Annotated in this window: 217 protein-coding genes, 4 tRNA genes, 3 rRNA genes and 1 pseudogene (2 of these 225 cut by a window edge); 170 read left to right on the top strand and 55 right to left on the bottom strand. The window is 44.5% G+C overall.

The genetic code is table 11. The annotated features are described in order from the left end of the window. The 5 genes from NQ564_RS13315 to NQ564_RS13295 form a co-directional block, all read left to right on the top strand. Window positions 1-1,775, top strand: partial view of a TonB-dependent receptor gene (locus NQ564_RS13315; RefSeq protein ID WP_129650170.1) — the end only. The gene continues 1,810 nt to the left of window position 1, outside the view; only the last 1,775 of its 3,585 coding nucleotides appear in the window; its start codon lies beyond the left edge, outside the window; its stop codon occupies window positions 1,773-1,775. A gap of 26 nt (window positions 1,776-1,801) precedes the next feature. Then, a complete protein-coding gene (locus tag NQ564_RS13310) occupies window positions 1,802-3,511 on the top strand; it encodes a RagB/SusD family nutrient uptake outer membrane protein (RefSeq protein WP_039847976.1) in 1,710 nt (569 codons plus the stop codon). A gap of 17 nt (window positions 3,512-3,528) precedes the next feature. After that, window positions 3,529-4,746 carry a glycosyltransferase WbsX family protein gene (locus tag NQ564_RS13305; RefSeq protein ID WP_039848012.1) on the top strand — a complete coding sequence of 406 codons (1,218 nt, stop codon included), beginning with the start codon at window positions 3,529-3,531 and terminating at the stop codon, window positions 4,744-4,746. 14 nt (window positions 4,747-4,760) lie between these two features. Continuing rightward, the gene (locus NQ564_RS13300; RefSeq protein WP_394358194.1) at window positions 4,761-5,957 is read left to right on the top strand and encodes a glycosyltransferase WbsX family protein; all 1,197 of its coding nucleotides are present in this window, start codon (window positions 4,761-4,763) and stop codon (window positions 5,955-5,957) included. Between the two features lie 284 nt (window positions 5,958-6,241). Next, window positions 6,242-6,613, top strand: coding sequence for a hypothetical protein (locus tag NQ564_RS13295; protein WP_008145916.1), 372 nt, complete (start codon window positions 6,242-6,244; stop codon window positions 6,611-6,613). A 58-nt stretch (window positions 6,614-6,671) separates the two neighbouring features. Here the strand turns inward: NQ564_RS13295 and NQ564_RS13290 are convergent, their stop codons facing one another. Next, entirely contained in the window at window positions 6,672-7,961 is a 1,290-nt protein-coding gene (locus tag NQ564_RS13290) for a 3-keto-disaccharide hydrolase (protein ID WP_008145915.1), read from the bottom strand. A 569-nt stretch (window positions 7,962-8,530) separates the two neighbouring features. On the opposite strand from NQ564_RS13290, the gene NQ564_RS13285 reads away from it, so the two are divergent. The 11 genes from NQ564_RS13285 to der all read left to right on the top strand — a co-directional run bounded on the left by NQ564_RS13285 (window position 8,531) and on the right by der (window position 19,477). Further along, window positions 8,531-10,061, top strand: a 16S ribosomal RNA gene (locus NQ564_RS13285). Between the two features lie 156 nt (window positions 10,062-10,217). Then, window positions 10,218-10,294, top strand: a tRNA-Ile gene (locus tag NQ564_RS13280). A 77-nt stretch (window positions 10,295-10,371) separates the two neighbouring features. Further along, window positions 10,372-10,445, top strand: a tRNA-Ala gene (locus tag NQ564_RS13275). Window positions 10,446-10,635: 190 nt separating this feature from the next. Then, window positions 10,636-13,512 (top strand): 23S ribosomal RNA (locus NQ564_RS13270). A 113-nt stretch (window positions 13,513-13,625) separates the two neighbouring features. After that, window positions 13,626-13,736: ribosomal RNA gene (rrf, locus tag NQ564_RS13265) — 5S ribosomal RNA — on the top strand. The 16S, 23S and 5S rRNA genes sit together here with 2 tRNA genes alongside, the layout of an rRNA operon. Before the next feature lie 383 nt (window positions 13,737-14,119). Beyond that, a complete protein-coding gene (locus NQ564_RS13260; protein WP_008156849.1) occupies window positions 14,120-15,277 on the top strand; it encodes a sensor histidine kinase in 1,158 nt (385 codons plus the stop codon). Between the two features lie 88 nt (window positions 15,278-15,365). Beyond that, window positions 15,366-15,953, top strand: a complete 588-nt coding sequence (locus tag NQ564_RS13255) for a YceD family protein (protein ID WP_008150068.1) — start codon at window positions 15,366-15,368, stop codon at window positions 15,951-15,953. A 12-nt stretch (window positions 15,954-15,965) separates the two neighbouring features. After that, window positions 15,966-16,151, top strand: coding sequence for a 50S ribosomal protein L32 (gene rpmF / locus NQ564_RS13250; protein ID WP_005634607.1), 186 nt, complete (start codon window positions 15,966-15,968; stop codon window positions 16,149-16,151). A 105-nt stretch (window positions 16,152-16,256) separates the two neighbouring features. Continuing rightward, entirely contained in the window at window positions 16,257-17,261 is a 1,005-nt protein-coding gene (locus NQ564_RS13245; RefSeq protein WP_008150065.1) for a beta-ketoacyl-ACP synthase III, read from the top strand. Continuing rightward, window positions 17,245-18,135, top strand: a complete 891-nt coding sequence (gene era / locus NQ564_RS13240; RefSeq protein ID WP_008150064.1) for a GTPase Era — start codon at window positions 17,245-17,247, stop codon at window positions 18,133-18,135. The genes NQ564_RS13245 and era overlap by 17 nt, the downstream gene beginning before the upstream one ends. 28 nt (window positions 18,136-18,163) lie before the next feature. Continuing rightward, the gene (gene der, locus NQ564_RS13235; RefSeq protein ID WP_008150062.1) at window positions 18,164-19,477 is read left to right on the top strand and encodes a ribosome biogenesis GTPase Der; all 1,314 of its coding nucleotides are present in this window, start codon (window positions 18,164-18,166) and stop codon (window positions 19,475-19,477) included. A 41-nt stretch (window positions 19,478-19,518) separates the two neighbouring features. On the opposite strand, the gene NQ564_RS13230 is transcribed toward der, so the two are convergent. From NQ564_RS13230 to NQ564_RS13210, 5 genes are all read right to left on the bottom strand, one after another. Next, window positions 19,519-19,593: transfer RNA gene (locus NQ564_RS13230), tRNA-Val, on the bottom strand. Window positions 19,594-19,680: 87 nt separating this feature from the next. Next, on the bottom strand, window positions 19,681-21,456 hold the full coding sequence (locus NQ564_RS13225; RefSeq protein ID WP_008150060.1) for a DUF4091 domain-containing protein: 1,776 nt from the start codon (window positions 21,454-21,456) through the stop codon (window positions 19,681-19,683). Window positions 21,457-21,551: 95 nt separating this feature from the next. Next, window positions 21,552-22,625 carry a TIGR04133 family radical SAM/SPASM protein gene (locus tag NQ564_RS13220; RefSeq protein ID WP_008156851.1) on the bottom strand — a complete coding sequence of 358 codons (1,074 nt, stop codon included), beginning with the start codon at window positions 22,623-22,625 and terminating at the stop codon, window positions 21,552-21,554. Continuing rightward, window positions 22,618-23,097: a radical SAM-associated putative lipoprotein gene (locus NQ564_RS13215; RefSeq protein WP_008150056.1), complete on the bottom strand. Its 480-nt coding sequence runs from the start codon at window positions 23,095-23,097 to the stop codon at window positions 22,618-22,620. Before NQ564_RS13215 ends, NQ564_RS13220 begins: the two co-directional genes overlap by 8 nt. 11 nt (window positions 23,098-23,108) lie before the next feature. Further along, window positions 23,109-23,579, bottom strand: a complete 471-nt coding sequence (locus NQ564_RS13210) for a radical SAM-associated putative lipoprotein (RefSeq protein ID WP_129650166.1) — start codon at window positions 23,577-23,579, stop codon at window positions 23,109-23,111. A gap of 95 nt (window positions 23,580-23,674) precedes the next feature. Between NQ564_RS13210 and NQ564_RS13205 the strand changes: the two genes are divergently transcribed. The 3 genes from NQ564_RS13205 (at window position 23,675) to NQ564_RS13195 (ending at window position 28,613) form a co-directional block, all read left to right on the top strand. Continuing rightward, window positions 23,675-23,824, top strand: coding sequence for a hypothetical protein (locus NQ564_RS13205; protein ID WP_217803718.1), 150 nt, complete (start codon window positions 23,675-23,677; stop codon window positions 23,822-23,824). Window positions 23,825-23,942: 118 nt separating this feature from the next. Continuing rightward, window positions 23,943-25,790 (top strand): ABC transporter ATP-binding protein, encoded by a 1,848-nt coding sequence (locus NQ564_RS13200; protein ID WP_008150046.1) that lies wholly within the window; start codon window positions 23,943-23,945, stop codon window positions 25,788-25,790. A 393-nt stretch (window positions 25,791-26,183) separates the two neighbouring features. Further along, the gene (locus NQ564_RS13195) at window positions 26,184-28,613 is read left to right on the top strand and encodes a glycoside hydrolase family 95 protein (protein ID WP_008150045.1); all 2,430 of its coding nucleotides are present in this window, start codon (window positions 26,184-26,186) and stop codon (window positions 28,611-28,613) included. Here the strand turns inward: NQ564_RS13195 and NQ564_RS13190 are convergent, their stop codons facing one another. The 5 genes from NQ564_RS13190 to pstC all read right to left on the bottom strand — a co-directional run bounded on the left by NQ564_RS13190 (window position 28,614) and on the right by pstC (window position 33,485). After that, a complete protein-coding gene (locus NQ564_RS13190) occupies window positions 28,614-29,816 on the bottom strand; it encodes a porin (RefSeq protein WP_008150043.1) in 1,203 nt (400 codons plus the stop codon). Window positions 29,817-29,855: 39 nt separating this feature from the next. Further along, complete coding sequence (gene phoU, locus NQ564_RS13185) at window positions 29,856-30,533, bottom strand: phosphate signaling complex protein PhoU (protein WP_008150041.1); 678 nt, start codon at window positions 30,531-30,533, stop codon at window positions 29,856-29,858. 101 nt (window positions 30,534-30,634) lie between these two features. Continuing rightward, window positions 30,635-31,387: a phosphate ABC transporter ATP-binding protein PstB gene (pstB, locus tag NQ564_RS13180; protein ID WP_008150040.1), complete on the bottom strand. Its 753-nt coding sequence runs from the start codon at window positions 31,385-31,387 to the stop codon at window positions 30,635-30,637. A gap of 11 nt (window positions 31,388-31,398) precedes the next feature. Continuing rightward, on the bottom strand, window positions 31,399-32,286 hold the full coding sequence (gene pstA / locus NQ564_RS13175; RefSeq protein ID WP_008150039.1) for a phosphate ABC transporter permease PstA: 888 nt from the start codon (window positions 32,284-32,286) through the stop codon (window positions 31,399-31,401). A gap of 8 nt (window positions 32,287-32,294) precedes the next feature. Continuing rightward, window positions 32,295-33,485 (bottom strand): phosphate ABC transporter permease subunit PstC, encoded by a 1,191-nt coding sequence (pstC, locus tag NQ564_RS13170; RefSeq protein WP_008150036.1) that lies wholly within the window; start codon window positions 33,483-33,485, stop codon window positions 32,295-32,297. 557 nt (window positions 33,486-34,042) lie between these two features. Between pstC and NQ564_RS13165 the strand changes: the two genes are divergently transcribed. Genes NQ564_RS13165 through NQ564_RS13150 form a run of 4 tightly spaced genes read left to right on the top strand, consistent with a single transcriptional unit; the run spans window position 34,043 to window position 38,191 of the window. Continuing rightward, the gene (locus NQ564_RS13165; protein WP_008150033.1) at window positions 34,043-35,239 is read left to right on the top strand and encodes a glycoside hydrolase family 88 protein; all 1,197 of its coding nucleotides are present in this window, start codon (window positions 34,043-34,045) and stop codon (window positions 35,237-35,239) included. A 9-nt stretch (window positions 35,240-35,248) separates the two neighbouring features. Continuing rightward, a complete protein-coding gene (locus NQ564_RS13160) occupies window positions 35,249-36,466 on the top strand; it encodes a DUF2264 domain-containing protein (protein WP_008150031.1) in 1,218 nt (405 codons plus the stop codon). 60 nt (window positions 36,467-36,526) lie between these two features. Beyond that, window positions 36,527-37,369: a 5-dehydro-4-deoxy-D-glucuronate isomerase gene (gene kduI / locus NQ564_RS13155; protein ID WP_008150029.1), complete on the top strand. Its 843-nt coding sequence runs from the start codon at window positions 36,527-36,529 to the stop codon at window positions 37,367-37,369. A 30-nt stretch (window positions 37,370-37,399) separates the two neighbouring features. Beyond that, window positions 37,400-38,191, top strand: a complete 792-nt coding sequence (locus tag NQ564_RS13150; protein ID WP_008150028.1) for a gluconate 5-dehydrogenase — start codon at window positions 37,400-37,402, stop codon at window positions 38,189-38,191. Between the two features lie 150 nt (window positions 38,192-38,341). On the opposite strand, the gene NQ564_RS13145 is transcribed toward NQ564_RS13150, so the two are convergent. Both NQ564_RS13145 and NQ564_RS13140 read right to left on the bottom strand, forming a co-directional pair. Beyond that, complete coding sequence (locus NQ564_RS13145; RefSeq protein ID WP_008150026.1) at window positions 38,342-39,838, bottom strand: acetyl-CoA hydrolase/transferase family protein; 1,497 nt, start codon at window positions 39,836-39,838, stop codon at window positions 38,342-38,344. A gap of 77 nt (window positions 39,839-39,915) precedes the next feature. Beyond that, entirely contained in the window at window positions 39,916-40,356 is a 441-nt protein-coding gene (locus tag NQ564_RS13140; protein WP_008150024.1) for a hypothetical protein, read from the bottom strand. Between the two features lie 250 nt (window positions 40,357-40,606). Between NQ564_RS13140 and miaB the strand changes: the two genes are divergently transcribed. Continuing rightward, window positions 40,607-41,980, top strand: coding sequence for a tRNA (N6-isopentenyl adenosine(37)-C2)-methylthiotransferase MiaB (gene miaB, locus NQ564_RS13135; RefSeq protein ID WP_021861837.1), 1,374 nt, complete (start codon window positions 40,607-40,609; stop codon window positions 41,978-41,980). Window positions 41,981-42,147: 167 nt separating this feature from the next. On the opposite strand, the gene NQ564_RS13130 is transcribed toward miaB, so the two are convergent. Further along, window positions 42,148-42,582 (bottom strand): DUF6078 family protein, encoded by a 435-nt coding sequence (locus NQ564_RS13130; protein WP_008150019.1) that lies wholly within the window; start codon window positions 42,580-42,582, stop codon window positions 42,148-42,150. A 618-nt stretch (window positions 42,583-43,200) separates the two neighbouring features. Between NQ564_RS13130 and NQ564_RS13125 the strand changes: the two genes are divergently transcribed. The 16 genes from NQ564_RS13125 to NQ564_RS13050 all read left to right on the top strand — a co-directional run bounded on the left by NQ564_RS13125 (window position 43,201) and on the right by NQ564_RS13050 (window position 68,782). Next, window positions 43,201-47,067, top strand: coding sequence for a DUF6383 domain-containing protein (locus tag NQ564_RS13125; RefSeq protein ID WP_039848219.1), 3,867 nt, complete (start codon window positions 43,201-43,203; stop codon window positions 47,065-47,067). A 422-nt stretch (window positions 47,068-47,489) separates the two neighbouring features. Further along, window positions 47,490-48,368, top strand: coding sequence for a cell division protein FtsX (locus tag NQ564_RS13120; protein ID WP_008150016.1), 879 nt, complete (start codon window positions 47,490-47,492; stop codon window positions 48,366-48,368). Between the two features lie 4 nt (window positions 48,369-48,372). Then, a complete protein-coding gene (locus NQ564_RS13115) occupies window positions 48,373-48,615 on the top strand; it encodes a DUF3098 domain-containing protein (RefSeq protein ID WP_005634674.1) in 243 nt (80 codons plus the stop codon). After that, on the top strand, window positions 48,612-49,412 hold the full coding sequence (locus tag NQ564_RS13110) for an undecaprenyl-diphosphate phosphatase (protein WP_008150015.1): 801 nt from the start codon (window positions 48,612-48,614) through the stop codon (window positions 49,410-49,412). The genes NQ564_RS13115 and NQ564_RS13110 overlap by 4 nt, the downstream gene beginning before the upstream one ends. 2 nt (window positions 49,413-49,414) lie before the next feature. Next, complete coding sequence (gene truB, locus NQ564_RS13105) at window positions 49,415-50,128, top strand: tRNA pseudouridine(55) synthase TruB (protein WP_008150014.1); 714 nt, start codon at window positions 49,415-49,417, stop codon at window positions 50,126-50,128. A 36-nt stretch (window positions 50,129-50,164) separates the two neighbouring features. Next, a complete protein-coding gene (gene queA, locus NQ564_RS13100) occupies window positions 50,165-51,214 on the top strand; it encodes a tRNA preQ1(34) S-adenosylmethionine ribosyltransferase-isomerase QueA (protein WP_008150013.1) in 1,050 nt (349 codons plus the stop codon). A gap of 12 nt (window positions 51,215-51,226) precedes the next feature. Next, a complete protein-coding gene (folK, locus tag NQ564_RS13095; protein WP_008150012.1) occupies window positions 51,227-51,685 on the top strand; it encodes a 2-amino-4-hydroxy-6-hydroxymethyldihydropteridine diphosphokinase in 459 nt (152 codons plus the stop codon). Further along, window positions 51,682-51,873, top strand: coding sequence for a hypothetical protein (locus NQ564_RS13090; RefSeq protein ID WP_008150011.1), 192 nt, complete (start codon window positions 51,682-51,684; stop codon window positions 51,871-51,873). Before folK ends, NQ564_RS13090 begins: the two co-directional genes overlap by 4 nt. Before the next feature lie 260 nt (window positions 51,874-52,133). Then, window positions 52,134-53,420, top strand: coding sequence for a methionine adenosyltransferase (gene metK / locus NQ564_RS13085; RefSeq protein WP_008150010.1), 1,287 nt, complete (start codon window positions 52,134-52,136; stop codon window positions 53,418-53,420). A gap of 136 nt (window positions 53,421-53,556) precedes the next feature. Continuing rightward, a complete protein-coding gene (locus NQ564_RS13080; protein WP_008150009.1) occupies window positions 53,557-56,469 on the top strand; it encodes a M16 family metallopeptidase in 2,913 nt (970 codons plus the stop codon). Between the two features lie 117 nt (window positions 56,470-56,586). After that, a complete protein-coding gene (locus tag NQ564_RS13075) occupies window positions 56,587-57,162 on the top strand; it encodes an RNA polymerase sigma factor (protein WP_008150007.1) in 576 nt (191 codons plus the stop codon). 54 nt (window positions 57,163-57,216) lie between these two features. Next, entirely contained in the window at window positions 57,217-58,233 is a 1,017-nt protein-coding gene (locus NQ564_RS13070; RefSeq protein ID WP_008150006.1) for a FecR family protein, read from the top strand. 200 nt (window positions 58,234-58,433) lie between these two features. Then, window positions 58,434-61,754 carry a SusC/RagA family TonB-linked outer membrane protein gene (locus tag NQ564_RS13065; protein ID WP_021861892.1) on the top strand — a complete coding sequence of 1,107 codons (3,321 nt, stop codon included), beginning with the start codon at window positions 58,434-58,436 and terminating at the stop codon, window positions 61,752-61,754. An 18-nt stretch (window positions 61,755-61,772) separates the two neighbouring features. Beyond that, a complete protein-coding gene (locus tag NQ564_RS13060; protein WP_008149999.1) occupies window positions 61,773-63,560 on the top strand; it encodes a RagB/SusD family nutrient uptake outer membrane protein in 1,788 nt (595 codons plus the stop codon). A gap of 107 nt (window positions 63,561-63,667) precedes the next feature. After that, window positions 63,668-66,625: a glycosyl hydrolase gene (locus NQ564_RS13055; protein ID WP_008149997.1), complete on the top strand. Its 2,958-nt coding sequence runs from the start codon at window positions 63,668-63,670 to the stop codon at window positions 66,623-66,625. A gap of 48 nt (window positions 66,626-66,673) precedes the next feature. Beyond that, on the top strand, window positions 66,674-68,782 hold the full coding sequence (locus tag NQ564_RS13050; protein ID WP_008149996.1) for a hypothetical protein: 2,109 nt from the start codon (window positions 66,674-66,676) through the stop codon (window positions 68,780-68,782). Window positions 68,783-68,881: 99 nt separating this feature from the next. Here the strand turns inward: NQ564_RS13050 and NQ564_RS13045 are convergent, their stop codons facing one another. Together NQ564_RS13045 and NQ564_RS13040 are read right to left on the bottom strand one after the other, a co-directional pair. After that, a complete protein-coding gene (locus NQ564_RS13045) occupies window positions 68,882-69,670 on the bottom strand; it encodes an ABC transporter ATP-binding protein (RefSeq protein WP_008149994.1) in 789 nt (262 codons plus the stop codon). A gap of 3 nt (window positions 69,671-69,673) precedes the next feature. Further along, a complete protein-coding gene (locus NQ564_RS13040) occupies window positions 69,674-70,420 on the bottom strand; it encodes an MlaE family ABC transporter permease (protein ID WP_008149992.1) in 747 nt (248 codons plus the stop codon). A 131-nt stretch (window positions 70,421-70,551) separates the two neighbouring features. Here NQ564_RS13040 and lptB point away from each other — a divergent pair, with 131 nt between their 5' ends. Continuing rightward, on the top strand, window positions 70,552-71,304 hold the full coding sequence (lptB, locus tag NQ564_RS13035; RefSeq protein ID WP_008149990.1) for an LPS export ABC transporter ATP-binding protein: 753 nt from the start codon (window positions 70,552-70,554) through the stop codon (window positions 71,302-71,304). Between the two features lie 84 nt (window positions 71,305-71,388). Here the strand turns inward: lptB and NQ564_RS13030 are convergent, their stop codons facing one another. Then, entirely contained in the window at window positions 71,389-72,300 is a 912-nt protein-coding gene (locus NQ564_RS13030) for a CPBP family intramembrane glutamic endopeptidase (RefSeq protein WP_039848218.1), read from the bottom strand. A gap of 68 nt (window positions 72,301-72,368) precedes the next feature. Then, complete coding sequence (locus NQ564_RS13025; RefSeq protein WP_008149986.1) at window positions 72,369-72,611, bottom strand: RNA recognition motif domain-containing protein; 243 nt, start codon at window positions 72,609-72,611, stop codon at window positions 72,369-72,371. A gap of 380 nt (window positions 72,612-72,991) precedes the next feature. Here NQ564_RS13025 and tig point away from each other — a divergent pair, with 380 nt between their 5' ends. The 44 genes from tig to rplQ all read left to right on the top strand — a co-directional run bounded on the left by tig (window position 72,992) and on the right by rplQ (window position 106,491). Continuing rightward, entirely contained in the window at window positions 72,992-74,347 is a 1,356-nt protein-coding gene (gene tig, locus NQ564_RS13020; protein ID WP_008149985.1) for a trigger factor, read from the top strand. 187 nt (window positions 74,348-74,534) lie between these two features. Further along, window positions 74,535-75,200: an ATP-dependent Clp endopeptidase proteolytic subunit ClpP gene (gene clpP, locus NQ564_RS13015; protein WP_008149982.1), complete on the top strand. Its 666-nt coding sequence runs from the start codon at window positions 74,535-74,537 to the stop codon at window positions 75,198-75,200. 98 nt (window positions 75,201-75,298) lie between these two features. After that, window positions 75,299-76,528: an ATP-dependent Clp protease ATP-binding subunit ClpX gene (gene clpX, locus NQ564_RS13010; RefSeq protein ID WP_008149979.1), complete on the top strand. Its 1,230-nt coding sequence runs from the start codon at window positions 75,299-75,301 to the stop codon at window positions 76,526-76,528. Between the two features lie 26 nt (window positions 76,529-76,554). Further along, window positions 76,555-78,735 carry a DNA helicase RecQ gene (gene recQ, locus NQ564_RS13005; RefSeq protein ID WP_008156887.1) on the top strand — a complete coding sequence of 727 codons (2,181 nt, stop codon included), beginning with the start codon at window positions 76,555-76,557 and terminating at the stop codon, window positions 78,733-78,735. 118 nt (window positions 78,736-78,853) lie between these two features. After that, window positions 78,854-80,329 carry an IMP dehydrogenase gene (guaB, locus tag NQ564_RS13000; protein WP_008149975.1) on the top strand — a complete coding sequence of 492 codons (1,476 nt, stop codon included), beginning with the start codon at window positions 78,854-78,856 and terminating at the stop codon, window positions 80,327-80,329. A gap of 92 nt (window positions 80,330-80,421) precedes the next feature. Then, window positions 80,422-82,020, top strand: coding sequence for a peptidylprolyl isomerase (locus NQ564_RS19355; protein ID WP_008149974.1), 1,599 nt, complete (start codon window positions 80,422-80,424; stop codon window positions 82,018-82,020). A gap of 15 nt (window positions 82,021-82,035) precedes the next feature. Next, window positions 82,036-82,893 carry a hypothetical protein gene (locus NQ564_RS12985; protein WP_008149973.1) on the top strand — a complete coding sequence of 286 codons (858 nt, stop codon included), beginning with the start codon at window positions 82,036-82,038 and terminating at the stop codon, window positions 82,891-82,893. Between the two features lie 22 nt (window positions 82,894-82,915). Beyond that, on the top strand, window positions 82,916-84,280 hold the full coding sequence (locus tag NQ564_RS12980) for a peptidylprolyl isomerase (protein ID WP_036607953.1): 1,365 nt from the start codon (window positions 82,916-82,918) through the stop codon (window positions 84,278-84,280). Then, the gene (locus NQ564_RS12975; protein ID WP_008149968.1) at window positions 84,277-85,956 is read left to right on the top strand and encodes an OstA-like protein; all 1,680 of its coding nucleotides are present in this window, start codon (window positions 84,277-84,279) and stop codon (window positions 85,954-85,956) included. Before NQ564_RS12980 ends, NQ564_RS12975 begins: the two co-directional genes overlap by 4 nt. A gap of 27 nt (window positions 85,957-85,983) precedes the next feature. Continuing rightward, the gene (locus tag NQ564_RS12970) at window positions 85,984-86,295 is read left to right on the top strand and encodes a hypothetical protein (protein WP_008149967.1); all 312 of its coding nucleotides are present in this window, start codon (window positions 85,984-85,986) and stop codon (window positions 86,293-86,295) included. Next, window positions 86,292-88,157, top strand: a complete 1,866-nt coding sequence (gene mutL / locus NQ564_RS12965) for a DNA mismatch repair endonuclease MutL (protein ID WP_008149965.1) — start codon at window positions 86,292-86,294, stop codon at window positions 88,155-88,157. Before NQ564_RS12970 ends, mutL begins: the two co-directional genes overlap by 4 nt. A 321-nt stretch (window positions 88,158-88,478) precedes the next feature. After that, window positions 88,479-88,889 carry a 30S ribosomal protein S12 gene (rpsL, locus tag NQ564_RS12960; RefSeq protein ID WP_005634721.1) on the top strand — a complete coding sequence of 137 codons (411 nt, stop codon included), beginning with the start codon at window positions 88,479-88,481 and terminating at the stop codon, window positions 88,887-88,889. 157 nt (window positions 88,890-89,046) lie between these two features. Next, window positions 89,047-89,523: a 30S ribosomal protein S7 gene (gene rpsG, locus NQ564_RS12955; RefSeq protein WP_008149961.1), complete on the top strand. Its 477-nt coding sequence runs from the start codon at window positions 89,047-89,049 to the stop codon at window positions 89,521-89,523. Window positions 89,524-89,544: 21 nt separating this feature from the next. Continuing rightward, window positions 89,545-91,668 (top strand): elongation factor G, encoded by a 2,124-nt coding sequence (fusA, locus tag NQ564_RS12950; protein ID WP_008149959.1) that lies wholly within the window; start codon window positions 89,545-89,547, stop codon window positions 91,666-91,668. A 21-nt stretch (window positions 91,669-91,689) separates the two neighbouring features. Continuing rightward, a complete protein-coding gene (gene rpsJ, locus NQ564_RS12945; RefSeq protein ID WP_005634728.1) occupies window positions 91,690-91,995 on the top strand; it encodes a 30S ribosomal protein S10 in 306 nt (101 codons plus the stop codon). A 21-nt stretch (window positions 91,996-92,016) separates the two neighbouring features. Further along, window positions 92,017-92,634 carry a 50S ribosomal protein L3 gene (gene rplC / locus NQ564_RS12940; protein WP_005634730.1) on the top strand — a complete coding sequence of 206 codons (618 nt, stop codon included), beginning with the start codon at window positions 92,017-92,019 and terminating at the stop codon, window positions 92,632-92,634. After that, window positions 92,634-93,263, top strand: coding sequence for a 50S ribosomal protein L4 (gene rplD / locus NQ564_RS12935; protein ID WP_008149957.1), 630 nt, complete (start codon window positions 92,634-92,636; stop codon window positions 93,261-93,263). Before rplC ends, rplD begins: the two co-directional genes overlap by 1 nt. An 11-nt stretch (window positions 93,264-93,274) precedes the next feature. Continuing rightward, entirely contained in the window at window positions 93,275-93,568 is a 294-nt protein-coding gene (rplW, locus tag NQ564_RS12930; RefSeq protein ID WP_005634733.1) for a 50S ribosomal protein L23, read from the top strand. 8 nt (window positions 93,569-93,576) lie between these two features. Further along, entirely contained in the window at window positions 93,577-94,401 is an 825-nt protein-coding gene (rplB, locus tag NQ564_RS12925) for a 50S ribosomal protein L2 (RefSeq protein WP_008149953.1), read from the top strand. A gap of 20 nt (window positions 94,402-94,421) precedes the next feature. Further along, entirely contained in the window at window positions 94,422-94,691 is a 270-nt protein-coding gene (rpsS, locus tag NQ564_RS12920) for a 30S ribosomal protein S19 (protein ID WP_005634738.1), read from the top strand. 49 nt (window positions 94,692-94,740) lie between these two features. After that, window positions 94,741-95,151, top strand: coding sequence for a 50S ribosomal protein L22 (rplV, locus tag NQ564_RS12915; protein WP_005634739.1), 411 nt, complete (start codon window positions 94,741-94,743; stop codon window positions 95,149-95,151). 7 nt (window positions 95,152-95,158) lie between these two features. Then, window positions 95,159-95,893 carry a 30S ribosomal protein S3 gene (gene rpsC, locus NQ564_RS12910; RefSeq protein ID WP_005634741.1) on the top strand — a complete coding sequence of 245 codons (735 nt, stop codon included), beginning with the start codon at window positions 95,159-95,161 and terminating at the stop codon, window positions 95,891-95,893. 20 nt (window positions 95,894-95,913) lie between these two features. After that, entirely contained in the window at window positions 95,914-96,348 is a 435-nt protein-coding gene (gene rplP / locus NQ564_RS12905; protein WP_005634742.1) for a 50S ribosomal protein L16, read from the top strand. 6 nt (window positions 96,349-96,354) lie between these two features. Then, window positions 96,355-96,552, top strand: a complete 198-nt coding sequence (rpmC, locus tag NQ564_RS12900) for a 50S ribosomal protein L29 (protein WP_008149945.1) — start codon at window positions 96,355-96,357, stop codon at window positions 96,550-96,552. A gap of 9 nt (window positions 96,553-96,561) precedes the next feature. Further along, the gene (gene rpsQ, locus NQ564_RS12895; protein ID WP_005634746.1) at window positions 96,562-96,819 is read left to right on the top strand and encodes a 30S ribosomal protein S17; all 258 of its coding nucleotides are present in this window, start codon (window positions 96,562-96,564) and stop codon (window positions 96,817-96,819) included. Window position 96,820: 1 nt separating this feature from the next. Then, complete coding sequence (gene rplN, locus NQ564_RS12890) at window positions 96,821-97,186, top strand: 50S ribosomal protein L14 (RefSeq protein ID WP_008149935.1); 366 nt, start codon at window positions 96,821-96,823, stop codon at window positions 97,184-97,186. 19 nt (window positions 97,187-97,205) lie between these two features. Further along, window positions 97,206-97,526, top strand: a complete 321-nt coding sequence (gene rplX, locus NQ564_RS12885) for a 50S ribosomal protein L24 (RefSeq protein WP_005634752.1) — start codon at window positions 97,206-97,208, stop codon at window positions 97,524-97,526. Next, the gene (rplE, locus tag NQ564_RS12880; RefSeq protein ID WP_008149932.1) at window positions 97,526-98,083 is read left to right on the top strand and encodes a 50S ribosomal protein L5; all 558 of its coding nucleotides are present in this window, start codon (window positions 97,526-97,528) and stop codon (window positions 98,081-98,083) included. Before rplX ends, rplE begins: the two co-directional genes overlap by 1 nt. 6 nt (window positions 98,084-98,089) lie before the next feature. Then, a complete protein-coding gene (gene rpsN, locus NQ564_RS12875) occupies window positions 98,090-98,359 on the top strand; it encodes a 30S ribosomal protein S14 (RefSeq protein ID WP_005634756.1) in 270 nt (89 codons plus the stop codon). 57 nt (window positions 98,360-98,416) lie between these two features. Next, window positions 98,417-98,812 (top strand): 30S ribosomal protein S8, encoded by a 396-nt coding sequence (gene rpsH, locus NQ564_RS12870; RefSeq protein WP_005634758.1) that lies wholly within the window; start codon window positions 98,417-98,419, stop codon window positions 98,810-98,812. Window positions 98,813-98,828: 16 nt separating this feature from the next. Continuing rightward, a complete protein-coding gene (gene rplF / locus NQ564_RS12865) occupies window positions 98,829-99,380 on the top strand; it encodes a 50S ribosomal protein L6 (protein WP_008149927.1) in 552 nt (183 codons plus the stop codon). A 21-nt stretch (window positions 99,381-99,401) separates the two neighbouring features. Beyond that, entirely contained in the window at window positions 99,402-99,746 is a 345-nt protein-coding gene (rplR, locus tag NQ564_RS12860; RefSeq protein WP_005634763.1) for a 50S ribosomal protein L18, read from the top strand. A gap of 5 nt (window positions 99,747-99,751) precedes the next feature. Then, window positions 99,752-100,270: a 30S ribosomal protein S5 gene (rpsE, locus tag NQ564_RS12855; protein WP_008156894.1), complete on the top strand. Its 519-nt coding sequence runs from the start codon at window positions 99,752-99,754 to the stop codon at window positions 100,268-100,270. Window positions 100,271-100,289: 19 nt separating this feature from the next. After that, window positions 100,290-100,466: a 50S ribosomal protein L30 gene (gene rpmD / locus NQ564_RS12850; protein WP_005651341.1), complete on the top strand. Its 177-nt coding sequence runs from the start codon at window positions 100,290-100,292 to the stop codon at window positions 100,464-100,466. A 27-nt stretch (window positions 100,467-100,493) separates the two neighbouring features. Beyond that, window positions 100,494-100,940 (top strand): 50S ribosomal protein L15, encoded by a 447-nt coding sequence (gene rplO / locus NQ564_RS12845; protein WP_008149921.1) that lies wholly within the window; start codon window positions 100,494-100,496, stop codon window positions 100,938-100,940. Between the two features lie 3 nt (window positions 100,941-100,943). Continuing rightward, the gene (gene secY / locus NQ564_RS12840) at window positions 100,944-102,284 is read left to right on the top strand and encodes a preprotein translocase subunit SecY (protein WP_008149920.1); all 1,341 of its coding nucleotides are present in this window, start codon (window positions 100,944-100,946) and stop codon (window positions 102,282-102,284) included. A 6-nt stretch (window positions 102,285-102,290) separates the two neighbouring features. Beyond that, window positions 102,291-103,076 (top strand): type I methionyl aminopeptidase, encoded by a 786-nt coding sequence (map, locus tag NQ564_RS12835; protein ID WP_008149918.1) that lies wholly within the window; start codon window positions 102,291-102,293, stop codon window positions 103,074-103,076. A 16-nt stretch (window positions 103,077-103,092) separates the two neighbouring features. Next, window positions 103,093-103,311, top strand: coding sequence for a translation initiation factor IF-1 (gene infA / locus NQ564_RS12830; protein WP_005634776.1), 219 nt, complete (start codon window positions 103,093-103,095; stop codon window positions 103,309-103,311). Window positions 103,312-103,326: 15 nt separating this feature from the next. Next, a complete protein-coding gene (ykgO, locus tag NQ564_RS12825; protein WP_005645768.1) occupies window positions 103,327-103,443 on the top strand; it encodes a type B 50S ribosomal protein L36 in 117 nt (38 codons plus the stop codon). Window positions 103,444-103,478: 35 nt separating this feature from the next. Then, on the top strand, window positions 103,479-103,859 hold the full coding sequence (gene rpsM, locus NQ564_RS12820; RefSeq protein ID WP_005634778.1) for a 30S ribosomal protein S13: 381 nt from the start codon (window positions 103,479-103,481) through the stop codon (window positions 103,857-103,859). A gap of 11 nt (window positions 103,860-103,870) precedes the next feature. Further along, window positions 103,871-104,260: a 30S ribosomal protein S11 gene (rpsK, locus tag NQ564_RS12815; protein WP_005634781.1), complete on the top strand. Its 390-nt coding sequence runs from the start codon at window positions 103,871-103,873 to the stop codon at window positions 104,258-104,260. A gap of 123 nt (window positions 104,261-104,383) precedes the next feature. Beyond that, window positions 104,384-104,989: a 30S ribosomal protein S4 gene (rpsD, locus tag NQ564_RS12810; RefSeq protein WP_008149909.1), complete on the top strand. Its 606-nt coding sequence runs from the start codon at window positions 104,384-104,386 to the stop codon at window positions 104,987-104,989. Window positions 104,990-105,001: 12 nt separating this feature from the next. Next, the gene (locus NQ564_RS12805) at window positions 105,002-105,994 is read left to right on the top strand and encodes a DNA-directed RNA polymerase subunit alpha (protein WP_005634785.1); all 993 of its coding nucleotides are present in this window, start codon (window positions 105,002-105,004) and stop codon (window positions 105,992-105,994) included. A gap of 8 nt (window positions 105,995-106,002) precedes the next feature. Beyond that, window positions 106,003-106,491: a 50S ribosomal protein L17 gene (rplQ, locus tag NQ564_RS12800; protein ID WP_008149905.1), complete on the top strand. Its 489-nt coding sequence runs from the start codon at window positions 106,003-106,005 to the stop codon at window positions 106,489-106,491. Window positions 106,492-106,575: 84 nt separating this feature from the next. Here the strand turns inward: rplQ and NQ564_RS12795 are convergent, their stop codons facing one another. The 3 genes from NQ564_RS12795 to NQ564_RS12785 are packed head-to-tail and all read right to left on the bottom strand — an operon-like array spanning window position 106,576 to window position 107,677. Continuing rightward, entirely contained in the window at window positions 106,576-106,746 is a 171-nt protein-coding gene (locus NQ564_RS12795) for a hypothetical protein (protein WP_008149903.1), read from the bottom strand. Between the two features lie 20 nt (window positions 106,747-106,766). Further along, a complete protein-coding gene (locus tag NQ564_RS12790; protein ID WP_008149901.1) occupies window positions 106,767-107,237 on the bottom strand; it encodes a glucosaminidase domain-containing protein in 471 nt (156 codons plus the stop codon). Then, window positions 107,234-107,677 (bottom strand): HU family DNA-binding protein, encoded by a 444-nt coding sequence (locus NQ564_RS12785; protein ID WP_008149899.1) that lies wholly within the window; start codon window positions 107,675-107,677, stop codon window positions 107,234-107,236. The genes NQ564_RS12790 and NQ564_RS12785 overlap by 4 nt, the downstream gene beginning before the upstream one ends. Before the next feature lie 201 nt (window positions 107,678-107,878). On the opposite strand from NQ564_RS12785, the gene NQ564_RS12780 reads away from it, so the two are divergent. The 3 genes from NQ564_RS12780 (at window position 107,879) to NQ564_RS12770 (ending at window position 114,125) form a co-directional block, all read left to right on the top strand. Further along, window positions 107,879-108,115 (top strand): DUF4248 domain-containing protein, encoded by a 237-nt coding sequence (locus tag NQ564_RS12780; protein ID WP_008149898.1) that lies wholly within the window; start codon window positions 107,879-107,881, stop codon window positions 108,113-108,115. 75 nt (window positions 108,116-108,190) lie between these two features. Then, window positions 108,191-110,554 (top strand): DUF3987 domain-containing protein, encoded by a 2,364-nt coding sequence (locus NQ564_RS12775; RefSeq protein WP_008149896.1) that lies wholly within the window; start codon window positions 108,191-108,193, stop codon window positions 110,552-110,554. Between the two features lie 553 nt (window positions 110,555-111,107). Then, entirely contained in the window at window positions 111,108-114,125 is a 3,018-nt protein-coding gene (locus NQ564_RS12770; RefSeq protein WP_129650162.1) for a DUF6383 domain-containing protein, read from the top strand. 348 nt (window positions 114,126-114,473) lie between these two features. Here NQ564_RS12770 and NQ564_RS12765 read toward each other — a convergent pair whose 3' ends face one another. Then, a complete protein-coding gene (locus tag NQ564_RS12765; protein ID WP_008149888.1) occupies window positions 114,474-115,373 on the bottom strand; it encodes an Rpn family recombination-promoting nuclease/putative transposase in 900 nt (299 codons plus the stop codon). 288 nt (window positions 115,374-115,661) lie between these two features. Between NQ564_RS12765 and eno the strand changes: the two genes are divergently transcribed. Continuing rightward, window positions 115,662-116,945 carry a phosphopyruvate hydratase gene (eno, locus tag NQ564_RS12760; protein ID WP_129650160.1) on the top strand — a complete coding sequence of 428 codons (1,284 nt, stop codon included), beginning with the start codon at window positions 115,662-115,664 and terminating at the stop codon, window positions 116,943-116,945. A gap of 72 nt (window positions 116,946-117,017) precedes the next feature. Here eno and NQ564_RS12755 read toward each other — a convergent pair whose 3' ends face one another. After that, entirely contained in the window at window positions 117,018-119,699 is a 2,682-nt protein-coding gene (locus NQ564_RS12755) for a calcium-translocating P-type ATPase, PMCA-type (RefSeq protein ID WP_008149883.1), read from the bottom strand. 210 nt (window positions 119,700-119,909) lie between these two features. Between NQ564_RS12755 and NQ564_RS12750 the strand changes: the two genes are divergently transcribed. Next, window positions 119,910-120,407: a DUF4251 domain-containing protein gene (locus NQ564_RS12750; protein WP_129650158.1), complete on the top strand. Its 498-nt coding sequence runs from the start codon at window positions 119,910-119,912 to the stop codon at window positions 120,405-120,407. Here NQ564_RS12750 and NQ564_RS12745 read toward each other — a convergent pair. Next, window positions 120,367-121,323, bottom strand: a complete 957-nt coding sequence (locus tag NQ564_RS12745) for a TIGR01212 family radical SAM protein (RefSeq protein ID WP_008149881.1) — start codon at window positions 121,321-121,323, stop codon at window positions 120,367-120,369. The genes NQ564_RS12750 and NQ564_RS12745 overlap by 41 nt on opposite strands. A 192-nt stretch (window positions 121,324-121,515) precedes the next feature. Here NQ564_RS12745 and NQ564_RS12740 point away from each other — a divergent pair, with 192 nt between their 5' ends. The 3 genes from NQ564_RS12740 (at window position 121,516) to NQ564_RS12730 (ending at window position 125,725) form a co-directional block, all read left to right on the top strand. Continuing rightward, a complete protein-coding gene (locus NQ564_RS12740) occupies window positions 121,516-123,690 on the top strand; it encodes a S9 family peptidase (protein ID WP_008149879.1) in 2,175 nt (724 codons plus the stop codon). A 6-nt stretch (window positions 123,691-123,696) separates the two neighbouring features. Beyond that, on the top strand, window positions 123,697-124,542 hold the full coding sequence (gene lipA / locus NQ564_RS12735) for a lipoyl synthase (RefSeq protein WP_008156908.1): 846 nt from the start codon (window positions 123,697-123,699) through the stop codon (window positions 124,540-124,542). A 61-nt stretch (window positions 124,543-124,603) separates the two neighbouring features. Beyond that, window positions 124,604-125,725: a hypothetical protein gene (locus tag NQ564_RS12730; protein ID WP_008156909.1), complete on the top strand. Its 1,122-nt coding sequence runs from the start codon at window positions 124,604-124,606 to the stop codon at window positions 125,723-125,725. Window positions 125,726-125,754: 29 nt separating this feature from the next. Here the strand turns inward: NQ564_RS12730 and NQ564_RS12725 are convergent, their stop codons facing one another. Next, window positions 125,755-126,249 carry a metallophosphoesterase family protein gene (locus tag NQ564_RS12725; protein ID WP_008149876.1) on the bottom strand — a complete coding sequence of 165 codons (495 nt, stop codon included), beginning with the start codon at window positions 126,247-126,249 and terminating at the stop codon, window positions 125,755-125,757. Between the two features lie 58 nt (window positions 126,250-126,307). On the opposite strand from NQ564_RS12725, the gene NQ564_RS12720 reads away from it, so the two are divergent. From NQ564_RS12720 to NQ564_RS12705, 4 genes are all read left to right on the top strand, one after another. Further along, complete coding sequence (locus NQ564_RS12720) at window positions 126,308-128,377, top strand: RNA degradosome polyphosphate kinase (protein WP_008149875.1); 2,070 nt, start codon at window positions 126,308-126,310, stop codon at window positions 128,375-128,377. Window positions 128,378-128,382: 5 nt separating this feature from the next. Next, entirely contained in the window at window positions 128,383-129,048 is a 666-nt protein-coding gene (locus NQ564_RS12715) for a hypothetical protein (protein WP_008149874.1), read from the top strand. 190 nt (window positions 129,049-129,238) lie between these two features. Next, window positions 129,239-130,243, top strand: coding sequence for a DUF4837 family protein (locus tag NQ564_RS12710; protein ID WP_008149873.1), 1,005 nt, complete (start codon window positions 129,239-129,241; stop codon window positions 130,241-130,243). A gap of 29 nt (window positions 130,244-130,272) precedes the next feature. Continuing rightward, a complete protein-coding gene (locus NQ564_RS12705) occupies window positions 130,273-132,639 on the top strand; it encodes an ABC transporter permease (protein ID WP_129650156.1) in 2,367 nt (788 codons plus the stop codon). 75 nt (window positions 132,640-132,714) lie between these two features. Here the strand turns inward: NQ564_RS12705 and NQ564_RS12700 are convergent, their stop codons facing one another. Next, window positions 132,715-134,118, bottom strand: a complete 1,404-nt coding sequence (locus tag NQ564_RS12700; RefSeq protein WP_008149871.1) for a methyltransferase RsmF C-terminal domain-like protein — start codon at window positions 134,116-134,118, stop codon at window positions 132,715-132,717. A 133-nt stretch (window positions 134,119-134,251) separates the two neighbouring features. Between NQ564_RS12700 and NQ564_RS12695 the strand changes: the two genes are divergently transcribed. Beyond that, window positions 134,252-134,953 (top strand): SAM-dependent methyltransferase, encoded by a 702-nt coding sequence (locus NQ564_RS12695; protein WP_008149869.1) that lies wholly within the window; start codon window positions 134,252-134,254, stop codon window positions 134,951-134,953. Next, window positions 134,954-135,529, top strand: coding sequence for an acyltransferase (locus NQ564_RS12690; RefSeq protein ID WP_008149867.1), 576 nt, complete (start codon window positions 134,954-134,956; stop codon window positions 135,527-135,529). 33 nt (window positions 135,530-135,562) lie between these two features. Here NQ564_RS12690 and nadC read toward each other — a convergent pair whose 3' ends face one another. Continuing rightward, entirely contained in the window at window positions 135,563-136,420 is an 858-nt protein-coding gene (nadC, locus tag NQ564_RS12685) for a carboxylating nicotinate-nucleotide diphosphorylase (RefSeq protein WP_008149865.1), read from the bottom strand. Window positions 136,421-136,441: 21 nt separating this feature from the next. Next, window positions 136,442-136,813 (bottom strand): DUF4783 domain-containing protein, encoded by a 372-nt coding sequence (locus tag NQ564_RS12680; protein WP_005645811.1) that lies wholly within the window; start codon window positions 136,811-136,813, stop codon window positions 136,442-136,444. 90 nt (window positions 136,814-136,903) lie between these two features. On the opposite strand from NQ564_RS12680, the gene rlmH reads away from it, so the two are divergent. Then, the gene (gene rlmH / locus NQ564_RS12675; protein WP_008149860.1) at window positions 136,904-137,377 is read left to right on the top strand and encodes a 23S rRNA (pseudouridine(1915)-N(3))-methyltransferase RlmH; all 474 of its coding nucleotides are present in this window, start codon (window positions 136,904-136,906) and stop codon (window positions 137,375-137,377) included. Window positions 137,378-137,433: 56 nt separating this feature from the next. Here rlmH and aroC read toward each other — a convergent pair whose 3' ends face one another. From aroC to NQ564_RS12660, 3 genes are all read right to left on the bottom strand, one after another. Beyond that, entirely contained in the window at window positions 137,434-138,507 is a 1,074-nt protein-coding gene (gene aroC / locus NQ564_RS12670) for a chorismate synthase (protein WP_008149858.1), read from the bottom strand. Between the two features lie 146 nt (window positions 138,508-138,653). Continuing rightward, window positions 138,654-139,232: an FKBP-type peptidyl-prolyl cis-trans isomerase gene (locus NQ564_RS12665; RefSeq protein WP_008149855.1), complete on the bottom strand. Its 579-nt coding sequence runs from the start codon at window positions 139,230-139,232 to the stop codon at window positions 138,654-138,656. A 95-nt stretch (window positions 139,233-139,327) separates the two neighbouring features. Further along, entirely contained in the window at window positions 139,328-140,503 is a 1,176-nt protein-coding gene (locus NQ564_RS12660; RefSeq protein WP_008149853.1) for a MalY/PatB family protein, read from the bottom strand. Window positions 140,504-141,362: 859 nt separating this feature from the next. On the opposite strand from NQ564_RS12660, the gene ilvD reads away from it, so the two are divergent. From ilvD to leuB, 13 genes are all read left to right on the top strand, one after another. Continuing rightward, window positions 141,363-143,198, top strand: a complete 1,836-nt coding sequence (gene ilvD, locus NQ564_RS12655; protein ID WP_039848215.1) for a dihydroxy-acid dehydratase — start codon at window positions 141,363-141,365, stop codon at window positions 143,196-143,198. A 25-nt stretch (window positions 143,199-143,223) separates the two neighbouring features. Continuing rightward, window positions 143,224-144,924 carry a biosynthetic-type acetolactate synthase large subunit gene (gene ilvB, locus NQ564_RS12650; RefSeq protein WP_008149846.1) on the top strand — a complete coding sequence of 567 codons (1,701 nt, stop codon included), beginning with the start codon at window positions 143,224-143,226 and terminating at the stop codon, window positions 144,922-144,924. A 12-nt stretch (window positions 144,925-144,936) separates the two neighbouring features. After that, window positions 144,937-145,500, top strand: coding sequence for an acetolactate synthase small subunit (ilvN, locus tag NQ564_RS12645; protein ID WP_008149844.1), 564 nt, complete (start codon window positions 144,937-144,939; stop codon window positions 145,498-145,500). 44 nt (window positions 145,501-145,544) lie between these two features. Further along, window positions 145,545-146,276 (top strand): acyl-[acyl-carrier-protein] thioesterase, encoded by a 732-nt coding sequence (locus tag NQ564_RS12640; protein WP_008149842.1) that lies wholly within the window; start codon window positions 145,545-145,547, stop codon window positions 146,274-146,276. Between the two features lie 38 nt (window positions 146,277-146,314). Beyond that, complete coding sequence (gene ilvC / locus NQ564_RS12635) at window positions 146,315-147,358, top strand: ketol-acid reductoisomerase (protein ID WP_008149840.1); 1,044 nt, start codon at window positions 146,315-146,317, stop codon at window positions 147,356-147,358. Between the two features lie 132 nt (window positions 147,359-147,490). Then, window positions 147,491-148,660 carry a metallophosphoesterase gene (locus NQ564_RS12630; RefSeq protein ID WP_008149837.1) on the top strand — a complete coding sequence of 390 codons (1,170 nt, stop codon included), beginning with the start codon at window positions 147,491-147,493 and terminating at the stop codon, window positions 148,658-148,660. A gap of 374 nt (window positions 148,661-149,034) precedes the next feature. After that, window positions 149,035-150,531 carry a 2-isopropylmalate synthase gene (locus NQ564_RS12625; RefSeq protein ID WP_008156965.1) on the top strand — a complete coding sequence of 499 codons (1,497 nt, stop codon included), beginning with the start codon at window positions 149,035-149,037 and terminating at the stop codon, window positions 150,529-150,531. Between the two features lie 10 nt (window positions 150,532-150,541). Continuing rightward, window positions 150,542-151,933 (top strand): 3-isopropylmalate dehydratase large subunit, encoded by a 1,392-nt coding sequence (gene leuC / locus NQ564_RS12620; RefSeq protein ID WP_021862954.1) that lies wholly within the window; start codon window positions 150,542-150,544, stop codon window positions 151,931-151,933. A gap of 58 nt (window positions 151,934-151,991) precedes the next feature. Beyond that, window positions 151,992-152,588, top strand: coding sequence for a 3-isopropylmalate dehydratase small subunit (gene leuD, locus NQ564_RS12615; protein WP_008149830.1), 597 nt, complete (start codon window positions 151,992-151,994; stop codon window positions 152,586-152,588). Between the two features lie 12 nt (window positions 152,589-152,600). After that, window positions 152,601-153,026: a GxxExxY protein gene (locus tag NQ564_RS12610; protein WP_008149828.1), complete on the top strand. Its 426-nt coding sequence runs from the start codon at window positions 152,601-152,603 to the stop codon at window positions 153,024-153,026. 48 nt (window positions 153,027-153,074) lie between these two features. After that, complete coding sequence (locus tag NQ564_RS12605) at window positions 153,075-154,583, top strand: alpha-isopropylmalate synthase regulatory domain-containing protein (protein ID WP_008149826.1); 1,509 nt, start codon at window positions 153,075-153,077, stop codon at window positions 154,581-154,583. Window positions 154,584-154,677: 94 nt separating this feature from the next. Further along, window positions 154,678-155,121 carry a methylglyoxal synthase gene (locus tag NQ564_RS12600; RefSeq protein ID WP_008149824.1) on the top strand — a complete coding sequence of 148 codons (444 nt, stop codon included), beginning with the start codon at window positions 154,678-154,680 and terminating at the stop codon, window positions 155,119-155,121. A 59-nt stretch (window positions 155,122-155,180) separates the two neighbouring features. Then, window positions 155,181-156,242: a 3-isopropylmalate dehydrogenase gene (gene leuB / locus NQ564_RS12595; RefSeq protein ID WP_008149822.1), complete on the top strand. Its 1,062-nt coding sequence runs from the start codon at window positions 155,181-155,183 to the stop codon at window positions 156,240-156,242. 81 nt (window positions 156,243-156,323) lie between these two features. Here the strand turns inward: leuB and NQ564_RS12590 are convergent, their stop codons facing one another. Both NQ564_RS12590 and NQ564_RS12585 read right to left on the bottom strand, forming a co-directional pair. Continuing rightward, complete coding sequence (locus tag NQ564_RS12590; RefSeq protein WP_008149820.1) at window positions 156,324-157,397, bottom strand: acyltransferase; 1,074 nt, start codon at window positions 157,395-157,397, stop codon at window positions 156,324-156,326. A 43-nt stretch (window positions 157,398-157,440) separates the two neighbouring features. Continuing rightward, window positions 157,441-158,265 (bottom strand): tetratricopeptide repeat protein, encoded by an 825-nt coding sequence (locus tag NQ564_RS12585; protein ID WP_008149818.1) that lies wholly within the window; start codon window positions 158,263-158,265, stop codon window positions 157,441-157,443. A gap of 219 nt (window positions 158,266-158,484) precedes the next feature. Between NQ564_RS12585 and NQ564_RS12580 the strand changes: the two genes are divergently transcribed. Together NQ564_RS12580 and NQ564_RS12575 are read left to right on the top strand one after the other, a co-directional pair. Then, window positions 158,485-159,267, top strand: a complete 783-nt coding sequence (locus tag NQ564_RS12580) for a mechanosensitive ion channel family protein (protein WP_227963262.1) — start codon at window positions 158,485-158,487, stop codon at window positions 159,265-159,267. A gap of 367 nt (window positions 159,268-159,634) precedes the next feature. Then, a complete protein-coding gene (locus tag NQ564_RS12575) occupies window positions 159,635-162,160 on the top strand; it encodes a DUF6383 domain-containing protein (protein ID WP_021862955.1) in 2,526 nt (841 codons plus the stop codon). A 74-nt stretch (window positions 162,161-162,234) separates the two neighbouring features. On the opposite strand, the gene NQ564_RS12570 is transcribed toward NQ564_RS12575, so the two are convergent. Further along, window positions 162,235-163,065 (bottom strand): hypothetical protein, encoded by an 831-nt coding sequence (locus NQ564_RS12570; protein WP_008149812.1) that lies wholly within the window; start codon window positions 163,063-163,065, stop codon window positions 162,235-162,237. A 301-nt stretch (window positions 163,066-163,366) separates the two neighbouring features. Between NQ564_RS12570 and NQ564_RS12565 the strand changes: the two genes are divergently transcribed. The 7 genes and pseudogenes from NQ564_RS12565 to NQ564_RS12540 all read left to right on the top strand — a co-directional run bounded on the left by NQ564_RS12565 (window position 163,367) and on the right by NQ564_RS12540 (window position 169,927). After that, window positions 163,367-164,797 carry a CCA tRNA nucleotidyltransferase gene (locus NQ564_RS12565; protein ID WP_008149809.1) on the top strand — a complete coding sequence of 477 codons (1,431 nt, stop codon included), beginning with the start codon at window positions 163,367-163,369 and terminating at the stop codon, window positions 164,795-164,797. Beyond that, a pseudogene (locus NQ564_RS19425) lies at window positions 164,784-164,891 on the top strand (transposase); the annotation flags it as partial. The gene NQ564_RS12565 and the pseudogene NQ564_RS19425, both read left to right, overlap by 14 nt. A gap of 256 nt (window positions 164,892-165,147) precedes the next feature. Beyond that, on the top strand, window positions 165,148-166,260 hold the full coding sequence (lpxK, locus tag NQ564_RS12560; RefSeq protein ID WP_008149807.1) for a tetraacyldisaccharide 4'-kinase: 1,113 nt from the start codon (window positions 165,148-165,150) through the stop codon (window positions 166,258-166,260). Further along, entirely contained in the window at window positions 166,253-167,284 is a 1,032-nt protein-coding gene (gene thiL / locus NQ564_RS12555; protein WP_008149804.1) for a thiamine-phosphate kinase, read from the top strand. The genes lpxK and thiL overlap by 8 nt, the downstream gene beginning before the upstream one ends. Before the next feature lie 78 nt (window positions 167,285-167,362). Beyond that, window positions 167,363-167,435 (top strand) — tRNA-Phe (locus NQ564_RS12550). A 251-nt stretch (window positions 167,436-167,686) separates the two neighbouring features. Beyond that, window positions 167,687-168,907 carry a site-specific integrase gene (locus NQ564_RS12545; protein ID WP_008149802.1) on the top strand — a complete coding sequence of 407 codons (1,221 nt, stop codon included), beginning with the start codon at window positions 167,687-167,689 and terminating at the stop codon, window positions 168,905-168,907. A gap of 96 nt (window positions 168,908-169,003) precedes the next feature. Then, window positions 169,004-169,927: a toll/interleukin-1 receptor domain-containing protein gene (locus NQ564_RS12540; RefSeq protein WP_008149800.1), complete on the top strand. Its 924-nt coding sequence runs from the start codon at window positions 169,004-169,006 to the stop codon at window positions 169,925-169,927. Window positions 169,928-170,085: 158 nt separating this feature from the next. Here NQ564_RS12540 and NQ564_RS12535 read toward each other — a convergent pair whose 3' ends face one another. Both NQ564_RS12535 and NQ564_RS12530 read right to left on the bottom strand, forming a co-directional pair. Then, window positions 170,086-170,367: a helix-turn-helix domain-containing protein gene (locus NQ564_RS12535; protein ID WP_008149799.1), complete on the bottom strand. Its 282-nt coding sequence runs from the start codon at window positions 170,365-170,367 to the stop codon at window positions 170,086-170,088. A gap of 4 nt (window positions 170,368-170,371) precedes the next feature. Next, the gene (locus NQ564_RS12530; protein ID WP_025866775.1) at window positions 170,372-170,659 is read right to left on the bottom strand and encodes a helix-turn-helix domain-containing protein; all 288 of its coding nucleotides are present in this window, start codon (window positions 170,657-170,659) and stop codon (window positions 170,372-170,374) included. 337 nt (window positions 170,660-170,996) lie between these two features. Here NQ564_RS12530 and NQ564_RS12525 point away from each other — a divergent pair, with 337 nt between their 5' ends. The 6 genes from NQ564_RS12525 (at window position 170,997) to NQ564_RS12500 (ending at window position 175,993) form a co-directional block, all read left to right on the top strand. Then, window positions 170,997-171,305, top strand: coding sequence for a helix-turn-helix domain-containing protein (locus NQ564_RS12525; protein ID WP_008149795.1), 309 nt, complete (start codon window positions 170,997-170,999; stop codon window positions 171,303-171,305). Next, the gene (locus tag NQ564_RS12520) at window positions 171,286-172,518 is read left to right on the top strand and encodes a VapE domain-containing protein (protein WP_008149793.1); all 1,233 of its coding nucleotides are present in this window, start codon (window positions 171,286-171,288) and stop codon (window positions 172,516-172,518) included. The genes NQ564_RS12525 and NQ564_RS12520 overlap by 20 nt, the downstream gene beginning before the upstream one ends. A 336-nt stretch (window positions 172,519-172,854) precedes the next feature. After that, window positions 172,855-173,835 carry a toprim domain-containing protein gene (locus tag NQ564_RS12515; protein WP_008149789.1) on the top strand — a complete coding sequence of 327 codons (981 nt, stop codon included), beginning with the start codon at window positions 172,855-172,857 and terminating at the stop codon, window positions 173,833-173,835. 156 nt (window positions 173,836-173,991) lie between these two features. Further along, on the top strand, window positions 173,992-174,375 hold the full coding sequence (locus tag NQ564_RS12510; RefSeq protein WP_008149787.1) for a MobC family plasmid mobilization relaxosome protein: 384 nt from the start codon (window positions 173,992-173,994) through the stop codon (window positions 174,373-174,375). Further along, window positions 174,341-175,264, top strand: coding sequence for a relaxase/mobilization nuclease domain-containing protein (locus tag NQ564_RS12505; protein WP_008149784.1), 924 nt, complete (start codon window positions 174,341-174,343; stop codon window positions 175,262-175,264). Before NQ564_RS12510 ends, NQ564_RS12505 begins: the two co-directional genes overlap by 35 nt. Window positions 175,265-175,267: 3 nt before the next feature. Next, entirely contained in the window at window positions 175,268-175,993 is a 726-nt protein-coding gene (locus tag NQ564_RS12500; RefSeq protein ID WP_008149782.1) for a hypothetical protein, read from the top strand. Window positions 175,994-176,034: 41 nt separating this feature from the next. Here NQ564_RS12500 and NQ564_RS12495 read toward each other — a convergent pair whose 3' ends face one another. The 5 genes from NQ564_RS12495 to NQ564_RS12475 all read right to left on the bottom strand — a co-directional run bounded on the left by NQ564_RS12495 (window position 176,035) and on the right by NQ564_RS12475 (window position 178,699). After that, window positions 176,035-176,367, bottom strand: a complete 333-nt coding sequence (locus tag NQ564_RS12495; protein ID WP_039848213.1) for a helix-turn-helix domain-containing protein — start codon at window positions 176,365-176,367, stop codon at window positions 176,035-176,037. Window positions 176,368-176,497: 130 nt separating this feature from the next. After that, entirely contained in the window at window positions 176,498-176,917 is a 420-nt protein-coding gene (locus tag NQ564_RS12490; RefSeq protein WP_039848212.1) for an RteC domain-containing protein, read from the bottom strand. Further along, window positions 176,871-177,110 (bottom strand): hypothetical protein, encoded by a 240-nt coding sequence (locus NQ564_RS12485; RefSeq protein ID WP_081450216.1) that lies wholly within the window; start codon window positions 177,108-177,110, stop codon window positions 176,871-176,873. The genes NQ564_RS12490 and NQ564_RS12485 overlap by 47 nt, the downstream gene beginning before the upstream one ends. A gap of 15 nt (window positions 177,111-177,125) precedes the next feature. Further along, a complete protein-coding gene (locus NQ564_RS12480) occupies window positions 177,126-178,112 on the bottom strand; it encodes a beta-ketoacyl-ACP synthase 3 (protein WP_008149776.1) in 987 nt (328 codons plus the stop codon). A 41-nt stretch (window positions 178,113-178,153) separates the two neighbouring features. After that, a complete protein-coding gene (locus tag NQ564_RS12475; protein ID WP_008149775.1) occupies window positions 178,154-178,699 on the bottom strand; it encodes a TetR/AcrR family transcriptional regulator in 546 nt (181 codons plus the stop codon). A gap of 673 nt (window positions 178,700-179,372) precedes the next feature. Between NQ564_RS12475 and NQ564_RS12470 the strand changes: the two genes are divergently transcribed. Then, complete coding sequence (locus tag NQ564_RS12470) at window positions 179,373-180,599, top strand: site-specific integrase (protein WP_008149773.1); 1,227 nt, start codon at window positions 179,373-179,375, stop codon at window positions 180,597-180,599. Window positions 180,600-180,664: 65 nt separating this feature from the next. Here the strand turns inward: NQ564_RS12470 and NQ564_RS12465 are convergent, their stop codons facing one another. The 5 genes from NQ564_RS12465 to NQ564_RS12445 all read right to left on the bottom strand — a co-directional run bounded on the left by NQ564_RS12465 (window position 180,665) and on the right by NQ564_RS12445 (window position 182,499). After that, on the bottom strand, window positions 180,665-180,967 hold the full coding sequence (locus tag NQ564_RS12465; RefSeq protein WP_008149771.1) for a helix-turn-helix domain-containing protein: 303 nt from the start codon (window positions 180,965-180,967) through the stop codon (window positions 180,665-180,667). Window positions 180,968-180,973: 6 nt separating this feature from the next. Then, window positions 180,974-181,270 carry a helix-turn-helix domain-containing protein gene (locus NQ564_RS12460; protein ID WP_008149769.1) on the bottom strand — a complete coding sequence of 99 codons (297 nt, stop codon included), beginning with the start codon at window positions 181,268-181,270 and terminating at the stop codon, window positions 180,974-180,976. Between the two features lie 259 nt (window positions 181,271-181,529). Then, window positions 181,530-181,823 (bottom strand): helix-turn-helix domain-containing protein, encoded by a 294-nt coding sequence (locus NQ564_RS12455; RefSeq protein ID WP_129650150.1) that lies wholly within the window; start codon window positions 181,821-181,823, stop codon window positions 181,530-181,532. Between the two features lie 81 nt (window positions 181,824-181,904). Further along, the gene (locus NQ564_RS12450; RefSeq protein WP_008149765.1) at window positions 181,905-182,198 is read right to left on the bottom strand and encodes a DUF3876 domain-containing protein; all 294 of its coding nucleotides are present in this window, start codon (window positions 182,196-182,198) and stop codon (window positions 181,905-181,907) included. Then, entirely contained in the window at window positions 182,185-182,499 is a 315-nt protein-coding gene (locus NQ564_RS12445) for a helix-turn-helix domain-containing protein (protein WP_008149763.1), read from the bottom strand. Before NQ564_RS12445 ends, NQ564_RS12450 begins: the two co-directional genes overlap by 14 nt. A 222-nt stretch (window positions 182,500-182,721) precedes the next feature. On the opposite strand from NQ564_RS12445, the gene NQ564_RS12440 reads away from it, so the two are divergent. The 10 genes from NQ564_RS12440 to NQ564_RS12395 all read left to right on the top strand — a co-directional run bounded on the left by NQ564_RS12440 (window position 182,722) and on the right by NQ564_RS12395 (window position 189,359). Next, a complete protein-coding gene (locus NQ564_RS12440) occupies window positions 182,722-183,336 on the top strand; it encodes a TetR/AcrR family transcriptional regulator (RefSeq protein ID WP_008657154.1) in 615 nt (204 codons plus the stop codon). Then, the gene (locus tag NQ564_RS12435) at window positions 183,326-184,282 is read left to right on the top strand and encodes an Acg family FMN-binding oxidoreductase (RefSeq protein ID WP_008149760.1); all 957 of its coding nucleotides are present in this window, start codon (window positions 183,326-183,328) and stop codon (window positions 184,280-184,282) included. The genes NQ564_RS12440 and NQ564_RS12435 overlap by 11 nt, the downstream gene beginning before the upstream one ends. Window positions 184,283-184,347: 65 nt before the next feature. Beyond that, window positions 184,348-185,070 (top strand): hypothetical protein, encoded by a 723-nt coding sequence (locus NQ564_RS12430; RefSeq protein ID WP_008149758.1) that lies wholly within the window; start codon window positions 184,348-184,350, stop codon window positions 185,068-185,070. Then, a complete protein-coding gene (locus NQ564_RS12425) occupies window positions 185,067-185,591 on the top strand; it encodes a hypothetical protein (protein WP_008149757.1) in 525 nt (174 codons plus the stop codon). Before NQ564_RS12430 ends, NQ564_RS12425 begins: the two co-directional genes overlap by 4 nt. An 83-nt stretch (window positions 185,592-185,674) precedes the next feature. After that, window positions 185,675-185,902: a hypothetical protein gene (locus NQ564_RS12420; protein ID WP_005814760.1), complete on the top strand. Its 228-nt coding sequence runs from the start codon at window positions 185,675-185,677 to the stop codon at window positions 185,900-185,902. A gap of 19 nt (window positions 185,903-185,921) precedes the next feature. Next, window positions 185,922-186,302 (top strand): hypothetical protein, encoded by a 381-nt coding sequence (locus NQ564_RS12415; protein WP_008149752.1) that lies wholly within the window; start codon window positions 185,922-185,924, stop codon window positions 186,300-186,302. A gap of 155 nt (window positions 186,303-186,457) precedes the next feature. After that, window positions 186,458-186,790 carry a helix-turn-helix domain-containing protein gene (locus NQ564_RS12410; protein ID WP_008149749.1) on the top strand — a complete coding sequence of 111 codons (333 nt, stop codon included), beginning with the start codon at window positions 186,458-186,460 and terminating at the stop codon, window positions 186,788-186,790. A gap of 284 nt (window positions 186,791-187,074) precedes the next feature. Beyond that, window positions 187,075-187,659: a BfmA/BtgA family mobilization protein gene (locus tag NQ564_RS12405; protein WP_008149747.1), complete on the top strand. Its 585-nt coding sequence runs from the start codon at window positions 187,075-187,077 to the stop codon at window positions 187,657-187,659. Window positions 187,660-187,663: 4 nt separating this feature from the next. Further along, on the top strand, window positions 187,664-188,569 hold the full coding sequence (locus NQ564_RS12400) for a DUF5712 family protein (protein ID WP_008149746.1): 906 nt from the start codon (window positions 187,664-187,666) through the stop codon (window positions 188,567-188,569). Between the two features lie 160 nt (window positions 188,570-188,729). Further along, complete coding sequence (locus tag NQ564_RS12395) at window positions 188,730-189,359, top strand: sce7726 family protein (protein ID WP_008149744.1); 630 nt, start codon at window positions 188,730-188,732, stop codon at window positions 189,357-189,359. Here NQ564_RS12395 and NQ564_RS12390 read toward each other — a convergent pair. From NQ564_RS12390 to NQ564_RS12370, 5 genes are all read right to left on the bottom strand, one after another. Further along, window positions 189,353-190,438 (bottom strand): beta family protein, encoded by a 1,086-nt coding sequence (locus NQ564_RS12390; protein ID WP_129650148.1) that lies wholly within the window; start codon window positions 190,436-190,438, stop codon window positions 189,353-189,355. The genes NQ564_RS12395 and NQ564_RS12390 overlap by 7 nt on opposite strands. Then, complete coding sequence (locus tag NQ564_RS12385; RefSeq protein ID WP_008149739.1) at window positions 190,431-190,985, bottom strand: ImmA/IrrE family metallo-endopeptidase; 555 nt, start codon at window positions 190,983-190,985, stop codon at window positions 190,431-190,433. Before NQ564_RS12385 ends, NQ564_RS12390 begins: the two co-directional genes overlap by 8 nt. A gap of 11 nt (window positions 190,986-190,996) precedes the next feature. Beyond that, window positions 190,997-191,623, bottom strand: a complete 627-nt coding sequence (locus NQ564_RS12380) for a hypothetical protein (protein ID WP_008149737.1) — start codon at window positions 191,621-191,623, stop codon at window positions 190,997-190,999. 1,207 nt (window positions 191,624-192,830) lie between these two features. After that, window positions 192,831-193,766 carry an ISAon1 family transposase gene (locus NQ564_RS12375; RefSeq protein WP_129650146.1) on the bottom strand — a complete coding sequence of 312 codons (936 nt, stop codon included), beginning with the start codon at window positions 193,764-193,766 and terminating at the stop codon, window positions 192,831-192,833. Between the two features lie 28 nt (window positions 193,767-193,794). Then, the gene (locus NQ564_RS12370; RefSeq protein ID WP_087375724.1) at window positions 193,795-194,112 is read right to left on the bottom strand and encodes an ISAon1 family transposase N-terminal region protein; all 318 of its coding nucleotides are present in this window, start codon (window positions 194,110-194,112) and stop codon (window positions 193,795-193,797) included. Window positions 194,113-194,507: 395 nt separating this feature from the next. Here NQ564_RS12370 and NQ564_RS12365 point away from each other — a divergent pair, with 395 nt between their 5' ends. Both NQ564_RS12365 and NQ564_RS12360 read left to right on the top strand, forming a co-directional pair. Continuing rightward, window positions 194,508-195,743: a site-specific integrase gene (locus NQ564_RS12365; protein ID WP_129650398.1), complete on the top strand. Its 1,236-nt coding sequence runs from the start codon at window positions 194,508-194,510 to the stop codon at window positions 195,741-195,743. A 12-nt stretch (window positions 195,744-195,755) separates the two neighbouring features. Further along, a complete protein-coding gene (locus NQ564_RS12360) occupies window positions 195,756-196,118 on the top strand; it encodes a RhuM protein (RefSeq protein WP_009016622.1) in 363 nt (120 codons plus the stop codon). Between the two features lie 107 nt (window positions 196,119-196,225). On the opposite strand, the gene NQ564_RS12355 is transcribed toward NQ564_RS12360, so the two are convergent. Genes NQ564_RS12355 through NQ564_RS12345 form a run of 3 tightly spaced genes read right to left on the bottom strand, consistent with a single transcriptional unit; the run spans window position 196,226 to window position 197,926 of the window. Next, window positions 196,226-197,239 carry a DUF2971 domain-containing protein gene (locus tag NQ564_RS12355; RefSeq protein ID WP_008151631.1) on the bottom strand — a complete coding sequence of 338 codons (1,014 nt, stop codon included), beginning with the start codon at window positions 197,237-197,239 and terminating at the stop codon, window positions 196,226-196,228. Window positions 197,240-197,296: 57 nt separating this feature from the next. Then, window positions 197,297-197,602 carry a helix-turn-helix domain-containing protein gene (locus NQ564_RS12350; protein WP_008151629.1) on the bottom strand — a complete coding sequence of 102 codons (306 nt, stop codon included), beginning with the start codon at window positions 197,600-197,602 and terminating at the stop codon, window positions 197,297-197,299. 30 nt (window positions 197,603-197,632) lie between these two features. Next, window positions 197,633-197,926 carry a helix-turn-helix domain-containing protein gene (locus NQ564_RS12345; RefSeq protein WP_008151626.1) on the bottom strand — a complete coding sequence of 98 codons (294 nt, stop codon included), beginning with the start codon at window positions 197,924-197,926 and terminating at the stop codon, window positions 197,633-197,635. A gap of 223 nt (window positions 197,927-198,149) precedes the next feature. On the opposite strand from NQ564_RS12345, the gene NQ564_RS12340 reads away from it, so the two are divergent. The 29 genes from NQ564_RS12340 (at window position 198,150) to NQ564_RS12200 (ending at window position 229,027) form a co-directional block, all read left to right on the top strand. Further along, complete coding sequence (locus NQ564_RS12340) at window positions 198,150-198,491, top strand: helix-turn-helix domain-containing protein (protein WP_449406517.1); 342 nt, start codon at window positions 198,150-198,152, stop codon at window positions 198,489-198,491. Between the two features lie 3 nt (window positions 198,492-198,494). After that, a complete protein-coding gene (locus NQ564_RS12335) occupies window positions 198,495-198,845 on the top strand; it encodes a helix-turn-helix domain-containing protein (protein ID WP_009016627.1) in 351 nt (116 codons plus the stop codon). 19 nt (window positions 198,846-198,864) lie between these two features. Then, on the top strand, window positions 198,865-200,475 hold the full coding sequence (locus NQ564_RS12330; protein ID WP_129650144.1) for a DUF4099 domain-containing protein: 1,611 nt from the start codon (window positions 198,865-198,867) through the stop codon (window positions 200,473-200,475). Between the two features lie 59 nt (window positions 200,476-200,534). Continuing rightward, a complete protein-coding gene (locus tag NQ564_RS12325) occupies window positions 200,535-202,625 on the top strand; it encodes a type IA DNA topoisomerase (RefSeq protein WP_129650142.1) in 2,091 nt (696 codons plus the stop codon). A gap of 238 nt (window positions 202,626-202,863) precedes the next feature. Beyond that, window positions 202,864-203,316, top strand: coding sequence for a DUF1896 domain-containing protein (locus tag NQ564_RS12320; RefSeq protein WP_129650140.1), 453 nt, complete (start codon window positions 202,864-202,866; stop codon window positions 203,314-203,316). Further along, window positions 203,306-209,119, top strand: coding sequence for an N-6 DNA methylase (locus NQ564_RS12315; protein WP_129650138.1), 5,814 nt, complete (start codon window positions 203,306-203,308; stop codon window positions 209,117-209,119). Before NQ564_RS12320 ends, NQ564_RS12315 begins: the two co-directional genes overlap by 11 nt. A gap of 183 nt (window positions 209,120-209,302) precedes the next feature. Then, on the top strand, window positions 209,303-209,674 hold the full coding sequence (locus NQ564_RS12310) for a BlaI/MecI/CopY family transcriptional regulator (RefSeq protein WP_008151615.1): 372 nt from the start codon (window positions 209,303-209,305) through the stop codon (window positions 209,672-209,674). A gap of 20 nt (window positions 209,675-209,694) precedes the next feature. After that, window positions 209,695-210,354, top strand: coding sequence for a hypothetical protein (locus NQ564_RS12305; protein WP_039848323.1), 660 nt, complete (start codon window positions 209,695-209,697; stop codon window positions 210,352-210,354). Further along, window positions 210,351-211,247 (top strand): class A beta-lactamase, encoded by an 897-nt coding sequence (bla, locus tag NQ564_RS12300; RefSeq protein ID WP_129650136.1) that lies wholly within the window; start codon window positions 210,351-210,353, stop codon window positions 211,245-211,247. Before NQ564_RS12305 ends, bla begins: the two co-directional genes overlap by 4 nt. A gap of 9 nt (window positions 211,248-211,256) precedes the next feature. Beyond that, on the top strand, window positions 211,257-211,937 hold the full coding sequence (locus NQ564_RS12295) for a zinc ribbon domain-containing protein (RefSeq protein ID WP_008151609.1): 681 nt from the start codon (window positions 211,257-211,259) through the stop codon (window positions 211,935-211,937). Between the two features lie 11 nt (window positions 211,938-211,948). After that, window positions 211,949-212,368, top strand: coding sequence for a pyridoxamine 5'-phosphate oxidase family protein (locus NQ564_RS12290; RefSeq protein ID WP_008151607.1), 420 nt, complete (start codon window positions 211,949-211,951; stop codon window positions 212,366-212,368). A gap of 64 nt (window positions 212,369-212,432) precedes the next feature. Then, window positions 212,433-213,233 (top strand): AraC family transcriptional regulator, encoded by an 801-nt coding sequence (locus NQ564_RS12285; protein ID WP_008151605.1) that lies wholly within the window; start codon window positions 212,433-212,435, stop codon window positions 213,231-213,233. 82 nt (window positions 213,234-213,315) lie between these two features. Further along, window positions 213,316-213,915 carry a TetR/AcrR family transcriptional regulator gene (locus NQ564_RS12280; RefSeq protein WP_008151604.1) on the top strand — a complete coding sequence of 200 codons (600 nt, stop codon included), beginning with the start codon at window positions 213,316-213,318 and terminating at the stop codon, window positions 213,913-213,915. Continuing rightward, on the top strand, window positions 213,912-214,541 hold the full coding sequence (locus NQ564_RS12275) for a hypothetical protein (RefSeq protein WP_008151602.1): 630 nt from the start codon (window positions 213,912-213,914) through the stop codon (window positions 214,539-214,541). The genes NQ564_RS12280 and NQ564_RS12275 overlap by 4 nt, the downstream gene beginning before the upstream one ends. After that, entirely contained in the window at window positions 214,538-215,344 is an 807-nt protein-coding gene (locus NQ564_RS12270) for an EFR1 family ferrodoxin (protein ID WP_008151600.1), read from the top strand. The genes NQ564_RS12275 and NQ564_RS12270 overlap by 4 nt, the downstream gene beginning before the upstream one ends. Before the next feature lie 94 nt (window positions 215,345-215,438). Continuing rightward, window positions 215,439-215,804, top strand: coding sequence for a VOC family protein (locus NQ564_RS12265; protein WP_008151598.1), 366 nt, complete (start codon window positions 215,439-215,441; stop codon window positions 215,802-215,804). Between the two features lie 166 nt (window positions 215,805-215,970). Beyond that, window positions 215,971-216,336 carry a BlaI/MecI/CopY family transcriptional regulator gene (locus NQ564_RS12260; protein WP_039848322.1) on the top strand — a complete coding sequence of 122 codons (366 nt, stop codon included), beginning with the start codon at window positions 215,971-215,973 and terminating at the stop codon, window positions 216,334-216,336. A 2-nt stretch (window positions 216,337-216,338) separates the two neighbouring features. After that, a complete protein-coding gene (locus tag NQ564_RS12255) occupies window positions 216,339-217,697 on the top strand; it encodes a M56 family metallopeptidase (RefSeq protein ID WP_008151595.1) in 1,359 nt (452 codons plus the stop codon). A 111-nt stretch (window positions 217,698-217,808) separates the two neighbouring features. Continuing rightward, window positions 217,809-219,182: an MATE family efflux transporter gene (locus NQ564_RS12250; RefSeq protein WP_008151593.1), complete on the top strand. Its 1,374-nt coding sequence runs from the start codon at window positions 217,809-217,811 to the stop codon at window positions 219,180-219,182. A 21-nt stretch (window positions 219,183-219,203) separates the two neighbouring features. Beyond that, window positions 219,204-219,620, top strand: coding sequence for a DUF3795 domain-containing protein (locus NQ564_RS12245; protein ID WP_227963154.1), 417 nt, complete (start codon window positions 219,204-219,206; stop codon window positions 219,618-219,620). A gap of 2 nt (window positions 219,621-219,622) precedes the next feature. Continuing rightward, window positions 219,623-219,967, top strand: coding sequence for a DUF3795 domain-containing protein (locus NQ564_RS12240; RefSeq protein ID WP_081450233.1), 345 nt, complete (start codon window positions 219,623-219,625; stop codon window positions 219,965-219,967). Window position 219,968: 1 nt separating this feature from the next. Then, the gene (locus NQ564_RS12235) at window positions 219,969-220,391 is read left to right on the top strand and encodes an META domain-containing protein (protein ID WP_008151587.1); all 423 of its coding nucleotides are present in this window, start codon (window positions 219,969-219,971) and stop codon (window positions 220,389-220,391) included. A 12-nt stretch (window positions 220,392-220,403) separates the two neighbouring features. After that, window positions 220,404-221,780: an alpha/beta hydrolase gene (locus NQ564_RS12230; protein WP_008151584.1), complete on the top strand. Its 1,377-nt coding sequence runs from the start codon at window positions 220,404-220,406 to the stop codon at window positions 221,778-221,780. A gap of 4 nt (window positions 221,781-221,784) precedes the next feature. After that, the gene (locus tag NQ564_RS12225; protein ID WP_008151582.1) at window positions 221,785-224,094 is read left to right on the top strand and encodes a hybrid sensor histidine kinase/response regulator; all 2,310 of its coding nucleotides are present in this window, start codon (window positions 221,785-221,787) and stop codon (window positions 224,092-224,094) included. Next, window positions 224,087-225,409 carry a sigma-54-dependent transcriptional regulator gene (locus NQ564_RS12220; RefSeq protein ID WP_008151580.1) on the top strand — a complete coding sequence of 441 codons (1,323 nt, stop codon included), beginning with the start codon at window positions 224,087-224,089 and terminating at the stop codon, window positions 225,407-225,409. The genes NQ564_RS12225 and NQ564_RS12220 overlap by 8 nt, the downstream gene beginning before the upstream one ends. A gap of 279 nt (window positions 225,410-225,688) precedes the next feature. Beyond that, on the top strand, window positions 225,689-226,111 hold the full coding sequence (locus NQ564_RS12215; RefSeq protein WP_008151578.1) for a dihydrofolate reductase family protein: 423 nt from the start codon (window positions 225,689-225,691) through the stop codon (window positions 226,109-226,111). 239 nt (window positions 226,112-226,350) lie between these two features. Continuing rightward, a complete protein-coding gene (locus tag NQ564_RS12210) occupies window positions 226,351-226,968 on the top strand; it encodes an RteC domain-containing protein (protein WP_129650134.1) in 618 nt (205 codons plus the stop codon). 149 nt (window positions 226,969-227,117) lie between these two features. Further along, window positions 227,118-228,575, top strand: a complete 1,458-nt coding sequence (locus tag NQ564_RS12205) for an ATP-binding protein (protein WP_008151573.1) — start codon at window positions 227,118-227,120, stop codon at window positions 228,573-228,575. A 2-nt stretch (window positions 228,576-228,577) separates the two neighbouring features. Beyond that, the gene (locus tag NQ564_RS12200; protein ID WP_008151571.1) at window positions 228,578-229,027 is read left to right on the top strand and encodes a hypothetical protein; all 450 of its coding nucleotides are present in this window, start codon (window positions 228,578-228,580) and stop codon (window positions 229,025-229,027) included. Window positions 229,028-229,087: 60 nt separating this feature from the next. Here the strand turns inward: NQ564_RS12200 and mobC are convergent, their stop codons facing one another. Beyond that, a protein-coding gene (gene mobC / locus NQ564_RS12195; protein ID WP_008151569.1) for a conjugal transfer protein MobC crosses the window boundary here: on the bottom strand, window positions 229,088-230,686 show its 3' portion. It continues 411 nt past the right edge of the window; 1,599 of the gene's 2,010 nt are visible here — the last part of the coding sequence; its start codon lies beyond the right edge, outside the window — the gene reads right to left on this strand; it ends in the stop codon at window positions 229,088-229,090.

Here is a 230,686-nt window from a genome sequence, read left to right as displayed (position 1 = left end):
ATATATATACATATGATGTAAATAATCAGCCATATGAAAACGGCATAAGTATCCCGAATAATCTGACTCGGAAAAAATACATAAAAAAGTATTGGACGACAAATATTTATACTTCATACGATTTTGATATCAATGAAGAACATAACTTTACAATCTTAGCGGGTATGCAGTTTGAACGAGGAGATGAGTCGTGGGTTCAAGGTTATAAAACGGATTTAATTTCAGAAAAAGTACCTTCATTCCCGACAGCAACCGGTGATGCTCTTTTGTCAGAAGCTTTGGCTCATAATGCTACGGAAAGTTATTTTGCGAGGTTGAATTATAATTATAAAGAGAAATATTTATTTGAAGCGAATGTCCGTTATGATGGGTCTTATGTTTTCCGTAATGGAAAAAGATGGGGAACCTTTCCGTCATTTTCTCTCGGATGGAATTTATATAATGAATCGTTTTGGGAAAATATAGAGCCTTATGTCAACACACTGAAAGTTCGAGCATCTTGGGGACAATTAGGAAACCAGAACATTTCACCTTATAGCGATTTGGAATTAATTCCTATATCGGCTGATAAATTAAACTGGATCTTCAATTATGGTTCGACAAGGCCGGTAGGTTATACTTCTGGTCCTAATTTAGTAAATAGAAATTTGACATGGGAAACAGCAACGACGACTAATGTCGGGATGGATTTATCGTTCTTGAATAATCGATTATCGGCTACTGTGGATTGGTTTGAAAGACGGACTATTGATATGGTTGGACCGTCTCAAGCGATGCCAGGTGTATTGGGTACGAGTGTTCCAAAAGAGAATAATTCGACTTTGCGGACTCGTGGTTGGGAAATTAGTTTGAATTGGAAACATGCTTTGGAAAACGGATTGTCATATAATCTGGGTATTAGTTTGTATGACTATAAATCTGTCGTTACAAAATATTTTAATCCTACAGGGACATTGTCAACCTGGTATGAAGGTGCTGAAGTGGGTGATATATGGGGATATACAGTGAATGATTTGTTTCGCTCACAAGAGGATTTGGATTCATATTTGTCAAAAGTCGATATGACTCATATTGCCGCTAATTGGAATACCGGAGATCTGAAATATGAAGATATAAATCATGATGGTAAGGTCAATAATGGGACGAATACGATTGGCAATCATGGCGATTTATCGGTCATAGGTAATGACCAACCTCATTATCAATATACGATAAACGGGGGAGTGTCTTATAAAGGTTTTGACTTCTCTATGCTTTGGAGAGGTGTTGCTAAAAAGGATATGTATTTTTATCGTGGATCCAATATATACTGGGGGTTCATGGGCGGTTGGTGGGAGTCTTGTCTGACTCCTGAACACTTGGATTATTTTAGAGATCAGCCAGGTTCTAAATATAGTGGATTGTATGAAGGGGATGCCAATATAAATACGGATGCTTATTGGCCCAGACCTTATCTGAATAATACGGAAGAAGCGAAAAATAAAAATCATGCGAATACGCGCTATTTGCAGAATGCGGCTTATTTACGTTTGCAGAATGTTCAGTTAGGCTATAGTTTTCCTCGCAGTATTACTTCAAAGATGCATTTGGAAAAGCTTCGAATTTATTTTTCTGGTGAGAATTTATTGACATTTTCGAAGTTACCGAGTGGGATAGATCCTGTTGCTCCGGTAGGTTTTCCTACAGGAGGTGAGTTTTTCGGTACTGCCGGCTCGGGACGTTTGACCTATGGTGCTGATAGAATCTATTCTATTGGTTTGACTGTAACTTATTAAGTTCAATTTATTAAGGAGAAAAGATTATGAAACGATTCATATTGACAGCAGTCTCATTTATGACATTATTGTGTTCGTGTGAGAATTTTATTGATTTGCAGCCGATGGATAAAATCACAATGGATGATTATTGGAGCACTTCGACAGAGTTGGAATATTATACGCGGCAATTCTATCCATCATTTTGCCCTTGGACACAGATGGTTGCGGAGATGGCAACGGATAATGATGATATGATAACCGGTAGTCCGAGTATAATCATGAATGGTGTTCGTTCAAAAACTACCGGCAATTGGACCGGAGAATGGACAAGTATTCGTAATGTGAATATTTTCTTTGAACATTATGCGAAATGCCAAAGCGGATATGATGCATATAAGCAATATTTGGGAGAGGCTTATTTCTTTCGTGCTTGGTTCTATTTTAATTTATTGAAAAAATACGGGGATGTCCCCTGGTATTCGCATGTGATAGAAATGGACGATACCGAAGAGTTGATGCGTCCGAGGGATTCTCGCTTGTTGATCGCTGATTCAATATTAGCAGACCTTGATAATGCCATTACACATCTTGAATTGAGAAAAGATGTCGGGAATAACCGGATTAATAAAGAGGCAGCATTAGCCTTTAAGACTCGTGTCGCTTTATTTGAAGGCTCCTGGCAAAAATATCATGCAAACACGGACTTTGGGACTACCGGAGCTGATCCAACCAAATATTTTAAGATTTGTGTGGAAGCTGCACAAGAGTTGATGAAGGGAGATTATAAAGTCGGCATTTATAGTACAGGAAATCCGGATGAAGATTATTATAAACTATTTGGTTTCGATAACATGTCAGATATAAACGAAGTGCTTCTCTATCGTGCCTTCAATGCTGCGGAGGGAGCAGGCAATTCGACTCAAGGATTTATTACCTATAACAGCGATTCAAAGGGAATCACTTGGGAACTTGTCTCTTCTTATCTGGATAAAGACGGTAAACCATATGACTATTTGAACACGGCGGCAACGCATAAGGGAAACGCATTTCTGACGAAGATTGCAGAAGATTGTGACATCCGCTTAAAATCGACTGTTTGGATTCCTGGCGATTTGATGTCCGTAGGTGAGAATACTTATTTTAATGGACCGACTATCGAAGGGGGAGCTTTACAATTGTGCCCGACAGGTTTCCAGGTGAAAAAGACTGCCAATCCAAGTTCCCCTGCTGCCGGAAAATCTTGGGAGACACAGGCGGAAACAGGACTTATTTTGCTGCGTTATGGTGAAGTCCTGCTCAATTATGCAGAAGCCAAATGTGAGTTGGACAATTCGGTTGCATATGAAGCTCTGAATCTATTGAGACAACGTGTCGGAATGCCTGATTTTACCGTGAATGCACAGAGCTTGGATAAGAATAAAGTGGACTATGGGTATTCCATTACGGATGAATTATATGAGATCCGGAGGGAAAGAAGAGTGGAAATGGCTTTGGAAGGACAACGGGATGAAGATTATATGAGATGGGCGGCAAGTGCACTCTTTAAGAATAAACGGCCGAAAGGATATCCCGTTGATTTGGCTCAAAATCCGAATTTCAGTTCAAAGGTGGATGAAAATGGATTGATTGACTATTATAAGGGAGTAATGCCTGATGGCTATCAATTTAGAGATAAACAGGATTATTTGTATTCTATTCCGCAGGATGAATTAACATTGAATCCTAACCTGAAACAGAATCCGGGATGGAATTAATCATAAAATGTGATATTATGAAAAATAAATCGAGTTGGTTATTTTCTTGCATTGTGTGCATGTGTTTATTGATGTGTGGTTGCCTAAATGTACAGGCGGAAAAACATGAGAAAAATGAAGGTCATGCTAATACGGTTCCTGAATATTATGTGGCTGCTTATATCTGGCCTTCCTGCCACGACGATCCGATGGGACATGAAGTGCTATGGCCGGAAGGAACCGGAGAGTGGGAGATTATCAAAAAAGGAAATCCTCGCTTTGAAGGACATTATCAGCCGAAAGTACCTCTTTGGGGATATGAGTTGGACAATGATCCTAAGGTGATGGAGAAATGGATTGATGCAGCTACCGATCACGGTGTAAATACGTTTATATTCGATTGGTATTGGTTCAATGATGGCCCATTCCTGGAAGGTTGTTTGAACGATGGTTTCCTGAAAGCTAAAAATAATCATAAAATGAATTTCTATATCATGTGGGCTGATCATGATGTGGCACGGAACTATTGGAATGTACATCGTTACAAAGATGATAACTCCCGTTTATGGGATGGAGCGATTGATTGGGAGAATTTCCGTATAGTTGTGAAGCGTGTTATTGATCAGTATTTCAAACAACCGAATTATCTAAAATTAGATGGTAAGCCGGTATTTTCTGTCTTTAGCTTAGAGAACTTAATCAAGACATTTGGTAGTTTGGAGGAAACGCGTAAAGGATTGGACTATTTTGAAGAAGAGGTAAAAAAGGCTGGTTTTCCTGGTTTGCATATTCAATTGATGGCTGGAGGATTGCCTAATGAGTCCATATTAGAGCAGATTGAGGCTCTGAAAATTAATAGTCTGACACAATACAATTGGGGTGGTCCGCATCCTCAAGATTATGTGCAGTGGGGTACAGAATCTTTGGAACGTCTTCAAAAATGGGATGAAGCTGTTTCGATTCCATTTTTTCCGAATGCCTCCATCGGTTGGGACGATACGCCTCGTTTCCCTCATAAGACGCAGAAAGATGTCGTTCATCTCAATCAATCCCCGCAAAGTTTTGCTGCTTTTTTACAGAAAGCGAAAGAGTATTGTGACAAACATCCTGATCAACCGAAGCTGATTACGGTTTATGCTTGGAACGAATGGGTGGAAGGTGCCTATTTATTACCAGACATGAAGTACGGTTTTGGATATCTGGATGCTCTCAAGGATGTGATGGTTGAGGGAAAATATGAGAAATATACCAAATGAAAAATGACATGATTATGAATAGATTAAGTTTATTCTTATCTTATACTTTGTGTATTGGTCTGTTGCATAGTGATTTGTTGAATGCACAAATCAATGAAACAAGTAAAGATATTCCCGACTATTATGTCGCAGCTTATATTTGGCCTTCTTGCCATGATGATCCGATGGGACGTGAAGTTTTATGGCCGGAAGGAACTGGAGAATGGGAAGTCATAAAAAAGGGGAACGCACGCTTTGAGGGGCATTATCAGCCGAAAGTCCCTCTATGGGGATATGAGTTGGACAATGATCCCAAGGTAATGGAAAGATGGATAGATGCAGCTACCGACCATGGTGTGAATACATTTATCTTTGATTGGTATTGGTTTAATGATGGGCCGTTTTTAGAAAGTTGCCTGAATGATGGTTTTTTGAAAGCGAAAAACAATCGGAAGATGAACTTTTATATTATGTGGGCAGATCATGACGTAGCTCGTAATTATTGGAACGTTCATCGTTACAAAGATGATAATTCTCGCTTATGGAACGGAGCTATTAACTGGGAGAATTTCAGAATCGTAGTCAAACGTGTCATTGACCAGTATTTCAAACAACCGAACTATCTTAAATTAGAGGGTAAACCTGTGTTCTCTATTTTTAGTTTGGATAATTTGATCAAGACATTCGGTAATTTGGAAGAAACTCAAAAGGGATTGATCTATTTTGAAGAAGAGGTGAAAAAGGCTGGATTTCCTGGTTTACATCTTCAATTGATTGCAGGTGGTATGCCGCATGAAGCATTAATAAAGAAAATTGAAACATTGAAAATTAGTAGTTTGACGCAGTATGGCTGGAGTGCTCCTGTCTGTGAAGATTATATCCGATGGGGGACGCATACGTGGGAATATGTGCAAAAATGGGATGAAGCCGTGATGATTCCGTATTTCCCAAATGCCTCCATCGGTTGGGACGATACGCCTCGTTTTCCTCATAAGACGCGGAAAGATGTCGTGCATCTCAATCAATCTCCGCAAAGTTTCTCATCTTTTTTGCAAAAAGCGAAAGAGTATTGTGACAAACATCCTGATCAACCGAAACTGATTACGGTTTATGCTTGGAATGAATGGGTGGAAGGTGCTTATCTGCTGCCGGATATGAAATATGGTTTCGATTATCTGAATGCAGTAAAAGATGTGATGGTTGATGGCAAATATGAGAAATATACAAAATAGTTGATATTTGTTAGTTAATTTCTTAGTTCCCGTAACGCTATGGGTTAGTAGAGCTAAACATTGCATTACGGGAATTAGGGGTTTCACATCTTCCACACCCGGATATCTCATCTCCCTCCCCCCGGGCCTGAAGAAGCTTTTCAAGTTGTTTTACAAAAACTTTTTCATTGTTAAATACTAAAATAACATCAATTCGGGTTAAACCTTTCATTCGTTTCCAAGTCTTTTATCCAGAAGCGCTTCAAAAACAAATAAGTTTAATATTAATAACAGGTAATTAGTTTATGAAGAAGGTAATAGGATTGTGTTTGGTTCTCTTGATCAGTTCGGTTTCTGTTTTTGCTCAGGATGGCAAACGAAGAACAAAAAAGGGAGGTGATCCGGCACAACGTTGTGAGAAGATGATTACTGATCTGAAATTGAATGAAAAACAGGCTGTAGATTTCCGTAAGGTGGAAGCTGAGTTTAGAGATAAAATGAAAGCGGAAAGAAAACAGGCTGATTCGGATCGTCGGAAGATGCGCGAAAAGATGATAACTATGCGGAATGAGCGGGATGCGGAAATGAAAAAGATACTGACGGAGGATCAGTATAAACAATATCTTGAAAAGCAACGCTCCCAGTCTCCTCGTAAAGGACATGGCCGCAAGGGATGAAAAAACGACTCCCGTCTCATATGGTTGGAGACGGGAGTCATTTGTATGGAATAAGAATTTATAATGTTTTTATTTTCAGGTTTCTCCAAAGAACCTTGATACCGCCTCCATCATGGATTTGCAGGGCTATGCGTCCCTGTCCGGCTCCGATCTTTTCATCGTTGATGTTGACCATCTCTTGACCGTTCAACCAAGTTTGGACATTGTCTCCTTGTACTTTGATACGCATGGTATTCCAGTCACCTTCTTTCAGAATATTTTCTTTTTCATCCGGGATTTGGATCAACCAGCCGCGTCCGTATGATTCGTAGATGCCGCCTGTGTCATGGCCTTTGGGAGCTACTTCTACCTGCCAGCCGTTCACTTTAACATCTTCTTCGATAAAAGAGCGGATGAATACACCGGAGTTTCCGTCTGCTTCCTGTTTGAATTCAACCGTTAGGTCGAAGTCGTCATAGTAATCGCGTGTAGCCAGATAACCGTATTTTTTGTCCGGACCGCTTTCACAGATCAGTAAACCATCTTTTACATACCATTTTTCCGTGCCGTAGGCTTCCCATCCCTTCAAATCCGTACCGTTGAATAGTGTCACCTCTTTTGTTTTGCGGGGAAGTTCTTTAATCTTGATGTTGCGGAAAGAAGCAGGGTATCCGTGGTCTTGTAAGCAAAGGACACCTTTCTTGGCCAAGCCGTATTCTGGGGCATTTGCCCATTTACCACTGTTCTTTTTTGCATACCAATCATCGGTCCATGCTTCGAATTCCAGGATTTTGACTCCGTTCAACCAGTGTTCAACATGCCCATTATCGAATACGATCTTTGAATTGTTCCACTCTCCTTGTGGGTTTACTTTCATTTTTGCCTTGTCGGGGAGATGCATGGCGTAGTCTACGCCCAACTTCTGCCATTCTTCCAGAGGTTCGGGGAAGTTAGGTTCGTCTATTAACTGATATTCTGGTCCCGTGACATATGGAACGGCGAACTGAGGATGTTCGACTACATGGTATAGCATACCGCTGTTACCACCTTTGGACAATTTCCAGTCCCAAGATAATTCGAAGTTTTCATACTGCTTGTTGGTTACGATATAACCACTTGCGTCGCTACCGTCTCCTTTTGCCTGGATGCATCCGTCAACTACATGCCAGGGTTGCGTCAGGGTTGTTCCGTTGTAGTCTTTCCAGCCGTTCAATGTTTTACCGTCGAAGAGGAGTTGCCAGCCGTCTGCGATTTCTTCAGGCGTAAGTGTATTAGGTTCTACACTGGTGCACGAAGAAAATAAAGCCAATGACATAGCACAAGTGGCCAGAAAGCTAGTGGCTGTCGTTCTTTTCATTACTGATTCCATTTTAGAATTAAGTTTTTAGGTGAATAATTGATATGGTGACAAAGATACATTATACTAATGAGTTCCCCAATTCGTTACTATGATTTGAGAAATTTAAAAGTATACATGTCTTTTATCTGTGTGCCGTCTTTCCTTGTACATTATAATACCCATATGAAATCCTTGTGTATAGCCTGAAAACGGGAGTGTGGTAGAGAATAAAAAAGTTTTGTGTGTAACATTCAGTGGTTCAGAGATTAGAGTAAAGGTTTTACAAACGGGTTAAAAAATAGTTGCAAAAATGTTTGGTGAGTATGTTATAAAGCACTACTTTTGCATCCGCATTCGAGAGAGAACGCAGGTGCTTAAATGATGAAACAAAAAACTTTTGAAAAAGTTCCGATAAAATTTGGAAGTTAAAAATAAAAGTTCTTATCTTTGCACTCACGTTCGCTAAGAGATAGCGAAAAAAGTTCTTTGAAAATATTACATATCAACAAGTAGTACAAGAGACGTATATGAAATACGAAACATACCGTCAGTAACTACGATAAAGACGAGATTCTGAGCGAAGATATAAAACAATTTCAACAACGAAGAGTTTGATCCTGGCTCAGGATGAACGCTAGCGACAGGCTTAACACATGCAAGTCGAGGGGCAGCATGGTAAGTAGCAATACTTATTGATGGCGACCGGCGCACGGGTGAGTAACGCGTATGCAACTTACCTATCAGAGGGGGATAGCCCGGCGAAAGTCGGATTAATACTCCATAAAACAGGGGTTCCGCATGGGACTATTTGTTAAAGATTCATCGCTGATAGATAGGCATGCGTTCCATTAGGCAGTTGGCGGGGTAACGGCCCACCAAACCGACGATGGATAGGGGTTCTGAGAGGAAGGTCCCCCACATTGGTACTGAGACACGGACCAAACTCCTACGGGAGGCAGCAGTGAGGAATATTGGTCAATGGCCGAGAGGCTGAACCAGCCAAGTCGCGTGAAGGATGAAGGATCTATGGTTTGTAAACTTCTTTTATAGGGGAATAAAGTGTGGGACGTGTTCCATTTTGTATGTACCCTATGAATAAGCATCGGCTAACTCCGTGCCAGCAGCCGCGGTAATACGGAGGATGCGAGCGTTATCCGGATTTATTGGGTTTAAAGGGTGCGTAGGTGGTAATTTAAGTCAGCGGTGAAAGTTTGTGGCTCAACCATAAAATTGCCGTTGAAACTGGGTTACTTGAGTGTGTTTGAGGTAGGCGGAATGCGTGGTGTAGCGGTGAAATGCATAGATATCACGCAGAACTCCAATTGCGAAGGCAGCTTACTAAACCATAACTGACACTGAAGCACGAAAGCGTGGGTATCAAACAGGATTAGATACCCTGGTAGTCCACGCAGTAAACGATGATTACTAGGAGTTTGCGATACACAGTAAGCTCTACAGCGAAAGCGTTAAGTAATCCACCTGGGGAGTACGCCGGCAACGGTGAAACTCAAAGGAATTGACGGGGGCCCGCACAAGCGGAGGAACATGTGGTTTAATTCGATGATACGCGAGGAACCTTACCCGGGTTTGAACGTAGTCAGACCGACCTTGAAAGAGGTCTTCTAGCAATAGCTGATTACGAGGTGCTGCATGGTTGTCGTCAGCTCGTGCCGTGAGGTGTCGGCTTAAGTGCCATAACGAGCGCAACCCTTATCACTAGTTACTAACAGGTCGTGCTGAGGACTCTGGTGAGACTGCCAGCGTAAGCTGTGAGGAAGGTGGGGATGACGTCAAATCAGCACGGCCCTTACATCCGGGGCGACACACGTGTTACAATGGCATGGACAAAGGGCAGCTACCTGGCGACAGGATGCTAATCTCTAAACCATGTCTCAGTTCGGATCGGAGTCTGCAACTCGACTCCGTGAAGCTGGATTCGCTAGTAATCGCGCATCAGCCATGGCGCGGTGAATACGTTCCCGGGCCTTGTACACACCGCCCGTCAAGCCATGGGAGCCGGGGGTACCTGAAGTCCGTAACCGCAAGGATCGGCCTAGGGTAAAACTGGTGACTGGGGCTAAGTCGTAACAAGGTAGCCGTACCGGAAGGTGCGGCTGGAACACCTCCTTTCTGGAGCCAGAGTCTCATGAGAAAGTAGTAATTTCAATGAGGTATGTTATTCTCTGGTACTACGGTTGAATATGTATAAAATATGATCTTAACCGGGCATGCCGGTATAGAGAAAGATGAGGCTGAGGTATTTATCTCAGGCGCACAACAGTTGACAGTCCTATAGCTCAGTTGGTTAGAGCGCTACACTGATAATGTAGAGGTCGGCAGTTCAACTCTGCCTGGGACTACCAAACAGTTGACAGTTGAGAGTAAACAGTTGAAAGGTAAACAACTTTCCACTCTGCACTCTGCACTTTCAACTCTCTACGGGGGATTAGCTCAGCTGGCTAGAGCATCTGCCTTGCACGCAGAGGGTCAACGGTTCGAATCCGTTATTCTCCACACAAGATGAGTGATTATTGATTTATTAATTATTAATTATTCATTAAACATAAGATCTTTGACGTATTGGACAACTTCAAAAAAGTAAAGTAACAAAAAAAGTAAGAGCAAGCTAAAGATATATCAATCCGACACGCAAGATTAATTATTAATTGTTTAATTATTAATTTTGAAAACTGTGTCAGTGATAAAGAAAGTAAGCAAGGGCAGACGGTGGATGCCTTGGCTCTCGGAGGCGATGAAGGACGTGATAAGCTGCGATAAGCTTGGGGTAGGTGCAAATAACCTTTGATCCCAAGATTTCCGAATGGGGCAACCCGGCTGGTAGAAGGCCAGTCATTCCGTAAGGAAAGCGAACGTGGGGAACTGAAACATCTAAGTACCCATAGGAGAAGAAAACAAAAGTGATTCCGCAAGTAGTGGCGAGCGAACGCGGAACAGCCCAAACCGATGTTGTTTAGGCAATATCGGGGTTGTAGGACCACGCCATGGCAAGCGATTAAGGAAGTAGAACGTTTTGGAAAAAACGGCCGTAGACGGTGAAAGCCCAGTATACGACTCTTTAATGAAGCCTAGTGGTATCCTGAGTAGCGCGGAGCACGAGAAATTCTGTGTGAACCAGCGGGGCCCATCCCGTAAGGCTAAATACTCCCGAGAGACCGATAGCGAACCAGTACTGTGAAGGAAAGGTGAAAAGCACCTCGAACAGAGGAGTGAAATAGTCCCTGAAACCGTCTGCCTACAAGCGGTCGGAGCAATCTTTTGATTGTGACGGCGTGCCTTTTGCATAATGAACCTACGAGTTACTTTCTCCGGCAAGGTTAAGGACTTCAGGTCCGGAGCCGAAGCGAAAGCGAGTCTTAAAAGGGCGGTATAGTCGGAGTGAGTAGACGCGAAACCAAGTGATCTACCCTTGGTCAGGATGAAGGTTGGGTAACACCAACTGGAGGTCCGAATGGGTATACGTTGAAAAGTGTTCCAATGAACTGAGGGTAGGGGTGAAAGGCTAATCAAACTTGGAGATAGCTCGTACTCCCCGAAATGCATTTAGGTGCAGCCTTTATATAGTATATAATGAGGTAGAGCGACTGATTGGATGCGAGGGCTTCACCGCCTATCAAGTCCAGATAAACTCCGAATGCGTTATATATATTTATAAGGAGTGAGGGCGCGGGTGCTAAGGTCCGCGTCCGAGAGGAGAAGAATCCAGACCATCAGCTAAGGTCCCCAAATAACAGTTAAGTTGAACTAACGAAGTCAGACTGCAGAGACAGCTAGGATGTTGGCTTGGAAGCAGCCATTCATTTAAAGAGTGCGTAACAGCTCACTAGTCGAGGAGTCTGGCGTGGATAATACTCGGGCATAAACTGTTTACCGAAGCTATGGATCTCGTATGAGATGGTAGGGGAGCATTCCATGTACGTCGAAGGTGAGGGATGACCCTTGCTGGAGTGCATGGAAACGCAAATGTAGGTATAAGTAACGATAAAGGAGGTGAGAAACCTCCTCGCCGAAAGACTAAGGTTTCCTGATCAACGTTAATCGGATCAGGGTAAGTCGGGACCTAAGGATAAGCCGAACGGCGATTCCGATGGAAGAATGGTTTAATATTCCCATACTACTTTATGGAGCGATGTGGAGACGGAGAAGTGACAGTCCTGCCATCTGACGGAATAGATGGTTAAAGGGTGTAGATGTAGATCGAAGTAGGCAAATCCGCTTTGAGAGTCGAACCTGACAGTATGTCGCGTACTTGTACAAGGCAATATGGACGTAATCAGGCTCCCTAGAAAATCCGCTAAGCAAATTCATAAAGTACCCGTACCGTAAACGGACACACGTAGTTGGGTTGAAAATACTGAGGCGCTCGAGTGATTCACGGTTAAGGAACTAGGCAAATTGACCCTGTAACTTCGGGATAAAGGGTCCCTGCAGAGATGTGGGGCGCAGAGAATAGGTCCAGGCAACTGTTTAACAAAAACACATGGCTGTGCGAAATAGAAATATGAAGTATACAGCCTGACACCTGCCCGGTGCTGGAAGGTTAAGAGGAGAACTCATCGCAAGAGAAGGTTTGAATTGAAGCCCCAGTAAACGGCGGCCGTAACTATAACGGTCCTAAGGTAGCGAAATTCCTTGTCGGGTAAGTTCCGACCTGCACGAATGGTGTAATGATCTGGACACTGTCTCAACCGTGAGCTCGGTGAAATTGTAGTATCGGTGAAGATGCCGATTACCCGCGATGGGACGAAAAGACCCCGTGAACCTTTACTATAGCTTTACATTGAATTTGGGCAACTAATGTGTAGGATAGGCCGGAGACTATGAAGCAGGCACGCCAGTGTTTGTGGAGTCGTCGTTGAAATACGGCCCTTTGGTTGTTTGAGTTCTAACTCGCAGAAGCGAGGACACTGTATGGTGGGTAGTTTGACTGGGGTGGTCGCCTCCAAAAGAGTAACGGAGGCTTCTAAAGGTACCCTCAGACCGATTGGTAACCGGTCGTAGAGTGTAATGGCATAAGGGTGCTTGACTGGGAGGCCTACAAGCCGATCAGGTAGGAAACTAGAGCATAGTGATCCGGTGGTTCCGCATGGAAGGGCCATCGCTCAAAGGATAAAAGGTACTCCGGGGATAACAGGCTGATCGCTCCCAAGAGCTCATATCGACGGAGCGGTTTGGCACCTCGATGTCGGCTCGTCACATCCTGGGGCTGGAGAAGGTCCCAAGGGTTGGGCTGTTCGCCCATTAAAGTGGCACGCGAGCTGGGTTCAGAACGTCGTGAGACAGTTCGGTCTCTATCTATCGTGGGCGTAGGATATTTGAGGGGCTCTGACACTAGTACGAGAGGACCGTGTTGGACAGACCACTGGTTTACCGGTTGTACCGCCAGGTGCACCGCCGGGTATCTAAGTCTGGATTGGATAAGTGCTGAAAGCATCTAAGTACGAAGCCAGCCTCAAGATGAGATATCCCTGAGGGTCGTTGTAGACTACGACGTAGATAGGCTACAGGTGTAAGGGCAGTAATGTCGAAGCCGAGTAGTACTAATCGCCCGAGACTTTCGTATCATGTATAGGATTGATATATCGCTTAGGACGATCCGAAGTTGGGTCGTTAGCTCAGGAGTTATGTAGCTTAACTTGGGGTTGTCCGGTCAAAAATCTTAATATAAAAAGTTATTAAGGTGGTTATAGCGTTGGGGATCCACCTCTTCCCATTCCGAACAGAGAAGTTAAGCCCAACCACGTCGATGGTACTGCGTAAAAGTGGGAGAGTAGATAGCCGCCGTTTTTAGAAAGTAGAGTTAAAGAGCTCAAAAGAGAAAAGGAGTTAGTCGTAAGACTGGCTCCTTTTTCTGTTTCTGCTTTTTCGATTAAACTTCTGCCGGAAAAGACTTCACGGGAAGAACGGATATTTTCATGTGGAAGATGTGTCGTGTTATTGGGGTAAGATGATACTTCTTATCGCGTAGGGGGGACATGCTTCCGCTTTCTTATTTCATTTAGGAAAGGATATTGATCTTGAAGGGGTTCCACCCGAAGGAATTGGGCCTTTCTTTAGGCGTAAGCCGAAATTTTGTGTAAGTTTGACTTGTAAGATGTCCAATACGTCCTCTCCTAGTATAATATTCCTTTATCTTTCTCGTTCAATATATATTGACTGAATATTTCGATATGAAAAGTATATATGATTCCCGCCAACGGCTGAAGTTTGTATTTATTTTTACAGCTATCTTGATCGCGATTGCTTCACTTGTTGTTTCTGATATGCTTATAAAAGATCTGGCTCAGGAAGAGCGTCAGAAAATGGAAGTATGGGCGGAGGCTACCCGTTTGACAGCAAGTAAGAATACGGCAGTGGATTTGTCTCTTGTTTTGAAAATCTTGGAGGGAAATACGACCATCCCAGTTGTACTTTGTAATGATAAAGACAGCATCATGTTTGTAAAGAATATAAATTTTCCCGAAAATAATGATGTGGAAGAATTTAAGAAAGCGAAAGTAAAGGAGCTGAAAAGCAAAAATACGATTGTGATCGATATGGAGGATGGAACTTTCCAATATGTCTATTATGATGACTCTATCATCTTAAAGCGATTGTTGATTTATCCTTATGCGCAGCTTACGGTTGTATTCGTTTTTATCGTGATTGCTTTTCTGGCGCTAGCAAGCACGAAGAAGGCCGAACAGAATAAAGTGTGGGTCGGACTATCCAAAGAGACAGCTCATCAGTTAGGAACGCCTATTTCGTCTTTGATAGCCTGGGTGGAATACCTGCGGACAAAAGATATAGATCCTTCCCTCTTGAACGAGATGGAAAAAGATGTGAAGCGTTTGGAAACGATTGCGGAGCGTTTTTCCAAGATCGGTTCCAATCCGGATCCGGTCCCGGTGGATATCAATAATTCTATCCGTTCGGCCTTGAGCTATATGAGCACACGTATCTCTGCGAAGGTCAAGATTTATACGCATCTTACCGATGGGCCGGTACCGGTGCTGATGAATGATTCTCTTTTTGCTTGGGTTATTGAGAATCTGACAAAAAATGCGGTAGATGCAATGGAAGGGCAGGGTGAAATCACTTTCCAGGTGGAGGAACGTGACAAAGTTGTTCGTATCGATGTTACCGATACTGGAAAGGGAATCGCTAAGTCTAAGTTTAAAACCGTATTTAACCCTGGCTATACGACCAAGAAGCGCGGTTGGGGACTGGGATTGTCTTTGGTAAAGCGTATTATCGAATCTTATCATGGAGGAAAGATCTTTGTTAAGAATTCGGAAGTTGGTAAAGGTACAACTTTCCGGATTGAGCTTCGGAAATATAAGGGCTAAAATCTTAGATAATAAAAAATAACTGCAAAGTTATTGCATTTGTGTTTAGTTTTTTCGTACCTTTGCAAGGTTTTTACACTAAAAGGCTTTGGGAAAGTTTAAATTATATAATGTAGATTTGAAAAATCTCACTCCAGGGATACACGAATTTGAGTATTTATTGGAGAATAAGTTTTTTGTGGACATCGATGGAGACCAAGTCCAAAAGGGCAAAGTGAAGGTTCACCTCACGGTAAAACGGTCCTCTATGATGTTTGAAATGAACTTTCAGATTGAAGGTGTTGTTATGGTTCCGTGTGACAGATGTCTGGACGATATGGAAATTCCAATCGACACGCATAATCGCCTGGTGGTAAAGTTCGGTAAAGAATATGCCGAAGAAAGTGACGAAGTAGTGGTTATACCGGAAGACGAGGGTGCTATTAACCTTGCGTGGTTTCTGTATGAATTTATTGCATTGGCTATTCCTATGAAGCATGTACATGCTCCAGGGAAATGTAATAAAACGATGTCGTCCAAGCTGAAGAAGCATACTGCCAGAAGCACTGAAGACGGAGATGAAGAGTACGAAGACGATAGCGTGGAAGAAGATATCACGATCGATGATGACGTACCTGTGGCAACAGATCCGAGATGGGATGGTCTGAAAGGTTTACTTGAGAATGATAACAATTAAATAAATTAAAACATGGCACATCCTAAAAGAAGACAAGGTAAGACAAGAACAGCCAAGAGAAGAACTCATGACAAGGCTGTCGCTCCCACAATGGCTATTTGCCCGAACTGCGGCGCATGGCACATTTATCACACTGTATGCGGCGAATGCGGCTATTACAGAGGTAAGTTAGCTATCGAAAAAGAAGCTGCTGTGTAAGTTTATCCTAACTGATTAAGTTTTGATAAACCAAGAAATAGCCCTAAAAGTATTTTTAGGGCTTTTTTTTAATTGGGATATATAGTCCTTTTTATTTTTTAAGATATGGATAAGATAAATGCGGTAATAACAGGCGTAGGCGGATACGTTCCCGAAGATGTATTGACGAACGAAGATATTTCGAAGTTGGTGGATACGACGGATGAATGGATCATGACGCGTGTTGGCATCAAAGAACGCCGAATTTTGAAAGGTGAGGGCCTGGGAACCTCATATATGGGTATACGGGCTGTGAAGCAGTTACTCGAAAAGACAAATGTGAATCCGGAAGAAATAGAAGTGATCCTCACGGCTACAACTACGCCTGACCATCATTTCCCGACTACTTCCTCCATCATAGCCTACCATACTGGTTGCAAGAATGCAATGACTTTCGATTTGCAGGGAGCTTGTGCCGGTTTTTTGTATGCACTGGAAACAGGTTCCAATTATATCCGTTCGGGACGCTATAAAAAAGTGATTGTCGTTGCCGGTGATAAAATGACCGCAATAACAGACTATCAGGATCGTTCTACCTGTCCTTTGTTTGGCGATGCCTGCGGAGCTGTGTTGCTCGAACCTACGACAGAAGAAGTTGGTGTAATGGATACAATCCTGCGTACCGATGGTGTAGGTTATTCACATCTGATTATGAAATCCGGTGGTTCAGCCTATCCTCCTTCACATGAGACAGTGGATAATCGCGAACATTTCGTTTTTCAGGATGGTAAATATGTCTTTAAGTACGCAGTGTCGTATATGGCCGATGTCGCTGCCGAGATCGCTGAACGAAATGGGCTGACACACGACGATATCTCATGGATCGTACCTCACCAGGCAAATCTGCGTATCATCGATGCTACAGCTAAACGTCTAGGTGTGGATATGGAAAAGGTAATGATCAATATCCAGAAATACGGAAATACCAGTGCCGGAACAATTCCTATCTGCCTTTGGGAGTGGGAAGACAAACTGAAGAAAGGCGATAATTTGATTCTTGCTGCTTTTGGCGCCGGTTTTACCTGGGGGGCAATTTATCTTAAATGGGGATATAATGGAAAACAAGCATAAGTCCGGCTTTGTTAATATTGTCGGTAATCCGAACGTCGGAAAGTCTACGTTGATGAACCGTCTGGTGGGAGAGCGTATCTCGATCATCACTTCGAAAGCTCAGACAACACGGCACCGAATCATAGGGATCGTGAATACCGCTGATATGCAGATTGTGTATTCTGACACGCCGGGAGTCCTGCATCCGAATTATAAGTTGCAGGAATCTATGCTTAACTTCTCGCAGTCGGCACTTGGTGATGCCGATGTACTGCTTTATGTAACTGATGTCGTCGAAAAGATCGACAAGAATGAAGAATTTCTCCAGAAGGTCCAGAAAGTGGAATGTCCGGTTTTGTTATTGATTAACAAGATTGATACGACTACCCAGCAGGAGTTGGAAAAGTTGGTAGCCGAATGGAAAGAACTTCTTCCGAAAGCCGAGATCATCCCGATCTCTGCTCTTTCGAATTTTAATATAGATTACGTGAAACGCAGGGTGGAAGATCTGATGCCTGAATCTCCTCCCTATTTCGAGAAAGATGCGCTTACTGATAAGCCGGCCCGTTTCTTTGTGACGGAGATCATTCGCGAGAAGATTCTCCTGTACTACCAGAAAGAGATCCCGTATGCGGTAGAAGTCGTTGTTGAGCTGTTTAAAGAAGAAGCCGAGCTGATTCATATCAAAGCACTCGTTATTGTTGAACGCGATTCCCAAAAAGGAATCATCATCGGGCATCGTGGTCAGGCATTGAAAAAGGTAGGTGCTATGGCTCGTAAGGATATCGAACGCTTCTTTGATAAGAAGGTTTTCCTGGAAATGTTCGTCAAAGTGGAAAAAGACTGGCGTAATCGGGACAATATGCTGAAGAACTTCGGTTATCAGCTGGATTAATTAACAGCACAGACAGAAAAAGTTGTTTATGGGAAATATTGTTGCAATAGTTGGTAGACCCAACGTAGGAAAGTCCACCCTCTTCAACCGTTTGACACAGACGCGCCAGGCGATTGTCAACGAGGAAGCAGGCACTACCCGTGACCGTCAGTACGGCAAGGTAGAGTGGACGAGTAAAGAATTTTCGCTGATCGACACCGGCGGATGGGTGATTAATTCGGATGATGTTTTTGAAGAAGAGATAAACAAGCAAGTGAAAATCGCTCTTGAAGAGGCTGATGTGATCTTGTTTGTTGTTGATGTGTTGAATGGAGTTACGGATTTGGATAACGAAGTTGCAGCTATCCTGCGTCGTGCCAAGAAGCCAGTGATTGTTGTGGCCAACAAAGCGGATAACTTCGAATTGCATCCCTCTTCTGCCGAATTTTATTCTTTTGGATTAGGTGATCCTTTCTGTGTCTCTGCCATCAACGGTTCTTGTACGGGCGATTTGTTGGATAAAATCGTTGCTACTCTTCCGGATGATAAGCCGGAGGTACTCGAAGAAGAACTGCCCCGTATCGCCATCATCGGCCGTCCGAATGCTGGTAAATCTTCTTTGATCAACGCCTTTATCGGTGAAGATCGCCATATTGTAACGGATATTGCCGGTACGACCCGTGATTCTATTTACACGAAATATAATAAATTTGGCCTGAATTTCTATTTGGTGGATACAGCCGGTATTCGTAAGAAGGGAAAGGTGAACGAGGATCTGGAATATTATTCCGTGATCCGTTCGATCCGTGCTATCGAGAATTCGGATGTCTGCGTGTTGATGCTGGATGCCACCCGCGGCATTGAAAGCCAGGATTTGAACATCTTCTCTTTGGTTCAGAAGAACAAGAAAGGCTTGGTCGTTTGTGTGAACAAATGGGATTTGGTGGAAGATAAAAGCCAAAAGGTGATCGATACCTTTATGAATGCGATCCGCGAACGTTTGGCTCCGTTTACCGACTTTCCTATCCTGTTTATCTCTGCCTTGACGAAACAGCGTATCCTGAAGGTATTGGAAACAGCCAAAGATGTGTATGAAAACCGTCAGCGCCGTGTTCCGACTGCCAAGTTGAACGAAACGATGTTGCCGATCATCGAGAACTATCCACCCCCTGCATGGAAAGGAAAATATATTAAGATCAAATATATCACACAGCTTCCCGCCGGTCAGGTTCCTTCGTTTGTGTTTTTCTGTAACTTGCCGCAATGGATCAAAGATCCTTACAAACGCTTCCTGGAAAATAAGATCCGGGAAAACTGGAACTTCACAGGAACACCGATTAATGTATTTATTCGGGAAAAGTAAAGTGAAAAAAAATGCGCCGGTTGGCGCTTTATTACGGAGTGTGAACCGTGCCGGATTCGAACCGGCGACCTCTGCCCTGTCAAGGCAGCGCTCTAAACCAGCTGAGCTAACGGTTCCGATGCTGTAAAGATAAAAGGAATCCCCGGGAGTCATGCACTCTCCGGGGATTTTTTTATGTTTTTTTATTTTTAAACGGCTGAAGTTTACAGCGAGTTCAGTAATTTATTTAATTCGTTTACCATTTCAGCTGCTGACTGTTGAGTTTCAGACAGGCCTTCCGGGGTGAATTTGGCAACTGCTTTGTTCAGTTTGTCTAGTTTACCTTTTGCTCCTTTGGCCGTTAGCTCTTCGCGGAGGATGCGGATCTTTTCGCAATCCTGGATACCTTCGACCAAGCGTTCGAAGCGGATGGAACTGCGGGGACCCGGATAGATACTGTATGTGTCGCCTGCTGCCCAGGTACGGAAGCGTGAATCACGCAGTGGATCGGCTGTCCAGCTGTTCACAGCCCAGCGCAGGTATCCGTCGTAGTCTCCGGCGATGGCATGTAGGGCTGTCCAAGGTGCTTCGGCCGGATCAGAGAAAGTGAAGGTGTTCGGGAAGGCTTCCGAGCAACAGGTGTAGACCGTGCTGATCTGTCCTTTGCGTTCTCGTTCGGCTTTCACGTCTTCCGGGAATTTATGGCCGTAAGGGATGGAGAGGTAGTACAGGTCGGATTGAATTTCAGGATGATAGTTGCCAGCCAGTGTGATTTTGAATTCGGGATCGGCCTGTTTGATGACTTTGATAGCTTCGCGCATGGCTTCCATAGGACGTTCGTCCATCGAGATGGCAGTCTTTTCGAACCAACCTTTTTCGCGCAGGTGGCGGGAGAAGTCTTTCAGGAATGAACCCCAGTATTCGGTATATTCGGCATCACCCGGTTTGACGTTGATAAACTGTACCCGGCTGGTTGCTTCATCGTAATAGTCAAAAGTCAAAGCCCAGGGGATCATGGTGTAGCAACTGATCAGGTCTTTGATCCCTACCTCGTTCATCATGAAGGAGACCCATTTGTCGAACACGTCATAGCTGTATACCCATGTCCCGTCGATCTTCTTGATGCGGGTTACCATGCTGTCGAAATGGTCTTCCGTCTGTCCGGCCCAGGGCTTATGCATGATGCTGGTTGTGATGGCTCGTTGTCCGGCATTTGCCAACATCTTCATGATTGGAAGCATGGCGTCGAAATGCTCCTTGCTCCAAAGAGGAACCTGGTAGTAGCGAGCTACGGAGTAGGGATTTTGCCACAAGTCCAAATGGAAAGCCCAATCTTGTGGAGCCGGCAGTGTACGGTTAAGCACGTCGATCTCTACCTGGAGTTTCATATCCTGGAAATTCTTTCCCGAAACGGTCAATGTCCCTTTGTATTTCCCTGCGCGGGCATCGGATGGAACCCATACGTTCAACCAGATCGGTTGCGTCGTGCAGGCTTTGATATCCTGTATCTTTACAATATCCAAAACATCGGCAACGAGGGATGAATCCCATTCAGCCTTATTCGGACGATGTCCGCAACCTCCTTTGCGATCCTTGTTCAGTTCGTCGGTCATGACATAGCGTACGAAATTTGTCGTAATGGCAGAAGCCGGGATGACAGAAGAACCGCTTTTCAGATCACTGACAGTGATCGTTGCGTCGTCCAACGCTTCTTTCGTCCACAGCACGGCTTGTGCATTGATACGTTCACCTTTCCAAGCTTTTCCTTGCCAGCGGGTGGTCTTCTTAACATCGGGGACATTCAGTTTTTGGTAGCGGATATCCGTTGTTCCCCAGCTGAGGCAAGTTGGCGTTGTCATTTTGTTCCAGACTTCCATGCCGTCGTGTGGCTTGGTGTCTGTGAGTTCCTCATAATTGCCCAAAGGATATTTTTCTGTCTGTTGAGCTTGGCAGACCGGCCCTAATGTCAGCAAGGCCGATAGGATAAGAGCATTTTTCATGAAATGATTGATGTTTTTTAGTTTACGTGGGTAAAGATAGGAAACAATTGACAATTGACAATTAGGGAGGGAAAGAAACTGTCAATTGTCCATTGTTAATTGTCAATTCTCCGATAGTGGCAGGTGATCAGGTTGCCGTTATCGTCGTGGAGATGCATGCCGCTCCCTTCGCAATAGCGGAACATGTCGCAATCTGCACACTGGCCTTTCCGTGTCCATTCCCGGTTGCGGTATTCCTTGAAGCCGTTGTTCCATACATCTACAAAACTGTCTTTGTAGATATTCCCCTGGTGGAAATTGGCACGGATACTCGGACAGCCGGATATAGATCCGTCGATCAGTACCGATGCAGTGCTGACACCTGCATTGCAGTGAAAAATCTGGTCGCGTACTTCTCCTTCGTAATTGCCGAGGAAACCTTCGCAGGCGAAGCTCGCATGTATTTTTCCTTCAGCGCGGCAGTGGCGGATGAATTTGAGGACCCAGGTGAATTGTGCGTCGTCGATCTGCAACTCCGGTGTCTCTGCCGCCCGACCCACCGGAAAAATGGTGAAGATACGCCAGTTCTTGACTCCCAACTCGATCAGAAAATCCTTGAACAGCATTAGATCTTTGAAGTTTTTCTGGTTGACGCAGGTCACGACATCCCAGGTGACTTCCTTCTCTTCCGCCAGCATCGCGATGGCGTTGACAGCACCTTCGAAGCTCCGGCGGTTTCCCCTGAGCCAGTTGTGAGCTTCTTCGAACCCGTCGAGGCTGATGGTGATGGAGTGCATTCCGGCTGCCAACAGCGAATCCAGCCGTGCACGGTTGAGCAGCAATCCGTTGGAGACGATTCCCCAGGGATATTCACGTCTGTTCAGTTCACGTCCGCATTCTTCGATATCTTTACGGACCAATGCTTCTCCGCCTGTAAAGGTGATCATTACCTTATGCGGATCAACATGGGGCGTGATCTCGTCTATTACTTTCAGGAAATCTTCGACCGGCATGTCAGGATGCTCGGACGAAACATGGCAGTCACTTCCACAATGGAGGCAGGATGCATTGCAACGAAGCGTACACTCCCAAAAGAGCGTACGCAGTTCATGTATCTTGGCCCGGTTTTTCCGGATGCTTCTGAATAGTTCTAATGCAAGGCGTTTGCGTAATCCGGGGCGTTTATTCATTCTTTATCTTCTTTTTGAGGTTGAAGTTTATTTCTTTTTCGACGGTGCCTCTATACCAGCCATCTCTTCCTTTATAATCATTGTCGGAAAGAGTAAGGTCCGTAGAATCCTTTTCGTATGAACCGTTCTGGGGGCCGTCGATGTCTGTAGCTATGATCCGCAATTTGTCGGTTGGAAATTCTTCAAACTGATAAGTGAAAGTCCCTGCAGAACTTGTCGAAACAGCCGGTATCGTGTCGAACCAACTTCTGTTATCGCCATGATGTTCTACCAGGCATTTTATTTCAATATCCGGGATAGGCATGCTTTCATCGTTTACAACTTTACCTTTGATTGTAAAATTGGCATGAGGGGTGCCATACATGAGAGGGAGTTCTTCTTCGTCATTACAGGCGGAGAATCCCAATAGCGCCAATATCCCGCCCAGTAACCAGTTGGCAACTTTCAATAATTTGTGATTCGGATTTTTCATAAGATAATCGTTTATTTCTTTATTTCTTCTTTCTTTTCTTTAAGCACGATAGTGATTTCCTTTGTTGCTTCTCCCAGATACCATCCGCCGTCTCCTCCTGTCACATCCACATCTTTGAAAGATACCGATACGCTGTTCGGAGCATAACTGCCTCCATTCTGCTCCCCATCGATATCTGTGAGTAGGAGCGGAATGTTGTCGCTTCTGAAGAAACCGTTGAATGAGTAGTTGAACTCTCCTTTGCTATCGGTATATAGTGTGTCTGCATGAGGGATATCCTCTCCGTAAGGTGAACGAATTTGGATTTGCGGAATGGGGGAATTGCTTTCATTTGTTACTTTTCCTTTGATCGTGAACTTTGAATGAGGAGTACCGTACATATCGGTCGATACTTGATCGCATGAGGAGAACCCCAGTAGAGCAAGTAGGCCGGTTAATAGCCAATTGACACTTTTCAGGATGGAGGTAGAGATCTTTTTCATACTTTTATAGCATTTGTTTATACTATATTGATGCAAATATAACTTTTATTGTTGCATCTTTTATCATTTTCTTTCGGATCCGTTATTTTTTTTCGATGGGATCAATTCGTTGTTCGGATACAATCTATAAGTTGTCCGCCGGGAGGCGAACGATTGTCCGTTGGTTGGCGAACGATCGTCCTCCAGCCAGCGAACGATCGTTCGCCGCCCGACGGACAACATCTGAAAGCAAGCATCAGCCCTAAAAGAATAGGACGGACGGGCTTAAAGAATAAGGATGGACGAAATAAAGTACAGCGAGGATGCCTGGAATCAGCCGGATATTGAGTAACTTGCGGCCCAAATTCAATCGATCGATCAAACATGAAGGATTTTCTGCGTATACTGAGGCGCTTTGTGCCTCCCTATAAGAAATTTATGGTGTGGAATGTGATATTTAACGTCCTGTCTGCCATTTTGAATCTATTCTCTTTTGCATTAATTATCCCGATTCTGAATATCTTGTTTAAAATCAGTGACGAAACCTATACCTATACGGATTGGACGTTCGCTCCTTTCTCGTTTGAAGCCTGGAAAGCGACGCCGGAATTGCTGAAAAATAATTTCTTCTGGTTCGTGTCCGACATGATCGAGACGAAAGGTGGTTCTTTCACACTGATCATATTGGGCGTTTTCCTGATCGTCTCCACTTTCCTGAAGGTCGGGACGATGTATATGGCTTTTTATACGATGATCCCGATCCGTACGGGTGTCGTCCGCGACATCCGCAACCAGATCAACCGTAAGATAACGGAACTCCCTTTGGGCTTTTTCTCGGAAGAACGAAAAGGGGATATAATCGCCCGTGTTTCGGGAGATGTGAACGAGATCGAAACTTCTATCATGAGTTCGCTCGATATGCTTTTCAAGAACCCGATCCTGATCCTGATCTACCTGATCGGTATGATCGCTATCAGTTGGCAGTTGACACTTTTTGTTTTTATCTTGTTACCTTTTGCCGGATATGTGATGGGGGCAGTTGGGAAGAAGTTGAAACGGAAATCGTTTGAGGGGCAGCAACAATGGGGCTATCTGATGAGCCAGATAGAGGAGACGTTGGGTGGCTTGCGTGTAATCAAGGCTTTCAATGCGGAGGAGAAGATTCAGGACCGTTTTGAGAGGAGCAACGAAACATTTCGCCGGCTGACGAACCGCATTTACCGCCGCCAGCAGATGGCGCATCCGATGAGCGAGTTCTTGGGAACGGCCACGATCGCGATCGTGCTGTGGTATGGTGGTACGCTGATCCTGAGCAGTAACAGTCCGATCGACGCCTCTACTTTCATCTACTACCTGGTGATTTTTTACAGTATAATCAATCCGGCGAAGGATCTGAGCAAGGCCTCTTATGCCATTCAGAAGGGGCTGGCCTCTATGGATCGTGTGGATAAGATCCTGAAGGCGGAAAGTGATATCAACGATCCTGAAAATCCGAAATCGATTGCTTTGACGGAAAGTATTTGTTACCGGGATGTCTGGTTCAAATATCAGCATGAATGGGTACTGAAAGGTATTGATCTGACGATTCCGAAAGGACGCACGGTCGCATTGGTCGGTCAGTCGGGTTCGGGAAAGAGTACGCTGGTGGATTTGCTGCCTCGTTTCTATGATGTGGACAAAGGAAGCATAACGATTGACGGCACGGATGTGCGTGACGCGACTTTGTATGATCTGCGCAGCCTGATGGGAAATGTTAACCAGGAAGCGATTCTTTTTAACGATACGTTCTTTAATAATATTTCTTTCGGTGTGGAAGGAGCTACGCTTGAACAGGTCCAGGAGGCGGCCCGTATCGCCAACGCGCATGATTTTATCATGGCGAGTGAGAATGGATATGATACCAATATCGGCGACCGAGGCGGCAAGTTGTCGGGGGGACAGCGCCAGCGTATCAGCATTGCACGTGCGATCTTGAAGAATCCGCCGATCTTGATTCTCGACGAAGCGACTTCGGCGCTCGATACCGAGTCGGAACGTTTGGTGCAAGAGGCTTTGGAGAACCTGATGCGTAACCGTACGACGATCGTGATTGCACATCGGCTCTCAACGATTCGTAATGCGGACGAGATTTGTGTGATGCATGAAGGGGAAATTGTGGAGCGTGGACGGCATGAGAAGCTGATTGGGCTGGATGGCTATTATAAGAAGCTTTGCGATATGCAAAGTTTCTGACGTTACTTTTCTCTTGAAAGAAAAGTAACCAAAAGTTCAAGGCTTAATCGTCTGGGCTACTCCAGTCAAAGACTCCGCTGTCGCCTGCGAAACTCGCTTCGCTCAGACAGCGCAGGCTCCTGCCGCTTCGTCTTTGCCCTTCGCTTGACGCCCATCCCCAAAGAGCCGTCAGGCTCTACTTCCGGCCTAAGCTGGTGAGCGTTAAGCGCAGTGACCGCAGTGAGCGTCCGGAGCGTCTGCTGTTTGAGCGAAGCGAGTTTCAGACGCGACAGCAAACGAAGGGAACGGAGTAGCGAAGCAGCTTAAGCCTTGATTTTTTGGTTACTTTTGGATCAAGCCAAAAGTAACAGATTAAACAGAAAACCGATTATTAATTATTAATATTTTAATGCCATGAAACTAAAATGTCTATCATTCGTATTGCTGATCCTTGCAGGATGCAATATGCCGGAAGTGAAGACGGGCAAATCGTTGTCTTATCATTTCGATGCTCCGGCCGAGATATGGGAAGAGACGCTTCCATTGGGTAACGGACGCCTTGGATTGATGCCGGACGGAGGTGTCGATACTGAAAAGATTGTTTTGAATGAAATCTCCATGTGGTCGGGCAGTAAGCAGGATACGGATAACCCGCAGGCATATTACTCGTTGGGTACGATCCGTAAACTTCTGTTCGAAGGACGTAACGACGAGGCACAGGAACTGATGTACAATACTTTTGTCTGCAAGGGCGAAGGGAGTGCATTGGGGCAGGGCGCAAACGCTCCTTATGGCAGTTACCAACTATTGGGTAACCTTGTTCTGAATTACGATTATCAAGGCAGCTCCGATTCGATCTCTGGATATAGGCGTGAATTGAATCTTGATAACGCGATTGCAACCGCTTCTTTTAGAAGAGGTAAGGTGAAGTATGACCGTGAAGTCTTTACCTCTTTTGCCGATGATTTGGGAGTGATCCACCTGACTGCCGACGCGGATAAGGCACTGAATTTCTCGTTTGGTATGAACCGTCCTGAGCACTATAAGGTGACAGCCGACGGTAATGACCTTCTGATGCAAGGACAACTGCCCGACGGTGTCGATACACTTGAAATGAAAGGTCTTCGCTATGCGTCGCGCGTTCGTGTCGTCCTGCCGAAAGGAGGAAATGTGATTCCGGGTGATTCGACTGTTACCATACGAAATGCCTCCGAAGCGATCCTGCTGGTGAGCATGGCAACCGATTATTTCGATAAGGATTTGGACGAGAAGGTCGCTTCCCTGTTGGCTAATGCCGAAAAGAAAGATTTCGCCTCTTTGAAGAAAGGACATATTGCCGCTTACCGTTCCCTGTTCGGCCGTGTGGACTTGGATTTGGGGCATTCTTCCCGTGAGGACCTGCCGATAGATGAGCGCCTTGCCACTTTCAATGCTGATCCGGACGATCCTTCTTTAGGGGCACTCTATTTCCAGTTCGGCCGCTATCTGCTGATCTCTTCTACCCGTGTAGGGCTGTTACCTCCTAACTTGCAGGGATTGTGGTGCAATACGGTCAATACGCCCTGGAACGGCGACTATCATTTGAATATCAATCTTCAGATGAATCATTGGCCGGCTGAGGTGGCGAATCTTTCCGAGCTCCATCTTCCGCTTGTAGAATGGACGAAACAGCAGGTTGCCAGCGGTGAACAGACGGCTAAAGCCTATTATAATGCCGGAGGATGGGTGACGCATATCTTAGGAAACGTCTGGGAGTTCACCGCACCGGGAGAACATCCGTCATGGGGAGCGACCAATACTTCTGCCGCCTGGCTTTGCGAACACCTGTACATGCATTATCTCTATACGTTGGATAAGGAATATCTGAAAGATGTATATCCAGTGTTGAAAGGAGCTTCCCGGTTCTTCGTGGATATGTTGGTGGAAGATCCGCGCAACAAATATCTGGTGACGGCTCCGACGACTTCGCCTGAAAACGGGTATAAGCTGCCGAACGGCAAGACGGCGCATATCTGTGCCGGTTCGACCATGGACAACCAGATCGTCCGCGAACTGTTCACCAATACGATCGAAGCCGCCAATATCTTAGGAATCGACTCTGCCTTTGCCGGCGAACTGGTCGCCAAACGTGCCCGCCTGATGCCGACGACAATCGGCAAGGACGGTCGTATTATGGAGTGGCTCGAACCGTTTGAGGAGGTGGAACCGCATCATCGCCACGTCTCCCATCTTTACGGTTTGTATCCGGGTAATGAGATATCGATAAAGCATACACCTGAGCTTGCCGAGGCAGCCCGCAAGTCACTTGTGGCCCGTGGCGATAAGAGTACGGGATGGTCGATGGCCTGGAAAATTAATTTCTGGGCGCGTTTGCACGATGGCGACCATGCTTATAAGTTGCTTGTCGACCTGCTCCGTCCGTGTGTGGACCGTAAAACGAATATGACGAATGGAGGCGGGACATATCCGAACCTGTTCTGTGCACATCCTCCTTTCCAGATAGATGGTAATTTTGGCGGTTGTGCCGGTATTGCCGAAATGCTGGTACAGAGCCAGACGGGAGAAATCGAACTGCTTCCCGCTCTGCCTTCCGCCTGGAAAAACGGCAGCTTCAAAGGTTTGAAAGTTCGTGGAGGCGGTGAAGTGTCTGCCAAATGGAAAGAAGGGCGGTTAACGGAAGCCGGTTTGAAAGCCCTGGTTCCCGGTTCGTTCCGCATCAAACTCCCGGCCGATTCGGCAAATATGAGCATCAAGATCAATCAAAAAGCCGTATCTCTCCCTGTCTCTGACGGCATATTGGAAGTAGCATTGCAGGCCGGGGATCAGTTGGCGCTGATGTTTTAATCAATACAAAGGCAACTTGTATATGAACCCTACCGACAAGCGCTGTGTGTTTTCAATGGAGGCACCCAGCGCTTTTGCTTTTTCCGTCAGCTTGTAAGAGCGGGCTGTTCCTGTCAGGAAGATATGCAGGTTTTCATCTGCCATCGGATAGAATTCGAGACCGGCCTGCAAGCCCCATGCCGTGCGGTATTTCCCGTTAGGGAGTTCTCCCTCTTCATCTCCCGTTTTATAGACCGAACCAGTCTCGTACATGCCTTTGGCAAAGGCATTCCATTTCGGATGGAAGCGGTAATTCATCTCCGCCACGAGTGAAAGATACTGGACATTACGCAAGCAGACCGGTCCTTCCTCATTCTCGCCGGACGGAGGAACCAGCTCGGTCAGGATACCTAACGGATCGAGCGAGCCGCGCGTGTACATCACATCGAAGTAGCCGTCGAACGGACCGGTACAAACGTTGTGTCCGGCCCATGCCATATACATCCATTTCCCTTTAGCCTGTTCTCCGGCCGTTGCGGAATAGCGGAGGTTTAGAACCTCGTCCAGATAACAGCTGTTCCAGTTAAACGTGTAGAAAAGTGGAGCGCGTGGCTTTTCAATTCCGGCGGGAAGCAGGCCGTAAGCATCCTCCATGCTCCCGATACGGTTGTCGGTAACCTGCACACGAAGCTCTTGCGAAACTACCGGTTGGTAGGCAAACGTGACTCCGGTGAAATAGCAATCCATGTATTCGTTCATGTCGCTGTATTCGTATATCGCATACGGGTCAAGGTCATATTCGAACCCTCCCCAGGCAGCATCCTGTTTCCCTAAAGTAACTGTGAATTTGTCGTTGAGGCGGTAGCCGATCATGGCATATTCGATCGATTCTGGCAGGTTTTCCAGATCCATGCCTTCATTCCCTTGGTTGAGGTTCTGGCGGTACCAGTAGAAAAGCCGGTCGTTTACTTCACCGGTCGCTTCGAGCTTGATGTGGTTGAAACGGAAAGCGGCTTCATCCAGCTTGTGTCCGGTGAAGAAAGTATTGAAAGAAGCATGCATTTCCAGATCCAGGTTGAATACATTATTGCGCTTGGGAATCTTCGTTGCATATTCAAACAGAGAAATATCGGAGGAATCTCGTTCGGGAATAAATGATTGCGCCTGTACGGGAACAGTGCATAAAAAGCAGGCTGACAGCCAGAATGCCGTTAGTCGTTTCATTGTTGATTACGATTATGTTTGATTCTGGCTGCAAAGATATTACTTTTCTTCCGTTTTGCCGATGTGCTTCATCACCTTTGCATCCAAGTAGAAGATCAGTTCTTCTGCAATGTTAGTGCAATGGTCGCCGAAACGTTCCATCTTGCGGACGACTCCCGCCATATAAAGACCGGCCAGTGCACTGCCCGGATGCGCTTCGATATACTGGGCGATCAGAGGAGTCGAATCGTGGTTGATCTCATCGATGATGTTGTCTTTCAGGAAAATGCGTGATGCGATCTCGGAACTTTCCTTCTCGAAGGCTTCCTGGGCCAATGATATCATGCCAAGAAGTTCGTGCAACATTTCTTCTACGCGGGCGATCTTTACCAGTTCCGGATCGATCGGTTCCCCTTCTGGCAGGTTTACGGAGAAGCGTGCGATGCTTTCGGCGAAGTCACCGAGGCGTTCCAAGTTCGTGTTGATCTTATACATGGCGAGTACGAAACGGAGGTCGATGGCCACCGGCGCGTACAGAGCAATGATATCTTCGCAATCGCTGTCGATCTTCAGCTCGAATGCATTTACGCGGCGTTCGCGGCTGAGCACTTTATAGGCCAGTTCCTTGTCTCCGGTCAGCATCGCTTCACCAGCATTGTATATCTGCTGATGGACGAGTGCCCACATCTCGTTGATTGTATTCTTTAGCGCCGCTATTTCTTGTTCAATAACCTTCATGTTTTGATTTATGATTTATAATTTATAATTTATGATTTATGGATTATGAATTATGATTTATGTGTCGATGATAAATCATAATTCATAAATCATAAATCTTCTCACCCAAATCTCCCTGTAATATAGTTCTGCGTCGATTCTTTTTCCGGATTGGTGAAGATTTTACGCGTTTCACCATATTCGACCAGTTCGCCCAGATAGAAATATCCTGTCTTGTCGCTTACACGGGCAGCCTGCTGCATGTTGTGTGTGACGATCACGATTGTGTATTCCTTTTTCAGTTCATGGATCAAATCCTCGATCTTGCCTGTTGAGATCGGGTCGAGGGCAGAAGTCGGCTCGTCCATCAGCAGGATGGAAGGCGAGATAGCTAATGCCCGCGCGATGCAGAGACGTTGCTGCTGGCCGCCGGAGAGGGCGAAAGCCGAATCCTTCAGCTTATCCTTGACCTCGTCCCAGAGAACGACCTGTTTCAGGCTTTTGACTACGGTCTCTTCGATGTATCCGTTATCTTTAATGCCGTTTACGCGTAGACCGTAAGCCACATTTTCGAAGATTGTCTTTGGGAACGGGTTCGGTTTCTGAAATACCATTCCGACATTTTTACGGAGCGTATCGACTTTTTCCCCTTTGCTGTATATGTCCCGTCCATCAATGAATATCTTACCTTCCAGACGTGTGTCGGGAATCAAGTCGTTCATGCGGTTGAACAAGCGGAGGAAAGTAGATTTGCCACAACCCGACGGGCCGATAAAGGCTACCGAGGTATTGGCTTCTATCTGCATCGAAATGTTCTTCAACGCATGAAAGTCGCCGTAATAGAAATCTACGTTTTGAGCATCAATCTTTATCATTGTATTGTTTATTAATTCATTTTTACTTTCTTAGCAAAATAATTACGCAATAGGTTTGCCAGCAGATTGACAACCAGGACGATTGCAATCAACACCAAGGCCGTTCCGTATGCCATGCCGCGGGAGGCTTCTATATCCGTTCCGCTCGTGGATATTACATACAAATGGTAAGGCAGTGCCATACACTGGTCGAAGATGCTTCCCGGCAATTGAGGAAGAAAATAGGCCGCTACGGTGAATAAGATTGGAGCCGTTTCGCCCGATACACGTCCGACCGACAAGATCAGGCCGGTGATGATATTCGGGAAAGCCATCGGGAGCACGACACGGCGGATGGTCTGTAGTTTTGTCGCGCCTAATGCCAAGCTGCCGTGACGGAACGAGTCGTCGATGCTTTTCAATGCCTCCTCCGTCGTGCGGATAATCAGAGGAAGTGACATCAATGCCAGCGTGAACGAACCGGCAATGATCGAGTCTCCCCAACCCAGCGCATTGACGAACAGCGACATACCGAACAAGCCGAATACGACCGACGGGACTCCGCTCAAATTGTTTGTCATGATACGGATGAAGCGGACTACTTTGCCGTTTGTCGCATATTCGTTCATGTAGATGCCGCTCATGATCCCGATCGGGAAACTGATGATACTGCTTCCGACGATCAGGTAGAAGGTTCCGACGATCGCCGGGAAGATTCCCCCTTTTGTCATTCCCTCTTCCGGGGCTTTCGTCAGGAAGTCCCAGCTTATCACGCTGCCTCCTTTGATGATGATGAACCCTAAGATCACGAACAAGATCGCCACGACCAGATAACTCAACAGGGTGAAGAATCCGAATGCAAACCTCTGTGAGGTCCGTTTCTTCAAATCTATATTTCCTAACTTTTGTACAGGTGCCATAATGCTAATCAGATTTTTCTTTTAGATGAAATATACTCGACGGAGATACTCAATATCAGTGTGATCAGGAAGAGGACGGCGCCGAGTAGGAACAAGGCTTCATAGTGTGCGCCTCCGGCGGGAGCTTCCCCCAATTCGGCAGCGATCGTTGCAGGAATGGTCCGCACCGGCTCGAAGAAGGAGGTCGGGATGACGGCCGCATTGCCGGTTACCATCAGGACGGCCATCGTTTCGCCTATCGCACGTCCGATGCCCAGCACGACTGCGGATGTAATACCGGAAATGGAGTACGGGATGATTACTTTGTAGATCGTCTGCCATTGGGTAGCGCCTAAGGCGAGGCTTGCCTCTTTCATGGCACGGGGTGTTGTCCGCATGGCATCCTCCGCAACGGTGATGATCGTAGGGAGTGCCATAATCGCCAATACCACGCTGCCGGCAAAAGCCGTTTCGCCGACAGGCAGGTCGAATGTCTTCTGGATGAGCGGAACGATCACCACCAAACCGAAGAAACCGTAGACGACAGACGGAATGCCTGCGAGTAGTTCGATGATCGGTTTCAAGAGGTCGCGTGTCCGTTTATTCGCAATTTCAGCCATGTAAATGGCCACCGCAATTCCGAAAGGAAGAGAAAGGACGATTGCACCGATGCTGACTAGCAATGTGCCTAACAACAAAGGGATCAATCCGAATATCGGAGCCGGTGTCGAGGTCGGATACCATTTCGTCCCTCCGAAAAATTCTCCCAATGTGATTTTCTCTTCCGGAAGGACTTTTCCCTGGAAACCGTTTTCCAGTAAATACTGCTTGGGGAAGAAGGCGATGATACCGGGTTCTTTCGCCACCAGTTCGCTGATCTTTTGAGGGACGTATTGAAATTCGTCACCTAACTCTTCCTCTGCATAATAGTTGGTTAGATCGGAGAAACGGAATATCAGGATATCCTGATCTATTCCGCTGACATCCTTCCAATTGGTTATATTACCGTCGAAAATATCCATGATCTTCTCTGGTGATAATTTTCCAACATCGTTGCTTTTATTTACGGCAAGGACATACCCCTCTTCCGTGGCCGGAGTATTGAAAAGGCCGCCGGCCTCTTTGAACAGAAAAAACACGATCAGCAAAATCGTAAAGCTACTGACGCTTCCGCTGATGAGTAATCCTCCTTCTACAATCTTTTCGAAAAACTTTCTCACTTTGTTTACCTTTTTATTCTACCGCAAAGGAACGAAACAAATATTACGAAGCGATTACATGGGGTTGAACGGGGTGTTACGATATTATTACGTTTGTATTTCAGGGTACTGATGACACAAATATAATTTTGACGCGGATGACACGAATAACGCGGATAAGAAAACATGTATCAGGTGTTTAATCGTCGTTATTTGCGTTTATAAACCTTTCGACTAAGGGCGAAAAGTAAAGAAGTGGTAGTAATAGCTGTAAATACCTGTGTATTTGTTTGATTAATTAATATTGTAGCATCCTTGTTTTTTTACTTAAATATATATGGGTGGATGTGAAGTAGGGGAGCATGGTCAACCAAAATCGGGACGGGATAGGGTGAAGGCAGTCCGGATGTCTGCCTTCACCCTTGTATGAGATGATAATCAAAAGGCGTCAAGGGCAGGTGAAGTTGAATTGGAAATCCATGTGATATTTATGTATACCAGTCGCTTTTCTATCGTAATACGCAGTAATTTGTAAACTTATCCCTATATTTGTCCAAAATCTTTCTAATTATTCAATTATGAACAAACTTTTAAGTTTATCTGTGTTAGCGACCACACTGTTATTGTCGTCTTGTAGTAATGCCCCGCAGGAGGAACCTCTTGCAAAAGTGATTGACCGTGGTTTGAGAGCCTCGACCGAACAGGCGCTGCTTATGGCCAAAGAGCTGGAACAGCAGGAAGGCCGGCTGCCTAAGAGCATCAAGGATGGCAAACTGGAAACCAGCGACTGCTATTGGTGGTGCAGCGGTTTCTTCCCCGGTGAACTCTGGTACCTGTATGAAAGTAATCCCACTCCCGAGTTGAAGAAGTATGCCGAACTTTTTACCGGACGCCTGGAAAAAGTACAGCATGTGACGGATAACCACGATGTAGGTTTCATGCTTTATTGTAGCTATGGCAATGGTTACCGCTTGACACAAAATCCCGCTTATAAGGATGTACTGGTGACAGGCGCCGGCTCGCTCAGTACCCGATTCAACCCTATGATCAAAGCGATCCGTTCCTGGGACTTTACCAATAATGGTAAATGGCAGTATCCGGTTATCATCGATAATATGATGAACCTCGAACTGCTGACGTGGGCAAGCAAGACTAGCGGCGATAACCGTTTCTATGATATTGCGGTCACGCATGCCAATACGACGATGGAAAATCATTTCCGTGATGACTATAGCTGCTATCATGTCGTTTCATATGACACCATCACCGGAAAGTCCCATATCAAAATGACACATCAAGGCTATGCCGACGAGTCGGCTTGGGCACGCGGACAGGCATGGGCAATCTATGGCTATACGATGATGGCCCGTGAAACCGGCAGTCCTGAATATCTGGCACAGGCCAAGCATATTGCCCGTTTCCTGATGAATCATCCGAATATGCCTGCCGATAAAGTCCCGTATTGGGATTTCGACGCTCCTAATATCCCGAATGCGCCGCGTGATGCCTCTGCTGCCGCTATCATGGCATCCGCCCTGATCGAATTGAGCCAGTTGGATAAATCGGATGAGGCAAAAAGCTATCTGGACTTTGCCGAACAGCAGGTGCGTTCTTTATCATCCCCTGAATATTTGGCAGAGAAGGGAACAAACTGTAACTTTGTACTCAAACATTCGACCGGCCATCTGCCTGGAAACAGCGAGGTGGACGTGCCGCTTAGTTATGCCGATTACTATTATGTGGAAGCATTGATGAGACTGAAAAAATTAATTTGAATATAAACCATGAGAAATTCATTGAAAATCGCCGTACTAATTCTATGTACGATCTGTCTGCCTTTTACGGGTAACGCCCAGCAAGCAACTGGTAAAGAAGATCGTGCGTTCTGGGTGGAAAACCTGACACGCATTGCAGATCCCGTACTTGTCAATCTGAGCAATAATACGTTGAAGAAGAATATGCCTTATGAATCGCTGGGCAACCGTCATCGTTTCTCGCATTTGGAAGCGGTGGGCCGTCTGGTTTGCGGTATCGCTCCTTGGCTGGAACTGGGACCGGACAATACGCCGGAAGGCAAGCTCCGTGAGAAGTATATCGACCTGACGGTAAAAGGTTTGAAGAATGCCGTCAATCCTGGGGCTCCCGACTATCTGGTTTTCGGTGAACCGTCGCAACCTTTGGTGGATGCAGCTTTTTTAGCGCAGGGATTATTGCGTGCCCCGAAACAACTTTGGGGAAATCTTGATCCGCAAGCAAAGGAATGGATGATTACCGAATTGAAGCGGAGCCGTAACATCAAGCCTTTTGAAAGCAACTGGTTGCTTTTCGCTTCGACCGTCGAAGCTGCTTTGTTGGAGTTTACAGGAGAATGTGACATGGAGCGGATGCTGTATGGAGTGAAAAAATTCCGTGATGAATGGTATAAAGGAGATGCAATGTATGGTGATGGAGTTGATTTTCACATGGATTATTATAATAGTTTCGTGATCCATCCGATGCTGACGGACGTGCTGGTCGTGATGAAGAAACATGGTATCGAAGGTGCTGATTTTTTAGATACACAGCTGAAACGTCATGCTCGTTATGCCGAGATACTGGAACGTTTTATTTCTCCCGAAGGATCTTTCCCGGTTGTCGGCCGTTCCATCTGCTATCGTTTCGGTGCTTTCCATGCGTTAGGACAGGCGGCTTTGATGCATATTTTGCCCGAACGGGTGAAACCGGCGCAGGTTCGTTGTGCTTTAACTTCCGTCATCCGTCGTCAGTTGGAGTCTCCGGCAAATTTCGATAAGAACGGTTGGTTGCGTGTAGGCTTTACAGGTGAACAAATCGAGATCTCCGAGTCTTATATCAATACCGGGAGTGTCTACCTTTGTGCTTTTGGATTAGTACCTCTGGGACTGCCGGAAACGGATGAGTTCTGGTCTGCCCCTTATACGGAATGGACGAATGTGAAAGCGTGGAACGGGGAAAAGGTGCAGGCTGACCATGCGATTAAATGATTGACAATTGATAATTGACAATTTGAAATAGTAACATGACAATAAATACTGAATAAGAAGATGAAAACAAATTATGAATTGCGTTATGCTGCGCATCCGGAAGATGCAAAGCAATATGATACGAAACGTATCCGTCGTGACTTTCTGATTGAAAAGGTGTTTACTCCTAACGAAGTGAATATGGTGTATTCGATGTACGACCGTATGATTGTGGGTGGCGCTATGCCGGCAGGCGAAGTATTGGTGCTGGAAGCAATCGATCCGTTGAAAGCTCCTTTCTTTCTGACTCGTCGCGAAATGGGTATCTTCAATGTGGGCGGACCGGGTGTTGTAAAAGCTGGGGAGGCTGTTTTCGAACTTGATTTTAAGGAAGCCCTTTATCTGGGTTCCGGTGACCGTGAAGTGACATTTGAAAGCAAAGATGCCAAGAATCCGGCTAAATTCTATTTTAACTCTACGACTGCACATCGTAACTATCCGGATAAAAAAGTAACAAAGGCTGACGCTGTTGTGGCCGCTATGGGTTCTTTGGAAATGTCTAACGACCGTAACATCAACAAGATGATCGTCAATCAGGTTCTTCCTACCTGCCAGTTGCAGATGGGTATGACAGAACTGAAACCAGGTAGTGTCTGGAATACGATGCCGGCACATGTGCACAGCCGTCGTATGGAAGCCTATTTCTATTTCGAAATTCCTGAAGACCAGGCTATCTGCCACTTTATGGGGGAAGTAGATGAAACCCGTCACGTCTGGATGAAGGGTGATCAGGCTGTATTGTCTCCCGAATGGTCTATCCATAGTGCTGCTGCCACTCACAACTATACTTTCATTTGGGGTATGGGGGGTGAAAACCTGGATTACGGGGATCAGGATTTCTCTTTGATCACCGACTTGAAATAATATTCGCACATTAAATACATTATTATCATTATGGTAAATTTTTCATTGGAAGGTAAAGTTGCACTTGTAACAGGTGCTTCTTACGGTATCGGGTTTGCGATTGCAACTGCGTTTGCTAAAGCTGGTGCTACTATCGTATTTAACGATATCAAACAGGAATTAGTAGATAAGGGTATTGCTGCTTATGAAGCCGAAGGTATCAAAGCGCATGGGTATATTTGCGACGTGACGAATGAAGAACAGGTAAATGCTTTCGTTGCACAGGTGGAAAAGGAAGTGGGTGTAATCGATATTCTGGTTAATAATGCTGGTATCATCAAACGTATCCCGATGGTAGAAATGACGGCTGCCGAATTCCGCCAGGTGATCGATATCGACCTGAATGGTCCGTTTATCGTCTCTAAAGCAGTTATCCCTTCCATGATCAAGAAAGGACACGGAAAGATTATCAATATCTGCTCTATGATGAGTGAACTCGGCCGCGAAACCGTATCGGCTTATGCTGCTGCCAAAGGTGGCTTGAAGATGCTGACTCGTAACATCGCTTCCGAATATGGCGAATACAATATTCAGTGTAATGGTATCGGTCCGGGTTATATCGCAACTCCGCAGACTGCTCCTTTGCGTGAAAGACAGGCTGACGGTTCACGCCATCCGTTCGATGCCTTTATCGTAGCCAAAACTCCGGCTGCCCGTTGGGGAACTCCCGAAGATTTGATGGGACCTGCTGTGTTCTTGGCCTCCGACGCCTCCGACTTCGTAAACGGTCATGTACTGTATGTCGATGGCGGTATTCTGGCTTATATCGGTAAACAGCCTTGATAATGCGTGCTAAGGGTTGTGTTACCCTTCTGTGCTAAAAAGAGTCCTTTTGAGAGATATTCAGATTTCTCTCAAAAGGACTCTTTTTAGGTAGGAGTCTAAATCAAAATTTGACACACCCCCACCTTTTCGTGAAGCGACTGGCGGCTATTACTTGTTGTATTTGCTCCAGTCAACATTGTGCATGTCTCCACTGGCAGCCAGTTCTTCGTGGAAAGCGAAGCAACATTTCAGGTTCTGAGGCGTGTGTCCCTTGATACCCATTGCCAGGTATTCTTCCAATAACGGTTTGTAATCCGGATGGACGCAGTTGTCGATGATGCAACGTGCACGCTGGATCGGAGATTTACCGCGCAGGTCAGCAACGCCATATTCCGTGATGATGATTTTGACGGAGTGTTCGCTGTGATCCAGGTGAGAAACCATCGGCACGAATGCACTGATCTTACCTTCCTTCGCCGTAGACGGAGTTGTGAAGATAGACAACATGGCTGAGCGGGTGAAGTCACCGGAACCACCGATACCGTTCATCATTCTTGTTCCGGATACATGAGTGGAGTTGATGTTACCGAATATATCCGCTTCCAGTGCCGTATTGATGGCCACCAGACCGAGACGGCGGGCGACTTCCGGATTATTGGAAATTTCCTGCGGACGAAGGAGAATCTTATCTTTGAAGAAATCCAAGTTTGCGTAGATGTCACGGATCACTTCATTGCTGACAGACAGTGAACAACCACTGGCAAATTTGACGCGTCCCTGTTTCATCAGAGCAATAACAGCGTCTTGGATCACTTCCGTGTAAACATTGAATGCCGGAATATCCTTGTTTTCTCCCATGCAACCTAAAACGGCATTGGCGACATTACCTACGCCACTCTGCAACGGAACGAATTCTTTCGGTAGACGGCCGGCTTTGATTTCACCAACCAGGAAGTTTGCAACATTCTGGCCAATAGCCATTGTTACATCATCCAGCGGAGAGAATTTGCCGCCTTCGTTCGGTTCGTCGGTCTTGACAACACCAACGATCTTTGCCGGATCTACTTTCACACAGTCGCTACCGATACGATCGGACGGAGTGTAGATGGGGATTTCACGGCGGTAAGGAGGATCAGCCGGTTCGTAGATATCATGCATACCACGGATTTCTTTCGGGTGGCGGCAGTTCAATTCGACGATGATACGGTCGGCCATGCCACAGATTGTCGGCAGAATACCGACACCGCTTGTCGGAACGATTTCGCCGTCTTCCGTCACATCAGCAGCTTCAACAATGGCTACATCTATCTTGCCTAAGAAGCCATAACGCAGACTTTGTGCCAGTTCAGACAAGTGCATGTCGTAGTATTGTGCACCGTGGGAGTTCAGTAGGGCACGCAGGTCCTTGTTGGACTGATACGGAGTGCGGAATTTGATTGCATTGGCGCGAGCCAGTTCGCCATCCAGTTTGTCGCCTGTCGAGGCGCCGGTAAACATACCGATCTGGAACGGGTTTCCTTTTTCATGTTCGGCAATTGCTTTTTTTGCAATAGCGCCTGGCACAACTTTAGGACATCCTGCAGGAGTAAATCCGCTAAAGCCTACATTGTCGTTGTGATGTACGAATGAAGCTGCTTCTTCAGCTGTGATAAATTTTAAAGCCATGATATTATTTGTTGTTATATTAGTAATTCTTTATTCAGTTAACAGTGCGGCGCAAAGGTATTAAAAAAGAATATAGATTAATACTTGCGATTAAGTATTTCAGTGTAAATAACAGCTTTTCTCAGTTCGGCGGCATTGTCGAACTCGATATCCGTAAGCGGGCTTTCTTCTTTGGCCGGGGGAACGACAAGGCGGTTCCCGGCAAATGACTGTCTTCCCGCTGTTTTTTCGGCGGTAAGGAACGGATTGGGAGCTACAGACTGCTGCTTTTTCTGCTCTCTTTTAGGTTTGGGAGCGGCAACGGACCGTTTGGTGGTTTTCGGATTTTGCATCTCTTCCAAAGCCTCCCAGAAACCTTTGTCGGGGACACTTTCTTCTTCAGCAACGATTTTCCTGTCCGGTTGACCCAAAATTTGTTTAGGCTGTTTCTTTTTCTTTTTTGAACTGAACATACTACTGATGCCGGCAATTGCCAGAAACAGGATATAGAGCCAATCGCCAATATTTTCGCCTTCCATAAACTTTGATTATTTTTGCACTCCAAATGTAGGAAATATTATTTAGAAGTGAAAGAAAGGATGCATATAATAGGTATAAAAGTAAATAAGGGTAACTTCACAGCCACCCTTATTCGATTTAACCAAAACCTTAACTATGAAAAAATTTACGTTTTTCGATTACAAATATAAGCGTGGTATTTTAACTGTGCAAGTGTTTGATGAATTATTTTTCAAAAACATTTATATTTAACAATAATTAGTAAATAAGATGACGAATCAAGAGAATGGCGTGGACTTAAAATCCGCAGCCGGAATGGAAGAAAAGAAGTTGTTCATCGAAACCTACGGGTGTCAGATGAATGTGGCAGACAGCGAAGTCGTCGCTTCCATCATGAAAATGGATGGATATGCAGTGACTGACAAGATTGAAGATGCTGATGCTATTTTTGTCAACACTTGTTCGGTTCGCGATAATGCCGAACAGAAAATCTACGGACGGCTTCAGTATTTTCAGTCTTTAAAAAGAAAGAAAAAAACTTTAGTGATCGGTGTGCTCGGATGTATGGCAGAGCGCGTGAAGGAGGAACTGATCGAGGTGCATCATGCCGATTTGGTAGTTGGCCCTGATTCCTATATGGACTTGCCGAACCTGGTAGGTGCGGTCGAACACGGAGAAAAGGCGATCAATGTTGAGCTTTCCACACAGGAAACCTACAAGGATGTGATCCCATTGAAATTAGGAGGTGTGCATATTTCGGGTTTCGTCTCCATCATGCGCGGATGTAATAATTTCTGTACCTATTGTATCGTTCCGTATACCCGTGGAAGGGAACGCAGCCGGGATATTGAAAGTATCCTGAACGAGATACGTGATATGCGTGAAAAAGGTTTTAAGGAGGTGACCTTGTTAGGGCAGAATGTAAACTCTTATCTCTTTGAGAAAGAGGGAGAGAAAATTTCGTTTCCCGTTTTGCTGAAGCGTGTGGCCGAGGAGGTACCTGAGATGCGTGTCCGCTTTACCACTTCTCACCCGAAGGATATGAGTGACGAAACTCTGCACGTGATCGCCGAGCATGATAATATATGTAAGATGATCCACCTTCCTGCACAATCGGGAAGCTCTCGCATCCTGAAAGTGATGAATCGTAAATATACGCGTGAATGGTATCTGGACCGTATTGCCGCTATCCGCCGTATCTTGCCGGACTGTGCTATATCGACCGACTTGTTTTGCGGTTTCCACTCCGAGACGGAAGAAGATTATGAGGAAACGCTTTCCCTGATGCGCGAAGTGGGCTACGACAGCGCTTTTCTTTTCAAATATTCCGAGCGTCCGGGAACTTATGCGGCCCAGCATCTTCCCGATACGGTCAGTGAAGAAGAAAAAGTCCGCCGTCTGCAAGGCATGATCGATTTGCAGAATCGGCTTTCGGAAGAAAGTAACAAGCGTGATATCGGCAAAGTGTTCGAAGTGTTGATCGAAGGTTTCTCCAAACGTTCGCGTGAGCAGTTGTTCGGTCGTACCAGTCAGAATAAAGTCGTGATTTTTGATAAGAAAAATTATCATGTCGGACAATTCATAAAAGTACGCATCCACCGTGCCTCTTCCGCTACTCTGTTCGGAGACCCGGTGGAGGAATAATCCCTATTGACACTGATCATTTGTTTCAACATCAAAAACAAAAGTGTCTGTGGTCGAAATTTTAGTTTCTCTCAATGAAACAAAAGTTTCGTCCGAGGAAACTAAAGTTTCAAAGGCAGGAGTTGTTTGAAACTTTAGTTTCTCAAAAAATATTTGCTGAAACTTTTTTACCAGTCAAAGCTTTCCCTGTATGAATCGAAAACCGGTTCTTCGTTGATTCCGTTCTGTTCAAAAAGTTGTTTGATAAAAATTTGATGTTCGGGCAATAACTCGTTTTCCTTGCGCAAGAAACGGTAATAAAGTGTTTTTCCGAAGTGCTCGACCATCTGCCTTCTTAGGAGCAAAGCCGTCTTATGTGGCACATTATCGAGTAAGTTCGTTATCCCCAAAGCAATTCGTTTTTTGATTTGTGATTTGAAGAAAGGGCACTTGTCTCTTTCCTTCGGATAATGGGCTGGCTTTACGATCGGAAAGAATTTGCGGATGGATGTACTGTTGGCTGCTGCCAGATGGCGTAAACAATGGTTCACCTGCGTACACTGATCGTTTAGGCAATGTGCGAAATCGTATGGAACCTCTTGATAATCAAATTCGTTTTTCATAATGTGCAAATGTACGGATTATATTTGAACCCGTATCCTATTTTTGTATTTGTATTAAGTGCAAACTATTGTTATAGCCTAAAGAAAAAGTAACATTTATTTCTGTAGTCTTCTGAAATTGGCCATTTTGCCGGTCTTTTCGGGCAAAATTGATGTAGGGAGAGTTGGGTGGTATCTGTTTGATTATCTATTATTTGGGATTTTATATAATGTACACGCGTACATATACAATATATCCTTTTATTTTTATGTTTTTATTGTTGTAAATGGTTGGAAGATAGAGGAATAGAATATAATTTCAAAATGGCTAAAGAAAACGTACGTTTTAATTTGTCATTTTCACAGCACAAAAATACAACTACTTTTTAAACCTGCAATCCTTTCTCCCAATTATTTTTCCTTTTCTATATTCTTTCTTATCAATCAGATAGCTTAGCCTGTACGAAAAACCGTCTTTCTGATACGAACCTTTCCGAAGCTCCCGAAAAATGACTAAAAAAAACGTACGTTTTCTCTCGTCAAAATACAGAAGTTTAGTTAAAAGACGAAAACACAGAGACGTACGTGATGCTGATTGAACTTTTAGTATATGTATTATTAATATTAATTCAAATGATTATGAACAAAAAGTTTTCTACTCTTGTAGGATGCCTGGCTTTCGGAACGGCATTCTCTGCGGTAGCACAGGTAAGTAATTTTCCCGTAAGTAATGCTTATGGCCAGGTTACTCCTTGTGCAACTGGGTTAACTTATCGTTCTTTCGGAACTAATAGCAATGCTGCTTTAGGTTCTGAAGTGAACAAAATTGAAGCTGATAAATGGTATCAGTTGCGCGTTGGTAAGGAAAAAAATCAGGTTTTGATACAAGAACGCGATTTTAAAACCGGTGAAGTAACTCTTCGTATTGTGGATGCTGATAAAGCTCCTTTAAACTATTCTTTGTGGCAGATTTCTTATGATAAGAAAGACGGAGCAACTGGTGGCAAATTTACCTTTAAAAACAAGGAAACAGGGTTAGGGATTATCTTTGATCATAAAACAGCTTATGGCAAAGATAAAATCGCTACGACTGCTACATCTGCAGATTTGGAAGCTTCTATTCTGGAAGGTTGCAATGTTGAGTGGAGTTGGTTCTCTTCTAATGTAGACAATACACAGAAGCTGGCAAATGAAATCCTGTATGCTAATTTCCACGATTCGGACAAATACATCGTATTGAAGAAGTCTTCTAGGACTGCTGCTAATCAGTATGGCCTGAATGTTTCAGGAACTCAAGTAGTTGCCGCTGTTTATACGGCTGCCGAAGCAGGGAATAAGGCTACTTCTTGTGAGGCTTTGACATTGACTCCGGTTGTAGCAGAATCTGTTGTGTTAAACGCAAAAGACATCAATCGCATGATCGATGCTCAGAAAGATGGTGCTGCCGGTTTCAACTTTATGACTCCGACGGGTATTGGCAATAGAACGGCTATGTCTCCGGAAGACAACAGCACATTAGATACTTATAAGTATATTGCGGAAGAGAAAAATCTGACTGCTGAGGCAGAGGAAATAAAATTGGCAGCAGATAAGGCTATTATTGCTGCTGGTAACACTGTTTTATCTGAATATAATGCAGTAGATGGTTCCGAAGCAAAAGAATTGAACTTCATTTTTGCTAATTTTAATAAAGGTGAATCTCAAGATGCATTAGTACAAGCAGGATCTGTTTTCAATAATAGCAAGACTGCTGAAAATGCAAAAGATCTTGTAGAGAAGTGGGTCGTTTATCTGGAAGAAACAGCTACTGACCGACTTTGGGCGTTGAGTGATGCCAATAAGGCGTATTATGTAAAATATACAGATAAAACAGTGATTGAAGATTATAATTTCGCTGTTGCTGTTGTTGCGCATAAAGATCTGTATAACAAATATCCTCTTCGTTTGAAAGCTGTGATCGATGAAGAAGATATGGCTAAGAATGATAAATATTTGATGGTTGATACTGCTCGTTGGGAAGAAGCTACCGAAAACCCATCCAACTCTCCTGAACTGCTGTTGTCAAACAAGAAGCCGTCTACGGAAGTTGCTGATTTCTTCTTCAATGCTCGTTATAACTATCGTCTGACTTATTTCCCGACTCAAGATAGTTTGGTTATTGAGCCGTTGAATGCATCTGTAATGAATGATGCAGAATTTAAGGCAGAGAAAACTTGGAGAAACTCTATCGTTGCAAGCCAGTTTATTTCTTCTAGCGATATTACTTCTGGAAACAAAGGTTTAAGTGCAAGTAATACTGATTTGGCTACAGCTCCGGAAGAGGCTCCTGTTGCAGTAATGTTAAGTAAGTTGAACACGAAAGACGGTTGGGTTGTAACTGCCGGTGGAACAGATAAACCTAAAGGTTCTGCTGCTGAAGGTACTCTTCATACTTGCATCGAATTTGACCATTCTTATCCGTACTTGACTCGTACAACTTTGGATCAGGCTGTTTACACAATCCAGTTGGTAACAGATAAAGCTCCGAATTTGACCACTCATCGTGCAAACGGTGTGAATATCGTGGCAGATATGAAGGGCCATGTTGTTTATGATGAAAAAGAAGCTTCTCAGAACTTCGCTCACATGCCTGCAACGCAGTGGGTTGTTGAATATACAGGTTGTGAAGAAGATCCTGTTGCTCGTGTCAAAGTCGTAAACCGTGAATATTCAAATGTTGCATTCGAAGGTCAGCTCTATAAAGCGGGTGACAATGTATTCATTATCAATCATAACTATAATAATACATTAGGACACTACAACAATGAGTTCGCTTGCTCTGATACACTGAAGTTCACGAAAGTTGATCCGGTCAATACATTGGGTTATCTGAATCCGGGTGACAAAGTAATCGAAAATACATTCAAACTGAAACAGTTCTTCGATTATGGTACAGATCCTTATTATTTGAACGCTGTTAAGCAGGGTAAAGATACGCTGTTGAGAGCTCAGGCTGAAGGTTCTAATTTTGAACTGGTTCCGGTTAAAGTTAACTGGGATGCAGCTGCTTACGAATCAACGAACATACCTTACGGTTATACAAGCGAAGCTGCTGGTGCAACTCAACTTTACAAATCAGTTTATATGCTGAAAGTGAAGGATGCAGATATGATCAACAATGACCGTGTATTTGTTGGTATCAACAAGAATGGTAAGTATTGCGTGGCTGATACTTTGGATCGTAATGCAAATTACACATTGGCTTATTTTACATTGAAAGAAAATAACCATTGGACTGCCGATAACGAAGAAGGCCATTATTATGCGTTGGTTCGTACTGAGTATCCTTATGCTTATCCTGTAGATAAAGATGATGAGTATACTGACGATGTGAATAAATTTACTGGTTGGAAATACTCCTTTGACGATGCTTTGGATAAATTGGCTATCGAACAAGGTCAGTTGGATGCAAAAGTTGAAAACTTGTGTCAGGATCGTACCGAATCGTTCATCTTGGAAGCAGATACAATGCCGTACTATCGCAGAGTTGTCGGTCTGAAGACTGAAAAGTTCTATTCAACAAATAATGAAAACCGTACATTGGGCGAATCTGTAATCGATGGTGTTACTTATATGAACATCTTCAGTGCTGTTGAAGAACCGGAACGCAACAACGAGTTCTTTATCGATACAGCTCATGTAAATGTATCGAGCATGCCTACTTATCTGTTGGCTCTTGATGTTGAGGCTAAGAAAACAGCTGAATGCAATCACGAAGATCATCCGGCTATCGGTGACCATTATCAGGTGATTGATTACTTACAGGGACGTTACATGGTTGATGCTTCTGTTGATAGCGTAATTCCTGCTTATTTGAAGAACAGCGTTAAACCATTCGAAAACGTGTATACTCGTTATGCATTCGTAAATGCAATCCACTATCAGGATACATTGTACATCATGGATACTGCTGATGCAACAATCAAGTATGACCGCGATTTGTATGACGGCAAAAACGTTGCCAAGAAAGTTGTTCTGAAAGAAAAGGCTTACGATGGAGCTTCTATCGCATTCCGTTTGAAAGATCAGAGTGATGACGAAAACTTCTATATCGAAACGAAGGGTAAACAGTATGGTTATGCAGCCAATGGTAACACTTGGTTGAAGGAACAAAACCACAACATTGTTTCTACCGGTCGTGGTTATAGTGAAACTGGCGATCATAATGGCAACTGGCATCAGAATGTTTATGAAGACATTTATCAGGCTTTGTTGCTGAATACGACAGCTCAAAGTGATGCTACTGCAAACGAAGACGTAGAAGTATCTTCTGTAACAGTCATCGCCGGTAACGGTCAGGTAACGGTTGCAGGTGCTGCCGGCAAGAAAGTTGTTATCACTAACATCTTAGGCCAGACAGTCGCTAATACAGTGGTTACTTCTGACAATGCTACTATCGCTGCTCCTGCAGGTGTAGTTGTCGTTGCTATTGAAGGTGAAGGCGCTGTAAAAGCAATTGTAAAGTAATCTGAGAATAATAACATTACAATTATAATCAAATAATTCTAAATAAGATCGTGCGCCGTAGAGATGCATGGCTGTGCATCTCTACAAATAACGGCAATTACCCTGCGACAGGTGAACAAGCGATCGTATTATTAATACTAAAGTATTGAAATAAAGTTCTTCTGTCAGTATGCCTGTGAAGGCCGAAAGCAGTTAAAAAACAAGAGGCTGTGTCGAAATACACTATGTGTATTGATACAGTCTCTTCGTTTATTAGGGACAAGTATGCTGCTTTTTATCCGTCTATGCTTGGTGACTTGTAGTTAAAGAATTGTAAAGTAATCACTATCTCATAAATTATTCGTTCTTTTGCAGAAAAATTGGGAGGTGTGTTCTCTGAACACATCTCCTCACTTTATTTAATAACAATAAGGTTACGTCTAATGGCTGAAGGTAAAAAGGTTAGTTCTGTTTCTTTCTTTAATTCTCGTCTGACTTCCATTATAAGTATCTCATTGGTACTGTTTTTGCTGGGACTTGTTTTTCTGATAGGATTGTTGGGAAACAAACTTTCTGTATATGTGAAGGAAAACATTTCATTTTCAATCGTACTAAAAGATAATCAGAAAGAAGCGGATATAAAGAAGATGCAGAAGACGCTGGATGCCTTGCCTTATATCAAATCGACTGAATATATATCGAAGGAACAGGCTGCCAAGGAACTTGAGGAGGAGTTAGGTGAAAATCCCGAAACGTTCTTGGGCTTTAATCCGTTACAAGCTTCCATTGAAGTAAAATTGCATTCGGAATATGCTAATGCCGACAGCCTGCAATTAATCGAAAAGAAAATAAAAAACTATACTTCCGTTTCCGATCTGCTTTACCGGAAAGACATGATGCAGATGGTGAACGACAATGTGAAACGTGTCAGCCTGATCTTGCTTACACTTGCCGTAATGTTGATGGCAATCTCGTTTGTACTGATTAGTAACACGATCCGTCTGCTGATTTATTCTAAACGTTTCCTGATCCATACGATGAAGCTGGTGGGGGCTACGCCTGGTTTTATTAGAAGGCCGTTTGTGCGGTATAATGTGGTCAGTGGTATTTTTGCGTCTATCCTCGCAATATTAATGTTGACGGGAGCGTTGTATTATTTACAGAACGAATTATCCGGTTTCATCCAGCTTCTGGATATTAAAGCGTTGATAATTGTTTATGCCGGTGTATTGATTATGGGGATCCTGCTTTCGGTTACGGCTACTGTCTTTGCAGTGAACAAGTATTTACGAATGGGTGTTGATAAATTATATTATATATAAATGTATGGCTAAGAGAGATTTTGCTTTTGGAAAAGAAAATTTTATTTTGATCGCTGTTGCTGTTGCTGTTATCGCGATTGGTTTTATGTTGATGAGTGGTGGCGGTTCGCAGGACCCGACAGGTTTCAATCCTGAGATTTTCAGTTCCCGCCGTATTGTTGTGGCTCCGGCTGTGACAGTGATCGGTTTCGTATTGATGATTTTTGGTATTTTGAAAAACAGTAAAAATAAGGAAGTAGCGGAATGAGTTGGTTTGAGGCTTTAGTGCTGGGAATTGTTCAAGGACTTACGGAGTATCTGCCGGTCAGCAGTAGCGGACATCTGGCTATCGGTTCTGCTTTGTTTGGAATTCAGGGAGAAGAAAATCTGGCTTTTACGATCGTTGTCCATGTTGCGACCGTGTTTAGTACGTTGGTGATTTTATGGAAAGAGATCGAATGGATATTCCGTGGTTTGTTTAAGTTCAAGATGAACGCAGAAACTCGCTATGTGATCAATATCTTGATTTCAATGATCCCTATCGGTATTGTAGGTGTGTTTTTCAAGGATACGGTGGAGGCTATTTTCGGATCGGGGCTGCTGATCGTCGGCTGTATGTTATTGCTGACGGCTGCTTTGCTTGCATTTTCCTATTATGCCAAACCCCGTCAGAAGGAAAATATCTCGCTGAAGGATGCTTTTATCATCGGTTTGGCTCAGGCGTGTGCTGTGATGCCGGGACTTTCCCGCTCCGGAACAACGATTGCGACCGGTTTGTTATTAGGAAACAATAAGGCGAAACTGGCCCAGTTCTCATTTTTGATGGTTATCCCCCCGATTTTGGGTGAAGCGTTGCTGGATGTAATGAAAGCGGTAAAAGGCGAAGCGGTAGCAGGTGATATTCCGGCATTGTCATTGGTGGTCGGTTTTGTGGCTGCATTCGTATCGGGATGTATTGCTTGTAAATGGATGATCAATATCGTAAAGAAGGGAAAACTGATTTATTTCGCCATCTATTGTGCAATTGCAGGTTTGGTTACAATTGCCTGTACATTACTTAAATAAGAATGGATTTTATAGCAGGAGAAGTAGTATATTTCAATAAGCCCTTAAAGTGGACTTCCTTTGACTTGGTGAACAAATTCCGCTATAAGTTATCGCGGAAACTGAAGGTAAAAAAGATAAAAGTGGGACACGCCGGAACATTGGACCCACTGGCGACAGGGGTAATGATTGTTTGTACGGGCAAGGCCACCAAGAGGATCGATGAATTTCAGTATCAGACAAAGGAGTATGTCGCTACCCTGAAGTTGGGGGAAACGACGCCTTCTTTTGATTTGGAAAAAGAGATAGACGGAGTATATCCGACAGAACATATTACCCGTAAGGAAGTAGAGAAGGTACTACAGTCGTTCGTGGGAACGATTCAGCAGATTCCACCGGTGTTTTCGGCTTGCAAGGTGGATGGTAAGCGGGCGTATGAGTTGGCTCGCAAGGGAGAGGAAGTGGAATTGAAGTCCAAGACGCTTGTGATTGATGAAATGGAGCTGTTGGAGTGTGATCTGCCAGTGGTAAAGATACGGGTGGTTTGCAGCAAGGGTACTTATATCCGCGCTCTGGCACGTGATATCGGTGTCGCTCTTCAATCGGGCGCTCATCTGATTGCTCTCGAACGGACTCGTATCGGAGACATCACACTGGACAAATGTATGTCTCCTGATGATATCGATGTCTTTTTAGATGAAAATATCACAACCGAGAAGAAGAATTGTGAGGATTGATAATGATAAGAATAAAATAAAAATAGAATTTATATTATGAAGCTGTCGAAATTCAAATTTAACTTACCGCAGGAGCTGATCGCTCTCCATCCGGCAAAGAACAGGGACGAGTCCAGATTGATGGTGGTCAATCGCAAGACCGGAGAGATCGAACATAAAGTGTTCAAAGATTTGCTTAGCTATTTCGGAGAAAAAGATGTGTTCATCTTCAATAACACAAAAGTTTTTCCTGCCCGTTTATACGGAAATAAGGAAAAGACCGGAGCTCGTATCGAAGTTTTTCTGTTGCGTGAGCTGAATGAAGATCTTCGCCTTTGGGATGTCTTGGTCGATCCTGCCCGTAAAATCCGTATCGGTAATAAGTTGTATTTTGGTGAAGATGATTCGATGGTGGCTGAAGTGATCGACAATACGACGTCACGTGGCCGTACCTTGCGTTTCCTTTATGACGGGAACCATGATGAATTTAAAAAGGCATTGTATGCATTGGGTGAAACCCCGCTGCCTAAATATATCGACCGTCCTGTAGAACCGGATGACGAAGATCGTTATCAGAATATTTTTGCGACGGAAGAAGGAGCGGTTGTGGCTCCCGCCGCCGGTCTTCATTTCAGTCGTGAACTGATGAAACGTTTGGAGATTAAGGATTGCCAGTTTGCTTATCTGACACTGCATTCCGGGCTGGGTAATTTCCGCGAAATCGATGTGGAAGACCTGACCAAGCATAAGATGGATTCTGAGCAGATGGTCGTGAACGGGGATGTCGTGAATATCGTGAATACGGCAAAAGATAACGGACGACAGATTTGTGCAGTCGGTACCTCCGTGATGCGCGCTATCGAAACAGCTGTCAGTACAGACGGTCACCTGAAAGAGTTTGAAGGGTGGACTAATAAGTTCATTTTCCCGCCGTATGACTTCAGTGTGGCGTCCAGTATGATTACGAACTTCCATATGCCGCTGTCTACTTTGTTGATGATGACAGCCTCTTTTGGCGGATATGACCTGATCATGGATGCTTATGAGGTCGCATTGAAAGAAAAATATAGTTTCGGTGCTTATGGCGATGCCATGTTGATCCTGTAAAAACGGGTACTTATGGCGATTGCATACCTGGGCTTGGGAACCAATGTCGGGAATAAGCGACGGAACATGATAACAGCCGCAGCGTTGTTAGCTGAAAGGGTGGGAGATATTCTCGCCCTTTCCGGTTTCTATGAAACGGAACCGTGGGGGTTTGAGTCGGAGAACTTTTTCTTGAATGCGGCTGTTAAATTGAAGACTTCTTTTTCTCCGTTGGAAGTATTGCAGATAACCCAGCAGATCGAAAAAGAATTGGGTCGCACGGAAAAAAGCAACGGAGTCTATCATGACCGTATTATCGATATCGATATCCTTCTGTATGAGGACGAGGTTTTACAGATACCAGAGCTTACCTTGCCGCATCCTCTCATGCATGAACGGAAGTTTGTGATGGACCCTTTGGCCGAAATAGCTCCGTTTGTCGTACATCCTGTATTGAAAGAACGTATAATAGATTTAAAAGAACGATTATGAATGATATAGAAAAGATATTGACCGGTGGTGGCATGGTCTTTAAGAAAAAGGGGAAAGACGAAAATGCCGGAGAGAAAAAGATTAAGTTTTCAGATTTTCTGCGTGGAACGCATAAATCGGGTTCTGCTAAGATGAAAGCGGAGTTTAAGTATAAAAAAGCCTTGCGCAACACAAAAAAGAAAAAATAATTGTCAATTATCAATTGTCAATTGTCAATTGTTTCGTATTTTTGCGTCTGAATTGATGTGGATAGATTTGTATTGCTTGCAACCACAGGAAAAAATGCTAAAAACAAGCCCTTTTAACTGCCGTCCGGCAAAGCAAATTTCCCCTCGTCAATCCATTTATTTGATTTATTAACCGTCAATTGTAAATTGTCTGTTGACTTTGAAGAGTTTGTGCTCTTTGATTGTCAATTGTCAATTGTCAATTGTCAATTCAAAAAACGATGAGTTATTTATTCACCTCCGAATCGGTGTCCGAAGGGCACCCCGATAAAGTAGCCGATCAGATATCGGATGCTTTGCTGGATGAGTTCCTGGCTTATGACAAGAACTCTAAAGTTGCTTGCGAAACCCTTGTTACAACCGGACAGGTTGTCTTGGCTGGAGAAGTAAAATCAAGTGCTTACGTGGATGTACAGGATGTAGCCCGTAACGTGATCGAAAAAATTGGTTATACGAAAAGCGAATACCAGTTTGAAGCAAAATCATGTGGCGTGTTCTCTTCTATCCATGAACAGAGTGGCGATATTAACCGTGGTGTCGAGCGCGAGGATCCTTATAATCAAGGAGCAGGTGACCAAGGTATGATGTTCGGTTATGCTACTAACGAAACAGAAAACTACATGCCTCTGGCATTAGATCTTTCACACAGTTTGTTGTGGGAGCTTGCCGAGATACGCAAGAATGAAAACGACCTGATGCCGTACCTCCGTCCGGATGCGAAGAGTCAGGTGACGATTGAATATGATGACAACGGAAAACCGTTGCGCATCGATACGATTGTTGTTTCTACACAACATGATGAATTTATCACAGCAAAAGGTATCACACAGGAAGAAGCGGATCTGGCTATGCAGAAAAAGATCGCTGAAGATGTGAAGAGCATACTGATCCCACGTGTAAAGGCTCAGTATCCGGCTCATGTTCAAGCTTTGTTCAATGATGATATCATCTATCATGTGAATCCGACCGGAAAGTTCGTGATCGGTGGTCCTCACGGCGATACCGGTCTGACAGGCCGTAAGATCATTGTTGATACATACGGTGGTAAAGGTGCTCACGGTGGTGGCGCATTTTCCGGAAAAGATCCTTCGAAGGTAGACCGTTCTGCCGCTTATGCCGCTCGTCATATTGCGAAGAATCTGGTTGCCGCCGGTGTGGCTGATGAAATGCTGGTACAGGTGTCTTATGCAATCGGTGTTGCTAAACCGATGAATATCTTCGTCAATACATTCGGTCGTGCCAATGTGGAAATGACAGATGGAGAGATCGCAGAAAAGATCTGGAACCTGTTCGACATGCGTCCGAAAGCAATCGAAGAACGTCTGAAACTGCGTAACCCGATCTATTTGGAGACTGCATCTTACGGCCATATGGGACGTAAACCGCAGGTTGTGACGAAAAAGTTTACCTCTCGTTACAATCCGGAACCGACCATCTGCGAAGTAGAGTTATTTACTTGGGAAAAGCTGGATTACGTCGATAAGGTAAAAGAGGCATTCGGGCTTTAATGTAGGCTGTTTGTACAAACTTATATTGGCTCCCGTCTGAAAAAATCGGTTCTTGTTCCGTTTTTTTTCAGAGAGGAGCTATTTTTATTTTAAATTATGTATATTTGACGATTGTAATTATCTAAAATTAAAATTTATGCGTAAAACGATTCAGTTTCTTCAGTTAGCCTTTATTCTCCTTTTGGCTACTGCATGTGCAGAGACTTCCCCGTTTAAATACGAGTCGGTCCCGAACGATCCTCTGAAAGCCCGTATCTATACTCTGGATAACGGCTTGAAGGTGTATATGACTGTGAATAAAGAGACCCCGCGTATTCAAACGTATATTGCCGTTCGCGTGGGAGGTAAAAACGATCCCGCCGAAACGACTGGTCTGGCACACTATTTTGAACACTTGATGTTTAAAGGGACTCAGCAGTTCGGCACGCAGAATTACGAACAGGAAAAACCGATGCTCGATCAGATCGAACAGCTTTTTGAAGTGTATCGTAAGACTACCGATGAGGCAGAACGCCAGGCTATTTATCATCAGATCGACAGTGTTTCCTATGAGGCTTCGAAGTTGGCAATTCCAAACGAATATGATAAATTGATGTCTGCTATCGGTGCAACCGGAACAAATGCGTATACCGGTTTTGATCAGACGGTCTATGTGGAAGATATCCCTTCCAACCAGATTGACAACTGGGCCAAGATACAGGCAGACCGTTTCGAAAACAATGTAATCCGTGGTTTCCATACGGAGCTTGAGACTGTGTATGAAGAAAAGAATATGTCTCTTACCAGTGATGGCCGTAAAGTGTATGAAGCTGTTCTGACCGCTCTTTTCCCTGATCATCCTTATGGAACGCAGACTGTTCTCGGGACACAGGAAAACTTGAAGAACCCGTCTATCACGAATATCAAGAACTACCATAAAACTTGGTATGTTCCTAATAATATGGCAATCTGTCTGTCCGGTGATTTTGATCCGGATCAGATGATCGAGACAATCAATAAATATTTCGGTCACTTGAAACCGAACCCCAATCTGCCGAAGTTGCCGGTAACACATGAATCTCCGATTAAAGCACCGATTGTAAAGGAAGTGTTGGGTGTCGATGCCGAAAATGTGACAATCGGTTGGCGTTTCCCGGGAGCTGCTTCTCCTGACCAGGATTTGCTGAACCTGACTGGTGAAATTATCAATAATGGTAAAGCCGGTTTGTTGGATGTCGACTTGGTTCAACAACAGAAAGTGTTAAGCTGCTATGCCGGAACATACGGAATGTCAGATTACAATGCTCTTGTTATTAACGGTCGCCCGAAACAGGGTCAGACATTGGATGAAGTGAAAGATCTTTTCCTGGCTGAAATCGATAAATTGAAGAAAGGCGAGTTCGATGAAGGTTTACTGGAGGCAGCTATCAATAACTATAAACTGATGCAAATGTACCGGATGGATCGTAACGACGGCCGTGCCGATATGTTTGTCTCTTCTTTCATCGACGGTGTCGATTGGAAAGATGAAGTCGCTTCGTTGGATCGTATGAGCAAAGTGACAAAGCAGCAGATCGTCGATTTTGCCAACAAGTATTTCGGTGACAACTATGCACTCATCTATAAGAAGCAAGGTAAAGATCCGAACGAAAAAAAGATCGACAAACCTAAAATCACCCCGATCGTGATGAACCGTGACAGCTCAAGTATGTTCCTGAAAGAAATACAGGCTTCAAAAGTGGCTCCTATCGAACCGGTATTCCTGGACTATAGTAAGGATTTGCAAAAACTGACTGCCAAATCCAATATTCCGGTATTGTACAAGGAGAATACTTCCAACGATCTTTTCTCTCTGATGTATGTATTCGATATGGGTACGAATAATGATAAGGCAATGGGTACCGCTTTCGAATATATGAAGTATTTGGGCACATCTAAAATGAGCTTGAAGGAAATCAATGAGGAGTTCTACAAACTGGCATGTTACTTTAATGTATTCCCCGGTTCGGATCGCACGTATGTGATGCTGGAAGGTTTGAAAGAGAATATGCCGAAAGCAATGGCTCTGTTTGAAGAAATCCTGGCCGATGCACAGGTCAACAAAGAGGCTTATGAAAACCTTGCTGGCGATATCCTGAAAAAACGGACTGATGCCAAATTGAATCAGGGACAGAATTTCAACAAACTGATCCAGTATGCTATCTGGGGACCGAAATCTCCTGCAACAAATGTACTGACAACTGTTGAATTGCAGCAGATGGACCCTCAGGAACTGGTTGACCGTATTCATAAGATCAATTCATTCGATCATAAGATATTGTATTATGGTCCGGAAAAACCGCAGGCTGTTCTGGATATCATCAAACAATATCATAATGTACCTGACCAGTTGCAACCGGTTCCGGCAGCAATTGAGTTCAGCCAGCAGGAAACTCCTGAGAATAAAGTTTTGCTTGCCCAATATGATGCAAAGCAGATTTATTTCTCTGCAGTCTCTAACCGGGGTGAAAAGTTCGATCCGGCTATCCAGCCTACATTGAATATGTATAATGAATACTTTGGTGGTGGCATGAACGCGATCGTATTCCAGGAAATGCGTGAATCGCGTGGTTTGGCTTATTCCGCAGGGGCTTTCCTGATTACTCCGTCCAAACTGAAATATCCGTATGTATACCGTACGTTTATTGCGACTCAGAATGATAAGATGATTGATGCTATGAAAGCATTCGATGAAATTATCAATAATATGCCGGAATCAGAAAAAGCGTTCAACTTGGCTAAAGACGCTCTCATCACCCGTTTACGTACGGAACGTATTACCAAATCAGACGTTCTCTGGTCTTATCTGAATGCTCAGGACTTAGGTCTGAATACCGACAGTCGTAAAGAATTGTTCGAAAAGGCCCAAACAATGACATTGCCTGAGATCAAGTCGTTCCAGGAAAAATGGGTAAAAGGACGTACTTATATCTATTGTGTATTAGGCGATGAAAAGGATCTTGATCTGAAAGGCTTGTCACAATATGGTCCGATCCAGAAGCTGACACAGGAAGAGTTGTTTGGATATTGATTGTCGTAATCTCTTATGGAGGATAATCTCCTCTGAATAATAGTACCCAAGTATATAGTTTATTGTATATACTTGGGTAAATTTGTCTAATGCAAATTTATAAAAAAACGACATAAAATGAGAGTCAATGAAGATTTACTGAAACGCTTGAAGGTTGGCGACGAAAAAGCTTTTGAGGATTTGTATTGGACTTATAGTCCTCAGGTGTATAACTTCATCAACTCTTTATTGTTTGATAAATCTCTTGCAGAAGATTTGACACAGAATGTCTTTCTGAAAATTTGGGAAAAGCATGAGCAGATAGAACCTGGGTTAGGGATCACGGCTTACCTGTTTACGATTGCCCGGCATTTTGTTTTTAAGGAGACGGAATTCCGTCTGTCTCAACATGCAACGTTGCATGTTGAGAGTATTGATCTAAGTGATAATTCAAAAGAAGAACAACAACATGAAGCGAATTCCCTTCTTGAATATATTGACCATTTAATTGAGAATCTCCCTCCCTCCCGAAGAGAAATATTTCGTTTAAGCCGCCTTGAGCAACTATCAAATAAAGAAATTGCCCATAAATTATCCATTTCAGAAAAAACGGTAGAGACACAACTTTATCGCTCTTTTCAATATTTACGTTCCAAACTACCTCCCGATAAGAGATGGATACTCCTTTTTTGCTATTTGGTTAATCAGTGTTAAATTTAAATGCCTTTGTAAGTGATTTTTCCTTATGAAGGATATACAATATAGAGGATGGAAAGAAAAAATATATACATCGAACTGCTGGATCGTTTTATGCGTGGTGAACTTCCGGCTGAGGAGGAACATGAGTTATGGACATGGTTCAAACAACCTGGAGCTCGTGAGTTATTGTTTCAACATTATCGCCAGTCTTGGACGGAAGCGGAGGGAAAGGAACTTCCGGTTGGAATTCAGAATCGGATGTTCCGGAATATTCAGAGCCGGATACATACAGAAACAGGGAGGAAGGAAAAGCGAAAAACAGTTCGAAAGCTACAGTTTCGCCGGTGGTTGCCATATGCCGCAGCTGTTGTATTTCTTTTAGGCTTTATGACTTTTGTTCATCTATATTTGAACTTGGCTGATAAAACAGAAAATTATTTGTCACAGACCTATAAGGTTTTAGTTGATAAAGGACAACGGGCAAGTGTTATATTGCCGGATGGGACAAAAGTCTGGTTGAATTCTCATACGGAATTGACTTATAATGGTGATTATGGAAAAGGGAATCGTCAAGTCGTTTTGTCGGGAGAAGGTTATTTTGAGGTGGCAAAAGATTCTACTTCGAGATTTATAGTGAAAGCTGGAGAAATGGAGGTCGAGGCGTTGGGTACGACTTTCAATGTGAAAGCCTATCAGGAAGATAGAGAGTTGACGACAACTCTTTTTGAGGGAAAAGTTCGTACGTCAATAGGGAAAGATGAAGTCATTTTGAAACCTGATGAGAGTTTGAGTTTTGATAAGTCTTCGCGTAGAATGATTGTCTCCGATGATCTTGCGGCTTATGCTCGGATGTGGAAGGATAATGAGCTTGTTTTTAAAGGAGTAACGATGGAGGAAGTAGCCGTAATGTTGGATCGCTTATATAATGTGAAAGTACGGTTTGCTTCTGAAAAGGTAAAGCGTTATCGTTTTTCCGGAGTTATTAAAAATAATAGTCTGGAAAACGTGATTGAATTGATTAGTCTTACGGCGCCGATTATGTACAAGAAAGTAGGTGGCGAGATTATTATAGAGGAGAGAAAATAATAAAATAGAATATTAATGTAAACAGAATGCCTATGGGAAAGGGAGTATAAAAACACAGGTGTATCTAATTAAGAATAGACACACCTGAGATCTATGCAATGTAATTTTGCCAATTTGAAATCATCGCTTCTCACCACTTGATTTCAGATACAAAGTTACCTGATTAATTGATTATTAATTAATGGAGAACTCTAAAAAAAATGAATACCTTAAAGAATTTATTACGGAAAGGAATCACAATTGGAAGTTTTTGCCTTGTTTCGGGTACGATACTTTCTGCACAGATATCCTTATCCATGCAAAACAAATCCACTCGCGAGGTGATTCGCGAAATTGAAAAAGTAAGTGATTATCGATTTTTTTATAATGACAATCTATCCGGTCTGAATACAAGAATTTCAGTTTCAGCTCAGGGAGAAAATATTCGGGATGTGTTGGAACAGATAAAGAAACAGGCACAGATCACTTATATAATTAAAGAAAACAATCAAATTGTACTATCTGCTCCCGGTTATGTATCTGCGTCGACTCAACAAAATACCCGGAAGATTACCGGTATTATTAAGGACCAAAGCGGTGAACCGGTAATTGGGGCAAATATTGTTGAGAAGGGAACAGCAAATGGAACGATTACGGATATCGATGGACAATATTCGCTGGAAGTGGGGTCGAACAGTATTTTGGTAGTTTCCTATATCGGATATATTACTCAGGAAATTCCAGTGGGAAAGAACAGTACATTGGATGTATTATTGAAGGAAGATACGGAAACATTGGACGAAGTCATTGTTATCGGTTATGGAACGACAAAAAGAAAAGATTTCACCGGTTCTGTCAGTTCTGTTAAATTAGAGAATTCTCCGATTGCCCTGTCTCCGAACTTGAATGCATTGGAATCTCTGAAAGGTAATGTCTCAGGTTTGGATATCGGAGCGACTAATTCTGCTGGTGGAGAGCCGAGCATGCAGATGCGTGGACAAAAATCTATTTCCGGGTCCAATGATCCGCTGATCGTGGTGGATGGAGTTATTTTTATGGGTAGCATTAATGATATAAACCCGAATGATATTGCTTCTTATGATGTATTGAAAGATGCGACATCTGCAGCAGCCTATGGTTCCCGTTCTGCAAATGGCGTGATTATTATAACGACTAAAAGAGGAAAAACCGGAAAGCCTGTTGTCACTTTTAATGCTACAGGTAGTATGCAGACTTGGCAGAATAAGCCGGAATTGATGAAGGGAGAGCAATGGCTTGAATCTGTAATGGCGCGAAATAATAGTTCGGATTTAAGTTGGTTAAAGCCTCAGGAATTGGCAAATATGGAAGCTGGTAGGGAGATAAATTGGTTAGACGCGTCAACTCGTACAGGTTGGGTACAGGACTACCAAGTATCGGTTTCCGGAGCTGGAGAGAAAATGAATTACTATTTGTCTGCGGCCTATTCGGATAATCAGGGTGTAGTTATTGGGGATGATTATAATAGAATAACAGCTTTGGCAAAAATCAATACGGATATAACAAGCTGGTTACAGATAGGAGTAGATGCTGCATTTACGAAGTCTGATTATTCGGGTGTGGGAGCTAATATTGGCGAGGCTACGCAAACATCTCCTTACGGTGTGATGTATAGAAATGGGTCGGAAAAATTGTTGGAAAAATTCCCATATACACAGTCGAGTGTAAATGCCTTATGGAATACTGACAAGAGTGTTCGTGATAATAAGGATATACGAAACAATTTCCGTGCAAATGCTTATGCCGTTGTCAAACTCCCTTGGGTTGAAGGTTTGAGCTATCGTTTTAATTATGCCGGAAACTTAAGTAAAAACCAGTCTGGAGATTTTTATTATGAAGGGTATTTTGTTAAAGAAGGTGCTTATGATGATGAAACCCGTTATTCTCCGGCAACGCTCCAAAGTTTGTTAGCAAGCGCCAATGGGAAAATTAATAATAATACGACAGACAGTTGGGTGATCGATAATATTCTGAATTATAAAAATACATTTGGAAAACATTCAATTGATTTGACTGCCGTTGCTACGCGTGATAGGAAAAAATACGAGATGATAGAAACGACCGGTTCGAACTTTGCTGCAAATGGTAATACTACTTTGGGTATAAATGGTTTGCACAAAGCTACAGTTCAGAAAGTCAATATGGATAATAACCAGCGTTCCAATATCGGATATTTGGGCCGTGCATCTTATTCATATGATGATCGTTACTTCTTTACCGGTTCTTATCGTCGTGATGGAGCTTCTGTTTTTGGGGTTAATCAAAAGTGGGGAGATTTCTTTGCATTTGGTGGAGCCTGGAGATTGAGCAGTGAAAAGTTTATGTCTTCAATTTCGTATTTGGATGATTTGAAATTGAAGGTATCCTGGGGTAAGAACGGTAATCAGGGGTTGGACCCTTATGGAACATTGTCAACCATCAACAATGGAGCTTCCGGCGGTGTCCGCTATGAATTTGGGGGCAGTGATATTATCTATGGATTGAATCAGAAAGCACTTGGCAATGCTAATTTAGGTTGGGAAACGACAGAATCTTGGAATACAGGCTTTGAATCTGCTTGGTTAGGTAGTCGCTTGTTTGTAGATCTGGATCTTTATTTTTCTAAAACAACAGATCAGATATTTACGAGAGATATCCCTGTTATGACAGGCTTTAAAAATATGAAGTCTTCTATGGGGCAGGTTAATAACAGAGGGGTGGAATTGACAATTCGTTCCGTGAATATCAATACACAGGATTGGTATTGGACGACGAACTTGACATTTTGGCTGAACCGTAATAAATTGGTCCATCTGTATGGTGAAGATTTGAATGGCGATGGCAAAGAGGATGATGATATCTCGAACTCTCGTTTTATAGGGAAGCCTTTGGGAGCCATCTATGGTTATCAACAAGATGGTATAGTCCAAGAGACCGATATCGAATATATGAAAGCGAATGGAGCGACTCCGGGTATTCCTAAATATAAAGATATGGACAATGATGGAGTGATTACTTCTGCAGACCGTGTTATTTTGGGATATTCTACGCCTAACTTCAAGTTGAATATGAGTAACACGATTACATACAAAAATTGGGATTTATATTTTATGCTGACCGGTACATTTGGTGGCGGTGGATATTATCAAAAGTCTAATAAAGGTGCTTATTTGACTAATGGTTCCGGTAGGTTCAATACCAATGGTATTTATATACCTTGGTGGACTCCTGAGAATAAGAGCAATGAATATCCTGCAGCAACATTTAATGATGATGGCGGACGTTTCTTAGGTTTGCAGAACCGGGCATTCGTTCGTTTGCAGGATGTGACTTTGTCATATACATTCCGTGAACCTTGGGTACAAAAAGTAAATATCCAAAATTTGAAAGTATTCTTTACGGCGAAAAACTTATTTACGATAACCAAATGGCAGGGAGGAGATCCTGAGGTTGGTGTTACCGTTAGCGAAAATACTTATCCTGTATTAACATCTTTTTCTTTGGGTGCAAATATCAGTTTCTAACAGATAAAATATACAGAAATGAAAAATGTATTAAAATATAGTGTTTGTGGCTTGTTGAGTGCTTGTTTACTTGGCAGCTGTAATGATTCCAAGTTTTTGGAAGAAGATCCTGAAACATTTTATACGATAGATAATGTCTTCTCTACTTCTGAACAGGTTGATCAGGTGTTGATAGGCTGCTATTCCCATATACGTGTTATGATGTGTATGACTGAAGAGAGCAATACAGCCTTTGTCTTTCGTGGAGGAAATGGAACGGATATGTTTGACGTGGCTACTATCCGTCGTAGCAACCGTTTCAATGATTATAGTATATTGAATTCGACTACGGAAGTTTTTTATATTAATTATTCACATTGGTATCAGTTAATATCGAAAGCGAATCTTGCTTTGTATGCGGCAGAACTTCCTCAGATCTCTTGGACTTCGGAAGCTGAAAAGCTTTATGTGATGGCTCAGGCCCGTTTTTTCAGAGCTTTTGCTTATCGGAATTTGGGTGAATTATATGGTGGCGTTCCTCTCGTAACAGAAATTACAACAACTCCACGTTATGATTTTGAGCGTAGTAGCCGTCTGGAAACTTATCAATATGCTATTGATGAGCTGGAAGCAATCTTGAATGATTTGCCGGAAACTACCGGAACAATGGGACGTCTGGTCAGAGGTGCGGCTCAGCATAACCTTTGCCAGTTGTATATTGATAAAGGTATAGCATTGGAAGAAGATGGTAAAGGTGGAGAGGCGCCTGCTGCTTATCAAAAAGCGATCGCTTATGGTAATGACGTGATTGATGGTTCCGTTTATAGTTTGATGACGGAACGTTTCGGCTCCAGAGCGGACGAAGATCCGGTTTATTATTATGCAACAGAGGAAAGTATGCAGACTCCGGAACATCTCTATTCTGCAGCTGGCTATCCGGTAGAAGGAAATCTTTATTGGGACTTGTTCCAAGAAGGTAACCAGAACTATCAGGAGGGCAACAAAGAGGCTATTTGGGTCGCCCAGATTGACTATGATGCCTATAAAGCAGAGGATGGAGAATCAAAATTGCAGTATTCCCGCTCTTTTGGCCCGGTTTACAGAGATCCCATGTCTGCCCATTTGAATTCGGCGATGGAGGATGTCGGAGGTCGCGGTATCGTACAAGTAACCCCGACAAAATATACGAGAGATCTTGTTTATGAGGGTAAATGGGGTAGCGACCTGCGTAATTCGGAAGCTGTTCTTAGACGTACTTTGTTAGGAAATGTGCCTTCTTCTCCTTATTATGGTAAACCGGTTCCTTGGAGTGTTATTTATAAAGACGGAGAAAGTAAAGATGCTGTTGACGGTTCTTGGACACAATGTTTTCCGATCTCCTGTAAGATTTCGACTGATAAGTACAGAGGTTTGGATGCAGGGGAAAACAGAAGTAACTTGTTCCGTGATGAATATTTGATTCGTTTGCCGGAAACTATCTTGCTGCGTGCAGAAGCCAAGATGCGATCAGGAGATAATGCTGGTGCGGCTGATGATATTAATTTGCTGCGTAAACGTGCGCAATGTGACTATCTGGTGAAAGCTTCGGATGTGAATGTCGACTTGATACTGGACGAACGTGCTCGTGAACTGGTGTATGAAGAATGCCGTTGGAACACCCTGTTGCGTATGGGGGGAACTGTTGCCGTGGATCGGATTAAGAAATACGCTTACTGGGATGATCCGAGGACGACATTGACCAAAAATTTCAATTTATGGCCGATTCCTCAGGTTGTTATCGATACAAATAAGGATGTTGTAATGGAACAAAATCCTGGTTGGAATTAATAGGTTAGCATAGTGATTTTTACTAAGACCCGCTAAAATTTTATGAATCGAACCATGAATAAAATTTTAGCGGGTTTGATTATTAAAATAGATAATAGATGTGAGTGATGAGTTGGAAAACAATATGTTGGGAAGTGATATTACTTGGCTTTCTTTTTAGCTGTACGGGTTCGGACAAGGAGCCTGAGGATAGAAAATTACAAATTGACTATGACTATTTGAAAAGCAATTTCCAGCAACCGGATAAAGCCTATGGTGTTAATTGTTGGTGGTGGTGGTTGAATGGAAATGTGACAAAAGATGCGATCACAAAAGATTTGGAAGCGATGAAGTCCCGGAACTTCCAAGGAGCTATGATCTTTGATGCCGGTGGACATAATCAGCGGGGGAATAAAGACATCCCTGCCGGGCCACTTTTTGGAAGTAAAGAGTGGACGGATCTTTTTGTCTTTGCTTTGGATGAGGCCAAACGTTTAGGATTGGAAATCGGTTTCAATATCCAAAGTGGGTGGAACTTGGGTGGACCATGTGTCACTCCGCAGTATGCAGCCAAGCAACTCACTTATTCCGAACAAAAGGTGACAGGAGGAAAAACGCTCCATTTGCAATTGGCGGAACCAGAAGTCCATAAAGGGTTTTACAAGGATATTGTCGTCCTTGCTTTTCCATCGAATAAAGAAAATGAAACAGATGAACCGGTCAGTAATCTGGATCTGAAGTTAGGTTTTCACGAACTGGGAGGCTCTGCTCCTGATTGCCGTTTTTTATTGGAGAATAATGCGCGTGGCAGAGACAAGAAACCGGATAAAACGATATATCTTGTTGATATGGCCCGAATAGTCGACCTTACAGGACAGATGGATGAAAAGGGCTTGCTTAGTTGGGATGCTCCTGAAGGCGACTGGAATATTATGCGTATCGGTTATACTTGTACCCAGTCCGAAGTTTCGACTTCCAGCAGGGATTGGCAAGGCAATGTCTTGGATTACATGGATCGGAGTGCATTTGATTTTTATTGGAATACAATCGTCAAGCCGATTCTTCAGGCGGCAGGTGAAAAGCATGTGGGATCGACATTGAAGTTTATGGAGACGGATAGCTGGGAGTGCGGGGGAATGAACTGGACGGATGCTTTTGCCGATGAATTCCGTTCATATTGCGGATACGATTTGAAACAATATTTGCCTCTTATTGCCGGCCACGTCGTGAATAATATCGACACTTCAAATGCTTTTCTGGCTGACTTCCGCAAGACGATAGCACATCTGGTCGCCACGAATCATTATGCCCGCTTTGCCGAACATGCTCACCAGCATAATATGGGAATTCAACCGGAGTCAGCAGGACCTCATGCCGGACCGTTGGATGGTATGAAGAATTATGGTTTCAGTGACATTGTGATGAGCGAGTTCTGGTCGCCTTCTCCGCACCGTCCGCGACCGCAGGACCGTTTCTTTATCAAGCAGGCCTCTTCCGCTGCCCATATTTACGGAAAGAAGATTGTGGGAGCCGAGTCTTTCACGACAATCGGTCCGCATTGGAACGATGAACTGTGGCACGACCAGAAGTCGGCATTCGACCATGAAATATGCGCTGGCCTGAACCGGGTGTATTTCCACACCTTTACTTGTTCACCTGCGGAGCAGGGAATACCGGGACAGGAATATTTTGCGGGTACACATGTGAACCCGCGTGTTACCTGGTGGAGTAAATCAGGCCCTTTCATCGATTATATGCATCGTGTACAGATGTTGGCGCAGGAAGGAACATTTGTTGCTGATGTCCTTTATTATTATGGCGATCACGTCCCGAATGTCTATCCCTTTAAACATTCGGATATGCCTGGTGCGATGTTCGGTTTTGATTACGATGTGACGGATGAAAACATTTTGATGAAATTAGGGGTCGAAGATGGAGATATTGTTGTTCCGGGGGGTAGGAGATATAAAGTGTTGGTTCTACCGGATCACCGGGTATTGTCGTTACCTGTATTGAAGAAATTGGAAATGCTGGTAAAAGAAGGAGCTTCAGTTCTCGGCCCGAAACCACAGAAAGCCGTATCGCTGTCCGGAGGAGAGAAGGGGGTTGCTGAATTTAAAGAATTGGCAGACCTACTTTGGGGAACGACAACCGGAACAACCGGGCAGAATCAATATGGCAAGGGTATTGTCTCTTGGGGAATAAGTGCCAGGGAATACCTGCTTTCACGGAACCAACCGGTTGATTTTGCAGTCGAAGGCAATGATAGCAAGACGGATTTTGATTACATCCATTATATAATCGATGATGCTCATGTTTATTTTGTCAGCAATCAGACAGCGGAACGGCAAAAGATCAACGTACGTTTTCGCGTATCGGGACTACAGCCGGAGTTATGGGATGCCCTTACCGGAGAGATACGGGATGCAGGGGCTTTTACCCAGAAAGAAGAAAAGACGATCGTTCCCTTGACGTTGGAACCTTACGGTTCTATGTGTGTGGTGTTCCATAAGGAGATTGCTTGTAACAAGCAAGGTGCGAAAACCGGTAATGATCCTGATTATGAAATTTTGCAAGTGTTGGATGGTGCCTGGACTGTCAATTTTGATCCGAAATGGGGAGGGCCGTCATCTGTTGTATTCCCGGAATTGATAGATTGGACGACGCATCCGGATAAAGGAATCAAATATTATTCGGGAACGGCAGTCTATAATAAGAAATTTACTGCTAATTTTGAAAAGAATCCGACAAATCGGTATTATCTGCAACTCGAAAATGTAAAGGATGTCGGGATTGCCTCTGTTCGTATTAACGGGAAAGACAAGGGAGTTGTCTGGACAAAGCCTTTCCGTGTGGATATAACAGACGGTTTGAAGGAAGGAGAAAACGATGTGATTGTAGAAGTGACCAATTCCTGGTTTAACCGGGTTGCAGGTGATGAGATGGCTGTGGCCCCAACCAAGTATACACAAACGAATGTCGTTTTGGGAAATGACTTTAGAGGAAATGCAGTATCCGAGATAACGTTGGAACCTTCTGGTCTGTTGGGACCAGTAACGATACAGGTTGCGGTGGAACAGAAGTAGGAAAATTGAATACCAATGATATAATATCTTCAAAAATGAAGTAGGAATATGAATATAAAAAAACTGATTATGATTACTTCCCTGTTTGCCTGCTGTTGTGCGGGAATGGCAGGAAGTAACAAGATAGACCGGAAAGCACTTGTCATGCGCCATAATGTGATGCAGACGCAGATTGACAAATATTCTCCACTTTCCGTCGGGAACGGACGCTTCTGTTATACAGCTGATATAACGGGGATGCAAACCTTTCCTGAATTGTACCGGGAAGGGATCCCTTTATCGACGATGTCGGAGTGGGGCTGGCATAGTTTTCCGAATACAGAAAACTATCAGTTGTCTGATGTTTTCAAATATGTGGATGCTTACGACAGGAAGGTCCCTTATCCGATCGGTTCTTCTCCCGGTCATGAATATCTTCGTGCCAATCCACATCAAACGGGATTGGCTCTGATCGGTTTGCTGAAGGCGGAAGGAAAGACGCTTTCGGAGGATGAGTTGAGCGAACCTCGTCAACAGTTGAATGTTTGGGAAGGAACGTTGGAAAGCCGTTTTAAACTGTCCGGCTCTCCTGTAGAAATCACGACGCTTTGTCATCCGGATAAGGATGAATTAGCCTATCGCTTGCAATCTCCTCTCTTTTCCGAGAAGAAGTTGGGGGTACGGATATGTTTCCCTTTTCCCAGTGTCGCATTTGGCAAGGAACCGGCTGTCTGGGATGTCGAAGACGGCCATCGGTCTTGGATTATCCGAAGTGGTGAGAATGATTGGGTCATTAAACATCAGACGGATGATTTTGTCTATTGTTGCCGTATACGGACGTCCGTGAAGGCTGCTTTGAGAGAAACTTCACGACATAGCTATTTTTTGGAATTACTTTCCGATAAAGATGAGTTTATGCTGTTGGTTGATTTTTCTACAGATGAGAACACGTTGGATACCTCTGATGATTATGCCTCTGCTGTCCGGGCAAACAAACAGGCGTGGGAAACTTTCTGGATGAGCGGCGGTGTTGTCGATCTGTCGGAGAGCAAAGACCATCGTTGGAAGGAGTTGGAGCGCCGGATCGTTTTGTCTCAGTATTTGACCGCTATCCAGTCCCGGCAACAGTATCCGCCTCAGGAGACAGGTTTGACTTGCAATAGCTGGTATGGAAAATTCCATCTGGAGATGCATTGGTGGCATTCTGTTCATTTTGCTTTGTGGGGTCGGTCCGCCTACTTGTCGAATACCTTAGACTGGTATGATGATATTTTAGAAGTGGCAAAATCGTATGCGGCCACGCAAGGATATAAAGGAGTCCGTTGGCCGAAGATGATCGGACCTGGCGGTGTGGAGGCTCCTTCCGGTGTCGGCCCTTTATTGGTCTGGCAGCAGCCACATCCGATTTTCTATGCGGAATTGCTTTATCGGGAAAATCCGACAGAGGAGACATTGAACCGGTTTGGCAGCTTGATAGATGCGACAGCTGAGTTTATGTACGATTATGCTCATTGGGATGCCTCTCGGAAATGTTACGTTTTAGGTCCCCCGATAATCTCCGCCCGTGAAGGAAACAGTGGAACATTCCGGGAAAATATCAATCCTGCTTTCGAACTGGCATATTGGAGCTGGGGATTGAAAAAGGCTAATGATTGGAGAGAGAGGATGGGACGGAAACGGAATGCTGATTGGGATCGGATGGCAGATCAGATGGCTCCTTGGCCCGTTGTCAATGGGATTTATGTTGAGGCTGAATCTGTATTAGAGAAAGACGGGGGACATCCGACTCAATTGGCCGCTTATGGTTTCCTTCCGGCATCGGCCTATTTGGATAAGGAGGTTATGCGTAAAACGTTGCGTCATGTTCTGGACAATTGGGACTGGACTGAAACCTGGGGATGGGATTACCCTTTGATAGCGATGACTGCAATCCGGTTGAATGAGCCGGAGTGGGCGTTGGAAGCTTTGTTGAAGAATGTTCAGAAAAATACTTACCTGCCTAATGGACACAATTTCCAAAATGAAGGACTTCCGCTTTACTTACCGGGAAATGGTGGTCTGCTAACTGTTGTCGCAATGATGTGTGCCGGTTGGGACGGTTGTGAGGAAGAGAATCCCGGATTCCCTAAAAACGGACAGTGGAATGTGAGGTGGGAAGGCTTGAAACCTGCATTTTGAGGGTATAGATAAAAATAGGCATCAGTAACTAATCCGATGCCTATCCCTTTCTGATCCGATGCCCATAGTTTTTCCTTCCGATGGGCATCGGATATTTTTTTACTTTGCTTTTAGTTCTTCTTCTTTCAGCTCTTCTTCCTCGACCTCTTTCACCTTACGGAACAGATCGGAGGCGAAGATAAAGTCGTTCAATGCCTTGTTTTTGGATGTAATGACCTCTCTGCTGTTGCCTTGCCATTCTTTTACACCTTCTTTGATGAAGATAATGTTTTCACCGATATTCATGACGGAGTTCATATCATGTGTGTTGATGATAGTCGTCATTTTGTATTCGGCGGTGATATCGTGGATCAGATCGTCGATAATCAGCGAAGTCTTGGGGTCCAGGCCGGAGTTCGGTTCGTCACAGAACAGATATTTTGGGTTCAAGGCGATCGCCCGGGCAATGGCTGCACGTTTCATCATACCGCCGCTGATCTCGGACGGATAGAGATGGCCGGCTTCCGACAGATTGACACGATCCAAGCAGAACTGGGCACGTTTCAAGCGATCTTTGTGAGTATCGTTTGAGAACATATCCAACGGGAACATGACATTTTCCAACACCGTCATGCTGTCGAACAGAGCCGATCCCTGGAAAAGCATGCCCATTTCACGACGCAACATGTTCAGTTCATGCTTGCCCATCGAGGTCAGATCACGTCCGTCGTACAGGACTTCTCCGGAGTCAGGGCGCATCAGTCCGATAATATTTTTAATAAGTACCGTCTTGCCGGAACCGCTTCGCCCGATAATCAGGTTTGTTTTTCCCGTTTCGAAGACAGCACTGATGTCATTGAGGACAACCCGTCCTTCAAAGGACTTGGTGATATGTTTTACTTCTACCATTTTTTATGTCAGCATTAAGTTGGTTAAGATCACGTCGGCCAGCAGAATCATGATACTGCTCATGACAACTGCGTTCGTACTGGCTTTACCTACTTCCAATGCACCGCCTTTTACATTGTAACCGAAATAGGCGGCTATGGATGAAATAATAAACGCATACACAACGGATTTAATGATGGAATACCAGATGTAGAACTCATTGAAGTAGAATTGTAAGCCGTATTCGAAAGAAGCGGGTGTCATACCTGTTCCTGTGGAATGGCTGGCTGCGATACCTCCTAAAATACCAGTGAACATACTGAAGATAACCAATACCGGAATGAAAGTCATCATACCGACCATCTTCGGAAGGATCAGGAAGTTGGCAGAGTTAACTCCCATGATTTCCATTGCGTCGATCTGTTCCGTCACACGCATGGTTCCGATCTCGGAAGCAATGTTGCTACCAACTTTACCCGCCAAAATCAATGACATGATGGAAGAAGAGAATTCCAGCAGGATAATTTCACGTGTCGTGTATCCGATCGTGAATTTAGGGATAAGAGGAGAACTGATGTTCAGCGAAATCTGGATAGCGATAACCGTACCGATAAAAATGGAAATGATAATGACAATCCAGAGCGAATCGACTCCTAATTTGTATATTTCTTTTATCAGCTGCTTGAAGAACATGCTCCACCGGTTTGGAACGGAGATGCATTTCGCCATCAACATGACATATTCACCTACTTGATGTAATGCTTTATTCATTATTTATATGTTTCTATTCGATTACAGTCTGCAAATATAACGCAAATCTGGGAACAACTGTTCATTATCTCTGTTGTTTGTGTTGTATAGAAAGAATTAATTCCGTTTCTTTGTGGCAAAGATTTTGGGATATGACAGACGAACAACAAATGGTGCTTCGTACGGAAGACCTCGTTAAGAAATATAAGACGCGTACCGTTGTGAATCATGTTTCGATTAATGTGAAGCAAGGGGAGATCGTGGGATTGTTGGGGCCTAACGGAGCCGGGAAAACGACCACCTTCTATATGACGGTAGGATTGGTGACTCCTAATGAAGGAAAGATATTTTTGAACGATATGGAGATCACGAAGTTCCCTGTATATAAACGTGCTCGTAACGGTATCGGTTATCTGGCCCAGGAAGCGTCTATTTTCCGTAAAATGACGGTGGAGGATAATATTCGTTCCGTATTGGAAATGACAGAGACGACTCCCGAATACCAGAAAGAAAAACTGGAAAGTCTGATTGCTGAGTTCGGGTTGAACAAGGTGCGGAAGAATTTAGGTGACCAGTTGTCCGGAGGTGAACGACGGCGTGCCGAGATCGCCCGCTGTCTGGCTATTGATCCTAAATTTATCATGCTTGATGAACCGTTTGCCGGGGTAGACCCGATCGCCGTACAAGATATCCAGAGTATTGTCGCGAAGTTGAAACATAAGAATATCGGGATTCTGATTACGGACCATAACGTGTACGAGACGTTGAGTATCTGTGACCGTGCCTATTTGCTGTTCGAAGGAAAAGTGCTTTTCCAGGGAACAGCCGAGCAGTTGGCTGAGAATGAAATTGTACGTGAAAAATATTTGGGTAAAGATTTTGTTCTCCGTAAAAAAGACTTTTAAGAATTAGAAAGTGTTTTGATTTTTTCGCCTCAAAGCATAGGCGAAAACAGCGGCAAAATAATAAAGCAGGCTGTTTGTGAAAAATCAAAACTGTTTCTTAATGATAGACGATCTGATAATTTTCAATTTCTGACAGCAACGGACAAAGAAAAATAGCGCAACGATCGCCACGATTGTGTAGGGTAACAGATTCTGTGTGGAGATATCCCCGGTAATGAATTCGTTATCTTTTAAACTGGCATCCGACATGCTGATGACCGCGAATGCATTATTCACGAAGTGAGCAAATACCGGTATCCAGATATTTCGGGTCCAATAAAGCAAATATCCGAAATAAGCCCCTAGCAGCATACGCGGAAGGAAGCCGAAAAACTGCATGTGAAAGGCACTGAAAAGGATGGCCGCACTCCAGATAATGATATGATGGTTGCGTGTCCATTTCCCGATTACCCGTTGCAAAGCGCCCCTGAAAAGAAATTCTTCCGTGACGCCGGCAGTTACCGCGATAACGATCAGGTTAAAAAACAAAGTTATGATCCCTTCTCCGGCCAGCAATTTCAGGGTCAACTGTTCGGCTGTTTCCTCTTGCGCCCTCATCCAGTTTTCTATAGGTTCCATAAAAGATGGCAATTCCATCTGCTTATTCAGTATCCCGGTCAGGCTGATGGAAGGAGTGAGCAAAAATATACTGAGCAACGTGAGGAGCAATATGCGTCCTTTAGGCATTTTCCCGATCGACAGATATTCTTTTGGATGGCTGCTACATAGCCACGCAAGTGCCAATGCCGGAAAGAGAAATGTCCCGAGGGCTGAAATAAGTTGCAACAGGCGCATCATGTCCGGATACAGCGTAATATCGGCGTGTAAACCATAGATCATATAGAATAATCCCATTGCAATCAGCGATGAGAAAACTGCGCCTGCCAGAATCAGGAGAAGCAGGACGATCAATTGGAAGATGGCCGGTTTTCCGGCATATATACCTTTTAAGAACATATTTTTGAGCATAAAAAAACTTCTGCTCAAAGATAAGCAGAAGTTTCTTATTTTTTCCGGAAAAGTAATTATTTAGGACGAGCCTCTTTTACTACCATCTGGCGACCTTCATATTCAGCTTCATTCAACTCGGCGATCGCTTTCTTGGCTGCTTCATCGTCCGGCATTTCAACAAAACCAAAACCTTTTGATTTGCCTGTCTCACGGTCCTTGATGATCTTTACGGATTCAACCGTACCGTATTCTTCCATTACTTGTTTCAAATCATCTTCCCGAACACGATAGTTCAGGTTCCCAACATAAATGTTCATAAAAATAGAAAATTTAAAAAATAAAATTGTTACTTAATGAAAGTCGTAAACCGGAATTTCGTAACAGTGAGAGATATTCGACAAGTAACGAGTAAATGAAGAAATAAAAAACAATGTTAGGTACGTTCAAGGTTAATGCCCTTTCACATCGCAAAGGAATGCATTTATTTTAGATAAACAACATTTTAGCTTAAAAAAAATAATATGGCTCCTAAATACATCTCAAATCATGAGGCGAAAACAACGGCAAAATAACAAAGTAGGCTGTTTGTAAAAAATCAAAACAGTTTCTAAGCAAACAATTTGCGAGATTAAAAGAATAAGTCTAATTTTGCACCTTAAAATTCGAACAAGACTATTAATTAAATAAATCATTCAGAATGAACGTTTCGCTTAAAAACATCGATGCTACAAAAGGCATTGTGAAATTGGAAATAGTGAAAGCTGACTATGCAGACAAGGTTGAAAAGAGCCTTCGCAGCTTCCGTCAGAAAGCAGATGTACCGGGTTTCCGTAAAGGAATGGTCCCGATGGGTATGGTAAAGAAAATGTATGGTAAGCATGTATTGGTTGAAGAAATCAACAAATTGGTTTCTGAAAACCTGTATAACTATATCCGTGAAAACAAATTGAATATTTTGGGCGAACCGCTGCCTAACGAAACTGAACAGAAAGAAATCAACTTCGATACTCAGGAAGACTTCGAATTTTGTTTTGATGTTGCTCTGGCTCCGGAAATCAAGATCGAACTGTCTAAAAATGACAAGCTCCCTTATTTCCAGGTGAATATCGACGACGAAATGATCGGCAAACAAGTTGAGGCTTATCAGGCTAACTTCGGTGCATACGACCAAGTAGAGGATGTAGAAGAAAAAGATCTGGTGAAAGGTACAGTAGCCGAACTGGAAAACGGTTCTCCGAAAGAAGGCGGTATCGTTGTTGAAGAGGCTGTTTTGATGCCGATGTATATGAAGGATGAAGCTGAAAAAGCTAAATTCATCGGTGCAAAGAAAAACTCCGTGATAGTATTCAATCCTAATAAGGCATACGAAGGTGCAGAAGCGGAAATTGCTTCTTTCCTGAAAGTGGATAAAGATGCCGTTAGCGGTATCACGGGCGATTTCAGCTTTGAAATCACAGAGGTGACTCGTCATAAGAATGCAGAGCTGAACCAGGAATTGTTCGACAAAGTATTCGGCGAAGGTGTCGTTACCAGCGAAGAAGAATTCAAGAACAAGATCCGCGAAGCTTTGGCTGAGCAGTTCACTCCGCAGAGCGACTTCAAGTTCCTGGTTGATGCCCGCGACCTGCTGGTCCAGAAAGCCGGTGAACTTTCATTTGCTGAAGACTTGCTGAAACGTTGGTTGCTGGTTGCAAATGAAAAGAACACGAAAGAAAAGATCGACGAAGAATATCCTCGGATCATAGAAGATTTGAAATATCAGCTGATCAAAGAAAATCTGGTGAAGGAAAACGGATTGAAAGTTGAAGATGCTGACATCGAAGACTTTGCTAAACGTGTAGCTAAAGCACAGTTTGCCCAGTATGGAATGCTTTCCGTACCGGAAGACGTATTAGCTAACTATGCTAAAGACATTTTGAAAAACAAACAGACACTGCAGAATATCATCGACCGTGCGGTTGAAGAAAAACTGGCAGGCTGGTTGAAAGAACAGGTCGAACTGGACACCAAGGAAGTGACAGTCGACGAGTTCAACAAACTTTTTGAAGAATAAGACTACCTAAAAAAGTAGCTATTGCTGCTTTTTTAATCTAAAAAGGGCTTTCTCTCGAAAAAATATCTTACCGGACAGCAAATAAGTTGTTTCTTTCAGAAATTTATTTATAACTTTGTTATTCCGATAAGTAAGAGAGGAATCCCTTTTTTTATGACTTTTCGGTAACACAATAAGACTATAGATTATGGAAGATTTCAGAAAGTATGCAACGAAGCATTTAGGGATGAACAGTAACGCGCTGGACAGTTATATGAATATAACCAGCAGTTACATATCTCCGACGATTATCGAAGAGCGCCAATTGAACGTTGCTCAGATGGACGTTTTTTCACGGTTGATGATGGACCGTATCATCTTTTTAGGTACACAGGTTGACGATTATACGGCAAATGTAATCCAGGCGCAGTTGTTGTATCTGGATTCAAGCGATCCAGGTAAGGATATTTCAATTTATATCAATTCGCCGGGCGGTTCTGTTTATGCAGGATATGGTATTTATGACACGATGCAGTTTATCAGTAGCGATGTGTCGACTATCTGCACCGGTATGGCAGCATCTTTTGCTGCGGTACTGCTAGTTGCCGGAACGAAAGGTAAGCGTATGGCGTTGCCCCATTCTCGTGTGATGATTCACCAACCGTTAGGCGGTGCACAGGGACAGGCTTCGGATATCGAGATCACAGCCCGTGAAATCCTGAAAGTAAAGAAGGAACTCTACACAATCATATCGACTCATTCCGGTCAGCCTTATGAAAAGGTTGAACATGATAGTGACCGTGACTACTGGATGACGGCAGAGGAAGCTTTGACCTACGGTATGATCGACAAAGTTCTGGTTCGTAACAAATAATATTAATGCAAGGGGCTGCGTTAAAAGTCCCTTGTCTTCCGTGCCGGGCGCGGGAACAGGAACTTTTAACGTACTCTCTTTAAAAAAACAAATACGGAATGGCCAAAACAGGCGATAGCTGTACGTTTTGCGGACGCGGTAGCCGGGACGTTAATATGTTGATTAACGGGATTTCCGGTGCTATTTGCGATGAATGTGCACAGCAAGCGTACGAAATAGTAAAAGAACAAATGCCTGGCAAGGGGAGTTCTTTCGGATTAAACCAGAAAGATCTGCCGAAGCCTGAGGATATTAAGGCTTTTCTGGATCAATATGTGATAGGGCAGGACGACGCGAAACGTTATCTGTCGGTTGCAGTGTATAATCATTACAAACGTTTGATCCAGAAAGTAACATCGGATGATGTCGAGATAGAGAAATCGAATATTATCATGGTGGGTGCTACGGGGACAGGCAAGACGCTGCTTGCCCGTACGATCGCCAAATTGCTTCATGTCCCGTTCGCTATTGTAGATGCGACGGTCCTGACAGAAGCCGGTTATGTGGGAGAGGATATAGAAAGCATTTTAACCCGTCTGTTGCAGGCTGCCGATTATGACGTCGAAGCTGCACAGCGTGGAATCGTATTTATCGATGAAATAGATAAGATTGCCCGTAAGAGCGACAATCCTTCCATTACCCGTGATGTAAGTGGTGAAGGTGTGCAGCAGGGCTTGCTGAAACTCCTGGAAGGTTCTATCGTGAACGTGCCTCCGCAGGGTGGGCGCAAGCATCCGGAACAAAAAATGATTGCCGTGGATACGAAGAATATCCTGTTTGTATGTGGTGGCGCTTTCGATGGAATAGAGAAGAAAATCGCCCAGCGTTTGAATACCCGTGTAGTAGGATACGCAGCAAACGAAAATACGGCGAAGGTGGATCGTAGCAATCTGCTGAAATACATTACGCCAACCGATCTGAAATCGTTCGGCTTGATTCCGGAAATTATCGGACGTCTGCCTATCTTGACCTACTTGAACCCGTTGGATAGAAGCACGCTTCGTAATATCCTGACGGAACCGAAGAACTCGATCATCAAGCAATACATCAAATTGTTTGCGATGGATGATATTAAACTGACATTTGACGAAGACGTGTTCGAATTTATTGTCGATAAGGCACTTGAGTTTAAGTTGGGAGCACGCGGCTTACGTTCTATTGTGGAGGCTGTGATGATGGATGCCATGTACAGTATGCCGTCCGCAAATAAAAAGAAACTCCATGTCACGTTGGAGTATGCGAAGGAAAAGTTTGAAAAATCGGACGTGAACCGTCTGCAGATGGCCTGACCGGCGGTTTTTAAAATATGAATAGTATGGCGAAGAAGGATAATTTGACAGAAGAGCTCAAAAAACATTTTGGTTTTGATACCTTTAAAGGAAATCAAAGAGCAATCATCGAAAATGTGCTGGCAGGAAATGATACTTTTGTATTGATGCCGACCGGAGGAGGAAAATCTTTGTGTTATCAACTGCCTTCTCTTATGATGCAGGGGACGGCCATTGTGATTTCTCCCTTGATAGCCTTGATGAAAAACCAGGTAGATGCCATGCGCAATTTCAGCGAAGAGGATGGGGTTGCTCATTTCATAAACTCTTCCTTGAACAAATCGGCTATCGACCAAGTAAAAGACGATATCCGCAGTGGCCGGACGAAGTTGCTCTATGTGGCTCCGGAGTCCTTGACCAAGGATGAAAATGTGGAGTTTTTGCGCCAAGTCAATATTTCGTTTTATGCAGTGGACGAAGCACATTGTATTTCCGAATGGGGACATGATTTCCGCCCGGAATACCGTCGTATCCGTCCGATCATAAACGAAATCGGTAAACGTCCGTTGATAGCCTTGACTGCGACAGCCACTCCGAAAGTGCAGCACGATATCCAGAAAAACCTGGGAATGATCGATGCTTCTGTCTTTAAATCCTCCTTCAACCGTTCTAATTTGTATTATGAGATTCGTCCGAAGACGGCGAATATCGACCGCGAGATCATCAAATATATCAAGTCCAATGAGGGGAAATCAGGTATTATCTATTGTTTGAGCCGTAAGAAGGTGGAAGAGTTTGCCGATATCCTGAAAGCAAACGGTATCAAAGCGCTCCCTTATCATGCCGGCATGGATTCGCAGCAGCGTTCGAGCAATCAGGATGCGTTCCTGATGGAAAAAGCAGACGTGATCGTTGCTACCATTGCTTTTGGTATGGGGATCGACAAACCCGACGTACGGTATGTCATCCATTATGATATTCCCAAAAGCCTCGAAGGATATTACCAGGAAACCGGACGAGCCGGCCGCGATGGCGGTGAGGGCCAGTGCATCGCTTTTTATGCCTATAAAGACTTGCAGAAGTTGGAAAAATTCATGCAAGGAAAACCGGTGGCGGAACAAGAGATCGGAAAGCAGCTGCTTTTGGAGACAGCCGCTTATGCCGAAACTTCCGTATGCCGGCGAAAAGTCTTGTTGCACTATTTCGGTGAAGAATACCTGGAAGAAAATTGTGGAAATTGTGATAATTGTTTGAACCCAAAAAAGAAAGTGGAAGCAAAAGAATTATTAAGCGCCGTACTCGAAGTGATTGGTACGTTAAAGGAAAAATTCAAGGCAGAATATATTGTCAATATGTTGGTCGGTAACGAGACTTCCGAAATACAATCTTACAAGCACAATGAACTGGAAGTTTTCGGTTCCGGTTCGGATGAGGAAGAAAAGACATGGAATGCCGTTATCCGTCAAGCACTGATTGCCGGATATCTGGCTAAGGACATCGAAAACTACGGTCTGTTGAAGATTACGGAAAAAGGAAAAGAGTTTATAAAGAAACCTGTCTCTTTCAAAATAACCGAAGACAACGAGTTCGACGAAGAGGAAGAAGAAGTTCCCGTACGCGGTGGAGCAACCTGTGCCGTCGATCCGGCTTTGTTCTCGATGATGAAGGATTTGCGCAAGAAGTTGTCCAAACGTCTGGAAGTGCCTCCTTTCGTTATTTTCCAGGATCCCTCTTTGGAAGCGATGGCCACTACCTATCCGGTGACATTGGATGAATTGCAGAATATACCGGGTGTTGGAGCAGGCAAGGCGAAAAGATACGGTAAGGAGTTCGTCGAGTTGATCAAGAAACATGTGGAAGAAAATGAGATCGAACGTCCCGAAGATCTTCGCGTCCGTACGGTTGCCAACAAATCCAAACTGAAAGTTTCGATCATCCAACGCATCGACCGTAAGGTGGCGTTAGACGAAATCGCTATGACGAACGGATTGGAATTTAACGAACTGCTTGACGAAATAGAAGCGATCGTTTATTCTGGAACCCGTATCAATATTGACTATTTCCTGAACGATGTGATGGACGAAGATCATATTGATGATATTTATGAGTACTTCAAGGATTCGGAAACAGACGATCTGGAAGATGCAATCGAGGAATTAGGCGGCGATTATACGGAAGAAGAGATTCGCCTCGTCCGCATTAAGTTCCTGTCGGAGATGGCAAATTAAGTGATTGAGGATTGACAATTGATAATGGACAATGGGGGACAAAAAATCTCCATTGTCCATTGTTAATTGTCAATTGTTTTGTAAGTTTGCATGCAATAATTTTTAAAGCATAAGTTCTATGTCATTTATTGCAGACAGAGTGGTCATGGACGGATTGACGTTTGATGACGTATTGTTGATTCCGTCCTATTCGGAAGTCCTCCCCCGAAATGTCGATCTTACGACAAAATTTTCCCGCAACATTTCTTTGAATATCCCGATGGTTTCGGCTGCTATGGATACGGTTACCGAAGCAAAGATGGCAATCGCGATTGCTCGCGAAGGCGGTATCGGTGTGATCCATAAGAACATGACGATCGCTGAACAGGCTAAGCAGGTTCAGAGTGTGAAACGTGCAGAGAACGGCATGATCTATGATCCCGTCACTATCACGAGAGGCAAGACCGTCGGCGATGCTTTGGGAATGATGAAAGAGTATAAGATCGGAGGCATTCCTGTTGTGGATGAATCGGACCATCTGGTGGGGATCGTGACAAACCGCGATTTGCGTTTCGAACGGGATATGAACCGTTCGGTCGACGAGGTGATGACGAAAGAGAACCTGATTGTCGCAGACCAGTCAACCGACCTGGAAGCAGCCGCCAGCATCCTGCAACAGCACAAGATCGAAAAACTTCCGGTTGTCGACAGCCAGAAGAGGCTGGTCGGACTGATTACATATAAAGATATTACACGGGCAAAGGATAAACCGACTGCCTGTAAAGATTCAAAAGGCCGCCTCCGGGTAGCTGCCGGAGTAGGCGTGACCTTCAATACGTTTGAGCGGGTGGCCGCTTTGGTCGAAGCCGGTGCGGATGCACTGGTGATCGATACGGCACACGGACACTCTAAAGGAGTGGTCGACGTGTTGAAGCAGGTTAAAAAACAGTACCCACATATTGATTGCGTTGTCGGTAATATCGCTACGGGCGAAGCTGCCAAATATCTGGTTGAAGCCGGTGCGGATGCCGTGAAAGTCGGTATCGGTCCGGGTTCTATCTGTACGACCCGTGTGATTGCAGGTGTGGGCGTTCCCCAGCTGTCCGCCATCTACGATGTGGCGAAGGCGCTTAAGGGTACAGGTGTTCCGTTGATTGCCGATGGCGGTCTGCGCTATTCGGGGGATATTGTGAAAGCGATTGCCGCCGGCGGATCTTCTGTTATGATGGGATCGTTGTTGGCAGGCGTCGAAGAATCACCGGGTGAAACGATTATCTTCAACGGACGTAAGTTCAAATCGTACCGTGGGATGGGTTCGTTGGAAGCCATGCAGAAGGGTTCGAAAGACCGCTATTTCCAGGATGTGGAAGACGATGTGAAAAAATTGGTGCCGGAAGGCATTGCTGCCCGTGTTCCGTATAAAGGTTCACTGTATGAAGTCATCTATCAGATGGTAGGCGGATTACGTGCAGGGATGGGATATTGCGGAGCGCATAATATCGATGAACTGCATAATGCCAAGTTTACGCGTATCACGAATGCGGGAGTTTTGGAAAGCCATCCGCACGATGTGGCTATAACACAGGAAGCTCCTAATTATAGTCGGGGAGAATAGATTTGATAAAAAACACTAATTTAATGGGGCAATGTACTTTTTAGGCTGCATCTCCGTTAGATTAGTGTTATTTTTGTAAACGATATCGTGATATGGTAAAAGAAGGATTAATGAAGAAGTTGCTTGTATTATCTTTGGTATTCGCTTGTATGACAGGAAATGCACAAGTTCCAGCCGATTCTGTAGTGATGACGGTTGCTGGAAAGCAGATCCCGTTGGATGAATTTATTTTTATTGCACAAAAGAATAGCGAAGTTAATCTGTCCGACCGTAAATCCGTGAATGCCTATGTGGAGTTGTTCAAGAACTTCAAACTGAAAGTGGCGGAGGCGGAAGATTTGGAACTGGACAAGACGAAAGCATTCAAAGATGAATTGGATAGCTATCGGGCCCAATTGACTTCAAGTTATCTGTCGGATAAGGATGGAGAGGAGGCGGCTGTGCGTGCCATATATGACCGGTATGGTGAAGTGCTGGAATTGAGCCATATTTTGTTCCGCTTGCCGCAACGTACATTATCGAAAGATACGGTTCCTGTATATCAGAAAGCGATCGAGGCCTATGAACGTATCCAAGCGGGAGAGGATTTTGCTACTGTCGGCAAGGAACTGAAAGAAGCCGATAAGGAAAATGTCGGCTATGAGTATGTACACTGTTTGCTGCCGATGCAGACGGTTAAGGCCTTTGAAAATGTCGCTTATTCGATGCCCGTCGGTTCCGTCTCTTTGCCGGTTCGGACAACTATGGGTTTCCATATCATAAAAATACATAGCCGGAAACAGAATCCGGGGCTGGTGCGTGTGGCGCATGTCCTGATCCCGTTTGAGAAAGATTCGGTGAAGTTTGGAGAGGCCGAGACATTGGCTCGTGCGGAAGAAGTTTACCAGAAAGCGAAAGATGGAGCTGACTTTGCCGAGTTGGCAAAAGAATATTCGTCCGATGCCGGTTCGGCCAAGCGAGGCGGCGAGCTGCCTGCTTTTGGCGTCGGTGAAATGGTGGAACCGTTCGAAGTGGCTGCTTTTGCTTTGAACACTCCGGGGGAATTGTCCCGTCCGGTGAAAACCCGTTTCGGCTATCATATCATAAAGCTGATCGAGAAGAAAGGTCTTCCCTCTTTCGAAGACAAGAAAAAAGGTTGGTCTCGCCAGATGGCACAAGGGGAACGTAACTTCGAATATTACGGTGCGTTTGATGAACGGATGAAAAAAGAGTATGGCTATCGTTTCTATCCCGAAGCCTATGCTGAACTGCGAGCTTTGTGTAATGACTATTTTCCGTCCGATCCTGCTTTCTATGAGAAGGCGAAAGACATGAACAAGACCTTGTTCCATCTGAATGGCACGGATTTTCCCCAGAGCGAGTTCGCTTATTATATACAGCGCTGTCCATTCTCGACGAAATCGTATGCAGGAGATTTCATGCAGGAGGTGTACGATCTTTTTATCCGTGACATCGTGACCACGGCCGAACGTAAGAATCTGACGACAAAACATCCTGAGTTCGATCTTCTCATGAAAGAGTATCGGGATGGCATCCTGCTGTTCGATATCAGCAATAAGGAGATTTGGAATAAACCGATGGATCAGCAAGCCAAGGCGGAAGCCGAATGGATCGAACAGTTGAACCAGAAATACCCAGTGACGATAAACTGGAAGCTGGTGAAGAAAGTGAGTAAAATGACAAAGAAATAATAAAGAGAAAGTTATATGAGGTATTGCTTCATTTTTATAGCATTCGTATCTTTGCTGTGTTCTTGTAAGGGAACGCAGCCTGCGGACGATGCGGATGTGTTGGTAAAAGTGAAGGACCGGACGCTGGGACGTTCGGAGATAAAACAGCAGATTCCACGTGGATTATCATCGGCCGACAGTATGTTGTTCGCCGAAAGCCTGGAAAAGAAGTGGGTGAAAGATGCGTTGGTCTACGATGTGGCCTTGCGCAATTTGGAGGGGGAAGACAAGGCGGAAGTGGATAAGCTGGTGGAGGAATACCGTCATTCGCTGATCCGCTATCGGTATCAAGAACAGTTGATAAGAGAAAGGCTTTCTTCCGAGTTCCAGGAAAGCGACAAGCTGAGTTATTACGAAGAAAACCAGAAAAAGTTTGTGTTGGACAAGGCTCTGGTGAAAGGTCTTTTCCTAAAAATCCCGGTGGATGCCCCCGGGCTTTCTGATGTAAAGGGATGGTATAGATCGACTTCTGAGGCTTCTTTAGAAAAAATTGAGAAGTATAGTGTGCAGAATGCCAGTATTTATGACTACTTTTACGACAAATGGGTGGATTTTGACCAGGTGATGGATAATATTCCGGTGCATGTGTCGAATGCAAACGACTTCCTGAAGGCAAACAAGTTTGTCGAAATTTCGGATAGTACATATTGCTATCTATTGAATATTAAGGAATATCTACCTGTGGGAAGTGTGGCTCCTTATGATTATGCTAGTGCACAGATCGTGGAGATGCTGACGAATCGGCGTAAGGTGGAATTTTTAAAGAAATTTGAAGAAGAATTATATAATGACGCAGTCAGGAGCGGTGACGTCGAGTTTTATACAGAACCGTGATGGGCTGCTTATAGAGAAGTACATGATGAAAAAGATTTTAACAGTATTCATTCTTGCCTGTTTATCTTGTGTGGTGTATGCCCAGGATAATGTGATCGATGAAATAGTGTGGGTGGTAGGAGATGATGCGATTTTGCGTTCGGACATCGAGAGCCAGCGTCTATATCTGCAAAACGAGGGACAGCGTTTCGACGGTGACCCTTATTGCGTGCTCCCCGAACAGATGGCGATACAGAAGCTGTTTCTGAACCAGGCGAAGATCGATAGCGTGGAAGTGAGCGAAAGCCAGGTGATCCAGGAAACAGACCGTTGGATCAATTTTGCAATCAATCAGATGGGTTCTAAGGAAAAGCTAGAGGAATATTTCGGTAAAAAGATTTCCCAGCTGAAGGATGAGCGTAAGGAAATGATCATGGAGCAACAGACCGTAGAGCAGATGAAGCGCCAGTTGATCGGTGAAATCAAGTTGACACCTTCTGAAGTCCGCAAGTACTACAGCCAGTTGTCCAAAGACAGTCTGCCTAATATCCCGACGACTGTCGAGGTGCAGATCATCACGATGGAACCAAAGATCCCGTTTGAAGAGACGGATGCTATCAAAGCACGTCTTCGCCAGTTCACTGATGATATCAACAGTGGGAAATATGAATTCTCGACATTGGCCCGTCTGTATTCAGAAGATCCGGAATCAGCCAAAAGGGGTGGAGAACTGGGATTTTTGGGTAAGACAAGCTTGTTGCCTGAATTTGCAAATGTAGCTTTCAACCTGAAGGACCCTAAAAAGATTTCTCAGATCGTGCAGACTGAATATGGTTATCATATCATTCAGCTGATCGAAAAGCGTGGCGACCGTATCAACTGCCGCCATATTCTGTTGAAGCCGAAAGTTTCGGACAAGGAGTTGAACGAGTGTATGACACGTATGGATTCCTTGTATAATGACTTGACGGCAAAGAAGTTTACATTTGAAGAAGCGGCGACTTTTATCTCTGCCGACAAGGATACGAGAAATAACAAAGGTTTGATGGTGAACCAGAACTTTGAAAGTGACAATCACAGCACTCCGAAATTTGAAATGTCCGAACTGCCGCAGGAAATCGGTAAGATGGTGTACACGATGCAGGTGGGTGACATCTCCAAACCTTTCACCATGATCAACGAGAAGCAGAAAGAAGTGGTTGCTATTGTAAAACTGAAAGCCAGGGTGGACCAGCATAAGGCAAATATATCGGATGACTATCAGGCTTTGAAGTCGATCGTCGAATCCCGCAAGCGTGAAGAGCTGCTGCATGACTGGATCATCAAGAAGCAGAAAAGCACATATGTGCGTATCAGTGACGGCTGGCGTAATTGTGACTTCCAGTATCCCGGCTGGATTAAAGAATGAGGACTGTAAATAGATTTATTTTCACAGGTCTGTTTTTTTTGTTGGCGGTCTGTGCTTTTGCACAGACTCAGGATAGTATTGCGCATGCAGATACCACTGTTATTACTGCACAAGATGTGATAGTCGCTCCGGTGGACAGCCTGCTGGCAGCCGATAGTTTGCAGGTCTCGACGGATACTGTCCCGGCTAAAAAAACAAAGGTGTACTTGATTCATACCAATACGTTGTCTTTCGATAAGGCTGTAAAGCCGGATGCACAAATCTTGAATGGCGATGTATGTTTCCGGCATGACAGTTCATATATGTATTGCGACAGCGCTTACTTCTTCGAACAGACCAATTCGCTTGAAGCTTTCAGCAATGTCCGGATGGAGCAGGGAGACACCCTGTTCGTCTACGGAGATTATCTTTTTTATGACGGAAACACGCAGGTGGCTTATCTGCGCGAGAATGTCCGGATGGAGAACGGGCAGGTGACGCTCTTCACGGATAGTCTCAATTATGAACGCATTCCGAATATAGGATACTATTTTGAAGGTGGACTGATTGTGGATTCCCTGAATCAGCTATCTTCTTTCTACGGACAATATTCTCCGGAGACGAAGCTGGCGGTGTTCAATGACAGCGTGCGGCTTGAAAACACTGACTTCACATTGTATTCCGATACTTTGCATTATGATACGCAGTCCAAGATCGCTACTATCCTGGGGCCGTCTGTCATTGTTTCGGACAGTGGCACGATCCATACTTCGAGAGGATGGTATGATACGGTGAACAACACCTCTCTTTTGCTTGATCAGTCTCAGGTTGAATCGGGTGAGAAGATCCTGATCGGTGACTCTATCTTCTATAACCGGGATACGGGTATGGGAGAGGTCTATGGGAATATGAGTCTGATCGATACGGCCCAGCATGTGACGTTGCAAGGCGAATATGGTTATTATAATGAACAGACCGGATATGCTTTTGCAACCGACAGTGCCCGCTTCCTTGAATATTCGCAAGGTGACACTTTGTTTTTGCATGCCGATACGTTGCAGATGGTGACGGTTGACTCCACTTACCGGGAGATCAAGGCTTATTACGGCGTACGTTTCTATCGGACCGATATGCAAGGCGTATGTGACTCCATGCAGTTCAATACGCGCGATTCTGTATTATATATGTATACGGAACCGGTTCTCTGGAACGAACAATATCAACTGTATGGCGATACGATCGCTATTTATATGAATGACAGCACGATCGAATATGCCCATGTGATCCAGTTCGCTTTTGCGGCGCAGCATGTCGATTCGAGTTATTATAATCAGTTGAAGGGGAATGACCTGAAAGCCTATTTTGAGGGGCAGGCTGTTCACCAAATCGATGTGGCGGGAAATGCTGAATCTATTTTTTATCCATTGGAAAAGGATGGAGCGAAGGTCGGGATGAATGAAACCAAGAGCGGGTTCCTGACGATCTGGGTGAAGGACAATAAACTGGATAAACTGAAAATCTGGCCGAGTCCGGTCGGGACTATGACGCCGATCCCCGATCTGAAGCCCGATCAAAAGATGTTGAAAGATTTTTATTGGTTCGACTATCTGCGTCCGAAGAATAAGGATGACATTTACGAGGTGGTGAAAAGAAAAGCGACGGAATCACCTAAGAGAAGCAATAAATTTGTACATTAGCAAAGAATTTTCAAATAATAAAAGACTATGGCATTATTCTCATTTTATAATGTGCGGAAGCCTCGCCAGTATACTCATAAACCGATTTATTGGGACCCTCACAAGGAGGCTATGGAAGATCGCATCCGTAAGGTGAAACGTGAGATTGGCATGGACGACCAGTTAAGTGCAGAAGATTATAAGGCTGAGATCAAAGGTAGCTTTATAGAAGGTACTTCGCATTTGAAGAAAAGTCGCGATAGAGGTGATGACCGCAGGAGTCGTACTTATAAAAATGTGAGACTGTTGGTTGCGGCCGCAGTATTGGCTGCCTTGTTCTGGTTTTTGTTTATGCAATGAGCGATATAATTCATTTACTTCCTGACAGTATCGCCAATCAGATAGCGGCGGGCGAGGTGATCCAGCGTCCCGCTTCTGTCGTAAAGGAGTTGGTGGAAAACGCGGTGGATGCCGGTGCCGGACATATTCAGGTGAATATAAAGGATGCCGGTCGTACATTGGTCCAGGTGATCGATGACGGGAAGGGTATGTCCGAGACGGATGCCCGTATGGCTTTCGAACGGCATGCAACTTCGAAAATTTCTACTGCTGACGATCTTTTTTCTCTTCATACGATGGGATTTCGTGGTGAGGCGCTGGCTTCGATAGTGGCGGTTTCGCAGGTAGAACTTCGTACCCGCCTGAAAGGTGCCGAACTGGGGACTCATCTTGTATTTTCGGGTTCAGAATTGGAAAGTGTCGAACCGGATGCTTGTACCGAGGGAAGTATTTTCTCAGTCAAGAACCTCTTCTTCAATGTTCCGGCACGTCGGAAGTTCCTGAAGTCGAATGAGACGGAGTTCCGGAATATCATCAATGAGTTTGAGCGGATTGCCTTGGTCAACTCTCAGGTCGCTTTGTCTCTTTATCATAACGATACGGAGATATTCAATCTGCCTGAGTCTGGCTTGAGGCAACGTATTGTGAATGTATATGGGAAAACGCTGAACCAGAAACTTCTTTCTGTGGATGCGCAAAGTTCGCTGGTGACGATTTCCGGCTTTGTGGGACGGCCCGATTCGGCAAAGAAGAGAGGGGCTTTACAGTATTTCTTTGTAAACGGACGTTTCATGAAGCATCCGTATTTTCACAAAGCGGTCATGCAGGCTTATGAGCAACTGATTCCGGCAGGTGAGCAACCAAACTATTTTATCTACTTCACGCTTGACCCGGCAACGATAGATGTCAATATCCATCCGACCAAGACGGAGATCAAGTTTGAAAACGAACAGCCGATCTGGCAAATCCTGATGGCTGCGACTCGTGAAGCACTGGCTAAGTCCAGTGCGATCCCGACTATCGATTTCGATGTGGAGGACGCTATCGATATCCCGGTGTATAATCCGGTGAAGGAAGCAATTCCTTATAAAGCTCCCCGCGTACAAGTGGATTCCGGATATAATCCTTTTGAAACTTCTTCCTATAAGAAACCGGAATTCGACTGGTCTAAGCTTTATAATGATTTCGAAGAAGACCGGACCGCCATACGGCAGGATTCGGAATTAATCGAATCTTTCTTGGTTCCGGATATTTCCGAGCCTGCTATCGAGGCTGACGAAGTAGTTGTCCAGGATACTTCGGGCAGTTTGTTCAACGATGTCTCCAATCCCTGCTATCAATATAAAGGAAAATATATCATAACCTCTTTGAAGTCAGGCTTGGCTTTGATCGACCAACACCGTGCCCATGTCCGTATCCTGTTCGACCAGTACATTGCGAATATCAGGCAGCAGCGAGGCGCTTCTCAGCAAGTCCTTTTCCCTGAGATTGTCGAATTTACCGCTGGCGAAGCAGCTGTTTTGCCAGCTTTGCTTGAAGATATGCGGTTTATCGGTTTTGACCTGACGAACCTGGGGAATAACAGCTATGCGATCAATGGGCTTCCTGCCGGTGTGGAGAATCTTGATCCGGTGTCTTTGATCCGGAATATGGTGGATCGTGCGATCGAGACCGGTTGCGAAGTACATGAGGAAATCTGTGACTCGCTGGCGCTTTCTCTGGCTAAAGCGGCTGCTATTCGTCCGGGAAAGATCCTCTCGGGTGAAGAGATGGATGACTTGCTCGCTTCTCTTTTCTCCTGCCAGGAGTCGAACCTGACTCCCGACGGAAAGACTATCGTATCGAAGCTGACGGACGAGGAATTGGATAAACGTTTCAGGTGACGTGCCGACTGGCATCCATCTCTGCTCCGACAAGCATCCGTTTCTGCTCCGATGGGCATGGAATTGTGCTTCGATAGGCATGGACCGTTTCGGCCTCTTCGTCTGGTTGAAAAAATAATTGTTAATTATTTGTAAAAGGATAAAAGCGACATCTTGTGGAACGGGAACAAATATGTACCTTTGCAGCGTTTTAGCGTGAAGTGTGCGAAAAAGAAGGCGCAACTTATTGATAGTCCGAAAATAATGTGTACCTTTGCAGCTCAAAATGAAGAAATAGATAATTATAATAATAACACATTCAAAGTTTAAAAAAGAAAAGAAATGCCTACAATTCAGCAATTAGTTAGAAAAGGAAGGGAAACTTTGGTGGAAAAGGGTAAATCACCCGCATTGGATTCATGTCCGCAGAGACGTGGTGTTTGCGTGCGTGTTTACACTACAACTCCGAAGAAGCCTAACTCTGCAATGCGTAAAGTAGCGAGAGTTCGTTTGACAAATGGAAAAGAAGTAAACTCTTACATTCCGGGAGAAGGACACAACCTGCAGGAGCACTCAATCGTATTGGTTCGCGGTGGTCGTGTTAAGGATCTTCCTGGTGTACGTTATCACATTGTACGTGGAACCTTGGATACAGCTGGTGTAAACGGACGTACTCAGAGACGTTCCAAATACGGTGCTAAACGTCCGAAACCGGGTCAGGCAGCAGCTGCAGCTAAAGGAAAGAAGAAGTAATTAGTTACATCCCTTCAAACTGAGAATTTAAATTTAAGTATTAAAGCTGGTTTGAGTTATTTGGATAGGCTATAAGGTTGAGTAAATGGTTCAGCGGAACCGTTGAAGACGTATTAAAGGCAACCAAGAAACAAGAACGAAATTTTTTGAAAACAAAATGAGAAAAGCAAAACCAAAGAAAAGACAGATCCTCCCGGATCCTGTTTTCGGTGATGTTAAGGTTACGAGATTCGTTAACCATTTGATGTATGATGGCAAGAAAAATACTGCCTTCGAAATTTTCTATTCCGCTTTGGAAACAGTTAAGGCCAAATTGCCTAACGAAGAAAAGTCCGCTCTCGAAATTTGGAAAGCTGCACTCGACAATATTACTCCTCAAGTCGAAGTGAAATCCCGCCGTGTTGGTGGTGCTACTTTCCAAGTACCTACTGAAATTCGCCCCGATCGTAAAGAATCAATTTCAATGAAGAACCTGATCATCTTCTCACGTAAGAGAGGTGGTAAGACTATGGCTGACAAGTTGTCTGCAGAGATTGTAGATGCTTTCAACAACCAGGGCGGAGCATTCAAAAGAAAAGAAGATATGCACCGTATGGCCGAAGCTAACCGTGCATTCGCTCACTTCAGATTTTAATCATAAAGGCTAAGAAAGAATATGGCAAACGATAAACAATTAATGTTTACAAGAAACATCGGTATCATGGCTCACATCGATGCTGGTAAAACAACTACTTCTGAACGTATCTTGTTTTACACAGGTCTGACCCATAAGATCGGTGAAACGCATGATGGTACTGCTACGATGGACTGGATGGCCCAGGAGCAGGAACGCGGTATTACAATTACATCTGCTGCAACGACTACTTTCTGGAACTATTTGGGTAACAAATATAAGATCAACTTGATTGATACTCCGGGACACGTGGACTTTACAGTGGAAGTTGAGCGTTCTCTTCGCGTACTGGACGGTGCTGTTGCTACTTTCTGTGCTGTAGGTGGTGTGGAACCGCAGTCTGAAACTGTATGGCGTCAGGCTGATAAATATAATGTACCTCGTATCGGTTATGTGAATAAGATGGACCGTTCAGGTGCAAACTACTATGAAGTTATTCGCCAGATGAAGGAAATTCTGGGTGCTCATCCTTGTCCTATTCAGATCCCTATCGGTGCTGAAGAAACTTTCAAAGGTGTGGTAGACCTGATTAAGATGAAAGCTATTTTCTGGCACGACGAATCAATGGGTGCTGAATATAGCGTAGAAGAAATTCCAGCTGAATTGCAGGCAGAAGCTGAAGAATGGCGTGATAAGATGCTTGAAGCTCTGGCTGAATGCGATGATGCTATCATGGAAAAATACTTCGATGATCCTTCTACTATCACAGAAGAGGAAATCAACGCTGCTATTCGTAAGGGTACTTTGGCAATGCAGATCAACCCGATGACTTGTGGTTCTTCTTTCAAGAACAAAGGTGTTCAGACATTGCTGGATGCAGTTTGTGCATTCTTGCCTTCTCCTGAAGATACCCCGGCTATCGAAGGTACAGATCCTAGCGATCCCGAAAAGGTTGTTATCCGTAAACCGTTGTTTGAAGAACCGTTGACAGCTTTAGCGTTTAAGATCGCAACAGACCCGTATGTAGGCCGTCTGTGCTTCTTCCGTGTATATGCTGGTTCTTTAACGGCAGGTTCTTATGTTTACAACACACGCTCTGGTAAGAAAGAACGTATCTCTCGTCTGTTCCAGATGCACTCAAACAAGCAGAATCCGATGGAAGCTATCGGTTGTGGTGATATTGGTGCTGGTGTTGGTTTCAAGGATATCCGTACTGGTGATACGTTGTGTGACGAAAATAATCCGATCACATTGGAATCAATGGATTTCCCCGATCCTGTTATCGGTATTGCAGTAGAGCCTAAGACTCAGAAAGACCTGGATAAGCTGGGTATGGGATTGGCTAAGCTGGCAGAAGAAGACCCGACGTTCCGTGTACAGACTAACGAAGAAACAGGTCAGACTGTAATTAGCGGTATGGGTGAGCTTCACTTGGATATCATCGTTGACCGTCTGCGTCGTGAATTCAAGGTTGAATGTAATCAGGGTAAACCTCAGGTTACTTACAAGGAAGCTATCACTAAATCGGTTGAACTTCGTGAAGTTTACAAGAAACAGTCTGGTGGTCGTGGTAAGTTTGCTGATATCATCGTTCGTATCGAACCGGCAGATGAAAGCTTCGAAGGTACTCTGCAGTTCATCGATGAAGTGAAGGGTGGTAACATTCCGAAGGAATTTATCCCTTCTGTTCAGAAAGGTTTCGAAAAAGCAATGAAGAACGGTATCCTTGCCGGCTATCCGTTGGATAAATTGAAGGTAACATTGATCGATGGTTCATTCCACCCGGTTGACTCTGACCAGTTGTCTTTCGAAATTTGTGCAATTCAGGCATTCAAGAGCGCTTCCGAAAAGGCAGGTCCTGCTTTGATGGAACCGATCATGCAGATGGAAGTTGTTACTCCGGAAGAAAGCATGGGTGATGTAATCGGCGATTTGAACAAACGTCGTGGACAAGTTGAAGGTATGGAAACAAGTCGTACGGGTGCTCGTATCGTAAAAGCTAAAGTTCCTCTGGCTGAAACATTCGGTTATGTAACAGCTTTGCGTACTATCACTTCAGGTCGTGCAACTTCTTCGATGCAGTTCTCACACTATGCTCAGGTATCTTCTTCTATCGCTAAGCAGGTATTGACGGAAGTACAGGGTCGTGCTGATTTGATCAAATAATTTAGAAACATATATATAAATATGAGCCAAAAGATCAGAATTAAATTAAAGTCTTACGATTATTCTCTGGTAGACAAGTCTGCCGAGAAGATCGTGAAGACGGTAAAGGCTACCGGTGCAGTTGTTAGCGGCCCGATACCTCTGCCTACGCATAAGCGTATCTTTACTGTGAACCGCTCGACTTTCGTTAACAAAAAGTCTCGTGAGCAGTTCGAACTCTCTTCTTACAAGAGATTAATCGACATCTACAGCTCGACTGCAAAAACAGTTGACGCATTGATGAAGCTGGAATTACCCAGTGGTGTTGAAGTAGAAATTAAAGTGTAAGTTTATTAACAAATTAGTGAAATGCCAGGATTATTAGGAAAAAAAATCGGAATGACATCCGTTTTCAGTGCCGAGGGAAAAAATCTTCCATGCACTGTTATCGAAGTGGGTCCTTGTGTAGTTACACAGATTAAGACCTTGGAAAAAGATGGCTATGAAGCTGTACAGTTAGGTTTCGAAGAGAAAAAAGAGAAACACACGACACAGCCGGAAATGGGTCACTTCAAAAAGGCAGGTGTAACTCCCAAGAGATACTTGGCCGAGTTCAAGAATTTTGAAACCGAATATAAGCTCGGTGATGTAATCACTGTAGATTATTTGGAAGATGCAGGTTTCGTTGATGTAGTAGGTACATCAAAAGGTAAAGGTTTTCAGGGTGTAGTAAAGCGTCATGGTTTCGGTGGTGTAGGTCAGACTACTCATGGTCAGCATAACCGTTTGCGTGCTCCCGGTGGTATCGGTGCCTGTTCTTACCCTGCAAAGGTATTCAAAGGTATGCGTATGGCCGGCCAAATGGGTAATGAACGTGTAACTGTTCAGAACCTGCAAGTGATCAAGGTGATGCCGGAACACAATCTTTTATTGGTTAAAGGATCTGTTCCAGGAGCAAAAGGTTCAATCTTATTAATTGAAAAGTAATGGAACTGAGCGTATTAAATATTAAAGGTGAAGATACCGGAAGAAAGGTAACATTGAACGATGCTATCTTTGGCATTGAACCCAATGATCATGCTATTTACTTGGATGTAAAACAGTATTTGGCTAATCAGCGTCAGGGAACTCACAAATCAAAGGAAAGAAGTGAAGTTTCTGGTAGTACTCGTAAATTGATCCGCCAGAAGGGTGGTGGTGGAGCTCGTCGTGGCGATATCAACTCTCCGGTATTGGTAGGTGGTGGCCGTGTATTCGGTCCGAAACCGAGAGATTATGAGTTCAAATTGAACAAGAAAGTAAAAGGCTTGGCTCGTAAGTCTGCCTTGACTTATAAAGCAAAGAATAACGCAATCGTAGTAGTAGAAGATTTCACTTTGGAAGCTCCTAAGACTAAAGAATTCGTAACAATTGCTAAGAATCTAAAAGTGGCTGACGGAAAGTTACTTTTGGTTTTATCAGAGAAAAATAATTTCGTATATTTGTCGGCCAGAAATTTAGAGAAGGCAAATGTTATAACAGCTTCTGAACTAAATACATATACAGTGTTGAACGCTGCGAATTTGGTATTGACTGAAAGTTCTGTCGCTGTTATTGAAAAACTGTTTAACGCATAAGGAGTAGAAAAATGGGAATTATTATTAAACCTATAGTAACTGAGAAGCAAACAGCGATTACAGAAAAAATGGATAATCGCTATGGTTTTCGTGTTTCTCCTGATGCCAACAAGTTAGAGATTAAAAAAGCCATTGAGGACATGTATAATGTTACAGTAGTTGATGTTAACACCATCAACTACTCTGGAAAGAAGAAAAGTCGTTATACCAAATCTGGTATTATCAATGGCAAACAATCAGCTTTTAAGAAGGCTATCGTAACGTTGAAAGAAGGAGAAACAATTGATTTCTTTAGTAATATCTAAAAAAAGAAATGGGAATACGTAAATTAAAGCCCACAACACCGGGGCAGAGACACAAAGTTATTGGTGCATTTGATAAAATCACTGCAAGTACACCAGAAAAGTCTCTTGTAGTAGGTAAGAAGAGTACAGGTGGTCGTAATAACACTGGTAAGATGACAATGCGTTATCTTGGTGGCGGTCACAAACAGAAGTACAGATTTATCGATTTCAAGAGAAACAAAGATGGCATTCCTGCAACAGTTAAGTCTATCGAGTATGATCCTAACCGTACATCTCGTATCGCACTGTTGTATTACGCAGACGGAGCAAAGAGCTATATCATCGCTCCGAACGGATTGGAAGTTGGCCAGACAGTGGTTTCAGGTAGCGAAGCCGCTCCTGAGGTAGGTAATACTTTGCCTATGGCAAATATTCCCGTTGGTACTATTATTCACAACATTGAGCTTCGTCCGGGACAGGGTGCTAAGTTAGTACGTTCTGCCGGTGCTTTTGCTCAGTTGACTTCGAAAGAAGGTGCTTATGCAATTATTAAGATGCCTTCTGGCGAAACCAGAAAGATTCTTGCTGCTTGTAAGGCTACAATTGGTAGTGTAGGTAATTCAGACCATGGTCTTGAAAAATCAGGTAAAGCCGGTCGTTCTAGATGGTTAGGTCGTCGTCCTCACAACCGTGGTGTTGTAATGAACCCGGTTGATCACCCGATGGGTGGTGGTGAAGGTCGTGCTTCCGGAGGTCATCCTAGATCTCGCAATGGCTTATATGCTAAGGGCTTGAAGACAAGAGCTCCGAAGAAGCATTCTTCAAAATATATTATTGAAAGAAGAAAGAAATAATCTGATTAATTAAGTAAACTATGAGTCGTTCGCTAAAAAAAGGCCCGTATATTAATGTAAAGCTTGAAAAGAAAGTCTTGGCTATGAATGAGTCAGGAAAGAAGGCGGTCGTTAAGACATGGGCAAGAGCTTCAATGATTTCGCCTGACTTTGTAGGCCATACTATTGCAGTTCACAATGGAAATAAATTTATTCCTGTTTTTGTAACCGAGAACATGGTAGGTCATAAACTGGGAGAGTTTTCTCCTACTCGTACGTTCCGTGGTCACGCCGGTAACAAGAAAAAATAATCGGTAGTAACAGGAATTCAGGAATCTGAAAATAAAAAGAATCAATAAAATGGGTGCTAGAAAAAGAATATCAGCTGAAGCAAGAAAAGAAGCTCAGAAGACCATGTACTTCGCAAAGTTGCGGAACGTGCCGACTTCTCCCCGCAAGATGCGTCTCGTTGTAGACATGATCCGTGGAATGGAAGTATTCCGTGCACTTGGTGTTTTGAAGTTTTCTAACAAGGAAGCTGCAGCAAGAGTAGAAAAATTGCTTCGTTCAGCTATTGCCAATTGGGAACAGAAAAATGAACGTAAAGCAGAAGCTGGAGAGTTGTGCGTATCTTCAATCAGCGTAGATTGCGCTACTACATTGAAGAGAATGCGTCCGGCTCCTCAGGGAAGAGGATACAGAATTCGTAAACGTTCGAACCATGTAACTCTGTTTGTTGATACACTTAGTAAAAACGATAGTCAAAATTAATTTGTAGATGGGACAAAAAGTTAATCCGGTTAGTAATCGTTTGGGAATCATCCGTGGTTGGGATTCCAATTGGTATGGCGGCAAAAAATACGGAGACACTTTGCTGGAAGATAGCAAAATCCGTAAATATCTGAATGCTCGTCTTGCTAAGGCTAGTGTATCTCGCGTCGTTATTGAACGTACGCTGAAGTTGATTACAATCACAGTTTGCACATCACGTCCGGGTATCATCATCGGTAAAGGTGGTCAGGAAGTTGATAAGTTGAAAGAAGAGTTGAAGAAAATTACCGACAAAGAAGTTCAGATCAACATCTTTGAGGTAAAAAGACCCGAATTGGACGCAGTTATCGTTGCAAACAATATTGCTCGTCAGCTTGAAGGAAAAATTGCTTACCGTCGTGCTATCAAGATGGCTATCGCCTCTACCATGAGAATGGGTGCCGAAGGTATTAAAGTGCAAGTCTCTGGTCGTTTGAATGGTGCTGAAATGGCTCGTTCAGAAATGTATAAAGAAGGAAGAACTCCGTTACACACATTCAGAGCAGATATTGATTATGCTTTGGCTGAAGCGTTGACGAAGGTTGGTTTGATCGGCGTTAAGGTTTGGATTTGCCGTGGTGAAGTTTATGGTAAGAGAGATCTTGCACCTTCATTCGCTGCTTCTAAAGATTCAGGTCGCAGAAATGAGAATGCCGGCGGCAGCAGAGATAAGAACTTCAAGAGAAAGAAAGCTAATCGTTAAACGTTAGAATTTAAGAAGAGATGTTACAACCAAAGAAAACCAAGTTCAGAAGACAGCAGAAAGGTCGCATGAAGGGCGAAGCTCAGCGTGGCAACCAGCTGGCATTCGGTTCGTTTGGTATAAAAGCGTTAGAAAATAAATGGATTACCGGTCGTCAGATCGAAGCTGCTCGTATCGCGGTAACTCGTTATATGCAACGTCAGGGTCAGGTTTGGGTTCGTATTTTCCCGGATAAACCAATCACAAAGAAGCCTGCTGAAGTACGTATGGGTAAAGGTAAAGGTAATCCCGAAGGGTTTGTTGCGCCTGTTACTCCAGGTCGTTTGATTTTCGAAATCGAAGGGGTTCCTTTTGATATTGCTAAAGAAGCTTTGCGCTTGGCCGCACAAAAGCTTCCGGTAACAACAAAGTTTGTTGTGAGACGTGATTATGATATGGCTAATCAAAATGCGTAATTTGTTATGAAGATTGCAGAAATTAGAGAATTAAGCACGAAGGAGCTAGTAGAAAGAATTGATGCTGAAGTGGCTGCTTACGATCAGAAAGTGATCAACCACAGCATTTCTCCGAGTGAAAACCCTGCTCAGATTAAACAACAACGCAGGATGATTGCGCGCATGAAAACAGAATTGCGCCAGAGAGAACTTAACAACAAATAATTGAGCCTGATGGAAACTAGAAATTTAAGAAAAGAAAGAACGGGCGTGGTTACCAGCAACAAGATGGATAAGAGCATCACTGTTGCGATTAAATGGAAGGAAAAACACCCCATTTATGGAAAGTTCGTTAATAAGACGAAGAAATATCATGCTCATGACGAAAAGAATGAATGCGGTATCGGTGATACTGTAAAGATTATGGAAACTCGTCCTTTGAGCAAAACAAAAAGATGGAGATTAGTTCAAATAATCGAAAGGGCTAAGTAACATGATACAACAAGAATCAAGACTAGTAGTAGCAGATAACAGTGGTGCTAAAGAAGCGTTGTGTATTCGCGTTTTAGGCGGAACAAGAAAACGTTATGCCTCTGTAGGGGATGTGATTGTAGTAGCAATTAAAAGTGTAATCCCGGCAAGTGATGTGAAGAAGGGTGCTGTTTCTAAGGCTATCATTGTTCGCACTAAAAAGGAAATCCGCCGCCCGGATGGTTCATACATCCGTTTCGATGATAACGCTTGCGTATTGTTGAACGCCGGTGGTGATATTCGTGGAAGCCGTATCTTTGGTCCGGTTGCCAGAGAACTTCGTGCAACAAACATGAAAATTGTTTCACTTGCACCTGAAGTGCTTTAATTTTGTAAAACTTAAAGTAATGAGCAAATTACATATCAAAAAAGGCGATATAGTTTTTGTTAATGCCGGCGAAGACAAAGGTAAGACAGGTCGTGTTTTAGAAGTTCTTGTAAAAGACAACCGTGCCATTGTAGAAGGTATTAATATGGTATCAAAGCATACCAAGCCTAATGCAAAGAATCCTCAAGGAGGTATTGAAAAGAAGGAAGCACCTATTCATATTTCTAACCTGAACGTTGTTGACCCGAAATCCGGTAAGCCGACACGTATCGGTCGTAAGTTAGACGAAAAAGGTGCTTTAGTGCGTTATTCTAAAAAATCAGGGGAGGAAATTAAGTAATGAGCAATACTGCCAGTCTTAAGAAAGAATATCAGGACAGAATTGTTCCTGCTTTGACGAAAGAGTTCGGTTATAAAACCGTAATGCAGGTTCCCGTACTGAAGAAGATTGTTATCAATCAGGGTTTGGGTATGGCTGCTGCAGATAAGAAGATTATCGATATCGCCATCAGCGAATTGTCTACAATCACAGGCCAGAAGGCTGTTGCGACAGTTTCAAAGAAGGATATCTCTAACTTCAAGTTGCGTAAGAAAATGCCGATCGGTGTAATGGTGACATTGCGTCGTGAACAGATGTACGAATTCTTGGAAAGACTCGTTCGCGTAGCTCTTCCCCGTATTCGTGACTTCAAGGGAATCGAAAGCAAATTGGACGGAAGAGGCAATTATACCCTCGGAATTCAGGAACAAATTATTTTCCCTGAAATAAATATCGATAATATTACCAAAATATTGGGAATGAATATTACCTTTGTGACCTCTGCGAAAACAGACGAAGAAGGGTATGCTCTCTTGAGAGAATTTGGGTTGCCTTTTAAAAATGCAAAAAAAGACTAAGTAGTTATGGCAAAGGAATCAATGAAAGCCCGTGAGGTGAAAAGAGCAAAGCTCGTAGCTAAATATGCTGCTAAAAGAGCAGAATTGAAAGCAGCAGGTGACTATGAAGCTTTACAGGCTTTACCTAAAAATGCTTCTCCTGTACGTTTGCACAATCGTTGCAAAATTACAGGTCGTCCGAAAGGCTATGTACGCCAGTTCGGTATTTCTCGTATTCAACTGCGTGAAATGGCATCTCATGGTTTAATCCCGGGTGTAAAGAAAGCAAGTTGGTAAGAGTTTTTTTAATTTAAATATTGTCCGGGTGGCCGGATCAATTTAATTCATTTATATATGACAGATCCTATTGCAGATTATTTGACAAGATTGCGTAATGCGATCAAAGCGAAGCACAGAGTTGTTGAAGTGCCGGCGTCAAATTTAAAGAAAGAGATCACTAAGATCCTTTTCGACAAGGGCTACATTCTTAATTTTAAGTTTGTAGAAGATGGTCCTCAAGGTACAATTAAGATTGCCTTGAAGTATGACCTGGTAAACAAAGTAAATGCAATCAAGAAACTTGAGAGAGTTTCTACCCCTGGTTTGCGTAAGTACACTGGTTACAAGGAAATGCCGAGAGTATTGAATGGTTTAGGTATTGCCGTTCTTTCTACTTCTAAAGGTGTGATGACAGACAAAGAAGCCCGTGATCTGAAGATCGGTGGTGAAGTATTATGTTATGTTTATTAATTAGGAGGAAAGAAGAATGTCAAGAATAGGAAAATTACCAATTCATGTACCGGCCGGTGTTACGGTTACCATTAAGGATAATGTAGTGACTGTAAAAGGTCCCAAAGGCGAAATGACTCAGGCTGTGAATCCTGATATTAATGTGACTTTGGAAGATGGAATCATTCATCTGACACGTCCGACAGACGAAAAGAACCATCGTGCTCTGCACGGTTTGTATCGTTCGCTGATCAACAACATGGTGATCGGCTGTTCAGAAGGATACAAAAAAGAATTGGAACTTGTCGGTGTTGGTTACCGTGTGACAAATACAGGTCAGCTGTTAGATCTTTCTTTAGGTTATACTCACAACATTTATATGCAGTTGCCTAAGGAAGTGAAAGTTGAGACAAAGGCAGAGAGAAATAAGAATCCTCTTATTATCCTTGAATCGGCTGATAAACAATTACTGGGACAGATTTGTGCAAAGATTCGTTCATTCAGAATGCCAGAACCGTATAAAGGTAAAGGTATCAAGTTCGTGGGTGAAGAAATTCGCAGAAAGTCTGGTAAATCAGCAGGTAAGTAATCTACGTAAACTGAAATTATCATGACAACGAAGGAAGAAAGAAGATTAAAGATAAAAGCAGGTGTACGCGGTAAGATCTCAGGAACCCCTGAACGTCCGCGCCTGACTGTGTTTAGAAGCAACAAGCAGATCTATGCACAGGTTATAGATGATACTACAGGTAAGACTCTGGCTGCTGCATCCTCTTTGAAGATGGATGTTAAGGCTCCGAAGAAGGAGATTGCAGCCAAGGTTGGAGAACAGATCGCTAAAGTTGCCCAGGAAGCTGGTGTACAGGCTGTTGTTTTCGACCGTAACGGTTATCTGTATCACGGGAGAATTAAAGAATTAGCTGATGCTGCACGTAACGGCGGCCTTAAATTTTAATGAAGATGGCAGGAGTTAATAATAGAGTTAAGTCGACCAACGACATAGAGTTGAAGGACCGTTTGGTTGCAATCAATCGCGTAACTAAAGTAACCAAAGGTGGACGTACATTCAGTTTTGCTGCTATTGTTGTAGTAGGAAACGAAGACGGTATCGTTGGCTGGGGCTTAGGTAAAGCCGGTGAAGTAACGACAGCTATTGCTAAAGGTGTTGAAGCTGCAAAGAAAAACCTGATCAAGGTTCCTGTTCACAAAGGTACTATTCCTCACGAACAGTTGGCTAAGTTCGGGGGTGCCCAGGTACTGATCAAGCCGGCATCTCACGGTACCGGAGTTAAGGCTGGTGGTGCTATGCGTGCCGTATTGGAAAGTGTTGGTATCACAGACGTTTTGGCTAAATCAAAAGGTTCTTCTAACCCTCACAACTTGGTAAAGGCTACTATCGCTGCACTGAGTGAGTTAAGAAGCCCGATGATGGTTGCTCAGAACAGAAATGTTGCAGTTGAAAAAGTATTCAAAGGTTAATTAGGGAGGATAATAAGTTATGGCAACTATTAAAGTTAAGCAGACAAAAAGTAGAATTAAATGCCCGAAAGACCAAAAGAGAACTCTTGACGCACTGGGTCTGAAGAAAATGAACCAGGTAGTAGAACACGAAGCTACTCCGGCTATTCTGGGTATGGTTGAGAAAGTGAAACATTTGGTTTCAGTAGTAAAGTAATAACGGTTGAAAAATAAATTATACGATATGAATTTATCAAATTTAAAACCTGCTGAAGGATCTACCAAGACCAGAAAAAGAATCGGCCGTGGTCCGGGTTCAGGATTAGGAGGTACTTCAACAAGAGGTCATAAAGGTGCGAAATCAAGATCCGGTTACAAGCAGAAAATCGGTTTCGAAGGTGGTCAGATGCCTATACAGAGACGCTTACCTAAATTTGGTTTCAAGAATATTAACCGCGTTGAATATAAAGCTATCAATCTTTCTACATTACAGGGCATGGCTGAAGCTCAGCAGCTCTCTAAGATTGGTATCAACGAACTGATCGAGGCTGGTTTCATTTCCTCTTCTCAGTTGGTTAAAATTCTTGGTAATGGCAACTTGACAGCTAAACTTGAAGTGGAAGCTCACGCTTTCTCTAAGAGTGCTGAAGCTGCTATCCAGGCAGTAGGTGGAACTGTTGTTAAACTCTAAGTTATGAGAGCAGTTGAAACAATAAAAAATATCTGGAAGATTGAGGATCTGAGAAATCGGATCCTCACCACTCTTTTATTGGTGGCTATATACCGTTTCGGTACATACGTCGTTCTTCCGGGTATTGATCCTAAAGCGTTGACCGCTTTACAGGAACAGACAAGAGGCGGATTGCTGGCGTTGTTGGACATGTTCTCTGGTGGTGCTTTCTCTAATGCTTCTATTTTTGCATTAGGGATTATGCCGTATATCTCCGCTTCCATCGTGATGCAGTTGATGGCAATTGCAGTTCCTTCTTTCCAGAAATTACAGAGAGAAGGTGAGAGTGGTCGTCGTAAGATCAACCAGTGGACTCGTTATCTGACAGTTGCTATCCTTCTGTTCCAGGGTCCTACTTATCTTGTTAACTTAAGTGTACAGCTGAAAGCCGCCGGAGCAGCTCTGCCTGCAGGTATATGGTTTACAATTTCTTCTACAGTTATTTTAGCTGCTGGAAGTATGTTTATCTTATGGCTTGGTGAAAGAATTACAGATAAAGGTGTTGGAAATGGTATTTCATTTATCATTTTAGTTGGTATTATAGCCCGTCTGCCGCATTCGTTGTTCCAGGAATTTGTTTCCCGGACGAGTGAGAGAACCGGTGGTCTGGTTATGTTCTTGTTTGAAATGTTGTTCCTTTTGTTGGTTATCGCAGGTGCGATCCTGTTGGTACAAGGTACTCGCAAGGTCCCTGTGCAATATGCAAAACGGATCATTGGAAATAAACAATATGGTGGCGCACGCCAGTACATCCCCCTTAAGGTGAATGCTGCAAACGTAATGCCTATCATCTTTGCCCAGGCAATCATGTTTATTCCTATTTCAATCGTCGGTTTCTCAAGCACAGGCGAACAGTCTGGTTTCGTAGCTGCGTTTATGGACAATACCGGATTTTGGTACAACTTCGTATTTGCTGTACTGATTATCTTGTTTACATATTTCTATACAGCTATCACGATCAATCCTACTCAGATGTCGGATGATCTGAAGAGAAACAACGGGTTCATTCCGGGCGTTAAGCCAGGAAAGAGTACCAAAGATTATTTGGATACCATCATGGACCGTATTACTTTGCCGGGAGCATTCTTCCTTGCATTAGTGGCTATCATGCCTGCTTTTGCCCGGATCGCCGGTGTAAGTATGGAGTTCTCGCAGTTCTTTGGCGGAACATCTTTGTTGATCCTGGTTGGTGTGGTGTTGGATACACTGCAGCAAGTAGAAAGTCATTTGCTGATGCGTCATTATGACGGTTTGTTGAAGTCAGGAAGAATTAAAGGTCGCTCAGGCGCAGTTGGTGCTTATTAATTTAGAATGATCTATTTAAAAACAGATGAAGAAATTGAGTTGATGCGTACGGCGAATCAACTGGTAGGTAAGACGCTTGGCGAATTGGCCAAACATATTGCTCCCGGTGTCAATACGCTTCAACTCGATAAGATTGCCGAAGAATTCATTAGAGATAATGGTGCGGTTCCGGCGTTTTTGGGATACGGAGGTTTTCCTAATTCCATATGTGCTTCCGTGAATGAACAGGTTGTGCACGGTATTCCTTCTTCTAAGACAATACTGAAAGAGGGGGATGTCATATCTGTCGACTGCGGTACGGTTTTGAATGGTTTTGTCGGTGACTCGGCTTATACGTTTTGTGTGGGCGAAGTCGATCCCAAAGTGAAAAACTTGTTGAAGACGACAAAGGAATCACTTTACCTGGGAATCCAGCATGCCATCGAAGGCAAACGCCTCGGAGACATCAGTCATGCCGTACAGTCCTATTGTGAATCGAAAGGTTACTCTGTTGTCAGAGAGCTGGTCGGCCACGGTATCGGACGTAAGATGCACGAAGAACCGGAAGTCCCCAATTACGGGCGCCCTGGTTGCGGTCCCTTGTTACGCAGTGGTATGTGCATCTGCATAGAACCGATGATTAATATGGGAAGCAAGAATGTCGCTTTTGAGAAAGACGGTTGGACAGTCCGTACGAAAGACAGAAAGTGTTCGGCTCATTTCGAGCATTGTATCGCGATCCGTCCCGAAGGTCCCCAAATCTTGTCTTCATTCGAGTTTTTAGAAGAAGTTTTAGGTAATAATGCAATTTAATTTGATTTAATTTTATATGGCTAAACAGTCAGCAATCGAACAAGATGGAGTTATAGTAGAAGCATTGTCGAACGCAATGTTTCGTGTAGAATTAGAGAACGGACATGAAATCACTGCTCATATCTCAGGGAAGATGCGGATGCACTACATTAAGATCCTTCCCGGTGATAAAGTAAGAGTTGAGATGTCTCCGTATGATCTATCGAAAGGTAGAATTGCTTTTAGATATAAATAAAAAAAACAACAAGATATGAAAGTAAGAGCATCTTTAAAGAAGCGTACTCCCGAATGCAAAATCGTTAGAAGAAAGGGACGCTTATACGTTATTAACAAGAAAAATCCTAAGTATAAACAACGTCAAGGATAATTTATTATTTTTGCAAAATAATTTAAGTAAGTAATATGGCTATAAGAATAGTTGGTGTAGACTTGCCACAAAATAAAAGAGGAGAAATTGCCTTGACCTATATTTATGGTATTGGTCGTAGCGCTTCAAAATCCATTTTAGATAAAGCAGGGATCGATCGTGATATCAAAGTAAAAGACTGGACAGACGATCAGGCTGCAAAAGTACGTGAAGTCATTGGCGCTGAATACAAAGTAGAAGGTGATCTTCGTTCTGAAGTTCAACTGAACATCAAGCGTCTGATGGATATCGGATGTTACAGAGGTGTTCGTCACCGTATTGGTTTGCCTTTGAGAGGCCAGAGCACAAAGAACAACGCTCGTACTCGTAAGGGTAAGAAGAAAACTGTTGCAAATAAGAAAAAAGCTACTAAATAATAAGAATTGATATGGCAAAGAAAACAGTCGCAGCAAAGAAGAGAAACGTAAAAGTTGACGCTTACGGTCAAGCTCATATTCATTCTTCTTTTAACAACATTATTGTATCTCTTGCTAATAGCGAAGGTCAGGTAATCAGTTGGTCTTCTGCTGGTAAGATGGGGTTCAGAAGTTCTAAAAAGAACACTCCGTATGCAGCTCAGATGGCTGCTCAGGATTGTGCAAAAGTAGCTTACGATCTTGGTTTGAGAAAAGTAAAAGTATTCGTAAAGGGACCGGGTAACGGACGTGAGTCTGCTATCAGAACTATCCACGGTGCAGGCATTGAAGTAACAGAGATCGTCGACGTTACTCCGCTTCCTCACAATGGTTGTCGTCCTCCGAAAAAGAGAAGAGTATAATTAACTATAGTTTCTTGAACATTGAATCCGGAATTGTGAATAGATTACACAAAGACCTTATCCTCTCTGTAGTCGCGGCTGCACGGTTCCAGATTCAGAACAGAACATTAAAACAATAAAAAAATGGCAAGATATACTGGACCTAAAACAAGAATTGCCCGTAAGTTTGGTGAGGCAATATTCGGACCGGATAAAGTTCTTTCAAAGAAGAACTATCCTCCCGGACAGCACGGAAATGCCCGCAAGAGAAAAACTTCTGAGTATGGAATACAGCTTCGTGAGAAGCAGAAAGCTAAATACACTTACGGTGTATTGGAAAAACAGTTTAGAAACCTGTTTGAAAAAGCATCACGTTCAAAAGGTATTACCGGTGAAGTGCTGTTGCAGTTGCTGGAAGGCCGTCTGGACAATGTAGTGTTCCGTTTGGGTATCGCCCCGACGCGTGCTGCTGCCCGTCAGTTGGTTTCTCATCGTCACATTACAGTAGACGGTAAGGTTGTAAACATTCCTTCTTACTCTGTAAAAGCCGGTCAGGTTATTGGTGTTAGAGAAAAATCCAAGTCTTTGGAAGTGATTGCCGACGCACTGTCAGGATTCAACCACAGCAAGTATCCTTGGATCGAATGGGATCAGTCTTCTTTAAGCGGAAAATTACTGCATCTGCCGGAAAGAGCTGACATTCCTGAAAACATTAAAGAGCAGTTGATCGTAGAATTGTATTCTAAATAATAATTGATTTCCATGGCGATATTAGCATTTCAAAAACCCGATAAAGTATTAATGTTGGAAGCGGACAATTTCTTCGGAAAGTTTGAATTTCGTCCGTTGGAACCCGGCTACGGTATTACTATAGGTAATGCTTTGCGCCGTATTCTCCTGTCGTCACTTGAAGGTTTTGCTATTACATCCATTAAGATCGAAGGGGTTGACCATGAATTTGGTACAATCCCCGGTGTTATCGAGGATGTGACAAACATTATCTTGAATTTGAAACAAGTACGGTTCAAGCATATTGTAGACGACATAGAGAATGAAAAAGTAAGTATTACTGTTTCGGGTTCGGAAGTGTTCAAAGCCGGTGATATTGGTAAACAGCTGACCGGGTTCGAAGTATTGAATCCTGAGTTGGTTATTTGTCGTTTGGATCCGAACGCAGGTTTCCAGATCGAGCTGACGATTAACAAAGGTCGCGGATATGTTCCCGCTGATGAAAACAGAGACCCGAATGCAGACATGCACGTGATTGCAATCGACTCTATTTACACACCTATTCGTAACGTCAAGTATTCGATTGAGAACTTCCGTGTTGAGCAAAAGACGGACTACGAAAAGTTGGTTCTTGAAATAGCCACTGATGGTTCTATTCATCCGAAGGAAGCGTTAAAAGAGGCAGCTAAGATTCTGATTCACCATTTCATGTTGTTCTCAGATGAAAAGATTGCTATCGAGACAGTTGATACTGACGGTAATGAGGAATTCGATGAAGAAGTGCTTCACATGCGTCAGTTGCTGAAGAGCAAGCTCTCGGATATGGATCTTTCCGTTCGCGCATTGAATTGCTTGAAGGCCGCAGATGTTGAAACGTTAGGTGAGTTGGTTAAATTCAACAAGAATGACTTGTTGAAATTCCGTAACTTCGGTAAGAAGTCACTTACAGAACTTGATGAACTGCTTGAGAGTCTGAACCTTTCATTCGGTATGGATATCACTAAATATAAATTAGATAAAGAGTAAGTATAGCGATGAGACACAATAAGAAAATAAATCATTTAGGTCGTACGAACACTCACCGTAACGCAATGCTTTCAAACATGGCATGTTCTCTTATCAAACATAAGAGAATCTTTACGACTGTTGCTAAAGCTAAAGCGCTTCGCAAGTTCGTAGAACCGCTTATCACTAAGTCTAAAGAGGATACAACTCACTCAAGACGTGTGGTATTCAGCAATTTGCAAGACAAATATGCTGTAACAGAATTGTTCAAGGAAGTATCTCAGAAGATCGGTGATCGTCCGGGTGGTTACACTCGTATCCTGAAGACTGGTAACCGTCTGGGTGACAACGCAGCAATGTGCTTCATTGAACTGGTTGATTACAACGAAAACATGTTGAAGACAGCTACGGCTAAGAAAGCAACTAAGACAAGACGTTCTCGCAAAAAGTCTACAGCTGCTGAAACAGAAGCTCCTGTTGCAGAAGCACCGGTTGCTGAAGAAAAAGCTGCCGAATAATTCCGGCTTATTCAACAAACAAATAAAAAAAGCCTGTCTGCCCTTTCGCAGACGGGCTTTTTTGTGTTTTACCAGAGCCTGATCCTAACAGACAGTCTCAAATAGAGGTTCATCCCTTTCCTCAGGATCCTGAGGATCAGGGCGAGGAAAAGTTTCAGGGCTGATGGAAGGTGTTTCATCCGGTGTAGGTTTAAAGTGGAACATAAAATTCAACAAAGCCAAGATAAATTCAAGAACCTTTCTGATCTTCTTCATGATGGATAGTCGTTTAGAGTTTATAATACGATTAACGCCATAATCGCCTGTATTGTCTGTGCGATTTGGATGATGCTGAGCCGGTAGGTTTCCCGGTTATCACCGTTTAGTTCGCTGATGTAGGGACTGTAAGCTATCTCCTTTGCGTATGCCTGTAGATCGTTACTCACCTGCCAGGCGGAGCGATAGCTGTTCCGTATCAAGCGGGCGAAATCGAGGAAGGAATTCTCTCGTGTGTCATAGCGTCGGAAATTCAATGGATAGGAGGAAGCCTTTACGGTTGTTTTCCCGCCATGCCAATAAGCGTTGCTGCACCCATAGGCGGTCAGTCCGAAATAGTTCCGCGACTCCTTTGCCAGGTTGCTCGTTCCCCAGCCACTTTCAAATGCCGCCTGTGCCAGAATGGCCAGTGGATTCAGGTTGAAGGCGGCTCCTGCCGACACAGCTGCCGGTAGGCATTCTTTTACGAAGTTGATTTGCGCTGGTTTCATAATTCTCCGGGTCTGTCATCTTCACCACCTGCATCGGACTTATCTGTCTCTTGTCCAATGCGTTCAATACTCACTTTGGCAATCATTTCGCGCAGCTTAACTCCCGGAGAATAGATTATTCGAGGCTTCCTGATCAATGATGCGTGAAAATCGTCTGCATTTACCACTCCGGAGCTTCCGAGCGAGAGCCGGAAGTTGCCCAATGCACCCAACTGGACCACTTCGCCACGCAACAACGCTTCCTGCATACAACGGATCAATCCCAACAAGACGAGCGCTACATCACCGTCACTGGCCGTCGAACGGTCTGCCACCACATCGCAGATCGTGTCGAAATCCATCATACCTGTGACATTGGCCGAGGCATAATACCGCTTGGCGTCGGTTGCCGCACCTTTGGTCAAGTCTTTCTTTAAAACAAGTTTGTACTTTACTGACATACGATTAATAGATTAAGGGTTAGTGAATTATTATATAACAAAGATACGACGTCCGGTGGCCTGGCGGGAAAGGTATATACGGTTAGCTGAGGTTTCGGCAGTATTTCTTGTTTTTTTGTAAAATAATTGTCGGATTCTTTGTGTAGTACCAAAAAATGTCGTACATTTATAATGTATTAGAATGGTTAAATCAAAATTATTATGGAAGATAAAAAAATAGAGCTTATATCGGCAAAAGGGGCTATGGGGGTTACCGAATTCGCACTCCTTTATTTCCCGGATTGTACCCCGGAGATCGCCTATAAAAGGATGTGGGTATGGATACGGACTTCACGTGGTCTGAAAGAGAAACTCTTGGCTGCGGGGTGGGTGAAATTCCAGAAACTCTATACGCCGAAGCAGGTAGCCTGCCTGGTCGAGCACTTGGGGGAACCTTAGAAATAACAAACAACCGAAAGAGCCGCACGAAACGTTCCGACAGGGACTGTAGCCTTTCATTTAATACATAGTAGTATGGTAATACAAAAAGAAGTCGAAGGAACTAGCTTCGACTCTGCGTTCCAGACAGGGAACGCCAGTTTGATGACCTTGGATCAGTACATCGGTAATGTGAAAAGTGGCGAATATGCAAGCCGGATCGCTTATCTGCGCGGGCTTATCAAAGCCGGAAAAAAGGATGAAGCGGATGCTTACAAGAAAAAACTACCCCTCTATGTCGCCGGCGGCGTGATGGAGGGAGGCCGCAAACTTGAGCACATGGTACGCTATAGCGCGTGCACGGTAGTCGATATAGACGATTCACCTATACCCGTCCCCGAATTGCTCCTCCGGGCAGCCGAGCTCCCGTATGTGAAAGCCGGCCACGTCAGCCCTTCCGGCAGTGGTGTCAAGCTTTTCGTATTGGTCGACAGTGGGTTGAAGGACCATTATCCGGCCTTTGAAGTCGTCCGCCGCCGTGTAGAGACGGATCTTCCGGGTGTGAAGGTGGACATCAGTGGGAAAGATCCGAACCGTGGCTGTTTCGCCAGCCATGACCCGGACGCTTTTTATAAAGAAGAATCCGAAGTGATCGAAATCCCCGTTGCCAGTCCGGAGCTTCAGGCCGGTTCCGGGCATCCCTCCGCAGGCATGTGTTCCGGCATGAGGCTTTCGAACTACATCGACAAGTACGAACAAAGCAATGCTTTTGTTCCCGGCAACCGCCATTCCTATCTTGTGAAGTTGTCTTCGGCCTTGAATAATGCCGGCTTTTCTCCTTACGACGCCGCCCGAGAGTGTGTCCGCCGCTACGGCTCGGCCGACTTCCCGACTGTCGAGGTCGAGACGACGGTAAACGACATCTACCGGCGCTACAGTGCTTCGCACGGGAGCTGTGCGTTCCATCCGGATGGGACTTGTTCTGTCCCGAAATCTGCCAAATCTGCCAAGTCTGCCACCCCCTTTCCAAAAACGGCACAAAAGGATGTAGAACATGGAGAATGTGATGATATAGAGCTGGATAGCACCCTTCTCCCTCGCTTTGACGAGGCTATTTACGATCATTTACCACCTCTTCTCACGGACATATTGAAACATGCGTACAGCTGTACGGATCGCGATATTTTGCTGATTTCTTCGCTGACACTCCTGAGCAGTGTGACCCCCGGCGTCAAAGGCTCGTTGGGTGAACACGATTACACACCTGCCTTTTACACGATCATAACCGGTGGTTCTGGAAGTGGGAAAGGACGTATCGCAGCTCTGCAACGGATGCTCGAACCCTGGCAACAGTATATTTATGATAATTCTCGCCACCAGGTCGAAGAATATGAAGATTTGCAGGAAGCATACGATAACTACAAGATGCAAAAACGTCAGAAACAGGCCTCTAAACAGCTGCTCGGGCCGGCTCCGTCAAAGCCGAAGATGGTGAAACAGAGAAACCTTGCGCTGACAGGTAACGTTACGCAGGCCCGACTTGTGGAACTGCTCGAAGCCAACTATCCCTACACCTCCTGCATGGTCGATACCGAGATGGAGACGGTCTTGAGTATGTTCTCGCAGGATTTCGGCAAATATAATGATGTGTTGAACAAGTCGTATCATCATGAACCTGTAGGTAGCTCGACTAAAAGCAGCGGATCGTTCATGGTCAGACGGCCCAACTTGGCATTGCTGCTGAGCGGTACTCCTGCCATGCTTCCCCGTCTGATCCCTTCGACCGAAAACGGCCTTTTCAGTCGTATCCTGATGTACCGTATACCGGGAAGCGGGGCCTATCGTCCGTTGACTTCGGCTGACGATAGTCCGGCAGCATCCGAATATTTTGAAGCCTTGGGGCAGCGTGTGCTCGATATCGGGGTTTTTCTCGACGGCTCTCCGACATGGGTCAAATTCAGTGATGCCCAGCGTAAACGCCTCGATCGTTTTTTCGAGCGCGAGTATTACAATGTCCGTTCTTTCGGCAACGAAGACATGGAGTCGACGGTTCTGCGCTATCGCTTGGCTATTTTTCGCATAGGAATGGGGCTGACCGTGTTGCGCAAGGGCGAGAGTGGTTGTCCGGAGCGTGTCTGGACGATCAGCGACGATGATTTCGCCACCGCCTTCCATCTCGGCAAGGTTTGTTTGCAACATGCCTATGTCGTGGCTACATCGTTGCAGAGCGCGGCGTCGGAGGTGCATTTTCGGTTCCCGCACCATTTGCGCAACTTGTTTGTCTCTCTTCTTGATTCTTTCAAACGCATTGATGTGGTCAGGGAAGCGAATGTCCGTGAAATTTCCGAATCAACAGTCGATAAATTCCTCCGTAAACTACAAAAAAATGACCTAATCGTCTCAGAAGGAAATGGTTACTACCGAAAAACGGAACGGGGAAAACAGGTTGTCGAAATTTAAAAAGGTCCTGGCAGACTTGGCAGACTTTGGCAGGTTTTTCAGGCAAAATCCGGAATGCTTCAAAAAACAGACCGGTAAGCATCGGACCAACGACGGACACATACCCCTTCGAAACGCAGTAAGCATCGGGGTTTTCCCTAAAAAACACCGATTTTTGAACGAAAACGGCGTTAATGAATTTTTAGAATGTAGTTTTTAGGGGTAAATCGTTGTGGATGAGCTGTTTGTAGGATGTAAAAATGACGAAAAAAAAGGATCCTTTTTTTTCGTCATTTTTACAGCACAAAAATACATATACTTTTTAAAACCACAACTCTTTTCTGCAAAAAAAATCCTACATCTATATCCTTTCTTATCAATTAGATAGCAATTCGAGGACAAAAAACCGCCTTTTCAACACGAACTTCCCAAAAAGGCGAAAAAAATGACGAAAAAAAACGATCGTTTTTGCTATCAATATACGAAAGTTAACACGTGTACATTATAAACGCGTGTACATATATATAGAAAGAACATTTCAATTTATAGTATTATTAATATTAAAGTTTAGATTATGAACAAGAGAATTTCTACTCTTTTGGCAGCGGGCTTACTGATGGTAGGTGCGTTGTTTGGTTCTGCAAACGCTGCTCCTACAGCGGAAGCCGCAAAAGGTGATTTGCAGAATGGTGCAAAGTTCTACTTGGGTAACACAACAAATGGTTACATCAAAGTAGATCAAACTCACAAAGTAAATGGAACGGCTGTTTCCACTTATCATGCTACAGGTGATGCTGCTATCGAAAATGCTGCTTTGTTTGAAATTGCTGATTATGCTTACAATGCAATTGGTGACTTTTCTACGTTTACATTGAAAGCTGATGGAAAACCGTTTTATGTGACGAAAGCAAATGGTAATGCGTTAAGTGCTGATGTGACAGATGTTGCAACTGTTACAAACATCTTTACTGTAGAAGGTAAAGGATTGGATTTTACAAAACTTTCAGTTTTGAATTTGGCTGGTCAATTTGAAGTTAATTCAACTGCCGCTACGACATATGATGTAAGTGCTGGGGGAACAGCAGCTACAGCATGGGTTGCTAAAACAGACCTCACTGTCGATGATTTGAACGCCAACCTTTCCGGTCAAGGCTTCAAGTTTGCATTCCCGAATGCAGTTTCTGATCCGGATGTCAATCTGTTTGCAGATCAGATGATTGCTGTAGATGCATCTGCTGTAGATGCTGCATTGACTGCAAGTGTAATTTCTACTCCTGCAACATCTGGTATGTATTTTGTTAAAGCTGACGCTGCCGGTAAGAAACTGTTGGTAACAGGCTTTACAAAAGCACAGGTTGAAGCTGCAACATTTATCGTATTGAATCCGGAAAAGAACTTTGGTATCACAGGCTTGGATGCTGCAGATGGTGAAGGCTACGACTTTACAACTGTAAAAGGTAACAAGTTGGCCAATAACAACGTTAAGAAAGATGGTAAAGTTGCAAGCGTGAACGGTGTTTTTGCTGTTTCAGAAGATGATCCTCAGAATGCAGAAGGTGAATATACGATTACATTGGCTTCTGCTAAAGTTGAAGGTAATGACAACACGGCTGCTTCAAACTTGTTTGTAGGTGCTTACTCTTTGACTACAGGAGGTATCAAGACTTATATCACGACTGTTGGTTCCGGTAACGCCGACAAACTGTCTTTGGCTATGACAACAAGCAACACTTGGGCTGCTGCTGCTGACGTATTGAAAGCAGACGATGCTGCTATCTACAACATCTCTTTCTTGGGAACTAAGCCGGCTAACACTACTGCTGCTGCTTCTTCTTTGTATGGCAAATATTTGATCCCGACTTATGGTGCTGCTGCATTCGGCGCAGCCGTAGCAGCTCCGGAAAATGTAGATGTAAATGCTCCGTTGGCTCAGTGGGTAATCTCTTCTGTAAGTGGTCGTAACTTTACATTCACAAACCGTGAAACAAACGTGATTTTCACTGTCAGCATGTATAAGACAGACAAGGCTGGCGAATATGTAATCAGTAATGCTACATTGAGCAATGGAACTTCTATAACTTCTATTGATGGTGTAAATGCTCCTGCTTCCGGTGCAGATTTGTCTACGGTTGCTAACTGGAAATATCAGATTGTCAAACTGACTCCGATAACTGAAAGCGAAGGCTTCTTGGCATTGACAGATGCACAGTTGAGCCAGCAGACTGAATTGGTTTTCAACGGTACTGGTTCGGTAACGGTTGAAAAGCTGTACATGGCTTACACAGGTAGCGCTACTCCTGCTTACTTTGTTCCTATCAACAATGCTGCTTATAGCGTTCAGTGGATGTTTGAAAAGGCTGAAAGCGTAAAAAATAAGATGAAATATGCTTATCTGGACGGAACAGATGTAAAACAGAAAGACTCTGTTGTAAACATTGCGACTTCTTATTTGCTGTACAATTTGAAGAACGATAATTCTAAGCAGTATTTTGGTGGTGTTGCTAGTGATTATAAAGCAGCAAATGATAAAGATAACGCGCAGCGTTTATTCTTCAAAAAGAATGCGGATGGAACATATGCTATGATGCGTTTTACTAAAGCTCAAATTTCTTTAGCTACAGATGCTCTTAGTTACTCAGCTGTTGTTAAGGCTGATGCAAAGAAATGGTCTGTAAATACATCTTCTGCTTCTTTTGAAGCTGGTACTGCAACTTTGGATGAACTGGATGCTCCTTATTCAGCTGTAACGGTTGACTTTAACGCTCTTTCTGAATCATTGGAAGCTGTAGCACGTCACGCTACATTCAATAGCGAAGAAGGTGCTGTTGCTGTGAAACAGAACAAGAACGGTATCTTGGAAGGTATTATCGGCGAAGGTATGACATTCTGGTTGGATACAGCTGATATCGACAAGGATTTCCATTCTTTCTATATCTCTAAAGGTAATGGTGAAGAAGAAGCAAGAGGCTTCTTGTATTTCGCAACGGATTCTATGCTTCATTGGGATGCTAACAAGGCTGATTATGTATATAATGTAAACTATGCTTTGGAAGGCTCTTATGTAGCTGCTGATGGACGTGATGGCGATTTGAAAGCTATTTTCCGTCCGGCAACATTGGCTGGTCTTGACACAATCTCTACGACTGTAAACGGCGAGACTGTTTTGGTTGCAGAAGAGGAAGAAGAAGATGTATGCTTGGGTGGTGTTGATAACTTCAAGTTCTACATTATGAAAGCTTCTGAAAGCAGCTATGTAATCAGACCGATTTCTGCTCCGAATTATTATTTGTACAACCTGAACGGTAAGTTAGGCTTTACAAATCAGGTGGAAAAAGCTCTGGTTGTTACATTGGGCGAAGGCGATGCAACAGCTAACGAGGACGTGGAAGTTGCAACAGTTAAAGTTGTATCTGGCGAAGGTAACGTAACAATCGCTGGTGCTGCCGGTAAGAAAGTTGTCATCAGCAACATTTTAGGCCAGGTAGTAGCTAACACGGTTGTTTCTTCTGACAACGCTACAATCGCTGCTCCGCAGGGTATCGTAGTCGTAGCTGTTGAAGGTGAAGAAGCTGTAAAAGCTATCGTTAAATAACGATTGATACTAAAAAACAATACTGTTGTCTATCGTAAGGGCGGAGTAGAATCCCGCCCCTACAGAGACATATGACATTTTATAATCAAATAATTCTAAATATCACCGTGCGGTATTTCCCGGATAGCTGGCCTTGCAGCCGTTACTTGGGAGCGGCCAATTACCTCGCGAGGGGGAACAAGCGGTGAATATTAATACTAAAGTTAATGAAATTATAAAAAGTTCTTCTGTCCTTCCCTCTGTGAAGACCGGAGGCAGACAAAAAAACAAGCCCCTGCAATCGTTTGGTTGCAAGGGCTTCGTTATATTATTACGTTGCAGTTCATCTTGATCCTTCAAGGCTGTAATTCATTTCAATAGCGCCTCCACCTCTTTTTCCGGTAGTCCGGCTGTCTTGGCTATGGTGGCAAGATCCATACCTGCCTGCTTCATGTTCAGGATGATTTTGCGCATTCCTTCGGCGATGCCTTTAGCCATCCCTTTTTCCTCCCCCTCCTCAAAACTTGTAGCCATGCAGGCAGCCAGGTCGCGTTCGGCTGCAATACTTAGTTCGTATGCTAAGCGTTCTTTAGCGCTCATGCGTTGTAGTTCGATAGCGCTTTTGAGTTTTCGCAGGAGTTTGTCGTTTTGTATTGTTTCTTTTGATAACTGTCCCATAATGTCTATGTTGTTCATCGTGTATAAAAACTTTTTGTAAAACGTATCGCATTCCTCAAAGTTCAAGTTGAACTTTGGAAGCTCCAAGTAGATCTCATTCAGTGTTTCGCTGAACGGAATTTTCAGTTCACGGTCCATGCGCACGACATCCCAACGATATTTGTCAGTGTAGCGCGTATCGAGCCGGAAGTCCAAAAAGCAGACTACATACACTTTGTTGATATGATAGTTCCACCGTCTTCTCTCCTCCTCCTTTGCCAACCGGAACTTCTCGCTTTCTATATCAGCCTGCATTTGTATAACAAACGAAGCGTAGTAAAGTACACGGTCGGAGAAGTACTTTTGTCTCTTTTTCTGGATTTCGACAATGAAAAGCTCCCCATCCGATCCTTCACAAAACAAATCGAATACAGCTTTCCTGCTATCAGTATTGTTGCCTTGCATTTCCACGTTGTGGAATATGATATCTTTGATACCCTTGTTAAGCAGGCTGTTCAAGAAGCCGATTGTAAGCTCCTTGTTCGACACAGTACCGAAAAACCTTTTAAACGCGTAATCCGATTTCGGATCAATAAACATGTCTGATTTCATAGTTTGACAGGTTTTAGGTCGCTATCCAATGCCGGATAGTGTAACAAAGATAATCGTTTATCTGAAAGCCGGAAAGTTTTGTTCGGAAAAAGTAGGGGAGGTGGCATTTCCTTTTGGGATTCGTTATGTATAAACATTCTATCGCATTATGAACGCTTTAGGATATCGGATCGAATTGTCGATGTCGTTGTAAATGGGGCGATAGACAATATTGATCCCCTTTCCCCAACAAAGCTTCGTCCTCTTTTGTTATATTTGTACGAAAGATAAAACTCAAATAGTAAAAATATGGAAATTGTAAAAGTAGTAGGACGAGAAATCCTTGATTCACGTGGTAACCCGACTGTTGAAGTAGATGTACATTTGGCTTCCGGCGCTTTTGGCCGCGCAGCTGTTCCCTCTGGCGCTTCTACCGGTGAAAACGAAGCAATCGAACTTCGTGATGGTGACAAGAAACGCTATGGTGGCAAAGGCGTTCTGAAAGCTGTCGCTAATGTAAATAATGTAATTGCTCCCGCTATCCTGGGTATGAGCGCCCTGAACCAGCGTGAGATCGACCATAAACTGATTGAACTTGACGGTACGAAGACAAAGTCTAATTTAGGCGCCAACGCCATGTTAGGCGTTTCTCTGGCTGTAGCTAAGGCGGCAGCTAACTATTTGGACCAGCCTCTCTACCGTTATATCGGCGGGACGAATGCCTATGTATTGCCTGTCCCGATGATGAATATTATCAATGGCGGCTCGCATTCAGATGCCCCGATCGCTTTTCAGGAATTTATGATCCGTCCGGTTGGCGCTTGTTGCTTCCGGGAAGGTTTGCGCATGGGTGCCGAAGTTTTCCATGCCTTGAAGAAGGTGTTGCACGATCGCGGCCTGAGCACGGCTGTCGGTGACGAAGGTGGTTTTGCTCCTGCTTTGGATGGGACGGAAGACGCTCTGAACTCCATCATGGCTGCCATTAAAGCTGCCGGATACGAGCCGGGTAAAGACGTAACGATCGCCATGGACTGTGCCTCTTCCGAATTCTATCATGACGGCGTATATGATTATACGAAGTTTGAAGGAGCCAAGGGAGCCAAGCGTACTGCCGAGCAACAGGTAGCTTATCTGTCCGAACTGGTAGCCAAATACCCGATCGACTCTATCGAGGACGGTATGGACGAAAACGATTGGGCCGGCTGGAAACTGCTGACTGAAGCGCTGGGAAGCAAATGCCAGTTGGTCGGTGACGACCTGTTCGTGACAAACGTAGAATTCCTGAAGAAAGGTATCGAGGAAGGTTGTGCCAACTCTATCCTGATCAAGGTGAACCAGATCGGAACGTTGTCTGAAACACTGGATGCAATCGAAATGGCACACCGTAACGGCTATACCTCCGTCACTTCGCATCGTTCGGGTGAGACCGAAGATGCTACGATCGCCGACATCGCCGTTGCTACCAACAGTGGGCAGATCAAGACCGGTTCTTTGAGCCGTTCGGACCGTATGGCGAAATACAACCAGTTGCTCCGTATCGAAGAGGAGTTGGGTGACTTGGCTGTTTATGGATATAAAACTTACAAGAAGTAAGAATCTCCGTTAATGATTTAGATGTAAGTGAAGAGGGTTGCGTCAGTTTTTGGCGCAACCCTCTTTTTTTATTTATTTTCTCCATCTTTCGATTAACCGACCTATCTCTCCGATCCAGAGAACCAGAGAAGTCGAGCCGATAATGATTCCCCAGTCTTTCCAGGATAACGGGACGACACTGAACATCTCGCCGCCGAACGTGACGATCAGATATTGCCCTATGATAATGAGCAAGGCCACCATCAAGAAACTCTTGCACCCTTTCAGGTTGGCGAATGCCGAGCGGCCTTCCATAAACGCTTTTGCATTGAACATATTCCAGAACTGAAGCATCACGAAGAAACTGAAGAACCAAGATAGGTCGTGCGGCGTCAGTCCGTCCTGTGCATGGAAGTGAAGCAACAATCCCATCAAAACGATTACAAATGCGAGACCGACACCGAAAATATTGTAAGCCATCGGGCGGGTAATGATAAAGTCGCCGTTCTTACCGCTCCGGCGAGGTTTGTCTTTCATCACCCGTTCGTTAGGTGGTAGTGAAGCCAGTGCTCCGGCGGCAAATGTATCCATAATCAGGTTCACCCAAAGCATCTGGGTGATCGTAAGCGGGGATTCGGTCCCCAATAAAGACCCCAACAAGACGATCAGGCAGGCCGCCACATTGATCGTCAACTGGAACAACAAGAATTTCTGGATGTTCCGGTACAGTGAACGTCCCCACATTACCGCCCGGGTAATGCTGCTGAACGAGTTGTCTATGATCGTGATGTCGCTTGCCTCTTTTGCCACGGAGGTTCCGTCTCCCATAGATAGTCCGACCTGTGCGGCTTTCAGGGCCGGGGCGTCATTGGTACCGTCGCCTGTGACGGCCACTACGGCTCCTTTTTGTTGCAACAATTGTACTAGGCGTTGTTTGTCAGTCGGTCGGGCGCGGCACATGATCTTCAAGTCGAGCACACGATCCAGCGCTTCTTCGTCAGTCAAGGCTTCGAAGCCTGGGCCGGTGATGATGTTGCGTTCGGTGTCTCCGGTCTTCCAGGTTCCGATCTGTCGTCCGATCTCTTTAGCCGTTCCCGGAGTGTCGCCGGTCACGATCTTGATGTCGATGCCGGCATCAAGGCAACTTTGGACAGCAGCCGGAACATCAGCACGAACAGGGTCGGAAATAGCGACGATACCTAAATAAGTAAGGTCCGTCTTGTGCAGCCGTCCGTTCACGAAAAATGCGGCATCCTGCCCGTCTTCCAGTATCTGATAGGCGAATCCCAACGTACGCATAGCTTGGTTCTGATAGTCCAACAGTTGCTTTTCGATACCGGCTTTGCATTCTTCTACCGGTTTGTAGGTGCCGTCGATAGCCACCCGATTGCTGTTCGCCAGTACGATTTCCGGAGCACCTTTGACATACAGCACGCGTTTGCCCAATAAGGATGATTGTACGACTGTTGCCATATATTTCCGTTCGGTGGAGAATGTCAATTGGTCCAGTATCCGGTCATTTTCTCTTATTTCCAGGTAATTCTGATGTTGGCTGTTCAACCATAGCAGCAAGGCTGCTTCTGTCGGGTTCCCTAATGTTTTTATCTTTTCTTCGGAGAAATCGAGGAAGGCGGTTGAGTTGACCGATATTCCTTCTTTTATCAGCACGCTCAGGCAGTCGTCTCCTAATTGCTGGTCTTTCAGGTTATAAAAGTTTGTCTGATATACCTGCATTTGGTTCTGTGTGAGTGTTCCGGTCTTATCGGTACAGATAACAGTGGTAGCCCCCATTGTTTCGCAGGCATGCATTTTGCGGACCAGATTGTTTGTTTTCAGCATACGGTTCATACTGAGTGCAAGGCTGAGGGTTACGCTCATCGGCAAACCTTCCGGTACGGATACGACGATCAACGTGACGGCTACCATAAAGATATTCAAAATATGCGAGATCAGGTCCATGACCGGCATTCCGGCTGAAGACAGTAATACTTTTGTCAGCAGTGCGATAAAAGTGATGGCGGCAATCGCATAGCCGGCCTTACTGATTACTTTTGCCAGCCCTGCCAGCTGCATCTGCAACGGTGTGTCGATATTGTTTTCTATCTGCGAGCCTTCATACACTTTCCCGTATCCGGTTTCATCACCGACTTTCTCCACCGCCATAACGCCGTGTCCGTCGACAACAGTCGTTCCGCGCATGACAACATTAGACGGATAGGTCGCTTCTTCATCGAAGTCCGCTTCGTTGGTCGTCTTGCTGATGATCGGTTCGCCGGTCAATGTCGATTCGTTGATCTGGAGGGAGATCGCTTCCAATAGATGTCCGTCGGCCGGGACCTCTTCTCCCGTTTCAAGTACGACTATATCGCCGACGACCACCTCTTTTCGCGGAATCTGGCAGATATTCCCTTCGCGGATCACCTTCACGAAAATATCATCATTGACTGTATTCAAAACGTCGAATGCTCTGTTTGCTTTGACTTCGAAAAAGAAGCCGACGCAAGAAGCCAACATGATGGCAAAGAATATGCCGATCGGTTCGAGGAAAGCGCTGAAGCCTTTAGCCTCCGGTCCCCAACAATGTACGCCGGCGATAATCATGGATAAGAACCATGCCACCAATAGGATTTTGATAATCGGGTCGTTGAACTTTTCAAGAAATTGGCTCCATAGAGAGGCTTTCTCTGGAGGAGTGAGGATATTTTCGCCGTGAAGGCGCCTGCTTTCTTCTACTTCTTGTTTGGTTAATCCTTGATACTGATGTTTTTTCTCCATAAATTTATTAATCTGTTTCAGAAAATTGAAGGGACAAATAAAGTAAAGTTAAGGGACATATACAAATGCAGGAAGTTAATGTTTGAAATCAGATAGTGATTAAGTCTTTGTTTTTAAGGTAATTTAATGATAAACGAATAAACCTTTTAAGGCTTTGAATTGTCTTATATATACATAGGCAAATAATAGTGTTTAGTTATTTAAGGTTATATGAGGAACATTAGGTTATTCTTTTTTGTGGGGATTGTCCTTTTTTTGGGGGGGCAATCCCTTTATTCTCAAAGTAAGAAAGAGAGGAAGGAACAGAAAGCAAAAGAGATAAAAGAAATGATAGAAAACGGCCGGTTTACGATCGAGGTGGACCGGGCGTTGCCAATGGGAGGACGTACGGTTAATCTGACGACTCCTTATTCTCTTGAAATGCGCGGTGACTCGGCGATTTCTTATCTGCCTTATTTCGGCAGGGCATATTCTTTGCCGTATGGTGGAGGCGATGGGATGCGTTTTGAAGAATCAATTACCGATTATCAATCAACCTTCGATAAGAAGGGGACCGCTCGAATTAAATTCGTAGCCCGTACCAAAGAAGATACTTTCCGTTTCAATATGCAAGTATTTTCAAATGGTTCCGCGATCATAAGCGTAACGCCGACTAATAGGCAGAATATCACATACCAGGGAGAACTGGCTCCGAAGAAGGAGGATTGAGCAGACGCCCCTGCCGCGCATTTCGTTCTGAAATACGTTTATTTACCTTGGCTGTAAATTCAAAATTCTTAAGTCCCCAATCTGGTGCAATCAGCAACTCTTTTGGGGATTGTGATACGAACCTCTCTACGACAATAGAGGGGTTTAATCGTTCTATGAAGTCTATGACCAGGTCGATGTATTCATCGGCGGTGTAGAGATGGAACTGTTCAGGATGTTCCGCCTGTTCCCTGGCCATGCGCGTACCTCGGATAAGCTGCAATTGATGGAGCTTCAGCGTCGTGAGAGGAAGGGCGGACAGAATGTCGGCATGGTGCAATATCTCTTCCCTGCTTTCTCCCGGAAGGCCTAAGATCAAGTGGGCTCCCGTGTAGATGTTTCTGGCCGCCGTGCGACGGATGGTCTCTTCCGATTCGGCATGTGTATGTCCCCGGTTGATACGGGTTAAGGTGCGGTCCAGCGTGCTCTCCAGGCCATATTCGATCATCACGAACTTCTTTTGGGATAAAGTGGAGAAATAATCCAATAGCGCGTCCGGCATACAGTCCGGGCGTGTTCCGACGATCAGTCCGACGACATCCGGACAGGCGAGGGCTTCTTCATATTTGGAGATCAATGAATCCAGTTTGTCATACGTGTTTGTGTATGCTTGGAAATAGGCCAGATATTTCATCTCCGGATATTTACGGGAGAAAAAGCGAACGCCTGCTTCCAGTTGTTCCGTTGCGCTTTTTTCGGTATGGCAGTATTCCGGGCTGAATGTTTGGTTGTTGCAGTAGGTACAACCGCCGAAACCTTTCGTCCCGTCACGGTTGGGACAGGTGAAGCCGGCATTGATCGATATCTTTTGCACTTTATAAGGGAATACTTCCCGCAAGAAGTCTCCGAAATCACGATATGGTTTGCTGTTTTCCATAAGGGCAAAGGTAATTTATAATGGTTAAAGGGCAATGTCCGGTGGTTAATAATTTGATAAAATGATATCCGGAAGCCTTTGTTCTACACAAATATCCTTTAATCATTGACAATTTTCTGCCAAATACGGCAAGAATGTAGTAACTTTGCAATCCGTTCTAACTGAAATATTAAGATAAAAATAGAATCATACATGAAACGATTAGGGTTTGGTGCTTTACTTTCGTTCCTGCTGGTAGGGAGCCTGGCAGCCCAGAATGGGAGCAAACGTGTCGATTTAAAAGAAATTACAGACGGTCAGTTCCGCCAGGTTACTAATATTGGAGAAATGCGTTCTATGCCTGACGGCGAGCATTATACGGCGATGAACGATGCTCGCAACATGATTATAAAATATTCTTATCGTACTGGAAATCCGGTTGATACTTTATTCAATACAGGGAAAGCGCGTGAGTGTACGTTTGACAAGTTCGACGGATATACGATCAGCAGCACCGGACACCATATTCTTGTATGGCGCGATACGGAACCGATTTATCGCCGTTCATTCAAGGCGAATGTGTATGACTACGATGTGCGCCGTAATTATGTGAAACCGATTTCAGATTCGAAAGGCAAGCAAATGATTCCGACATTCTCGCCGGACGGGAGGATGGTCGCTTATGTGAGTGACAATAATATATGGATTCGTAAATTTGATTACGATACGGAAGTCCAGGTGACGAAAGACGGTGAGCTGAATAAAATCCTGAATGGTATTACTGATTGGGTCTATGAAGAAGAGTTTGCCGTAACGAACCTGATGGCTTGGTCGCCGAACAGTGAACAACTAGCTTTTGTGCGTTTCGACGAATCGGAAGTGCCCGAATATTCGATGCAGATGTTCGGAGATGGGTTATATCCCGGCTATTATAATTATAAATATCCGAAGGCCGGTGAGAAGAATTCGAAAGTTACGTTGCATTCTTATGACGTGGCGACGAAAGATACGAAAGAATTGAAAGTTCCGGTAGAGGCGGATAGCTATATTCCGCGGATTGTTTTTACGAATAATGACGATCAGTTGGCTGTGATGACCTTGAACCGTCATCAGAATGTTTTCAATATGTATTATGCGAATCCTAAAAGCGGTGTTTTCCGTTTGATCCTGCGTGACGAAAATAAGGCATATGTCGATTCGGAATGGTTGAACTCTATCCATTTCTATGCGAACAGTTTCTCATATGTGAACGAACAGGATGGCTATGCGCATATTTATCTGTATTCTCCTACGGGTGTCATGCAGCGCCAGGTGACGAAGGGCAATTGGGATGTGACAGCGTTCCTGGGGTATGATGAAGCGACAAAGACGGTCTACTATGAATCGGCCGAAGAAAGTCCGATCCGGCGTGCTATATATAAAATCGATGCGAAAGGAGTAAAGACGAAACTTTCCACGCAGGAAGGAACGAATAATGCAACATTCAGCGATAACTTCGCTTATTATGTAAATCAATATTCAAATGCGAATACGCCGGTCAAAATTACCGTAAACGAGACGAAGTCGAATAAAGTCCTGCGGGTCCTTCAGGATAACGCTCGTCTGGTCGATAAGCTGGCTGGCTATTCATATGCCAAGAAAGAGTTTATCAAAGTGCGTACAGCTTCCGATTATGAACTGAATGCATGGATCGTGAAACCGGTCGACTTTGATGAATCGAAAAAATATCCGGTTCTAATGTTCCAATACAGTGGTCCGAACTCCCAGCAGGTGTTGGATAAATATGGCTTTGACTGGGAACAATATCTGGCGGCTAACGGGATTATTACGGTCTGTGTGGACGGACGTGGTACAGGTGCCCGTGGAGAAGCCTTCCGTAAGTGTACTTATCTGCGGATGGGGGAACTGGAATCCAGGGACCAGGTGGAAGCGGCACAGGCTTTAGGTAAATTGTCGTTTGTCGACAAGAGCCGCATGGCTATCTGGGGATGGAGTTTCGGTGGCTACAATACGCTGATGGCCATGAGTGTTGGCAACGGAACTTTTAAAGCCGGTATTGCTGTTGCACCTCCTACTGATTGGAAATATTACGATTCTGTCTATACGGAACGTTTTATGCGTACGCCAAAAGAAAATTTTGAAGGTTATGCCGCTACTTCACCGATCCGTCTGGCGAAGGATTTGCAGGGGAAGTTGTTGTTGATTCATGGCACAGCCGACGATAATGTGCATTTCCAGCAGACAATGGATTATGCCGAAAGCTTGGTACAAGCCGGAAAGCAGTTTGAAATGCAGGTCTACAAAGACCGTAACCATAGCATCTACGGTGGAAACACCCGCTATCATCTGTATACCAGAATGTCTAACTTTTTATTTGATAATTTGTAACTTATAATGTCAAAACATTTGAGAAAGCCGGATTGGTTAAAAATCCGGCTGGGTGGGAACGAACAGTTCACACGAACAAAAAGCATCGTTGAATCCCACTGCCTACATACGATCTGCACCAGCGGGAAATGTCCGAATATGGGAGAGTGCTGGAGTAGGGGGACGGCTACCTTTATGATTGCGGGAGATATCTGTACGCGTTCTTGCCGTTTCTGCAATACGTTGACTGGCAAGCCGCTCCCGTTGGACCCGAAGGAACCTGCGAATGTGGCGGAAAGCATCCGGCTGATGAAATTGAAACATGCGGTCATTACTTCTGTCGACCGGGATGATTTGCCTGATTTGGGTGCGCAGCATTGGGTCGATACGATCCGTACGATAAAAGCGGTCAATCCGGAAACGACGGTAGAGGTCTTAATCCCCGACTTTCAGGGACGGTTGGAACTGGTGGATAAAGTGGTGGCAGCCGCTCCTGAAATAATATCCCATAATATGGAAACTGTTCGCCGTATCAGTCCCGAGGTGCGTAGCGCAGCGAAGTACGAGGTAAGCCTCTCCGTGCTTGCGCGTATAGCCGCACAAGGCGTCGTAGCTAAGACCGGTATAATGGTAGGCCTGGGTGAAACAGTCGAGGAGGTTTGCGAATTAATGGATGACGTGCGGGCTGCCGGCGTCTCCGTCTTGACAATCGGGCAATACTTGCAGCCAAGCCGGAAAAATATTCCGGTGAAAGAATATGTGACGCCCGAACAGTTTGAGTCTTATAAATCAATTGCTTTACAAAAAGGGTTCAAAAAGGTGGAGAGCGCTCCACTGGTCCGTTCCTCTTATCACGCTGAAAAACACGTATGATGGCGAGAACATTTCTCTGTACAATTTGTTATGTTATAAAGGGAAAAAAGGGGAAAAGGGTATGAACAAAGTGAAGAGAGGCCTGGATAATCAGGCCATAGGCTTAGTGCCATTGTTGCTGTTTATGTTTTTGGATAATTATTTTTCATATTTGTTATCCTTCATAATCGGCGTTACCTTTTGTTTCGTTTGTATTTTTTTGTTTCAGATCCTGAGTAAGGATAAGGTTTATCAATTTTTGTTATTACCGGCTGCGACAACATTAGTTCTTTATTCGATTTTTCTTTGCCTTCGGCTTGAGCCGGTGTTGTTTATTTATTCTCCGTTAATAACAGAAGTTTTGTTGGTGGTGGTATTGGCGTTTTTGGGGTTTGCCAAACGGACAATATTGCGGCGAATCCGGACTTCTCAGCATCCGACTTACAAGCGGACATTGATGCGTACTACATTAAATGAATTCTTTTTTGTCGCCCAGCTCATCCAGAATCTCTATACATTGCATCTGTTTATCATTTTGGTATACAGTATTCTGCCCGAAACGATGCAGAGCGTGCGTATGGAGCGTTTTTTATACAGGGAGCTTGGGATCGTTATCGGAGTATTTTTGATTCTGTATGAACAGATAAGAATCTCGATGATGCAAGGCAGCCTTCGAAAAGAAATGTGGTTGCCTGTTTTGAACGACGGAGGAAAGGTGATTGGTTGCATAGCCCGATCTGTAAGTCGTTCGTTACCAAAAAAGTATTATCATCCTGTCGTACGTGTAGCTGTTATTTACCAGGGAATGCTTTATCTGGTAAATAGGGGGAAGAAGTCTTTTGTATCTCCTGATACGATCGACTATCCGTTTTACAGCTATGTTTTGTTCCGCCATAGTATAGAAAGTACAGTGCGTGAAACAATGGGTGGCTTGGGTGAGAAAGACGATGCCATGCCCCGCTTCCTGATTCGGTACACATTTGAGAACGAAAAGGTGAAACATCTGGTGAACCTGTATGTGATGTGTGTGCGCTCAGAAGAGGTAATGGATCAGATCAAACAACCGAATGGAAAACTCTGGACTTCCAAACAGATTGAAGAAAATCTGAGTTCAGGTGTTTTCAGCGAGTATTTTGAACAGGAGTTTGCTTATTTGCAAAACACTGTCCTGTTGGCAGAAAATTTCTGCTGTGCCAATTGTTAGAATCGGTAAGGGTGCAAATGGTTGCACTCTTACCGATTGCCCAATTCAATAACTTCCAAATCTTTGATCTGCTTCCCGTCTATTACGAAACGTACCAGAGTCCTTACCTGATGAAACCCGCTTTTACCGGCTGCTCCCGGGTTGATATACAAACAATTCAAACTTCTGTCGAAAGCAACTTTCAGGATATGCGAATGTCCGGCAATAAAAAGATTGGGCCGGGTGTCGTACAACTCTTTCCGGATAAGCGGGTTATAACGGCCGGGATAGCCTCCTATATGCGTCATCATCACGTTTACTTCTTCGACTTTGAAATGGGCGATTTGCGGATATTGCAGCCGGAGTGATTGCCCGTCAATATTACCATATACGGCGCGAAGTGGTTTCAGGGTACCCAGCCGTGCCGCCAATCCGTCCGAACCGATATCTCCTGCATGCCAGATTTCATCACATTCCGAAAAATATTCCGCGTACTTGTCGTCCCACCAGGCATGGGTATCTGAAAGAAGTCCTATTTTAAGCATAACAATTTCTTTTATCTCACAAAAGTATTTATATTTACCGACCGAAGATAATAATACGATGGAGAATTCACATAAATACTTTAAACGTGATATTAGCTGGTTGTCCTTTAACTATCGCGTTTTGCTGGAGGCGGAGGATGAAACGCTCCCTATCTATGAGCGTATCAAGTTTTTGTCGATCTATTCGTCCAATCTCGAAGAGTTTTACGAAATCAGGGTTGCCGAGCATCGGGGAGTGATCATGAAAAAGAACTTTACCGAAGAAAGCGGAGCGGAAGCCGAAGAGACACTTGCCGAAATCACAGAAGAGGTGAATCGGCAGCAGCGCGAATATTATCGTATCTTCTCCAAAGTATTGCAAGAATTGAACCGGCAGGATATTTATTTGTATCAGGACAGCCGGCCGGAACCGTTTCATGAGGAATTTGTGCATAATTTTTTCAACGAAGAGGTGTTTCCTTTCCTTTCGCCAGTCATGATACAGGCGGGGGATATCCGTACGTTCATACGTGACCGCCGTCTTTATCTGGTTATCCGGATGATGAAAAAGAGCAAGCGGATGGCTGATCCGGATTATGTGCCGGACTATTATTATGCCCTGATGAAAATCCCGTATGCAAAAGTGCCCCGTTTTATTGAATTGCCCACGCATGAAGGGAAACATTATATCATGTTTATCGATGATATTATCCGGGCCAATTTGTCCAGTATCTTCCCCGGCTATGTGGTGGAGAGTTGTTACAGCATCAAGATTTCAAGAGATGCTGATATTTACCTGGATGACGAGAAAGGAGGGAATATCGTGGAAAACATTCGCAAGAAAGTGAAAAAGCGTAAGATTGGTGCCTTGAGTCGGTTTATGTACGATAGCAATATGCCTGAAGATTTTCTGGCGTTTGTATGCAGTGCCTTTGGTATTACCACGGACGATCTGGTATTGGGGGGACGGTATAACAATTTGCAGGACCTGATCAAGCTGCCGAATCCGAAGGGGAAAGAGCTGGAACAACAGGTTCCGTCTCCCATGCGTGTGCCTTTCCTGGACGAGATGGGCTCTGTCTTCCGGGCAGTGAAAAAGCGGGATATCCTGTTGCATTTTCCTTACCAGTCTTTCGACTACCTGATCCGTTTCCTGATGGAGGCGGCTTTTGATCCGAAAGTGGATGAAATTAAAATCACGCAATACCGGGTGGCGGAGAATTCGGCCGTTATCAACACGTTGATCAGTGCTGCGCAGAATGGGAAGAAGGTAACGGTCTTTGTAGAGCTAAAAGCTCGTTTCGACGAAGAGAACAATATGAGTACGGCTGAACGGATGGAGCAGGCAGGTATCCGTATTATCTATAGCATTCCCGGCTTGAAAGTGCATGCAAAAGTGGCGGTTATCCTGCGGAAAGATACGGAAGACGGCAGTAAGCGGAGGGATTTTGCCTATCTGAGTACCGGTAATTTCAATGAAAAAACGGCACGTATCTATTCTGATATGGCGTTGCTGACTTCGAATTCGGAATTGATAACCGACATAAACAAAGTGTTTGCAGTGCTGGAAGGGAAGTTGACCGATCCGACATTCCGCCACTTGCTGGTTGCCCGTTTTAATATGGTGCCGGAACTGACTCGTATGATCCATCGGGAGATCGAACATGTGAAGGCTGGGCGTAAAGGCCGCATCATATTGAAGATGAACGGACTTCATGATCAGAATATGATCAATGAACTGTATAATGCGAGTGAGAACGGGGTGGAAATCGACCTGATTGTCCGGGGGATTTGTTGCCTGGTTCCGAACCGTCCGTTCAGTGCGAATATCAAGGTTACTCGTATAGTGGATATGTTTCTGGAACATTCTCGCATCTGGTACTTCTATAATGACGGTGAAGAGGAGCTGTTCCTGACTTCTGCCGATTGGATGCGCCGGAACCTGAATAGGCGTATAGAGACTGCTTTCCCGATTCTGAATGCGGAGATTAAGCGAAATATCATAGATATCCTGAATATCCAGTTGCAAGATAATGTAAAAGCCTGTTTGATCGACGAACATCTACATAACAATTTCAAACGGGATGACAACCCGGTGAAAGTCCGGGCACAACTGGCAATTTATGAATATCTGAAAAACAAAATATAGACGGTATGGATCTTTCTTCTTCCTGGACATTCGTATTATTTACCTTATGTTTTGTCGCCCTGATCGCAGGAGCTTTGCTCGGATTTGCGGTCGGGTTTCGTACGGGTGGCAGACAAGAACGCTTTCGGTTGGTGAAGGAGAAGCTGAAACGGAATAAAGCGGCCATCTGCCGTTGGCAAAAGGAACGTTACGAATATGCCAGGCAGGTGAAGCAGTTGGAAGAAGACTTGTTGCATTCGGCATCCGAATCCGAACACTATAAGGAACGGATGTCTGACCTTGAGTTCTACCAGCAGAAACTCCGGGAGAGCGAGCGGATAATTTCCTCCTTATCGGTTGAAAACGAATGCCAGTCCGATTCCCTTTCGATGCTGGTCCAGTTGAAAGAGGATCCGCTTCGCACGAACCTTACCCGCGAGGAATGGAATGGGCTGTTCCATCTGACCGATATCCTTTTCCACCATGTCTTGTCCGACTTGAAGGAGAAGCGAGGGATTACCCGCCATGAACAGGAAATCTGCTGTCTGGTCAAATGGAACTTCTCGCGGAAGGAACAATTAGCTGTTTTCAATAATACTTCGGAAGCACTGACCAAATCGAAAAACCGGTTGAAGAAGAAGCTCCGGCTGGATGAGAAGGTCGATTTGGATCAATTTATTCGTCTTTATTAAGGACCGGAAAGAGGCGGATTGTCCGCCAAATTGGATATTTGTTACTTTTTGATTGGTTTATATGGTTGTATCTTAGTTTGTTATCCGGTGTTTCACTTGTCCGGCATCGTCTCTTTTCTTTCTTTTTCTTCCTCTCTATCTTTGTTTCGTGTAAATTTAGTTTTTTAAGATAATCTAATGGAGGAATGATATGAGAACGCGATTTCTATTAACTTTGATTCTGATCGCCCTGATAGGGGGGACCGCTTGTAATCGGTCATCCAAACCGGCTAAACAGTCTATCTTTATGAAGCGGGCAACTGGTTTTGCTTATGAAGTATTGGTTGTAATGGACAAAGATGCGTGGAAAGGGGAAGCGGGCCGGTCACTGTACGACCAACTGACTGCTCCTATTCCGGGACTGCCGCAGAATGAGCCGGCCATGCGGGTGACGTATGCCGAGCCTTCCCAGTTTAACGGTCTGCTGCATTATGTCCGCAACATTATCCATGTCCGGATCGATGAAGCCCTTTATACAAAGGTGTCTGTACATAAGGAAAAAGACCGGTGGGCTACGGGGCAGGAAGTGGTTACGCTCAACGCTCCTTCTTCCCGGCTTTTGGCTGAATACTTGGAAAAACAAGGCACATCATTGGTTGCTTGGTTAGGAGAGAAAGAACGGGAACGGCAGGCCGATTATCTGGAAAGTTCGCATAGCGTCTGGGTGAATGACAAAGTGAGGGCACGTTTCAATGCGCAGCTGTATGCTCCGGAAGAGATGTGTTCTTACAAAGATACGGCAGACTTCTTTTGGGTGACTGATCATGGTACGAGAGGACGGATCGATATGGTCGTGTATAGTTTTCCTTATGTCAGCGGACGCACGTTTACGTTGGATTATCTGGTCGCCATGCGTGATTCCGTTTTGGGAGAACATATACAGGGGGCGTTTCCCGGTTCTTATATGACGACCGAAAAGCGTTTTACTCCCTCTTACGAAGCAATCTCGAAGAACGGGGAATACTGTGGAGTCGTGCGAGGCTTATGGGAGATGGAAGGCGATATGATGGGCGGTCCGTTTGTCAGCCATGCTCATCTCGATGAAAAGAACCAGCGGGTTGTCGTGACGGAAACCTTCGTCTATGCCCCCAACACAAAAAAAGCAAAACTGCTCCGACGTGGCGAAGCTTCGCTTTATACGTTTTGCATGGATTGAAATGTTTATACTTTAAATGTGATAGTATTATGTTGGCACTTTATCTGAAAATCACTTTTCGCAATATGTGGAAATACAAGACACAGTCGCTGACCGGTATTTTCGGTTTGGCATTCGGGCTTGCTTGTTTTGTCCCGGCCCTTTATTGGCTGCATTACGAAACGTCTTACGACAGTTTCTATCCGGAAGCGGAGGATATTTATCGTGTTTATGCCATAGATAAACGGTCCGGAAATGTGAACAAAAGCCTTTCGAAAGTTTATGAGAAGGCATTGCACGAACAGTTTCCGGCAGTAGAAGCTTCTGCTGTTTGCATAACCGGGCAGGAGGAGAACTGTCGTACTGATCATGTTCCGTATGTCCGGTTGCGCATGCTTTATGCCGAGAATGCTTTCTTCAATGTTTTCCCGCAGAAGTTTGTTTGTGGTGATGCCGAACATCCGCTACAAGTCATAGATAATATCGTGCTTACGGAAACAATGGCTATCCGCTTGTTCGGTGATCCGGAAAAAGCGGTCGGGCAGCAGGTGCAGAATACGATAAGGGCGGATTGGCCTCCCTATACGGTCACGGCTGTGGTGAAAGACCCGCCGGCCAACTCGAATTTCTCATTCGATGCGATTATTTACAGCGATATGGTCAAACACTTTGCCGGAATAGATGAAAAACAACAATGGGGCTTTTTTATCTTTGATTTGTATGTGAAGTTGAATCCTCATGCGGATGCTGGGGCACTGGCAGAGCAAGTGCGTGATTTGGCTTCCCGTTCTGGGAGTAACCCCGATGTTGAGTTGCGGATATTACCTGTTGGCGATATCCGTCACCATCTGAACTCGGATGCTCCCTTTACACTGAATTTCATAGGTTTGTTTGTCGCCTCCGGGATATTGTTGCTGTTGTCAACGGTATTCAATTTCTTAAACTTGCATCTCGACTTTTTCCGCCAGCGCCTCCGAGAGTTGCATTTACGCATAGTGAACGGGGCGACGGGAGGCCAGTTGATCCGGCAGATGCTTTTTGAACTGGCTTGTTCGACTCTGATTGCCTTTCTGCTGTCCTATTTCCTGATAATACTTGTCCGTCCTGCTTTTTCTGGCTTGTTGGGTATTGAAATAGGGGTGTCGCAATTGATTCTGTTCTTTCTGGCTTGCAGTGCCGTATTATGGAGCTCGATACTGCTTGTCGGTGTTGTTGCTTTTTGGCGCTTAAGCCGTTTGGCTATGCTGTCTCTGTCGGAAAGGGAGGGTAGGAGGCAGCCGGTGCTGAGGCGGATGGCTGTGACCTTACAACTTGCTGTCAGTGTCGTGTTTATTCTTGCCGCATCCGTCGTAATGATGCAGATGCGTTTTGTCAATCACAAAGATTTGGGGTTTGACCGTAACGGAATCGTACAGTTGTCCGGATTTCAGGATTATTCGGGAAAAGTGGAAGCTGCTTTGATAGACAGGTTGAAAACTGTTCCCCAAATCGAAATTCTGACCGATGCTTATTTCGAACCTCGCCATGAAGTACTGCCTTATTGTCTGTCGAATCGGGTGGAATGGCCGGGAGAGCAATTTTCTGCGAACAGCTCTTTTTATCTGCTTCCTGTAGACGAGTGTTTTGCCTCGACGTTCCGTTTGGAACTGCTTCATGGGAAGTGGTGGGAGGAAGGAGAGATGCAAAAGGTGGTCCTCAACGAGGAGGCGGTCCGTGTAATGGGGCTTCGTGACCCGGTGGGGACGGTTATCCGTATGCCGGTGTTCGAAGAGGATTCTGTAGCCGATTATGAAGTGGCGGGTGTGGTGAAAGATTTCCATTTGTTGTCACTTCGCAACCGTATCCAGCCTGCGCTTTTCTTTCCTTCACCACAGTTGTTCAATATTTTGTATTTACGCATTGTTCCCGGAAAGGAGATGGAGGCGATCCGTCGGATTATGGAGATTCTTCCCGAAGTCGACGTTACGTTGACTGATGCCCGTTTGACACCGATAGGTGATTTGTATGACCGCCTTAACCGTTCGGAACAGGTGGGTCTGAAAATGTTTTCCGTTTTGGCGGTTGTTTGCCTGTTGATTTCATTGTTTGGTATCTATGCTGTGGCCTCTGCCGCTTCTCACCGTCGTCGAAAAGAGATTGCCATCCGTAAGGTAGTTGGTGCTGAAGCCGAAACGATCGTTCGTATGTTCTTCCGCGAATATACGCTGCAAGTGGTCATCGCCGGTGTCTTTGCACTTCCGCTGGCTTACTTTACCATGAACAACTGGCTACAAGGATATGCCTATCGCACGGATATCCCTGGATGGCTACTTGCAGGAGTACTCACGGGGGTGATCGCAGTGGTGCTACTTACCGTACTGGGACAGGTGTTGAGGGCGGCTAACAGTAATCCGGCAGAGGTTGTGAAAAGTGAATAATCTTATTGAAAGATGCTATGTGTTAATTCAACATCCTGTCTTTTAGATCGGCCTGTGTAGAGGGGGACCCTTTCTCTATAAGAGAGATAGCATAGTCTTCACCTGCTCCGGTACATACCCCGTGCGGATGCGCCATTCCTGCGGATAAAGGTTGTTGGCACGGTTGCCGAGATGTTTGGTGAAACCGAGCGGAAACTTTTTGTAACGGACCAATACGTAGCCTTTCTCTGTGCCGGCAGGCAGGAGGAGAGCTTCTTTTTTCAGATACCGGATCGCATCGTCCCAATCTAAATCAGCCACGGGGAAAGCTTCCGGGCACAGAGCCGTGCTGAGTGCCAGTTCTTCGGCAGGGATGAAATCTTTTCCTTTCGTCTCGCCGATACAGATACCGGCCGAAAGAATGCGCAGGTGCTCGCGAAGCAGGGGGGATGCGTCCCGAGCGGATTCGGGGAGCATCCTCAGGATATTACCGCTCCATTCGGGTGAAAAAGAAGACGTGTCCGACAGATAGGATTGGACAGCTTTCGGGATGGCAGGAGCAGTTTTCCCCTTTTCTTTTTTATTCTTGTTTTTGAACCGGATCTCTTCCGTCTCGCCATCCGCTTTGCGCAGGGCGGCGAGGAAGAAACCTTCTCCCTTGGTCTTGTGCGGGAAAAAACGGTAGACCGGATGGTTATATTTCAATGGGCCGGTGATTTGCCATTCGTCCTTTATGGGGATGGGCAGTGCTTCGGCTCCCAATTCTTCCGTTATATAATGGATATTCTCTTCATCCTCCTCCGTGTTGTAGGTACAGGTGCTATAGATCAGCAGACCACCGGGCTTCAGTGCGTTCCAAACATCGTGGATGATGCGGCGTCCGCGTCCGGCACAGAGTTCGACGTTCGCGATACTCCATTCGCCTGTACTATCGGTATCTTTGCGGAACATACCTTCGCCGGAACAGGGCACGTCAGCGATGATCACATCAAAGAAATGCGTAAGGCAGCCGACCTCTTTCGGATCATTGTTTGTCACGATGCAATTCGGATTTCCCCACTTGGCGATATTTTCCGCAAGTATATGACTCCGGCTACGGATCACTTCATTGCTGACTAGCAGGCTCCCTTCCGGCAGGCACGCCGCCAGATGAGTTGATTTACCTCCCGGAGCGGCACATAGGTCAAGACACCGGACAGGCGTTTTCACATGACTGCGGACCGCCTGTTCGAGAAACATGGACGACGCTTCCTGTACGTAGTAGGCGCCGGCATGGAAGAGCGGATCGAAGGTAAACGAAAGCCTTTCAGGCAGGTAATAGCCTGTATCGCACCAAGCCACCCGGTTACCAGGAATATCGGCTACCGGAGCAGGAGTGCCTTTCTTTTCGTTGATACGGATGCTGACGGGGACATCGGCCTGCAACGCCGCTTCGAAACTGTCGAACTCATTTCCCAGCAATGCGCGGGTACGTGTGATAAAATCTATCGGAAGTGCCATCTCTTTTCGCTTGTTTTCGGCAAAAATACTACTTTTGCGTAAGATTTAAGATTTATGATTTATGATTTATGGCCATGTCGCCTTTTTTATCATGGTCATAAATCATAAATCATAAATCATAAATCATAAATTCATGTCCGCTCTTTACCTCATTCCCGTCACGCTTGGCGACGTTGAACATCGCCGGGTGCTTCCCGAATATAACCGGGATGTCATCCTTTCCATCCGCCATTTCATTGTTGAAAATGTGCGTACGGCACGCCGTTTCCTGAAAAAAACAGAACCCTCTATCGTGATAGACGATCTTGTCTTTTATGAACTGAACAAGCATACGTCGCCTGAAGAGGTTACCGGCTATCTGGCCCCTTTGGCCAAAGGCGAGTCGGTCGGTGTGATCTCGGAGGCCGGTTGTCCGGCTGTTGCCGATCCGGGTGCGGATGTGGTGGCGATTGCACAGCGTAAAGGTTACAAGGTGGTTCCGCTGGTCGGCCCTTCTTCGATCCTGATGTCGGTGATGGGTTCCGGTTTTAACGGGCAGAGCTTTGCTTTTCATGGCTATCTGCCGATCGATGCTTCACAGCGTACGAATGCGATCAAGAAGCTGGAAGGGCGCATTTATTCGGAGAACCAGACGCAGTTGTTCATCGAAACGCCTTACCGCAATAATAAATTGGCGGAGGAGTTGATCCGTACGTGCCGCCCTTCGACCAAATTGTGTATTGCTTCGAATATCACTTGCGAAGATGAATATATCCATACGCGTCCTGTTAAAGAATGGGCCGGAAAAGTTCCTGATCTGAGCAAGAAACCGACAATCTTCTTAATATATAAGTAAATGGAAACTTACAAGGCACATGAAACAGCCGTTATCGATCCCGGATGCACGATCGGAGACGGCACACACATCTGGCATTTTTCCCATATTATGCCGGGATGCTCAATCGGCCGGAATTGTAATATCGGGCAGAATGTCGTGATCTCTCCTCTGGTGGTTTTAGGGAATAATGTGAAGGTGCAAAACAATGTCTCCGTCTATACCGGCGTGACTTGCGGGGATGATGTTTTTTTAGGACCCAGCTGCGTTTTTACAAATGTGGTCAATCCCCGCAGTGCCGTTTCCCGTAAAGACCAATATTTGAAAACGTATGTCGGCAAAGGTGCTTCTATCGGTGCGAACGCAACGATCGTTTGCGGCCATACGATCGGCGAATATGCCATGATCGGTGCTGGAGCCGTAGTGACCAAAGATATTCCGCCATACGCTTTGGTAGTTGGCAACCCTTCCCGCCGGATCGGTTGGGTGAGCGAATACGGGCATCGCCTCTCCTTCAATGAAAAAGGTATCGCCACATGCCCGGAGAGCAATCAGCAATACCAATTACGGGGTGACGTCGTAACGCGTATTTCGTAGGGGCGAGGTCGCTCGCCCCCCAACTAAAGTTTTTCAGCAAGCCTTGAAGCTCATATCCAGCCCCTTGACAGAGTGTGTCAGTGCTCCGACCGAGATGTAATCCACACCACATTCGGCATAATCGCGAAGCGTGGCGAATGTGATACCACCGGAAGATTCCAGTTCATAACGTCCGGCAACCATTTCGACAGCTTTTTTTGTATTCTCGATATTGAAGTTGTCCAGCATGATACGGTCGATACCGCCGACGCGCATCGCTTCCTGTAATTCATCGAAGTTACGAACTTCGATTTCGATCTTCAAATCCTTGTTTTTCTCTTTCAAATACTGATGGCAACGTGTAATGGCCGCTTCAATACCGCCGGCGAAGTCTACATGGTTGTCTTTCAGCAAAATCATATCGAACAGCCCGATACGATGATTGACGCCGCCACCAATTTTAACCGCTTCTTTTTCGATCATGCGCAGGCCCGGAGTTGTCTTACGCGTATCCAGTACGCGTGTTTTCGTTCCTTCCAATGCTTTGACATATTTGCGTGTCGTGGTTGCAATACCACTCATGCGTTGCATGACATTGAGCATCAGGCGTTCCGTTTGCAGCAAAGACTGTACCTTACCTTCGACTACGAAAGCGATATCGCCTTTCTTCACTTCGGCTCCGTCGTGGATGAATGTCGTCATTTTCAGATCCGGATCGAATGTGTGGAAAATACGTTCAGCCATTTCGACCCCGGCCAATACGCCGTCTTCCTTCACGATCAGTTGGCTCTTACCCATTTCCGTAGCCGGAATACAACATAAAGTCGTATGGTCGCCATCACCTATATCTTCTGCAAATGCCAGGCGGATCAGTTCTGCAATCAGTTGTTCTTTTGTTTCTTGTACGTTCATGTTATTGTTTGTAAGATCTTTTTATTCAATTCTGATAGACTGTATTATCGCTTTGTTTCCTTCTGCACGGTATGTCACGTTTACGCGATATTCACCGGATGAAGTAGGCAGTTTGGCAACAAAGAAGCCATTTTCTTTTTTATCAGCATGGTGAACGACTGTGAATCCTGTCGGCTTGTTCCCTCCGAAGAAGGTGTTCAGCATTGAAACAGCGTCGTTTGCGTTGCACTTTTTGGATGAACCCGGTAGGGCCATATCGACTTCCTTGTCCATTGATCCGCTGAGCGACGAGGCGTTGCCTCCTTTAAAAGCGTTCGATATAGGAAGTATATCGGCAGCCATTACGCTCAGAACCGAGAGAACCAATGCCAACGTCAGAAATAATCGTTTCATAAGCTTTCTCCTCTTTTTGTGAGTATTATCGTGCAAAGGTATGTATTTTTTCCTGTAATTTAGCGTCCTCAATCTCTAAAATGTAAACGAATGAAAATTGCACTGATTGTGATCGGCAAGACGGATGCCGGCTATTTTGTGGAAGCGATCAATGAGTATAAGAACCGTCTGGTTCATTATATCCCTTTTGAAATGGAAGTGATCCCTGATATTAAGAACGTCAGGAATCTTTCCGAATCCCAACAGAAAGAGAAAGAAGGTGAATTGATTCTGAAAACATTACAGCCGGGAGATTATTTGGTTTTGTTGGATGAAAAAGGAAAAGAATTTACCTCGATGCAGTTTTCTGCCTATATAGAAAGAAAGACGCATACGGTTCCGAAGCGTCTGGTTTTTGTTGTCGGTGGTCCGTATGGTTTCAGTGATGCCGTTTATAAAGCTGCTGCCGAGAAAATATCCTTAAGCAAGATGACTTTCTCCCACCAAATGATTCGTCTGATCTTTATCGAGCAGATCTATCGGGCGATGACGATTCTGAATAACGAACCGTATCACCATGAATAATGAACAATTGACAATTGAAATGTGTATCAAATAATTGTCAGTTGTCCATTGTCCATTTAAAAGCGTTTCGCTTGTTGTATCAGTAGATAATCCAACAGTGTCATTGCCGTCATTGATTCGACGATGGGGACAGCTCGGGGTAAGACACATGGATCATGGCGTCCGCGAGCTTTCAGGATCGTGTCTTCACCTTCCATATTGACGGTTTCCTGTTCCATCAGGATAGTGGCAACCGATTTAAAAGCGACACGGAAATAAATATCCTGCCCGTTCGAGATACCTCCCTGTATGCCGCCGGAATGGTTTGTATGAGTGTTGATGTGCCCGTTGTCATTGAAGAAACGGTCGTTCCGTTCAGAGCCACGATATAAAGCCGCTTCGAAGCCGTCGCCATATTCGAAACCTTTTACGGCATTGATTGTCAACATCGCATGTCCCAATGCCGCATGCAGCTTTCCGAACACCGGTTCGCCCAAACCAATGGGAACTCCTTGTGCCACGCAGGTGATCACGCCGCCGATCGTATCTCCTTTGGATTTCACTTCAGCGATCAAAGCTTCCATTTCTTCAGCAGTCGCCGGATCAGGACAACGTACGGCTGTGTCTTCCGCCTTGTTAAGGTCGTAATCCGTATACGAGCCGTTTAATTTGATGTTTCCGACCTGCGAGGTAAATGCCTGTATCCGGATACCTTTTTGGCGGAGAGCCAGTTTGGCTATTGCTCCGGCTACGCAACGGGCGATCGTTTCACGTGCAGACGAACGTCCACCTCCACGCGGGTCGCGGATTCCGTATTTGGTCTGGTAGGTGTAGTCTGCATGGGAAGGACGATAGACACTCTTCATATTGTCGTAGTCCGCCGAGTGTTGGTTCTTGTTCCAGATGATGAAACCGATCGGAGTACCTGTCGTTTTCCCTTCGTAAATGCCGGAAAGGAACTGTACTTCATCCTCCTCTTTGCGTGGGGTTGTGATTTTGGATTGTCCCGGTTTGCGGCGATTCAGCTCACTTTGGATAAATGCCGTATCCAATTCGATACCGGCAGGGCATCCGTCTATTACGCCTCCGATCCCGGGGCCATGCGACTCTCCGAAAGAGGTCAGCCTGTATATGTTTCCGAATGTATTCACCCTTACTAAAATTGACAATTAACATTACCGGACGCGGATGACGCAGAATACGCAGACAGACGCAGATTTATTTTGTTGATAATTAATATATCTGCGTCTGTCTGCGCTCGTCTGCGTTGTCTGCGTCCCATGAATACCGATATTTTTTAGTGGCATCCGCCACATCCGCATCCACCCTCGTGGTCATGGTCGCCACAACCGCTTCCGCAGTCGTCACATCCGCAACCGCATCCACCTGCCGGAGCTGTGAGGGCTGCGATTTCTTCAGCTGTCGGTTCGTGTACATCAATAACTTCACCGCTGAAATGCAATGTTTCACCGGCCAGAGGATGGTTGAAGTCCATAACGACTACATCTTCTTTTACTTCCAAGACAGAGCCGTTCATGCGGTTGCCATTTGAATCCATCATCGGGACCGTGTTACCTTCTTTGATCATTTCCGAGTCGAACTTGCCGTCTACTTCGAAAATATTCTTCGGAAGATCCAGTACGTGTTCTTCCACATACTCGCCGTATGCATCAGCCGGAGCTATAGAGAAGTTAAATTTGTCGCCAACTTCGAGTCCTTTCAGAGCGTCTTCAAAAGCGGGGAGCATAGCGCCTGTTCCAAAGACGAATTTCAGAGGAACTTCGGATGTTGCTCTTTCCATCAATTCGCGTTCTTCGCCTTCGCCTACGTTCAGGTCGTAAGTAACTGCAACGAACTTATTTGCTGTAATTTTCATTTGTAATTGTATTTGTGATAAATAAAACGATGACAAATTTACGCATAATTTCCGACTTGTCTGCTTAATCTCGATATTTAAATAGGCAAACGTTTTTATTTCTTATCTATAGCTTTCTTCAAAGCGTCCAGTGCGGAAGACAGGACGGAACGCGGACAACCGATGTTCAAACGCATATATCCTTCACCTCCGGGACCGAACATGCTTCCGTCATTCAGTAATAAACCGGCTTTATCCTGGAACAAGCTTACCAGCTCAGTCTGGTTGAGTTTCAGGTCACGGCAATCCAGCCATACAAGGAAAGAAGCCTGTGGTGGATAGACCTTGATCTTCGGGAGTTTGGATTTGCAATATTCATCTACGAAGCGGACATTTTCCGTGATATACATCCGCATTTGTTGCAACCATTCGGCTCCGTATGTGTAAGCAGCTTCTGTCGCCGTATAGGCAAAGATCGTTCCGGCATTGAATTCTCCCGCTTCCATGAAGGAATAGAATTTTTCGCGTATTTCCGCATTGGGGATGATCGAGTAGGAGGTGACGATTCCGGCAATGTTGAAGGTCTTGCTCGGAGCCATGAACGTTATACCGCAGTTGGCCGCTGTTTCTGAAACAGTCGCAAACGGATGATGCGTATATTGCGGATAGGCCATCTCTGCATGTATTTCATCAGAGATAACGAGTATGTTGTGCTGGGCACAAACCTCTGCCAACTTAGCCAGTGTGTCTTTTTTCCAGACGACACCGCCCGGATTATGAGGGTTACAAAGAATCAGAACTTTACAATGTTCATCGATAACCGATTCAAGTTGCTCGAAATCCATTTCGTAAACGCCGTCTACCATTTTAAGCGGATTGTAAACAACCTTACGGTTCATATTTTCGGGGACGATGCGGAAAGGATGGTAAACCGGTGGCTGGATAATCACTTTGTCGCCCGGCTGGGTGAAGCATTGCAAAACGAAACCGATTCCCTTTACAATGCCTGGGATATAACAGATCCATTCACGTTGGATTTTCCAGTTATGCTTATAATGTACCCATTCGATGATACTGTTATAATAAGAATCCGAATCGAATGTGTACCCGAAAATCTCATGTTCACAACGTTTCCTGATTGCATTCACAATAAAATCCGGTGTCCGAAAATCCATGTCGGCTACCCAAAGAGGGGTCAGGTGCTCATTTCCGAAACGTTCTTTCAGGTTGTCGAACTTGACACAGTTCGTACCCTTGCGCTCGATGATCTCGTCAAAGTTGTATTGTTTCATTATCTATAAGTTCTGTCTGTTGATAGGGGCCAAAGATACGAATTATATTTAGAAACTGTTTCGATTTCCTCTGGGTAGCACAGGTAGAGTCAACCGCAGCAAGTCCAGCCACATATTGATCGGTGTCAAGAGGCTGTATCCGGGCGGATGTTCAATGGGGATAATTCATATCCGGATATATGCGAAATTGTTGCTTTTGGATAGGGGTGCAAAGTTGTAGCGGTTTACAATAACCCCCTCTAAAAAAGCAAATATTTATATATTGCTTGTATTCAGTATTTTGTCTAAAATCATGTTTCTTAAAAAATATTACCCCTGCAGGAAAATTTTGTTTCATGGGTATGAAAATCGATTTTCATGAGCATGAGTTTCGATTTGGACCAGCGGGCATTTGGAGGAATTATACAATAAGTGGAGAATCTGACAGTAAGGTGTGGGATTATTACCAAACAAATATGCTTATTGTCGAAGTCGGGCAGTTCGTCTATCCGAACTTTCTTTTTGAAACCCCTGTTGAAGTATTAAACTGCAATCCTATCTCCTTTCTTTGCTTGAGAAATGTAAGATAAATTGATATTTTTCTTTTAATTTCTTTGGTGATATGAATTATTGTTCTACATTTGCAGCGTCAAACAATAATAAAGACGTAAGAAAAGATGATGAACAATGTATTGCATATTATTCTCGTGGTGGTCCTTCTAGTCATTAGCAGGTAAGGAGAAAGGTGTGCAAGAAGTTGTGAAGTCGTATAAAGATATTTCTTAAGCCTTTCTCCATACAGAGAAGGGCTTTTTTAATATATAATAGGATAAGAAAATAGGGGCGGTTCGTGAGCCGTTCGAAAATAACAAATAATATGATGAAGAATCCGTTAAGAAGTTCATACAGCACAGAGGGCAGACGCATGGCCGGAGCCCGTGCTTTGTGGCGTGCCAACGGCCTGAAAGAAGAGCAGTTCGGCAAACCGATTATAGCCATTGTGAATTCATTTACTCAGTTTGTACCCGGCCATGTCCATCTGCATGAGATCGGGCAGCAGGTAAAAGCGGAGATCGAAAAGCTGGGTTGCTTTGCAGCCGAGTTCAATACGATTGCTATTGACGACGGTATCGCTATGGGACACGACGGAATGCTCTATTCGCTTCCTTCACGTGATATTATTGCGGACAGCGTCGAGTATATGGTGAATGCCCACAAAGCCGATGCAATGGTTTGCATCAGCAATTGCGACAAGATCACTCCGGGTATGCTGATGGCATCCATGCGGCTCAATATCCCGACTATCTTTGTATCCGGTGGCCCGATGGAAGCCGGTGAGTTGGATAACCGCCATCTGGATTTGATCGATGCTATGATCGAATCGGCTGATACGTCGGTCAGCGATGAACGGATCGCGCAGGTAGAACGGAATGCCTGCCCGGGATGCGGCTGCTGCTCCGGTATGTTTACGGCCAACTCGATGAACTGTCTGAACGAAGCGATCGGCCTGGCACTTCCGGGCAACGGGACGATCGTCGCTACGCATGTGGGCCGTACGCAGTTGTTCCGCGATGCTGCCCGGCAGATTGTAGAAAATGCCTATAAATACTATCGTGACGGCGATGAATCGGTTCTTCCCCGCAGTATCGCTACCCGTCAGGCTTTCCTGAATGCCATGTCATTGGATATTGCAATGGGTGGTTCCACCAATACGGTTCTCCACCTGCTCGCAGTTGCGCAGGAAGCGGAAGCGGACTTCACGATGGACGATATCGATATGCTCTCCCGCAAGACCCCCTGCCTTTGCAAGGTAGCTCCCAACACACATACCTATCATGTCCAGGATGTAAACCGCGCCGGTGGCATCATGGGGATCATGAACGAACTGCTGAAAGGCGGCCTGGTGGACGGAAATGTGAAACGTGTGGACGGCATGACACTTGCCGAGGCTGTAGATAAATTTGCTATCACCTCCCCGAATGTAACGGATGAGGCGGTTAAGAAATATAAGAGTGCCCCCGCCCATCGTTTCAGTATTCAGATGGGATCGCAGGAAACCTATTATAAAGAGCTGGATGCCGACCGTGCCGCCGGATGTATCCGTGACATCGAACATGCCTATTCCAAAGACGGCGGCCTGGCCGTCCTGAAAGGAAATATCGCACTGGATGGCTGCGTGGTCAAGACTGCCGGTGTGGATGAAAGCATCTGGAAGTTTGCCGGCCCTGCAAAAGTATTCGATTCACAGGATGCGGCTTGCGAAGGCATTCTCGGTGGAAAAGTCGTCTCAGGCGATGTGGTGGTGATCACACACGAAGGGCCGAAGGGTGGTCCGGGTATGCAGGAAATGCTTTATCCTACTTCTTATATAAAAAGCCGCCATTTAGGCAAGGAGTGTGCGCTGATCACAGACGGCCGTTTCAGTGGCGGTACTTCCGGCCTTTCCATCGGCCATATCTCTCCTGAAGCAGCGGCAGGCGGAGCAATCGGTCTGGTGAAAGACGGAGATATAATCGAAATCGATATCCCCGAACGTACGATTAACGTGAAGGTCAGCGATGAAGAATTGGCAGAGCGTCGTAAAGAGGAAGAGGCTCGCGGCACAAAAGCCTTTACGCCTCCTCATCGCCAGCGTGTCGTCTCGAAAGCTTTGAGAGCCTACGGCAAGATGGTAAGTTCGGCTGATAAGGGAGGAGTGAGAATTGTAGAAGATTAAACACAAGACTAAAATAAAGAGAGATATGGAGAAACATAAGATAACCGGTTCGGAGGCTTTACTGAAGTCACTGATTGCTGAAGGAGTAGATACGATTTTCGGTTATCCCGGCGGACAGGCGATCCCTATTTACGATAGTTTGTACGATTACAGGGATAAATTGAAACATGTTTTGGTGCGTCATGAACAGGGGGCGACGCATGCTGCACAGGGGTATGCCCGCGTATCCGGTAAAGTAGGAGTGACGTTGGTTACTTCAGGGCCCGGTGCGACGAATACCATCACCGGCATTGCTGATGCGTTGATGGACAGCACGCCTATGGTGGTCATCGCCGGACAGGTTCCTTCTCCATTGCTCGGAACCGATGCTTTCCAGGAAGTCGATGTGATCGGCATTACGCAGCCGATCACCAAATGGGCCTACCAAATCCGTAAACCGGAAGAGATTGCATGGGCTGTTTCACGTGCTTTCTATATTGCTTCTACCGGACGTCCGGGACCTGTCGTGCTCGATCTGGCAAAGGATGCCCAGGTAGGATTGGTGGAGTATGAATATAAGAAAGTGGATTATGTCCGCAGCTATCAGCCGGAACCGGATATCAACCAGGATCGGATCAAGGCAGCTGCTGCATTGATCAATAAAGCGGAGAAACCTTTCTGCCTGGTCGGACAAGGTGTCCTACTGGGAGGTGCCGAAGAAGAGCTGAAAGCATTTCTGGTGAAGAATGACATTCCCGCCGGTTCGACCGTTCTTGGTTTGTCGGCGTTGCCTTCCGATTTTCCTTTGAATAAGGGGATGCTCGGTATGCATGGCAATGTCGGACCGAACAGGAAGACCAACGAATGCGATGTGCTGATCGCTATCGGTATGCGTTTCGACGATCGTGTCACAGGTGATTTGAAGACATACGCCAAACAGGCGAAAGTGATTCATTTGGATATCGACAACTCGGAGATCGGGAAGAATGTACCGGTTGATGTGAAGGTGCTCGGAAATGCCAAACATACCATCCCGATGATAACAGCCTTGTTGGAAGAACGGAAACGTCCGGAGTGGAATGCCGAGTTTGAGCCGGATGCACAGGAAGAGTATGAAAAGGTGATCGAAAAGGAACTGTGTCCGGCAAGCGGTCAGCTGAGAATGGGCGAAGTCGTCCGAAAAGTGTCCGAGGCAACCGGCAACGATGCTATCTTAGTGACGGATGTCGGACAGAACCAGATGATGGGGGTTCGCTATTTCAAATATAAACGTTCCCGTAGTGTGGTTACTTCAGGTGGCTTAGGGACGATGGGGTTCGGTCTTCCTGCCGCTATGGGGGCCAAGTTCGGTGCGCCTGACCGTACTGTCTGCTTCTTTACCGGCGACGGTGGGATGCAGATGACGATCCAGGAGTTGGGAACCATCATGCAGGAAAAGCTGGACGTGAAAATCATTATCCTCAATAATAATTTTTTAGGGATGGTACGCCAGTGGCAGGAGTTGTTCTTTCACGAACGTTATTCGAATACGATCATGGAAAATCCGGATTTCGTTGCGATCGCGAAAGCATACGGCATTGCCAGCCGTGCTGTGGAAAAACGGGAGGAACTGGATGAGGCGATCACCGAGATGTTGAACCATGACGGGGCGTATGTGTTGGTTGCCAACGTGGAAACCTGCGGTATGGTATATCCGATGGTTCCTGCCGGAGGAAGCGTGACAAATATGATATTAGGAGATAAGTAAGGAGGTGAAGCTATGACAACAAAAAAATTATATACCGTTATTATCTTTTCAGAGAATACAGTAGGTCTTCTGAACCAGATTACGATTATCTTTACGCGCCGGCAGTTGAACATCGAGACGCTTTCCGTTTCACCTTCTGCCATACAGGGCATACACAAGTTTACGATCACGACATTTGCCGATGAAGATATGATCGACAAGGTCGTGAAGCAGATCGACAAGCGGGTGGATATACTGAAAGCTTATTACAATACGGATGAAGACCTGGTTTTCCAGGAGATCGCTCTTTATAAACTGAGCACCGAACTGTTTATCAAAATGGGGACGGTCGAGGATCTGATCCGCAAGTATAACGCCCGTATTCTGGAAATGAACGAAACGTGTGTCGTGCTCGAAAAGAGCGGGCATTACGATGAGACGCAGGCTCTCTTCAAAGAGTTGAGCGAAACGATCGGTGTCCTCCAGTTTATCCGTTCCGGGCGCGTTGCGATCACCAAAAGCCGTGTCGAACGGTTGAGTGATATGTTGGCCGATATGGAACGCAAGTTACAGGAAAAACAAAACAAGCAACAATAACGTAGGGGGCGGGGGCTGCCCGCCCCCCATTAAACAGTAGAATCATGGACAAAAACAAAGTAGGAGAATTTCATTTCGTCACAGAACCGTACCTGTTGGATTTCCGTGGACGTGTCACGATCCCGATGATCGGGAACTACCTGATCCATGTCGCTTCCAGCCATGCTGCCGAGCGTGGATTCGGCTTCAACGATATGTCGGAACGGCATACGGCCTGGGTACTTTCCCGTCTGGCAATCGAAATGATCGAATATCCTGCCATGTCCGAACCCATAACACTGTATACCTGGGTGGACGAAGTCGGCCGCCTCTTTACCAGCCGTTGTTTCGAGTTGGTGAATGCTGGTGGTAAGACATTCGGCTACGCCCGCTCTATTTGGGCGGCTATCGATGTAGAAACACGCCGGCCGACCTTATTGGATGTTGCTGGGCTGAGTGCTTATGTCACAGACCGTCCTTGCCCGATCGAGAAGCCGGGAAAGATTGCGGCTGTGGAGCAAGATACGGAAGGATTCCCATATATCATCAAGTACAGTGACCTCGACATCAACGGGCACTTGAATAGCATTAAGTATATGGAACATCTTTTGGACCTGTTCGACCTGGATTTGTTCAAGACAAAAGATATCAAACGTTTCGAAATCGCCTACCAGTCTGAAGGCAAGTATGGGATGGAACTCATGTTGCATAAGAAGGAGGCTGATTCCGGAAAATACGATATGGCAATCTGTAACGAAGGCAAAGCGATCTGTCGCGCTGCCGTTACATGGAAATAGAAACAATTATATTAAATACATTTTAAAATAAAAAGAAAATGGCAGTAATGAATTTTGGCGGTGTTGACGAAAACGTAGTAACCCGCGAAGAATTTCCGTTGGAAAAAGCAAGAGAAGTGTTGAAAGATGAAGTAATCGCAGTGATCGGTTACGGTGTTCAGGGCCCTGGACAGAGCTTGAACTTGCGTGACAACGGTTTCAATGTGATCGTAGGACAACGTCCGGGTAAGACGTACGACAAGGCGGTTGCTGACGGTTGGGTGCCGGGCGAAACATTGTTCGGTATCGAAGAAGCTTGCGAAAAAGCAACCATCATACAGGTCCTGCTTTCCGACGCCGCTCAGATCGAATGCTGGCCGCGCATCAAGAAATACCTGACTCCGGGCAAGGCGTTGTATTTCTCTCACGGTTTCGCTATCACTTACAAGGAACGTACCAACATCATCCCTCCTGCTGATGTAGACGTGATCCTGATCGCTCCGAAAGGTTCGGGTACTTCATTGCGCCGTATGTTCCTGCAGGGACGTGGCTTGAACTCCAGCTACGCAATCTTCCAGGATGCAACGGGCAAAGCATGGGATCGGGTAATCGCACTGGGTATCGGTGTCGGTTCCGGTTATCTGTTCGAAACGACATTCAAAAAGGAAGTGTATTCCGACTTGACCGGCGAACGCGGTACTTTGATGGGTGCTATCCAGGGTTTGTTGTTAGCTCAATATGAGACATTGCGTGAAAACGGCCACGAACCTTCCGAAGCATTCAACGAAACAGTGGAAGAACTGACACAGTCTTTGATGCCGCTGTTCGCAGAAAACGGCATGGACTGGATGTATGCAAACTGTTCGACAACTGCACAGCGCGGCGCTTTGGATTGGATGGGCCCGTTCCATGATGCTGTCAAGCCTGTATTTGAGAAATTATATCGGGAGGTCGCCTGTGGCAACGAAGCACAGCGTTCTATCGATACGAACAGCAAACCGGATTATCGCGAAGGTTTGGAAAAAGAACTGGCGGCATTGCGCGAAAGCGAAATGTGGCGTGCAGGTGCAGTCGTTCGCAAATTGCGCCCGGAAAACAATTAAAACTCCTGTGTGGCTCACTGCCAATATAAATCACAATGAGTTACTATCTTTTGTGAAAGGGATGCTTGTCGCTGGTGGCAGTGACAGGCGTCCTTTTGCTTTTGTAACATATAAATACTACCTGATTATATCATGAAGAAGTTTCAAATTTTAATAGCGTTCCTCTGGCTGTCGGTTTGCCTTGCAGGAGCGGTCGAGTCAAAGATCCAGTTAGTGCATGGTCCCTATTTGCAGAATTTGGGGCCTGATGAAGTGACGATCGTATGGTTGTCGGATAAGCCATCTGTCGGTTGGGTGGAGTTGGCGCCGGATGATGATACGAACTTTTATGCTACTGAACGTCCTAAATATTATGATGCCCGTAATGGAGTAAAGAATACTTCTACGATCCATACCGTGAAGATTAAAGGGCTTAAACCGGGGACGAACTATCGTTATCGCGTCTTCGTACAGGAAGTATTGAGCCATATCGGACATAAGATCATCTATGGAAACTATGCCTCGACTGATGTCTACTCTAAAAAACCGCTGATGTTCAAGACAAGTGATCCAGGGGATAATTCTGTTTCGTTTGCAATGGTAAATGATATACATGGCAAGAATGACGTACTGACGAACCTGGTTTCCAAATGTGATCTGAAAAAGACGGATTTTTTCCTTTTCAACGGCGATATGGTGTCAGTCTTCAATGAGGAAAATCATATCTTCGATGGTTTTATGGATACGGCAACCAAGTTGTTTGCCTCTGAAATTCCGATGTATTATACAAGAGGTAACCACGAAACACGCGGTGCTTTTGCAACTGAGTTCCAGCGCTATTTTTCTCCGAAAGAAGAAAATATCTACTACACGTTCCGGCAAGGTCCGATCTGTTTCGTGATCCTCGATACGGGAGAGGATAAACCGGATTCCGATATCGAATATGCCGGCATAACGGTTTACGACGAATACCGGACGGAACAGGCCGAATGGTTGCGCCAGGTATTGAATAGCAAAGAATATAAAGAAGCGCCGTTTAAGATCGTCGTAGCCCATATTCCTCCGATTGGTGGATGGCATGGAAACTTGGAAGTGGAGCAGAAATTCATGCCTTTGCTGCGTGATGCCAAGCCGGATGTGATGCTGTGCGGCCATCTCCATCGTTTCATTCATCAGGATGCAACGGTTCAGACGCCGTTCCCGATTATCGTCAATTCCAATACAGCTGTCCTGAAAGCAACTGCCGATCCGAAAGAACTGAAAATAGAGGTCGTGGATGTGGACGGGAAGGTGTTGGATCAATTCTCCATAAAGAAGCCTTGAAAAATAGGAGATGTAGCTTGATTAGTAGATTTTTTATTATGAATTGAAGTTGTTTGGCTGTATTTGTCTTACGTTTTATAAGAAAACATCGATAAAAAACTTCGAATTATATTTGGTGGTTTGAAAAAAGGCTGTATCTTTGCAGCGTTCAAACAAAAACAAGTTAAAAGGACAACATGAAACAGGCAATGCTAAATAGTCTCATTATTTCTCTAAACATTATTCTACTCTGGGAACGGGATAGGAAGTGAGACTGTGTATGCTTTGCTGGGCATTAAGATATGAAAAAGCCTTTCTCACTTCCTTGTGAGAGAGGCTTTTTTTATTCAATCAACTTACAAAAAGGTATTAACAAATTTAAGACGATAAGAACTATGTCAGACAGATTATTTATTTTCGACACGACGTTGCGTGATGGCGAACAGGTGCCGGGTTGCCAGTTAAACAGTATTGAAAAGATTCAGGTAGCCAAAGCACTGGAAGAACTGGGAGTAGACGTGATAGAAGCCGGTTTCCCCGTATCGAGTCCGGGCGATTTCAATAGTGTTGTTGAAATATCGAAAGCCGTAACATGGCCTACAATCTGTGCGCTTACCCGTGCGGTGGAAAAAGATATTGATGTGGCAGCCGATGCATTGAAATATGCGAAGCATGGACGTATTCATACGGGTATCGGAACGTCTGATTATCATATCAAGTATAAGTTCAACTCGAACCAGGAAGAGATTTTGGAACGAGCTATTGCCGCAACTAAGTATGCCAAAAGATACGTGGAAGACATCGAGTTCTATTGTGAAGATGCCGGACGTACGGACAACGAATATCTGGCACGTGTGGTAGAAGCGGTCATTAAAGCCGGTGCGACTGTTGTCAATATCCCAGATACGACCGGTTATTGCCTGCCGGACGAATATGGGGCAAAAATCAAATATTTGATGGAACATGTGGATGGCATCGAGAAGGCTATCCTCTCTACCCACTGTCATAACGATTTGGGGATGGCTACTGCCAACACTGTACAGGGTGTCTTGAATGGTGCACGCCAGGTGGAAGTCACTATGAACGGTATTGGCGAACGGGCCGGTAATACCTCCCTGGAAGAGGTCGCTATGATTTTCAAGAGTCATAAGGAACGTGAGATTATTACCAATATCAACACAACCCGGATATACGGGGTCAGCCGTATGGTTTCAAGCCTGATGAATATGCCGATCCAGCCAAACAAGGCGATCGTCGGACGTAACGCGTTTGCTCATTCTTCGGGTATCCACCAAGACGGTGTTTTGAAGAATCGTGAGAGTTATGAGATTATCGACCCGAAAGAGGTGGGTATCGACGATAATGCAATCGTGCTGACTGCCCGTAGCGGACGGGCTGCATTGAAACACCGTTTGCAGGTGCTGGGTGTCGAACTGTCTCAGGAAAAGTTGGATAAGGTCTATGATGAATTCTTGAAATTGGCCGACCGCAAGAAAGATATCAACGACGACGATGTCCTGATGCTTGCCGGTAAGGATCGTACAGCTATGCACCGCATCAAGCTGGAATATCTACAGGTAACCTCCGGCGTCGGTTTGCAGTCTGTGGCCAGTGTTTGTCTGAATATCGCAGGCGAGAAGTTCGAAGCAGCCGCTTCCGGTAACGGTCCTGTCGATGCGGCCATTAAGGCTGTGAAATCCATTATCCACCGTACGATGACGATCCAGGAATTCCTGATCCAGGCGATCAACAAAGGTAGCGACGACATGGGTAAAGTACATATGCAGGTCGAATACGAAGGAAACCGTTATTACGGTTTTGCAGCCAATACCGATATTATAGCGGCTTCTGTAGAGGCATTTATCGATGCAATTAATAAATTTGTGAAGTAAATTGACAATTATGAATACATTATTTGACAAGATTTGGGATTCCCACGTGGTGACGATGATCGAAGAGGGACCCACACAGCTTTATATAGACAGGTTGTACTGTCATGAAGTAACCAGTCCGCAGGCCTTTGCCGGTATGCGTGCACGTGGTTTGAAACCGCTCCGTCCGGAACGTATCTATTGTATGCCGGACCATAACACGCCGACACATGATCAGGATAAACCGATCGAAGATCCTGTTTCGAAGAACCAGGTCGATACGTTGGCAAAAAACGCTGCCGAATTCGGTTTGACTCATTATGGAATGATGGATGAACGGAATGGTATTATTCATGTGGTAGGCCCGGAACGCGGACTGACCTTGCCGGGGATGACAATTGTCTGTGGCGACTCTCATACCTCTACCCATGGAGCAGTCGGTGCTGTCGCTTTCGGTATCGGAACCAGTGAAGTGGAAATGGTGATGGCTTCCCAGTGTATCTTGCAGGCAAAGCCGAAAACCATGCGTATCCGTGTGGAAGGCAATCTTGGAAAAGGGGTAACGGCGAAGGATGTCGCCCTCTATCTCATGTCGAAAGTGACGACCAGTGGTGCGACCGGTTATTTCATTGAATATGGAGGATCGGCGATTCGCAGTCTGACGATGGAAGGTCGTTTGACTTTGTGCAATTTGTCTATCGAAATGGGGGCCCGTGGTGGTATGATCGCTCCTGACGAAACAACATTTGCTTATCTCAAAGGACGTGAAAATGCTCCTCGCGGCGAAGATTGGGACAAGGCGGTTGCCTATTGGAAGACGTTGAAGAGCGGTGATGATGCCGTGTTTGACAAAGAGATCCTGTTTGATGCTGCCGATATCGAACCGATGGTAACATATGGAACTAATCCGGGTATGGGAATGGGGATCACTGGACATATCCCGACTGTCGGAGGTATGGGCGAAGTGGAGAAAGCTTCTTTTATGAAATCCCTGGAATATATGGGTTTCGAACCGGGTGAATCATTGTTGGGCAAGAAGATCGACTATGTATTCTTAGGCTCTTGTACCAATGGCCGTATCGAAGACTTCCGCGCTTTTGCTTCCATTGTAAAGGGACGGAAGAAAGCGGATCATGTGATCGCCTGGCTGGTTCCCGGTTCTTGGATGGTAGATGCACAGATTCGTGAAGAAGGACTGGACAAAATATTTGAAGAAGCCGGTTTTCAATTGCGTCAACCGGGATGTTCAGCTTGTCTGGCAATGAATGACGATAAGATCCCAGCAGGGAAATATGCCGTTTCGACAAGTAACCGTAACTTCGAAGGACGTCAGGGACCGGGTGCCCGTACGATTCTGGCCGGTCCGTTAGTGGCAGCAGCGGCAGCAGTGACAGGGAAAATTACCGATCCGAGAGGTTTTTAGCCTTTATCTTAGGCTCTTTTGATATCTACAGAGAATATAAATCTAAAAGGAAAGAATAATGAAACAGAAATTCAACATCATAACATCGACTTGCGTCCCCCTTCCTCTTGAGAATGTGGATACGGACCAGATCATTCCTGCCCGCTTCTTGAAAGCAACCGACAAAAAGGGGTTCGGTGAAAACCTCTTCCGCGATTGGCGGTACGATAAGCAGGGCAACAAAATAGAATCGTTTGTTCTGAACGATCCGACTTATAGTGGACAGATATTGGTGGCAGGGAAGAACTTCGGTTCGGGTTCCAGTCGCGAGCACGCTGCTTGGGCGATTGCAGATTACGGGTTTCGCGTAGTCGTATCCAGTTTCTTTGCGGATATCCACAAAAACAATGAACTGAATAACTTTGTTCTTCCTGTGGTGGTTAGTGAACCTTTTTTGGCCGAGCTTTTCGACTCGATTTTTGCCGATCCGAAAACGGAAGTCGAAGTCAACCTGCCTGCCCAAACCATTACCAACAAGGCCACGGGCAAGAGCGAGCATTTCGACATTAATGCTTACAAAAAAGACTGTCTGGTAAACGGTCTCGATGACATCGACTACTTGTTATCCAATAAGGAAAAGATCGAAGCATTCGAAGTTTTGAGAAATAACGATTAACATGGCACGCAGATGACGCAGATTGAACAGATGATCGCAGATTATTTATTTAAAGAAGAAACGGACGGGATTATTGCTGCATTCTATGATGTATATAATGCATTGGGGTATGGCTTTTTGGAACGTGTATATCAGAATGCTTTGTATTTGGAGTTATGTAAGAGAGGATATGCTTGTTCGGCTCAACAAAAAATAAACGTATATTACCAAGGAACTCTTGTCGGAGAGTATTTTGCCGATATGATAGTAAATGGTCATATTATTCTGGAATTGAAAGCTGTAGATTGTCTGTGTAAAGAGCATGAATTGCAACTGATAAATTATTTGAAAGCAACAAATATTGAAGTGGGTTTATTATTGAACTTTGGAGAACGTCCGCAAATAAAACGAAAAGTTTATTCAAACGATAAAAAAGAAAATCTGCGGTCATCTGTTTAAATCTGTGTTATCTGCGTGCAATGTTCATACTGACAAAATAGTGTAATTATGATAGAAATAATGGATACCACCCTGCGCGACGGGGAACAGACATCGGGAGTTTCTTTTGCGGCGCATGAGAAGCTGAGCATTGCACAGGCATTGCTCGATCTGGGTGTGAACCGTCTGGAGATCGCTTCTGCGCGTGTCTCGGACGGCGAGTTTGAGGCCGTGAAGCGCGTGGCTTCCTGGGCGGAACGTACCGGGAACATTCAGAAGCTCGAAGTGCTCGGTTTTGTGGATGGCGATGTTTCGTTGAATTGGATCGAAGCGGCGGGTTGTCGTGTGGTAAACCTGCTTTGTAAAGGCTCTTACAAGCATGTGACGGAACAGCTTCGTAAGACTCCCGAACAGCATTTTGCCGATATACGTTCTGTCATCGATTTGGCAACAGAACGGGGGATCGCCGTGAACGTTTATCTGGAAGATTGGTCGAACGGTATTAAGAACTCGCCTGAATATGTCTTCCAGGCAGTCGATTCGCTCCGTGACCTACCGATTCAGCGTTTCATGTTGCCTGATACACTCGGTATCCTAAACCCTGGCAATACCTACGAGTATTGTAAGGATATGGTTACGCGTTATCCGGACCTGAAGTTCGATTTCCATGCTCATAACGACTACGATCTGGCGGTAGCGAATGTTTACTCCGCTGTCCGTGCCGGTATAGAAGGACTTCATACCACGTTGAACGGATTGGGAGAACGTGCCGGGAATGCTCCGCTTAGCAGTGTACTTGCCGTGCTGAAAGACCAGTTGAGAGTAGGGACGACGCTCAAGGAAGAGCGGATTAATTACGCCAGCCGTCTGGTGGAAACTTTCTCCGGCGTTCATATCCCGCCTAACAAACCGATTATCGGGGAACACGTTTTTACGCAATGTGCCGGTGTCCATGCTGACGGCGACAGCAAAAACAACTTGTATTGTAACGACCTCCTGCCTGAACGTTTCGGTCGTGTCCGCGAATATGCGCTCGGCAAAACTTCCGGCAAAGCGAATATCCGCAAGAACCTCGAATCGTTGGGAATCGATATCGACGAGAACTCTATGCGTAAAGTGACCGAGCGGATCATCGAGCTGGGTGATAAGAAAGAAATGGTTACGACGGAGGATCTTCCGTATATTATCAGCGATGTGCTCCATCACGATACGATGGCCGATCAGCGTATCCGCATACTGAATTATTCCTTGTCTTTAGCGCAGGGATTGAAACCGGTCGCAACGCTGAAGATAGAGATCAATGGTGAAGCTTACCAGGAATCGGCTTCGGGTGACGGACAATATGATGCTTTCGTACGTGCTCTGCGGAAGATATATACTGATTTGGGGCGTCCTTTCCCGATGCTGACCAACTATTCCGTTTCCATACCGCCCGGCGGACGGACTGATGCCTTTGTGCAGACCATCATTAGTTGGAATTATGCCGGAGTGGATTTTAAAACCCGTGGTCTTGATGCAGACCAGACAGAGGCTGCTATCAAGGCGACACTGAAGATGCTGAACAAGATAGAACAATAATAATGTGCCAATTTGCTAATATGCCGATGTACCGATGAATGAAAAGTTGAGATATTAGTACATTGGCAAATTATTAATTATTAATATTGAAGTTATGAAGAAGTTAACGATTGCGCTTGTTGCGCACGACAACCGGAAGGCTGACATGGTAGAATGGGCTGTTCACAATGCTGAATTTCTGTCCCATCATCACATCGTATGTACCGGAACAACCGGAAATTTGGTTCGGAAGGCAATGGAAGAAAAAGGTGTTCCGGCGGATATCGCCTGTATGCATTCCGGTCCGCTGGGTGGAGATGCCGAAATTGCAGCGATGGTAGTACGGAAAGAAATAGACCTTGCCGTATTCCTGATCGACGATTTGAACCCGCAGCCGCATGAGGCCGATATCCAAATGTTACTTCGCCAGTGCCGTGTTCATAACGTGCCTATCGCCTGTAACCGGTATAGTGCTGACCTGATGATAACAAGTACATTGTGGGATGACGAAAACTATGTCCCGACAGAACCCAAATACGTTTATTTTAAAAGAGAATAGAATAGTTTGCCAATAACTGTGCTGATAACGGAATGGTAAATTAATAAATTATTTATGATATGAATTTGAATATAGCTGTACTTCCCGGTGACGGGATCGGTCCTGAAATTTCTGCACAAGGTGTGGATGTGATGAGCGCCGTTTGTAAGAAATTCGGACATGAAGTCCGTTATGAATATGCTCTTTGCGGAGCTGATGCTATCGACAAGGTGGGAGATCCTTTCCCAAAAGAAACGTATGAGATTTGTAAAGAAGCGGATGCTGTCCTCTTCTCTGCTGTAGGTGATCCGAAGTTCGACAACGATCCGACAGCTAAAGTGCGTCCTGAACAGGGGTTGCTGGCCATGCGCAAGAAACTGGGGTTGTTTGCGAATATCCGTCCCGTACAAACCTTTAAGTGCCTGCTGCACAAGTCTCCGCTTCGTGCAGACTTGGTGGATGGTGCGGATTTTCTATGTATCCGTGAACTGACGGGAGGCATGTATTTCGGGGAGAAATATCAGGACAACGATAAGGCTTACGATACCAATATGTACACACGCCCTGAGATCGAGCGTATCTTGAAAGTCGGTTTCGAATACGCCATGAAACGGAAAAAACATCTGACGGTAGTCGATAAGGCAAATGTCCTGGCTTCTTCTCGTCTGTGGCGCCAAATCGCACAAGAGATGGCTCCTTCTTATCCGGAGGTTCAGACTGACTATATGTATGTCGATAATGCGGCCATGCGTATGATCCAGGAACCCAAATTCTTTGATGTCATGGTAACGGAGAATACGTTTGGTGATATCCTTACTGACGAAGGCTCTTGTATCAGCGGTTCTATGGGCTTGCTCCCTTCTGCTTCGACGGGCGAAAGCACTCCTGTATTCGAACCGATTCATGGTTCATGGCCGCAGGCTAAAGGATTGAATATTGCCAATCCGTTGGCACAGATTCTTTCGGTTGCCATGCTGTTTGAGTACTTCGGGTGCAAGGCGGAAGGTGCTTTGATCCGCGAGGCTGTGGATGCTTCTCTGGACGCTAATGTCCGTACCCCTGAAATCCAGGTGGAAGGTGGTGCAAAATATGGCACAAAAGAGGTCGGTGCATGGATTGTCGACTACATTATTAACAATTGACAATTAATAATGGAGAATTGACAATTTAGCTTCGCGTTGTTCAAATTGGCTGCAAGTAATTGTCAATTCTCTATTCTTCGGTTATCCGATTATGTATTTACTCTTTGGCAGATAGGAAAGGGCTTTGATCATTAGATAAGAAGTAATGAAAGTGCAGAGTGCGATTACTGGAATCTTAATCATGGCACTGTCGGACAGATTATTCAACAAGTCATAGAACAGGTTCAGCAACATGATGTGTATTAGGTAAATTCCGTAACTCTTAATCGATATATCCGTAACTAACTTTCCGCAGGATGAATCTGGGCTCTTGATCCGGATATTCTTGATCAACAGGAAAATACCTGTAGCCACCATTGCCACGTTGATTGTCTCGTATCCCCAAGTGATTTCCAATTGAGGAACATATTCGGCTGTCGATAACCGTTCGTGGAAGCCGTACCAGGTGATGAAATAGCCCACTACCAATAAAGCGATGCCCACCGGCAGGTTCCAGCTTTTCCGTTCTGAAGCATATGTGCGTAGATAATAAGCTAATACCATATATCCCAGCAGCCCGGAGAAATAGTATAACATCGGAGTCCCGTTCCAGAAGCATTCCCCTAATATATCCGGAAATAACAGATGGATATAAGGCACGCACAAAGTAAACGCCCATATTCCAAGATATAGCTCGATGCTCTTTCGAGAAGCTGTTTTTAACCAAGGTGAAATGATAGGAGCGAAAAGATATAGTCCCATCAGCATATAGACATACCAGAGATGCCCCACTTGTGTCCCGAAGTTTACCGGGATTTTGAGGATATTCGTACAGGCGGTTGTAAAGTCCACTTGTCCCCGGAAGAACTGGTAGAAAGAGTAAGCGATACACCAGAATATAAAAGGTATGACTACACGTGTGAAACGTTTGCGGAAGAATTGTGCCGGCTCATCTTTTACAGGGAGAAGGAAATATCCGGTCAGCATCACAAATAGAGGAACAGCCGATCGGCAGACAGAGTTGTAAAGGTCTACCCAAAAAGCATTCTCTCCTTTTATCACATCCCCGATCGGGCCGATATAATAAAACTCTCCGGTGTGTACTTGGATTACCATATAGCAGGCTAGTACCCGCAGTACATCGAGCGCAAAATTGCGTTTAGTGTCTTTCTGCATAATAAGTAAGATGATTTAAGTATGTTAGAAAATGTTTGCTTGTTTATTGTTGGGCGAGTTTCATCAATTCCTTGATAACTTCTTTATTATATCCCATCGATTCGGCTTTCTTGAAATCAAGGGCTGCCCGTTCTTTTTCGTATTGTGCCAGCTTGATTTTGCCTCTCAGCACATAGAGATTGGCTGTCGGTTCGCTTTCGACGAAGACCTTTTCTATATCAGCCATTGCCCGTGCATTCTTTCCCATCATGAAATACAAGTCCGCCCGTCCTTCGTAGAGGACCCAGTCACGGGGCATTTCGCTGATCAGGTAGTTGAATATCCGTTCGCTTTCGTCATAGTTCCCGCGCATCTTTTCCAAAATGGCATGACCGAGGCGGGCGCGGACCGATTTCTCGTTTACTTCCAGGATCTTGTCGAAATCTTGTTCCGCCCACATATAATTTTGTAGCTGTATATAGAGCAGCCCGCGGCAATAAAGCGCTTCCTGATGTTCCGGATCTTCTATCAAAAGCGTGTTATAATCGTTCAATGCCTTTTCTGTTTCTCCCAGCTCGGTGTAAAGGGAAGCTCGGTTTTCGAGAATGGTGATATTCTTTGTATGCCCGCTTAGTGCGGAAGTATAGGAGATGAGTGCGTCTTCCAACTTTCCCTGCCGGCGTTGTATGGTTCCGAGGTTCGTAAGCAGGGCATAGTTCAGCGGGTTAGCCGGTTCTTTGCGCATAGCTGCTTTCAGGCTCTCTTCTGCGGACACCAAGTCACCTTTATCCACGAAGTCATAGCTTTTCTCTATTAATTCTTCGTATGATTGCGCAAAGCTGTTTCCTATAAACAGGAACAAACCTATAATAATCAAGAAAGTCCTCATTCTCTATCGTTTATATCTGTTATCTGACCGTTTGCAAAACTACATAATAAAATTGGTTCTTTATTCGAATAAAAAAACTTTATACCTTTGCTACAATTTCTAATACTTTTGGAATGAATGATTGTTATGTAATTAGTATGAATTTCCATTAATATAGTAATTATGATTGTAACAGCAATTGATCTTTCACATGGTTTGGAAGGTATTTTGAATTCCCTGATGACGCAAGGGGCGGCGTTGGGATGGACGCTTATCAAGGCGTTTTTGGTTTTTATAGTCGGACGTCTCCTGATTAACTTGGTGAATAAACTGATAAAACGGGTTTTGCTGAAACGCGATATCGATCCTTCAGTCAAGAGTTTCGTCGGAAGCCTGGTAAATGTTGTCCTGACTATTCTATTGATCATCTCGGTTGTCGGTGCTTTGGGTGTACAAACAACTTCTTTTGCCGCTCTTCTTGCTTCTGCAGGTGTCGCTGTCGGTATGGCTTTGAGCGGTAATCTGGCGAACTTCGCGGGTGGATTGATTATTCTTTTGTTCAAGCCTTTCAAAGTCGGTGACTATATAGAGGCACAGGGTACAGGCGGAACGGTGAAGGAAATCCAGATTTTCCACACGATTCTGTCGACACCTGATAATAAGATGGTGTATATCCCGAATGGATCGTTGAGTAGTGGAGCGGTCACGAACTTCAGCCGGCAGACTACCCGCCGAGTGGACTGGACGTTTGGTGTCGATTATGGTGAAGACTATGATAAAGTAAAGGAGGTGATCCAAACGATTCTTGCCCGTGACTCTCGGATTTTGGCTGATCCGGCTCCTTTCATTGCCTTGCATGCGTTGGCAGACAGCAGTGTGAATATTGTTGTCCGTGTATGGGTGGAAAGCCCGAATTATTGGAATGTTTATTTCGGAATCAATCAGGAGGTTTATGCAACATTCAATGAAAAAGGCATCAACTTCCCGTTCCCGCAACTCACTGTGCATCGGGCTGATAACTGATTTGTCCTGAAAAGAAAAGGGTTTGTTCAATAATCGATAGGTTTTGTAAGGAGTCTTTTTGAAGGATAAAATTTTGAACAAAAAGATTTATCTTTGTCAATCATTATAATAATTAACAAGAAAGATATAAGTACAAGATATTAAGAACTTTATTTCATTACTTTAGTATTATTATTTGATTATAAGAGAAAATGATTCCGGGCTCGTCACTTCGGTGACGGGCCTTTTTTATTATGGCATGGATAATGGCGTTTTTGTACATTATGCCCGGATGTAAGTATCTTTTATAGTAGATTATAATTTTGTGAAATAGAACTTTCCTATCTTTGTCAATGTTTGATAAAAAGATAATTTAAAAGAATTGCTTATGAATAAAAAGTTTACATCTTTGGCTGTCGCCTTGATGGTGGCAGGAACATTGTCGGCAGAAACGATTTCGATCCCTAAATTAGAGACTACCGAGGATTATTGTTATTTGAAAATGAAAAATCTTGCTTTGTCTTTACATGGATCCAAAGCAGACTCCGTAATCATGAAGGCTGTTGATGAGGAGAATTTGACTAAGGCGCAACTCGATTCTGCCCTATGGCAGATCGTTGATAAACAGATTGTCAACGGAGTGGCTACCTATCAGATAAGGAACAAAGCGACTAATGCTTATTTGGCTTTTGCTCCTAAAGATGAACCTACCCCAGTTTTGGACTTTTCGGCTAAAGGAATCAATCGCTGGCAGATGGATGGCAATAAGTTAAAAGGATACTATCCTGGAACGACCGATTATTTGGTGATAGGTGTTGGAAATGATGGCCAGTTTGCAATGAAAAAGGGGGGAGTAGGGACGGAAGTTAGCTTTGAAACCCCAAAAATAAACTTTCCTTTGAACGCCGAGTCGCTTGGTAATGGTTTTACCGTTTTCCAATTGGTTTTCGGAGATAAATATGAAGGAAATATCTTCGAAGGAAAAGAACTGATAGCGAAAGATGTGGATGCCGATAAGGGCTACGTTACCCTTCAAATCAAAGGTGATGAGGTGTTCTCGGACGGCAAATCGAAGTTGTTAGGGGTTGATACGACGAAGGTTACGATCACCAATGCAAATGATGTTTTTGGTGCTAATTTCAAGGCTGATTCGACTTATAAAGCATTAGCAGGTGTCCATACAGTTGGGAATGCAAATTTCCAGCAGTTCAAGTTTACGATCGACTTGAAGAACGATTCCATTGCAATGTATGTAAAAGCGGCTCCAAATGTAAATGGTGAATCGTTGAGCGAAGTGGTCGGTGATGTCCGTGTCGTTTATGCTCAGACCGGCAATAAGAAAGTATTGACAGTTTCGAGGGTTGGCACAGATGGAACGATCGAACAAGGTGCACTCCCGTTGATTACTTCCAGACAAGGCACACCGACAACGCTGCCCGATGGTGACGGCGTGTATTACCTCAAGAGCGCAAGCAAAGATGTTGAAGGTGGCAAATATTATGTGGCTTATAAAGACAATGAAGGTGTCTTTTTCGGTGGTGACAGCGTTCCGGTCCTGACTCGTCCACGCGGACAATGGATTGTCAAGGAAAACAATGGCAAGTATACGATCGTGGATCGTGAATCAAACACGGCATTGATTCAGAACAAGCAAATATTTGAAGTGCCGGGGATGGAAAGTGCGTACCTAATTGGTCAAGACACAATTTCAGTCAAGCAAGTAGGGGTAGATTTGAAAGACAAATTCATCGGCTCGTTTGCCCCGACTGAACAGGAACTGGTCGATAAGGGATATTATATGAGTCTCTTCACGTCGACTCCCGGTGTGCCGGATTTATTTATGTACACAAACGACTCTATTTTAAAAGGCAGCGCAGTGGATATGAACTTGTTTAAATTGTATCCGGTCGATACGACCGTTGTTGCCGGAGCCAAGTTGTTGGGCGACGAGATCTCCGAGATCACCTATGAGGTAGGCGGTTATTTCGTGGATGGAAAAATCGCTAAAGATGAAGAAAAGGAATTCTTGAAGTTCTCCACGTCTGCCGCTGCTCTCCGGTTCCGCTTCCGGATTCACCCGGCCGGATTGATGCAATATGCAATGATGACAGAAGACGGCAAATATGTCGGAATCGACATTAATTCTTCCAACCTGCAATTGACGGACCAGTGGACGAATGTGAACCTTGCACCGGAAGATGCCCCTGAATACGCCTCTTTTGAAGCTGGACACAAGCGTATCTCTGTCGATGGCAATTCGCTGGTGATGAATCCGCTCAACCGTTTTGCCCAAATGAAGGCGGAAGGTAGTGAAATCACAAAAGCTGTTTATGAGAAAGATAACTTCAGCTTGTGGGTGGAACCGGACACGGTAGTTGCAGGAAAACAGCTCTACTTCATATCCTCGGTAGTGGACGGTACTCGTTACTATTTGTCTTTCAAGGACACGACGGTGAATGGCATAAGTGCTGAGGCCTACAAGAATGCTATGTTCTTGCCGGATACAGTCAAGACGGTGAAAGACAGTCCGGCTTTGTTCGCCTTTAAGGTGAATGAGCATGGCGGTTATATCTTGGAGAACCAGCAGCAATTGAAGGGCGGATATCCATATGTCGGCATCGTGGGTAACTCTGTCGTGTTGGAACGATTCGCGTCTGTCGCATTCGAGGTACAAACTGCTTCCGCTCCGACAGCCAACGAAGAGATGAACGTCTCCGAAATCAAGGTGATCAGCAATGACGGTCAGGTTATCGTGACGAATGCTTCCGGTAAAATGATTACATTGTCCAACATCTTAGGACAAACAATCGGTGTTCGCAGAGCAAACTCTGAATACTTCTCAATGCCTGCTACCTCCGGCATTGTATTGGTAACAGTTGAAGGTGACACCACTTACAAAGTGATTGTAAAATAAGAACAATGATCTTATAACTAAAAAGGCGGCCTCCTGCAAAGGGAGCCGCCTTTTTAGTATTTGCTGGAGAAGTTTTATTTCTCGCCTGAAAGTTTCTTTTCTAAATAAGCCAACTTTTTAATGGCTTTTTCCTTTTCTTTCGTCAGTTTTTCGATGTCGCTTAATACGACAGCCAGTTCATACGTCGAAGCGATTGCTTTCTTATCCGCATCGGCAATATAGAGAATGTAAGGCTTTCCGCCTGTATATTCGACTTTGATGCGCTCTCCTTTATGGGTAAAAATGAACTTGACGGCATCTTCGCATTTCTCTCCCTGATAGGTTACTACTTCAGTCGTATTCCCTAAATCCTTGAAATGGTAGTTCAAGCCGCCGTCGTAGGGGATGGCAGGCGTTTCGGCAAAAAGGCCGTCCTGCGTGCTCAGCTTGATACCGGTATGATTGATTGGCTTGCCTCCGAAATAAACACTTGCCAGGTACATTTCTCCTTTCTCGTTTACACCGGAACGAATATAGCAGCGCTGGATATTACGTTCGATAGTTTGCTGCTTGGATACGTAATTTCCGATTTCATTATAAGCAGAATCCTTTTCGAAGTTAAAACCTTTCTTCAACCCTTCCAGTTCCTGCTGCTTGACAGGAATCAGACTGTCGCAGAAAGCCAAGTTGCGTTCCGCTTCCTTTTGTTCCACCTGGCGCATCAGTGTCAGACCTTCCCGAATTACCTTGAACTCTTTCGGATACAGGATACGGATGCTGTCTATTTCACTTTTGGCAGCAAAGAACTCATTCCGTTCATACATGCTTCTGGCATTGTCCAACTTTGCCTGTGCATTCTTCTCGTCATTGTTACAACCGGACAATGCCACGGCTGCAAGTGCTATACAGATTGCTGACTTTTTCATTATGATAATTGTTTAATTGTCTACTTCTTATTATCCGATGCAAAGATATTGGAAAAAGAGAGAATTAGCATCCCCGCAAGAATTTAATTATCTTTGCCCGATAAATGCTGATTTATGGGTGTGCAATAAAATAATGGTGTCTCGTGGGGGGGGCTACTCCGCCCAATGGAAATAAAGTCCGCCTTGCCGGATTCGATGGGCAGAGTAGAGCCCTGCCCCTGCAAATGACGATTATTTTGTATGGCCATGTCATCCAGGTTCCATGCCAATAAATCATTATTTATAAATAAACAATATATATATGTATATAGAACAAGGAGAGATATTAAACCATATTTCGGCGAAGGCGTTTCATCTGATTTCGGAAGCAGCAGACGAATTAGGGATTGAGGCATATGTGATAGGTGGCTATGTGCGGGATATATTTCTGCATCGCCCTTCTAAAGATATTGATGTCGTGGCCGTCGGGAGCGGCATCGAACTGGCGAAAGCTGTCGCTAAGAAATTGGGAAGGGGGGCTTATTTGTCCGTATTCAAGAACTTCGGTACGGCGCAGGTGAAGGCAGGTGACTTGGAACTTGAATTTGTCGGTGCTCGTAAGGAGTCCTATACACACGATAGCCGGAAACCGATTGTCGAAGACGGGACACTCGAAGATGACCAGAACCGTCGTGACTTTACGATCAATGCCCTGGCACTTTGCTTGAATAAGGACCGGTACGGTGAGTTGGTCGACCCTTTCGATGGTTTGACCGATATGGACAATTTGCTGATCCGTACTCCGCTCGACCCGGATATTACCTTTAGTGACGATCCGTTGCGTATGATGCGTGCTGTCCGTTTTGCCAGCCAGTTAGGGTTCTTTATCGATCCCGACACTTTCGATGCGATCGAACGAAACAAGGAGCGTATCTCGATTATCTCAAAAGAACGTATTGTCGATGAATTGAACAAGATCGTCCTCTCGCCGAAACCTTCTGTCGGCTTCGACTTGCTGGACCGTTGCGGACTGTTGCCTCTGATCTTCCCAGAACTTTGCGCTTTGAAAGGAGTGGAGACGAAGGAAGGGATAGGGCATAAGGATAACTTTGCCCACACGCTGATGGTGCTTGACCGCCTGAGTAAGACCACTGATAACTTGTGGTTGCGCTGGAGTGCCCTTTTCCATGATATAGCCAAGCCGGTGACGAAACGTTTCGATCCGCGCCTGGGGTGGACATTCCACAATCATAATTTTATCGGCGAGAAGATGATTCCCGGTATCTTCCGCAAGATGAAACTGCCGATGAACGAGAAGATGAAATATGTCCAGAAGATGGTCAGCCTGCATATGCGCCCGATTGCTTTGTCGGACGATGAGGTTACGGATTCGGCCATCCGCCGCCTGTTGTTTGATGCAGGTGACGATATAGACGACTTGATGAAGCTTTGCGAAGCGGATATCACGAGCAAGAACCCCGAAAAGGTACGCCGTTTCCTGAACAACTTTCAAAAAGTTCGCAGTAAGCTTGCCGCCATAGAAGAGAAAGACCGTGTGCGCAATTTCCAGCCGCCTGTGACAGGAGAGGAGATCATGGAAACATTTGGGCTTCCCCCTTCCCAGCCGGTCGGTATTCTGAAAGAAGCTATCAAGAATGCGATTCTTGACGGAGTGATCCCGAACGAATATGAAGCCGCCCATGCTTTTATGCTGCAACGGGCGGAGAAGATGGGGCTGAAGGTGGTGCGTTGAACCGGAGGTGGTCTTCGGACAGATGAAGTCCAATATGGCTTACCGCCGTTTCAGGCACATGGGAAAAGACAAGGTCGCGATGGATTTTGCCTTCGAAAAAGACGCCCTTTTCCGCTGGATAAGATGTAAAAACAGGGCATAAAAGTGTCCCTGACATAGCAGATAAACATCCCCTCATCTCCGGCAGGGATCCGCGAAGGCCCGGGTCTGCATCTTTCCCACACCCGGATGTCTGTGCCTCTTACACCCAGATCTCGAGTGGCTATCTAAGTTGTTTTTGGCAAAAAACAAATAAAAAACTGACAGCCCACCGATAAGTTAACTATATTTGTCAGCAGATAAGAAGTTACATGCAAAAAAATGACAAAATAAAATTTTATTCCTGCCTGGCTCCTCTTTCCTTTTTATATGGAATTGGGGTGTGGTTGCGAAATCGACTTTTTGATTGGGGTATTTTACATTCCGAACAATACCCTATTCCTGTAATTTGCATAGGGAACTTATCTGTAGGAGGAACGGGGAAAACTCCCCATACAGAATACATCATACGCTTGCTGAAAGACAAGTATCGCATTGCAGTATTAAGCCGAGGGTACAAAAGAAAAACATCAGGGTTTATTCTTGCTGACTCAGAAAGTTCCAGTTGGGAGATCGGGGATGAACCTTTTCAAATGAAAAACAAATTTCCGGATATACTTGTTGCTGTCGATACTAATCGCCGCCGGGGGATTCAAAATCTTTTGTCCCTCCCTGAAAAAGATAAACCTGAAGTAATTCTGTTAGACGATGCATATCAACATCGGTATGTGACCCCCTCCCTTTCGATCGTGTTGAGTGACTGTCACCGTCTATTTTACAATGACAAACTAATGCCTACTGGATATCTGCGAGAACCGATAAGTAATATAAACCGAACAGATATAGTGGTTGTTACTAAATGCGAAGAAGATATGAAGCCGATCGATTTTCGTATTATTGAAGAAAATATGAAGTTGCGGGCTCATCAGTTACTTTTCTTTACCAGCATCGTTTATGGGAAAGTCAAACCTGTATTCCCCTCGAAAGCTTGTTTCTTAAACCATAAAAATATAGGAAAAGAAGATGATATTTTATTGATATCGGGTATTGCAGTTCCCGCTCCATTTATTCGTGAGGCAGAAAAGTATTCAAACAAAGTGGTACCGATGGTTTTTCCCGATCATCATACATTTAGCAAATCAGATTTCAAAAAATTGGAGGTGGCATTCGAAAAGATGACTTCACCGGGAAAACTAATTTTAGTAACAGAAAAAGATGCAGCACGTTTAAAAAACAATCCTCTTGTTCCGGAAAGTTGGAAGAATTTTTTATATTATCTACCGATTGTAATCCAGTTTTGCAATGGGCAGAGTTTTGATGAGACAATAAAAAAACATATTATCACATTCCCCAAAAATAATATTTTACAAAACAAATATGAGTAATAGGACAGAAATATCAACATTAGGCGAATTCGGTTTGATTCGTCATCTGACTAATAGAATTGAAATAAAGAACAATAGTACGATAAAGGGCGTAGGCGATGATGCTGCAATCCTCTCCTATGAGAATAAACAAGTGCTTGTTACCACCGATCTATTATTGGAAGGTATTCATTTCGACTTGACTTACGTACCTCTAAAACATCTCGGATATAAATCGGCTGTTGTAAATTTTTCCGATATTTATGCAATGAACGGTCTGCCTAAGCAGATCACTGTATCACTTGGCATCTCCAAACGTTTTTCTGTTGAAGATGTAGAAGATTTTTATGCTGGGCTAAAGCTGGCCTGTGATGTGTATGGAGTTGACATTGTCGGAGGAGATACTTCTGCTTCTTTAACAGGACTTTGCATCAGTATCACTTGCATAGGGGAAGGAGAAAAAGACAAAGTTGTTCTTCGCAGTGGAGCCCAGGAAACGGATTTGATATGTGTTTCCGGTGATTTAGGAGCTGCTTATATGGGATTACAATTATTAGAACGAGAAAAACGGATATTTAAAGGTGAAAAAGATTTCACTCCAGATTTTACAGGCAAAGAATATCTATTGGAACGCCAGTTAAAACCGGAAGCACGTAAAGATATTATCGAGATGCTTCGTTATGCAGGGATTATCCCAACAGCAATGATGGATATATCAGACGGTCTTTCTTCCGAACTTTTACACATTTCAAAAGAAAGTAATGTCGGATGTCGTGTATATGAAGATAGAATTCCTATCGATTATCAAACAGCTGCAATGGCTGAACAATTTAATATGAACTTGGTAACCGCAGCTTTAAATGGTGGTGAAGACTATGAACTACTTTTCACTGTTCCTCTCATCGATCATGACAAAGTATCTGAAATGAAAGGTGTTAAAATAATCGGTCATATTACAAAACCAGATCTCGGTAACTACCTGGTAGGCCGTGATGGAGGCGAAGTCGAACTAAAAGCACAAGGTTGGAATTCTTTGGAGGAATAAAAATTCAATAAAAAGCGACTCCACCTATTGCAAGATTCAAAAAAGATCCATATCTTTGCACCCGTTAAACAAAACAACGGTGCCATAGCTCAGTTGGTAGAGCAAAGGACTGAAAATCCTTGTGTCCCCGGTTCGATTCCTGGTGGCACCACTTTTTAAGAAAGAAAAATGATGTAAATCCCTGAATTTCAAAGAAATTCGGGGATTTTTCTTTTCCAAAAATAGGTAAAATTAGTGGGATTGGAGCAAACTATACGTCCTTATTCAAGGGACTGGTTTTAAAAGCCCGAAATGTTCCACTGCGAGGTGTTTACTTCATTCTTTTACAGCTTGTTGCGCTATTTTACATAACAGGGTTCTCGGTTCGATTTCCTAACTTTGTATCATTAAAAATTGAGCCGTATGGAAAGAAAAAGATTCAGCGTGTTGTTCTTCATCAAGCGTAGCAAACTGTTAAAAAACGGGGAAGCACCCGTGCGTGTGCGTGTCACTTATGACCGCCTATACGTGGAACTTCAACTAAAGCGGAGCGTAAAAGTCCCACTTTGGTCGCAGGAAAAAGAGAAATCGACAGGCAAAGACCGAAACTCCGTGGAACTTAACCATTACATTGACGCCCTGCGTGTAAAATTCTATCAGATTTACCAAGACTTGGAACTGGAGGGAAAGATTATCTCCGCACGTGCCATAGTGAACCGCTATCAGGGAAAGGACGAGACTTTCAAGACATTATACAATGTGTTCAAGGAGCATAACGACAACTGCCGGAAGCTAATCGGGACGGACTATGCCGACATCACCGTAAGACGTTACGATAACTGCCTTAAATATCTCATGGAACTGGTTAGACGTGACTACAAGGTAGATGATATGCTGTTGCGTGAGGTAAACGGAGAACTGGTGCGTAAATTCGATTTATACCTAAAGACGGAGAAACATTGCGCACAGAACACCGTTATCCGGTACATGAAATGCTTCAAGAAAGTGATAAACCTTGCCATTGCCAACGAGTGGCTGACAAAGAACCCGTTTGCCGGAATCAAGTTTCACGAGGTAGAGGTAAACAAACAGTTCCTAAGCCAAGCCGAGATTAACCGGATATGGCAGAAAGAGTTCAGGATTGAACGGCTGGAACTGGTACGGGATGTTTTTATCTTTTGCGTATATACCGGGCTGGCATTCATAGACGTGTATAATCTGCGCCCCGAACATATTTCAGAGGACAGCAACGGCAACCTGTGGATAGTGAAACCCCGCGAAAAAACAAACAACCTTTGTAACATCCCGCTTTTGAGCATTCCCAAACAGATACTTGAAAAATATAAGGATAACCCCTACTGCATGGATAAAGGAACTTTGTTGCCTGTTCCCTGCAATCAGAAGATGAACAGTTACCTGAAAGAGATTGCCGACCTGTGTGGAATCAAAAAGAACCTGACCACGCACACAGCCCGCCACAGTTTCGCATCGGTTATCGCACTGGCTAACAACGTGTCACTGCCGAACGTGGCTAAAATGCTGGGGCATTCATCCACCCGAATGACACAGCACTACGCAAAGGTATTAGACCAAACAATATTAAGGGATATGCAGATAGTGGAATCTAAAATTTCAAAGAATTAAAGATTCTATATTAGCGTATAAAGTTTGGTTTCTAAAATTTGCTCATATTAGTTTTATATTTTATTTTTGTGTAAATCAATCAAATAAAAGGGAACTATGATACCAAAAGTTTTTGTATCTTACTCACATGACAATGAAGAGCATAAAGAGTGGGTTCTACAACTTGCTATAAGATTACGTTCAAATGGAGTTGATATAATCTTAGATAGATGGAATTTAAAATTAGGTAGCGATTTGGCTGCATTTATGGAACAAGGACTTTCTAAATCACAAAGAGTAATCTGTATATGTTCAGAAAAATATGTAACAAAAGCCAATGAGGGTAAAGGTGGAGCTGGATATGAAAAACAGATAATATCAGCAGAGTACATTCAAGACCAAAATTCAAATTGGGTTATCCCACTTATTAGAAACAATGATACAACTAAAAAAGTTCCTATATTCTTAGGTGGAAGACAATATATTGATTTCAATGATTCTAATCTATATGAATCAAAATATGAAGAATTATTAAGAGATATTCTTGATGAACCAGTATTACCTATTCCTCCTATTGGAAAAAATCCATTTAAGAATATAAAAGATTTTGCAAAACAAAGATTTATACCCTCAAATGAGAAATACGTTTCTCCGGCGGTAAAAGGACTTGTAACTTTTGATTATTCAAATAACAATGGACGATATTGTATTGGTCAAAATGAATTAATGTTTGAATTATGCTTTTCTAAAGCAAGCAATAGAAGTATTCACATATACAACGATTCCGCAAGTGTATCAACAGTTGCCTTAGTTAAAGATTTATCGGATATTAACCAAATAGCTGATGCTCGCATATATGATAGTTCATCAAGAATTAGGACTCCAATTATTAACCAAATTGTCGTGTTACAAAATATAAATGGATTTTATGCTGCAATAAAAATTCTTGCATTAAAAGACGACAAGCGAGGAGATTATAACGATGAAATCACTTTTGAATATGTAATACAAACTAATGGTTCTTCTGTATTTAACATATAGCACAGAGAAATCCATTAAATAAAAATCAAAAGAGCCAGCAATCACGGTTTCTTGAAAACTGTGATTGCTGGCTTTCAACCAAACAATATAGAAAACAAGACAGCTATATTTCAATCTTTCAAGAAAGCAATAAAACAAGATTCCATGTTTTCAAGATTTCATTTCTGATAGAACTTTTCCAACAAATCCATGATGTCACTTTCCCGGTAGATGATTTTTCCCGGAAGCTGCACATATCCCAACAGTCCCGTGTCCCTGTAATCCTGTAACGTCCGTTTGCTGATGCAAAGCCGTTTGCACACTTCCTCGCCCGTCAGATAGTGTTCACCGTTCAATACAGGGCGATAGTTCATTACCACGTACTCCACGTTTTCCAGCACCCTGTCAAGGGAGGAAAACAGTACCAGCGTAGTATCGGAATCTTTCGTTATCAAATCCATACGCCTACTTTTTAGAATTGTCCCTTACTTGGCTAAGCAGAAATGTTTCCACGTCCGAAGCCTTGTAGTAAATCTTATTGTTAATCTGCGAATAAGGCAGTTTCCCCGTATCACGGTAGGTCTGCATCGTCCGGGCTGAAACGTTCAGCAGACGGCAGGTCTCGCAGTTATCCAGCCACTTGTCACGCTTCCTGCGTAAAGGCACGCAGAGCGCATCCACACGTCCCACAAAATTTTCAAACCTCTGTTTCCAAAGTTCAAAGGTTCTCTTTTCAATCGTCACTATTTCCATAACTGATACATTTATTCTTGTCAATACTCCGTTTTTCTTCACTGGTGCAAATATATAAGGCTGAATAATAGGTTGTTCCGCTCTGTCCTCAAATGACCTTGCGTGTCTGAAAATGTCCACCACTGCCCCAAGCGAACAGGAAAGAAACAATAAGAGAACAGAAATCCCGGTTTCCCCCACTTTCTAAATAAGTAAGGTAATAAACACAAAGCCGTTTTCTATTTGCCGACATTAATTTGGTGCAGAGCGAAGCAAAGCGATTCCAAACGGCTGACGCTTTGTTTTTTACCGATTTTTCTTATTTTATTTGTGGTGCTAATTCAAAAAACAAGCACCTATGAATAATCCTTTCGAAGAAATTTTCAAACGGCTGGAGAACATCGAAAAGATGATTGCCCCGGTCATGGGCGCACAGCCCGAAAAACGGCAGGACGGAAAAGAGCCTGTGTTAGTCAAAATATCCGTTGCCAGCGGCATAACCGGGTATTCGGTCAATTACCTGTACCACTTAGCCAGCAAGGGACTGATACCGTGTGTCAAGCGTGGGCGTACCCTGCGTTTCGACATGGAGGAACTAAAAAAGTGGATGCAGCAGCAGTATGTCCCGGCTTCTAACAGACTTCCCGATGAAAAAGAAAAGAAGTGATGAAACACGGCATATCGAGGGCTGGCAGTCAAAGAACGAGCGCATTGAAAGCCTGTTAAACGTCCTGTACGATTTCCGGTTCAATACCGTAAAGAGCCGGACGGAATACCGGGCTGCAAGTTCTTCGGGCTTGTACCAGCCCGTTACAAAATTCGTTCTGAACTCGTTCAGGCGCAGGCTGGACGCAACCGCTGGTATCGTCAGCTCTGCCGAGAACATCCGTACCATACTGGAAAGCGATTTCGCAAGAAAGGTACATCCCATACGGGAATACTTCAACGCCCTGCCCTTACTGAATCCAGCCGAACACGGGCATATCGGCAGGCTCCTGAACACGGTACAGGTAGCCAACCCCGGCAAATGGGAGGAATATTTCACGAAATGGCTTATCGGTGTGGTAGCCAACGCCATGAACGACACGGGGTGTCAGAACCATACCTGTCTGGTATTGACAGGGGACAAGCAGGGACAGTTCAAATCGTGGTGGCTGGACAACCTTTGCCCGACACCGCTTAAGAATTACCTGTTCACTGGAAAGATAGACCCGCAGGGCAAAGACACCCTGACACTGATAGCCGAATACCTGTTCATCAACATTGACGACCAGCTAAAGGAACTCAACAAGCAAAACGAGAACGCATTGAAGAACCTTATCACCACCCCGGCGGTGAAATACCGCAGACCGTATGACGTTTACATAGAGGAATACCCCCACCTCGCCAGCTTCATGGCTTCGGTGAACGGCAACGAGTTCCTGACCGACCCGACAGGCAGCAGGCGTTTTTTGCCGTTCGAGGTGCTGCACATAGACAAGCCCACGGCAGAAAGTATTCACATGGATAACGTCTATTCCGAAATCATGTACCTGTACCGTCAGGGCGTGCGCTACTGGTTCAATGATGCGGAGATTGGAGAACTGCACCTGAACAATGCGGAATTTGAGGTGCAGACAATCGAGTTTGAAATGCTGACGCAATATTTTGAGAAGCCAACAGAGGAAGAAGAACCCCATTTTTTTATGACAACAGCGCAAATACTGGCACGTTTACGGGATATATGCGCCATGCAGCTATCTGAAAAACGGCTGGGGGAAGCGTTGCGTAAAGCCGGGTTCAAACGGGTACAGAAACGCATCAACAAACAGAATTATTCGGTATATGGGTACAGAATAAAGCCAGTCCCGGTATCCTCTACAAATGACGATTACGGTTAGCACGGTCATTTTACGATTGGTTATTACTGCAACGCAGTAACCGCCACAGTAAGATGCATTTTTTTACTTTATAGTCTGTACATCAAACATTTAACAGTGGCGCAGTAAGCAGTAAGATAAAACCGTAAACTTTTGGAAAAGTTTGGAAAAAGAAAAAACGCAGAAAATATCAAGGTTATATTTCTATCTTCTTTTGAAGAAAGAACTTACTTATCTTACTGCATAAGGGATAATCCGCTGAAAGAAAAAGAATTATGCGCAGAAACATAGTAACTTTTCTTCTTACTGACTTCTTACTGTGCTACTGCAATTTATCAACATCAAAAAATAAAGATTATGACCTACAAGGAAGCCAACAATATCAGTATCAAAGACTACCTGAACTCTTTGGGAATCCAGCCCGTCACGGAAAAAGGAAGCTACGGCATGTATCGCAGCCCCTTACGGGAGGACAACACGCCAAGTTTTAAGGTGGATTATAACGCCAATCTATGGTGTGACTACGGAACTGGTGAGGGCGGGACGCTCATCGACCTTGTGATGAAGCAGCACCAGTGCAACGCCTACGGCGCTATCTGCCGACTGGAACAGGGCAACACCGCCTCTTTTTCCTTTCACGGGAAAGACCTGCCCGAAAGGGACACGAAAAGGCAAGCAGCCAGCCCGATAGAAATAAGAAGAATACAGCCGTTACAGAATCCGGCACTCATGCGCTATTTGCAGGAAAGGGGAATTTCTCCCGGAACGGCAGCCCCATACGTGCAGGAAATGTATTACCGCATCGGTGGCAAGCCTTATTTTGCGCTGGCGTTCAGGAATGATTCAGGAGGTTACGAACTCCGCAATCCCCGTTTCAAGGGCAGCACATCGAAAGACATTACCCATATACGGCAGCAGGGAGAGCCGAGAGATACCTGTTTCGTGTTCGAGGGCTTTTTGGATTTCCTCTCGTTCCTCACTATCCGGCAACAGAAAAGCCCGGATATGCCCTGCACCGACTGGCAGGACTACGTTATCCTGAACTCCACCGCCAACACGGATAAAGCCTTATATCCGTTGGCTGGTTACGGGCATATACATTGTATGCTTGACAATGACGAGGCAGGCAGGAAAGCGGTTGAAGCCATAAGGCAGGAATACAAATGGCGTGTCCGTGACGCATCATACCTGTACAGCGGTCACAATGACCTGAACGACTATTTGCGTAGCCTTAAAGTGAAACAATCCCAAGACTTGACAGTTACCGACAAGCCCAAGCCGGAGCAGGATAACAGACAAAATCCGGGTGAAAAAAGAAAGAGAGGGCTAAGGATGTGACCTGCAAGACTGGCGGCATGAACAGACGGCAGGCTGTGTGATTAGGGAGAGCAAGGTTATGTTTCGGTTTACCGAAACACCTTGCTTTGCCTGACAGCAAAGAAAATTTCTCCCGTTGGTCGCAATTTTTAAGATACCAGCTATAAGTAAAAACGTATGACAGAGATAAGGGACAAAACGGGAGGTCGCCCGGCAAAAAGCCGGATAGACAAGCAGAACCGGGTAGTCAGCACGAAGCTGACCGAGTTACAGTTCTACGCAATCAGGAAGCGAGCCGCCGAAGCCGGGCTGTGCGTCAGCGAGTACGTCCGGCAGGCGGTTGTTTCGGCAGAGGTAACGCCCCGGCTGAACAGGCAGGATGCGGACACTATCCGCAAGCTGGCAGGCGAAGCCAACAACATCAACCAACTGGCGCACCGGGCGAATGCCGGAGGGTTCGCACTGGTAGCAGTGGAACTGGTGAAACTCAAAAACAGGATTATTGAAATCATAAACCAGTTGTCGGATGATTGGAAAAATAAAAAAGGGAAGCGGGTTTAAGGGCTGCGTAAACTATGTACTCGGCAAGGAACAGGCGGCTTTGCTCCATGCGGAGGGAGTGTTGGCGGAAAACAACCGGGACATCATACGCAGTTTCATACTGCAAGCCGGGATGAACCCCGACCTGAAAAAGCCTGTCGGACATATTGCGCTAAGCTATTCCCCGGTGGACGCACCCAAGCTGACAGACGGGAAAATGATACAGCTTGCACAGGAGTACATGCGTGAAATGAAAATCACCGATACACAGTACATCATCGTGCGCCACCAAGACCGGGAACATCCGCACGTGCATATCGTGTTCAACCGCATAGACAACAACGGTAAGACCATTTCGGACAGGAACGACATGTACCGCAACGAGCAGGTATGCAAGAAGCTGAAAGCCAAACACGGGCTTTATTTCGCTAAAGGCAAGGAACATGTAAAGCAATGCCGTTTGAGAGAGCCGGACAAATCCAAATACGAGATTTACAATGCCGTAAAGGATGAAATCGGGAAGTCCAAGAACTGGCAGCAGTTACAAACCCGGCTGGTGGAAAAGGGTATTACTATCCAGTTCAAGTACAAAGGACAGACTGGCAAAGTGCAGGGCATATCCTTTTCCAAAGGCGAATACACGTTCAAGGGTTCGGAGATAGACCGCAGTTTCAGTTTTTCCAAACTGGATAAATGTTTCGGGGATGCAGGACTGAACACTGCCCGAAACAACCGACAGACGATTTCCACACCTGTTCAGGAGCCAGCGCAGACACCGGGCAAAGCCGACAGTCCGTTACTGGTAGGCTTGGGCGGTCTGTTCTCCGCTTCATCCTCTCCGGCTGATGAAACGCCCGACAATCCCGATGAAAGAAAAAAGAGGAAAAAGAAACGACACTTAAAATTATAGGACATGGAAGATAATTTAATTTTGGAGGGGCTTCTCTCTATGGTTACAGAACTGAAAGAACGGCAAGAGAAGCAGGTCACGCCAGCCAGCCGAGAGGAAACGATTAACCGACTGGACGTTATCGAACAGCGCATTTCGGATATGCAGGGCAAATCCGGCATCCCTGAAAATACGGTGCAGGAGATTCTAAACCAAATCGGCAATATCAGAAAAGGGCAGTCCGAGAATCAAAAACAAGACCTTGAAGATATAAAGGGGCTTATCGTGACCTCGCACCGATATTTCAAGGAGCAGTTAAAAGTGTTGTTCCCGGCTGATGATACACCGACCGGAGAAGCAACGCCCGTTTCATGGTACGGTAAACTGACATACCGGGGAACTCCCTATTTGAAACCTAAGTTCTTTCTTCTTTCAGCAGGGTTTATTATCTGTATCACTTCGCTAATCCTGAATGTTCGTTTCACGGAACGGATGCAGCGGTTACAAGACAATGATATAAAATACCGCTATATCCTGATGAAAGGAAAGTCAGACGGTAGCAGCCTTGATTTGCTGGAAACAAAGTTCAGCCGGGAGCGGGATAACGCTTTCATCCGACGCCTGACCGATTCGGTGAAAGGCTTCGAATACCGTAGCAGGAAACAGGCGGAAGCGTTGGAACGGGCAAGGCTGTTAAACGAGCAAGCCAAGCAGCTAAAGGAGCAAGCCGACAAGTTGGGCAAGCCATAAACCAAAGCAAAGCCGGAGCAGAACCGCCCCGGCTTTTTAATTCACTTCTTTTTCTTCGTGCAGTGTTCTTTCTCGAACTGGCGCAAGGTGGTAACACTAAACCGTTCCTTGATGAACTCCCGGACATCGGAAGCCTTGTAGTACACCTTTCCGCTGATTGTGAAGTATGGCAGCGCACCGATAGCCCGGTAACGTTGCAGGGTCTTGATACTCACTTTGAATAGCAGGCACAAGTCTTGATTATCCAGCAGGTTGTCATCTTCGGGCAGTACCCTGTCGGCATTGCGCAGTACCCGTACATCCTTGCAGAGTTCTTCCAGTTTGGTGTACAGCTTCTGCATCCATGCGCTGAAATCGTCATTGTCTATATACATGATTGCTTCATTTTTCTGATTATACATTATTGTTTGTCAATCGATTGATGAAGCAAAGTTCAGAAAACAAGCGCAAAGAAATTACGGGGGAACTAATGGAATCCCCTATAAATAAATCATAAGTCACTGATTATCTATACCCTTTCTTGTCATGTTCCTTTTTGATAAGGTCTGCCAGTCCATTAAGAAATCCGGTCAGTTTGCCCGGCTTTCGTTTTATCACGTCCTCATGTTTTTGGTAACAGTCGCCTATCTTGATGTTGAACAGCCATTCAAACCCTTTGGATAAGTCCACCAAATAGGCGGGCTTACCGTTCTGATATACGATGTCTTTTGAGAGGAACAAACCGCTTACCATTTCCATGATGTTGATAAGGGTTGTTTTGTCTGCGAGAAAAAGAGGGGAAAGAGATTGCTTATTAACACGTTGCTGTAGTTGTTCCGGGTACTTGATACGCCACTCTATAAGACGTATTTCGGTGTTTAAAAGTCCTATTGCTTCATCAATTAGATGCAAATAGGGCATTTTTTTCTTGCTTAAACCGTACACGGTACGATTTAAGACGGTGTAAACCAAAAGAAAAATAGCGGAGCAAAACGCTGTAATCCTGTTCATTGATACTAAAATTGGCTACATGTGTAGCCAATTCGTTAAGTGCTTCCACTAATTCATGTTTGGAAACATTGCGTTGTGAGCATTCCAACAATAGCTGAAAAAATCTCTGTTGTAATACATTATCCATATATTAAAAACATATTCATACATATTTGTTTTCTATCTGATTTTTAATGCCAATACCACCATAAGTAAAACCACCCCCAAATCCCATAAGTAATAAAATATCATTTTTCTGTATCTTTCCACTCATAATACCATTATACCATGCCAAAGGTATAGAAGCGGCAGAGGTGTTCCCATATTCTCTAACACTGTCTAAACATTTATCCATAGGTATTTTTAATTCATGAAACACTGCTTCTAACAATCTATAGTTTGCACTGTGAGGCAAGAAAAACGACACTTCATCTAAGGCGATACAATTTTTTCTTGCTAAAGATTTTAACCCATACGATAATGTTTGTATTGCCCATTTATATACAACTCTTCCATTTTGATGTAGCTTATTATTAGCAATGACCTCTTCATCATTAATTAAGTTTTTTTGATTTGTTAGGTAAAGGTCTTTTCCAAATTCTCCATTTGTTTCTGTTATTGTTTCTAATAAACAATTTTCTTCTGATTGTTCAACAATAACTACTCCTGCTGCATCTCCAAATAATATGCAGGTATTTCTATCTGTAAAATCTGTTACTTTGGACAATGTATCAGCTCCAAAAACTAAAATTTTCTTATGAGTTCCTGCGGCAATCAATCCCTTTGCTAATATTAAACCATTACAAAATCCAGCGCAGGCAGATGATATATCTATTGCTCCTGCATGTGGAATTTTTAAACGTGTTTGAACTTGGCTTGCGACACTTGGAACAATTTGGTCTGGAGTTGTAGTAGCAACTATTATAAAATCAACATCGCTTAAATTTTTATTGTAAACAGATGAAAGATTTAATGCAGCTTTTATACACATATCACTTGTATATTCATCCGTAGCTGCAAAAAAACGACTCTCTATGCCTGTCCTTTCTTTAATCCATTTATCAGAAGTTTCTAATCTTTTCTCAAAAAACGAATTATACACTTTTTGTTTTGGATGATAAATCCCAATCGAATTAATTATTGCATTCATATTTATACTTATTAGTAAGTAAGTTATTAGGGCAAAAAAAATTAAATGCTTAATAATCCTGCCTGAATTGACTTATATACATCATTTCTAAGAACTTTATTCATTTGCAAAGAAGATAGTAAGGCTGAATGAACCATATATGCTTTAATTTGTGGCTGTTCATTAAATGAAAAAACTTTGGTTTGCAAACCAACTTCCAATAAGTCTGTAAGCCATTTAAGAATAAGATTCACCAATTCTCGTAATTTTTTCTGCATATTTTCAGGTAATGTATCAAAAGAGGGCGAAAGTGCTCCAACCACACAAACCCAATGATTTTCAACAAAACTATCGTGCATGTGAACGTAATTATAGAATTGTTTTCTATAATCCAGCTTTTTCCAACTATCCACCAATTCTTTAAAAGCATAAATGTTACGTTGAATGATTTCCACACCTAAATCAGATTTAGAAGGAAAATAATAATGAATTGCCGCATTCTTTATACCCAATGCTTTGGATATATCAGCATAGCTAAAAGCATTATATCCGATAGAGCGGATTAATTCACTTCCCAAACGAATTATTTCATTTCTTGTATCATTCATGCCGCAAAGATAATTGATTTTACTTAGTAGTAAGTATATTCATGCGAAAAAATGTGCTATATTTGTGAAAAAGTTATTTGGAACAATGGAAATATAAGGCAAATTAGAGAATTTCGCTCATTTCTATATCGTTACCCTTTATTCTTATGAATTCTCTAAATATTTGTTATTCAGTAAATAATGTTTTTATTTTCGTTTCCATAGAAGGTAATGTAGCATTTGAAAATATACTAAAGGCTAAAAAAACTTCTTGGAGATATTGATAATTCCAAATAAATGCCTACCTTTGCACGCAGAAATCGAACCTGAAACACAAAATTGTGTTGAACGGTGCAAAGTTGTGAAAACCTTATTCAAGGGACTAACATCGTAATAAAGATATAACTTATTGAAAAATAGTGCTATACAAACCGATTTTCGGTTGCTGGTGGCACCACTTTTAAAAGACTTCAAATTTGGTAAATCCCTGAAAATTAAACATTTCAGGGATTTTCTTTTTCCCCTAATCCGCATATTTTGGGCAGAATTACGCACTTTCGCTGTGCTAAATCGTGGACAATTTTAGTCTCGAAAAAAGTGTCCACGAATTGTACCATAAGTCGTTGATTGTCTTATCGTTTAATTCCTGCTATTCTGCACGATTCAGTAACTTTAAACATTAATTTTTTGAAGTATGAAACGACAGACTTTCAACGTGCTGTTCTTCATCCGCAAAACAAGAACAGTAAAGTCAGGTGAGACACCTATCATGTTGCGGATAACAATTCAAGGGCAATTAGCTGAAATGCAGCTAAAAAGAACCGTTAAGCCTGAACTTTGGTCGCAAGCTAAGGAACGGTGTACAGGCAAAGACGCTAAATCAGTAGAGATAAACCGTTATCTAGAATCAGTTAAACTGCGCCTGTACGATATTCATCGAACTTTGGAAGATGAAAATAAACTTATCAATCCGATGGAGATTAAAAGACGCTTTCTCGGACTGGATGAAAAGCATCTAATGTTCTTTGAAGTTTTTCAGGAACATAATGACAAATGTCGTGAGTTGATTGGCAAGGATTATGCAAAAGTAACTATCTCCCGGTTTGATACTTGCCTACGGTATTTCAAAGAGATGGCTTTGAAAAAGTATCACCTAAAGGATATTCCCATGAAAGAAATAAGCCATGCCATCATTCAGGACTATATTCATTTCCTGAAAACAAGGAAGGACTTGCAGGAGAATACAGTAATCCGTTATATGAAGGTAGTGAAGAAAATCACAAACATGGCATTAGCGAATGATTGGATGGAGAAAGACCCGTTTATCAATATCCGTTTCCACGAGCAGGAAGTACACAAAGAGTTTCTAACCAAAGAAGAATTAGAAACTATGCAAAACAAAGTTTTTGATATTCCTCGTTTAGATTTAGTACGTGATATTTTTCTATTCCAATGCTTCACGGGGTTAGCTTTCATAGATGTATCAGAATTAAAAGCAGAACATCTCGTATCTGATAATCAGGGAAATTTATGGATTAGGAAAGCAAGACAGAAAACTAAAGTCATGTGCAACATCCCTCTTTTGGATATACCTTTAGCCATATTGGAGAAATACGATGGGCATCCACTGGCGAAAAAGAAAGGAACATTGTTACCTGTTCCATGCAACCAAAAGCTAAACAATTACTTGAAAGAAATTGCTGATTTATGCAGTATCAAGAAGAATCTAACCACGCATACCGGACGACATACATTTTCGACCGTTGTCGCTTTAGCTAACAATGTATCATTGGAAAATGTAGCCAAAATGCTCGGTCATACCAATACAAAAATGACGCAGCGATACGCAAAAGTATTAGACCAAAGTATTCTCCGAGATATGCAGAATGTACGGGAGAGCTTCTCTACTAAAACCACCTAAAGATAAAAACGGCTACCCAATCCATTTGGACGGTAGCCGATTTTCTATATTCATCCTATTAAAAACTAAAGAGAATAATCTTCTATATTATAGGCAGAACGAAACCTATCTTCCAAAACCTTTCTAATATCCGATTCACAGAACAGCACTTTGCCCGGAAGTTGAATAAAAGGGAAAATGCCATCATCTCGATAATACTGCAAAGTTCTACGGCTGATTTTGAGGATAGAACAAAGTTCTTCACTTGTCAGATACCGTTCACCCTCAAACATGGGCTTATTATTCTTCAATGCATATTCTATATAAGGTAAAACCCTATCTAACGATTGCAATAATTCTTGGCTATCCTCATCCGTGTATAAATCCATAAGCAATTATTCTTTAGTGGTTACTTTTATTCTACCTGAATCCAATAGTTTTTGTACTTCGGCAACCTTATAATATACCTTCTTGCCAACAGTCGAAAAAGAAAGTTTGCCACTCTCACGTAAAGACTGTAATGTTCGTAAAGGAATATTTAAGGAAGCTGCCAATGTTCTACCCTCTATCCATTCTTTCTCAATACGCATATCAGAGGGAGATAAAGAAGTATTATCTGCCCATGATACAATCTGTTCCAACTTCTTTCTAAAAGAATCGAAGGAAACTCTTTCTATTGCTACTATATCCATATATAAATTACTTTTCAAAATTCATTTTCTCAATCCTTTTCTTTTAAAGTAAGTTTTCCAGAACTCAATATGAAGCATTGACAAAGGTAAGTTCCGTATTTAGCCTGTTCAAGTCCGAGCCTTCGGTTTAGATAAAAATCTTCCTCTCATTACATTCGAGCGTATTTTTATCTAAAGACTTGCACAGACTAAATACTTCACTGAAAAAGTCAATGATTCAAATTAAATTCCGAAAAACAATGTTTCCGAGGGTGGCAGGTTATTCCTTCCAGCTTTCAAAGTAATGCTTTTGGAGCAGTTTATCAATATCACTTTGTCGGTAGATGATTTTACCTTTTATCTGAATGAAGGGGATTAATCCCGTATCTCTCCATTCTTGCAGAGTTCGTAAACTGACATTTAGCTTTTTAGAAATCTCATGATTGGAAAGAAAACGTTCTCCGTTCAAATGGGGCTTATAGTGCTTGATAATTGATTCAATACCGTTCAACATTGAATCGAGCGAAGAAATGAACTCTTTAACTTGCGGTGTATCTTTATCTATTAATTCCATGATTGAAAGATTGTTTTATTGAAATATTGATTTCAAGATTGCTAAGTGGCTAATCAGTAAAATGACTAGCTGGTTGATTGATTAGTTACGCAGATAATCGCCTAACGATGAAAGGTTAAGCACATCTTTCACCGGATCATAATCTATGTAAATCCGTTTAGGAGCAGGAGCGATAAAATACAAGCTACCTTCTTTATGTATTTCATATGTGGCGGGTGAAGCCTGTTTGGTGGCTTCCGATACATATATAATAGAGAGAAGATAATCTTTGTCGTTCCGGTAGATGATAACCGTAGGATTCAGATTAATGCTTTCCCATGTGCCAACAATGGAGAACAGGTTGAAGGACGGATAATCTTCTTTAGTTCTTTTCATAAGGCATGATTTGTTTGGGTGATTGATTCTTTATTTCACAGTTTGAAATAATCTTTCCAATATCAGCAGATTTATAATAAATCTTGCTCCCTATTTGAGAATAAGCCAGCCGTCCGCTACTTCGGTAATATTGCAGCGTTCGTTTGCTAAAGCCTAACAACAAGCATACTTCCTGACTATCCAGCCAGTTTTCTACTTTTTGGGTATGAGTGCTGCATAAACTTTCTATCCGTTTGGCAAACTCTGTGAACCGCTCGCAGACATACGAGAATGTTCTTTTTTCGATGGTTACTACTTCCATACTTTTAATTTTAAATGGTTTATAAAACGTGTTGATTCTATTTCACCAGCAAATGAAAGAAGAATCAAGAGCCGTTTTCTAAACTGTCCAAGGATGGCATAGTAAGTTCAGCATTGGCTTGATAGCAAAAAACTTTCTACCACTGCAAATTTACCAAGCATATTATTTGCATGTTTCCGATAAGTAACATACATTTGTTCCCGAATAGTAACAATGCGTAAAATGAAAGGAAAAAGCATAACAGGAGAAAGAGATCGGGAAGCTACCGAAAAGCGGTTGCTAGATACTATCGGTAAAATGATTGCCGAAGATGGCTTCGAGAAAATCGGCATTAACGCTATAGCTACCCAATCAGGTGTTTCAAAGATATTGATATACCGTTATTTCGGTTCGGTAGAGGGACTTATGGCTGCTTACATACGGCAACATGATTTTTGGATCAATTTCCCTCTTGAATATCCCAGCCGTGAAAAACTACCTGCATTCGTGAAAAGTATGTTTCAAGGACAGATTGAGCAATTAAGGAATAATCCTACTTTGAAAAGGCTTTATCGCTGGGAATTATCTTGTAATAATGATATGATTGTAAAGCTAAGAGAGCAACGGGAAAAAGTAGGAATAGACCTTGTAAAGAAAGTAAGCGAACTAACAGGACATCCCCAAAAGGAAATTGCAGCAATAGCCTCTATGCTGACAGCATCAATTACTTATTTGGTAATGCTGGAAGATTTTTGTCCGGTTTACAATGGCATTCCTCTGAATGAGAATTCAGGATGGGAACAGATAAACGAAGGAATTGAAGTTTTAATAAATAAGGTATTTCAAGATGAAAACTGATTTCATACAAATAGCCAGTTATGCTTCCAAAGCTCCTTCGGGACATAACACACAGCCTTGGAAGTTTCATATTACGGACAGTACTATTACGGTTCTCCCCAACTTAGATGTAGCGTTACCTGTCGTTGATAGAAACAATCGTGAGTTATTTATTAGCTTAGGCTGTGCTGTTGAAAACTTATGCATCGCTGCCAGCTATTTTGGTTACACTACCCATATAATAGAATGCAGTATAGAAGCGATTATTCTTGAATTAACGAAAAATGATCTCACAATTGAAGATTCCCTATTCCATCAAATTGAGAAACGACAGACAAACCGCAATATCTATAATGGCAATAAAATATCAGATGGAATTCTGCAACAACTTCAATCCATTCCAAAAGAAAATGGTATTCAATTCTACTTTACTGAAATAAATACGCCATTTGCAAATACAATAACCCAATACATAATGAAAGGGAATGAAATTCAAATGGCTGATATTGCTTTCAAGAATGAATTGCTTTCGTGGATGAGGTTTAATAAAAAACAAGTTGAGGCTACACATAACGGGCTAAGTTATTTGGTTTTCGGAAATCCACCACTTCCTAGAATATTAGCACGTCCCATAGTTAGCTTATTCTTAAAACCTAATGCACAAAACAAATCGGATAGAAAGAAAATAGATTCTTCCTCGCATTTTGTTGTATGCACCACACAACGAGATACAATCGAAGAGTGGATTAACTTGGGGCGAACACTCCAACGCTTTCTGTTAAAAGTAACTGAGATCGGGATTGCTTATGCTTTTTTGAATCAGCCGTGCGAAGTTGCGGCATTAGCTTTTGACTTACGAGAGAAATTACCTGTCAATAAGGAACACCCAACATTAATAATGAGAATTGGTTATGCAAAGCAAATCCCTTATTCTCCCCGTAAAAAGATTGAAACATTACTAGTCTAATATTTTTTTGCTTGCCATGTTCCCGGTTAGTAACAATAATAAAATAACAATTTAATAAAACTAATATGAATAAAATGGGATTGACATTGATTTATTTATGGCTTGTCAGCCTTTGTTCCTGCCAACAGGAATTGATTGAGTATGAGAAAGGAGATGTAAAGGTATGTATCGAACAGGGTGAACAATGGCTGCATGACTTTCCTTTGTTCTTAGGTATCAACAAAAAGAACCCACCTCAAATTGCTGTCTGGTTGGAAGATACACAAGGAAATTATCTTTCAACGGTCTATGTAACTCATAAGATCGCCACTCAATCTTGGCAAGCATCGGGAGGAAACCGACGAAAAGAAGCACTACCTCATTGGTGTTATTCATGTGGAATAAAATACGATGATGGACTTTATTTGCCCACAAAGAAAGAACCATTAACAGATGGCATATCAGGAGCAACCCCACGTGAAAGTTTTGATATTAAATTAAGTCCGACAACAGTACTTAAGAAATTCGTGGTAAAAATAGAAATCAATCACTCTACCGATTTCAATGAAGCCTTCCCTAAATCAGCCAAAGAAGGAGAAGCCAACTATTCTGGAGGTAAAGAAGGAAGTGGACAACCAGCGATTGTATATACTGCCAATGTCGATTTATTATCAGGAGAAAAATCATTTGAAGCAAATTTGACCGGGCATAGTAGTCCAGATGGAAGTTCGGGAGAAATTAATAAAGATACATCCGGGCTTACAACAGCTTTACACATTGTAAAACGCATAACTGTAACGATCCAATGAAAAAGATTATTCTACTAATTATAGCAAGCTGTACTATTGCAATGGCGACAGCACAAAATAAAGAACACTTCACTTTTGCAACAAGTGTAGGAACAGGGATTGACATGAGCGAGCCAGCAGCTACCCCTTTTTCATTACAGGTTCTGGGGTATTATGCCATCAACAAACGGTTCTCTGTCGGTGTCGGGACAGGATTATCCATTTATGAGAAAGTTTTGATCCCGTTATTTGCCGATGCAAAATTTTTAATCATAAAACCTAGAAAGTTCACTCCTTATATAGAATGTGGCGTTGGATATAGTTTTGTACCGAATAAAAATGCTAATGGAGGTTTTTATCTGAATCCGTCTGCAGGGGTAGAATATTCTATTTGTAAAAGTAAGAAGTTATTCTTGGCTTTAGGATATGAATCCCAGAAACTTGAACGACTGAAAACGCAAAAGCAATCATTGTTTACAGCCGAGTTTGCAGAGAAGCTAAGCCATAATGCTATTTCAATAAAGATTGGATTCATGTTTTAAAGATATACAGAAATCATTCAGCAACATGTAACAGACTTTAGTCTGATTATTAATACTCATTAATTATTAAACACTTCATGCTTATGAATGATTTATCAAAAACGAGGATTATCATCTTATTGACTGATTCCTCACAAAAAGTAACTGACACAGAAATGCAAGACGCTTATGACGAATTTATCAGGTGCATAGCAACAATTGGCAATTCAAAAGATAACTCCAACATCTTTCGGATGCTGAATCTCACTCGTATTGAGATAGCACCCTTAAAAGAGCTATATCAGTGCGAGCAGGGGGAAAAATGCGCTTAAAAATTCTTATCTGCATAAAGTGCTAGCTATTATCAATGTAGAATTAGAACTATTAAGTCTAAAAATTAAGCATCCTGAATCATTTGTTTCACCTATCTCACCAACATCCGAATCAGATCTATACGTAATCCCTAAGTCAAAGGACTTGGGGATTATTGGTATTGCTGAAATAGTAATAGGGTTATCTTTTTTAGGCGAAGTAGTCGGAAAAGACGGAAAGCCCGTCCCATTAGTTCGTTTAGCTCACGGTTTTGAAGTCCTTTTCAATTTAAAATTTGGAAGTATATACGATAAACTGGATGCTATTTTTATGCGTAAACCATTCAATCTGACCAAAACATTAGATGCTTTAAAGAATGCAATTAACAAAGAAGCCCGTAAACGAACTAATAAACATTAAGCAAAATGGTTTTATAATTTTCTCATTTACAACTATTTGAATTCTATTTTCAGGGGAGTAGGTAACTACTCCTCTTTTTCTGATTCCCCATTCTGCCGATTTTTGCATCATCAATCGATTGACATTCATAATGTATCACCAAAAAATGAAGCAAAATGTATATAGACAACGAAAACTTTGAGAAATGGATGGAGAAGCTATCCAAGAAACTCACTGAAATAGGGAAAGACTTAAAATCCCTAATCAATACCGATAAAGTATTAGATGATAATGAAAAGATACTCGATAATCAGGATTTAGCCTTTCTTCTGAAAGTATCTTTCCGAACTCTTCAACGTTATAGGGTAAGCGGGCTACTACCTTTCTTTACCATTGGAAAGAAAACTTATTATCGTGCTAGTGATATCCGGTCTTTCGTTCGTGAACGTGCCGATTCTCAAACCTACAAACAGTTTGAAAAAGCTAATCAATTGGAGAATCAGCCGTGAAAGCAAAAGGTAGCAAATTTAGGAATGAAGTATTACTGCTCCTTCCTTGTACTATCACCCCAATTTAGCAGAAACAGCTACGCCTTCCGGCTTCGCTCGTTTCGCTAATTTGAGCAAGAGGGAACTGGACAAGTTCTGTTCTTCCCTCTTGCCCTGCGGTGCAAAGCCTTCGGCTTTAGCGTGTTACAAGAACACGCTGTAATGACACCTGTAATAAGCATTTTCTTTGTAATGCTTATTATCAGGAATTTATCTATTCATATTTCTATAAAAAAGTAATTACCATGCCAAATAGCAGTCGAAAAACGATATTCACTACCATTTCCATAGACAAGGAAACGGCAGCTTTGGTAGAGAAGATATGCAAACGCTATTCACTGAAAAAGAGTGAAGTTGTAAAGTTGGCGTTCGGGTATATAGACAAGGCGCATATCAACCCATCCGAAGCACCTGAATCCGTAAAATCAGAACTGGCGAAAATAAATAAGAGACAGGATGATATTATCCGTTTCATTCGTCACTATGAGGAAGAGCAACTGAATCCGATGATACGAGCTACAAATTCTATCGCTTTACGTTTCGATGCTATCGGCAGAACTTTAGAAACCCTTATTCTCTCTCAACTGGAAGCCAGCCAAGAGAGACAAACAGCCGTGCTAAAAAAGTTAAGCGAAGAGTTCGGCAATCATGCCGATGTGATAAACAACCAGTCTAAACAGATTAATGCACTTTATCAGATACACCAACGGGATTATAAAAAGTTGCTTCACCTGATACAACTCTATTCGGAGTTATCCGCTTGTGGTGTGATGGATAGCAAAAGAAAAGAGAACCTGAAAGTTGAAATCAGCAATCTGATAAATACATAGGATTATGCACATAGACTTTGCCCCACCATCTAATGGCATATATAATAATGCTGGTAGTAGCCGACAACTAGCAAATTATATGGAACATGAGGATTTCGAACGAATGGAAAAAGGCATCTATACCGAAGGCTTCTTCAATCTGACAGATGATAACATCTATAAATCAATGGTTATAAAAGATATAGATAGTAATATCGGGCAACTCCTAAAAACGGATGCTAAGTTTTATGCTATTCATGTCAGTCCATCGGAAAAAGAACTCCGAGCGATGGGTAATACGGAACAGGAACAAGCCGAAGCAATGAAGCGATATATCCGTGAAGTGTTTATTTCTGAATATGCCAAGAGCTTCAACAAAGAACTATCCACTTCGGATATAAAGTTTTACGGTAAGATTCATTTTGATCGTAGTCGTTCAGATAATGAACTGAATATGCACTGCCATCTGATTGTGAGTCGGAAAGATCAGTCCAATAAAAAGAAGTTATCACCACTTACCAATCACAAAAACACCAAGAACGGAGTGATAAAAGGTGGTTTTGACCGAGTGAACCTATTTCAACAGGCAGAACAAGGATTTGATAAATTGTTTAATTACAATCGACGACAAACTGAAACATTTCATTATCATAAAACGATAAAGAACGGTTCTATATCAGAACAGCTTAAATTACAGGAACAAAATATTACTGGCGAAAAGAAAAAAGAAACATTCCAATCTCGTGAAAAAGAAAACATGATTTCTTGTATTCTTGATAGCAAACAAGAAAACAAGCGCTCTAATAATCAGCAAAATAATAGTAGTGGTGATTTTCTATTGCCTATCTTCTCATTGGGAGATAGTAATAGTGCAGCATTGACAGAGGAATCGCAAGCACAGAAACGCAAGAAAAAAGGGATAAAAAGATGATTAGAAACAATATAGATTAAGAAGATACATCTTGAACATAAGAAGGTAACCTGAAAGACAAAATAGCAAGAGCCATCCCAAACTTTAAAATGTATGCTCTATTTCTAATAATAGCCCTAAACCCAATAAACCTCTACCTAAAAATTCTTATCTTTGTGGAATGGAATCAATAAGTGTAAAACATCAAACCTCTGCAGAATATATAAAAGGGAGAATTATTGACTTTTTTATTCAAGAATCCGATGATATTCTCATCGGCAACGAAGTTATGTATGGGATAAAAAGAAAAGTCGTTGATTTGCTAATAATAAAAAAAGAAAAATTAATTGCTATTGAAATCAAAGGAGATAACGATGATTTAAGAAGGTTACAAGAGCAGATTAGTGAATGTCGGAAAATATTTGATTATATAATCATTTGTACAACAAGTGTTCATCTTAGCAAACTTGTGGGTTCTATTCCAAGCGATATAGGAATTTTCATTATTGACAATAATCGCATAAAGAAAATAAAAGCACCCAAAAAGCTAGTAGAACAAAATAAAATGGATATGCTATATACAATGAACGCCCGATATTTAAAACAATCATTACATATTAAATCCAAATTCAACTCAGATGAAGTTAGAAAATATGCATCACAAATAAGCATAACTAAGACACACCAACTTCTAAGAGAGTATTTCTCGTTTAAAATAAAAGAAAAATATCTACTATTCTTATCCGATAGAGGCGTAGAAACCCATATTGATGATATACCTTTATTGTCTTCCAATATTGAGATTCAATAAGAATATATTCTTTTAATCTGTTGTTCAATATAGATATTCATACGTACAGATATCCAAAAAGAAGGAGATGATGAAGGAGCTCCCCCCTTTGCACATGATCTAATTTGCTCAACTCCCCAGTTATCCTCAATAGCCTTAGGAAATCTAGAATCTCTTACTGTTTGTTGAGCTACTTGAATATAAGTAGAAGCATAAGCGGAAACACCTTTGGGACGACGTTGCTTATAATAAAAAATACTTCTTTCTAACGGAGTATCAATTCTAGGTATCCACCCTCTAGCCATTGTGATAGTATCATTTCTGACCGGATTAATAGAAGCATAATCTCCGTAAATAATGTTAGAACACTGCTCAGATATTAAATTATATATATCTATTTCCGAAATACTGAATGTGTCACTATCAACATCACCTAAGTCTCGAACATTATTTGGAAATGAAGTCGAACAAACTATATAATTTATTCTATCATCCAAGATAGAATGTAGGTTTTTGATTCTCGCAATACACTTCAAAGCAACATTTCTGTATGAAGCTTGCGGTGTATATCCACAATCTAATAGAACATAGAAATTAATATCAACCAATTCCTGTTTTATTAATTCAAAATCATCATAACAATTTTCATCTGAAATATCATTGCGATATAAAATAGAATCAAAATACATTTTTAGATTTTGTACTTGGAGAAGGAGATTCGCTTCAAAATCATCATCATTCAAATTTAAAATGAGAGTTGGAATAATTTCTTCAAAAATATTCTCACTTTTAATTTGAAGTAGAAAATTAATCCAGTTCTGATATCCATTTGTAGGATCATATAAATAACTAATTTCGTCTGAAGACAATGAATCATCAGATGTTAAATCTAAACATACAGTCTGCCCTTGAAATACTTTTTTCAATTTCAATAGACGTTTATCAAAAGGATACGTCTCTATTTCATTTTTTGTTATTTTTCGACCTCTAGTTATCTCTATTACTGGAAGTATACATTGCAAGAGATTCCTACTTGTGTTTTCAAGAGCCCTAATCTCCGCCTCACCTGTCTTAACTATCACCGTATATTTTCTATCCATTATCTTTCATTTTATATCCTAATGATAATACTCTATATTTCATTGCAGCAGATGATACCCCAAACTGCTCAGCTAACACACCTATGTTTTTTATACGTTCTTCTTCTATTAGATTCCTAACAGTATTTTCAGGCATCAATAATCTTGCTGCAAATTCATTCGCATGATATTCAATCGAATCCATCTCATCACTTCTAAAGAAGGTTGTATCAACGAATTCAACACTTTTTTCTTTATGTAGAATGTAATGTCCCAATTCATGAGCAAGGGTAAACCTTTGTCTCTTGTTGTTGTGATTTTTATTAATACAAACAATCCATTTACCATCTATGTTGCTTAAAGAGCCTGATTGGTTTGCGTCCATAGATTCGTATACTACTTGAATATCTTCAAAAGAATTGACTACATCTTCAATATTTAAAGACTTACCTGTATATAATCCTTTTTCTTGTGCAGATTTTAATATATCATCAACTCCTACGAGTAAATCAGGTTCCTGATACTTTGTAGGGCTATTATTTTTTTTTCGGCTTCCTTTTACTCCCATAATATTTAGCTTTATTCTATTTCTTCTTTGGATGATTCTTTTTCTGAAATCCCATCTAAAGACTCAAATAAAAAAGTTATATCTTCTTCTACTTTACTTAACTTCTTTTCAATATTTTCTTTATCAGTTCGAGTAATAAGATCATCTTCGATGCGACCATAAATAGCACTGATAACGCTTTCTTTAAAAGAAATAGAATCTCTTAATAATTCACTTAAGGACTCACGGATATCTTTTTTAAGATTATCCTTTATTTTACTTTCCTTATTATCAAGTTCTTCTCTAATTTCTTCAATTTCTTTATTTGAGGTTATTTTAATACTAAAAATACTACCTATTGTAAATAAAACAAACAATCCAATAAGAAAAGCAACTAAAGTACTATAGTAACTAGAAATGTGGGAAGTATATTCACCTGGTGTTAACAAAATTCCTTTATTTTCCAAGTCTTTCAATATTTCAATACGAGAACATATTACACTATCTTGCCTAATTGAATCATCATTAGTCAATACTTTTTCAGGATTCACTACATATATAGACTTATAATTAAACGGCTCAAAAAAGACGCATGCCGCAACAAGAAACAAGGCAACAGTTAATCCACCTATAAATCCAGACAATGTATTATTCTTCATGTGTATCAAATTCAGATTGCAACTAATACAAAGGTATAGAAATTTTTAGATATTCGCAATGTGATTCTTTGTTTTTCAGGAAAAAAGATGTTGTGTATAAGAAAAAACTGGATACAAACTCATATTATTCCGTAGAAAATTAAATTCATTTTTTTAATATGATTTTTTTCATTATCTTTGTCCTTAGTATTCTCCATGAGCAAACTACCGCAAAAGCACGTAGCAAATTAGTGGGTTAAATCATGGGATATGCTTGAAGCAAAAATATAAAGTTTTAAATATCAGCATGGTAACTCCTAATGGAGAATCTCAGGCGATATTGAAGCAAAGAGATATTTGAAAAAAGAATCGTTCTTATAACAAGCAAAACGATAAAACATAATCGTGTGCTAAATCATGTGGATTTCCAAATGGAAGAAACTATAAAACGGTGATAATCAACAGAGAGAAGATAATAGTTCTCTTTCTGGTGGCACCACTTTTAAAAGACTTCAAATTTGGTAAATCCCCTGAAAACTAAACATTTCAGAGATTTTCTTTTTCCCCTAATCCGCAATTTTGAGCAGAATTACGCACTTCCGTAGTGCTAAATCGTGGACAATTTTAGTCTCGAAAAAAGTGTCCACGAATTGTACCGTAAGTCGTTGATTATCTTATCGTTTAATTCTTGCTATTCTGCACGATTCAGTAACTTTAAACATTAATTTTTCTATGAAGAAACGACAGACTTTCAACGTGCTGTTCTTCATCCGCAAAACAAGAACGGATCATACCGAAATCCTGAGGGATTAAAATATAATCATCTCCCAAAGTATCCATTGCATCTTCCTATAAGCCCCCTGATAGTATTTAAGTATTTATTATAATCCCCGATAGTGTAAAAATAATTCCAGATAAATTTGTTTTGTATAAAATAAAAGCGTTCCTTCGTGCTGTCACTCATTTTCAGAGAGATTATAGGTATAGAGTGAACAAAAACAAAGGAGCCTTGACTGTGCAATGGGTATAGCTTGACAACTTTCAGGTCAAGCTTTTTTATAACAGTATATAACGACAAGAAATATAATAACCCAAACCTTAACTATTAGAAAGAGTGTGTTGCCTCTATATTAGAGGGACACGCTTTTTTATTGTAGTTATGTTGCAGTTCTTTTATTTAGCCCGGTTATGTACGTATAAGGAGATACCTATATTCATAGAGAATTAATTATGCATACATATTGGTGAGTCTGAATAAGAAAAAAGCAATATCCCTCACGCCTCTCAGCTGTGCTCTAAAAGCTTTGATTTTAGCATTGAAGGACTCACTCGCGGCATTGGTGGAGCGTCTTTTAAAAAAGCCAACAATATTCAAGTAGTGTGTTTGTATGGTTCTGGCAACAGTGCCAAAAGACAGGAAACCGGATTTGTCCACCTGATCATACCAATGTGCCAAACGCGTCAAGGCAATATCTGCCGATTGTGCCTGATGATATATCAACCCTAACCTCATGCTTAAGTAATAGGCCTTCTTGATATCGGGATATTCCCGGAAAAGGATTTTAGCTCTTTTTCTTTGGCTCTCCGACCACAGTTCAGTTTTTTTGAACAAAAGATAGCGGCTTCTGGCCAACAGCTGTTTTCGACTGTCCCCATTCTCAAATGTTTCAGTAACAAAAGGCTGTCCTGATGCTTTAGCGTATGTGATCTCGACCATTTCTTTATCCAAGGCTTCCCATCGTGCCTTTATCCGCATTTCCTGAACGGCTTCAAAAGCTAACTTTTGAACATGAAAACGGTCGATAACCAGCTTGGCAGCCGGGAAACAGAGACGGGCTATCCGGGCCATATTGGGTGCCATGTCCAATGTTATTTCCCGAACTTGAAACCGCCTGCGACGGGAAAGTTTGAGTATAACTTGGGATACCTTTTCTACGGATGTCCCTTTGATCATGGCGATGATTGTGCCTTTTCTTCCTTTGGCCTCTTTGTTAATCAGGATTGTATACAGTTCTCCCGACGACAGTGCCGTTTCGTCCAGCCCGACGTAGGGTCCAATGTTTTTCTCGAAGAGCATCCATTCTTCGGCATGGGCACGTTGCTCCCAATTTCTGAAATGACTCAGATGATTCTTATATTGGGACTCCAACAGTTTGGCTTCCATTCCGTAATGATCCGCCAAAAGACTAATGCTAAGAGCGCGCGAGTCGATCCAATGCTTTTAAAAAAGACGCAAATTCAGTCGTTATTTGCGTTCCTTCTGCCACTAATTTCCAATTGCGGCTTACATATTTGCCAGTACTGTGATTGAACCATCTTCGTTTTTTGATAAACAACAGGCAGCTACGCCCACGCATCGGATAATCCTGCATCCTGACTTGTTCATAAAAGCCCTTGCTCTCCAAGTTATCGGTTGCATATTCTTTAGGATGTATATTCTTCTCTTCAAAGTATATTTCTACCCTATCCGACTTTTCTTTGAAATCAGATAATTCAAAATAATCAAACATTCCCTCTCTGGAAAGATAAAACGAAGAAATTGATCGTAACTCATCCCTTTTATTTTTTTATTATAACAAAGTTACTACAAAAAAGTGAAATGCGGAAAGATATAGTGATAGAATTGAGTTACAAGGGTTTCAGTCGGGTTTCCGATTATTCGTGAAGCCATCGCAATCACCGCTGAAGCCAAATCAGGACGCCGCTACGTTACTTGTCCGTAACCATGCCCGAAAGGGCGACAAACGGACACGGATAGCGAAACAAGGCGTTAAAGATTAGTGAGTTACTGACAACCCACGCAATAAATCCGGTTACGAAAAAAGATTGCGCCGTTCCTCCCCGTTTTGCGTACCGACACCGGACTCTTCACCAACTAATTTTGAACCTAAAAAAATTAAGGACGATGAAGAGTACATTTTCAGTAATCTACTACCTCAAACGTCAGGTAGTGAAAAAGGACGGGACAGTACCCGTCATGGGACGCATCACGGTGGACGGCAGCCAGACGCAGTTCAGTTGTAAACTGACCGTCGATCCCAAGCTGTGGGACACCAAAGGGGGACGTGTCACGGGCAGAAGCTCGGCGGCACTCGAAACGAACCGCATGCTCGACAAGATGCGTGTGCGCATCAACAAACATTATCAGGAAATCATGGAGCGTGACAATTTCGTCACGGCGGAGAAGGTCAAGAACGCCTTTCTCGGACTGGAACACCGCTACCACACGCTGATGCAGGTGTTCCGCCAGCACAACGAGGACTACGAGAAACAGGTGGATGCTGGCATGAAAGCCAAAGGCACGCTCTTGAAGTACAAGACCGTTTACAAGCACCTGCAAGAGTTCCTCACCATCCGCTACCGCGTGAAGGACATCGCGCTGAAAGAGCTTACGTCCGCTTTCATCTCCGACTTCGAAATGTTCCTTCGCACGGACAAGCACTGCTGCACCAACACCGTGTGGCTGTATGTCTGCCCCTTGCGGACGATGGTGTTCATCGCCATCAACAACGAGTGGCTCACACGCGACCCGTTCCGCGAGTATGAAATCAAGAAGGAGGAAACGACACGCAGTTTCCTGACGAAAGAGGAAATCCGGCTGCTGATGGATGGCAGGCTGAAAAACGCCAAGCAGGAGCTTTACCGCGACCTCTACCTGTTCTGCGCCTTCACGGGCTTGTCGTTCGCCGACATGCGCAACCTGACGGAAGAGAACATCCATACCTACTTCGACGAACACGAGTGGATAAACATCAACCGCCAGAAGACGGGCGTGGTATCCAATATCCGCCTGCTCGACATCGCAAAGCGCATCATCGACAAATACCGGGGGCTGTGCGGGAACGGCAGGATTTTCCCCGTTCCCCACTACAACACGTGCCTTGCCGGAATCCGTTCCGTCGCCAAGCGTTGCGGCATCACCAAGCACATCACGTGGCATCAGAGCCGCCACACGGCAGCCACGACGGTGTTCCTCTCCAACGGCGTACCCATCGAAACGGTGAGTTCCATGCTGGGACACAAGAGCATAAAGACTACACAGATATACGCGAAAATCACCAAAGAGAAGCTCAACCAAGACATGGAGAACCTTGCCGCAAGGTTGAACAGCATCGAGGAATTTGCAGGTTGCACCATCTAAAACAGAGAAGCCATGAAACGTGATATAATTATCATAGAGGACAACACGGTCAGCGTAACCGGTAACGAGATATGGATGACCGCCACAGAAATCGCCGGACTGTTCCACACGGGCGTCCCGGCAGTGAACGCCGCCATCAGAGCCGTCCGCAAGCCGGACGTGCTGAACGACTACGAGGTGTGCCGCTACATGCGGCTTGAAAACGGGCTTTCAGCCGACGTGTATTCGCTGGAAATCATCATCCCTGTCGCCTTTCGGCTGAACACCTACCACGCCCATCTTTTCCGCCGCTGGCTGATGGACAAGGCACTCGCAAAAGACAAGCATATCGCCTACATGGTATTCGTACATAGCGGAAAAGGCGGTTACTGCTGAAAAGACGATGACAATCAATTAAAAACGGACAACCATCAAGCTGTCCGTTTTAACTTTAAGATAGTCAATTTGGAATATACGAATTATTTGTTAAAGAATATGAGGTATCAAAATTGAGATGGCTTATATAACATCTCATACTTTAATGAGCCACAATCAATGTACATATCAAATTCCGCAATTCCTTTTTCTTGTGCTATATAATGCAATATTTTCTTGTTGATATTTGAAATTCTCTCTCCATAATAGATTGCTTTAGGAACAATTTTCAGGCTTGTTGCACGAGAATGTGTGGCAGGTTGTTTCTCGGAATGAATAATACGCCATTCATTTTCATATTCCCACTGTGTGGATTTGTGAATAGCCATTTTCAAATGTGATAGTGAATCTATATTTTTAACATCCAGCCCCAAACTCTTTGCTATATACCATTGAATAAAGCTATTTGCATCAAAACGGTCGTTATCATATATAACAGGCAAAATACAACAATTCATTTCTCCTTGTTCTAATAAGAACCTTAAATCATATTCCAATGCAAACCCTTCATGATTTTGGGCATAGTGGCTCCACATTATAACAGAATCTATGTTTTCGCTTAAACATGCTATCGTAGATACGATCTTTAATGTATCCCCCATTTTTAATAGGATTTCTTTCAATATGTTTTCCATTGCAGCACTAAAAAGAGCTAATCTCAATGGATTTATACCATTACATGATATTACCTGTTTTTTTAAACCTGCCAAATTGTTTTTTCCGAAAAATTGGATTACACTTGGAGGAAAATCAAAATCTTTATTTTCAAGTATCTGTTTGAATTGTTCAAGAAATTCTTCTGTACAACAGGCTCTCATTTGCTCTTGAATATTATCCAAACTATAATAAACAAGAGTGTCATAGGGGTCATTAAACTTATCAGCAGTAACAGCATAAACCAAATCCTTATCAAAAGCATCAAGGTTTAATGTTGAACAACTCCTATATCTATACAGTTTTTGCGGCAACATTGACATCAATGCTGCACTTATTGGATAGATTCGAGATTTTATGTCCTCTTGCTCTATTCCTTCAGGAATTATTGTGGATTCTAACAATTTTGCAAATTCACTCCGAAGCATAATGGTATTTCATTTTTAACTACAAAGGTACGCATTTTATTCCGGAATGCCAGAACATTATTCCAGCGGCTTGCGGTAGTTCACCTCTAACAGCTCACGCAACCCGGATTCGGGGTAAAGCACCTTCCCTCCCAAAAGGATAAAGGGCAGCACCCTGTTGTTGCGGTACTCCTGCAAGGTGCGGCGGCTGACACGGAGCAAGTCCGCCACCTCCCTGTCCGTCAGGTAACGCTCCCCGTCCAGCGGCGGACGGTAACTTTCCAGAAAGGCGGAGAGCCATTTAGAGCCTTTGCGCATATTCTGCACCACTGTGGCAAGCGGCTCGTCCTCCAGTGTAAAAACATCGTTGTTCTCGTTCATCATAACTTTGGATTCAGTGGGTGAATAATAAGATTATCTGCCGCCGGGATAGAGCGTACCGATAAGCGGAATCAGTCTCCTGACTTCTTCCGGCTTGTAATAGAACCTGCGGTTTATCTGCGAGTAGCCGATAAGCCGCTTGTCGCGTAATGTCTGCAACGTGCGCGGGCTGATTCTCAACTGCCCGCAGACCTCCTCGCCCGTGAGCCACCTTTCCATCCGCCCGCCGTCGCTCGTGCGCCTCAGGGCGGCTACCTTCTCCGCGAGGGCGTTGAAGGACGCCACCATCATCTCGAAGGTCTTTTTCTCGATAGATACTATTTCCATAAGCAAAACATTTCTGAGTTTGCCGCAAAGGTAACGAAGCCGCCTTGAACACGAGCCGTTTTTCGCTAAAAGGCAGCTTGTTGCGCCGTCTGTCCGGGTTACGGAGCCATTATCCGTAAAAATCTTACGTGAGCCACGTAATGAGCTGTTAAAGCCCCTTTGGTTTATTGCCGAATTTTGTCGCAGAAACCAAAAGAAAGGACTGAATATGAAAGTGATAACGATGGAAAGTTCCGCCTTCACCGCATTGACGGAACAGATAGCCGAGATAGCGGTACACGTGCGTGCCGTTTCCGGCGGGAGGAAGGAAGAAGCTCCCGACAGGCTGCTCACCACCCGCGAGGCGGCGCACCTGCTGAACGTGAGTTGCCGCACCCTCCAGCGCATGCGCAGCGAACAGCGCATCGCCTATGTCGTGCTGCGCGGCAAGTGCCGCTATCGGCAGTCGGAAATCGACCGCCTGCTCGAAGACAGCACCGTCACTGGAGATGCCGCGACACCGGAACAGCTGAAACGCAACCACACGCTGCGCACGGGCGGCAAACCCAAAGGAAGGAGGACGTAGGACATGGAACTGCTTACCCGCAACAATTTCGAGAACTGGATGCAGAAGGTGATGGAACGGCTCGACCGTCAGGACGAGATGCTGCTCTCCATGCAGCCGTCCGGCAAAGCCCCGAACCCGATGGACGGGATCAGGCTTTTCGACAACCAAGACCTGTGCATGCTGCTCCAAATCAGCAAGCGCACCCTGCAACGCTACCGCAGCATCGGCGCGCTGCCCTACAAGACGCTCGGCAAAAAGACCTATTACAGCGAGGCGGACGTGCTGACGTTCCTCTCCGAACATGTAAAGGACTTCCGCAAGGAAGATATAGCCTTCTACAAGGCCCGTATCCATAATTTCTTTCAAAAATAACCATTAAAACATTTTTCAGATGGCAAAGAAAAAAGACGAAAAGGACGTGCTGGTTGTCCGTGACGAGAAGACGGGCGAAATCAGCGTGGTAGCCGGGCTGAACGCCGACGGCTCCCCCAAGCGCATCCCCGCGAAAGCGGAGAACGCGCAGAGTTTCCTGCAATTCGACCGTCACGGCGACGTGCTGGACAACTTCTTCAAGAACTTCTTCCGGCAGTGCAAGGAACCCAGCCGCTTCGGTTTCTACCGTGTCGCGGCGGACCAAGCCGACAAACTGCTGGAAGTGATAAAGGAGTTTCTGAAAGACCCCGACACCAACAAGGAGCTGCTTGCGCCCCACAAGGTGGACACCTCCGGCTACGAAAAGAAAGTGCAGGAAGAACAGGCGGCACAGACCGCCGACCAAGAGCAGAAACCGGAGGAACAACCGGAACAGAAACAAGATGACGAACCTAAAAAACAGGAAGAAATGGAACAGAAAAACGAACAGAATCAGGAAAGCCCACAGCAGGCGCAGAGCAACCGGGGCTACCAGCCCATCGACGAGAGCAAGATCAACTGGCAGGAGTTGGAGGAGAAATGGGGCGTGAAGCGCGACGACCTTGAAAAGTCGGGCGACCTTGACAGGATGCTCAACTACGGCAAGTCCGACTTGGTGAGGGTGTCGCCCAATTTCGGCGGAGAGGCTTTCGAGCTGGACGCCCGCCTTTCCTTCAAGAAGGACGGCGAGGGCAATGTCAGCCTTGTGCCGCACTTCATCCGCAAGGAGCAGAAGCTCGACGAGTACAAGGAACACAAGTTCTCCGACGATGACCGGAAGAACCTGCGCGAAACGGGCAACCTCGGCAGGGTCGTGGACCTCGTGGACAGGGAAACGGGCGAGATCATCCCCTCGTTCGTCAGCATCGACCGCAAGACGAACGAAATCACGGATGTCCCGGCAAGCAAGGTGCGCATACCGGAACGCATCGGCAAAACGGAAATCACCAAGCAGGAGCAGGACATGCTGCGTGCCGGGCTGCCCGTGCGCGACAAGCTCATCGAGCGCAAGGACGGCAGGAAGTTCGTCACCACCCTGCAAGTGAACGTGGAACAGCGCGGCGTGGAGTTCGTGCCGGGAACCGGCAGGTCGCCCCGTACCGCCCAGACGCAGGAAACGAAGAACAACCCCGCACAAGGACAGGCGCAGGGTACGGAGAATGCCGCCAATACGCAGAAGGAGCAACGCCGCAACACGTGGACGAACGCCGACGGCAGCATCCGCCCCATCAGCAAATGGAGCGGCGTGGACTTCACCGAACAGCAGAAAGCCGACTACGTGGCGGGCAAAGCCGTGAAATTAGAGAACGTGACCGACAAGCAAGGCTTCCACGCCACGATGTACATCAGGTTCAATCCGGAGAAGGGACGCCCGTACCGCTACGACACCAACCCCGACAACGCGCAGAAGGTCGCCCCGTCCAACGAGAGCCGCACACAGGTGGCGGTGAACAGCGAGGGCAAGACCAACGAGGCTACCAAGAACCTGAAGGAGCCGTTGCGGAAGGGACAGACCGCCCCGAAGGACACCGCACAGCAACAGCAGCAGGAGAAGCCGCAGAAAAGAAACAATAAGGGCATGAAGATGTAATCCGGTGTCCGCCACTAAATCCGAAGTAACATTTGTAAAATTCAAAACGACAGAAGAATATGAAGACAATCATTGCAGAAAAGCCGTCTGTGGCACGTGAGATCGCCCGCATCGTGGGCGCGACAAAGAGAGAGGAAGGATATTTCGAGGGAGGCGGCTACGCCGTGACATGGGCGTTCGGACACCTCGTGCAGCTTGCCATGCCCGACGGCTACGGCATACGCGGCTTCGTCCGTGACAACCTGCCCGTCATCCCCGACACCTTCACGCTCGTCCCCCGCCAGACCAAGACGGAGAAGGGTTACAAGCCCGACAGCGGTGTGGCGGCGCAGATAAAGGTTATCGCCACCCTGTTCAACAGAAGCGAACAGATCATCGTGGCGACCGATGCAGGGCGCGAGGGTGAGCTTATTTTCCGCTACCTCTACCATTACACCGGATGCACCACCCCGTTCGTGCGCCTGTGGATAAGCTCGCTTACTGACAAGGCTATCCGCGATGGGCTGCGCAACCTCGAAGACGGCAGCAGGTACGACAGCCTCTATCTTGCCGCCAAAGCGCGGAGCGAATCAGACTGGCTCGTGGGCATCAACGGCACGCAGGCACTCTCCATCGCCGCCGGACACGGCACGTACTCCGTCGGACGGGTGCAGACACCCACGCTGGCGATGGTGTGCGCACGCTACTGGGAGAACCGCCGTTTCACGCCCGAAGCCTTCTGGCAGCTCCATATCGCAACGGACGGTTGCGATGAAGGAACGGTGAAGTTTTCCTCTTCCGAAAAATGGAAAGAGAAAGAGCCTGCGACGGAACTGTATGATAAGGTGAAGTCGGCAGGCACAGCCACCGTCACGAAAGCCGAACGCAAGGAGAAGACGGAGGAAACACCGCTCCTGTACGACCTGACCACGCTCCAAAAGGAAGCCAACGCCAAGCACGGCTTCACGGCGGAACAGACGCTTGAAATCGCGCAGAAGCTCTACGAGAAGAAACTCATCACCTATCCGCGAACCGGAAGCCGCTACATCCCCGAAGACGTGTTCGCTGAAATCCCCAAGCTGTTCGCCTTCATCGGGGCTTTGCCCGAATGGAAAGGCAAGGTGCAGGCGAAAGCGCAGCCGACACGCCGCAGTGTGGACGGCGGCAAGGTGACGGACCACCACGCCCTGCTCGTCACTGGCGAGAAGCCGCTGTTCCTCTCCAAAGAGGACAGCATCATTTATCAGATGGTTGCCGGGCGCATGATTGAGGCTTTCTCCGAAAAATGCGTCAAGGACACCGCCACCGTCACGGCGGAGTGTGCCGGAGTGGAGTTCACGGTGAAAGGCAGCGTCATCAGGCAAGCCGGATGGCGTGCCGTCTATGGCGGGGAGGACAAAGAAGAAACCGCCATCCCCGGCTGGCGGGAAGGCGACACGCTGACGCTGAAAGGCTGCTCCACCACGGAGGGCAAGACCAAACCCAAGCCGCTGCATACCGAAGCGACACTTTTGTCGGCAATGGAAACGGCGGGCAAAGACATAGAGGACGACGCATTGCGTCAGGCGTTGAAGGACTGCGGCATCGGCACGCCCGCCACCCGTGCCGCCATCATCGAAACGCTCTTCAAGCGCGGCTACATGGAACGCTGCAAGAAATCGCTTGTGCCGACTGAAAAAGGGCTTGCCCTCTATTCGGTCGTGAAGACGATGCGCATCGCCGACGTAGCCATGACGGGCGAATGGGAGAAGAATCTGGCACGTATTGAGCGTGGGGAACTGCCCGCCGACACCTTCCGCAGGGAGATAGAGGCGTACACACGTGAAATCACCTCCGAACTGCTCTCGTGCGACAAGCTGTTCTCCCGCAGGGATTCCGGCTGCAAGTGTCCCAAGTGCGGGACGGGCAGCATGCAGTTCTACTGCAAGGTGGTACGCTGCGACAACGCGGAGTGCGGGCTGCCCGTGTTCCGCCTGAAAGCGAACCGCACCCTTTCCGACGACGAAATCAAAGACCTGCTCACCGACGGGCATACGAAGCTGCTCAAAGGCTTCAAGAGCAAGCAGGGCAAGAGCTTTAATGCCATAGTCGCCTTTGACGGGGACTATAACACGACTTTCGTGTTCCCCGAAAGGAAAACGACCAAGAAATTTTCAGGACGGAAGAAATAGTATTAACTTTTGAGAAAGTAGGCTGCACCTCAACAATAGAAATAAACGGGTTTATTTCGTATTGTCTTCGATTTGCACTACCTTTGCCACTGGTTCAGAGTAATGAATTGTTCTTCGATACCGGATTACACTCATACTTTGGATTTAGTGGTGGCACTCGGAGGGATACCGAGTGCCTTTTCTTTCTCCTTTCCAGACGATTATCCACGTCATTATCAACCCACTAAATTCCAAAGTAATGAACAACAAGAAGAAAAACGAGGGTCAGACCGACTTTTCCTATTACGGTCTGTACCTGCTGGACTACCTCCGCACGAACAGGTTTGAACAGGCTTCCGACGATGCCTTCATCCGGGAGCGTGCCGACCGTGCCGTCGAAACGTATGAGCGTGCGCGGCTCGAAGGCTATCCGCCCGAAGGGGCGCAGGAGTTGGCGATGGACACGCTCCTGCGGGGGCTTCGCTATTCCAAGTACGCCATCCTCCGCGAAGTCGTGGAAAACGAGTTTGCCGAAGAAGTGCCGGAAAAGAAACGCGAGGCCTTCATCCGAAAGCTGCTGCCGCCTGTCGGTAATGTATTCTCCGCTTATGACCTTTCGGACGACAATTTCGCCCTGTCGCCCGAATACGACCTGCTCTACACGGAGCTGACGGGAGCCGTCGTCCTTTATATCGGGGAATATGGCGTTTAACCGCAAACAACGGCTGCGGGACAACATCGAGGCGATACGGACGGCATTCATCCTTGACAGGGAACGGAGGACGGCAACCGCCGAGGAACAAGCCATACTTCGGAAGTATTGCGGTTTCGGCGGGTTGAAGTGCATACTGAACCCGGCAAAGGAACTGACGGATGCCGTGCATTGGGCGAAATCGGACCTCGAACTGTTTGCCCCGACGGTGGAGCTGCACAGGCTGATGCGTGAAAACAGCAAGGACGATACGGAGTACAAGCGGTACGTGGATGCCATGAAGCAGTCCGTGCTGACCGCTTTCTACACACCGCCGGAGATAACCTGCACGATTGCGGAGGCTCTGCATGAACACGGCATACGTCCCGACCGTGTGCTGGAGCCGTCGGCGGGCGTGGGCGCATTCGTGGATGCCGTGCTGGAAAACAAGCCGGACGCGGACATCATGGCTTTCGAGAAAGACCTGATGACGGGCAAGATATTGGGACACCTGCATCCCGACCAAAAGGTAAGGGTGCAGGGATTCGAGAAGATAGAGAAGCCCTTCACGGACTATTTCGACCTTGCCATCTCGAACATCCCGTTCGGCGACGTGGCTGTGTTCGACCCGGAGTTTACAGGAAGCCAAGACCCGGCAAGGCGTTCCGCACAGAAGGCAATACACAACTACTTCTTCCTGAAAAGCCTTGACGCGGTGCGTGAGGGCGGCATCGTGGCGTTCATCACTTCGCAGGGGGTGCTGGACGCACCGTCCAACGCGCCCATACGCGAGTACATGATGAGCCAAGCCAATCTGGTGGGTGTCGCACGCCTGCCGAACAACCTCTTCACGGACAACGCGGGTACGGAAGTGGGCAGCGACCTGATTATCCTGCAAAAGAACAGCGGCAAGAAACGGGAGCTGTACTACAACGAGAAACTTTTCATGCAGACCGAACAGACACCTATCGGCACTTCCGTGAACGGGTATGTATGGAGCATCAGCTCTCTTTCCAATACGGATTTAATCAGAGGCACAGACCCTTACGGGAAACCTGCCTATCAGCTCCTACACAGGGGCGGCATCGGGCAAATGGCGGAGGACTTGCGGGAACATCTGGATATTGAGTTGCATCAGTTTGACAAAGAACTATATGAAATGCACAGCCTGCGTCCGGCACAAGGGAAAAGCACGGTGACAGAAACCATTTCCACACCGGTTGTCACTCCTGAGATACAGCCACGTCATGAAATGGCAGCGAAACCCGAAGCGGTAACACCGCAGCCGGAGGAAGAAAAGCCGGAGATAGAACCGCGCCGCCCCGATTATTCGGAGGGCGTGCAGCTCTCCCTGCTCGACCTCTGGGGCATGACCGAGGAAGTCCGCAAGCAGGAAGCACCCTCCAAGAAGAAAAAGACGGCGAAAAAGGAAAGCCCGGCAAGGCGTGCCATTCCTAAACCGAAGCCGCCGGTTACGGCTGTTCCTCCTGTTGAATCCGTCAAGCCTGTAATCGAAAGCAAGGATGCAAAGCCGGAAAATGTCGGGAAGCAAAGCGAACCTGAAGATATTTACGCCACTTTGGATTGGGATACCAACCCGCCCATCAACGGCTTCTATGAAATGATGATGGACCTCACGCCGGAGCGACGCAAGGAACTTCGCAGGCTGGCGGCACAGCATCAGGAGAAACGGCAGCATGTCCCGGACGTGAAAGCCGCACCGGAGCAGGAAACACGGCAACCCGAAACGCAGCCGGAAGTTGCCGCCACTCCTGCCGCTCCCGCAACGGAAACGGCTGCAACCTCCCTTTTTCCCGAAATGGAAACGGAAAAGCCGAAGGAGGAACCTCTCGACCTTTCTCCCCGTCCGTTCAATGGTCTGCTGGAGCCGCACTACCGTGACGGCTCTATGGTACTGGATACTTCACGCAATCTCGGTTATTTGAAGGACCTCACGCCTTACGGCGCAACATTCCAACCGCTTGACCTGACCGGCTACCAGAAGGAGAAAGCGATGTTGTATGTGTCACTCCGTGATTCATACGAGCGGCTTTACCGCTACGAGGCGGAGTATCACGATGAAGGGTCTGCGCAACGCGGAGCGTTGAACACCTGCTACGATGAGTTTGTCATGCGCTACGGCAACCTCAATGCCAAGCATAACGTGAAACTGGTGATGATGGATGCCGCCGGACGCGACATCCTTTCGCTGGAACGGGCGGAGAACGGCAGGTTCGTCAAGGCGGGCATTTTCGAGCGTCCCGTTTCCTTCTCTGTGGAGAGCCATGCCATCGTAAACTCTCCCGAAGAGGCGTTATCCGCATCGCTCAACAAGTTCGGCACGGTCAATCTCGACTATATGCGGGAGATAACCGACAGCACGGAGGAGGGATTGCTTGACGCCCTCAAAGGACGCATCTTCTACAACCCGCTCGTAACCGGTTACGAGATAAAGGACAGGTTCATCGCCGGGAACGTGATAGAGAAGGCGGAACGCATCGAAGCATGGATAGGCGACAACCCCGAAAACGGACGTATGCCGGAAGTGAAGCAGGCGTTGGAGGCTCTGAAAGAAGCCGAGCCGCCGCGCATCGCCTTTGAGGACCTCGACTTCAATTTCGGGGAACGCTGGATTCCGACGGGCGTATATGCCGCCTACATGAGCCGTCTTTTTGACACGGACGTGAAAATCGCCTACTCCGCAAGCATGGACGAATTTTCGGTGGCGTGCGGCTACCGCACCATGAAAATCACGGACGAGTTTTTAGTGAAGGGCTATTACCGGAACTATGACGGCATGCACCTGTTGAAACACGCCCTGCACAACACCTGCCCGGACATGATGAAGTCCATCGGCAAAGACGAGCATGGCAACGACATCAAAGTGCGCGACAGCGAGGGCATACAGCTCGCCAACGCCAAGATTGACGAAATCCGTAACGGGTTCTCGGAATGGCTGGAAGAGCAGTCGCCGCAGTTCAAGGAACGGCTTACGACAATGTATAACCGCAAGTTCAACTGTTTCGTGCGCCCGAAGTATGACGGATCGCACCAGACGTTTCCCGACCTCAATCTGAAAGGATTGGCAAGCCGGGGCATCAAGAGCGTCTATCCGTCGCAGATGGATTGCGTCTGGATGCTTAAACAGAACGGCGGTGGTATCTGCGACCACGAAGTGGGAACCGGTAAAACGCTGATAATGTGTATTGCAGCGCATGAGATGAAGCGTCTGAACTTGGCGCACAAGCCGATGATTATCGGGCTGAAAGCCAATGTCGCGGAGATTGCCGCCACCTATCAGGCGGCATACCCGAACGCGCGGATTCTCTATGCCTCGGAGAAGGACTTCTCGACCGCCAACCGCGTGCGTTTCTTCAACAACATCAAGAACAACGACTACGATTGCGTCATCATGTCGCACGACCAGTTCGGCAAGATACCGCAGTCGCCGGAGTTGCAGCAGCGCATCCTGCAAGCGGAGCTTGACACGGTGGAGGAAAACCTCGAAGTGCTGCGGCAGCAGGGCAAGAACGTGTCGAGGGCGATGCTGAAAGGTCTGGAAAAGCGCAAGCACAACCTTGAAGCGAAGCTGGAGAAGGTGGAACACGCCATCAAGTCGCGCACGGACGACGTGGTGGACTTCAAGCAGATGGGCATCGACCATATCTTCATTGACGAGAGCCATCAATTCAAGAACTTGACTTTCAACACGCGGCACGACCGTGTGGCGGGTTTGGGAAACTCGGAAGGAAGCCAGAAAGCCCTGAACATGCTCTTTGCCATCCGCACCATACAGGAGCGCACTGGAAAGGACTTGGGGGCTACGTTCCTATCCGGCACGACCATCAGCAACTCGCTGACGGAACTGTACCTGCTCTTCAAGTATCTGCGCCCGAAAGAACTGGAACGGCAGGACATTAGGTGCTTTGACGCGTGGGCGGCTATCTTCGCCAAGAAGACGACCGATTTCGAGTTCAACGTGACGAACAACGTGGTGCAGAAGGAGCGTTTCCGCTACTTCATCAAAGTGCCGGAGCTTGCCGCCTTCTACAACGAGATAACAGACTACCGCACAGCGGAGGACGTGGGCGTGGACCGTCCGCACAAGAACGAGATACTGCACCACATACCGCCGACGCCGGAGCAGGAGGACTTCATCCAAAAGCTGATGCAGTTCGCCAAGACGGGTGACGCCACGCTGCTGGGCAGACCGCCCCTGTCGGAAACGGAGGAGAAGGCGAAGATGCTTATCGCCACCGACTACGCCCGCAAGATGGCTCTTGATATGCGCATGATAGACTCGAACTACGAAGACCACCCAGACAACAAGGCTTCCCACTGTGCCAAGACGATTGCGGAGTATTACCACAAATACGACGCGCAGAAAGGCACGCAGTTCGTGTTCTCGGATCTGGGAACGTACCAGCCGGGCGACGGATGGAACGTGTACAGCGAGATAAAGCGGAAGCTGACGGAGGACTACGGCATCCCGGCAAGCGAAGTGCGATTCATTCAGGAGTGCAAGACCGACAAAGCACGCAAGGGGGTGATAGACGCCATGAACGCCGGAACGGTGCGTGTGCTGTTCGGTTCCACCTCCATGCTCGGAACGGGTGTGAACGCGCAGAAAAGGTGTGTCACCATCCATCATTTGGATACGCCTTGGCGACCGTCCGACCTACAACAGCGTGACGGACGGGGAGTTAGAGCAGGCAACGAGATTGCCAAGCGTTTTGCCGGGAACAATGTGGATGTCATCATCTATGCGGTGGAAAAGTCGCTGGACAGCTACAAGTTCAACCTGCTGCACTGCAAGCAGACGTTCATCTCGCAGCTCAAAAGCGGAGCGATGGGCGCACGTACCATCGACGAGGGGGCTATGGACGAGAAATCGGGCATGAACTTCTCGGAGTACATGGCGTTGCTCTCCGGCAATACCGACCTTTTGGACAAGGCGAAACTGGAGAAACGTATCGCATCGCTTGAAGGGGAACGCAAGTCGTTCAACAAGGGCAAGCGCGATTCGGAGTTCAAGCTGGAAGCCAAGACGGGGGAACTGCGCAACAACACGGCTGTCATCGAAGCCATGACGGAGGACTGGAACCGTTTTCTTTCCGTTGTGCAGACTGATAAGGAAGGTAGTCGCCTTAATATTGTCAAGGTGGACGGCGTGGATTCAACCGACGAAAAAGTTATTGGAAAGCGTTTGCAGGAGATAGCCAAGAATGCCACGACGGGCGGATTGTACAAGCCTGTCGGGGAACTTTACGGCTTTCCAATAAAGGTTGTCAGCGAGAGAATACTCAAAGAGGGGCTGGAATTTACCGACAACCGCTTCGTGGTGGAGGGAAACTACAAGTACACCTACAACAACGGGCATCTGGCGATGGCAGACCCGGTAGCCGCCGCACGCAATTTTCTGAATGCGCTGGAGAAGATACCTTCCACAATCGACCAGTATAAGGCAAAAAACGAGGCATTGGAAAGGGATATTCCGCAGTTGCAGGAGATAGCCGGCAAGGTGTGGAAGAAGGAGGACGAACTGAAACAGTTGAAGTCCGAACTTGCCGTACTTGACCGAAAGATACAGCTGGAACTTGCGCCGCCTACACCCGATGTCGCCGAAAAAGGAGGACAGGAGGTCAAGCCGGATGCGGGAGATGTACGGAACGTACCAGCACAACACATCGAAGATGCACCGCAGATACGCAGCCCGGTGGATGAACGAAGTCCGTCTGGCAATTTCATTGCCGACCATATCATCATCGGGCGGCCGGGGTTTCAATTCAAGGATGAAAACCGACCAAAAGGGATTAAAATGTAAATAATGAAGCAAGAGGGATAATTATCTAATATCATCCTCTTGCTTCATTTTTCATTCATTAATCTACAAATTTCATTGTCGTAATAATCACGTTTGCTTATAAATTATAAAAATAACCGTATTTGCTTGCTTGACTAATTTATTTAGACTAATTTTGCATATCATTATCTAATTACAAGATTTATGGAGCAACTTACCAAGCGTGAAGAAGAGGTGATGAACAAGTTTTGGGATAAGGGTGAAGCTACCGTTAAGGAGATTATCGCCACTTATCCCGAACCCCATCCAAGTCGAACCGCCATATCTACATTTGTGAAGTTTCTTGTCGAGAAGGGCTTTTTAGGCCACAAGCCGGCAGGAAATAACGGATTTATCTATTACCCCCTTATTGAAAGAGAGGAGTATTGTGGCAACAATCTTAAAAATGTTGTTCAGCGATATTTCAATAACTCCATTCGTGGTGTGATTAGCACACTTGTAAGAGATAGGAAAATGTCGGATGATGAAGTCCGTGATTTGATAAATCAGGTAATCGAAGGCAACCGCCAAGAATAGGACTGAAATACAATATGAATATGGGTAACGAACTATTGGAACTATTCGGTAAAGTCAAGGTTGAAATCTCCAATGAAAGCACATTTCATTTGGGAATTGAAAATTTGTTGCTGTTGCGTAAACGATTGTTCAATGCCATATTGCAATTAAAGGCGGAATTATGTCGTGATGATTTTAATGCTATGCCATTCATAGGAGAGAATGGCTTTCACAGCAAGACAATCGCTTATTCCATCTGGCATATATTCCGTATTGAGGATATTGTCAGCCATGCTCTGATTAACGGAGATGACCAAATATTCTTTTCCGAGAATTTTCAAGAGCGCATCGGTTCTCCGATAATAACTACCGGCAATGAACTTGTAAAACAGCGTATCGGTGACTTTTCGGAGAAATTGGATTTAGAGGCACTATATCAATACTCTACAAAGGTCAAAGCTAATACGGAGCTTATGCTCAAGAATCTGGTATTCGCAGATTTGAAGCGTAGATTTACAATCGAAGATAAATTACGTCTTGAGTCCTTATGTGTAGTAAGCCAATCCGATAATGCGAAATGGTTGATAGATTATTGGTGTGGTGAGGATTTGAAAGGACTGATTCTTATGCCGTTTTCCGAGCATTGGATGGCTCATATTCATGCCTGTATGCTAATTAGAAACAAACTGCATTCAAAATGAGGAAGTTGCTGTTTATAATTATATATCTGTCTTTTATATCGCCTGCCTTCGCTGGTGGAAACAAGGCGATAGAGAATGCTTTGCAAGAGTATATCAAAGGGAAAGATGCCCGGATAGGTATCGCGATCATTATCAATGGCAAAGACACCGTATCTGTCAACGGTAATCGGGATTTCCCGATGATGAGCGTAGTCAAATTTCCGCTGGCTCTGACGGTTGCCAATTGGGTAGATACGAACAATATGTCCCTGAGCGATACCGTCACATTCAGCGGGAAATCATTGAAAGAGGACACTTATAGCCCTATGCTAAAAAAGTATGGTAAGAGTCGAAATGCCATGACTGTAAGAGAACTGCTTGAATGGTCGTTGGTGGAGAGTGACAACAATGCAGCGGATATACTACTGAATTGTGTCGGCGGGGTATCCGGTGCAACATCAAAAATGAGGCAGATAGGCATCTCTGATGAAATTGTAATCGGAGCCTCGGAAGAAGATATGCACCGTGATCCATATCTAAGTTACCTTAACCGTACCACCCCCTTGGCAATGGCGCAACTCTTTGACAGGTTTAACAACGAAATGAGAAACGCATCACAGTCATATTCTGAAATATCCGTCATGCTTAAACAGTGTCGCACGGGGCTTGACAGGCTTGCTTTACCCCTTTTGCCTACTAATGCAACAATAGGGCATAAGACAGGTACGGGATTTCCGACACCCGAAGGTCGCATATCAGCAGTAAATGATTGTGGATATGTAAATTTGCCTAACGGCACAAGGTATTCAATTGCTGTGTTTGTTGCTGATTCTGGTTACGACATGGCAGCGACATCAGCCATAATTGCCGAGATTTCCAAGATAGTTTGGAAACGTTTGACTAAACAAAAATAAGATAAGAATATGGAACAGAAATTTTGTCAAAGCTGCGGTATGCCTCTTGTAGATGGTAACATCGGCACAAATTCAGACGGAAGCAAAAGCGAGGACTATTGTGGCTACTGCTACAAAGGAGGTGTTTTCCTACAAGATGTCAACATGAGTCAGATGATAGAGTTCTGCACTCAGTTTACCGACCAGATTAACAAGGAAACGGGTTGGAATCTTACGCCCCAACAAGCAAAGGCTCACATGCAACAAATCTTCCCAACACTCAAACGCTGGAAAGAGAAAGATGAAAGAAGTTTGATTGAAAAAGCTACACACCTACTTTCGCAGTGCAAAGAGGTTACGTTGGCATCGGTCAATGCGGACGGTTTTCCGCGCCCTGTGCCATTGGATAAAATTCACTCGTTAGGATGCAATGAGGTTTGGATAGTGACCGCAGCAGACTCCGAAAAGGTTGCCGATTTCAGGCTCAATCCCAAAGCCGGGCTTTCTTACTCGTTTTATGGCGACAGTGTTGCGTTGCGCGGCACGGTCGAAATCATTACGGATGATGAAACCCGTAAACTGATGTGGCAGGAGTATTTTATAAATTACTTTCCCGGCGGCCCGGCAGATCCGAACTATGTGCTTATCCGTTTTATCGGAAATGAGGCTACCATCTGGATAAACCGCGAATTTGCTCACATCTCCATATAATCACATAAATTATGAAAAATCCGGAGCAAACCGTCGGCAATATGGCGGACAAATTAAAAACTGCTTTCATCGGCTCCGTCGATGAACAAGGCTATCCGAATGTCAAGGCAATGCTTCAACCCCGGAGAAGAGAAGGGATAAAAGTATTCTACTTCACAACCAATACGTCGTCAATGCGTGTACGTCAATTCCTGTCTGACAATAAAGCGTGTGTCTATTTCTGTGACAACCGTTTTTTCAGAGGGGCAATGCTTCGCGGCACAATGGAAGTTCTGACCGATGCTGAAAGCAAGGAAATGATTTGGCGTGACGGGGATACTGAATACTACCCACAAGGTGTCACCGATCCCGATTATTGTGTGCTTAAATTTACCGCCATATCAGGTCGTTTTTACAGCAACTATCATTCAGAGGAATTTACGGTTGAGTGAGACATATAACACCAATGTCCGTTTTTTACTATCATCGGAAATAATCATGTTGTAATTTTGCGGGATGCAGAAATTCAGAATCATACAGCCAACGCCTGCACTGAAACCGTTTATACGGTATTACTGGACATTGCAGGATAGTACCTTAGGCATAGTGTCGCAACGCACTTTGCCGACAGGCTGTATGTCACTTGTGTTTCATCGTGGCGACAGGCTCAAAGTCACGAACCGTGATGAATTACAGCCGCGTTGGTTTATCAGCGGACAGGAAACGGGATTTACAGATGTGATTTCCACTGGCAATATTGAGATGATAGTGGCTGTGTTTCAACCCCACACCGCAAAAATCTTTTTTCATCTCCCCGTAAGTCTGTTCCGTGATATGAACATTCCAATACTGGATATGGAGGACATCGAGCTGTCGGATTTGGCAAAGAAAATAGAAGATGCCGACAATCTTGAAATCTCCATTGACCTCATAGAACAATTCCTGTTAAGCCGGTTGCTATTGGAAAACAACTATAATATACCGAGGCTTGCCGCAGTAGTACGTCATATCAACAATTCAGTCCAAACAAACATCAAGGGGCTTGCCGATATAGCGTGTCTGAGCGAAAAGCAGTTTTGCCGTGTCTTTTCAGAACACATCGGGACTACCCCAAAGGACTTCCTGCGCATTATCAGGTTGCAACGCACTTTATCCGTCTTGCAACATAATCCGGGAATAGGTTTTGCCCAACTGTCATACGAATGTGGGTACACCGACCAATCCCATATGATTAAAGAATTCAAGCTATTCTCCGGCTACACACCGAAAGAGTATATTGCTCGATACTCTCCTGTTTCTGACTATTTTACATTCTGAAAAATAGCGTTTATACAACCTTATATTTGGTTGTCACCGATTATTTTTATAATTTTGTCACCATTTAGTGACATTATGTAAAATGGAATTGAAAGAAACAGAAAAGAGGCTCCTTGAAGCCGTGAGCCATATCGTAGAGAACGACGGTTTTACCAAAATCGGAGTTAATCGCATCGCTAATCAAGCCGGATGCGATAAGGTTTTGATTTATCGCTATTTCGGTGGATTGGATGGTTTGCTCGTGGAATGGGCAAAGCGTCATGACTATTATTCGTTTGCCTATTCGGAGTTTATTGATACCATCAAACGAGCCAAAGACGGTAACATAAAGCAGATTGTTAAGGATGTGCTTATGTGTCAGCTTAGCTATCTAAAAGATAATGTTCTCATGCAAGAGCTTCTTGTATGGGAACTTTCAGGTCATTCGTCTTTCAAGGGTATCATCGAAGAACGTGAGCGTATCGGTCATAAATTGCAGGAGGAACTGAATAAGTTTTTGGATCGGGGTGGTGACAACAATATGTCGATTGCCATAATCATATCCGCAATCAACTATATTGTCCTTTTCACAAGGCAATACCACAAAATCAACGGCATAGATTTCAGTAAGCCGGAAGCATGGGAAAGAATGGAAGCTATGATTTCCAAGTATGTGGACTTTATCTTTGACAACAATCTATGAAACATATCATTACAATAGCACTTACGCTGTTTCTTACAGTTTTTGCAATGGCGCAGGAAAGAAACTACATTTCCACCTGTGGCAAGATAAAAACGTCTATCAAATGGACGGAGGAACACAAGGATGGAAAGATATACCTGCATACGGTTCAAGGTGGTGAGAAGCATGAGTATATCTTAGGAAGCGGATATAAAACCGAGGCATGGAAGATAGCGGATGCTTCATCAAACACCAATCTGACTGTCAGCTTGTGCAAAGGGATATATTCCATATCCGGCAAGTTCAATGGGAAACATATTTCTAAGACAGTGAAAAGTAAAGGCAAGCCGTGGTATCAGAACATTGCCTATAATGCGGGGCTGACTCTGAAAAACGGTAAGTCTATGGAATATGAGTGTTTTCGCCCCGACAACATAAAACTATATACCATGTCGGCAACCAAGAAAGGAGCTGAGAAGTTCGACGGAAAGAACGCGGAAAGAATAGAAGTCAGTCTTACCGGCTTTATGTCGGCTTTCTGGAGCTGTAATTATTACTTTGACACGAGTTCTCTGATGTTTGTGGGATATAAAGGTGTAAATGGAGGCTCCGGAACCTCGGAAACGAAAATATCAGTCGCAAAATGAAGGCAATAATATTCTATCGTTCCTCGTATAAAGGCAACACGTTGAAGATTGCTAAAAGCATGGCGGAAGCCCTGTCTGCTGAATTGGTATCTATCGACAGCAATCCGGCAATCGACCTATCGGATTATGACCTTATCGGCTTTGGCTCCGCTATAAACTTTGCCGCTCACGATATACGACTTCAACGATTTGTTTCAAGTCAAAATCTTAAAGGCAAAAATGTGTTCGTATTCTCCACCCGTTGCAGACCTTTCTTGGGAGCATATCATAAGCCACTCAGAAAAATCGTCGAGGCAAAAGGTGGAATTATAGCCGGAGAGTTTTCTTGCCGGGGATTTGACCGCACCGGGCCGTGGGTTCTTATGGACGGCTACAATAAAGCCAGACCGAATGAACGAGATAGGTTCAAGGCAAGACTATTTGCGGAAAAACTTCGATGGAAGTTGCATCCGTTGGCTCTTATCTATAAAGATCCGGTTACCGGATATTCGGAGGGCATTACGATACGCCGTAAAGTTTCAGATATAATAGCGGGTAACAAGGTGGTGTTCCTAAATACCTCTACTTGTATAAATTGCGGGAAATGTATCAAGATTTGTCCGATGCACATATTCGCACTAAAAGATACGGTTTTACCGACTGACGAGAAAAATTGCATCCAGTGCCGGCTGTGCGCTGACAACTGTCCGACTTCTTCAATATATATCCATGAATCTTTCTTGAATGGATTTCGGATAGCTCTCAGAGAATCATTCAGCGACAAATTGCAGAACAGTTATAACAATGAAGATAATCAGCAGTAGGTCTTTTCCACCTAACACAAGATGTCCGCTTTTTACTATCACAGGCTACGATGTCGCTGTAATTTTGCAGCGTACTAATTAAATAATAAAAAGTATGATTGCATTTTTTGAAATCCCCACCAATGACTTCGACAAGTCGGTGGCGTTCTATCAGGCACTCTTCGGCGAAAAGCTGGAAGTGTCGCAGTTCGGCGACGAGAAAATGGCCTGTCTTATGAAAGACGGCAAGAGTGTTTGCTCAATCTCCTCGGCCCCCTCGTTTCCCGGTTTCTCACCCTCTAACGGAGGCGTGTTGGTGTATCTCCAGACAAAAGATTTGGATGCCAGCGTGAAAACTGCATTGGATAACGGCGCGACGCTCGTAACTCCCAAGACCAAGATTCAGGTTGACGGTTGGGGTTACTTCGCCATCATCGCCGATCCTGTCGGCAACCGCATCGGACTTTATGGCGATAAGTAAAGAGCTGTGAACGTAGGTAACAGTGGAGAGAACCATCTGGTTTTCTTCACTGTCTGTATTCTATAATCAAATTTTTCTGCCATATTATTTTGTTGTCTAAATAATTTAGACTAACTTTGCATTATTGAATCGTCTAATGAAATTAGACTACATGTAAATGGAAGATATGAAGCCATTAACAGAAAGAGAAGAAGAAGTGATGAACTTCTTTTGGGAAAGCGGGGCACTCTCGGTTCGGGATGTCGTTGCCCTTCACAATGAGCCGCGTCCAAGCCGGACTACGGTAGCCACATTCGTGAAATTTCTCGAACAGAAAGGCTATCTCAACCACAAAGTTGAAAGCACAGGCTTCATATATTTCCCCATAATAGAGCGGGAAGATTATTGTGGACAAAATCTGAAGAGTGTCATTAGGCGGTATTTCGACAATTCCATTCAGAATGTTGTGAACTTCTTGATTAAAAGCGAGGAATATAGCGATGAAGAGGCTAAGGAAATAATATTGCAAATATCTAACAGAGGAAAGGAATAACAATGGCAGGCATATTCTTGGCATATTCATTATTGGCAAGCACCCTCTTGATTGTTGTCTGGGTGGTGTACAAATGCGCCCTTGCCAACTTGGGCTGTTTCCGGTTCAATCGGATTCTGTTGCTTTCTTGCGTAGGTATCTCTTTTATTCTCCCGGTGTTTATTCTGAATCCTTTTGGGGTAGCGGATATTGTGGAAAATAATGTTGAAATCGCTTTTAATCCGGTCGATGTTGCCTATATTGCCAATACGGTATCAGAACAAATCACTCCGATATGGGATTATATAGTCACACTTTACCTTATAGGGGTTATTGCCATGACTCTCTATTTCCTCGTTTCACTTGCACGGTTGGCACTGTTCATTCTCAAAGGTGAGCATATCAAACAGGATGACTGCCGCATTATACTTCATCGCCATAACAGCGTCGCCCCGTTTGCATGGTGCGGATATATCATGATGCCAAGACGTGACTGGTACGAGTTCGGGCAGATGATAGTCCGCCATGAAAAAGCGCATATAGAATGTCGCCATTGGATTGACTTGCTTCTTATGCAGGCTGCGATTATTATCACTTGGTATTGTCCCGCTATATGGCTTCTGCGCAATGAGCTTCATACCCTCCATGAGTATGAAGCCGACAGCCGTGTGCTTGCATCGGGCGTAAAACGAGAAGAGTATCAGATGTTTCTAATAAAAAAGACAGTTGGAGCAAGGTTCGCAACTCTTTCCAACTGTCTCAATCACAGTTCACTTAAAAAACGTATAACTATGATGTTATCCAGCAAACCGACAGGCAAAGCCCGTGTGCGTGCCTTTGTCATGGTGCCTGCAATGGCACTCGCGTTAATTGGTCTGGCCACCCCTGCGGTGTCAGCAGTAATCAACGAAGTATCTGCCGCTACGCCGGTGGAGGATCTGCGCTACAAAATTAGCGAAAAATCCGATTCCACCATTCGCGTGACAGAGAGAAATTCCGATGTGGTGGTCACGGAGAAAGCGGATGCGGACGATGCCGTGACATTCATCAGGACAGAGACCGCCCCCAACTTCCCCGGCGGCAAGGACAAGCTGAGAGCCTTTATCAATAAAAACATCTCCTTCCCTGCAACTGCATACAAAGACGGCGTTCTTAATATGGATGCCGTCGTGCAGCTTACCATCGCCAAAGACGGAGTTGTAAAGGATGCCCAAATCGTTAAAAGCTCAGGCAAGACACTTGATGCCGAAGCTCTGCGTGTAGTGCGTATGCTTCCAAAATTCCACCCCGGACTAAATAGCGGGCTGCCGACGGAATCAAGCTATACGCTGGAGTTCAATTACTATATTTGCAACGAATATTGGTCATCAAACGGCGAATAAAAACAGGAAGAAATACCAATAGTACAAATATCTTATCTGATCCTTGGAGTATGCCGTATCTTACAGTACGGCATACCCTGTATCATTAATAATGAAAAAGTCATCCGGATAATGCAAGACGTATCACAAGAGAAATACCGCCAGCTTCAAACAGCTCCAATGGGAAAGTTGGTGCTTCAATATTCCATACCGGCCATAATCAATCTGGCTGCCGTATCACTGTATAATCTGATTGACAGTATATTCATCGGAAACGGTGTCGGGACACTGGCGATCTCCGGGCTTGCGGTCACTTTTCCTATGATGAATTGCCTGATTGCTTTCAATACGCTTGTCGGAATCGGCGGAACCACGTTGACTTCCATAAGTCTGGGACGCAGACAATATGAACAGGCGGCCGATATTCTGCATACCGTGGTGATTTTTGGTTTCGTAATCAGCGTCCTGACGGGATGGATCACATATCTCAATCTGGATGTTGTACTGCACTTCTTCGGAGCCAGTGAAGCCACGCTTCCGTATGCACAGGAGTACATTGAGATATTGCTCTGCGCCAATCCGATAACATTCCTGTTTTTGAGCCTTAACAACTTGCTTCGCGGAAACGGTTTCCCCAAAAAATCATTGGAGTCCACTCTGCTGACCGTCGGGCTAAATCTGGTTTTGACACCAATATTCATATTTGTATTTGAGTTTGGCATCAAGGGGGCCTCCATGTCCACAGTCATATCGCAGGTAGTCGGACTTGTATGGGTCGTAAGGCACTTCTCATCGAAATCAAATAAAATACATTTTCAGCGAAGCCGTTTCAGGTGCAACTTCCGTCTATCCGGAGAAATCATGAAACTGGGGACACCGCCGTTTATATTGAATCTTTGCTCGGCATCCATAAGCATTGCCCTTATTAACAGATTCGGATTTTACGGTGGTGACTTTGCGATTGGGGCATACGGCATAGTCAGCCGAATCTATATGCTGTTCTCAATGATAATTATCGGTTTGGCTGTCGGTATGCAGCCCATCATAGGGTACAATTTCGGAGCCGGTCAGACAGAACGGGTTGACAAAGCCATGAACACCGGGTTGACAATAGCTTTTGCTTTCATGTTCTCCGTGTTTTTATTGTGTGAAATGGGGGCTCGCCCGATTATACAGTTGTTCTCAAACGAAACTGCACTTAATGACATTGCAGTAGCAGGTCTTCGTATCTGTGCCTTGATGTTTCCGGTTATGGCCATGCAGACTATGATAACAAACTTTTTCCAGTCTATCGGCAAGCCGAAAACAAGTATTGTCTTGTCGCTCATACGCCAAATAGGATTTTTCATTCCCTTGATATTTCTGCTGCCTGAAATGTTTGATTTGAGGCTTGACGGAGTCTGGCTAAGTATTCCTTTGGCTGATTTCATCGCCTGCATCTTGACAGTCTCAGTTTATCTCAGATATAGGCAGCGGTCTAAGAAACTTGCAATGGATGCAATTTAACAAGTTTAATAGAATTAGATCATGGATAGAAATATGATTGCCCCGTGCGGGTTGAACTGCGCTGTGTGCAGCGAAGCACTACGAAAAGACAGCCCTTGTGTCGGATGCCGGAATGAGGGATACAAAGGTGAGTATTGCGCCAATCTGTGCAAGATTGTAAAGTGCGAAATACGGAAAACTCTACATGACGGGTTTTGTGACAAATGTCCTCAATACCCGTGCAGGGAGATTGTCGATAAGGAGTGCTGGTATGCCAACGCCTATCCGATGATAGAATCGCTTATGGGCAATCTCGCTTTTATCGGAGAAAATGGTATTGAAAAATTTCTGCAAAGAGAAAAGGTTCGTTGGACTTGCTCCGATTGCGGTGGTGTCATATCTGTTCATGACGGGATATGTGATGGCTGTGGCAAAAAACATACAGATAGAAAATATTGAATATGGAAAGTATAACAGTAAGTAAGGATAATATAGCCGCTTGTGGGCTGTATTGTGGAGCGTGTCGCAAATTCTTGTCCGGCAAATGCCCCGGATGTAAGAATAACCAGAAAGCATCGTGGTGTAAAATCCGCCAGTGCTGCATAAGCAAAGGCTATCATACCTGTGCCGAGTGTGAGCGTGACATAAGGGAGTGTAAAATCTATTCCAACTTTATAAGCAAAGTGTTCGCGTTGCTCTTTAACTCCGACCGCCCGGCTTGTATCAGCTATATACGGGAACATGGAGAAATAGCGTATGCCGAGGAAATGAGTAGGAGAAAATGCCAGACGATAAAACATAAATGATATGAGAATAAGCACTTTTACAGTAATAATACTTGCATTAGCCATATTGGTTGGCTCGTGCGATGCCCCATCAGATAATGCCCTGTACAGGAAATGGCGACTTCAAAAATACAACTGTATCGCCACTTCGTCATACGGACTGACACAAGTAAACGAGGAATCAGAGTATATATTGCAGTTGGATAACACCGGAGTATTCTCCTGTATCACCGACTGCAATACAATTTCCGGCAGTTTTGAAAAAAGCAAAAACTCCTTGAAATTCTCCAGTATATCCTTTACCGAACTGGCTTGCGATAACATGATGATAGAACGGAGCATAGTATTTATTCTGCCCAGTATCAAATCATACGAAATCACGGACGATTCCATCTTGGTGTTGAAAGATGATAATGGTCATATACTTATGGAACTAACAAAATAACAGGCCAATACAATGAAAAGAATGATAATCGTAGCTATTTTAGCCATCTATTCCGTTCTAAACATCATGGCTTCCGATGATAATATTTCGGGGACATGGCATGGTACGTTGAAAATAACTCCGCAAGTGGAGTTAAAGATTGTTTTCAATTTCAAGACAAGCGAAGATAGTAAACCGTCAGTTACGCTTGATTCTCCGGATCAAGGTGCATACGGAATAGCCGGAGAAGTGAATTTCATTTCGGCTGATTCTGTAAATGTGACAGTTAGACGCATAGGATTGACATTTGCCGGACGCAAACAAGATGGTAAACTCATTGGAAAATGCACACAAGGAACAATGAGTACCGACCTTGAATTATCTCTGGGCATCGAGAAATTAAAGCGACCTCAAACACCTAAACCACCATATCCATACATTACGAAAGAGGTTCGTTTCAACAACTTATCAGATGGTGTTACTCTCGCAGGATCACTTTCCTTGCCTAAGAGTTTTAATGAGACAACTCCGGTTGTCGTAATGATTACCGGTAGCGGACTACAAAACCGCGATGAAGAAATATACGGACATAAGCCGTTTGCTGTCATCGCAGATTACCTTGCCCGAAACGGCATTGCAACCTTACGATATGATGACAGAGGATATGGAGAATCAACAGGCGACGGTAAAAATGCCACCACTGAAGATTTTGCACGAGATGCGAAAACGGCAATGGAATACCTGCGCAAAGAAATGAAATTCAAGAATGTGGGAATACTGGGGCATAGTGAGGGTGCGGCAGTAGCGTTCATGTTGGGAGCTGATAACAATCCGGGGTTATTCTCAAATCCGAATTTCATTATTGCCATTGGCGCACAGGCGGTCCGAGGTGACTCGGTTTTGATAGACCAGAGTGCCACAATGCTGGAACAGGGCAACATGCCGGCGAATATTGTATCGGATTATGTTGAAGCATTGCATAAGATGTATGAGCTTAAAATAACCAAGGGGGATAGTGTGGCTGTTGGCAATATTGAGGCTATATGTGCAAATTGGGAGAATACACCAGTTCACACATCATTAAAATCCAATCTGACAAAGATCGCCTCTGACACTAACCGTTGGCTAAATTACTATATCAGTTTTTCACCGACGGAAAGCATTGCAGATACGGATTGCCCGGTATTCGTATTATACGGAGAAAAGGATATACAAGTTCGCCCGGAACTGAATATGCCTCAAATGCAACGACTCGCCCCGAAAGCGACCGTGAAACTTTATCCCGGACTTAATCACCTTTTCCAGTACGCTCAAACAGGAGCGGTACAGGAATACGGTACAATCGAGGAAACAATCTCCCCTGAAGTCCTTCAGGACATTGTTGATTTTATCTCCTTCAAACCTCGTTAAATTTATGATTTCAATCCGCAAGTTTATATCATGTGGCTATATTCTAATATTCATACTAATAGGAATGATTATATATTGCTATCAGTATGAATGGAAAAAGCTTGAAGTATTAGAGAAGGAGAACCGAACCACTGATGAGTTGCGCCGATATGTTAATGAATTAAACTTTCGCTTAACAGGATTTTCTCTGTTAGGAGAAACAATATTGGAATGGGAAGATAAAGATATTGCAAATTATCATTTGCAGCGTATGGCTTTGGATAGTATGCTTTATTATTTCACGTCTATCTACCCGTCTGAACGCATTGACAGTGTACGCTATCTTTTAGAGGATAAAGAAAAACAAATGCGACGAATTGTACAGATGCTTGATGAACAGAAAAGTATCAAAGAAAGGATAGCCCGTCAAGTGCCTGAAATCGCATATAAAAGTACGCAAGAACAACCCAAGAAGCCGAAGCGAAAGGGCTTCTTGGGTATCTTCGGTAAAAAGGAGGAAGCAAAGCCCACCGTGACTACCACGATGCTCCATTCTCTTAACCGGAATATGATAGCCGAACAACAAGCGCAAAGCCGCCGTTTATCGGAACACGCCGATAGTCTTGCCGCACGAAATGCCGAACTTAACCGTCAGTTACAAAGTTTGATTCGCCAAATAGATGGAAAAATACAAGCTGACCTTCAAAAGAGAGAGGACGAGATAGCCACCATGCGTGAAAAATCGTTTATTCAGATAGGTAGCTTGACAGGATTCGTTGTGTTGTTATTGGTAATCTCTTACATAATCATTCACCGAAATATCACCCGTATCAAACGGTACAAACGAGAAACTGCGGATTTAATAGAACAGCAGAAACAGTCTATCAAACAAAACGAGGTACTGATTGCCTCTCGTAAAAAAGCCGTTCATACCATTACCCATGAATTACGTACACCACTGACGGCAATAACGGGTTATGCCGGACTGATGCGGAAAGACTGCAATACGGATAAAACCGGGACGTATATCCGAAACATTCAGGAATCTTCTGACCGCATGCGTGAAATGCTGAACACCCTGCTGAATTTTTTCCGGCTGGACAACGGCAAGGAACAGCCTAATTTCTCCGCATGTAGGATTTCCGCAATCACACATACGCTCGAAACGGAGTTTATGCCAATCGCCATAAACAAAGGACTGACTCTGACAATACACTGCCACAAGGATGCCTTTGTATGTACAGATAAGGAACGCATCTTGCAAATCGGGAACAACCTGCTGTCCAACGCTATCAAGTTCACGGAGAACGGCAGTGTTTCTTTGCGGGCAGATTATGATAACGGTCTGCTGAAACTTATCGTCGAAGATACGGGTACAGGTATGACCGAAGAGGAACAGCAACGGGTATTCGGGGCGTTTGAACGTCTGTCAAACGCTGCCGCAAAGGATGGCTTCGGATTAGGTCTTTCCATTGTTCAGCGTATTGTGACAATGCTCGGCGGCACAATACGGCTGGAGAGCGATAAAGGCAAAGGTAGCCGTTTCACGGTGGAAATCCCCATGCAGACAGCCGAGGAACTGCCGGAACAGATAAATAAAACACAAGTTCACCATAACAGTACATTCCATGAGGTAATTGCCATCGATAATGACGAAGTTTTGCTTCTGATGCTGAAAGAAATGTATGCACAGGAAGGGATACACTGCGACACTTGCAACGATGCGGCAGAACTTATGGAAATGGTAAGGAAAAAGGAATACAGTCTGTTGCTTACGGATCTGAACATGCCGGATATAAACGGCTTTGAGTTATTGGAATTGTTGCGTGCTTCCAACGTGGGAAATTCAAGGACCATTCCGGTGGTCGTGACAACCGCTTCGAGCAGTTGCAGCAAGGAGGAACTTATAGAACGTGGATTTGCCGGATGCCTGCTCAAACCGTTCTCCATATCGGAACTGATGGAGATTTCTGACAAGTGCGCCATAAAAGGCAAACAGAATGAAAAGCCGGATTTCACCTCTCTGCTGTCATACGGCAATGAAGCCGTCATGCTGGAGAAATTGATAACGGAAACCGAAAAGGAAATGCAGTCGCTCAGGTATGCGGAACAACAGAAAGACCTTCCGGAACTGGACGCCCTAACACACCACCTGCGCAGCTCTTGGGAGATACTCCGTGCCGACAGACCGTTGAGGGAACTTTATAAACTGACTCATCACAATGGCACACCTGACGACAAAGCAATAGGCAATGCCGTAAGAGCCGTGCTGGATAAGGGTTCGGAGATAATCCGGCTGGCAAAAGAAGAAAGGAAGAAATACAACAATGGATAAGACAAAAATCATCGTGGTGGAGGACAACATCGTGTATTGCGAGTTTGTCTGCAACCTGCTGGCACGTGAGGGATTCCGTACCGTGCAGGCTTTCCACCTCTCGACAGCGAGAAAACTTCTGCAACAAGCCGCTGACGGGGATATAGTGGTTTCCGACCTGCGCTTACCCGATGGTGACGGCATCGACTTGTTGCGTTGGATGCGCAAAGAGGGTATGACGCAGCCGTTCATCATCATGACCGACTATGCCGAAGTGCATACGGCGGTTGAAAGTATGAAACTCGGTTCGCTGGACTACATACCCAAACAACTCGTGGAGGACAAACTCGTGCCTCTGCTCCGTACCATACTGAAAGAACGGAATATCGGGCGAAGCCGTATGCCCGTGTTTGCCCGTGACGGTTCCGCCTTTCAGAAAATCATGCACCGGATAAGGCTGGTAGCCCCTACCGATATGAGTGTACTGATATTCGGTGAGAATGGCACGGGCAAGGAGCATATCGCCCACCATCTGCATGATAAAAGCAAACGTTCCGGCAAGCCATTCGTGGCTGTGGACTGCGGTTCACTCACCAAAGAGCTTGCGCCGTCGGCATTCTTCGGACATGTCAAAGGCGCATTCACCGGTGCGGACAGTGCCAAGAAAGGTTATTTCCATGAGGCGGAAGGTGGTACGCTGTTTTTGGACGAAGTGGGTAATCTCGCACCGGAAACCCAACAGATGCTTCTGCGTGCCATACAAGAACGGCGATACCGCCCGATAGGTGACAGAGCGGATAAGAGTTTTAATGTCCGTATCATTGCCGCTACCAACGAGAATCTGGAAAAGGCGGTCAATGAGAAGCGTTTTCGTCAGGACTTGCTGTACCGTCTGCACGATTTCGAGATAACCGTTCCGCCATTGCGTGACTGTCAGGAGGACATCATGCCGCTGGCGGAGTTCTTTCGTGAGATTGCGAACAATGAACTGGAATGTAATGTTATCGGCTTTGACGGGGAAGCTCGGAAGACATTGCTGACCCATGCTTGGCCGGGAAATGTCCGTGAGCTTCGGCAGAAAATCATGGGTGCGGTGTTGCAGGCGCAAACGGGACTTGTCACGAAAGAACATCTGGAACTTGCCGTAACAAAACCTAACTCCCCTGTCAGCTTCGCACTGCGCAATGACACAGAGGATAAGGAACGGATTTTACGTGCGTTAAAGCAGGCAAACGGGAACCGCAAGGTTGCCGCTGAATTGCTCGGAATAGGACGTACAACACTGTACAGCAAACTGGAAGAATATGGATTGAAATATAAATTTCAGCAACCATAGCCGGCAATTCGCTGAAAATAGCTATCTTTGCATGATTTTAGAGAATAAACGGCGATTGGCAAAGCCTTTCGCCGCTAATATATAACATAAGACCGCAAGGTGTTTCTAATGGAAATCTGGAAAATGGACATTGGCAGAAACTATTGCGTGATTGCTTATGCTATGCCTACGCATAGCGTGCATTCACCTATTTCTGTCAAGGGCATTCCAGAGCCTCCATTAGTGATAGCGTGGATTGCACGCTACTTTTTTACCCTTGCTTAATAATAGAAAAATAGTATGGGTAAAGTTCAGATTCTTGCCGTCCTATCTATGGACGGGTGTCATATTTCCGAATTATATTGCAAGGCGTATAAAGAACTGCACCTTGACAAATGTGGCATCAACGAAATAAGGAAGCATGCCCTTTATCATATCACACCCGACTATTCCATTTCTATGCTCGACGAATGGCGTAAGGATAATACAAGAATCTGCTATCTGGCAGAAGTCACTCCTGAAAAGGCTGACTATATCAACGGGCTGCTGCGGATGCGTGTGGTGGATGAAATCATCCTCTATACCGTGCCATTCATCGCAGGAACGGGGCGGCACTTCTTCCAGTCCGTCCTGCCCGAAACACAATGGATATTAACCTCGCAGAAAAGCTATCCCAACGGTGTATGCCGCAGCATCTACACGCGGATGGAAGCCACGAGATAACTGGAATGTTCCGCTTTCATACATTTTTAGATTTCTTTAATCAAAACAATGTACTGATAACAAACATTTTAAGAAAGTTATAATTCACATCCGATAAAAATATCATATTTTATTACACTGAAATCCAGCACCTTGCAGAGAGCGTGCCGGATTTTTTGTTTTATGGACACGCTTTTTGCCAATCATATTCATGTGCGCATACCGAAAAACAGAGTGTAAAATTTCAAAATTGACAGGACATGAATTATTTCTTATTGGCGGAAACCGAGTTTTTCCGCCGTATAAACGAAGCCGGGGACTGCAATATGGAAACGGCATACACGGCTTTCGCCACGCAAGTGATCGAACTATGCAGCGGCAATGTGGACTCCAACCGCACCATCATCGCGCTGGCTTACATTGAAATCGAGTTGCAGCACCATCCCGTGCGCAATCTTCCCGAAGAAAAGAGGGAGGTTGCAGCCTACATCAGCAAGGCACTCTCTTTTGTTAGGAAGATGCAGAAGTTCCTTGCCGCTCCCCAAGTGCCACCACTAATCCCCATCCGTACATCCTCCGACAACACAACCGAAAATCCCTCCTCACCCCTGCAATGGACGGGCAACGCCATCGACCTCGTGGAACTTATCTACGGCATCAACGAGATGGGCTGCATCAACAACGGCAACATGCCGCTCAAACAGCTGGCCCCGCTTCTCTACAAGATTTTCGGGGTCGAATCAAAGGACTGCTACCGCTTCTATATAGACATCAAACGACGGAAGAACGAAAGCCGCACCTATTTCCTTGACAGGATGCAGGAGAAACTGAACGAGAGAATGCTCCGCGACGAAGAAATGGAGCGCATGAGAAGATAATCCTGTACAAATGATGATTCAGAGGGTGACGTTATGTCATTCTCTGATTTTTTGTAGGTTTTGTCCTGCTGTGTAGATACATTTCGTTATCTATTCGCCCGAAAACCAGCGAAAAGCACTATCTTTGTACCCACGTTACAGAATTGTATATGAGCATAGACAACCTCGACATAATAAAACGGTTGATAGCCGAAAAAGAATGCGGACGGGTGGAGTTCAAGGAAACCACCGGACAGTTGGAGCGCGGCATGGAAACGCTTTGCGCCTTCCTTAACGGAGAAGGCGGCACGGTATTGTTCGGTGTCACCGACAAGGGAAAAATCATCGGACAGGACGTTAGCGACAAAACCAAGCGGGATATAGCGGACGCGGTCCGGCGTATCGAGCCTTTTGCCACAGTTGAAGTTTCTTATACTGAAATACCAGACACCGGCAAAAGCGTCATCGCACTGTCTGCGGAAGAACAAAGATATATGCGTCCGTTCTCTTACAAAGGACGGGCTTACCTGCGGGTGGAAAGCGCGACATCCACCATGCCGCAGGAGATGTATAACCAATATCTGATACAGCGGGGCGGGAAATACGCTTGGGAAGCAATAACAAATCCTGACCTAAAAATATCCGACCTCGACGAACATGCCGTCATTAGTGCTGTTCGCGGGGGAATCAGAAGCGGTCGTTTACCTGAAGCAACCATAAGGGAAGACCTGCCGACCATTCTCGAAAAATTCAGTCTGTTGCATGACGGGAAACTTAACAATGCTTCAGCAGTGCTGTTCGGTCGTGATTTTTATTATTATCCCCAATGCCTGCTCCGTCTGGCGCGTTTCAAAGGCACGACGAAAGACGAGTTTATAGACAATCAACGTGTCACCGGGAATATCTACGCACTGCTGGATGCGGCAATGGCGTTCTTTTTCAAGCATCTCTCCCTTTCCGGAAAGATAGAGGGGCTATACCGTGAGGAGGAACTGGAAATACCTTACAAGGCTTTGAGGGAGTGCTGCACAAACGCATTGTGCCACCGCTCGTACCACCGTCCCGGAAGCTCGGTGGGGATAGCCATCTATGACGACCGTGTGGAAATAGAGAACAGCGGAACATTTCCACCTGACATGACAATGGAAAAGCTGTTAAGCGGTCATAATTCAGAACCGCAAAACCTGATCATAGCGAATGTGCTGTATAAAAGCGAGGTCTTGGAAAGCTGGGGAAGGGGCATCGGGCTTATTATAAGCGAGTGCCGGCGTATAGGCATTCCTGATCCGGAATTCCATACGGACGGAAACAGCGTATGGGTTATTTTCCGCTATGTCCGGAAAGCTGTGGGGTACAACCCGACAGTTACCCCACAGTTGCCCGACAGTTCCCCCATAACCACCCCACAAGTGGGAAAAGTGTTGTCCGCAATCGGGAAACAGACGCTCTCGACAAAAGAGATTATGGGCATAATCGGATTGAAAGACAAAAGCAATTTCTTGGAACTCTACCTATATCCTGTAATAAGGCTGGATTTGGTGGAACCGATTTACCCGGAAAAGCCTAAACACCCACGACAGAAATACCGCCTTACAGAGAAAGGCTTGGAATTGTTGAAACAGCAATAGGCATGGCGAAAAAGAAGAAACAGCAGGGACACTATTGCCGTATCTGCGGTGATTACAAGGCGAACGAGAAGTTCAGCGGCAAAGGTCACGCACAACATATCTGCAAGAGTTGCATGTCCGCCATGCGTAGCGGCAAGAATCCGGAGGATATTCTGCCGGAGCTGTTGCCCGTGAGCCGTGAAACGACACGTTTCAAGAAACTGGACAAAGAGGGAAAAGCCGTATTAAAAGCGTTTATCACTGAATCCGTAACCGAATACTGGCAGGAAAACAGGCAGATACTGTTTGCGGAAAGTTTTTCCGAACTTAAAAAATATATCATCGGAACTTACGATGAGGAATGCGGCATACTCCTGAAAGATGACGCGGAACTGAGGACCTACTTCCAGACACAAATGATAACGACCATAAACAGATTGCTGAAAGAGGAAAATCCGGAAACTGAAGGGTAAAGAAAACGGGCAGAACAAGGTATCAAACTTGCCCGCCCCGTTTTTGTTGCCGCCTGCCGGCTATTTCTGCTGCAACAGATGTTTCAGATTTTCGTCATTAGCGATGCGTTCCAGCTCGTCTGCGACAATCTGCTTCACCTCCTCCTTGATGCGCCTGTAATTCGCCTGCACCGTTTCCTTCATGCAGTCTTTGCCATCCTCGTCCGTGAAGTCGGTAATGATGGGTATCGGCTGGTAGGCTTTCTCCTCGCGTTTCACCTTCTCGGCATCCACGACAATCTCACAGTGGAAAATCTTCTGCTCGATACGCTCGTTGAAGTTGTCGGACACCGAACCGACAAACATGCCCTGCGTCAATCCGGAAATCTTGCTCGGCGGGATAAGCGCGTCCATCTGCGTGTTGATGGAGGTGGAAACATCCTGTCGGTTGATAGAGATGGACTGCCGTTTTTGCAACACCTTTCCGAACCGTTCCGAGAGCGTCTTGGCGGTTTCGCCCACCACCTGACCGGAGAAGATATTGCCGACCGTGTTCATCACCACTTTCGCCTCCTTGTCCCCGTAGTCACGCACCAACTGGCTGAAATCCTGAAATCCCAGACACACGGCAACCTTGTTGCTTCGCGCGGTGGCGATAAGGTTGTCCAGCCCCTTGAAGTATATCGTCGGAAGCTCGTCGATGATGACCGACGACTTCAACATCCCTTTCTTGTTGATAAGCTTCACGATGCGGGAGTTGTACAGACCGAGAGCCGCACCGTAAATGTTCTGACGGTCCGGATTGTTGCCCACGCATAGGATTTTCGGCTCTTCGGGATTGTTGATGTCCAGCGTGAACTCGCTGTCCGACATCACCCAATAGAGCTGCGGGGAAATCATGCGTGACAGCGGGATTTTCGCTGATGCGATCTGCCCCATTAACTGCTCCGCAGCTCCTCCGAGCCACGCATCCATGAATGGTGAGAGATAGTTCTCCAGTTCCGGGTAAGAGGTCAGTATCGGGAAAATATCCTCGTAACGGCGGTTCAGGAACTCGATGGCATGGGGGAACGTGCAATACTTGCCGTTCTGAAAAATTTTGAGATACCAGATGATAGCTGCGAAGAGGATGATGGGCGATTCCACAAAGAAGTCGCCCTGCTTCTGCACCCAACTCTTATTTAAGTTGAGCATAATGGTGTACGCGCTCTCGTAAGCGTCCGTAATATCCTCCATGAAATCCGGATGGATGGGATTGCAACGGTGGCTGCGTCGCGGGTCGTCGAAGTTAATCACGTAGAACTTCGGCTTCATCTTGTATCCCTCCGGGTGGTTGAGCAGATGATTATAGGCAATCGTGGACAAATCGCTGAATTTGAAGTCGTAAACATACATTGAGAAGCCCTTCTCAATCTGCTGCTTGATGAAACTGTTGACCACCGCATATGACTTTCCGCTGCCCGGCGTGCCTAACACGATGGAGGCACGGAACGGGTTTACCACGTTTATCCAGCCGTTGTTCCAACGTTTCCTGTAATAAAAGCGTGTGGGCAGATTGACCGAATACTCGCTTTCGATGAGCCGTGTTTCCTGCATGAAGCTCTCGTTCTCGTTGTTGAACACGTCATCCATCAGGTTATGCTTCAACAGGCGGCTCATCCACAGACCGCCCATCAGCAA

The organism is Parabacteroides johnsonii DSM 18315 (genome assembly GCF_025151045.1).
GTDB lineage: Bacteria > Bacteroidota > Bacteroidia > Bacteroidales > Tannerellaceae > Parabacteroides > Parabacteroides johnsonii.
The sequence above is the reverse complement of the archived record's forward strand: the minus strand, read 5'-3'. Positions and strand labels throughout refer to the sequence as shown.

Bases quoted from the DNA above. Each gene is read 5' to 3' on its own strand.
- NQ564_RS13310 (WP_039847976.1), top strand. From the start codon at position 1,802: ATGAAACGATTCATATTGACAGCAGTCTCATTTATGACATTATTGTGT.
- NQ564_RS13305 (WP_039848012.1), top strand. From the start codon at position 3,529: ATGAAAAATAAATCGAGTTGGTTATTTTCTTGCATTGTGTGCATGTGT.
- NQ564_RS13300 (WP_394358194.1), top strand. From the start codon at position 4,761: ATGAATAGATTAAGTTTATTCTTATCTTATACTTTGTGTATTGGTCTG.
- NQ564_RS13295 (WP_008145916.1), top strand. From the start codon at position 6,242: ATGAAGAAGGTAATAGGATTGTGTTTGGTTCTCTTGATCAGTTCGGTT.
- NQ564_RS13290 (WP_008145915.1), bottom strand. From the start codon at position 7,961: ATGGAATCAGTAATGAAAAGAACGACAGCCACTAGCTTTCTGGCCACT.
- NQ564_RS13260 (WP_008156849.1), top strand. From the start codon at position 14,120: ATGAAAAGTATATATGATTCCCGCCAACGGCTGAAGTTTGTATTTATT.
- rpmF (WP_005634607.1), top strand. From the start codon at position 15,966: ATGGCACATCCTAAAAGAAGACAAGGTAAGACAAGAACAGCCAAGAGA.
- NQ564_RS13245 (WP_008150065.1), top strand. From the start codon at position 16,257: ATGGATAAGATAAATGCGGTAATAACAGGCGTAGGCGGATACGTTCCC.
- era (WP_008150064.1), top strand. From the start codon at position 17,245: ATGGAAAACAAGCATAAGTCCGGCTTTGTTAATATTGTCGGTAATCCG.
- der (WP_008150062.1), top strand. From the start codon at position 18,164: ATGGGAAATATTGTTGCAATAGTTGGTAGACCCAACGTAGGAAAGTCC.
- NQ564_RS13225 (WP_008150060.1), bottom strand. From the start codon at position 21,456: ATGAAAAATGCTCTTATCCTATCGGCCTTGCTGACATTAGGGCCGGTC.
- NQ564_RS13220 (WP_008156851.1), bottom strand. From the start codon at position 22,625: ATGAATAAACGCCCCGGATTACGCAAACGCCTTGCATTAGAACTATTC.
- NQ564_RS13215 (WP_008150056.1), bottom strand. From the start codon at position 23,097: ATGAAAAATCCGAATCACAAATTATTGAAAGTTGCCAACTGGTTACTG.
- NQ564_RS13210 (WP_129650166.1), bottom strand. From the start codon at position 23,579: ATGAAAAAGATCTCTACCTCCATCCTGAAAAGTGTCAATTGGCTATTA.
- NQ564_RS13205 (WP_217803718.1), top strand. From the start codon at position 23,675: ATGGGATCAATTCGTTGTTCGGATACAATCTATAAGTTGTCCGCCGGG.
- NQ564_RS13200 (WP_008150046.1), top strand. From the start codon at position 23,943: ATGAAGGATTTTCTGCGTATACTGAGGCGCTTTGTGCCTCCCTATAAG.
- NQ564_RS13195 (WP_008150045.1), top strand. From the start codon at position 26,184: ATGAAACTAAAATGTCTATCATTCGTATTGCTGATCCTTGCAGGATGC.
- NQ564_RS13190 (WP_008150043.1), bottom strand. From the start codon at position 29,816: ATGAAACGACTAACGGCATTCTGGCTGTCAGCCTGCTTTTTATGCACT.
- phoU (WP_008150041.1), bottom strand. From the start codon at position 30,533: ATGAAGGTTATTGAACAAGAAATAGCGGCGCTAAAGAATACAATCAAC.
- pstB (WP_008150040.1), bottom strand. From the start codon at position 31,387: ATGATAAAGATTGATGCTCAAAACGTAGATTTCTATTACGGCGACTTT.
- pstA (WP_008150039.1), bottom strand. From the start codon at position 32,286: ATGGCACCTGTACAAAAGTTAGGAAATATAGATTTGAAGAAACGGACC.
- NQ564_RS13165 (WP_008150033.1), top strand. From the start codon at position 34,043: ATGAACAAACTTTTAAGTTTATCTGTGTTAGCGACCACACTGTTATTG.
- NQ564_RS13160 (WP_008150031.1), top strand. From the start codon at position 35,249: ATGAGAAATTCATTGAAAATCGCCGTACTAATTCTATGTACGATCTGT.
- kduI (WP_008150029.1), top strand. From the start codon at position 36,527: ATGAAAACAAATTATGAATTGCGTTATGCTGCGCATCCGGAAGATGCA.
- NQ564_RS13150 (WP_008150028.1), top strand. From the start codon at position 37,400: ATGGTAAATTTTTCATTGGAAGGTAAAGTTGCACTTGTAACAGGTGCT.
- NQ564_RS13145 (WP_008150026.1), bottom strand. From the start codon at position 39,838: ATGGCTTTAAAATTTATCACAGCTGAAGAAGCAGCTTCATTCGTACAT.
- NQ564_RS13140 (WP_008150024.1), bottom strand. From the start codon at position 40,356: ATGGAAGGCGAAAATATTGGCGATTGGCTCTATATCCTGTTTCTGGCA.
- miaB (WP_021861837.1), top strand. From the start codon at position 40,607: ATGACGAATCAAGAGAATGGCGTGGACTTAAAATCCGCAGCCGGAATG.
- NQ564_RS13130 (WP_008150019.1), bottom strand. From the start codon at position 42,582: ATGAAAAACGAATTTGATTATCAAGAGGTTCCATACGATTTCGCACAT.
- NQ564_RS13125 (WP_039848219.1), top strand. From the start codon at position 43,201: ATGAACAAAAAGTTTTCTACTCTTGTAGGATGCCTGGCTTTCGGAACG.
- NQ564_RS13120 (WP_008150016.1), top strand. From the start codon at position 47,490: ATGGCTGAAGGTAAAAAGGTTAGTTCTGTTTCTTTCTTTAATTCTCGT.
- NQ564_RS13115 (WP_005634674.1), top strand. From the start codon at position 48,373: ATGGCTAAGAGAGATTTTGCTTTTGGAAAAGAAAATTTTATTTTGATC.
- NQ564_RS13110 (WP_008150015.1), top strand. From the start codon at position 48,612: ATGAGTTGGTTTGAGGCTTTAGTGCTGGGAATTGTTCAAGGACTTACG.
- truB (WP_008150014.1), top strand. From the start codon at position 49,415: ATGGATTTTATAGCAGGAGAAGTAGTATATTTCAATAAGCCCTTAAAG.
- queA (WP_008150013.1), top strand. From the start codon at position 50,165: ATGAAGCTGTCGAAATTCAAATTTAACTTACCGCAGGAGCTGATCGCT.
- folK (WP_008150012.1), top strand. From the start codon at position 51,227: ATGGCGATTGCATACCTGGGCTTGGGAACCAATGTCGGGAATAAGCGA.
- NQ564_RS13090 (WP_008150011.1), top strand. From the start codon at position 51,682: ATGAATGATATAGAAAAGATATTGACCGGTGGTGGCATGGTCTTTAAG.
- metK (WP_008150010.1), top strand. From the start codon at position 52,134: ATGAGTTATTTATTCACCTCCGAATCGGTGTCCGAAGGGCACCCCGAT.
- NQ564_RS13080 (WP_008150009.1), top strand. From the start codon at position 53,557: ATGCGTAAAACGATTCAGTTTCTTCAGTTAGCCTTTATTCTCCTTTTG.
- NQ564_RS13075 (WP_008150007.1), top strand. From the start codon at position 56,587: ATGAGAGTCAATGAAGATTTACTGAAACGCTTGAAGGTTGGCGACGAA.
- NQ564_RS13070 (WP_008150006.1), top strand. From the start codon at position 57,217: ATGGAAAGAAAAAATATATACATCGAACTGCTGGATCGTTTTATGCGT.
- NQ564_RS13065 (WP_021861892.1), top strand. From the start codon at position 58,434: ATGAATACCTTAAAGAATTTATTACGGAAAGGAATCACAATTGGAAGT.
- NQ564_RS13060 (WP_008149999.1), top strand. From the start codon at position 61,773: ATGAAAAATGTATTAAAATATAGTGTTTGTGGCTTGTTGAGTGCTTGT.
- NQ564_RS13055 (WP_008149997.1), top strand. From the start codon at position 63,668: ATGAGTTGGAAAACAATATGTTGGGAAGTGATATTACTTGGCTTTCTT.
- NQ564_RS13050 (WP_008149996.1), top strand. From the start codon at position 66,674: ATGAATATAAAAAAACTGATTATGATTACTTCCCTGTTTGCCTGCTGT.
- NQ564_RS13045 (WP_008149994.1), bottom strand. From the start codon at position 69,670: ATGGTAGAAGTAAAACATATCACCAAGTCCTTTGAAGGACGGGTTGTC.
- NQ564_RS13040 (WP_008149992.1), bottom strand. From the start codon at position 70,420: ATGAATAAAGCATTACATCAAGTAGGTGAATATGTCATGTTGATGGCG.
- lptB (WP_008149990.1), top strand. From the start codon at position 70,552: ATGACAGACGAACAACAAATGGTGCTTCGTACGGAAGACCTCGTTAAG.
- NQ564_RS13030 (WP_039848218.1), bottom strand. From the start codon at position 72,300: ATGTTCTTAAAAGGTATATATGCCGGAAAACCGGCCATCTTCCAATTG.
- NQ564_RS13025 (WP_008149986.1), bottom strand. From the start codon at position 72,611: ATGAACATTTATGTTGGGAACCTGAACTATCGTGTTCGGGAAGATGAT.
- tig (WP_008149985.1), top strand. From the start codon at position 72,992: ATGAACGTTTCGCTTAAAAACATCGATGCTACAAAAGGCATTGTGAAA.
- clpP (WP_008149982.1), top strand. From the start codon at position 74,535: ATGGAAGATTTCAGAAAGTATGCAACGAAGCATTTAGGGATGAACAGT.
- clpX (WP_008149979.1), top strand. From the start codon at position 75,299: ATGGCCAAAACAGGCGATAGCTGTACGTTTTGCGGACGCGGTAGCCGG.
- recQ (WP_008156887.1), top strand. From the start codon at position 76,555: ATGGCGAAGAAGGATAATTTGACAGAAGAGCTCAAAAAACATTTTGGT.
- guaB (WP_008149975.1), top strand. From the start codon at position 78,854: ATGTCATTTATTGCAGACAGAGTGGTCATGGACGGATTGACGTTTGAT.
- NQ564_RS19355 (WP_008149974.1), top strand. From the start codon at position 80,422: ATGGTAAAAGAAGGATTAATGAAGAAGTTGCTTGTATTATCTTTGGTA.
- NQ564_RS12985 (WP_008149973.1), top strand. From the start codon at position 82,036: ATGAGGTATTGCTTCATTTTTATAGCATTCGTATCTTTGCTGTGTTCT.
- NQ564_RS12980 (WP_036607953.1), top strand. From the start codon at position 82,916: ATGATGAAAAAGATTTTAACAGTATTCATTCTTGCCTGTTTATCTTGT.
- NQ564_RS12975 (WP_008149968.1), top strand. From the start codon at position 84,277: ATGAGGACTGTAAATAGATTTATTTTCACAGGTCTGTTTTTTTTGTTG.
- NQ564_RS12970 (WP_008149967.1), top strand. From the start codon at position 85,984: ATGGCATTATTCTCATTTTATAATGTGCGGAAGCCTCGCCAGTATACT.
- mutL (WP_008149965.1), top strand. From the start codon at position 86,292: ATGAGCGATATAATTCATTTACTTCCTGACAGTATCGCCAATCAGATA.
- rpsL (WP_005634721.1), top strand. From the start codon at position 88,479: ATGCCTACAATTCAGCAATTAGTTAGAAAAGGAAGGGAAACTTTGGTG.
- rpsG (WP_008149961.1), top strand. From the start codon at position 89,047: ATGAGAAAAGCAAAACCAAAGAAAAGACAGATCCTCCCGGATCCTGTT.
- fusA (WP_008149959.1), top strand. From the start codon at position 89,545: ATGGCAAACGATAAACAATTAATGTTTACAAGAAACATCGGTATCATG.
- rpsJ (WP_005634728.1), top strand. From the start codon at position 91,690: ATGAGCCAAAAGATCAGAATTAAATTAAAGTCTTACGATTATTCTCTG.
- rplC (WP_005634730.1), top strand. From the start codon at position 92,017: ATGCCAGGATTATTAGGAAAAAAAATCGGAATGACATCCGTTTTCAGT.
- rplD (WP_008149957.1), top strand. From the start codon at position 92,634: ATGGAACTGAGCGTATTAAATATTAAAGGTGAAGATACCGGAAGAAAG.
- rplW (WP_005634733.1), top strand. From the start codon at position 93,275: ATGGGAATTATTATTAAACCTATAGTAACTGAGAAGCAAACAGCGATT.
- rplB (WP_008149953.1), top strand. From the start codon at position 93,577: ATGGGAATACGTAAATTAAAGCCCACAACACCGGGGCAGAGACACAAA.
- rpsS (WP_005634738.1), top strand. From the start codon at position 94,422: ATGAGTCGTTCGCTAAAAAAAGGCCCGTATATTAATGTAAAGCTTGAA.
- rplV (WP_005634739.1), top strand. From the start codon at position 94,741: ATGGGTGCTAGAAAAAGAATATCAGCTGAAGCAAGAAAAGAAGCTCAG.
- rpsC (WP_005634741.1), top strand. From the start codon at position 95,159: ATGGGACAAAAAGTTAATCCGGTTAGTAATCGTTTGGGAATCATCCGT.
- rplP (WP_005634742.1), top strand. From the start codon at position 95,914: ATGTTACAACCAAAGAAAACCAAGTTCAGAAGACAGCAGAAAGGTCGC.
- rpmC (WP_008149945.1), top strand. From the start codon at position 96,355: ATGAAGATTGCAGAAATTAGAGAATTAAGCACGAAGGAGCTAGTAGAA.
- rpsQ (WP_005634746.1), top strand. From the start codon at position 96,562: ATGGAAACTAGAAATTTAAGAAAAGAAAGAACGGGCGTGGTTACCAGC.
- rplN (WP_008149935.1), top strand. From the start codon at position 96,821: ATGATACAACAAGAATCAAGACTAGTAGTAGCAGATAACAGTGGTGCT.
- rplX (WP_005634752.1), top strand. From the start codon at position 97,206: ATGAGCAAATTACATATCAAAAAAGGCGATATAGTTTTTGTTAATGCC.
- rplE (WP_008149932.1), top strand. From the start codon at position 97,526: ATGAGCAATACTGCCAGTCTTAAGAAAGAATATCAGGACAGAATTGTT.
- rpsN (WP_005634756.1), top strand. From the start codon at position 98,090: ATGGCAAAGGAATCAATGAAAGCCCGTGAGGTGAAAAGAGCAAAGCTC.
- rpsH (WP_005634758.1), top strand. From the start codon at position 98,417: ATGACAGATCCTATTGCAGATTATTTGACAAGATTGCGTAATGCGATC.
- rplF (WP_008149927.1), top strand. From the start codon at position 98,829: ATGTCAAGAATAGGAAAATTACCAATTCATGTACCGGCCGGTGTTACG.
- rplR (WP_005634763.1), top strand. From the start codon at position 99,402: ATGACAACGAAGGAAGAAAGAAGATTAAAGATAAAAGCAGGTGTACGC.
- rpsE (WP_008156894.1), top strand. From the start codon at position 99,752: ATGGCAGGAGTTAATAATAGAGTTAAGTCGACCAACGACATAGAGTTG.
- rpmD (WP_005651341.1), top strand. From the start codon at position 100,290: ATGGCAACTATTAAAGTTAAGCAGACAAAAAGTAGAATTAAATGCCCG.
- rplO (WP_008149921.1), top strand. From the start codon at position 100,494: ATGAATTTATCAAATTTAAAACCTGCTGAAGGATCTACCAAGACCAGA.
- secY (WP_008149920.1), top strand. From the start codon at position 100,944: ATGAGAGCAGTTGAAACAATAAAAAATATCTGGAAGATTGAGGATCTG.
- map (WP_008149918.1), top strand. From the start codon at position 102,291: ATGATCTATTTAAAAACAGATGAAGAAATTGAGTTGATGCGTACGGCG.
- infA (WP_005634776.1), top strand. From the start codon at position 103,093: ATGGCTAAACAGTCAGCAATCGAACAAGATGGAGTTATAGTAGAAGCA.
- ykgO (WP_005645768.1), top strand. From the start codon at position 103,327: ATGAAAGTAAGAGCATCTTTAAAGAAGCGTACTCCCGAATGCAAAATC.
- rpsM (WP_005634778.1), top strand. From the start codon at position 103,479: ATGGCTATAAGAATAGTTGGTGTAGACTTGCCACAAAATAAAAGAGGA.
- rpsK (WP_005634781.1), top strand. From the start codon at position 103,871: ATGGCAAAGAAAACAGTCGCAGCAAAGAAGAGAAACGTAAAAGTTGAC.
- rpsD (WP_008149909.1), top strand. From the start codon at position 104,384: ATGGCAAGATATACTGGACCTAAAACAAGAATTGCCCGTAAGTTTGGT.
- NQ564_RS12805 (WP_005634785.1), top strand. From the start codon at position 105,002: ATGGCGATATTAGCATTTCAAAAACCCGATAAAGTATTAATGTTGGAA.
- rplQ (WP_008149905.1), top strand. From the start codon at position 106,003: ATGAGACACAATAAGAAAATAAATCATTTAGGTCGTACGAACACTCAC.
- NQ564_RS12795 (WP_008149903.1), bottom strand. From the start codon at position 106,746: ATGAAGAAGATCAGAAAGGTTCTTGAATTTATCTTGGCTTTGTTGAAT.
- NQ564_RS12790 (WP_008149901.1), bottom strand. From the start codon at position 107,237: ATGAAACCAGCGCAAATCAACTTCGTAAAAGAATGCCTACCGGCAGCT.
- NQ564_RS12785 (WP_008149899.1), bottom strand. From the start codon at position 107,677: ATGTCAGTAAAGTACAAACTTGTTTTAAAGAAAGACTTGACCAAAGGT.
- NQ564_RS12780 (WP_008149898.1), top strand. From the start codon at position 107,879: ATGGAAGATAAAAAAATAGAGCTTATATCGGCAAAAGGGGCTATGGGG.
- NQ564_RS12775 (WP_008149896.1), top strand. From the start codon at position 108,191: ATGGTAATACAAAAAGAAGTCGAAGGAACTAGCTTCGACTCTGCGTTC.
- NQ564_RS12770 (WP_129650162.1), top strand. From the start codon at position 111,108: ATGAACAAGAGAATTTCTACTCTTTTGGCAGCGGGCTTACTGATGGTA.
- NQ564_RS12765 (WP_008149888.1), bottom strand. From the start codon at position 115,373: ATGAAATCAGACATGTTTATTGATCCGAAATCGGATTACGCGTTTAAA.
- eno (WP_129650160.1), top strand. From the start codon at position 115,662: ATGGAAATTGTAAAAGTAGTAGGACGAGAAATCCTTGATTCACGTGGT.
- NQ564_RS12755 (WP_008149883.1), bottom strand. From the start codon at position 119,699: ATGGAGAAAAAACATCAGTATCAAGGATTAACCAAACAAGAAGTAGAA.
- NQ564_RS12750 (WP_129650158.1), top strand. From the start codon at position 119,910: ATGAGGAACATTAGGTTATTCTTTTTTGTGGGGATTGTCCTTTTTTTG.
- NQ564_RS12745 (WP_008149881.1), bottom strand. From the start codon at position 121,323: ATGGAAAACAGCAAACCATATCGTGATTTCGGAGACTTCTTGCGGGAA.
- NQ564_RS12740 (WP_008149879.1), top strand. From the start codon at position 121,516: ATGAAACGATTAGGGTTTGGTGCTTTACTTTCGTTCCTGCTGGTAGGG.
- lipA (WP_008156908.1), top strand. From the start codon at position 123,697: ATGTCAAAACATTTGAGAAAGCCGGATTGGTTAAAAATCCGGCTGGGT.
- NQ564_RS12730 (WP_008156909.1), top strand. From the start codon at position 124,604: ATGAACAAAGTGAAGAGAGGCCTGGATAATCAGGCCATAGGCTTAGTG.
- NQ564_RS12725 (WP_008149876.1), bottom strand. From the start codon at position 126,249: ATGCTTAAAATAGGACTTCTTTCAGATACCCATGCCTGGTGGGACGAC.
- NQ564_RS12720 (WP_008149875.1), top strand. From the start codon at position 126,308: ATGGAGAATTCACATAAATACTTTAAACGTGATATTAGCTGGTTGTCC.
- NQ564_RS12715 (WP_008149874.1), top strand. From the start codon at position 128,383: ATGGATCTTTCTTCTTCCTGGACATTCGTATTATTTACCTTATGTTTT.
- NQ564_RS12710 (WP_008149873.1), top strand. From the start codon at position 129,239: ATGAGAACGCGATTTCTATTAACTTTGATTCTGATCGCCCTGATAGGG.
- NQ564_RS12705 (WP_129650156.1), top strand. From the start codon at position 130,273: ATGTTGGCACTTTATCTGAAAATCACTTTTCGCAATATGTGGAAATAC.
- NQ564_RS12700 (WP_008149871.1), bottom strand. From the start codon at position 134,118: ATGGCACTTCCGATAGATTTTATCACACGTACCCGCGCATTGCTGGGA.
- NQ564_RS12695 (WP_008149869.1), top strand. From the start codon at position 134,252: ATGTCCGCTCTTTACCTCATTCCCGTCACGCTTGGCGACGTTGAACAT.
- NQ564_RS12690 (WP_008149867.1), top strand. From the start codon at position 134,954: ATGGAAACTTACAAGGCACATGAAACAGCCGTTATCGATCCCGGATGC.
- nadC (WP_008149865.1), bottom strand. From the start codon at position 136,420: ATGAACGTACAAGAAACAAAAGAACAACTGATTGCAGAACTGATCCGC.
- NQ564_RS12680 (WP_005645811.1), bottom strand. From the start codon at position 136,813: ATGAAACGATTATTTCTGACGTTGGCATTGGTTCTCTCGGTTCTGAGC.
- rlmH (WP_008149860.1), top strand. From the start codon at position 136,904: ATGAAAATTGCACTGATTGTGATCGGCAAGACGGATGCCGGCTATTTT.
- NQ564_RS12665 (WP_008149855.1), bottom strand. From the start codon at position 139,232: ATGAAAATTACAGCAAATAAGTTCGTTGCAGTTACTTACGACCTGAAC.
- NQ564_RS12660 (WP_008149853.1), bottom strand. From the start codon at position 140,503: ATGAAACAATACAACTTTGACGAGATCATCGAGCGCAAGGGTACGAAC.
- ilvD (WP_039848215.1), top strand. From the start codon at position 141,363: ATGAAGAATCCGTTAAGAAGTTCATACAGCACAGAGGGCAGACGCATG.
- ilvB (WP_008149846.1), top strand. From the start codon at position 143,224: ATGGAGAAACATAAGATAACCGGTTCGGAGGCTTTACTGAAGTCACTG.
- ilvN (WP_008149844.1), top strand. From the start codon at position 144,937: ATGACAACAAAAAAATTATATACCGTTATTATCTTTTCAGAGAATACA.
- NQ564_RS12640 (WP_008149842.1), top strand. From the start codon at position 145,545: ATGGACAAAAACAAAGTAGGAGAATTTCATTTCGTCACAGAACCGTAC.
- ilvC (WP_008149840.1), top strand. From the start codon at position 146,315: ATGGCAGTAATGAATTTTGGCGGTGTTGACGAAAACGTAGTAACCCGC.
- NQ564_RS12630 (WP_008149837.1), top strand. From the start codon at position 147,491: ATGAAGAAGTTTCAAATTTTAATAGCGTTCCTCTGGCTGTCGGTTTGC.
- NQ564_RS12625 (WP_008156965.1), top strand. From the start codon at position 149,035: ATGTCAGACAGATTATTTATTTTCGACACGACGTTGCGTGATGGCGAA.
- leuC (WP_021862954.1), top strand. From the start codon at position 150,542: ATGAATACATTATTTGACAAGATTTGGGATTCCCACGTGGTGACGATG.
- leuD (WP_008149830.1), top strand. From the start codon at position 151,992: ATGAAACAGAAATTCAACATCATAACATCGACTTGCGTCCCCCTTCCT.
- NQ564_RS12610 (WP_008149828.1), top strand. From the start codon at position 152,601: ATGACGCAGATTGAACAGATGATCGCAGATTATTTATTTAAAGAAGAA.
- NQ564_RS12605 (WP_008149826.1), top strand. From the start codon at position 153,075: ATGATAGAAATAATGGATACCACCCTGCGCGACGGGGAACAGACATCG.
- NQ564_RS12600 (WP_008149824.1), top strand. From the start codon at position 154,678: ATGAAGAAGTTAACGATTGCGCTTGTTGCGCACGACAACCGGAAGGCT.
- leuB (WP_008149822.1), top strand. From the start codon at position 155,181: ATGAATTTGAATATAGCTGTACTTCCCGGTGACGGGATCGGTCCTGAA.
- NQ564_RS12590 (WP_008149820.1), bottom strand. From the start codon at position 157,397: ATGCAGAAAGACACTAAACGCAATTTTGCGCTCGATGTACTGCGGGTA.
- NQ564_RS12585 (WP_008149818.1), bottom strand. From the start codon at position 158,265: ATGAGGACTTTCTTGATTATTATAGGTTTGTTCCTGTTTATAGGAAAC.
- NQ564_RS12580 (WP_227963262.1), top strand. From the start codon at position 158,485: ATGACGCAAGGGGCGGCGTTGGGATGGACGCTTATCAAGGCGTTTTTG.
- NQ564_RS12575 (WP_021862955.1), top strand. From the start codon at position 159,635: ATGAATAAAAAGTTTACATCTTTGGCTGTCGCCTTGATGGTGGCAGGA.
- NQ564_RS12570 (WP_008149812.1), bottom strand. From the start codon at position 163,065: ATGAAAAAGTCAGCAATCTGTATAGCACTTGCAGCCGTGGCATTGTCC.
- NQ564_RS12565 (WP_008149809.1), top strand. From the start codon at position 163,367: ATGTATATAGAACAAGGAGAGATATTAAACCATATTTCGGCGAAGGCG.
- lpxK (WP_008149807.1), top strand. From the start codon at position 165,148: ATGCAAAAAAATGACAAAATAAAATTTTATTCCTGCCTGGCTCCTCTT.
- thiL (WP_008149804.1), top strand. From the start codon at position 166,253: ATGAGTAATAGGACAGAAATATCAACATTAGGCGAATTCGGTTTGATT.
- NQ564_RS12545 (WP_008149802.1), top strand. From the start codon at position 167,687: ATGGAAAGAAAAAGATTCAGCGTGTTGTTCTTCATCAAGCGTAGCAAA.
- NQ564_RS12540 (WP_008149800.1), top strand. From the start codon at position 169,004: ATGATACCAAAAGTTTTTGTATCTTACTCACATGACAATGAAGAGCAT.
- NQ564_RS12535 (WP_008149799.1), bottom strand. From the start codon at position 170,367: ATGGATTTGATAACGAAAGATTCCGATACTACGCTGGTACTGTTTTCC.
- NQ564_RS12530 (WP_025866775.1), bottom strand. From the start codon at position 170,659: ATGGAAATAGTGACGATTGAAAAGAGAACCTTTGAACTTTGGAAACAG.
- NQ564_RS12525 (WP_008149795.1), top strand. From the start codon at position 170,997: ATGAATAATCCTTTCGAAGAAATTTTCAAACGGCTGGAGAACATCGAA.
- NQ564_RS12520 (WP_008149793.1), top strand. From the start codon at position 171,286: ATGAAAAAGAAAAGAAGTGATGAAACACGGCATATCGAGGGCTGGCAG.
- NQ564_RS12515 (WP_008149789.1), top strand. From the start codon at position 172,855: ATGACCTACAAGGAAGCCAACAATATCAGTATCAAAGACTACCTGAAC.
- NQ564_RS12510 (WP_008149787.1), top strand. From the start codon at position 173,992: ATGACAGAGATAAGGGACAAAACGGGAGGTCGCCCGGCAAAAAGCCGG.
- NQ564_RS12505 (WP_008149784.1), top strand. From the start codon at position 174,341: ATGATTGGAAAAATAAAAAAGGGAAGCGGGTTTAAGGGCTGCGTAAAC.
- NQ564_RS12500 (WP_008149782.1), top strand. From the start codon at position 175,268: ATGGAAGATAATTTAATTTTGGAGGGGCTTCTCTCTATGGTTACAGAA.
- NQ564_RS12495 (WP_039848213.1), bottom strand. From the start codon at position 176,367: ATGTATATAGACAATGACGATTTCAGCGCATGGATGCAGAAGCTGTAC.
- NQ564_RS12485 (WP_081450216.1), bottom strand. From the start codon at position 177,110: ATGGATAATGTATTACAACAGAGATTTTTTCAGCTATTGTTGGAATGC.
- NQ564_RS12480 (WP_008149776.1), bottom strand. From the start codon at position 178,112: ATGAATGCAATAATTAATTCGATTGGGATTTATCATCCAAAACAAAAA.
- NQ564_RS12475 (WP_008149775.1), bottom strand. From the start codon at position 178,699: ATGAATGATACAAGAAATGAAATAATTCGTTTGGGAAGTGAATTAATC.
- NQ564_RS12470 (WP_008149773.1), top strand. From the start codon at position 179,373: ATGAAACGACAGACTTTCAACGTGCTGTTCTTCATCCGCAAAACAAGA.
- NQ564_RS12465 (WP_008149771.1), bottom strand. From the start codon at position 180,967: ATGGATTTATACACGGATGAGGATAGCCAAGAATTATTGCAATCGTTA.
- NQ564_RS12460 (WP_008149769.1), bottom strand. From the start codon at position 181,270: ATGGATATAGTAGCAATAGAAAGAGTTTCCTTCGATTCTTTTAGAAAG.
- NQ564_RS12455 (WP_129650150.1), bottom strand. From the start codon at position 181,823: ATGGAATTAATAGATAAAGATACACCGCAAGTTAAAGAGTTCATTTCT.
- NQ564_RS12450 (WP_008149765.1), bottom strand. From the start codon at position 182,198: ATGAAAAGAACTAAAGAAGATTATCCGTCCTTCAACCTGTTCTCCATT.
- NQ564_RS12445 (WP_008149763.1), bottom strand. From the start codon at position 182,499: ATGGAAGTAGTAACCATCGAAAAAAGAACATTCTCGTATGTCTGCGAG.
- NQ564_RS12440 (WP_008657154.1), top strand. From the start codon at position 182,722: ATGAAAGGAAAAAGCATAACAGGAGAAAGAGATCGGGAAGCTACCGAA.
- NQ564_RS12435 (WP_008149760.1), top strand. From the start codon at position 183,326: ATGAAAACTGATTTCATACAAATAGCCAGTTATGCTTCCAAAGCTCCT.
- NQ564_RS12430 (WP_008149758.1), top strand. From the start codon at position 184,348: ATGAATAAAATGGGATTGACATTGATTTATTTATGGCTTGTCAGCCTT.
- NQ564_RS12425 (WP_008149757.1), top strand. From the start codon at position 185,067: ATGAAAAAGATTATTCTACTAATTATAGCAAGCTGTACTATTGCAATG.
- NQ564_RS12420 (WP_005814760.1), top strand. From the start codon at position 185,675: ATGAATGATTTATCAAAAACGAGGATTATCATCTTATTGACTGATTCC.
- NQ564_RS12410 (WP_008149749.1), top strand. From the start codon at position 186,458: ATGTATATAGACAACGAAAACTTTGAGAAATGGATGGAGAAGCTATCC.
- NQ564_RS12405 (WP_008149747.1), top strand. From the start codon at position 187,075: ATGCCAAATAGCAGTCGAAAAACGATATTCACTACCATTTCCATAGAC.
- NQ564_RS12400 (WP_008149746.1), top strand. From the start codon at position 187,664: ATGCACATAGACTTTGCCCCACCATCTAATGGCATATATAATAATGCT.
- NQ564_RS12395 (WP_008149744.1), top strand. From the start codon at position 188,730: ATGGAATCAATAAGTGTAAAACATCAAACCTCTGCAGAATATATAAAA.
- NQ564_RS12390 (WP_129650148.1), bottom strand. From the start codon at position 190,438: ATGGATAGAAAATATACGGTGATAGTTAAGACAGGTGAGGCGGAGATT.
- NQ564_RS12385 (WP_008149739.1), bottom strand. From the start codon at position 190,985: ATGGGAGTAAAAGGAAGCCGAAAAAAAAATAATAGCCCTACAAAGTAT.
- NQ564_RS12380 (WP_008149737.1), bottom strand. From the start codon at position 191,623: ATGAAGAATAATACATTGTCTGGATTTATAGGTGGATTAACTGTTGCC.
- NQ564_RS12375 (WP_129650146.1), bottom strand. From the start codon at position 193,766: ATGGAAGCCAAACTGTTGGAGTCCCAATATAAGAATCATCTGAGTCAT.
- NQ564_RS12370 (WP_087375724.1), bottom strand. From the start codon at position 194,112: ATGTTTGATTATTTTGAATTATCTGATTTCAAAGAAAAGTCGGATAGG.
- NQ564_RS12365 (WP_129650398.1), top strand. From the start codon at position 194,508: ATGAAGAGTACATTTTCAGTAATCTACTACCTCAAACGTCAGGTAGTG.
- NQ564_RS12360 (WP_009016622.1), top strand. From the start codon at position 195,756: ATGAAACGTGATATAATTATCATAGAGGACAACACGGTCAGCGTAACC.
- NQ564_RS12355 (WP_008151631.1), bottom strand. From the start codon at position 197,239: ATGCTTCGGAGTGAATTTGCAAAATTGTTAGAATCCACAATAATTCCT.
- NQ564_RS12350 (WP_008151629.1), bottom strand. From the start codon at position 197,602: ATGATGAACGAGAACAACGATGTTTTTACACTGGAGGACGAGCCGCTT.
- NQ564_RS12345 (WP_008151626.1), bottom strand. From the start codon at position 197,926: ATGGAAATAGTATCTATCGAGAAAAAGACCTTCGAGATGATGGTGGCG.
- NQ564_RS12340 (WP_449406517.1), top strand. From the start codon at position 198,150: ATGGAAAGTTCCGCCTTCACCGCATTGACGGAACAGATAGCCGAGATA.
- NQ564_RS12335 (WP_009016627.1), top strand. From the start codon at position 198,495: ATGGAACTGCTTACCCGCAACAATTTCGAGAACTGGATGCAGAAGGTG.
- NQ564_RS12330 (WP_129650144.1), top strand. From the start codon at position 198,865: ATGGCAAAGAAAAAAGACGAAAAGGACGTGCTGGTTGTCCGTGACGAG.
- NQ564_RS12325 (WP_129650142.1), top strand. From the start codon at position 200,535: ATGAAGACAATCATTGCAGAAAAGCCGTCTGTGGCACGTGAGATCGCC.
- NQ564_RS12320 (WP_129650140.1), top strand. From the start codon at position 202,864: ATGAACAACAAGAAGAAAAACGAGGGTCAGACCGACTTTTCCTATTAC.
- NQ564_RS12315 (WP_129650138.1), top strand. From the start codon at position 203,306: ATGGCGTTTAACCGCAAACAACGGCTGCGGGACAACATCGAGGCGATA.
- NQ564_RS12310 (WP_008151615.1), top strand. From the start codon at position 209,303: ATGGAGCAACTTACCAAGCGTGAAGAAGAGGTGATGAACAAGTTTTGG.
- NQ564_RS12305 (WP_039848323.1), top strand. From the start codon at position 209,695: ATGGGTAACGAACTATTGGAACTATTCGGTAAAGTCAAGGTTGAAATC.
- bla (WP_129650136.1), top strand. From the start codon at position 210,351: ATGAGGAAGTTGCTGTTTATAATTATATATCTGTCTTTTATATCGCCT.
- NQ564_RS12295 (WP_008151609.1), top strand. From the start codon at position 211,257: ATGGAACAGAAATTTTGTCAAAGCTGCGGTATGCCTCTTGTAGATGGT.
- NQ564_RS12290 (WP_008151607.1), top strand. From the start codon at position 211,949: ATGAAAAATCCGGAGCAAACCGTCGGCAATATGGCGGACAAATTAAAA.
- NQ564_RS12285 (WP_008151605.1), top strand. From the start codon at position 212,433: ATGCAGAAATTCAGAATCATACAGCCAACGCCTGCACTGAAACCGTTT.
- NQ564_RS12280 (WP_008151604.1), top strand. From the start codon at position 213,316: ATGGAATTGAAAGAAACAGAAAAGAGGCTCCTTGAAGCCGTGAGCCAT.
- NQ564_RS12275 (WP_008151602.1), top strand. From the start codon at position 213,912: ATGAAACATATCATTACAATAGCACTTACGCTGTTTCTTACAGTTTTT.
- NQ564_RS12270 (WP_008151600.1), top strand. From the start codon at position 214,538: ATGAAGGCAATAATATTCTATCGTTCCTCGTATAAAGGCAACACGTTG.
- NQ564_RS12265 (WP_008151598.1), top strand. From the start codon at position 215,439: ATGATTGCATTTTTTGAAATCCCCACCAATGACTTCGACAAGTCGGTG.
- NQ564_RS12260 (WP_039848322.1), top strand. From the start codon at position 215,971: ATGAAGCCATTAACAGAAAGAGAAGAAGAAGTGATGAACTTCTTTTGG.
- NQ564_RS12255 (WP_008151595.1), top strand. From the start codon at position 216,339: ATGGCAGGCATATTCTTGGCATATTCATTATTGGCAAGCACCCTCTTG.
- NQ564_RS12250 (WP_008151593.1), top strand. From the start codon at position 217,809: ATGCAAGACGTATCACAAGAGAAATACCGCCAGCTTCAAACAGCTCCA.
- NQ564_RS12245 (WP_227963154.1), top strand. From the start codon at position 219,204: ATGGATAGAAATATGATTGCCCCGTGCGGGTTGAACTGCGCTGTGTGC.
- NQ564_RS12240 (WP_081450233.1), top strand. From the start codon at position 219,623: ATGGAAAGTATAACAGTAAGTAAGGATAATATAGCCGCTTGTGGGCTG.
- NQ564_RS12235 (WP_008151587.1), top strand. From the start codon at position 219,969: ATGAGAATAAGCACTTTTACAGTAATAATACTTGCATTAGCCATATTG.
- NQ564_RS12230 (WP_008151584.1), top strand. From the start codon at position 220,404: ATGAAAAGAATGATAATCGTAGCTATTTTAGCCATCTATTCCGTTCTA.
- NQ564_RS12225 (WP_008151582.1), top strand. From the start codon at position 221,785: ATGATTTCAATCCGCAAGTTTATATCATGTGGCTATATTCTAATATTC.
- NQ564_RS12220 (WP_008151580.1), top strand. From the start codon at position 224,087: ATGGATAAGACAAAAATCATCGTGGTGGAGGACAACATCGTGTATTGC.
- NQ564_RS12215 (WP_008151578.1), top strand. From the start codon at position 225,689: ATGGGTAAAGTTCAGATTCTTGCCGTCCTATCTATGGACGGGTGTCAT.
- NQ564_RS12210 (WP_129650134.1), top strand. From the start codon at position 226,351: ATGAATTATTTCTTATTGGCGGAAACCGAGTTTTTCCGCCGTATAAAC.
- NQ564_RS12205 (WP_008151573.1), top strand. From the start codon at position 227,118: ATGAGCATAGACAACCTCGACATAATAAAACGGTTGATAGCCGAAAAA.
- NQ564_RS12200 (WP_008151571.1), top strand. From the start codon at position 228,578: ATGGCGAAAAAGAAGAAACAGCAGGGACACTATTGCCGTATCTGCGGT.